We start from the raw sequence: 219,664 nt of genomic DNA, 5'->3' as shown, positions 1-219,664 counted from the left end.
TGGCTCACGCCGCCGGCGACCACCACGTCCATCTCGAGCACGACGAAGTCGCCGTGCTGGGCCACGCGCGCAAAGCGCTTGGTGCGGTGCCACGAGGCGAGCACGGCCTCGGGCAGCGTGCCGCCCTGCACGTGCAGCGGGCAGCTCAGGGTGAAGTCGGTGTACTGGGTGGTGGTGACGGGGTTGCCCCACAGCACCTGGAAGCCGATGCCGTGGCTCGCGCTGTGCAGGCGCACCACGCCGTCCTGCTCGATGGTGGTGACGGCGGCGCCGGCGGCCTTGATGGCGTCCGACACCTGCTCGGGCGTGACGGCGTCCAGCAGGTCGAGGGAAGGAGCCGCCGCGATGTCGGTGGCTTCGGTGGTGTTCGTCGTCGTGTTGTTCATGTGTTGTGACCCTGTTGGATGAATCGGCTGATTGGTTGGTTAGTTGGTTTTCTTGATGGCGGCGTCGAGCGCGGCGGCATCGATGCTCAGGTTGGTCGCCGGTGCAACCTGCGCGAGGTAGGCCTGCACCAGCTGTTGCTGGCGCTGCTGGCGCAAGGCGGCCTGCAGTTGCGGCTTCACCTCGTCGAGCGTGGCGGTGCGCGCGGGCTGGACGTCGAGCAGCTTCACGATGTGAAAGCCCGCCTCGGCCTGCACCGGCTCGCTGACCTGGCCGGGCTTGAGCTTGGCAACGGTGTCGCGCAGTTCGGGCAGCACGCGCGCCAACGGCAGCGTGTCGACCTCGCCACCGCGCTCGGCGCTGCGCCTGTCTTGCGAGCTGGCGCGCGCCACGGCCGCGAAGTCGCCGGCACGGGCCTGGCGTGCGAGCTTGCCTGCCTCTTCGCGCACCTTGGCAACGGCGGCCGCATCGCGGTCGGGCGTGGCCAGGAAGATCTGCGCCACACGGTAGGCGGCCGGAAGGTTGAAGCCGGTCTTGCCCTGCTCGTAGGCGGTCTTGATTTCCGCATCCGACGGAAAGCCCGCCGGCACCTGGCTCACCGATTCGAGATAGCTCGTGCTCACGATGCGCGCGCTGATCTCGCGCGTGGCGGCGTCGATCTTCGCTTTGACATCGGGCCGATCGGCCCAGCCCTTGGCGCGCGCATCGCGCACCACGGCTTCGCTCAGCAGGCGCTGGCGCAGCCAGCCGTCGAGCGTGGTGCGGTCGGCCTTGACGGCGGCGCGCTCGGCTTCGGGCAAGGCCTGCAGCAGCTTCTCGACCTCGTCCTGCCCCACGGTGACTTCGCCCAGGCGGGCCACCACGGTGTTGCCGGGCGCGGGTGCCTGCGCGCTGGCCATGCCGACCGACGACACCAGCAGCACGCCAGCGGCAGCACGCAGCCGTTGCGCCAGCGCGCCAGAAGAAGACCTGATTCTTCGCGTCATTGCTTTTCTCCCGAAGCGGGCGTGGGTGCGGCCGCAGGCGCTGCGGCTGGTGTCGCAGCAGCAGGTGCAGCGGGCGCAGGCGCATTCACCGCACGCGCATCGAACTTGCCTTCGTACAGTTTGTCGCCGTACTGCTGCGCGATCTGCTCGAACTTGACGCGGCTCTGCGCGGCAAAAGGCTGGCGCGATGCCAGCACGCTGCCCAGGTCCACAGTCTCGTAAGCGCGCAGGATCTCCTGCCCCACGGCATAGAGCTGCGCGTTCTTGGCCTCGCACTGCGTGATGGCGGTGCGATGCGTCGCGGCCTCGGCGGCCAGCCGTTGCCGCTCGGCCTCGGAGGCACGCGCCATCTTCAGCAGGTCGTCGTACGCGCCGCGGTACTGCGCGATCTGCGCGGTAGCCTTCTCGCTCGTGGCCTGCGCCTGCTGGCGCAGTTGCTGGCTGCCCGCGCTGGCCTGCGAGCGCGCCTGGCGTTCGGCCGCCAGTTGCGCCTGGCTTTGCGCAAGCTCCTTCTTCAGGGCCTCGACGTCGGACTTGGCAGGCGCCGCACCCGCAGCACCGGTCGGCGCGCCCGCAGGCTGCCCGGCCTTGAGCGCGGCCAGCTCGTTCTGCACCTGCTGGAGCTGCGTGGTCGTCACGCGCAGTTGCGCGCGAAGCCGCTCCTCCATGCTCTGGCCCTGCGGCTGTTGTTGTGCATGGGTCACGCCGGCCGTGGCGGCAAGCGTTGCCAGCACCAGCGCCGGGAAGATTTTTCTGGACACGGCAAGCTCCTTAGAAACGCGCATTGAATTCGAGCTGCAGGGTGTCGATCGACAGCGGCGCGCCGTAGACGGCCTTGGTCGAGATCCAGCGGCCGGTGAACCACATGTTCTTGTCGATTGCGTACGAGCCGCCCAGGAAGTAGCCGCGCGCATTGGTGCCGCCGCCGTGGAAGGTCGGGTCGTTGTAGCCGTCGGGCATCGCGTCGGGTTCGATGCGCTTGTAGCCCGCGAGCACGTTCCAGTCGCCGCGCGCCGCCGGTGCCGGCTTGCCGTAGGTGGCCTGCAGCATGTAGGCATTGCCGCCGCTCTTGAAGTCGGCCCGCGAGGTGCCGCCGGTCGCGCCGAAGTTGTTGACGATGGCGCCGCGAATGCCCGCGCGGTTCCAGATGTCGTTGGCGTTGTACGCGGTGTTGCGCACGAAGTTCGCGTCCAGGCGCAGGTTGTTGCCGGCCACGGCCGTGTCCCAGCGCAGGTTCAGGTCGATCAGGCGGAACTTCGAGGCCAGGCCCACGTATTGCGGCTGCGGCGTGCCGGCCGGGTTGAGCGGGTCGAGCGAGATGTCGCGCAGCAGCATGAGCGTGTTGCCCTTCTGCATGAAGGCCGGGCGCGACCAGTCGGTGCTGCAGCCGTCGGCGCCGGCATACAGCGCGCAGGGTTGCGAGACCTTGCCGCTGATGTTGTTGAAGTTGTAGTACGCAAGCGCGCCGCGCAGGCGGTTGTCCGCGTCGATCTTCCACTCGGCGCCGGCCTGCGCGCCGAAGAGCCACTTGTTCTCGCTCTTCATCTTGGTCTGGCTGCGGCTGGGCGAATTGTCCGACGAGTATTCGAGCGGGATCAGGCCGAGCGTGCCGAACAGGGTGAGGTCCTTGTTCGACGCCAGCTTCTTCTCGAACTGCGCGGCAATGCCGTCGAAGTTCAGGTCGTTGGAATACAGCAGGTCGGTCGACATGAAGGGGTTGCCGAAGCGGCCCGCCGTCACGGTGAGCCAGTCGACCGGCTTGTGCGAGATCCACATCTGGTCGAGCCACACGCTCTTCTTGCTCAGGCCGCCGCCCAGCGTCTGCGTGGTCGAGACCGGGCTTTCGTCGCTGCCCGAGGCCACGCGGATGCCAGCCTTGGTGTTCTCGGTGAGGTCGGCGTACACGCCCAGCCGCGCGCGGGCGCGGAACAGGTTCTTGCGGTCTTGCCGCGTGTTGAGGATGGACGGCAGCGCCAGGTTGGTGTTCGGGTTGACGTCGTAGCCGGTGCCCTTGTTCAGCTCCGCCCAGTTGATCTCGATGTTGCTGTTGTTGCCGGCGTAGTTGCGCGACTCGTTGCGCACGCGCACGTCGCCTTCGATGCGGATGCGCTTGCTCCACTCGGGCGTTTCGTTCGGTGCGGCCCAGCCTTCGTCCTTGGCCTGCGCCATGACCTGCGCCTTGACCTCGTCGCGGATCTGGTCGCGCACGGTCTGCGAGATGTAGGGCACGCGCACGTCGCCGGCTTCCAGGCGCACGCCGCCGGCCACGCTGGCCGATGCGGCGGTGGTGGCGGCCGACATGCGTTGCGCCTGCTGCGCGGCCAGGGCTTCGGTCTGGGCCTGGGCCAGCAGGGCTTCGCCCACGTCCTTGGCGAGCGTGCCGCTCTGGATCAGGCCGCGGATCAGCTTGACCATGGTGGATTCGGCGGGTGCCGCGGCGGTCTGCGCGGTGGCGCCGGTGGCCGCGAAGACGAACACGGAGGCCACGGCCGCCGCGAGCGCGCATTTGCGCAGGGTCGGCATGGCGCCCCGGCTCTGGATGTTATTGAGATGGTTCATCGCTTCGTTCACAGGATTGAATGGGACAGGCGGGGCGCGGCGCACGCCGCGCGGGTGGTGGTTGCCGGGGTCGCTGGAATCACGGCCGGCGCCCCTTCATGGACACGCGCATCGGAAAGCGCAGTGAGGCCGGCGGCTTCTCGTCGATGCGGTCGAGGGCGCGCACCATGGCGAGCACCGCTTCGTCGGATTCCGGCGTGCCGGTGCTGCGCACCAGCTGCGCCCGCGCGGTCTTGCCGTCGGCGCCGAGCCACAGGTCGATCTGGATGTCGTCGAACACCAGCTGGCGGGTGCGCGGATCGCGCGCCAGCGCCTGCTGCAGCATGCTCGACACATAGCGCGCATACGAGCCGCTGCCCAGGCCGCCGCCGGCACCGGTGCCGCTCATGCCGCCGCCGCTGCCGGCCTGGATGCCGAAGGCATCGTTGCCGGCCTGGCCGGCGCTGTCCATGGTCACGGGGTCGCCCAGGTCCTTCGAGGGGCTGGGCGGCGCGTCGTCCTTGGGCGGCTCCAGCGGCTCGACCGGCTTGGGCTCCTTCTCGACCACTTCGGGCTTGACCTTCTCAGGCTCGGGCTCGGGCAGCTTCTCGGGCTCGGGCGGTGGTGGCGGTGGAGGCGGCAGCATCAGCATCGGCGCGTCGGCCACCACGCGCTTCGTGCTCGCGGTGTCCGACAGCAGATGCCACACCAGGGCCACCAGCGCGGCGACGATCGCCAGGCCGATGACCGCTCCGCCCCATCGGCGCCACAGTCCGTTCGACCCGCCCTTCCCGTCCGCGCGTCGCGCGGCAGGAAGCGGAGAAATCGGATCGCGAGGTTTCACTCTGCGTTCCTCACTTCTGCTTGCCGGTCACGAGGCCGATCTGGTTCAGCTCGATGCGGCGCAGCAGGTCGAGCACGTCGACCACCTTCGCGTACTGCACGCTGGCATCGCCGCGCACGATCACGGGGAAGTCGGGCGACAGGGCCTTCTCGGTGCGCAGGCGCTCTTCCAGCTCCGGCAGGGTCACCGGGTAGGCGTCGAGGAACACGTTGCCCGCGTTGTCGATCGTGATGGCCTTGGTCTTGGGCTTCTCCAGCGCCACCGAGGCGCTGGCCTTCGGCAGGTCGACCTTGATGCCCGGAATGCTGGCATTGCTGGTCAGGATGAAGATCACCAGCACCACCAGCAGCACGTCCACGAAGGGCGTGATGTTGATGCCGCCCGTTCGCCTGCGGGGCGAAAACTTGGCTGGGGTTGCCATGCTCGTGCGCCCCTCAGGCCCGCGCCCGGGCCTGCGCCAGCGGAACCGCGCGGCCTTCGCCCTGCTCTTCGGCCAGGCGCGTGACGAACTCGTCGACGAACACGGCCATGTCGGCGGTGATGGCGTCCGAGCGCGAGGCGAGCCAGTTGTAGCCGAACAGCGCGGGAATCGCGACGCCCAGGCCGGCAGCGGTACACAGCAGCGCGGCCGCCATGCCCGGTGCCACCGAGTTGATGTCCACCGCGCCGGCCATGGCCGCCACGACGAACACCAGCATGATGCCGATCACGGTGCCGAACAGGCCCACGTAGGGCGCGCCTTCGATGGTGGTCGAGAGCCAGTTCATGCGCTTGGACATGCGCTCGATCTCGCGCACCATCACGCCGTCCATCGCGGCGCGAATCGCACCGATGGTGGAGCTGGAGACGGCGCTCAGGTCGTAGCCGCGGTCATGGCGGCGGCGCATCTCGTCGATGGCCACTTCGTACAGGCGCCACAGCGACGAATCGGCGCGCACGTCCTGCGGCACGGTGTTGTTCACGGCCAGGCGGTCGAGCGGCGCGCCGGCGGCTTCGCGGAAGTGCTCGATGAAGGTGGTGTTGGCGCGCGAGGTGGCGCCGTAGTGGCGGCCCTTGGCGATCATGATCGCCCACGAGATCGCCATCATCAGGCCCAGCACGCCGACCACGATCCACGCGTCCAGCGGCATTGCAGCAAGGATGAAGCCGAAGTGGCTCTTGCCGGCCTGCTGCTCGTCGGCACCGAAGGCCGTCAGGCGCGACTCGGCGCCTTGCGACACGGCATCGGCCAGCAGCAGCGCATCGGCGCGTGCCACCTTCGACAGGCGCACTTCGTCGATGGCACCGGTGAACGGCGCGAAGGCGGCAGCAGCCTGTGTGCCCTGCGCGGCCGGCAGGCCGCCCGGTGCGTCGGCACCGATGGCTGCGGCGGTGTTCAGCGCGGGCAGCTTGGCCGCCAGCGACACGGTGGGACGGCCGGCCACATACAGCGCCACGTTGTCGCCTTCGGCCTTCACGGCAAGGTGCGACCACTGGCCGGCCTGGATCGGCTGGCCAGGCGTGCTGCGCTGGCCGTTGACCTGCACGAAGGGCACGCCCTGGTCGATGCCGATCACGAGTTCACCGGCGCCGTCGCGGCGGGCATAGATTGCCTGGCGGGCACCGAGCTGGTCGGGCTTGACCCATGCGGAGAACGTCAGCGCGCCGCCGGCCTGCACGGCGAGCGATGGCGTGGCGGGCAGCATCAGCGCACCGGTGCCGAGCTGCGCGCCCTTGCCGATGACGGTGCCTTCGACCGGCACGACCGCGGTCTGGCCGTTGTTGCCGTAGGCCGTGGTGTCGCGCGGCGGCACGGCGCCTTCGGCGAAGTGGTAGACGAGCGTGTAGTCGGGGTCGAAGCTGCGCTGGCCGTTGCCCGAGGCCGGGGCCTTCGGGTTGCCGTAGTACATCCACAGCTTCTGCGGCGTGCCGGCCGAGACGTTGGGCACGTCGACCCAGATCAGCGCAATGCCCAGCAGCGGATCGAACTGTTCGATCTGGTGGTTCAGCACGGTCTTGTCATCGGCCGCGATGAAGCGCAGGTCGGCGCCGGTCTCGCTCACGCCTTCGAACTTGAAGTTGCCCGTATGCAGGCGCACCAGCACCGGCACGCGGCCGGCATCGCTGCCGATGGCACCCGCCTGCGGGCCGCCGTCGATGGTGATGGGCTTGCGGTAAGACCACTCGGCTTGCCACCAGGCGTGGGCCAGGCCCGGCAAGAGCGTGCTCATCAGCGTGAGCACGATAAAAAGAATTCGTCGCATGACAGGGTTCTCCGGAAAGCTCGTAGAGACAGAAAAAAGATGAAAGAAAAAAGGTGGCGTCCGCGTCGCGTCGGTCAGTAGTTCGCGGTGAAGCTGAAATTCACGCGCGGGTCGTGCTTCTTGGTGCGCGGACCGTCCGTGAGCGGGTAGCCGACATCGACACGGCCCGAGAAGTACTGGCCGATCTTGAAAGTGGTGCCCAGGCCGACCGAGTACAGCGAGAAGCGGTCGGCCTGCTCGGGCAGCGGGCTCTTCAGGCGCAGCCGCGCCGCATCGGCAAAGGCATACACGCGCCAGTTCTCGACCAGCGGCCCGAGCAAGGTCAGTGGCTGGCTGCGCACTTCGAGCGAGCCGACCACGCCGTAGTCGCCGGTGGCTTCAGCCGAGAGGTAGCCGCGCACCGAGTTCATGCCGCCGCCGGCGATCTGCTCGCTGGACACCAGCGGCGAATCGGTCAGCTGGCCGTTGAAGCGGAAGGCCAGCTGCTGCCCGCCGTCGAAGGTGTGCGTGCCGTTCAGGTCGGTCTTCAGCACCATGAAGCTGGGCGAAGACTTGTAGCGCTTGTAATCGAAGGCGGCCCAGTCGCTGCTGTAGCCGAAGGAGCTGCTGGTGCCCACCACCAGCGAGACACCCACGCCGTACTGGCTCTTGTCGGTCTGGCGGAAGCCCGAGTACGACAGCGTGATCGGCGCGTACTTCAGCGGCACCGTGTCGCCGGTGCCCTTCAGGCGCAGCGCTTCCTGGTTGTTCTTCAGGTCCACGCCCGCGCTGAATGCGTGCCACCAGTTGCCGGTGTTCGGCACGGTGTAGGTGGCCTTCAGGCCGATGGAGTGGCCCTTGCCGAGCACGCTGGTGCCACCCACGGTGGCCACGTTGCTGTCGGACTTGTACGCATTGGCTTCGAGGCTCCAGTTGGTGCCCGGCAGCGGTGCCGTATAGGAAGCCGAGAACACCTTCGTCTGGCTCAGGTCCTGCGGCGCGCCGAAGAAGCTGATGGAGGCGCTGTGGCCCATCTGCCAGAGGTTGTCGTGACCGATCGATGCGGTGGCGCGCAGCTTGCGCGTGTCGGCGCTGTAGTCGTTGTTCAGGCCGGCGCTGGCGCGCCACGGGCTGCTGTCGTCGACCTTCAGGTCCACGTCCATCGTGCCGGGCATCGCGCCCTGTCGCACCAGCGGCATCACCTGGCGCTTGGGGCTGCGGTTGAGCGCGGTCAGCTCGGCCTGTGCCTTGTTGAAGTCGGGCACGCTGCCCTCTTTCAGCGCGGGCACCTGGTCGCGCACGTCGACCGGCGAGTTGTACTCGGCGCCCACCACGCGCACGCGGCCCACGCGGGTCTCGTTGACCTGCAGGAACACGACGCCCTGCGTGACCTGCTGCTCGGGCAGGTCGACATACACCGACTGGTAGCCCGCCGCCTGGTAGGCCGCGAGCAACGCATCGCGTGCGCCCTCCACATCCTTCAGCGTGCGCTCGGGTCCGAGGAAGGGCGTGACGGCCTTCTCGATGGTGCGCGCATCGAGCACGGTGTTGCCGCGCACGATGTATTCGGCGATGTCGACCTTGCGGGTCGACTCGGGCGTGGCGGCCGGTGCAGCGGCCGGTGGGGTGGCCGTTGCGGCGGCCGGGGTTGAGGGCGGGTTGGTGGGTGCGGACGCCTGGGCGAAGGCTGCCCCCTGGGCACCCATCGCCATCACTGCCAGCCACACCGCTCTCCAGCAATTCGGTGGGGCGTTCTTCTTCATGTCATGCATTTACAGCTCGTTCTCAAAGATGAAGCTCGCTTGGCAACGACTCATGTTGGAGAGCCTTCATGTCGCTGCCGCGTACCGTTATCTAGACGCGCGGCGTGCGCGGCGACTGTCGTTTGTCACGAAAACTTCATCAAGAAATTAGCACTCGGTCTGGCGCGACGGTTTTTTCTGCGCGTAAGAAGAAGGGCCTCGACGTAGGAGGCCCGTCTTTGTGACACCACGATGAATTCGGCAGCTCATTGCGATCGATGTGAACGCATCGCGCGCGCCGCTTTGCGCACGCCGTTTGCCCGGCGTCAGTGGCTGCAACCGTGGGTGTCGTGAAACGCTGTGTGTCGATGCCCCATGGCGGATACAGAGGCATACGCCTTTCGCGCCGGCAGGGGCAGAGGCGTCGAAGAATCGGCTCCGTTCACCGGCCCACCGGTCACTCTTTCACGAAGGAACCCGCATGCGTTTTCACTCGCCCGTCATCTTCATCGCCGTGGCCGTTGCAGCTTCGGCGGCGGCTCTTACCCTGACCTTCGCTGCGCCACCCTTGGGTGGCGACGTTCCCACCGTGCAGGCGCAGCCCGCACCCGAGTTCCAGAACATCGACACATGGCTCAACTCGCAGCCGCTGAAGCTGGCCGATCTGCGCGGCAAGGTGGTGCTGGTCGATTTCTGGACCTACACCTGCATCAACTGCCTGAACCACCTGCCCTACGTGAAGGACTGGAACAACAAATACAAAGACAAGGGCCTCGTCGTCGTGGGTGTGCACACGCCGGAGTTCGCGTTCGAGAAATCGACGAAGAACGTGCAGGACGCGATCCAGCGGCTGCAGATCAAGCACGCCGTGGCGCAGGACAACAGCTACGGCACGTGGAAGGCGTTCAAGAACCAGTACTGGCCCGCCGTGTACCTGATCGACAAGCAGGGAAAGATCGTCTACTCGCACTTCGGTGAAGGGAGCTATGGAGCGACCGAAAAGAAGATCCAGGCACTGCTGGCGGAGCCTTCGACTGCGGGGTCTTGAGCGTGTGTTGTTGTTCGGGGCGCGATCACGCCGAAGGGGTACCTTGCTCCGCGAATGTCCCCGGCCTGCGGCCTCCTCCTTTATTTCGCTGCGCAAGGCACCCCATCGACGTGATCGATCAGCGCAGCAGTGAATCGGTCGGCACAACGGCAGCGCCCACTGTGCACAGGGCGTCGGGTGCTCCCCGCAGCGAAATAAAGGAGGAGGCCGCAGGCCGGGGGACATTCGCGGAGGGGAGTACCCGGCGTCCTGTGCACGCGCCCTGAACAGCCCCTCTCGAAGAAACACCAACACCACAAAGAAAGCGCAGAAATGAAAAAGCTCTGGCTAGCCCTGCTCTTCCTGTCCGGCGGCATCGCCCACGAAATCCGCAACCCCGTCAGCTGCCAATGCATCTCGGCGCGGCAAGCCGACACCCTGCGCGGACGCACGCGCAAGCCGTCGTAGCGCAGCCGCGCCTACTTCGCCGGATGGTCGCGACGAAAGAGTTCCCACTCGTCGATCTGCGTACCGTCCGGAAGATGGCAAATGCCGAACTGCCCCTTGTCGTCCGACTTCAGAACGATCTTGCCCCCGAGGCTCTGGCAATAGACCGAGGCCGGGTTCGCCATGCCAACAGCCCGTGGCGGCTCGGGCTGGGCGCAGGCCGTGACGAGGAGAACACCCCATGGGAGCAAGAGAGCTTTGATCATTTCGCGAGTGTAGGTCTGCGACCGCGTCGCACCAAGGTCCGATGCGAACCTCAGTCCAGCGCCTCGACCGACGACGCCAGCACATACCCCTCGCTGCGCACCGTCTTGATGTAGCGCGGCTCCCGCGCATCGTCGCGCAGGCGCTGGCGCAGCCGGCTCACCAACAGGTCGATGGAACGCTCGAACAGCTCGGCCTCGCGGCCCTGCGTGAGGCTCAGCAACTGGTCGCGGCTCAGCACCTTCTGCGGATGGTCGAGGAACACGCGCAGCAGCCGGTATTCGGCGCCGCTCAGCGCCACCATCACGCCACTGTCGTCGAGCAGATGCCGTGCGGTGGTGTCCACCTGCCACTCGCCGAACGCCAGCTTCGAGGCGGCCTCGGTCGAACGCATGTTCGGCGGCAGCATGCGCGTGCGGCGCAACACCGCGCGCATGCGCGCCAGCAGTTCACGCGCCGAGAACGGCTTGGCCAGGTAATCGTCGGCGCCCATCTCCAGCCCGAGGATGCGGTCGGCCTCCTCGCTTCGGGCCGTGAGCATCAGGATCGGCGTGGCCTTGAACTTGCCGGTGCGCAGGTCGCGGCACAGCGTGAGCCCGTCTTCGCCCGGCAGCATCAGGTCAAGGATGATCAGGTCGAACGGGCCCGAGGTTTCCAGCGCCGCGCGCATGTGCCGGCCCGTGGGCACCGCCACCACGCGCAGGCCGTTCTTGACCAGGTAGGTGGTGAGCAGCTCGCGGATTTCCCGGTCGTCGTCGACGATGAGGATGTTGTCGGAGGTCTTGGGCGTCATGGCGTTGCAAGGGGGCGCCGGGTGGCGCGGTAGCCGCAATGTATGCCGATTGGCACGCGGGGCCAGCGGGTTTGTATGCCTGTGTATCTGGCGGGCTGGACAGCCACATTACGTTGCGCGGAACCGCCGCCCGTTGTGACGGCGGACACGAGGCGCAATCGAACGGCCCTTATCAACCCGCGGCGCTTCCCCGCTCGCTGGTGATCTCCGCGCCTTCGCGCATCGTCTTCGTCACCGGCGTATTGGCCACCACCTCGAGCAGGCGCTCCCATTGCGCATCGCTCAACGGTGCATCGGAGTGAAGCACCCGGCGGATGTGCGCCTTGCCTTCCGCGTCTTTCGTGAGCGTCAGCTCCGCACGGAACTCGCCCAGCTCCCAGCCCTTGCGCTTCGCATACATGCGCAGCGTGATGGCAGTGCAGGCCGACAGCGCCGCCAGGTAGTAGTCGTAAGGTGCGGGGCCGGCCCCCTGGCCGCCCAGGGACGCCGGCTCGTCCGCGATGAGTTCGAACTTGCCCACCGCGATGCGGTGGCTGTAGTCGGTTCCGGTGGAAACGATGGTGGCTGTGGTGCCGTGGCTCATGTGTTGACTCCTGAAATGGCTGGGTGGTGATGCGGCCGCCTGGATCATCGATCAGGCGGGCCCGTTGTGCTGTCGCGATGCCTGCGCCTTGATCATGTCGTAGAGCGCCTGCGCCGCCGGCGAGAGGTGCGCGGTCTTGCGCGCCATCAGCACCAGCGTGCGCGAGACCACCGGCTCGACCAGTTCCACGATGCGGATGTCCGGGTAGGCGCCCGCCTGCACCGCCAGGCGCGGCACCACCGCGGCCGCAACCTGCTGCGCGACCAGCCCGACCGCCGTCGAGCTGCGCTGGACTTCGTAGAAGGTCCGCAGGCCGAGCGCGCTCTTGTCGAGGGCCACGTCCAGCAGGTCGCGGTTGCCGTTGACCTGCCCCGCGAAGATGAGCGGAAAGTCCTTCAGCTGCCGCCACGCGATCTTGCGGCGCTTCGCCAGCGGGTGGCCCTGGTGGCAGATCAGCACGTACTTGTCTTCGAGCAGCGGCACGCTCGACAGCTCCGGTGGATGCGAGCCGGCCATGCCGATGCCGAACTCCACTTCGCGATGCAGCACCGCGTGCGTCACTGCCGATGTCGAATGGTCGAGGATCTTGATGCGGTTCTGCGGATAGCGCGCCGAATACGCCTGCATGATCTTCGGCAGAAACTGCACGCCCACCGTCGGCACGCAGGCAATCGACACGTCGCCGCGCTCGGCCTTGCCGGTTTCGCGGATCTCCAGCAAGGCGTCGGTCAGCTCGATCAGCTGGCGGCGCGCCTGCGGCAGGAAGTTCTGGCCGATGGTCGACAGGCCGACGGAACGCGTGGTGCGCTCGACCAGCGCCACGCCCAAAAATTCCTCAAGCTTGCGCAGGCGCTGGGTGATGGCGGTCTGCGTCACGCTGAGGTGATCGGCCGCCGCCTGGAAGCTGCCCTGCTCCGCAATCGCAACGAAGGCCTGAATGCCCAGGATGTCGATTTTCATCAGAGGATTGAATGAATGGCCGAAATAAATTCATTTTACGTAGCAAGCCGCGCTGCGCAAACTCCCAGCATCACTTCAAGAAAAGCCCCTGATGACTGCCTCTCCCCCCGACGCCACCAGCGGCGACTGGTCCGCCAAGCAATACACCGCCTTCGAGAATGAACGCACCCGGCCGGTCCGCGATCTTGTGGCGGCCATTCCCTCCAAAAACGTCCGGCGGGCCGTCGACCTGGGCTGCGGGCCGGGCAATTCCACCGACGTGCTCGCGCAGCGCTTTCCCGATGCGGCGGTCACTGGCATGGACAGTTCCGAAGACATGGTGACGGCCGCGCGAAAGCGCCTGCCCCGCATCGGCTTCGAAGTGTCGGACATCGAAAGCTGGAACCCGCCGCAGGCCTTCGACGTGATCCTGGCCAACGCCTCGCTGCAATGGCTGCCGGACCACGCCTCGCTGTACCCGCGCCTGGCGAGCAAGCTCGCGGCGGGCGGCAGCCTGGCGATCCAGACGCCCGACAACCTGGAAGAACCCGCGCACAGGCTGGCACGCGAAGTCGCGGCATCGAGCCGCTGGGCCGCAAAGATCGGCGACGTGAAGCACCCCGCGCGGCACAGCGCGGCGTACTACTACGCGCTGCTGCGGCCGCATGTCGCCCAGGTGGACGTGTGGCGCACCACCTACTTCCACCCGCTCGCCGGTGCGGCGGCGGTGGTGGAGTGGTTCAAGGGCTCGGCCCTGCTGCCCTACCTGGCGCGATTGGATGCGCATGACAAGGCCGCGTTCATCGAGCAGTACCGCGGCGAGATCGCCAAGGCCTATCCCGCGCTCGACGACGGCACCGTGCTGCTGCCTTTTCCGAGGCTGTTCATCGTCGCCGTGCGCTGAGGTCAGCCGCGCGCGGCGGCCAGCTTCCAGACCGCATCGGCAAACACCTGCGGCGCCTCCTGCGGCACGTTGTGGCCCGCGTTCACGACCACGTGCGTGCGCGGGCCGGTGAACTTCGCGGCGTAGGCCTTGCCGTCGGTGGCGGGCACCACGCCATCGGAATCGCCGTCCATGGTGAGGGTGGGCACGGCAATCGACGGGAAGGTGGCGAGGCGCTTCTCCAGGCCTTCGTACTGCGGAAAGCCATCCGCAAGCCCTAGGCGCCAGCGGTAGTTATGGATCACGATGTTCACGTAGTCGGGGTTGTCGAAAGACGCGGCGCTGCGCTCGAAGACGGCGTCGCTGTAGCTCCACTTCGGCGAGTTGGTGCTCCACAGGATACGTGCGATGTCGCGCCGGTTCGCCTCCAACCCCAGCCGGCCGCGCTCGGTCGCAAAGTAGTACTGGTACCACCAGCCCAGCTCGACCTTGGCCGGCAATGGCAGCTTGTTGCCGGGGCGGTTGGTCATGATGTAGCCGTTGACCGACAGCAACCCAAGGCAGCGTTCCGGCCAAAGCGCCGCGATGATGCAGGCCGTGCGCGCACCCCAGTCGTAGCCGACCATCACCGCGCGGTCGATGCCGAGCGCGTCGAGCAGCGCGATCTGGTCCAGCGCCACGGCCGCCTGCTGCGCCGAACGCGGGTTGGCGCTGTCGAGAAAGCGGGTGCTGCCATGGCCGCGCAGGTGCGGCACGATGACGCGGCAACCCCTTGCCGCCAGCAGCGGCGCGACCTCGGCGTAGCTGTGGATGTCATAGGGATAGCCATGCATCAGCAGCACAGGAATGCCATCGGCGGGGCCGGCCTCGTAGTAGCCGACATCGAGTTCGCCCGCCTTGATCTGGCGGATCGGTTCGAGCTTCGGCGGCACGCCCGATGAGCTGGCGGGCCGGGCTTCTGCAGCCTGGGCTGCGCCCATGAAGGCCAGCTCGACGGCCGCAAGGCTCGCGGCGGCGCCTCCCAGCAAGAAGCGGCGTTGGCGGTTGATGGGTTCGGACATGCGCGTTCCTTCTTTCATATGCGTTGAGTGATTCCGTCGCCAGCGCACCGCTTGGGGTGCGGCTGGCGATGGCTTCATTGGATTCGCGGCATGTATTCGCGATGTGTCCTGGAAGGGGCCTTCTTGTATGGCCGTGTATGCCCGCGCCGCGAGATACACGGGCATACAACCTGAGGCCGACGAGGGACCGCAAGGGGCAGGCGGGTAATGTTCTATGTCGGTATCCGGGGTTCAACACACTGCAATACAAACAAGCGGCGCCGATGGCGGGAGCGGGTCTATAAACCAGCCCATGCCCTTGTCCACCCACACCGCTGCCCTCCCCGCCCACACAGGTCCACAGGGGCCCGAGCACAAAAGCTGGCGCCGGCTGGTGCCGCGCTCACTCTTCGCCCGCGTGACGCTGATCATCGTGATCGGCCTGGCGATCGCGCAGCTCCTGACCTTCGCGGCCATCCGCTACGAGCGCGACATGGCGCTGCGCGAGCTGATGATGATCGGCATCGAGCGCGACATCGCCAGCTCGGTCGCCATCCTCGACCGCCTGCCCGCCGCCGAGCGCCCGAGCTGGCTCGACCGGCTGGAACGGCGCAACTACCGCTTCGTGCTGGGCGGCAGCGCGGAGGGTACGGCGCCGCAATCGCCGCTGCTGCAGCAGTTCGCCACGGCCATCGCCGACGCGATGCGCCCCTTCGAGATCGTGAAGATCGCGCAGGTGGCACAGCCGCCCGAGGGCCTGCAGATCCAGGTGCGGCTCGGCGACGGTTCCTCGGTGGTGGTGCATGCGAAGCGGGTGGGCATGCCGGTGTCGCGCTGGGTGATGTGGGTGCTGGTGATCCAGCTGGTGGTGCTGGCCCTGTGTGCCTGGTTTGCCGTGCGGCTGGTCACGCGGCCTTTGGCCGACCTTGCCGCGGCGGCCGACGAGCTGGGCCCCGACCTGCAGGCGCAAAAACTGCAGGAAGACGGCCCGACCGAAGTCGCACACGCGGCCCGCGCTTTCAACGCGATGCAGCGGCGCATTTCGGGCTACATGGCCGAGCGCGTGGAAATTCTTGCGGCCATCTCGCACGACCTGCAGACGCCGATCACCCGCATGCGCTTGCGCACCGAGCTGATGGACAGCGACCACGACCGCCACAAGTTCCGGCAGGACCTCGACGCGATGCACACGCTGGTCCGCGAAGGCGTGACCTACGCGCGCACGCTCCATGGCGCCACCGAGCCGGCCTGCCGCATCGATGCCGACGCGCTCTTCGAGAGCATGGTGGCCGACTACGAAGACTCGGGTCAGGCTGTGCGGCTCGAAGGCCGCGCCGGCGAGCCCATCGTGACGCGGCCGAACGCGCTGCGCAGGATCTTGTCAAACCTGATCGACAACGCACTGAAGTTCGGCAGCGACGTGCAATTGCAGGTGCAGCAACAAGCCGACGCCGACCGGCTGGTTCTTTCGGTGGTCGACAACGGCCCAGGCATTCCGCCGGACGAGCTGGAGAACGTGCTCAAGCCTTTCTACCGCGTGGAAGCCTCGCGCAACCGCGGCACTGGCGGCACGGGCCTGGGCCTGGCCATCGCGCACCAGCTCGCAATGGCGATGGGCGCGGAGCTGAGTTTGCGCAACCGCAGCGAAGGCGGGCTGGAAGCCCGGCTGACCTTGATGAACGCCCGCGCCGCGCCGCCGGGCTGAGTCGCTCCGCACCCACGCCTTTCCTTCCGACGCAAAGCGGCTCGTCCTTCAAGGCCGTGAAGACCTCGCTCGCCCTGCTCTTTTGAACGCCCCACTGCCGAGAACCACACCATGCTGATCCTCATCGTTGCCTACCTGGGTGGCGTGCTCACCATCCTGAGCCCGTGCATCCTGCCTGTTCTTCCTTTCGTGTTCGCCCGCGCGGACCGTCCGTTCCGCGCGCACGGCCTGCCCTTGCTGCTGGGCATGGCGCTGGCCTTTGCCGCTGTCGCGACGCTGGCGGCCGTGGGCGGCGCCTGGGTGGTGGCGCTGAACCAGTACGGGCGCCATGCGGCCATCGCGCTGCTGGCGGTGTTCGGCGCCACGCTGCTGTTTCCTTCGGTGGCCGAGCGGCTGAGCCGGCCGCTGGTCGCGCTGGGCAACCGGTTGTCGCAGCAGCAGCAGGCAGACGGCGCCGTGGCAAGGCCATCCGCCTTCGCGCCGCTGATGCTCGGCGTCGGCACCGGCCTGCTGTGGGCGCCCTGTGCGGGGCCGATCCTCGGGCTGATCCTGACCGGTGCGGCGCTGAATGGCGCGAGCGTCGGCACCTCGTTGTTGCTGCTGGCTTATGCGGCCGGCGCGTGCACATCGCTGGCGGCCGCATTGCTCGTCGGTGGGCGCGTGTTCTCGATGATGAAGGGCTCGCTGCGCATGGGAGAGTGGGTGCGGCGCGCGGCGGGCGTGGCGGTGCTGGCCGGTGTGGGCGCCATCGCGCTGGGGCTGGACACGGGGCTGCTCAGCCAGCTCTCGGCGGGCACGACGTCTGCGCTGGAGCAGGCGCTGGTCGAGAAGATCGATGCGCCGAAGCGGCCGCTGTCACCGCCTGTTTCTTCAGCGCCGAGCGCTCTGGCTCCCGGCTTGATGCTGGCCTCGGCACAACTGCCGCCGAAGGCGCCCGCGCTGTCGCTCGGCGTGGAGGGCTCGTTCCCGTCGCTCGTCGGTGCCACCGAGTGGATCAACTCTGCGCCGCTCGCGCCCGAAAGCCTGCGCGGCAAGGTCGTGCTCGTCGATTTCTGGACCTATTCGTGCATCAACTGCCTGCGCACCCTGCCCTACGTTCGCGCATGGGCCGAGAAGTACAAGGACGCAGGCCTGGTCGTCATCGGCGTGCACACGCCGGAGTTCGCGTTCGAGAAGCTGCCGGCCAACGTGCGCAGGGCCACGAAGGACCTGGGCGTCGGCTTCCCGGTAGCGGTCGACAGCAACTACGCGATCTGGCGCGCGTTCGGCAACCAGTCGTGGCCGGCCTTCTATTTCATCGATGCGCAGGGACGCATTCGCCACCAGCAGGTCGGAGAAAACCAGTACGCGAAGTCGGAGCAGGTCATCCAGCAACTGCTGGCCGAGGCGGGGCGAACAGATGTGCCGGCCCGGCTGGTCTCGCCGCTGGGCCAGGGCACGCAGGCCGCGACCGACGCATCGCCCGCGCTGTCCGGAGAGACCTACATCGGCTACGAGCGCGCGCACAACTTCGCGTCGCCCGGCGGCATCGCGAGCGACCGCACCCGTGTCTACCAAGCCCCGGCTTCGCTGCGCACGAACCAGTGGGCGCTTGCCGGCGAGTGGACGGTGGGGAGCGAGCGCGCCGTGCTGGCCCGTGCCGGAGGCCGCATCGCCTATCGCTTTCATGCGCGCGACCTGCATCTGGTGCTGGGTCCGTCGGCCGACGGGAAGCCGGTTCGCTTCAGGGTGTCGGTGGACGGCAAGCCGCCGCTGGCAGACCACGGCGCCGACACCGACGCGCAGGGCAACGGCGTCATCGATGCGCAGCGGCTTTACCAGCTCGTTCGCCAGACGACGAACGACAGAGACCGGTTGTTCGAGATCGAGTTTCTCGATGCCGGCGCACAAGCCTATGTGTTTACCTTCGGCTGAGGCCCTTGTCGCCGACCGTCTTGTGGCTGACTTGCACGCTGCCTAGACTGACAGGTTCGCCGCCATTCCGGCCGGCCAACTGAACGATGGGGTGCGAGGATGCGCGCAGGTTTGTTGCATGGCACCGTGGTGCTGCTGGCCTTCGGCCTTTGCAGTGCGGCGATGGCGCAGGAGGCACAGGCGGTGCCGGCCACCAAGGTGGAAGACGCCAACGCGGACAGCTGCGTGGAAGTGGTGGTCAATGGCGAGCGCACGCCCTCCTACGCCTGCCTCACGCAGAAGCTGCGACCCACCGCACCGCCGCGCACGGCCGATGGGGCACCGCCCGGCCTGGCGTCGGAAGCGATCACGCAGCGACCGTCCAACCAGCTCGGCCTGTTCAACCGGGCCGCGACCGAACATCGCATGGGCAACACCTTCGGCACCTCGGTGTACCCGCAACGGCCGCCGCCGGTGGCGCCGGCATCGCCGCTCATCCCGCGCCCCTGAATCAATCAGGTTCGGGTGGTTTCCTGCAGGTGCCGCCAGCGCAGCGCGCCGCCCTCTTGCCTGTCGAGCAGCACGGTGGCCAGCCGGACTTCGACGTCGCCGTTCAGCGTCTGGGTTTCCGCATAGGTCAGCACGGCGCCGCGTTCGCTTTCGTGCAGCAGCACAAGGTCTGCCACGTCGATCTTCAGGCCTTGCTTGCGGCCCGTCATGGTTGCGAAGAACTGCGCCAACGCTGCGCGGTCGAGCCGTTGGCCTGCGGTCGTCAGCATCGAGAACTCGGGCGAGAAGTGCGCGAGCAATTCGGCGTGGGTCGCATCGTCTGGCGTGGATGCGTTGAACAGGCGCTCGATCAGCACACAGGTGTCGGCGATTTCTTGAAAGTAGATATGGATGGGTGTCATGGTCATGGTTGCGTCTTCAGGTGAGATTGCATTCGCAGGCGACGCAGGATGTCCGCGTTGCCGATGCGCATGCAAAGGAGGATCGGGAGCACCGCACTGGCAGCGGCGATGGCAAAGCAGAGATGGAACACATGGGTCGTGCGCGCGCTCATGGCCGGATCGCCAGGGTCGGCGATGCCGTTCAGGCCGAGCAGCAGGTTGAGCAGCACGCTCAGCAGCGCCACGCCGAAGCAGAAGCTGATCTGGCGCCCGATGTTCCAGAGCGCGCTGGCCTCGCCCAATTGCGCATCGGCGGTCTGCAGGAAAGCTGTGCTCTGCGCGGCACTGCTGGTCAGGCTGCCACCCAAGCCCATCAAGGCATAAGCCGCCATCAGCGGGGGCCACTGCAGTGGCTGCGACACGCCGGCCAGCAGCGCGATACCGGCGCCATGCAGCAGCGCGCCAGACAGGAACAGCGGCCTGGGCCCGACCCGGTTGAAGTTCTTGCCGGTGAGCGAAATGCCGAGAAAGGCGCCCAGCGACCACGGCAGCATCAGCAGGCCGGTGTGAGATGCCGACATGCCCATCACGGTCTGCAGGCAGAACATCGCGATCAGGCTCACGCCCATGAACACACCCGGCACGAGCAGGTAGACCAGCATCGACACGCGCAACAACGGATCGCGCACCAGCCGCAGGTCGAGAATCGGATGCGCATTGCGCAGCGCACCGCGCACGTGCCATGCGAACACGAGCAGTCCAGCGGCGAGGAGCACCGCGCCCATGGTGTGATGCGCCTGTTCGCCGAGCATGGTCAGGCCGAGCAAAGCGAGCGCGATGGCCAACGCGCCGCTGGCCAGCCCCGCGAGATCGAGCGGCGTGCGAACAGCACTCGCAGGTTCGGGCCTCAGCCAATGCCAGGCCAGCAGCAGCGTCAACGCGGCAAGGGGAACGGTCAGGAAGAAGATCCAACGCCACGAGAGCGCATCGACCACGAGGCCGCCCAAGGCGGGCGACAGCGCCGGCGCCAGCAGGCCCACGAGCATGATGAGGCTCGACAGGCCTGCGCGCTCGTCGGGGCGGTACAGGCGATAGGCCATCGTCTGGCCCAGCGGAATCAGCAGGCCGCCGCCCAGCCCCTGGACGAAGCGCCATGCGATCAGCGCCGAGATTGTGTCGGCCGTGCCCGCGCCGAGCGTGGCGAGCATGAACACCGCGAGCGACAGCATGAAGATGTTCTTGCTGCCGTGGCGCCGCGCCAGCCACGCACTGAGCGGAATCACCAGGGTCAGCCCGAGGATGTAGGCGTTGCCGACCCAGGCCAGCGTGGCAATGGACGCATCGAACGCGCGTGCAATGTCGGGGTACGCCACGTTGGCGATGAACATGTTGACGAGGTCGACGAAGAACCCGAGCAGATAAAGGGCTGCCACCTTTTTTCGATACGACACGACGTGCTCCGTCTTCAGAAAGGCGAGAGCTTAGGCAGCTGGAGGCTTTCAATAAACGGGCTAATCGTGACTACACTGTCTTATCGAATTTGACAGTGGATGCGATGAACAACGTCAGCCTGAACCGCCTGAACGCCTTCGTTGCCGTGGTCGAGGCCGGCTCGTTCACGGCAGCGGCCGAGCAGCTGGCGCAGAGCAAGGCGGTCGTGAGCTTCAATATCAAACAGCTCGAAGCCGAGCTGGGCGTGTCGTTGCTCACGCGCAGCACGCGCCGCCTGGTGCTGACGGACGTGGGCCAGCGCTTCTATCGCGATTGCCAGAACGTGCTGCGAGAAGCGCAAGAGGCGATCGACACCGCACGCAAGGCGCACGTGGGGTTGGGCGGCACGCTGCGCATCACGACGACCACGGAATACGGCGTGCATGCGGTGGTGCCCGCGCTCGCGGCCTTTGCGCGCGAAAACCCGTTGCTGGAGATACGGCACGCGTCGTCTTCGCAGCGGGAAGACCTGATCTCGGAGCGCTTCGACCTGGCGATCCGCCTCGGCCGGCTGGAAGATTCAAGCTATCGGGCCTCGCTGATCGAGACCTTCGACATCGTCGCCGTGGCGGCGCCCGATTACCTCAAGCGCGTGCCCGGCAAGAAGATCGCGACGCCGGACGAACTGGGCCGCGCGCAATGGCTCGGGCACAGCCGCCTGCCCGCTCCGCGGCGCTGGTCGCTGCAAACCCCGCAAGGCGGCCGGACCACGCTGGAGATCGACGCGCCTGCCGCGATGATCGTGACCGATTCGGCTTCGACCCTGCGGGCGTTTGCACTGCAGGGTGCAGGCGTTGCACTGTTGCCCGAATGGCTGGTGCGGGATGACATCCGCGCGGGACACCTGCGCCGGTTGCTGCCCGACCATCGCTTTCCAGTGCAGTCGGTCTATGCGCTCTACCCGGACACCCGGCATGTTCCCGAGAAGGTCCGCGCGTTCATCGATTTCCTTCGCGCCGCCGTGCGCGCGTCGTGATGACGACGACAGTGGGCGCAGCGAAAAGATCGCGCCTCGGCGTCAAAGATGCTGGGCCACGAGCACCACGGCCCCGGCGATCGAGATGGCACCGCCCACGAATTTTCTGAATGTGTTCATGAATGCTCTCCGTCAGTAGGCTTCGATGGTGCCGTGATGACGGGTCGCCGAGGTTTGGCAATCTTCATGCGGGCCATAGCAAAAACCAGCCAGGAAGCCCGAAATTAGATAGACCCAAGCTATCTGATACAATCCCGCCTCGCTCGGACACGCTCCGGGTGTTGCCTGGCCAGGCAAGCCGAATCTCACGCCGGCGCGTCGAAGTCACAGCGACGAAAAAAACAACAAGTGACTTCCGCAATTGAATATTTGCCGTAACCGTGGACCGCGTGAGAGTTCACGACCACATACCAAAGCCCGCCTCGCGCGGGCTTTTTCATTGGCGCGTTCCATCGGCATGCCACGCAAGTAGCCCCTTGGCATTAACATTTGCCGTCGATTGTTCGCAATCTCAGGACGGGCGGCCGGATCGGCTTCCGGCCACGGCGTCGAGTCGATATCCTCCAGCCTTCTCAAGACCAAGACACAGTCGACCGAGATCTTGCCCCGCCTGGGAGGCCGGCACCCGCCTCCTTCGCGACGCACACATCGACCCACCATGGGCTACCTGCCTTACCTCTTCGATCCCCGCTCCACCATCCTGTTGGCAGGTCTCATGGGCATCATGATGTCGCTGGTGCTGTTCTTCATGCGTCGCAGCTATCCGTCCAGCATCCGCGGGCTGAGCGAATGGTCCCGCGCACCGCTGGTCGCGTTCGTGAGCACCCTGCTGTTTGCCGCGCGCGGCTTCCTGCCCGACTTCGCCACGATCGTCGTCGCCAACATGGTGCTGTTTCAGGCCTGCATCCTCTACTACGCGGGAAGCCAGCAGTTTCTGCGGGGCCGCAGCGACACCCGGGCCTGGACGGCGCTGAACCTGCTGCTGGGCGTGCTCATGTTCTGGTTCAGCAGCGTCCGGCCCGACTTCGAGACGCGCCTGGCCATCGTCACCTTCGCGGTGACGCTGCTGTTCGTCTCCCACGCCATGCTCTACATGCGCCACAAGGTCCCGGTGTACGGCATGCGGCTGATGATCGGCCTGCTGCTGGCCCAGGCGCTGGTGGCCGGCGTGCGCTTCGTGTCGGTGATCCTGGGGATGGCCGGCAGCGGCATCATGGAAGCGACGTGGATCCAGTCGGTCTACCTCACCATGTATTCCTTCAGCGTGCTGTTTCTTTCCATCGCCGTCGTGCTGATGGCCACCGACCGCGTGCACACCGAGTTCGAATACCTCGCCACCCGCGACCCGCTCACCGGCGTGCTGAACCGGCGTGCACTGCTCGATGCCTGCCTGGCCGAATTCGCCGCGAGCCATGGCGCCCCCGGGCGGCCCGCCGCGCTGCTGATGGTCGACCTGGACCATTTCAAGAGCATCAACGACCGCTTCGGCCACCAGATGGGCGACGCGGTGCTGCGCGAGGCGGTCAGCCGCATGCAGCAGGTGATCGGCACGAAGGGGCTGCTCGGGCGCTACGGTGGCGAAGAGTTCGTCGTGTTGCTGCCCCACACGGCGATGGCCGACGCCATGTCCATCGCGGCGCGGCTGAAGGAAGGCATCGACAAGCCGCTGCCCTCCGATTCGCCGCTGTCCGCGGTCGGCACCTTCGCCGTCAGCATCGGCGTAGCCACCAGCGATGGCGTGAAGAACGTCGACGAAGTGCTCGCGCAGGCCGACGAAGCGCTGTACCGCGCCAAGGCGCTCGGACGCGGCCGGGTGATCGCAACCACGGCCGCGGCCTGACACCGCCGCAAGCCGCAGGATCAGTCGTCGCGGTCTTCGTGATAGCGGCGATAGTGCTCACGCGCCCACTCGCGGCGGCGCCATTCCTGGCGTTCCGCGCGGCGCTCGTCCCATCGGGATTCGCGCTCGTAGTAACCGGAGGGCGGCGCGTAGTAAGCCGGCGGCTGATAGCGCACCGGCGGTGCCGGCTGGTAGTAGATCGGCGCCGGCCGCGAATACACGGGCGCCGGCTCGTAATACACAGGGGCGGGTTCGCTCACCACGACACCGGGCACGTTCACCCCGATGGACCAGCTGGTGCCGGCGCTCGCCGAGGCCGCGGCGCACAGGGCTCCTGCTGCGATCACGCTCGCGGCAGCCAGCTTGAGAAAGGTTCGATGAGCCATCACGTCGTCTCCTGAAAGGCGGGAACAGTCCCGATGCAGAGACAACGGCCGGCCCCTTGCGGTCGCGGACGTCGCGCTTGTGAAGAGCGTGCCCAAATGTCACACCGGGGCCGGTTCGGATACATCTCCCCGAGGGCGGGTGACGCTTATCCCAGCCCGGAACGCTTGCAGTCGAAGACGGCGCTTTGCTCGACCGCGCGCAACGCGGGCACCTTGCTGACGAAAGTCACGCCGGCACCGATCAGGTGCCACTCGCCCGCCTTGAAGAGCTTGAAGAGATTCATGGCCTCCACGCCCGGTGCGGGAATGGAGTTGAAGACATAGATCGGCTCGCCGGACTGCGTGTCTTCCATGCTCACCAGTTCGGCCCGCATCTTGCCCATGGTCTCGGCGTCCTTCGTCCTGGAGCGCACGACATCCATGAGCACGGTTCGCGAGTGCTCGTCGATCGATATCCTGCGAACCCAGTTGAAGGAAGAGCCGGCACCGCCGCCCGGTCCCGGAACGCACGTGATGGTTCCTGCAGTGACCGGGCCTGCGGCCGCAAGAAGCAAAAGCAGAAGGCAGGAAAGCTGCCCGGCACGGATGTTCACGTCGCGTCCTCCTCAGGTGTGAGCAGGACGGACTTTAGCGTCAGGCCGCCGTGGCGGCCGTGGCCTTGGCTCAGTGCTTCTTGGCGTGCGGCTTGGCGTGATGGTGGCCAGCCCGGTGCTTGTGCATCTTGGGTGCCGCATGCTCGTGCATGGCCATCGGCTTTTCCGCGGGGCGTGCCTGCAGTTGCTGGGCACGGGCTTCCACCGCGGCGGCACGGGCCGGATCGGTGCTCACGGTGATTCCGTTGTCGGCTTGCGCGAAGGCGCTCGCGGCACCAAGCAGAACGGCCAGGGTAACAAGAAGCTTTTTCATGTGATTCCATCCAGGGTGAGGGAGACGGCCTCCCTCGCCGTTAACGGATGACATGTGCCGGCTGTTGACGTGGCCATTGCCGGTTCTGTCTGCCCAGCGCCGGGCCTTACATCCCCGCTACATGACGGAGGCTCGGCCGCAAGAATGGCTGGCACCCGGAATCGATTCCGGATGCCTGGCAAGACGATCAGGCGGCCCCGGCCCGCGCCCATTCCCGCTGCGCCTGCAGCACCTCGTCGGCCGTGCGCCCCACAAGCTCCGCATAGACACCGGGCGCTGTCGCGCCCTCGGTGTTGATCAGCAGCACCTTCGAATCGGCACCGAGCCCCGCCTGCTGCCGCCACGAAGGCGAAAGCGCCAGCATGTGCAGCGCCGCCGCGCCGGCCGCGCCCGACTCGCCGCTGACGATGGGCCGATCAAGGCGGCTGCCCTGTGCAAGCCAGCGCATGGCCTCGACCGCATGGCCGTCCTCGATGGCGGCGAAACAGTCCACCGATGGCTCCAGGAAGCGCCAGGCCAGGGTGGATGTCTCGCCGCACGCAAGGCCCGCCATCACCGAATCGACACTGCCCGTTGCCACGGCCGGCCGGCCTTGCAGCGCGCTTTGCATCAGGCAGTCGGCCTGGCGTGGCTCCACGACGATGAAGGTGGGCCGGTGTGCGCCGAACCGTTCCCAGAAGTAGCTCGCGACCCCGGCGGCCAGGCCACCGACGCCGCCTTGCAGAACCACATGGGTGAAGGGACACGCCTGTCCCGCCGGCCCCGCCTGCTCCAGCACTTCGTCGATCATCGTGCCGTACCCCTGCATCACGTCGCGCGGCACTTCTTCGTAGCCCGGATACGCGGTGTCCGAGATGACCTGCCAGCCATGGCGTTCGGCCAGATGCGCCGCGTGGGCGACCGAAGCGTCGTAGTTCCCCTCGATGCGGACGATCTCGGCGCCGAACGCCGCAATCGCACGCTCGCGCTCGAGGCTGACGTGGCGATGCAGGACGATCACGCAGCGCACGCCCGCACTGCGCGCGGCGGCGGCCAGCGCGCGGCCGTGGTTGCCGTCGGTGGCACTGATGACGACCAGGTCGCCCAGTTCATCGCGATGCGCGCCGGCCAGCACGTCTTCGGGAACCCACGAAGGATGGCGGCGAACGATCAGTCGCACCAGCGCCGCCGGTGCGCCGAGCGCCTTGAAGCTGCCCAGCGAAGAACGCACGGACTCATCCTTGACGTGGACCTCGGCAACGTTCAGCCTGCGGGCCAGGTCCGGCAGTTGCCACAGCGGCGTCGGCTGCGGCGAGAGCAAGTTCCAGCGCGAAAGCCAGGACCGGGTGTGCCGTGCTTCGGCAATGCACATGATGCTTTTCAGCGCGTCCGGATACGCGTCTCGAAGGGCTCTTGGGTTGGTGACCAGCATGGCGAAATTCCTTGTGTGATGCGCATAATCGTAGGAGTGCACCCCGCGAATTTCTTCGCGTTGGCGCATGCGCATATGCAATCCCTCCTCGCTTTTTCCGCCTGTTTCGACGCATGACCACACGCCTGGATGCCTACGACCTGAAGCTGCTCGAACTGGTCCAGCAGGACGCGCGCATTCCGCAAGGCGAGCTGGGCCAACAGGTCAACCTTTCGACGGCGGCCGTGAACCGACGGCTGAAGCGGATGGCCGACGAAGGCGTCATCGAGCGCCACGCCGCCATCATCAACCCCGATGCGGTCGGCTGCGAACTGACGGTGATCGTCGAGGTGAATGTCGAGAGCGAGCGCGTCGACCTGCTGGACGCGATGAAGCGCACGTTCCTGGCCTGCCCGCAGATCCAGCAGTGCTACTACGTGGCGGGCGACTGCGACTTCGTGCTGATCTTCGCGGTCCGGAGTATGAGCCAATACACCCGGCTGACGCGCGAACTCTTCTTCGAGAACAACAACGTCAAGCGCTTCAACACGCTGGTGGCGATGAGCCGAGTCAAGGTCGGGCTGAACGTGCCGCTGTCTGAAGAGGCCACGCAGGACTGAAGCCGGGGCCTTCAGCTCTTTCGCAGGCAATCCGCATTGCGCGGATCTTTCAGCGAGCGGCGCGCGTAGTAGTCGAACGCGACCGCGTTGCGGCGCGGCCGCAGGATCCAGTCGTGCGCTTCCCTGGCCAGCTCGGGGTCGATGGGCTGGATCTTGCCCGCGGCCGATGCCAGCAACTGCATGCGCGCGGCGCGCTCGAAGGCGATCGAAAGAACGCAGGCCTCTTCCACGCTGCCACCGGCCACGAGCATCCCGTGGTGCGAGAGCAGCAGCGCCCGCTTGCTGCCGAGCGCGGCCGAGATGAACTCGCCCTCTTCGTTGCCCACCGGAATGCCCGGCCACTTGCCCACGAACGCCACGTCGTCATACAGCACGCAGTTGTCCATGTGAGAGATGACCAGCGGCTCTTCGAGCATGCCCAGCGCGGAGGCGTGCGCGGCGTGGGTGTGGATGATGCAGTTGACGTCGGGGCGCGCGCGGTACACCCACGAGTGGAAGCGATTGGCCGGGTTCGGCATGCCGTCGCCTTCGAGCACGTTCAGGTCTTCGTCGACACGTAGCAGGTTGTCTTCGCTGATCTCGTCGAAGCCCAGCCCGAGCCGCTGCGTCAGGAACTCTCCGGGCACGCCGGTGCGGGAGGTGATCTGCCCCGCAAGGCCGGAGTCGTGTCCGTTGTCGAACAGGATGCGGCAGGTCAGGGCCAGCTTCTGGCGCAGCGTGTAGCTGCTGTCCGCCAGATGCGTGTCCATCTGCGCGTACGACTGCTGGATCAGTTCGTCCTTCTTGAGTTCGAAAGTGTCTTGCGATGCCATGGTGTTGTCCTTGTTCATGCGGATTCGCTGGTGGAAAAGTTCTTTTCCGGCGCACCGGGAAATAGCGGCTGGTAGCCCGGCAGTTGCTCGATTCTGCCGAGCCACGCCGTGATGGCCGGGTAGGCCGAAAGCGCCATACCGCCCATCGGCGCCAATCGTGTGTAGGGGTACAGCGCCACGTCGGCAATGCTCGGCGCATCGGCCGTGGCGACCCAGCCCGTCGGGCCCTGGCGCGACAACTGGACGTCCAGGATCTGTAGGGACTGCCTGGCTTCGTGCGCGAAGCGAATGAACTCTTCGCTGGCCGGATCGCGGTCGCGATGCAGTGCAAGGTGCAGGCGCAGCTGGGCCAAGGGCTTCATGTGCCGCTCTTGCTCGAACGACAGCCACGCGAGCACTTGCGCCTGCCCCGCCACATCGTTCGGCCACCACGGGCTGCCCTGCACCAGGAAATAGAGGATCGCCATCGACTCGCCCAGGTGCGTGCCGTCGTCCAGCGCAAGCACCGGCACCTGCCCCATCGGTGCGATCGCCAGGAAGCCGGGGCTTCGCAGGTCGCCGCGATCGATGGACAGCGTCTCGCGTTCCAGCGGCATGCCGAGCAGGCCGGCCATCAGCCGCACCTTCCATGCGTTGCCGGAGCGTTGGGTGTCATAGAGCTTCATGTCAGGCGCCCTGTGTCAGTCCAGCTTCGTGCCGGCGGCCTGGACGACCTTGCTCCACTTGGCGGTCTCGCTCTTCACGTGGGCCAGGTAGGCCGGCACGCCGGTAGCCATCGGCTCGATGCCCAGCTCGGCCAGGCGCGCGACCACGGCGGGGCGCTTCAGTGCGCGAGCCAACGCCTGGTTGAGAACATCGACCTGCGCCTGCGGTGTTCCCGCCGGCGCGACGATTGCGTTCCACGAGCCGATCTGAAAATCGGGCAGGTCTTGCTCGGCGCTGGTCGGCACATCGGGCACCGCCGCATTGCGATGGTTCGCCGCAATGGCCAGCATCTTGAGCCGCCCCGTCCTGGCCTGCGGCTGGATGACGGGAATGGCGTCGATGACGATCTGCACCTGGCCGCCCATGGCGGCGTTCACCGCCTCGGCGCCGCTCTTGAAGGGGACGTGCACGATGTCCGTCCGGGTCGCCAGCTTGAACAGCTCGATGGCCAGGTGCGGCGAGCTGCCGTTGCCCGCGGAGCCGAAGTTCAGCTTGCCCGGATGCGCCTTGGCGTAACCGATCAGGCCCTTGAGGTCGCTCACGCCGTCGATGCCGTTGATGGCCAACACGTAGGGCGAGTTGCTCACCAGCGAGACGGGCGTGAAGGACGCCGGGTCGTAGTTGAGCTTGTTGTAGAGCATCTTGTTGACCACCTGCGTGCCCACCGTGCCGAGCAGCAGCGTGTAGCCGTCCGGCGCGGCCTGGGCAACGGCCTGCGCGGCGATGGCACCGCCCGCCCCTGCCTTGTTGTCGATGATGACCGACTGCTTCAACTCTTCGCCGAGATGCTGGCCGATGAGCCGCCCGGCCACGTCGGTGATGCCGCCCGCTCCGAACGGAATCACGAGCCGAATGGGCTTGGCCGGATAGGCCTGCTGGGCCTGGGCCGGCGAAGCGGACACCAGCAGCGCCAGCGCGCCGGCGAACGAGATGACAAACAGGGCCCGAAGGCGCGTGCGTACCGTCATACCATACTCCTCAGATAGCGGGCCGACCCCGCGAAGGTTGTTCAAGACAGGAAACAAAGAATATTTTAGGACACAAGTGTCCTAAAAGAAAAGCATATGTCCATCAAACTGAAGTTGCTTCGCGTCCAGGCTGGATTGACGCTCGAAGAGCTGGCACAGGCCGCCGACCTGACCCGCAGCTATGTATCGAAGCTCGAAAGAGGCATCTCGACCCCTTCCGTCGGCGCGGCGCTGAAGCTGGCCAAGGCGCTGCACGTGCAGGTCGAGGAAGTGTTCGCGGAGCCGTCCGACAACGACCCGGTGCTCATCAGCCGTGCGCAGGCCACGGCCTCGCCGGACGCGCGCGCGAAGACGCCGCGCGTGGTGTCAGGCGCCTCGCCCGACCGCCGCATGATCGCGTTCGTGCTGACGCCCACCGAGGAGCCGGTGCGCAACCATCCGATGAGCCATCACAAGGGCGAAGAGCTGCTGTACGTGCTCAAGGGCCGCGTCAGCCTGCAGCTCGCGGGGCGCGTCGAACTGCTCAACGCGGGCGACAGCGCGCATTTCAATTCGAGCATTCCCCACAAGATCACGTCGGTGGGCAAGCAGCAGGCGTCCGTGCTGCTTGTGGTGGCGCAAGAGGAATAGACAGGAAAGAGGACGAGCTAGGCAGCAGAGCTGTAGAGGTCCGGCACATAGCGCTCCATGAGCGTTTGCGGCTTGGCCGGCGATGCAAAGCCGAACTTCTCGTAGAGCCCATGCGCGGTGCTCGTGGCCAGCATGAACCGCCGCAGGCCCTGGAGCCGCGGGTGCGACATCACCGCGGCCATGAGCGCGGCGCTGTAGCCCTTGCCCCGGTGCTGCGGCAGCACGAAGACGTCGACCAGATAGGCAAAGGTGGCGTAGTCGGAGATCACGCGCGCATAGGCGACCTGGGCCGTGCCGACGAAGCCGCCGAAGTTCAGGGAGTTCTCGACAGAGGCGCGCACCGTCTCGAAGGGTATCTGCCGGGCCCAGGCCGTCTCTTGCGACAGGAAGCGGTGAATGAGCGCCACGTCCTGGTCGTGGATGTCGGTGGAAATGCGAAGGGGTTCCATCAGAAGCACACGGTTCGTTGAACGAGCCGACATCGTAGGGCCGCGCCGAAAGTGCCTCGCTACAGCCACAGTCATCACTTAGCATGCGGCCATGAGCTACACCGTGAAACTGATCGACTTTCCCGATGCGCCGCATGACGTCATCGCCACCGCCGAATCGCGCTTCCGGCGTGAACTCGACAAGCTGCTGGGCGACGGCGTCGAACAAGCGCTGAAGGCTTTCGAGAACGCCAGCGAATCGAGCGCCGACGAACTCACCAAGGAAGAAATCGCGCTGGCCGCCAGCTGGGCCAAGGCCTACGAAGCGGCCAAGACAGCGGGCTTTCGCGCACTCGGCGAGGCCGACGAGGCCTACTTCGAGGTCAGGGCCGACTGACCGACCGATTCCACGACCGCCTCATTCTTCGCCTCCGGAGTCCGATCATGAAGATGCTGTTCGCCCTCCTGCTCGCTGGACTGCTTTCCGCCTGCGCGACCGCACCCGGCAGCGCGCCGGCCACCACCACCCAATCCGCCCAACCCACGGAAGCGGCAACGCCGCCCCAGCCCACGGGCGTGCAGTGGCGTTACATCAACTCGCGGTCGTACGACGCATTGAACGCCGGACTGGGCAACAGCCACCGCTACGAAAGCGGCATCGGCTGGATCGACGTCTACGTGTACGACATGAAGCGCACCAACTGGCTGCCGGGCGTCGCCGATCCGCAGTTCGACGAACACTTCAAGAGCACCATTGCCGAGGTGCAACGCGCCACCGCCCAGGGCATGTACGCCAGCGCCAAGATCGGGCCGACGCGCGACGTGCAGATCGAAGGGCTGACCTTTCGCACGATCTCCTTCCGGCTCGTGCATGCCCGCGACAACAAGGCCTACGACTCCTACACCTACCTCACGGCACGCAACGGCCGCCTGCTGAAGTACCGCATGTCGTTCAATGCCCCGGCACCGGCCAACGTGGATGCGATCGCGCGCGAGTTCATCGAGCGCAACGTGCGCACCGGCCCCGACACGCCGGTCGGCACGCGCAACCTTCGCAGCACCTGAACCTGGGCGCCGGCGAGCGAGCGAGCGAGCGAGCAGGCTCAGGCCGGGCGGCAGCTCGCCCGGTAGCCGCGCAGGCCACCCGGGTCGAGCACCGTCAGCCCCCGCGTTTCGAGGCGGATCAACCCCAGCGCCTGAAAGCGCTGCAGCGCCACGTTCACGCGCTGCCGCGACACGTTCGCGAGCAGGCCGATTTCGGTTTGCCCGACCTGCAGCGTGCGCGGCGCATCGGGATACAGCTCGGGGTTGAACAGGCTGGCCAGGCAGTTCGCGACGCGGGCGTCGGTGTCCAGCAGGCGCTCGTGTTCCAGCGCGCCGATGAAAAGGCTCAGGCGTGCATTCAGCAGGTCTTGCAGGTAGTGGTTGAAGGGCACGCTGGTGCCGCGCAGCCATTCGAAGGTGAGGCGCGGCATGAGCGCCACGCGTGAAGGCCGCAGCGCGAACACGTCGTAGCGGCGCGCCTCGTGCTTGAACAGCGAGCCTTCGCCGAACCACACGCCGGCCGAGACGCCGGTCAGGGTCGAGACCCGGCCGTCTTCCGACGCGACCGACATCTTGGCGAAGCCATCGATCAGCGCCATCCAGTGCTCCACCGGCTGGCCGGCGCGTGCAATGCAGCCGCCGCGCGCGAACTGCCGCTCCTGCATGCTGCCGAGCACGTGCTCCAGGTCGGCGTGCGGCAGGGCCTGCGCCCACGTCGAGCGCCGCACCATCTCTTCCATGGCGGGCCCGGAAGAGCCGCCGGAGGGATCAGGGATTACCTGTAGCAATTCGCGTGTCATCTGTCGTCGCAACGACCGCGGTCCGAAACGTCCATCCGTATTCTTTCCCTACACCTACACAACACAGGAGAGACATCCATGTTCGCTACACCCCGCCCCCCGCGCAAGCGGGTTTTTCCTTGGGCCCCGCCCCGCATCGTTGCTGGAAGCCTCGCGATGGCGGGCGCGCTGCTGATCGCAGGCTGTGGCGGAGGTTCCAGCAGCTCGGTGCTTCCCCTCTTCCCTAGCGCGCCGCCCGCGCCGCCTGCCACGCCCGCACCGCCGCCGGCCGCGTTCCAGGTGAAGACGCTGTCGTCGCCGCCGGACATGATCAGCGGCGGCGACACGCTGCTGGAGATCACCGCGCCCACCGACGTGGCGCTCGACAAGGTGCGCGTGAGCCTCAACGGCAAAGACGTGACCTCGCAGGTGCCGGTGGCCGACAGCCAGGCCCGCGTGCTGCGGGGGCTCGTCACCGGGCTCACGACCGATGCGACGAGCACCACCGGCAGCGCCAACTCGCTGGTGGTGAGCAATGCCGACAACGCCGCGCAACGCACCGAGACCCAGTTGGTCAACTACCCCATCACCGGGCCGATTCTCTCGGGCCCGCACATCTCGCCCTACGAATGCCGCACCGTGCAGAACGGCCTGGGCAACCCGCTCGATGCCGACTGCTCGGCCACCACGCAGGTGGTCTGGTACTACCGCACGAAAGCCAACACCTTCATGCCGCTGAGCGACCCGACCGGCCCGCGCCCGGCCGACCTGGTGACCACGACCACCAATGACGGCAACACCGTGCCCTACATCGTGCGCGTGGAGTCCGGCACCATCAACCGCGGCGTGTACCGGCTCGCGGTGCTCGACAACCCCGCCAAGGGCGCGCCCGCCACCTGGAAGCCCGGCACCGGCTGGAACAAGAAGCTGGTCGTGTACTTCGACTGCTGCGGCTCGGCCCAGTACAACCAGGGCGTGCATCCCATCGAATCGATCCTCGGCGACGCCGGCCACATCCAGCTGTCGCGCGGCTTCGCCTTCATGAACTCGACCGAGCTGTGGAACAACCAGCACGCCAACCCGCACCTGCAGGGCGAGACGCTGATGATGCTGAAGGAGCACGTCATCGAGGAGTTCGGCACCGTGCCCAAGTGGACCGTCGGCTTCGGCGGCTCGGGCGGCGCCATCCAGCAGTACCTGATCGCGCAGCTCTACCCCGGCCTGCTCGACGGCATCCAGCCCATCGTGTCGTTCCCCGAGACACTGATGCCCGAGGTGATGGAGTGCCGGCTGCTGAACAACGTCTACAAGCTCGACGCAGCCACCTGGACCACCGCCAAGCAGACCGCCGTGAACGGCTTCAACACCGACCCCAAGAGCGGTATCACCACCTGCATGAGCTGGGACGCGGCCTTCGCGAGCATCATCAAGTCCGACAACGCGGCGGGCTGCGGCTTTCTCGAGCCGGCCAACGCATCGAACGTGTTCAACCGCACCACCAACCCCAACGGCATCCGCTGCGACCTGTTCCAGACCAACGTGAACCTGCTCGGCAAGCGCGCCGGCACGCAGGAGGCCCGGCGCCCGCTCGACAACATCGGCGTGCAGTACGGCCTGGCCGCGTTGAACAGCGGCGCGATCTCGGTGACGGAGTTTCTCGACCTGAACCAGAAGGTCGGCGGCTTCGACGGCGATGGCAACACGCAGGCTGCGCGCTCCGAGGCGGACCCCGACGCGCTGAAGCTCACCTACGCGGGCGGCTTCAAGAACAGCTTCAGGGGGCCGGGCCTGGCGAACATTCCGATCATCACGCAGCGCGGCAACGCCGACTCGGCGGCCGACATCCACGACACCATGCAGGACCTGATCATCCGTGCCCGCCTGCAGCGCGCCAACGGCCGCAGCGACAACCAGATCATCTGGACGCTGGGATCGAAGTCGCCCGTCGACTACATGTCGGCCTCGCTCGATCTGGTCAACAAGTGGCTGGACAACATGGCCGCCGACCCGGCCCCCGCCTCCACCGACAAGGTGGTGCGCAACAAGCCGACAGGCGCCAACGACGCCTGCTGGGACCCCAGCGGCACGCGCATCGACGAAGTGGCATCGACCGACCCGGCCGCACAGTGCAACGTGGTTTATCCGCGCTTCAGCACGCCGCGCCTGACGGCCGGATCGCCGCTGGTCAATGACGTGCTCAAGTGCCAGCTCAAGCCGGTCAACGCCGCCGACTACAAGGTGACCATTGCCGGCGCCGACCTCGCGCGGCTGCAAACGATCTTCCCGAGTGGCGTGTGCGATTGGAGCAAGCCCGGCGTGGGCCAGGACCCGCTGCGCGGCACCTACCTGCGGTTGCCGCTCAATTGACCAACTGACACTAACCGACCGGCGCAGCAGGCTTGCGGGCGGCGCCGGGCAACCCGGCCACCCGCTGCGCGAGAAAGTCCACCAGCACGCGCACCCGCAGCGGCTGGTGGCGGCGCGGGGCATACAGCAGATGCACGTCTTGCGCAGGGCCGGTGTGGCGCCCGAGCACCCGCACCAGCCGCCCTTCGGCCAGCAGGTCGGCCACCATCCACGTGGGCTGCAGCGAGATGCCCGCGCCCGCGAGCACGCTGTCGAGCAAGGCCACCGCGTTGTTCACGCGGTAGCGGCTGCGCACTGGCACGGCCACCGGGCCGTCTGGCCCCGTGAGCAGCACGCCGTCGTCGCCGGCCGCATAGCGCAGGTAGTCGTGGGCCACGAGGTCTTGCGGTTTGCGCGGCTTGCCGCGCAAGGCCACGTAGCCGGGCGACGCGACGAGCACGCGCGGCCACGTGCCCAGGTGGCGCGCAACCAGGTCGGGCGGCAACGCGCCGCCCACGCGCAAAGAGACATCGATGCGCTCTTCGCGCGGATCGACGAAGCGGTCGTCGAGCACCAACTCGAGTTGGATCCCGGGATGCAGGCGCAGGAACTCGACCGCCATCGCATTAAGGTACCGCTGCCCCATGGTGACCGGCGCGCTGACACGCAGCAGGCCCTGCGGCTGCTGCACCTGCTCGCGCGCATCGGCCACCGCGTCGCCGTAGTCTTCGAGCACGCGGCGGGCGCGCTCGTGAAAGCGCTGCCCTTCATGCGTAAGGCTCAGGCCGGTGGCGGCGCGGCGCAGCAGGCGCACGCCCAATGAACGCTCCAGGCCAGCGACCAGCTTGCTGACGGTGGGCTGCGTGGTGTCCAGCGCGCGGGCCGCGCCCGAGAGGCTGCCGAGATCGACGCTGAGCACGAAGGCAGAGAGTGCGCGCAGGGTGTCCATGGTGCATTCGATATGGGAATGGAGTTGATGCCATTTTGCCTTCTACCCATCCGTATCCGAATACTCGAAAGTCGGTTCATCCCAACCATTTCGAGGACTTCCAATGACCGCATCGACACTCGGATCGATCCTGCGCCAAGGCGCACTGGCGCTCACGCTGGCAGGCGTTGCCGCCGCATCCACCGCGCAGACGAGCGCGCCGCCGCCCACCTACTGGAGCCCCAGCTGGATGGCCGCCACCCAGCCCCTGTGGGACGGCAGCTTCGTGCTGCCTGCCGGCGTCCCCTTCCAGTTCAATCGACAGACGATCCGCCAGGTGGCGCGCCTGAGCATCGGCGGCACCCGGCTGCGCGTGGTGATCAGCAACGAAGGCGGCGCCTCGCCGCTGCACGTCGGTGCGGTGCGCGTGGCCCGGCACGCCGAAGGCTCGGCCATCGTCGAAGGCAGCGACCGCGCGGTGCGCTTCGGCGGGCAGGCCGAGGTTGTCGTGCCGCCCGGTGCGCGGCTGGTCAGCGACCCGGTCGACCTGCCGCTGCCCGCGCTCGGCGAAGTCGCCGTGTCGCTCTACCTGCCTGCGCCGAGCCAGCCCGCGGGCTTTCACTTCGATGCCCGACAGATCGCCTATGTGGCCGACGGCGACATGACCGGAGCCCCGCACCTGCCCGCTGACGCCGCGCAATGGAGCACCCGCGTCTACGTGAGCGGCCTGATCGTCGAGACACCGAAGGCGCCCACCACCGTCGTCGCCCTCGGCGATTCGCTGACCGACGGCAACGGCTCGACGCCCGGCGCCAACACCCGCTGGCCCGATGCACTGGCCGAGCGCCTTGCGGGGCGTGGCGTGGGCGTGCTCAACGCCGGCAACTCCGGCGGCCGCCTGCTGAAAGACGGCATGGGCCGCGCCGCGCTGGAGCGCGTCGGCCGCGACGTGTTCTCGCAGCCCGGCGTGCGCGCCATGGTCGTGATGCTGGGCACCAACGACATCGGCTGGCCGGGCGGCCCGTTCGCGCCGCAGGAGCCCGCCGTGCGCGCCGAAGAAGTCATCCAGGGGTTTCGCCGGTTGATCGCGATGGCCCATGCCCATAACGTGCGCATCATGGGCGCCACCATCGTCCCCAACGAACGCGCGTTGGAAGGCACGCCGCTGGCCGGCCACCACTCGCCCGAAAAAGACAAGGTGCGGCAGGCCGTGAACCGCTGGATTCGCGAGAGCGGCGCCTTCGACGCCGTGGTCGATTTCGACGCCCTGCTGCGCGACCCGGCCCGCCCGATCCGCATGAAGGCCGCGATGGACTCCGGCGACCATCTGCACCCCGGCGACGCCGGTTACAGGGCGATGGCCGCCGCGATCGACCTCGACGCCCTGCTGGGCGGCCCCATGCAGCCGTAAGAGAACGGCCGCGGGAAGGCCCGGAACGGGGCTTTCCACGCGTCCTTGGAGACCACAAATATACTGTACATAAATACAGTATTTCTCTAAAATTCGTCGTCTCCAAGAACAACAGCGAGGCGACCTCCATGACCACCGCCACTCCGCCTGCGCCCTCTGCGCAGGTTCTCTTTTTCTCCCGGCTGCAGCCGTTGCAGCCCCGCGCACGCACAGGCCGCATCTCGACCTGGCCCTTCAAGGTGGCCCGCGAGATGGGGTCTGCCGACGACGACGATGGCAATGAAATGGACGACGTCCGCGTTCAGGCGGCGCGCGTCATCCGCACGACGGCCGAGCATTGGTGGCCGTCTGCTTCCTGAGCCGCCTCATTGCAAGGAAGGCCGTATGAAGTCCGAACATCTTTCCCGGAATGGACAAGTGCGCAACCGGCTTCTCATCGGACTGTTTCCCGACGAGGCCGTTCGCACTGAAATCAAGGCGCATCGCGACGATTGGCTGTGGCCCACGAGCAGCCGTTTTCCTCCAGAAGATCGATGGCATCTGACGCTGGAGTACCTTCACGATCAGGACGAATTCGCGGAGCGACGTCTGCGTGCCGCGCTGGCGCAGGTGTCGCTGCCAACGCTGGAACTCACGCTGGACCACTCATGCACATGGAACAACGACGTTTCGGTGGTCCAGCCTGCGGACCATCAAGGCCTGCGCGCGCTTCAAGCCCATATCGAACACGCAGTGCATCGGGCCGGCTTCCGTTCTCTCATCCGCGGATGGAACCCGCACGTCACGATTGCCAGAGACGCGGAGCATGCTGCCTGCCCGACCTTGAGCCCCATCCGTTGGAACGTGCGGGAGTTCAGGCTCGTTCGCTCGCACTTCACGCGTCCCTTTCGTCATGAGTTGCTGGCGTCCTACCCTGCGCATTAGGAATCCGGCGCTACATTTCCTGCATGCTGACGCCACCCGACCTTTCGCAAGACGCCATCGCCCAATGCCTCGCCAACGAATACGGGTTGCACGCCATACACGCTGAATTCCTGCCGCTCGGGGCCGATGTGAATTCAGCCGTATTTCGCGTCGATGCCAACGACGGGGCTGCGTACATCCTCAAGCTGCGCCGAGACGATTGCAGGCCGGCCGTCGTCTCCATCCCCGCCTTTCTCCATCACGAGAAAGGCATCGAGGCCGTGATGGCGCCGCTGCCGGCCACAGACCGCCAACTCAGCGTGCGCAGCCTTGGCTTCGACTGGATGCTCTATCCCTTCTTCAAGGGCGACAACGGCTTCGAGCGCGCCCTGTCCAATGCGCAATGGACCGCGCTCGGTGCCGCATTGAGCGCCGTTCACCATGCCGAGCTGCCGGATGCCCTGCGCGCAGGCGTGCCGCAAGAAAGCTATTCGCACCACTGGCGTGAAGGCGTGCGCCGATACCAGCGCCGCTTCATCAACGGCCTGGCCGGCGACGACGTCGTTCGCCGCTTTCTCGCCTTCTGGGAAGCGCATGACGAAGAGATCGACACCGTCGTCTACCGGAGCGAACAGATCGCCTCGATCCTGCTGGAGCGATCGTTGCCGCTCGTGCTGTGCCACTCCGACATCCACGCCGGCAACGTACTCGTCGGCGACAACGACAGCCTGTGCGTCATCGACTGGGACACGCTGATCCTCGCGCCGAAAGAGCGCGACCTGATGTTCATCGGCGGCGGTGTCGGTCACGTGTGGAACCAGCCGAGGGAAGAAGCGCTGTTCTACGAGGGCTATGGGCCAACAGACATCGACCCGATGGCGCTGGCCTACTACCGCTACGAACGGATCACCAGGGACCTGCTCGAAACCTGCGACCTGATCTTCGATACGGCCGCGAGCGTGGAAGACCGCGAAGAGGGCCTGCGCCAGATCGCGAGCCAGTTCCTGCCGGACGACGTCGTCGCCATCGCGCACCGGAGCTACGAAGCGATCACCTGATTCGAGCCGGCGGGCTCAGATCAGCAGGTCCTGCGCATCGTCCTCGAAGCCCGCGACGGGCTGCGCCTTGGCCAGCGCCAGCCAGACGGCGAAGGGAATGCGCTCGAAAGCGCGGTGCACCGCCGCGCGGGCCACCACGAGGCGCTCGCCTTCGAGCACCATCACGCCGCATTCGGCAGGCACCTCTTCGGGCTTGGCGATGCAGCGCCCCTTGGCGTCGTTGCCCAGCACGTACCAGCACTCGCCACCCAGGTCGAGGTAGGCCGCGCGCTTGTCGGGCTTGCGCAGATCGCCGAGCAGGTCGGCGCGGCTCACCTTCACCTCGTGCACGATGGGGTGCGCATAGGCCTCGACGCTGGTGTTGCGGATCGAAAACACATCGGGCCGCGCCATGCACCAGCGCGGCTTGCCGCCCTCTTCCAGCGGCGGCAGGCGGGCACGCAAGCCAAGGCCACGCCATGCGATACGGCCGCCGCGCGTCATCTCGCGCGCCACGCGCTCGACCAGCGCCTCGTGCGGCGACAGCGCCGCGCGGTTGAGGGTGAGCGTGGTCGCGATGCGCGCAATGCCGGCATCGGTCACGCGCAGGGTCTCGTGGCCCTGCACGGAGCGCACGCGTTCGAGATAGCCACCGGCGAGCAACTCGACCTCGATGCCGTCGCAGCAGGGCCAGCCGGCCGAACGGTAGATCTCGCGAAGGCGCCGCGCATGCAGCTTGCCGAAAGGTACGGCCGATTGCATCGGTGGCGGCTCCACCACCGGCGGCGGAAAACCGGGGTCGGTGACGGGCGGCGCCACCGGGGGCGGGTCGCCCTCGGGCGGCGGCATGGGCTGCGGTGGCGGCGGTGCGATGGGCAACGGCACATCGGGCGCGGGCGGCGGCGGGCCGATCGGCGCCGCGACCACCACAGGCGCAGGAAAAACGGTTTCAGGCATGGAAGAAACAGGTTAGCGAAAAGTCGGCGGCGGTGCGAGGCATGGAACCATCGGTTGCATTCGAGGAGCGGCGGTTTCGGCAGGCAACACGCCGGCGTTCAATGAAAGTCCCGGCTCGTGTTGCTCTGCGCGAGCCGGCCCATGAGCGGCGTCAGGTCCTTGAAGCCGGTGGCGATCAGGTGCTGCACCTTGCCACCGCTGTCGTCGTCGCGCTGCCAGGTGCCTTGCACCGCGAGCAGGTGCGACTTCAGCAGCGGCTCGCGCCAGGCATCGATGACGTGGTTCCAGACGATCACGTTGACGTTGCCGGTCTCGTCTTCGAGCGTGACGAAGATGGTGCCGTTGGCGGTTCCGGGCCGCTGCCGGCCCTTGACGATGCCGCAGGCGCGCACGGTCTGCCCGGTGGGCTGCGCGCGCAGTTCCTCCGCGCTCATGAGCTTCATGCGCGCCAAACGTGGGCGAAGCAGCGCGAGCGGGTGGCGGCGCAGCGTGAGGCGGAGCGCCGCGTAGTCGCCGACGATCTCTTCGCCCTCGGACGCAGCGGGCAGCAGCAGAACCTGCTCGTGGATCGGCACGCCCTTGAGCAGGGCCGGCGAGCGATGCTGCGCGGTGGCGTCCCACACCTGCTGGCGCCGATGGCCCGAGAGCGACATCAGCGCATCGGCCGCAGCGAGCGCCGCCATGTCCTTGCCGTCGAGTTCGGCGCGCAACGCCAGGTCTTCGGTGCTGGTGAATGGCGCTTGTGCGCGCGCTTTCAGCAGGCGTTCGGCGCCGTCCTTGCTGAGGCTGGCGATGCGGTTCAGGCCGAGCCGCACCGCGGGCTGGTTCTCGTTGCCCAGGCGGTCGGCATAGCGCGCGTCGGTGCCCGCCGGCATGCGCGGCGCATCAGGGGCGCGGGCTTCGAGCGTGGTGTCGATGTCGCTGCATGTGACATCGACCGGCCGCACCTCGACGCCATGGCGGCGCGCGTCCTGCACGAGCTGCGATGGGCTGTAGAAGCCCATGGGTTGCGAATCGAGCAATGCGGCGAGAAAGCAGGCAGGCTCGTAGTTCTTGAGCCAACTGCTCACGGTGACCAGCAGCGCGAAGCTCGCAGCATGGCTTTCGGGGAAGCCGTAATCGCCGAAGCCCATGACCTGCTTGAAGATGGCTTCGGCAAAGCTGGCCTTGTAGCCGTTATCGACCATGCCGTTCACGAGCTTGTCGTGGAACTTGCCGAGGCCGCCCTTGCGTTTCCATGCCGCCATCGCGCGGCGCAACTGGTCCGCCTCGTCGGCCGTGAATTTGGCCGCGATCATGGCGATCTGCATCACCTGCTCCTGGAAGATCGGTATGCCCAGCGTGCGTTCGAGTGCGGGGCGAAGCTCGTCTTTCTCGTAGACGATCGGCAGCCTCTTGGCCACCCGCTCGCGCTGCTTCAGATACGGATGCACCATGCCGCCCTGAATGGGCCCCGGCCGCACGATCGCGACCTCGATCACCAGGTCTTCGTAGGTACGCGGCTTCAGGCGAGGCAGCATCGACATCTGCGCCCTGCTCTCGATCTGGAACACGCCGATGGTGTCGGCGTCGCAGATCATGTCGAACACCTTCTGGTCGTCGTTCGGGATGTGATGCATCTGCACCATCGAGCCCCGCCAGCGGTTCATGTGGTCGAGCCCGCGCCGGATCGCACTGAGCATGCCGAGCGCGAGCACGTCGACCTTGAGCATGCCCATGGCTTCGAGGTCGTCTTTCTCCCACTGGATGACGGAGCGGTCTTTCATCGATGCCTTCTCGACCGGCACCAGCCGCGTGAGCCTGGTGTGCGTGAGCACGAAACCGCCGACGTGCTGGCTCAGGTGGCGCGGAAATCCCTTGAGCTTCTGCGTGAGCTCGATCCACTGCATCAGCTTGAGTTCGTCTTCTTCCACGCCGACGCGCGCGGCTGCCTGGCGCAGTTGTTCGCCCAGCACGGTGTCGTCGAACCAGTAGTGGTCTTTGGCAAATTCATCGATCAGCCGCTCATCGATGCCGATGGCCTTGCCCACGTCACGCAAGGAGCTGCGCGCGCGGTAGCAGATGACGACGGCGGCGATGGCTGCACGCTCGCGGCCGTATTTCTCGTAGATGTACTGGATGACTTTTTCGCGCTTCTGGTGCTCGAAGTCGACGTCGATGTCAGGTGGCTCGCGGCGTTCACGGCTAAGAAAGCGCTCGAACAGCAGCGTGCCCTTGTCGGGGTTGATCGCGGTGATGCCGAGGCAGTAGCAGACCGCCGAGTTGGCCGATGAGCCACGGCCCTGGCAAAGGATGCCCTCGGATTTTGCGAAGCGCACGATGTCTTCCACCGTGAGAAAGAACATCTCGTATTCCAGGTCGATGATCAGCTTCAGCTCTTTGTGCAGCTGCATGCAGACACTTCCGGGAATTCCCGAGGAATATCTTTCGATCGGGTACATCTTCAATGCGCCCTCCCACGTCTTTCGCACCAGCGTCTGCGCGGCAGTTTCATTGTTGCCCACCATCTCCAGCGGGTACTTGTAGTTCTCCCGGATCACCTTTGGATCAAATCTGCAACGCTGCGCCACCACCAGCGTATTCGCCAGCATCTGCGGCAGATAAAGCTCGGCCAGCCGCATCCGCTGCCGCAGATGCCGCTCGGCATTCGACTCCAGCGCAAAGCCGCACTCGGCCACGGTCTTGCCTTCGCGCACGGCCGTCAGCACGTCATGCAAGGGCTTGCAGGCACGCACATGCATGTGCACATCGCCGGCCGCCACCAGCGGAACGCCGGCCTGTTCGCCCGCCTGCATCAGCGTGACGAACCAGAGGTCGTCGTCGACTTCGTTGAACAGCTCCATCGCCAGCCAGAGGTTGATGCCGTAAAGCGCCTTGGCGGCCATCAGGTCTTCATGCAGCGTGGCGACGTCCACCGCGCGGCCGGGGGCCCGATGCGGCACGAAAAGAACCTGGCAGCGCTGTAGCGAGGCCACGTCGCTGCCTTCCCAGCTCACGCGGTACTCGCCCTTGGGCAACTCTGTGTTGCGCGCGGCGGTGATGAACTCGCAGAGGTTGCCCCAGCCCTCGGTGTCGTTCGCGATCACCACGAGCTTGAAGCGCTCGAAGCGGAACTCGCTGCCGAACAGCAACCGGAAATCGGGGTGACGCGGAATCGGCGGCTCGTCGGGGTTCTCGCGTTCGTACTCATCCAGCTTCGCAGGCAGGTCGCGCAACGCGACATGCGCACGCACGATGCCTGCCACCGAGCATTCATCGGTGATCGCCAGCGCCGAGTAGCCCAGGTGGTAGGCGCGCTCCACCATGTCCTCGGGCATCGATGCGCCGCGCTGAAAGCTGAAGTTCGTCAGGCAGTGCAGCTCGGCATAGTCGGGCAAGCCCGGCACCGGCCTGAACCGCTGCGGCAGCACATGCACCTTGGCAGGCATGAGCGCCCGCATCTGCTTGCCGCTGGGATCAGGCATAGAAGCCTTGCAGGTACCAGCGCACTTCGCCGGAAGAAAAGCGCGCGGCAGGCCGCTCGCGAAAGATCCACACCAGCCCGGCCTCGGGGCTTTCCGCCACGTAGTAGTCGCGCATCGCGGGCTGGCCGCCGTCGTTCTTGTCGCCCCACCAGCCGGCTTCGACGCGCTGCGGCCCGATCAGCTTGCTCAACGGCCCGAGGTAGCACGGCCGCTCGCCGTCCATCTCCAGCAGCAGGGGTTCGGGCAGCAGCCATGGCGGATAGAGCGCATCGGGCTGCGAGGCCGCGGCCTTCGCGTCCTTTCGGACCTTGTCGGGCGCCTTGTCTTTCTGCAGCGCGGGCCGCCATGCCTGCTTGCGCTCGGGCCGGTGGTCGGCCTGCGCCGACGGCACCACGACCTGCGTGGCACCGAGCCGCATGCTGAGCCGCTCGACCATCTCGTGCAGCTTGTCGCCCTTGCGGTTGTCTTCGGGCAGAAAGCTGGTGCTGGCGCCGGCCCACGGATCGGTTTCGAGGGTGCGCAGCCGGAGCCAGCTCGTGGGCGCGGCAAGCGTGGTGAGCGCCAGTTTTTCGGACAGCAGACGGCGCAGGTGCGCCATGTCCTGCGTGGGCTCGGCCGTGCGCACGGTGACCTGCTGGTGCGGCGGCAGGTTCACGCCGTTGAAGCGCTTGAGGTCGAGCGTCCATTGCAGCTCGAGCGCACGCGCGCCGCGCTGGCGCGCACGCAGCCAGAACTGCAGCGCCATCAGCAGGCGGTTGGCCGACCACATCAGCTCGGGCGCGGTCACGGCGAGCGCGGGCAGCTCCAGCTTCTGCTCGAACACGTCGGGCAGTGTGAGCCAGGTGTGGCTTTCGGGGCGCAGGCCCCAGGCCTTGTCGAGCGCCTCGCGCAAGTCCGCGCCGAAGCGCCGCGTGAGGCCGCCGCGCGGCAAGGCGGCCACGTCGCCCCAGGTGCGGCAGCCGAGCCGCGCGAGCAGGTCGAGGTGCGCATGCGCGGCGCTCAGGGTGTCGAGCGGCAGGCCCTCCGGAATGTTCTTCGGCCGGTCTTCGTCGCGCGAAAACAGGCGCAGCCGCGCCAGCGCGATCAGGCTGGTGGCGCCCTGTGCGCCCAGCATGCGCGCATCAGGGACAGGGTTGGCGGCGAGCAGCCCCCGCATCATTTGCAGCCGCCCGCCCCACAGGCGCTCGCAGGCGGAAACCTCGAGCATCAGGGCTTCGTCTTGCCAGGCGACATGGGGCGTGTACTGCAGCGCCCACCAGCCCAGGGCCTCGGGCGTGGGCAGGGGCTGTGCATCAGGTGTGTCGGGCGCGTCGGCTTCAAGCGACCACCGCAATGCGATCCAGTGCATTGGGGCCTCCTTTCCACGCGTCGATGCGGACCACGGTGGCCTGCGATGCCGCCTCGCCGGCAGGCGGCACCGTGCCCAGTTGCTGCAAGCGCAGCCTGCGCCGCAGCCGGGCGGCGGCCAGCAGCGCGGCCATGCGCTCGTTGCGCGCGGGCAGCATCACCGGCGAGGCCAGCGGCGGGCCGCGACGCTTGAGGATGTGCAGCTCGATCTGCGCGCTGTCGCTCTCGCAGCGCTCGACCTGGATGCGAAGCCGCGCAGGCGACGCCGACTGCGCCACCGACCGGGGCCGGCACACGAAAAGCAGCACCTCGTGCTGGGCGGCGGCCAGCTGCAGCCGCCGCAACTCGGCCACGCGCGCCTGCGGCAGCCAAGCCACGACGGCGGCCACGTCGGCGCAGCGCAGCGCCTGCTCGCAGGCCCACAGGCGCGCGGGGGCTGCATCGCTGCGGACCCACATCAGGGCTTCCACCGGCAGGCCCTGCGCCGCGAGCGAAGGGCCGCAAGGCTCGTAAGGCGCACCGATCAGCACGACCGGGCCGCCGCGCGTTTCCACCGCCTGCGCCAACGCGGGCAGCAGCAGCCGCCAGACGTGGGCCTCGGGCGAGGCCTGCAGCAGCTCCGTCATGGCGCCGACCGGCCAGCCGCCGCCCGGCAATTGCGCGTCGAGCGCGGCATGGCCGGTGGCAGTGACCTGCGCATCGGCCAGGCCAAGCTCGTCGGCGTGCCAGACGCCACGGCCTGCGGCAGCGGAAAAGGAGTCGAGGAAAGGGAGGCCCATGATTGAACTGTTAACTGTATTTTTATACAGTATTTCATGGGTCGCAAGAAGGAAGAGGCTTTTCTTCCGGGTTGGCTTTTTCATATTCCCATGGCTCATGCCAAGGCGAGCAGAAGTCGTTTGAGCCGGGGCCGTGCTTTCGCTCCAATGCCAGGCAAAGGAGCCCCGCATGAACCACCCCACCGCCACCGTCACCGCCGGCCTGAACTACCTGCAGCCTTCCGCGCTGCGCCCGTTCAGCTACACCTTCCAGCCGCCACCCGACACGCCCTGGGAAAGCGGCAGCTACGAGCTGCGCCCCATGCCGATCTCGGACGCACGCGCCGCCGCGGCCCCCACCGACATCGAGCGCGAAGGCTTCGTGCTGCGCGATGCACCCACGGCCGTGGCCGACTTTCTCGACGATGCCGAGGTCACGGCCATCTACCACCGCGAGGTCGCCGAACTGGCGCTGCAAGTGACGGGCGGCACCCGGGCCTACGTGTTCGACCACCTGGTGCGCCGCCGCGAAGCCGATCGCGCCGCCTTGAGCTTCGGCCGCCGCGCGAGCGACGGCAAGGCTGCTGCCAACGGCCGCATCCACAACGACTACACCGAGGAATCCGGCCGCCGCCGGCTGGCCATGGTGCTGGCCGACCCCGATGAGGCCGCGGCCGTGCGGCGCTACTGCATCGTCAACGTCTGGCGCTCGATCAGGGGCCCGGTGCTCGACACGCCATTGGCCGTGTGCGACGCGCGCTCGGTGATGGCGAAGGACCTGGTCAGCGCCGAAGTGCGCTACCCGCGCCGCACCGGCGAGATCTACCTGGCGACCCATTCGCCCTCGCACCGCTGGTCGTATTTTTCGGCGATGGACCGGCACGAGGCGCTGGTCTTCAAGCAGTACGACTCGCAGTTGAGCGGCGTGTCGCGCTACACGCCGCATGCGGCCTTCGACCACCCCGATGCGCCCGCCGACGCGCCGCTGCGCGAAAGCATCGAAGCCCGCTGCCTGGTGGTGTTCGAATGACTTCGCCCACACGCCCCACGCTCGATTTCTGGTTCGACTTCGGCAGCAACTACAGCTACCTGAGCGTCATGCGCATCGAGGAAGAAGCGGCGCGCCATGGCGTAGGCATCCGCTGGCAGCCCTTTCTGCTCGGGCCGATCTTTCGCTCGTTCGGCTGGGAGTCGTCGCCCTTCGTGCTGCAGAAAGAGAAAGGCGACTACACGTGGAAAGACATGGCCCGCCAGTGCCGCAAGTACGGCCTGCCATGGCGGCAGCCAACCCGCTTTCCGCGCCCGGCCGTGCTGCCGCTGCGCATCGCTTTGGTGGGCGCCACGCAACCGTGGATGGGCGAGTTCTGCCGCCGCACGATGGCGATGAACTTCGCCGAAGACCGCGACATCGATTCGCCCCAGGCCATGCACGACCTGCTGGCCGACCTCGGCCTGCCGGCGCACCGGATCATCGAAGAGGCCATCTCCGACGCCAACAAGCTGCGGCTGCGGCGCCAGACCGAAACCGCTACCGAGAAAGGCATCTTCGGCGCGCCGACCTTCCTTGCCGGCGACGAAATGTTCTGGGGCAACGACCGCCTCGACGAAGCGCTGGCGTTCTGCCAAGCGGCAGCAGGCTCAGGCGCCGCCTGACTGCTGTTGCCGCGCCTCGGCCGCCAGCCACGCGGCCACGTGGCGCACTTCTTCGCGCGGCGCGTCCTCGGCCTGGATCAGCCAATAGGCATGCCCCGATGACTGAACCGGCTCCGGCGCGGCCACGCGCACGAGGCGCTTTTCATCGAGCAACGGCTGGATCAGCTCGAGCCGCCCCAGCGCCACGCCCTGCCCGGCCAGCGCCGCCTGGATCAGCTGGTCGTACTGGTTGAAGTGCAGCACGGCCTGCGGCTTCGCGTCGGCCCAGCCCACCGAGGCCAGCCAGTCGCTCCATTGCAGCCACGGGTGCTGCGGATCTTCGAATGCCAGCAGGCACAGGCCCGACACGGCCCCGGCCGAACGCAGCGACTTCAGGCCCAGCGAAGGGTGCGCCACGGGCGCCACCGTTTCGCCGAAGAGCCGCAACGCGCCGGCCGGTGCCAGCGCGGGCGTGGTGTAGCGGATGGCCAGGTCGATGCCCTCGTTGCGCAGGTCGGCCAGCCGGTTGTTGGACGAAACGCGCACGTCCACGCCCGGATGCAGCTTCTGCACATGGGCCAGCCGCGGCAGCAGCCAGAGCCCGGTCATGCCGATGCTGGCGCTGAGCGTCACCGGGCGCTGCTCGCCAGCCTGACGGATGCCACCCATCACGTCCTGCAACTGCTGCACGGCACCATCGGCGCTGCGAAAGAGCCGCTCGCCCTCGGCGGTGAAAGAGATCGAGCGATGGCCGCGCACCAGCAGCTTCACGCCCAGTTGCTCTTCCAATGCATGGATCTGCTTGCTGACCGCCGACTGCGTGAGGCACAGGTCTTGCGCCGCCAGCGAAATGCTCATGCGCCGGCCCACCGCGACAAAGCCCCGCACGAGGTCCAGCGAGGCCATGCGAAGGAGCGAGAGTGGCATTCCCATGATGAATATGAAGCGAGACAAAGCGGGAGAAAGGCGGATTGGAGCACAGGGGCGGCCTCGCGTCATGGCCCCTCGCTGCGCCTTCCCGCCGGATACTGGCGTCCCGATGCCGCCGCCACCGAACGATGCCTCCCTCACCCGCGCCGAGTTGCTGCGCCTGGGTGCCGCCCTGTGCGCCGGCGCCGCGCTCCCCGCGTTCGCGGCGGCGCCATCCCAGAACGACAGGCCCCGCATGAACACCCGCCCCATCCCCTCCACGCAGGAAGCCTTGCCGGTCGTCGGCTGCGGCACCTGGATCGGCTTCGACCGGCGCCCCGGCAGCGACGAATACAAGCGCCTGCCCGGGGTGCTCGATGCGCTCTTTGCGGCCGGCGGCACGGTGATCGACAGCTCGCCGATGTACGGCCGCTCCGAAGAAACCACCGGCGAGCTGCTGGCCGCGGGCGGACAGCGCGACAAGGCCTTTCTCGCCACCAAGGTCTGGACCTCGGGCCGGGACGCCGGCATCGCGCAGATGGAGCAGTCGTTCACCCGGCTGCGCACGAAGCAGATGGACCTGATGCAGGTGCACAACCTCGTCGACTGGCGCACGCACCTCGCCACCTTGCGCGGCTGGAAGGACAAGGGCCGCGTGCGCTACATCGGCGTCACGCACTACACGGCCTCGGCCTACGACGAGGTCGAGGCCGTGCTGCGCGCCGAGAAGCTCGACTTCTTGCAGATCAACTACTCGCTCGATGCGCGCGAGGCCGAACAGCGCCTGCTGCCGCTCGCGGCCGAGCGCGGCGTGGCGGTGATCGTCAATCTGCCCTTCGGCGGCGGTGGCCTGTTGCGGCGGCTGCGCGACAAGCCGTTGCCCGCCTGGGCCGGCGACATCGGCTGCACGAGCTGGGCGCAGGTGCTGCTGAAGTTCGTGCTGAGCCACCCGGCCGTGACCTGCACGATCCCGGGCACGAGCCGCGCGGAGCACATGGCGGACAACGCAGCAGCCGGTGCGGGCACGTTCCCGGACGCGGCGTTCTGGCGCCGCGAAGCCGCCGACATCGGCCGCTGAAGAAGCCTCAGCCGAGGAACTGCAGCAGCCGCGCGTTGACCTGCGCGGCACGCTCGTACTGCACCCAGTGCCCCGCGCCGTCGATCACCGCGCCTTCGCGGTGCGGCCCTTCGGCCACCAGTTGCGCCACCAGCGGGCGCGGGTCGGCGGTGACGTCGTACTCGCCCCAGAGCAGCAGCGTGGGCACACCCAGCGTGTCGAGCGCCGCCTGCAGCCCGCCCGCAAGCGACACCTCCTTGCTGCGAAAGCGCGTGCCGTGGCAGGAGATGTCGTGGATCTCGAAGGCCAGCGGGTCGATGGCGGCCTTGTCGTGCAGCATCAGCGCGCCCAGGTTGTGCAGCAGCGCGGCGCGTTCCGCCTCGCGGTCGGGCGCGGCGCGCCAGTTGATCATCTGCACCGTCATGCGCCGCAGCGTGCCGTGGCCGCCGCTGCCCAGGAGCGCCAGCCGGCGGATCGCGCGGCGCTGCACCGCGAAGCGGGCGGCGGTGAGTCCGCCGAAGGAAAAGCCGCCGAGGTCGATGGGCGTGCCGGCGCCGATCAGCGCATCGAGCGTGCCGCCGAGCGCCTTCAGCAGCGGCAACAGCGAATCTTCGCCAGGTGCCACGCGGGGCAGCGCATCGGAATCGTGAAAGCCCGGCATGTCGGGTAGCCAGAGCGTGCGGTGGGCCGACAGCGCCTCGGCGTTGCGCAGCCAGTGCATCCAGCTGCCGTGGCCGCCGTGCAGCAGCACCAGCGGCGGCTTCGAGGTGTCGGTGCCGAAGCGGCGCCAGCGCACGCGCACGCCTTCGTGCACCGGGTCGTGGTGCGTGGAAAGCGCATCGATGCGCGCGATCTCGGCGCGGGCCTGTTCGATGGCGATGGTGCCGGTGCTCATGGCAGCATCCGCTGGAGTTCGGCTTCGCCGTCGATGAACTGGTGCTTGAGCGCGCCCAGCACGTGCAGCCCGAACATCACGTAAAGCACGTAGCCGGCCCAGGTGTGCACGCCGCCGAGCACGGTGTGCCAGGTCTCCTTGGCGACAGGCTCGATGGCCATGATCCAGCCGATGCGCGGCCATTCGAACAGCCCGAAGAGCCGCATCGGGTGCGTGGCCGCGTCCTTCCACGCCGAGTCGTGCATCCAGCCCGACAGCGGCAGCAACACCATCAGCAGATAAAGCACGCCGTGGGCCGCATGCGCGGCGAAGCGTTCGAGCGGCCCGTACGAGCCCGGCATGGCCGGCGGCCGGTGCGTGGCCCGCCACAGAAGCCGCAGGATCACCAGCCCCAGCACAGTGATGCCGATCGACTTGTGGGTGTCGACGGCGGGACGCACCCAGTCGTCGGGGTAGTGGTCGACCAGCAGGATCAATGCGATGTTGACGGCCATGAGCACCGCGACCAGCCAGTGCAATGCCATGGCGGTCCGGGTGTAGCGGATTTGTGGGAGCATGCGGGGAATTTTCGGGCGTGGGCCGACTCAGTCAGGGGCGTTTTCGATTGTCCCGGCTTTGTCCTCGGCCTTTTGAAACCGCTGGCCGATTTTTTGCGTATCACCGTTCGTCGCCCAGGCACATCCTCTTGAACGATTCCCTTCAACGCGCCTTCGTGGCCGCATCGCCGCGCCAGTCCCCTCCCAGCACGCCGCTGCGAAGCTGGCTGATTCATGGCGGCGTGCTTGTGCTGTGGGCCCTGCTTTTTGCCATGGCCTTTCGCGTCGGCAACGTCCGGGCCTGGTCGGTCGGCGTGGCCTACGTGCTGTACGACACCGTGCTGCTGCTGTTCGTCGGCTGGATGACCTTGCCGATCCTGCGGCCCCGGGCCGCAACGACGGAAGCGACCAGCACGGGCGGCACGCGCCGCAACACGCTGGGCGTGATCGTCGCCTCGCACAACGAGGCCGCGGTGCTGCCCGTGACGCTGGCCGCACTGCTCGGCCAAAGCGACGTGCCCGACCGCATCGTGATCGCGGACGACGGCTCCAGCGATGGCACTGCCGAGCTGCTCACCGCGCGCTACGGGCTCGTCGCGCCGCCACCGGGCGAACTGAGCGCGGCCAGCGCGACGCACCCCAACCTGTATTGGCTGCGGCTGCCGCACGGCGGCAAGGCGGTGGCGCTGAACGCGGCCATTCTCTGCATCGACACCGACACGGTGCTCACGGTGGACGGCGACACGTTGCTCGACCGCAAGGCCATTGCCGCCGTGCGGCAGGCTTTTTCGTCCGAGCCAAACCTCGTAGCGGCCACCGGCGTCATCACGCCGGTGTGCAGCCGCACGCTGACGGGTCGCTGCTTCCAGTGGTTCCAGACCTACGAGTACATCCGCAACTTCCTCTCGCGCTATGCGTGGATGCGCGTCAACGGCCTGCTGCTGATCTCGGGCGCCTTCGCTGGCTTTCGGCTCGATGCGGTGCGCGCGGTCGGTGGCTTCGACACCGACTGCCTTGTGGAAGACTACGAACTCATCCATCGCCTGCACCGCCATGCCCAGGCGCACGGCCTGCCATGGACCGTGCGCGTGCTCGGCGATGCGCAGGCCCACACCGATGCGCCAAGCAGCACCGGCGCCTTCCTGCGCCAGCGCCGACGCTGGTTCGGTGGTTTCCTGCAGACGCAATACTGGTATCGCGCGATGGTGGGCGACCGGCGCTATGGCTGGCTCGGCATCGCGATGCTGCCGGTGAAGGCCATCGACACGCTGCAGCCGCTGTATGGCCTGGCAGCCTTCGGGCTGTTGCTGATGTACCTGGTGCGCGGCAGCTTCGGCGTGCTGGCGCCGGTGGCGGGCGTGATCGGCGCGAAGATCGTGCTCGACCTCGCCTTTCACCTGTGGTCGGTGTTCCTGTATCGGCGCTGGATCGGCCAGGGCAGCGAGGCAAACATGGCGCAGGCCTTCATGGCCGCGCTGATCGAGCCCTTCACCTTCCAGATCCTGCGGCACACCGGCGCGGCATGGGGCTGGTGGACCTTCCTGACGGGGCGCGGCACCTGGGGCCGGCAGACGCGCGTCGGGCTGGTGGATGCCGACGGCGCGCGGCGGAACTAGCGCCGCAAGTTCACGCGCCGAATCGGAAGCTGGACACGACGAGGCCGCCCATGAAGGCGTCTTCGTGATAGACGCGCTCGCCGGCATCGGCCTCTGCCGCGCCGACCGCGACCATCAACGGAATCAGGTGCTCTTCACGCGGATGCGCCATGCGCGCGGCCGGGGCTGAGGCCCAGTCGAGCAACTGCGCACTGCGCTCGGCCGCTGAACCCTTGACCACCGCCTCGTCGAGCCAGTCGTCGAAGGCCTTCGACACGCCATGCGCCTGCGGCCCGAAATTGCGCAGGTTGTGATAGCTCAGGCCGCTGCCGACGATCAGCACGTTCTCGTCGCGCAGCGGTGCGAGCGCGCGGCCCAGCGCCAGATGCTCGGCCGGATCGAGCCCGCGTCGCAGCGACAGTTGCACCACCGGCACGTCGGCCTTGGGGTACATCGCCGCCATCGGCGAGAACATGCCGTGGTCATAGCCGCGCTCGGGGTCGATCTGCACCGGCAGGCCTGCTGCGGCAATCAGCGCCTGCACGCGCTGCGCGAGTTCGGGCGAGCCCGGCGCGTCGTAGTGCACTTCGTAGGTGTGGGCCGGGAAGCCGCCGTAGTCATAGATCATCGGCGGCTTCGGGTTGCCCTGCACCGTGAAGGCGGGCGCCTCCCAATGCGCCGACACCATGAGGATCGCGCTCGGCGTGCGGCCGATCTGGCGCGGCATGTCGGCGAGCGAGGCCGCGAGCTGGTCGTAGGTCGGGCCCATTTCCTTCTTCATCCAGGGCCAGGGGCCGCCGCCGTGCGAGATGAAATAGGTCGGCAGGCGCGAGTTGTTCGTGTTGTCGTGGGTCAAGTCGATGCTCCTTGAAAGCGTTGCATCGACTGTAGACATTTCCTCCCAGGAAATCGACAGGCTAGGATGCATCAAATCAGTTCCTCACAGGAAATCTTCAAAGGAGCTCACATGGACCAGATGACCAGCCTGCGCGTGTTCCGCGAAGTCGTGGAGGCCGGCAGTTTCGTGGCGGCGGCCGGGCGCCTGGGCATGTCGCCGCCGATGGCCAGCAAGCACGTGGCCCAGCTCGAAAAATCGCTCGGCGCGCGGTTGCTGCACCGTTCGAGCCGGCACCTGAGCCTGACCGAGGCCGGCACCGCCTGGTATGAGCAAAGCCGCCGCGCGCTCGACCTGCTCGACGCGGCCGAAGCCGCCATCGGCCAGACCAGCGAAACGCCGCGCGGCCAGCTCAAGGTGAGCGCGCCGGTCTGGTGTGCCACGCCGCGTTTTGCGCGCGTGCTGGCCGACTACCGCGAGCGCTACCCGGAGGTGCTGGTCGACATGCACCTGGAAAACCGCAAGGTCGATCTCGCGGCCGATGGCTACGACCTTGCGCTGCGCGCCACGCAGGAGCTCTCGTCCGCATTGATCGCGCGGCCGCTGTGCCGCGTGCCCTTCTACCTCGCCGGCACGCCGGCATACCTGAAGCGCGCGGGTGGCGCCCCCGCCCTGCCCGCCGACCTGGCGCGCCTTGGCGCCATCGTGCCGAGCTACGTGAACCTGGAGAACCTCGCGCTCAAGGGGCCGGGCGGACGGATGTTTCCGCTGCGCCTTGCGCCGGCCATGCGCTCCGACGACACCACGCTCACGCTGCATGCGGTGCACGCCGGCATGGGCATCGCCTTCATGCCGCTCTGGCTGATCGACGACGACCTGGCAAAGGGCCGGCTGGTGCGGCTGCTGCCCGACTTCGATTCGCCGCCCGTCACGCTCTTTGCCGTGTACACGAGCCGGCAATACATGGCGCCCAAGCTGCGTACTTTCATCGACTTCCTGAGCGAACGGCTGGGCGGCATGCAACCAAAGTCCGCGGCCCGATCGGCACCCGCTGAAGAGAAGCCTCGCAAGCTGTAGAAGAACGCACCTTTTCGGGGCAAGGTCATGCAGGCACGGCTAAAGTTGCCGGCTACCTGGGAGATCGCCCGCCTTGTTCCGCTTCTTCGAAAAACTTCTTCACCCTTACCCCGCCGCCGAACCCGCGCTGCCGCCCCAAGGCTTCTTCGCCTTCCTGTGGGCCTGCACGCACGGCGTGCGCGGAAAGATCGCCGCGATGGCGGTGCTGACCGCCGTCATGTCGATCTTCGAGGCCGCGCTGTTCGCGATCCTCGGGCGCATCGTCGACTGGCTCGGCGGGCAGGTGCCGTCGCGCCTGTGGGCCGAGCGTGGCGACACGCTGCTGTGGCTGGCCGCCTTTCTGGTGATCAGCATCGGCGTGGTGGCGCTGCAGACCATCGTCAAGCACCAGACGCTGGCGGTGAACCTGCCGATGCGCCTGCGCTGGAATTTCCACCGGCTGATGCTGGGCCAGAGCATGGCCTTCTACCAGGACGAGTTCGCCGGCCGCATCACCGCCAAGGTGATGCAGACCGCGCTGGCCGTGCGCGAAACCGTGTTCGTGCTGGCCGACGTGCTGGTGGCCATGGGCGTGTACGTCGCGACCATGATCATCCTGGTGGGCGTGCTCGATGCGCAACTGGTGTGGCCCTTCCTGATCTGGCTGGTGCTGTACTTCGTCTCGCTGATCTATTTCGTGCCGCGGCTGGGCAAGGTCGGCAAGGCACAGGCCGATGCGCGCGCGCTCATGACCGGCCGCGTGACCGATGCCTACACCAACATCGCGACCGTCAAGCTGTTCTCGCACACGCAGCGCGAGGCCGGTTTCGCGCGCGACGCCATGCGCGAGTTCATGCACACCGGCTACGGACAGATGCGGCTGGTGAGCGCGTTCGAGATCGTCAACCACACGCTCAGCATGGGCCTGACCGCCGGCATGGCCGGCATGGCGCTGTGGCTGTGGTCGAACGGCGCGGTCGGCGTGGGAGCGGTGGCCGCGGCCACCGCGATGGCGCTGCGGTTGCAGGGCATGTCGCACTGGATCATGTGGGAAATGACGAGCCTGTTCGAGAACATCGGCACGGTGCAGGACGGCATGAAGACGCTGTCGCGCCCGCGCACCGTGCTCGACGCACCCGACGCCACCGTGCTCGACGTGCCGCACGGCGAAGTGCGCTTCGAGCATGCGAGCTTCCGCTACGGCGACGCCGGCCGCCGCGTGATCGAGGACCTGAACCTGACCGTCAAGCCCGGCGAGAAGATCGGCCTGGTCGGCCGCTCGGGCGCCGGCAAGTCGACGCTGGTGAACCTGCTCTTGCGCTTCCATGACCTGGAGAACGGCCGCATCCTGATCGACGGGCAGGACATCGCGCATGTCACGCAGGACTCGCTGCGCAGCCACATCGGCATGGTCACGCAGGACACCTCGCTGATGCACCGCTCGGTGGCCGACAACGTGGCCTACGGCCGGCCCGACGCCACGCTCGAACAGATCGAGGCGGCGGCCCGGCGCGCCGAGGCGCACGACTTCATCCAGACGCTGGGCGACGCCAGCGGACGGCGCGGCTACGAGGCGCACGTGGGCGAGCGCGGCGTGAAGCTCTCGGGCGGCCAGCGCCAGCGCGTGGCCATTGCGCGCGTGATGCTGAAGGACGCACCGATCCTGTTGCTCGACGAAGCCACGAGCGCTCTCGACTCCGAGGTCGAGGCAGCGATCCAGCAGAGCCTGTACACGCTGATGGAAGGCAAGACCGTGATCGCCATTGCGCACCGGCTGTCGACCATCGCGGCGATGGACCGGCTGATCGTGCTCGACGAAGGCCGCGTGGTGGAAGAAGGCGATCACCGCACGCTGATGGCGCAAGGTGGTTTGTATGCGCGGCTGTGGGCGCATCAGAGCGGCGGGTTCCTGGGGGATGGGTTGGAGGAAGGCGAGGCGCTGCGCGCCTAGGCACCCGGGGACTTCAGAAGAAAGTATCCGTTCTCGATCCATCATTGGGTCAATACGTCGCGTCTTTACCAGCCCTTTACGAAACCACCGTGACGGGGCGGTACGGTATCAGCCTGCGCTAACTGGCGCACTCTAGATTCCAAGCGACAGCAACCCACGGCCTCGGTCTCCGATATGTCGGAGCCGGGCATTGATGACATCAATAATGAATTCGAGATTCAGACAAGTGACTTTCACGGACGATTTTTTTCGTTCGTCGGCCAACGGACTCCAATACCACGCGCTGAATCGGCGCTTTCTGCGCGGCCTGTTCGACCTCACGCTGTCTCGCCTCGGAATTTCGATCAACGAAGCCTCCGCGCTGCGTGAAGGCGGCACCGTCGATGTCGAACGCCTCATGGACAGGCTCCGGCTGCCCACTACGCCAACGGGCTGGGCGAGCGCCTGCAACGCAGACCTGATGGCCGTGCTCGGTGCGCACGGCATGCCCACCTTCGGCCCCGATTGCCTGGTGATCGGCTGGGGATTGCCGCCCTCGCTGCAGCAATACATCGACCACAGCGGCGCGTCCTATATCGACCTCGAGATCGATCCGATCCGCTTCGCCGCGCACCTGCATCTTTGTGCGCGCACCAACGATCCCGTCATCGCCGAGGCGTTGCAGTCCTGCCGTGTGGACGAGGAAGAGATCTGGAACCACGCGTCCGCGATCAAATCGTATTTCGCGCGTCATGGCGCTCCCAGTCTCTTCGCCCCACAACTCCGGGTCGGTGTGTTCTTCGGACAGAGCCTGATCGATCTCTCACTCATCAGCCAGGGTCGCGCCATGCTCCCCTCCGATGTGATCGCCCCCCTGAAGCAATTGGCCGAGAGCGTGGATCTGCTGGTGATCAAGCCCCACCCCTACGAACCCGCATTGCATCATCTGGCGGCGATCACGCGCGCCATTCCGAATCTGGCGTGGACACGCGAAAACACTTATGCATTGCTGTCCGCCAACAATCTGCACTTTGCCGCTGGCCTTTCTTCCAGCGTGCTGACAGAAGCAGGTTATTTCATGAAGCCGGCGAAACCTCTTATTCAGCCTGACCGCAACAATGTGGCGGCACTTCCGGCCTCGTGCTCTCCTTGGATATCGGTCGGCCCCGACATCGCATCGATGGCCGTCATGGCCGCCATCTGCGGCGATGGCACCCCGTCGCGCCTCGCCAGTTGGCCAACTGCCACGATCGACTGGGCCTTCTCTTCGCGCTGGGGCCTCGACACCCACAATGAAGGGTTGCGTCAGTTGCCACCGATACAGGTCGGCTGCTCCTACAGTTTCGCGACTCACGCCCCTTCAGCTGCATGGCTCACCCATGGCTGGCACGAGCCGGAGCCATGGGGCACGTGGAGCGACAAAGAGCAGGCCTGCATCGCCATCCCATTGCCGCAAGACATCGGTGCGGGCACGCACGCCATCGACGTCCGCATCGAGGGCCATGTCTATCAAGGCCACGCGCGGTCGGCGAGTGTGCGTGCGTTCTTCGATGGCAAGGAAGTACCGGCGATTCTCAAAACTTCTGACGGCAGGATTTCCTTCCTGTTCTCTCGCACGCTGGATGACCAGCACGACAACAGGCCGCTGGTGATTCAGTTCGCCATCGATGATCGGCAACGGCCGTGCGACCAGGGCGAAAGCACGGACAGCCGCCATCTGGGATTTGGACTCACGGCCCTGTGCGTTTCGACGCACAAAGAAGAGGAAGAGGTATTGCTGGCCGCCTGAAACGCCAGCCGCTTCAGGTCGGCAACGCGCCCACCTCGTACTGCGCCGCGAACTCCCCGCTCGGCGGAATCGGCTTGATGATGTCGATCAACACGCCGTTGGGGTCGCTGGTGATGAAGTGGCGCTGGCCGAAGGCCTCGTCGCGCAGCGACAGCAGGATCGGCAGGCCGGCCGCCTTCAGCAGGTCGTGCACCGCATCGGGGTCGTCCACCTCGAAGTTCAACAGCAATCCACCGGCCACCCGCCCACGCGCGGGCACCGGAATGGTTTCGTGCCCCGCGTCGAGCACGGCCAGGTTGACCGCGGCGTTGTCCGCCAGTTGCAGATGCACGTACCAATCGCTCGTGAACAGCGCCATGAAACCGAAGTGCTGGCTATAGAAGCGGGCCGTTGCGGCGACGTCGTGGGTCATGACCACGGGGTAGTAGCTCGTTACTTTCACGGTTTTCTTCCTTTCTCACAAAACATACAGACTGAATGTAAGTTGAATATTAATTCACAAACAGACTGCATGTAAATTAGGGGCATGGCCAAAACACCGGCACGCACCAATCGCGAACGCACCGAAACCACCCGCCTCGCGCTGATCGAGGCGGCCCGCGCGCTGTTCGTCAGCAAGGGCTATGGCGACACCTCCACGCCAGAAATCGCCGAGGCCGCGGGCATCACGCGCGGGGCGCTCTACCACCACTTCACCGACAAGCGCGATCTGTTCAGGCAGGTGCTGGTGCGCGAGTCGGAGGCCGTGGCCGCCGACATCGAAGCGGCGACGCCCGAACAGCTCGCGCCGCGTGAAGCGCTGCTCGAAGGGAGCGAGGCCTACCTGAATGCGATGACGGTGCCGGGGCGCACCCGCCTGCTACTGATCGACGGCCCTTCGGTGCTGGGCATGACGGAGATCATGGCGATGGACGACGCGAACGCGGCGCACTCGCTGCGCCAGGGCCTGAGCAAGGCCGGGATGGGGCGCGGCGAGGTGTCCGTCGATGCGCTGTCCCAGTTGCTGTCGGCCGCCTTCGACCGGGCCGCGCTCGAAATCGAGGCCGGCGCCGACCGGAAGGAAGTCCGCGCCGCGATGCGGTGGCTGATCGAACAGGCGCTCGGGCCCGCCCCTCACGCGTCTCGCGCGCCTCGTGCATCGAGCGCACCGCGCTGACGCAGCGGCCCGCCAGCCCGCAGTTCAGACGATCCCGCGCCCGCCCATGCGCACCGGCCATCTGGCGACGGTGCCGCGCTGCATCGATTCGAGCACCGTCTGCGTGAAGACGTTGATGCTCACATGCCGGGCAAGGTAGTGCTCCAGCACCAGCCCCAGCAGGTACGGGCTCGTGCCCGAGAAGCCCTCTTCATCGACGCTCAGCGTGCACTGCACGCCGCGCCCATAGATCAGCGGCCCGGCACCCGGCAAGCGCCGCGTGACAGGCTGGATGCGCGAGCCGACGAGGCTGTCGATCTGGCGGCCCAGCACGTCGTTGTCGGCCGTCACGAACAGCCGCAGCATGTCGCGCAGCGCCTGCGCACCCTCGCGGTGCGGCATGTCGGCCAGCGGCAGGTGGTTGAAGCCCAGTTGGCGAATCAACCGCCATGCGATCTCGCGCTGTGCGAATGGTGACTTGGGCGTGCTCGGCGGACGGATCAGGCCGACCGCCGACACCGGAATCGAATCGGCCACCGCCAGGTCGGCATACCCGTTGCGCGGCACTAGGCACGGCAGGTCGCGGTTGGTGAGCATCGCCTTCACCGACAGGTAGCGCAGGCTGTCGGGGTACGGCGCCTCGTGCTGGTCGACCAGCGACAGGAACACCTCGGTGCCGATGTAAGGCGTGCGCGTGCCGTACTTGCGCGCGGTATCCGACACCAGCCGCGGCTCGCGGCGCACCGAGAAGTAGCGGCCGTAGTTGCCCTCGTCTTCGTTGAGCGTCTGGTAGAGCGGGCGAAACTCCAGCTCGGCCGTGGTCTGTGCCTGCTGCCCCGCGATGCGCTGGACCGAATAGACCTCGAAGTCCAGCGGACGCGAACGGTCGGGCACCAGATGGAATTCAGGCTGCGCCGCATTCAGTTCGATGCGGTCGGTGCGCCGCTCGAACAGGTTGACGACCGGCGTGCTGAACAGCGCGAACTGCCCGGCATCGACCAGCGAACCGAGCGCGCCCGGCGGCTTGCTCAACAGCACGACGATCTCGACCTCTTTGCCCGGCACGCGCGCCAGACCGGGCGCGAGCTGCGTGAGCGTGAAGAAGTAGAAGCGCTCGGGGCACGCGAAGTATTCGTGCAGCAGGTTGTGGCCGTGAAAGGTGTTCCACGCCAGCGGCAACAGCCCCTCGCCCGGCGCCAGCCCCTCGTGCACCAGCGCGCCGTCGGTCACCACGTGCGGCCGCTCCATCAGCTTGCCGGGCTCGCCGACGAAGGTGGCCACCGCCGAGGTGTGCAGCAACTCGAAAAGATGCGAGGCGACCTGCTCGTTGCCGCGCAGATAAACCGGCAGGCGGTCGAGCCCGACCAGCGCGCCGAACCCCATCTCGCCAACGATGCGCAACCGCAGGCGCAGCGCGCCCGTCACCTGCACATGCGGCGGCACGTAACGCTCGAGCGCCGGAATGTCGGGCGGCGCGCCAGTCAGCTTGGCGTCGACGATCTCGAAAGGCCACAGCGTCACGTCCTGGCTGGAGCGGAACTCGCACGGCGTTTCTTCGCCCGGCGGCACCCGCGCATGAAAGGCCGTGCCGCGCGGCACCACGAAGCCGCGCGTGAAGTCGCCCTCTTTCACGCTCGGGTGCAGTTGCGCCACCGCCATCGACGGCGTGGGGCTCAGGTAGTTCGGGTAGAGCACCTCCAGCAGCCTTTGCGTGAAGCGCGGAAATTCCGCGTCCAGCTTGATCTGCATGCGCGCCGACATGAAGCTGAACGACTCGATCAGCCGCTCCACGTACGGGTCGGCCACCTCGATGCCGTGCATGCCGAGACGGCGCGCGATCTTCGGATGCGAGCTGGCGAACTCGCTCGCCGCCTCGCGCATGTAGACCAGTTCCTTGTTGTAGTAATCCAGAAGTCGGGGGTCCATGAATGCGTCGATTCCCTGAAGAAGAGTGATGTGTGACGTGGGCGAGGGGCGCGCGGCGTGGCGGGCGCTTCAGCGCGCCGTGCCGACCACGCGCATGCGGTTGGTTTCGAGATCGACCGCGCTCTGCACCGTGAACGCCAGCGGATAGGGACGCAGATTGATCATGGCGCGGATCTCGAACAGCAGGACGTTGTATTCCTCGGGCGCGCCGCCCTCCTTCATGAGCGGCACCACCGTCACCGTCTCGGGAATCAGGCGCGGCTCGTAGTCCTGGATGGCGCGACGGATGATGCGTTCGATGTCCACCCACTTGCGCTCCGACAGGTAGCTGCCCGCCAGCGGCGGCACGCCGAAGTTGATGGTGGAAGACGCCGCGTCGGCATGGCGCGTGCGGTCGATCAGGTCTTCGGCGTTGGTGGTGTTCAGCAGGAAGGCCAGGTCGCGCTGCACGATGTCGCGCATTCGCGCGGGTGTGACGGTGTAGTCCGAAGGCGACTCCGAGGTACGGCTGGGCGCCTCGTCGCGCAGGCGATCGAACAGCGTGGGCAAGAGCTGCGCGTTGACGCGTGCCGCGGCGGCATCGGCCGGGCGCACGGAACGGGCGCCGGGGTGGGCCGGATGGGAGCCGGTGAAGGGGGGCTTCTCGCTGAGTCGCATCGGAGGAACGATCGGTCGGGCTGGGGAGGCCAGAGTCTTGCGTGGATGCTGGTTGCGTATTGCAAACAATCGTCACGTCTGCGCGACCACGAACGAGAAAGGCACGCAAACCGGGGATATGTCATGCGAACGGCGCTTCGCAAGCGCCTACAACACGCGCAGCCCCTTGCCGACAGTCGCAGCACCGGCAAAGGCAGACGCTGAAGCTGTCGTCAACAACGGAGCTTTCGCGTGAATTCCATCATCTACATCGTCGGTCTGGTCGTGGTCGTCGTGGCTGTGTTGTCCTTCTTCGGCCTTCGCTGAACGCTCCCCCAACACACCATGGAACACGGGCCGCTCGCGGCCCTGCTTCCCAGGGTCTCTCCGGCACGCCGGGCATAATTCGCGCGCCCCGCCGCTGTGCCGGGCTTCACTTGCGAAGGGACCCTGTTGACCAACACCGCGCTGCGCGAAACTGCTTTTCCGGATGCGGTAGTTACCGAGGCGATCCGATGGGTTGAACAGAGCGGCCCGCTCGACGATGCGCAAGCGATGCGCACGGCTGCCAGCCGCGCAGCCGACGGCCCCACGCAGATCACCGACCGCGCACTTCAACTGGGTGAACGCATCGGCCTGCAACCCGAACTGGCACGTGCGCGCCAATGGTCGCCCTGGGTGCTGCTCGGGCTGGTCGCGCTGATCGTTGTCGCGGGCCTCGGGCTTGCGGGCAATGTGGTCGGCGGTGGCGAGCGTCACATCAACGTGATCGTGGCGCTGGTCAGCCTGCTGGGCCTGCATGCGCTGACGCTGCTGCTGTGGCTGGTCGGCCTGTGGCTTCCCCTCGGTTCGTTCAACACCGCTTCGCTCGGCTGGATCTGGCTGTCGCTCACCGCCCGCGTGGCCGGTGGCAAGCGCGGCCAAGCCCCGGTGCTGGTGCGCGCCACCACCGGCCTGCTGGCCCGGGCGCGACTGCTGCCCTGGGCCTTCGGGCTCGTGAGCCATGGCATCTGGTCGCTGTCGTTCGCCGTGGTGCTGGCCGCGATGCTTTTTGCCCTGGCCTTTCGCAGCTACACGCTGAGCTGGGAGACCACCATCCTCGACCCCGCGTTTTTCGTGCGCGCGGTCCAGGTGCTGGGCTGGGCACCGGCGCAGCTCGGCTTTCCGGTGCCCGATGCAGCGACCGTGCTGGCCGTGGCGCCCGGCACCGCCAGCGCGGGAGGCCAGCGCACGTGGGCGCTGTGGCTCACCGGCTGCATCGTGGTCTACGGGCTGCTGCCGCGTCTCGCACTCGTGCTGCTGAGCGCCGCCATCTGGAAGCGTCGCAGCAAGGCGCTGCAACCCGACTGGCGCGAACCGTACTACCGCAAGCTGCTGGCCCGGTTCGCCGCCCTGGCGCCGGCGGCCATCGTCGATGCCGACCCCGGCCGCGTGCGCGGCACCGTGCCCACCGGGTTGTCTGCCGCCGAATTGCAAGACGCGCTGTTCGTCGTCGGTTTCGAGCTGCCGCCCGACATGCCATGGCCGCCCGCCGCCCTGCCCGCCGACGCCACGCAGGTGCTGCGCATCGATGGCAGCGCGCCCGCCCGCCGCGCCCTTCTCGACCAGTTGGCACAGGCCCGCCCGCGCACCGTGCTGCTGGTGTGCCATGCCGCGTCGAGCCCTGATCGCGGCACCGAACGCTTCGTGCGCGAAGTGCTGGCGCATTGCGGCGAATGCCGGCTGTGGCTGGCCGACACGCCCGGCGCCGCGGCAACGCAACGCTGGCTCGACTGGCTGCGCGACACCGAACTCGAACGCATCACCGCCAGCGACGGGCTCGATGCCGCACTGCAAGGACTGGGGGCCACCACACCATGACCTCACCCATCCGCATCGCCGTCGTCGGCCACACCAACGCGGGCAAGACATCGCTGCTGCGCACGCTCACGCGGCGCGTCAATTTCGGCGAGGTGTCGCAACGCCCGGGCACCACGCGCCATGTCGAATCGGTCGACCTCGACATCCTCGGCGAGGCCGCCGTGCGCTTCTTCGACACGCCGGGCCTGGAAGACGCCGTCGCCTTGCGCGAGCACCTTGCGGGTTTCGATGCGCAAGCCACGCCGCCCGAGCGCATCCGCCAGTTCCTGCAAGGCCCCGAAGCCCACGGCGTGTTCGAGCAAGAGGCCAAGGTGCTGCGCACCATGCTCGATATCGACGCGGCCTTCCTCGTGATCGATGTGCGCGAGCCGGTGCTGCCTAAATTCCGCGACGAGATCGAACTGCTCAACGGCTGCGCCCGCCCCGTATTGCCGGTGCTGAACTTCGTGCGCGACGCCGCCAGCCGCGAGCCGGCCTGGCGGGAGCTGCTCTCGGCCTATGGCCTGCACGTGCAGGTGCGCTTCGACGCGGCCGCGCCTTTCGTCGGCGCCGAGCAAGACCTGTACACCGACCTCGTCACGTTGCTGCGCGATCGCCGCGACCAACTGCGCGGCGTGGTCGATGCGCTGCAGGCCGAAGCCGGCCAGCGCCGGCAATCGGCCTGCGCGCGCATCGCCGCCTTGCTGGTCGATGCCGCCGCAGTGCGGCGCACGGTCTCGGCCACCGAGTTCGCCGACACCGCACGTCGGCAGGCCTTGGTCACGGCCTTGCAGAAAGCCGTGTTCGACAAGGCCCAGCACTGCACCGACGACCTGCTCGCGCTCTATGGCTTCCGTCAGGGCGACGCCGACGAAGCCCCGCTGCCGATGATCGAAGGCCGCTGGACGCTCGACTTCTTCAGCCCCGAAGCCATGAAAGACGCAGGCCTGCGGCTCGGCAAGGGCGCCGTCATCGGCGCGGCCGTGGGCGTGGTGGCCGACCTCGCGGTGGCCGGCATCTCGCTCGGTGCCGGCGCTGCGCTGGGCGGCGCCATCGGCGGCGCGGTCTCGCAAGGCTGGGGGCCGCTGGGTCGCAAGATCGCCAACAAGCTGCGCGACGTGCACGAACTCACCGTCGAAGACGGCGTGCTGTTCGCGCTGGTCGCGTGGCAGCTCAAGCTCACCGAGGCGCTGGAGCAGCGCGGCCATGCGGCCACGCAGCGCATCAGCACCGGGTCGCCCGAAGACGGCGATGCCCCCACGCGCGCCGCCGCTGCCGCGGTGCGCGCCGCGCAGCCGGCACGCAACCACCCCGAATGGGAATCGACCGGTGGCGTGGTGCGCAGCTTCTGGCGGCCGTCACCCCAGCGCGAGGCCCTCGTGGCAGACCTCGGGCACGAACTGCAACGGGCCTTCGACGTCGATCGCGCGGGCTGAAGCCCTGGCCTCAGGCCGGCGCGTGCTGCGGCGTGACCTTGGCCAGCGACTTGTCGACGAACGCACCCAGCCGCGTCTGCACTTCACCGCCGGTCTGCACCACGGCCGCCATCAATGATTCGGCGAACATGCCGTCGGTGGCCGACATGTCGGCGATGCGGCTGATCGACGTCACCATCGCGTAGTTGGAAAGCGCGGCGTTCTTCGCCACCCGCTTGGCGAGCGCGAGCGCGGCGCGCAGGCTTTCGCCGGGCACGGAAATCTCGTGCGCCAGGCCCAGCGCCACGCCGGCCTTGGCGTTCAGCACGCGGCCGGTGAGCATCATCTCGACCATGCGGCCCGGCGTGATGATGCGCGCCACGCGCACCGTGGCGCCACCGCCGGTGAAGATGCCCTTCTGCCCTTCGGGCAGAGCGAAGTAGGTGGTCGGATCGGCCACGCGCACGTGCGTCGCCGCCGCCAGTTCGAGCCCGCCACCGACCACCGCGCCGTGCAGCGCCGCGACCACCGGAATGCCGCCGTACTGGATCTTGTCGAAGGTGCTGTGCCAGCGCTGGCACACGCGCATGAAGTCGACCGCCGTGCGCTCCTTGTCGTGGTGCTCCTTCAGGTCGAGCCCCGCGCAGAAATGCGGGCCGGCACCGGTCAGCACCACGGCCCGGGCCTCGCGCGGCAGCGAGGAGAACACGTGGTCCAGGTCGGCCAGCGTCTGCTCGTCGATGGCATTGCGCTTGGCGGGACGGTTCAGGGTGACGACGGCCACTTCTTCATCCATGTGGACGGTGACGTTTCTTTCGCTCACGGCAAGGCTCCTTCAGATATTGCGAATTACGCCTGGATCACGGGAAGCGCGATCGGCGTTTCACCTCTACGATAGCGGCCATCCTTTGGCGGCTGCTTGCAGGTTTCGCCCATTTATTTGCAGAATCCGCCAAGCTGAAAGCATGCAAGAACGCGCCACCGTCCCCATCAGCTTCCTGCGCAACATGCTCACCGGCGCACGCCGGCAGCTGGGCGCGCACGACATCGACGCACTCGCCACGCAGGCCGGCATCTCGCCATTGCTCCTGCGCCAGGGCGGCGCGCGCGTCACGCGCGAGCAGTTCGTGCGCATGTACGAAGGCGTGGCGCTGTTCATGGGCGACGAAATGCTCGGGCTGTGGTCGCGCCCCATCCGCGCGGGGGCGCTCAAGTACCTGGGCCTGAGCCTGCTCGATGCGCCATCGCTGATGGTCGCGATGTACCGCTTCACCCGCTTCTGGAACCTGCTGCTCGACGACTACCGGCTGCGCATGGCGCGCGCCAATGGCGTGGCCACCATCACCATCGCGCCGCGCCTGGACACCACCACGCCCACGCCCTTCGGCCATGAACTGATGGTCAAGCTGATCCACGGCATGGCCTCGTGGCTGCAGGGGCGGCAACTGCCGGTGCAGGGCGTGGGCTTCGCGTTCCGGCGGCCGGCGAAGTTCGACGAATACGCCAACCTGTTTCCCGGCCCGGTGCGTTTCGGGCAGACGGCCACCTCGGTCAGCTTTTCGGAGGCGGTGCTGCGCCAGACCTTCCGCCGCACGCGCGGCGAGCTGCTCGACTTCGTGCGCCGCGCGCCCGACGACTGGATCTTCACGACCTTCGACCACGACACCACGCGCTCGTCGGTGCGCGACTTCGTGGCCGCCCGGCTGGCCACGGGCGTGACGCTGGGCGACGCCGCCGCATCGCTGCACATGTCGGAGCGCGCGCTGTCGCGCAAGCTCGCGGCGGAAGGCACGAGCTTTCGTGCGGTGAAGGAAGAGGTGCGGCGCGACGTTGCGATCCAGCGGCTGGTGAAGACGCGCGAACCCATCGATCTGATTGCCGCGTCGGTCGGCTTCGACAACACGCCAGCCTTTCACCGAGCGTTCCGCACCTGGACGGGCAGCACGCCGCGCGGCTACCGGCGGCGGGCGTCTACGGGCTGAAGCGCCTCAGTTCGGGCCCGCCAGCGCCTGCAACTTTGCGTAGTCGCCCGGCCGCGCGCCCTGTTGCTCCGGCGTTGCGCGCTTCACGATGCGCTCCAGAAAGAGCTGGCGGTTGACCGGCGTCACCGTCATGCCCTTGCCGCGCAAAAACTGCTCGTCTTCGAGTTCGCCGGCGATCACGCCGACGTTGGTCCACTTCGCGGTTTCCACCAGCACCTTCTCGACCATGGTCTGCTGCGGCGGCGTGAGCCGGGCCCACGCGGCCTTGCCGATCACGATGCCCAGCGTGTCGTAGACATGCGCGGTGAGCTGCACGTACTTCTGCACTTCATAGAGCTTCTTCGACTTGACGATGCCCAGCGGATTCTCCTGGGCCTCAACCTCGTTCTTCTTGAGCGCGCCGTAGAGGCTCATGAAGGGCAGCGTCACCGGCTTGGCATCGAGCGCGGTGGCAAAGAGCTGGTAGGCCGCGGCGGCGGGCACGTACAGCCGCAGGTCACGAAAGTCTTCGGGCTTGGACAGCGGCCGGGTCGACGTGACCTGCCGCGCGCCGTAGTACACCGTGGCCACCATGCGGTTGCCGCTCTTCTCGTTGTAGCCCTTCATCAAGTCCGCCAGCAGCGGGCTCGCGAGGTACTTGCGCATGTGGTCCAGGTCTTTGAACGCGAAGGGATAGCTCCCCAGGCTCAGCGGCGGATAGCCCTCGGCCAGCGTGGCCTCGCCGACGTAGGCGATCTGCATCGAGTCGTTCGCCAGCATCAGCGGAAAGTCGGCCTCCTGCCCCATCTTGGAGGCGGGCACCACTTCGATCTTGATCTTGCCGTCGGACTGCTCGGCGATCTTGCGGGCTGCCAGTTCGGCCTGCTGATGGAAGATGCTGGTCGGCTCGTAGACATGACCCCACTTGAACTGCAGCACCTGCGCCTGGGCCGCCACGGCACTGCCCCATGCCAGCAACAGGATCGCGGCCCGGCACCACGGCAAGATGTTCTTCATGGACTCTCCCTCGGGTTGAGAACAGCCCCGCCCCTTGCAAGTTCAGCGCCAACGCCCCGGGCGGAGACCGGGCGACGACCCCGGCGAGCGGATCGTAAGGATTTGCAACAGACACCGAAAGCGGGTTTGCCCGATCCGGGTTTGCGCTGCCTGAGGCACTTGCGACAGGGTTGCTCGCCGGGAGCGCGATGGCCCTCCTCATTGGCACGGCCACTCGCTACGATGGCAACCCGACCATGACCACCGCACTCCGAGCCCTTCGCGCCGACATCACGACCTTGCAGGTCGATGCCATCGTCAACGCCGCCAACTCCTCGCTGCTTGGTGGCGGTGGCGTGGACGGTGCGATCCATCGCGCGGCAGGCCCCGATCTCGTGCACGAATGCCGCCTGCTCGGCGGCTGCAAGACCGGCGATGCCAAGCTGACCCAAGGCTACCGGCTGCCGGCGCGCTACGTCATTCACACAGTGGGCCCGGTGTGGCGCGGCGGCGTGGCGGGAGAACCCGAATTGCTTGCCTCGTGCTATCGCCGCTCGATGGCGCTCGCGAGCGAACGCGGGGTACGCAGCATCGCGTTTCCGGGCATCAGCACGGGCATCTATGGCTATCCGGTCGCGCTGGCAGCCGAGGTTGCGGTGCGCACGGTGCTGGCGGAGAGCCAGAAGGCAACGTCGATCCAGGAGGTCGTGTTCTGCTGCTTCTCGCAAGGCGACCTTGCCGTCTACGAAGCGGCACTGCGTGATGCATCCGGGCCGTGAGCGCATGAGCGGTTTCCGAGACGAACCCGCCTGCATCGACTTCGCGACATGCAGGCCATGAATCCCGCCTTCGAACGCTGGCTGAAGCAATGGAGCCTCAGCATCGATGGCGAAGCCTTCGCCACACCCAGAAGCCACTTGCTGCCCGTTCGACAGCACGGCGTGCCGGCGATGCTCAAGGTTTCGCATGAAGCCGAAGAAGAGCGCGGCCATCTGCTGATGCGATGGTGGAACGGCGACGGCGCAGCCAGGGTGCTGGCCCACGAAGGCGATGCCCTGCTGCTGGAGCGAGCGCAAGGCCCTGCCTCGCTGAAACAGATGGTCCACGCCGGGCAGGACGACGAGGCCACACGCATCCTCTGCGCGACCGCAGCCCGCTTGCATGCGCCGCGCCGTCCGCCACCGCCGGGCCTGATCGAATTGCCACAGTGGTTCGCATCGCTCTGGCCGGCGGGTGATTCGCTCGGCGGCGTGTTTGCGCACAGTGCACGCACGGCGCACGAACTGCTGGCCGCACCGCGCGATGTGACGGCGCTGCATGGCGACATCCACCACGGCAACGTGCTCGACTTCGGCCCGCGCGGCTGGCTGGCGATCGACCCCAAGTGCCTGTACGGCGAGCGCGGCTTCGACCACGCCAACATCTTCTGCAACCCCGATGGCGAGAGCGCGCTCGCGCCCGGCCGCTTCGCGCGGCGCGTCGAGGTCGTGGCGCAGGCAACGGGCATCGAACGGCAGCGGCTGCTGCAATGGGTGCTTGCATGGGCCGGTCTCTCGGCGGCCTGGATGCGCGAAGACGACGAGGCGCCTGGCGAAACATTGGAAGTCGCGAAGCTCGCGGCATCGGCGCTCGGCCTGGCTGTTTGAAGAGACGAGTGCGCGGCGCGGCTGCCGCACAGACATAGATAGGCGGCCGGCTGGTCACTGTGGCGTCACGCGCCCCACCTAGCATCCGCCGGCCCTTGGTCTCTTCATGCCACCGAAAACGCCCATGACAAAGAACGCCCGCATCTCCGCGCCACGCTCGTTGCGCGCAGCCATGCGGGCTCGCAGCGACGGTCTTGCCGGCGTGTTACCGGACTTCCCCTGCACCGCTTTCGCAGCGCGCAAGATCCGCCTGGCAGAAGTGACCTGCTTCCACTGATCGGCGCAGCAAGCACCCGGCACCCACCATGTACCCGGGCGAACGGCTCAACGGATACAGCCATTTTTTCGGCCTGCTGCTCGCACTGGCCGCGACTGCGCTGCTGCTGATCAAGACGGTGCCCACCGGCGACCCCGCGCGCATCGCAGGGGCGCTGGTGTTCTCGCTCTCCGCCGTGGTGCTGTATGCGGCGTCCACCCTCTTTCACAGCACGCGCGGCCGTCTCAAGCGCGTGTGGGAGCAGGCCGACCATTGCGCCATCTACCTGCTGATCGCCGGCACCTACACGCCCTTTGCGCTGGTCACGTTGCAGGGCATCTGGGGCGGGCTGCTGCTCGCGACGATCTGGGGCGCGGCGCTCTTCGGCATCTGGCGCGAGCTGGCACCGGCCAAGGGCAACGCGCCGAAGAAGCCTTCGCTGCCGCTGTACATCGGCATGGGATGGCTCGGCGTGCTGGCCGCCGTGCCGCTGGCCGCGCGGCTCGAAGGCGCGGGGCTGGCGTGGCTGCTGATCGGCGGCGTGCTCTACACCGCCGGCACCGTCTTCTACCGGAACCGCCAGGGGTTCCGGCATGCGCACGGCGCGTGGCACCTGTTCGTGCTGGCGGGCACGGCGAGCCACTACGTGGCCGTCGGCTGGTTCGTGCTGTAGGGCCGCGACCGCCACGCCGGCCTGGATTGCGTCCCCGCACCTGATCCAGACAGACGAAACGCGGGGCCTCTCACCAACCCATGCCATCGATCAGGCCGAGCAGTGCGACTTCGTTCTCGATGAAGAAATCGGCATGCGTCGCAGGCTGGAATGTGGCCTGCCGACTGCCGGGCGGCAAAGCGGCGAACAGGCGAGCCGTGTCTTGGGGGCGCACACGATTGAACAGCAGGATGGCTTCGTTGGCCGCCTGCTCGGTCTCGGCATCGAGGGTCGCGGGCAGCCAAGGGAACATGTCGCGCCGGTCGCCAGGCAGCGCCGTCAGCACCAGGCCGGGCACGCGCACCAGGGTGTAGTCGGGTGAGAAGGCGTAGCCGGCCTCGGACATGGCCGTGCGGATGGTGGCGGGCGTGCCCCATCGGACGCTGCCATCGGGCAGGACCTCGAGCTTGTCGATCAGGTCGGCCTCCATCGCGGCAGACCAGTTCCGATTGACGCGCTTGGAGAACGCGATCATCGATGAGAGCGAAGCGGTGTCGGCGGGCGTGGGCTCGGGCTCGGCCAGCAGAGGGCTTTCCTCGTCGGACCTGGGCACCTTGGAGTAGTCGAAGGCGTTGTCCAGGTAGATCAGGCCGCGCACGCGCTGCGGATAGCGCCCCGCGAACAGCGTGACCTGGTTGCCGGCCAGCGAGTGGCCGCCGAGCACGATGCGGGGAATGCCGAGCGCCTCGAGCACGGCATGCACGTCGTCGACCAGCGTCTGCGTGTCGTAGCGGTGGGTGGCGTCGGGCAGCGGCTTGTCCGACTGGCCGAAGCCGCGGCAACTGATGGCCACCGCGCGCCCGCGCTTGGCCAGTGCGGGCGCCAGGCTGTTGAAGTGCTGTGCGTTCGCGCCGAAGCCCGGCAACAGCACAAAGGTGATGCCGTCGACGCGGTTGGACTGCCAGTCGCGCACGTGCAGCGAGACGCCGGGCGCGACCAGGATGCGCCGGTCGGTGACGGTCACCGTGGGTGGCGGCAGAAAGGGGCCCACGCCGCCGCTGCCACCGCCGCCGCAGGCGGACAGCAGCAGCGCCACGGGCATGGCGGCGGTGGCGCGCAACAGGGGTCGGCGCGGGGGGACGCAGGGATGGAGAGAGGGATGTGAAGGCATGCACCGACGGTAGCCAGGCGGCCTGAGAGTGCCATGAAGGCCAACTGAAGACTCGCTGAAACGGCGCGCTGCCGGTCGGCCGGATCGAAGAGCGGCTACAGCCAAGGTACGCAAGCAAGCCGAGATCGCACGAAGGCCGGCGCGGGCGGCGTACGGGCCCGGAACTGCGATCAGCCAGGCCCCGGGTTCCTCTAGGCTAGATATGAAGCGCGGCCAGGGCGCCCACCGCCAGCCCTGCGATCGCCACGCCGAACATGGCGCGTTCCAGCCACTTCTTCTTCGTCAGCAAGGCAATGGCCGCCAGCGCGATCGACACCTGGAGCACGGTGGTGGCCTGGGCCCAGCGATGGTGCTGGTGCATCTGCTCGTCCGACTGCGCGTCCCACCGGCTGGCCTCGGCTTCGAGCTTTCTTGCCGCGCCCTGGATCTCGGTTTTCTCCTGCTCGTAGCGCGCCACCTTGTCCTGCCAGCCTTGCCGGCGTTCGTCGCTCGCGGTGTCGCGCGCGAACTCGGCCAAGGCCTGCTTGGTGCTCTTCGACTGGAAGTAATTCCACTGGTTCGACGCCTCGGTCTTCTTGATCGCGGCGTTGTTCTTGTAGATGCCGGCGTTCGCCTGCGTCGCGCCGCCCATGTACGCGAAGATCGCGCCGAAGGTGGCGATCACCGCGGTGCACACCGCGATCTTGCTGGTCATGCTCATGCCGCCGGCATGCGCTGCCTGCGTGTCGCCATGGCCATCGCCGTGGCTGCCATGGCCGCCCGATGCGGCGTGCTCCAGTTCGTGGTCGTGCGGGCCGTGCACGTGAAAGCCGTGTCCTGACATGGAATCCTTGTTGAAATCGCGGGAAAACTCGGAAAGCGCTGAAGGGAAAGCGCGCGCGAGTATGCCCGCTCCAAGGGTCGGCTGAATGACGGCGATGAGCGTCGCACGAAAAGAATCGGGAGGCCCAGCGGCCAAACGCGGCGGCGCTTGTGCCGCCCCCGTGCGACGCGGCCCGAGACCGGGTCAGCCCGCCAGCGCGGTCCCCACGATGCGCGTGGCCGATGCCACCACGTCGTTGCGCCCCTTCGCATCCTTCTGCGGGAACGTCAGGTAGACCGTGACCACCAGCGGCGCCGCACCGGCGGGCGGCCACAGCACGCCGATGTCGTTCGTGGTTCCGTAGTCACCGGACCCGGTCTTGTCGCCCACCTTCCAGTCCGCGGGCACGCCGGCCAGAAAACGTTCCTTGCTGGTGGTGTTGCCCAGCAGCCAGGTCCGGAGCTGCTCGCGCTGCGCTGAGCCCAGTGCATCGCCCAGCACCAGCCGCTGCACGCTGTCGGCCATGGCGGCGGGCGTGGTGGTGTCGCGCAGGTCGCCGGGAATCGCGGTGTTGAGTTCGGTCTCCCAGCGATCGAGCCTGAAGGTCTGGTCGCCAATGCTGCGCGCGAACGCCGTCAATGCAGGCGGTCCGCCCAGGATCTTCAGCAGCAGGTTGGCTGCGCCGTTGTCGCTGTACTGCGCGGTGGCAGCACACAGCTCGGCCACCGTCATGCCGGTGGCGACGTTCTTCTCGGTGACCGGCGAGTAGCTGACGAGGTCGCCCTTGCTGTAGTTCACGCGGCGCGTGAACAGGCTGGCGTCTTTCGCGCTGCGCTCGAGGATGGCCGCGGACAGCATCAGCTTGAAGGTGCTGCAGAACGGAAAGCGCTCGTGCGCCCGGTGCTGCACGCGCGCACCGCTGGCGGTGTTGAAGGCGACCACGCCAAGGCGGCCGCCCGAAGCGCTTTCGAGCGCGGCGAGTTGCGCCTCGGCCGATGACTGCGGCCCCTTCTGCGACCACGCGGTACAGGCACCGGCAAGAGGCAACACGGAAGCGGCAAGCAACAAGGTGCGACGCTGGACAACAAGAGAGTTCATTCGTTCTTCTTTCTTTCGGCGAGTGGATGGAAGCAGACAAGCAAGGGCATCGTAGGAGCACGCGCTTCGCCGCTCCAGCAAACCGCGGGCGTTGGGCGTCTCGGGTGTATCCGCTGTAACGGCATGGGCTTTACTCAACCATTCAGTTGAATGATTTGAAGAACACGCCTATATTCAACTACATGGTTGAACTAGATGACGAACGGCTCGACGCCGTATTCCACGCCCTGTCCGACAGCACGCGCCGCACCATGCTGCAACTGCTGTCCCATGGGGAGTGCAGCGTGGGCGAACTCGGCGCGCCGTTTCGCATGTCCTTCGCGGGTGCGTCCAAGCACGTGAAGGCACTGGAGCGCGCGGGCCTGGTCTCGCGCACCGTGCACGGCCGCGCGCACGTCTGCCGGCTCGAACCGGCGGCGCTGGCGTCGGCCAACGCATGGCTGCGCTACTACGAAGGCTTCTGGAACAGCCACCTCGACGCACTTGCGCAGGAACTGCGGCACGACGCCAAGCCCTCCAAGTGATCTTCTTCTGTCTTCCCCACACCCAAGGAGCACACGCACATGACGACCCGACACAGCCTCGGCCAACTGATCGAACCCGGCACCCTGCGGATGGAGCGCACACTGCCCGCGCCCATCGAGCGTGTGTGGGCCTATCTCACCGACCCCGAGAAGCGCGCCACCTGGCTGGCCGGCGGCACCATGGCGCAAGAAACGGGTGACGTCTTCGAACTGCGCTTCGAACACACCAGGCTCACCGACGAGGAAGCGCCCGAGCGCTTTGCGGGCTATCGCAAGCCGCACCTGCAGAAGTCGCGCCTGATTCGCAGCGAAGCACCGACGCTGCTGACGATCAGTTGGGACGAGGGCCCGGCGCCATCGGAAGTCACCTTCGAGCTCACGCCCGAGGGCAACAGCACGCGGCTCGTGCTCACCCATCGCCGCCTGGCCAATCGCAAGGAAGTGATCAGCGTCGCGGGCGGATGGCATGCGCATGTCGATGTGCTGATCGACGTGCTGCGGGGAGACAAGCCGCAGGGGTTCTGGACCAATCTGGAAGCGGTCGAGAAGGCGTACGAGGCGCAGATCCGCTGAAACCAAGAAGACGGGCTGCGCCCGTCCTCTCACCGGCAGCGCTCAGCCATTGAGCGCTTGCCTTCGAGCCGACGCACGGCGCAGCGCCGGCTCCATCCATCCCAAGCCTCGCGCCCACTGAATCCTCCCTCTGTGCATCCGAAAGACGGGCCTGCTCCGGCGCGTCAACGCATCAAGACCGGCTCGCGATATCGACACGCGGTTGTCAAAGCGCTGTCACCTGAAGACCTCAAGATCTGAGGCATTAAAGGTATTTGTGTGTTTTCTTGTAAATAGCCTGCAATCACACAAAAACAAATAGATACACAGAGTCTTGCAGCGCAACCGCACAGGTGCGCATTTCAATTTCTTCGGGAGAACACATGATCAGAGGAACGACCGCGCGCAGCGGTTTGGCGGGAGGGAGCATGGCGGTCCTGCTGGCGCTTTCCGCCTGCGGAGGCGGTGGTGGTGGCGGCGCCTCGTTTCCGCTCGCCGGCGTACCGCCGACGGCCGGCACTGGCAACCCGACACCAACCAACCCGCCACCCATCGTCAACCAGGGAAAGAGCGGCCCTAAAGCCCTCGTGGTCGAGATCGACGGCCTCACGCACGCAGCGCTTCGCGATGCCATTGCGCAGAAGAAGGCGACGGCGCTGCAGGCATTCCAGATCGCTCCAGCGTGGACGGGCGGTGCGAACGGCACCATCAGCGAACAACGCACCAGCGACAACCCTGGGTGGGCAACGCTGTTGACGGGCTCATGGGTCCAGCGCCACGGGGTGCGGTGGGACACCAGCGATCAGCGCATCGACGCCAAACTCGCACCGTCGATCTTTGCGCTCGCCAAGAAGAATACGGCGGCAGGCTACAAGACTGCGGCCGTCACGGCCAACTCCCGCTACCCCACCCTTCTGGGCAACGAGACCGGCACCGTCGATGCGGCCGTCGATTGCGCGGGATCAGACACTTGCGTCACGGAACGCGCCTCGCAGTTGATCGACGCCGGCCAGGACCTGATCGTGGCGCAGTACGGCGCACCGGCCATCGCGGCGGCAGCCAACGGCCTCAAGGCCGATGGCTACCAACGCGCAGTCGCCGATACCTCCGCCGCGGTCGGCCAGTTGCTGGCACGCATCGCCCAGCGCACGGCCAACGACGCTAAGGAAGACTGGCTCGTGATCGTCACAACCGGTCATGGCCTCGATGCCTTCGGTGCCAGCACTGGCCTGCAGACGATCGATGGCAAGACCATCTTCATCGCGAGCAACAAGAACCTCGCGGGATTGCCAGGCACGGGTGCGGCGGCACCCGCCGACAACACGCTGCTCCAGCTCGCCGCGGCCACGGACATCGCGCCAACCGTGCTGCGCCACCTGGGAACATTGCCCACTACCACCGACTACCGCTTCAACGGCCAGGCCCTGCAAGCCGCCACGTCGCTGCGCAGCCTTGCGGCGAAGACCGGCGCGGACAAGGCCAGCATCGAACTGTCGTGGACGCTCGCCAGTGCCACGACCGCACCAGTGCTGGTGATCCGCGACGGCAAGCTGGTGGCCACACTGCCGCCCGGCTCGACCGCCTACACCGACCCCATCGTTGCCGCGAGCGACGGGATCTATACCTACCAGTACACGGTCGTCGCCGGTGAAACCATCGTGGCGCTCACCGCACAGATCGCCTACGTGAAACCGGCACCGCCGGAGTTGCCGGTGCCGCTCGCAGCCACGCTGGTCAACGGGCTGCTCAACTACTACCCGCTCGACACCCTGCCCGCCACCGATATCAAGAACGCATCCACGCTCGCACCGTGGGCGGCCGACGCCAATGGCGGCACCGTGGTCGACGATGGCTTCAAGCCCCCTTACAAGGTCAAGGCGCTGCGCGTCGACAGCACTGTGAAGAACGCCAGCGGCATGGCCGGCTACCGCCTGGTGCAGAACAGCGACGTCACCACCAATCCCGCCGTCACGACCTTCACCATCGGCTTCTGGATGCGCACCGACAACATCTGCAGCCAGGGCGTGAGCAACGGCGGCACGGTGATCGGCAACAAGAACTACACCACCGGCGGCAACCCGGGCCTTGCCATCGGCCTGTTCGGCAGCTGCGAGATCCGCTTCAACGTAGGCACGGGCAGCGCGCGCGCCGACAGCAACGGCTACAGCCTGAGCGCAGGCCAATGGGCCTACGTGGCGGTGACGATCGACAAGGTCGCGCTCACGATGAAGGGCTACGTGCTGGACCCCGTCAAGGGCATCCAGGCCAACAGCACCACCATCACGAGCGCGATGGTCGACAAGCTCGGCGGCCTGGGCAACGGCCTGGGCCTGAACGAGGACGGCACCGGCCTTTACTACCAGCGCGAAAGCACCTCGCCCCGAGGTGCAATGGACTTCAACGAGTTCGCGATCTGGAATCGCGCGCTCACGAACGACGAGCTGACCAGCATCTTCAAGTCGGGCCAGCCGCTGATGACGCTTCTGTTTCCCTGATCACCTCCGCCTCAAGACAACGACGACTCCAGAGGATTTCAACCATGCAAATTCGCCCCCTTTCCTGCGCGCGCCTCGTGCCCGCACTTGTTCTGGCCTGCGCCCTGTCCGCCTGTGGCGGCAGCGGTGGTGGCTTTGTCGGCGGCGTACCGACGCCGCCCACGCCGCCGACGACAACACCCACCACGCCGACGCCACCCGACACCGGTGTGGCCCCCGTGAAGAGCTGCGCGCCCTGAGCCCCGCCCCACCATGTCCCACCAGAACAAGCCCATGACGAACTCACGCCGCAAATTCCTTACCGGCACGGCCACGACCGGCGCCGCCGCCCTGGCGCTCTCGGCTTTTCCGCCGAGCATTCGCCGCGCACTCGCCATTCCCGCCAACAACAAGACCGGCACCGTCAAGGACGTTGAGCACGTGGTGATCCTGATGCAGGAGAACCGTTCCTTCGACCACTACTTCGGCATGCTGATGGGTGTGCGTGGCTTCGGTGACCGCTTCACCATTCCGCTGCCCAAGGGCCTGAACGTGTGGCAGCAGAGCGATGTCAACGGCAAGCCGCTGCTGCCCTATCACCTGGACCAGACCAAGGGCAACGCGCAGCGCGTGAGCGGCACCCCGCACAGCTGGGGCGATGCGCAAAACGCCTGGGATGGTGGCCGGATGTACCAATGGCCGCGCTACAAGAACACCGCGTCGATGGGCTACTTCCAGGAAGCCGAAGTGACCTTCCAGTACGCGCTGGCCAATGCCTTCACGGTATGCGACAGCTACCACTGCGGCATGCACACGGGCACCAACTCGAACCGCATGTTCCATTGGACAGGCACCAATGGCCCGTCGGGTGAAACGGCCAACGGCCCGGCCGGTGTCTCCTCGATCGACAACACATGGGAAAGCCTGATCGGCCCATCGACTGTCGGCCCTAACTGGAAGACCTATCCGGAACGCCTGCAGGAGGCGAATGTCAGCTGGATCGTCTACCAGAACATGCCCGACAACTTCACCGACAACCCGCTGTGCGGCTTTCGCCAGTACCGCGCGGCGAATGAAGCCGCGGGCAGCAAGAAGGTGCTGTACGACGGCGACAACCCGGCGCCCAAGGGCGTGACGGTGCCCGCCTACGACCCCGCCAGCGACGACGCGAAGAACCCGCTCTACAAGGGCATCGCCAACACCATGCCCGATAGCGGCCTGCTCGATGCGTTCCGTCAGGATGTGAAGAACGGCACGCTGCGGAAGGTATCGTGGATCGTCGCCCCCTACGACTATTGCGAGCACCCCAGCGGTTCGAGTCCTGTGCAAGGTGCCTGGTACACGCAGCAAGTGCTCGACGCGCTGACCGCATCGCCCGACGTGTGGAGCAAGACCGTGCTGATCGTCAATTTCGACGAGAACGACGGCTACTTCGACCACATGCCCTCGCCCTCCGCGCCTTCGCTCAACCCGGACGGAACGCCCGCAGGCAAGACCACGCTGCCCGACAGCGCCATCGCCCTCGAGCGGCACACCTATCCGCTCGTGGACAGCACGACCGTGCCCAATGACGGTCGCGTTTACGGCCCCGGCCCGCGCGTGCCGATGTACGTCATATCGCCATGGAGCCGTGGCGGCTGGGTCAACTCCCAGGTGTTCGACCACACCTCCGTGCTGCGCTTCCTCGAAGTCTGCTTCGGAGTCAAGGAAACGAACATCTCGCCATTTCGCCGCGCGGTGTGCGGCGACCTCACAAGCGCCTTCAACTTCGCCACGCCCAACAACGACGCCCTGCCGGCCCTGGCAGGAAGGCGCACGCAGGACGATGCCAACGCACTGAGAAAGAGCCAGGAAGTCATGCCGCAGGTCGTGCCCCCGGCAAATGCCACGCTGCCTCAGCAGGCCGTCGGCGCGCGCCCCTCCCGTGCGCTGCCCTACGAGTTGCACGTGAGCGGCCGCAGCGATGCGATCAATGGCCAGATGCGCCTGATCTTCGCCAACACCGGCAAGGCTGCAGCTGTGTTCCACGTCTACGACAAGCTCAACCTCGACCGCCTGCCGCGCCGCTACATGGTCGAGCCAGGCAAGACGCTGGACGACACCTGGAGCGGCACTGCCGACAGCACCGGCAACTCGTACGACCTGTGGGTGCTTGGGCCCAACGGATTTCACCGCCATTTCAAGGGCAACCTCGACACGCTGCGCGCAAGCAACGCAGCCAACCCCGAAGTGCGTGTGTGCTACGACATCGCCAATGGCAACGTCTACCTCGAAATGCTCAACAGCGGCGCCAGCGCCTGCACGTTCACCGTGCGCGCCAAGGCCTACCGCAACGACGGTCCGTGGGGTGCGACGGTCAATGGCGGAGCGAAGGCCGAACAGTTGTGGACGCTCGAGAACAGCGGCCACTGGTACGACTTCGAGGTTCGCTGCGACACCGACGCCAGTTACCGCCGCCGCTTCGCCGGCCGCGTGGAAACCGGCAAGCACTCGGTGAGCGATCCGGCCATGGGCCTGGCCGACCTCTGAGCATCGCGCGCACCAGCGCACCGGCCGTGGCGGTGCGCTGGTTGGCACAATGGCGCAGGTCCTGCGCCCTTTTTCGCAAATCAATGCAGACCGGGGCGGCTGTCGTACCGACACCGCCCCGATCCATTTCATACGCCAGCACTCATGCTCCAAGAAGAACGATTCCTGCGCATCCGCAGCCTGCTCGCCACTTTCTCTCGCCTGAGCGTCGACCGCATCGTGCAAGACCTTGCGGTCTCGCGTGAGACGGTACGCCGCGACCTGCTCGAACTCGAAGGCCTGGGCGAGTTGCGCCGGGTGCACGGCGGCGCCATCGCCACCAGCGTGGAGCCCGAACCCCCGTTGGCCGTGCGCCTCGTGGCGCGCCAGCGGGAAAAGCGCGCCATCGCCAAGGCGGCCATCGCGCTGCTGCAGCCGGGGCAGACGGTGTTTCTGGACGCGGGCAGCACCACGTCGATCTTGGCGGAAGAGATCGCCACGCTTAGCGGCATGACGGTCATCACCAACTCGCTGAGCATCGCGCTCAAGCTCGCGGGTGCGAGCGAGGGGCGGCTGACGGGCAACAAGACCATCCTGCTGGGCGGAGAGATCGACGTGAAGACGCAGGCCACGCTCGGCGACATCACGACCGAGAAGATCCGCAACTACCGGGCCGACGTGGCCCTGCTGTCGCCCGTGGGCCTGCATGCCAAGTACGGCGCGATGAGCTTCGAGCACTCCGAGGCCGCGGTCGCGCGCGCCATGGCCGAGCAGGCGCAGCAGGTGGTCATCGTGGCCGACCACGCCAAGATCGGCCAGGCCAGCCGCGTGACCTACATGCGCACCGCCGACATCGACGTGGTGGTCACCGATGCCAAGTCGCGCGACCTGCCCGGCCTGCCGGCGCTACGCAAGGCATGCAGCAAGTTGATCCTCGCCTGAGGACGATCAACTCGAATCCGAACGGCGCCGTCACTCGGGCTCGATGCCCGCGGCCCGGATCACCTGCCCCCACTTGCGCGACTCGGCCGCCTGGAACGCCGCCAGGCCCTCGGGCGTGCTGGTGACGGCCTCGCCGCTGGTGGTCGCCTGGTAGGCCACGACGGCGGGGGCGGACGACACCTTGATCATCATTTCGTTGAGCTTGTTGGTGATGGCCGCCGGGGCGCCGGGCGGCAGGTACACCGCCGTCCAGTACGACATGTCGTAGCCCTTGACGCCGGCCTCTTCCACCGTGGGCAGCGCCGGCACCGCGGCCAGCCGCTTGTTGCCGCTCACGGCCAGTGCGCGCAGCTTGCCGCTCTTGACCTGCGGCAGCGCGGTCGGCGCGTCGGCGAACATGAAGTCGACCTGCCCACCCATCAGGTCGGTGATGGCCATGGGGTTGCTCTTGTAGGGCACGTTCACCACGTCGATGCCCGCCATCTGCTTGAGCGATTCGCTGGCCACGCGGCTCGACGAACTGCCGCTGCCGAAGTTGAGCTTGCCGGGCGACTTCTTCGCGGCCGCGATCAGGTCGGCCACCGACTTGATCGGCGAATCCGAATTCACCAGCAGCAGCATGTGGCCCTTGGACAGCAGCGTGACCGGAGTGAAGTCTTTCACCGGGTCGTAGGGCAGCTTCTTGAACAGGTGCTCGTTGGCTGCGTGGGTGGTGTTGGTCGTCATCAGCAGGGTGTAGCCGTCGGGCACCGCCTTTGCCACGTACTGCGCGGCGAGGAAGCCGCTGGCGCCGGCCCGGTTGTCGACGATGACGGGCACCTTGTATTCCGCGCCCAGCGCCTGCGCCATGCTGCGCGCCTGCTGGTCCGTGCCGCTGCCGGCCGCGAAGGGCACGACGATGGTAATGGGCTTGGCCGGGTACGGCTGGGCCTGCGCGACAGTGGCGGCAAGCATGGCCGCGGCGAGCGCCATCGGCATGCGGAATCGGGGGAAATAGGTCAGCACGGTCTTGTCTCCTGTGGAATGTTTTTTTGAATGGGATCAGTGCCGGAACCTGCCCAGCGTGCCGGCACGCATGAGCTTTCCCGGGAGCGGATGGCCGACGATCTCTTCGGCGAGCCGCGCGCATTCGATCAGTGCCTCGAGATCGACGCCGGTGTCGATGCCCATCTCTTCGCACATGAACGCCAAGTCTTCGGTGCAGATGTTGCCGGCCGCGCCGGTGTGCCCTGCGAACGGGCAGCCGCCGAGGCCGGCGCAGGCGCTGTCGAAGATGTCGATGCCCATCTGCAGGCCCATCAATGCATTGGCCATTGCGGTGCCGCGCGTGTCGTGCAGGTGCAGCCCGAGCCGCAGCGCGGGCCATCGCTCGCGCACCGCGCCGACCACCGATGCGATGGCATTCGGCTGGGCCCATCCCACGGTATCGGCCAACCGCAGGATCGGCAGCTGCAGACCGAATTCGTCCATCAGGCCCAGCAGCTGCGACACGCGCTCGACCACCGTGGCAGGGGAAATCGCACCCTCGAGGTTGCAGCCGAAGGCAGTCGTGACGATGCCGCGGGTCACCGGAATTGCGTGCTCGATGCAGAACGCGAGCGTGGCGCGCTGCGCATCGAGCAGTGCGGCTGCTCCCTTGCCGTTGTTGCGCACCGAGAAGGCTTCGGATGCGCCGAGGCTCACCGTGCCTTCGATGTCGAGCGGCGTTTCCATCGCGCGCTGCATGCCACGCTGGTTGAGCCACAAGCCGGTGTAGCGCACGCCCTCGCGCTTGCGGATCGACCTCGCAACGATCTCCGCATCGGCCATGCCGGGCACGCGCGCGGGGTTGACGAAAGACACGCACTGGATTTCTTCGAGCCCCGTGAGCGCCAGCGCTTCGACCAGGCGCACCTTGTCGGCCGACGCGATCGGCCCGGACTCCATCTGGAAGCCCTCGCGCGGGCCCTCTTCGTGCAGATGCACGCGACGTGGGAGATCAGGCATCCGTGCCTCCTTGCGGCACCGGTGCGCCGAACTCCAGGTTGTGCTGCCCCAGGCGCGGCGCGACCGCGCGGTGTGCGGGCCGCACGCCGTCGATCGACAACGGCAATGCCGTCAGCCTGAAGTCTTCGCCCGGCACCGCTTGCAGCATGCCGAGCGCCTCGACCTGCGGGTGCGCGATGGCCTCGGGCACGGTGTGCACGGGCGCACAGGGCACGCCGGCGGCACTGAAGCGGGCCGACCATTGCGCGCGGGTCTGCGTGCGCAACAGCGGCACGATCTGCTCGAACAGGGCCGCCTTGTGCTGCAGCCTGAGCCTGTTGGTTGCAAAGCGCTCGTCGGTGGTCCAGTCGTCGCGCCCGAGTTCGTGCGCGAACTTGGCGAAGAGGCGGTCGTTGCCGCAGCAGATCAGCAAAGGTGCATCGGCCGTGTCGAACGCCTCGTAGGGTACGAAGCCGGGGTGGCCCGAGCGGTGGCGTTCCGGCAGGCGCCCTTCGTTGGCATAGGCGTCGGCCTTCTGGCCGGTCCAGACCAATGCGGTTTCGAGCAGCGAGGTGCTGACCACACCGCCCTTGCCCGTGAGGTGCCGACGCTGCAACAGCGCCAGCGCACCGATCACGGCCCACATGCCGGTGCCCTGGTCGCAAACCGAGGCGCCGGTGCGCATCGGCGGATCGTCGGGGCCGCCGTTGATGCTCGACAACCCGCTGAAGGCCTGTATCAGCGGCTCGTAGCCCGGCTGCATGCCGAGCGGGCCGGTGTGGCCGAAGGCGGAAATCTCGCAATAGATCAGCCGCGGGTAGCGCGCGCACATCGTCGGTCCGTCGATCTGCATGGAGTGGGTGACGCCGGGGCGCAGGTTGTGGATCAGGATGTCGGCATCGGCCGCCAGCCGGCCGAAGACGCTCATGCCCTCGGCACTCTTGAGGTCGATCGCGACGGACTTCTTGCCTCGGTTGAACACGTGAAAGTTGAGCGCGTCGCCGTGGCGAAAGGCCGGCCCCATGTGGCGCGCATCGTCGCCGCCTTCGGTGCGTTCGAGCTTGACCACGTCGGCCCCGAGGTCCGCGAGGATCGCGCCCGCGAAGGGCCCGGCCAGCACCTGCCCGAGTTCGAGCACCCGGATGCCTTCCAGTATTTTTTCCATGCTTGCTTTCACGGGCCTGCTCGGTACGCCAGGGCCCTTGTCTCCGTCGATGGCTGCCAAGTCTGGCCCTCGCTCATTGATATGGGAAGGACAATATTTCTATATCTGTGATAACTTGATCGGATCAATCCGAAGGCACGAAAAGCGAAGGAGACGGCCGGTGCGAACCGACATCACATTGCAGCAGCTGGAGGCCTTCGTCGAAGTCGCCCGGACGTCGAACTTCCGCGCGGCCGCCCAGGCGCTGCATGTGTCGCAGCCGGCGCTGAGCCGCACGGTGCGCATCATCGAAACGCTGGCCGGTGCCCGCCTGTTCGACCGCGACACCCGGCATGTCGAACTCACTCCCGCCGGGCGCGAGCTGCTGCCGATTGCGCTGCGCATTCTTGAAAACTTCAACAGCTCGTTCAGCGAGCTGTCGCAGTTCCTCGAGGGCCGCAGCGGCCACCTGACGATTGCCGCCCTGCCCTCGACCGGCGTGGCGCTGCTGCCGAAAGCCATTGCCGAGTTCCGCATGCTGCATCCGCAGGTGGCGTTCTCGCTGATCGAGGGGCCAGCCGAGCAGGTGCGTTCTGCGGTCGACGAAGGGCGCGCCGATTTCGGCATCAGCGTGCGCCCCGGCCCGCAGGAGCCGATGCTCTACCGGCACCTGATCGACGACCCCTTCGTGCTGCTGTGCCGGCACGACGACCCGCTGGCAAGCCGGGCTTCGGTGGCGTGGTCGGTCTTTGCGGGCCGGCCTTTCATCGCGAGCGGCTTCAGGAGCAGCATCCGCCCGATCACCGACGCGGCCTTCCTGCAGCGCGGACTGCAGGTGGTGCCGGCGCTCGAGTACCCGAGCGTGGCTGCCGCGGGTGCGCTCGTCGCGGCGGGGCTGGGGTTGACGGCATTGCCCCGGCTGGCACTGCAGTTGACGAAGAACGACGAGCTGGCCACCGTGCCGTTGCAGCGCCCCGCCATGTCGCGGCCCATCGGGCTGGTCACGCGGGCGGGCCGCTCGCCGTCGCCGGTCGGACGCGCCTTCATGGACTTGCTGCACCGCCGCGAAGCCCGGCGCGAAACCACGCGTTGAGGTCACCGCCCCACCTGCGGCATGATTCCGGCCATGGACAACAAGCCCCCGCACCCGCTCGTCATCATCAAGCTCGGCGACACCTTCGACGCCCTTCGCGCACAACGAGGCGACTTCGAGAACTGGATCGCTGATGGCCTCGACACGCAGACACTGCCGATCGTCGTGATCGACCCGCGCCGTGGCGACGCCCTGCCCGCGCCCGAAGCCCTGTCGGGCGTGGTCATCACCGGCTCGCACGCGATGGTGTCGCACCGCGAACCCTGGAGCGAAACAACGGCCGCCTGGCTCGCGCGGCTGGTGGCGCACGGCACGCCGGTGCTCGGCATCTGCTACGGACACCAGTTGCTCGCGCATGCGCTCGGTGGCGAGGCGGGCAACCACCCGGGGGGTGCTGAAGTCGGCACCGTCACGGTCACGCTGAACGAGGCCGCCGCCACCGACGCTTTGCTGCGCGACCTGCCCACGCAGTTCCCGGCCAACGCGGTGCACTGGCAAAGCGCGCTGCGCTTGCCCGAAGGCGCGGTGCGACTGGCCGGCAGCGAACATGAGCCGGTGCACGCCTTTCGCGTCGGCGAGCACGCCTGGGGCGTGCAGTTCCACCCCGAGTTCGATGCCGAGGCGATGCGCGGCTACATCGACATGCTGGCCAATGACCTGAAGGCCGAGGGCGCCGACCCGGCCGCGCTGCGCGCGCGCGTAGGTGCCACCGACGCCGCCGCCGGGCTGCTCGGCCGTTTCGCCCGCATCGCCGAAGCGCACCAGGCCGCCTGACACCCACCTCATAGCGGCATCGCGGCGTGGAATCGCGCCCCCAAGAACCACCCGGCGCCTGGGTTAAGGTGCCGGGAATTTTCCAAGCCACCGAGCCCAGACGCCTTCTTCTTCATGAACTCTCCCGATTCCGCACCGGTCCGCAAGCACTTTTCGATGATCCGGGGCTTTCACCTCGCCGACGCGTTCACGCTCGGCAACGCGGCCTGCGGCGTGGGTGCGGTGTTTCTCGCCATGGCCTTCATGGCGAGCCAGTCGCTCGCGCAATTCCTGTGGGCGGCCGCCCTGGCACCGGCCGCCTTCATCTTCGACGTGTTCGACGGCCGCATCGCACGCTGGCGCCAGACGCATTCGGCACTGGGCCGCGAGCTCGACTCGCTGGCCGACGTCATCTCCTTCGGCGTGGCGCCCGCCGCGCTGGCCTTCGCGGCCGGCCTGAACGGCGGCTGGGACTGCGTGTTGCTGATCTATTTCGTGGGCTGCGGCGTGAGCCGGCTTGCGCGCTACAACGTCACGGCCGAGGCGCTGTCCGAAGGGGCCGACAAGGTGAAGTATTTCGAGGGCACGCCCATTCCGACCAGCGTGGTGCTGGTGGGCGTGCTCGCCTATGCGGCCTGGCAGGGCCACATCGGCGCCACCGTGTGGGGCGGTGCCTGGGTCATCGGCCCGTGGCAACTGCACCCGCTCGTGCTGCTGTTCGCGCTCTCGGGCACGCTGATGATCAGCAAGACCCTGCGCATTCCCAAGTTCTGACCCATCACCCACGCTGAACAAGAAAAGGAGACAACGCCATGAAGCTGTATTTCGATCCGCAAAGCCGCTCGCAGGTCGCCAAGTGGATGCTCGACGAGGCAGGGGCCGACTACGAGATCGTGCCCACGCTCCTCAAGGACAAGGCGCACAAGCGGCCCGAGTTCCTCAAGATCAATCCGGCAGGCAAGGTTCCGGCGCTGGTCGACGGCCACACGCGCGTCTTCGAGAACGCGGCCATCTGCATGTACGTCGCCGAGAAGTTTCCGCAGAAGCAGTTGGCGCCCCCGCCGGGCTCGCCCGACCGCGGCCGCTACCTGTCGCTGATGGTCTACTCGACCGCGCAACTGGAGCCCGCCATGGGCGACAGCCTGCTCAAGATCCAGAGCAAGAACAGCGCGCGCGGCTGGACCAACTTCGAGCAGGCCAAGGACGCGGTCGAGCGCGAACTGGGCGCTGGCCCCTACCTGTTCGGCACGCGGTTCACCGCGGCCGACGTGATGATCGGCTCGATGTTCATCTGGCACCGCGCCTTCGGCGGCCGCTCGAACCGCCCCAAGATCGATGCCTACATCGACCGCCTGCAGGCCCGGCCCAAGGGCATGAAGTTCGGCTGAAAACCGCGCGGCGTGCCGCGCTGGCGACACTGCGCGGTGGCGGGCACGCCTTTTAATCGACTCCCTGTCTTTTCAACCCATGCCCGCACCATGACATCGAAGAACAACACCTCGCGCACCCGGTTTTCGTTGACGGCCCTGTCCCTGGGCCTGGTCGCCCTGCTCGCCGGCTGTGCCAGCACGCCGCCGCCCGGCTCGCGCAGCGTGACCATCGAGCGCACCACCTTCGGCATCGCGCACATCACGGCACCCGACTACGAAGGGCTGGCCTACGGCACCGCCTACGCGCAGGCGCAAGACAACATCTGCCAGACCGCCGAGCACCTGCTGACGCTGCGCGGCGAGCGTTCGCAGTTCCTCGGCGCGCAGAACACCGGTGAGCTGGGCCTGGGCCGCATGCCCAACGCGCAGATCGACCTGTTCATCCGCTATCACATGGACGATGCCGCGCTGGCGCGCGCCGGCGCCACCACCAGCCCCGACGTGAAGGCCGCACTGCGCGGCTACGTGGAGGGCTACAACCGCTACCTGCAGGATGTGGGCGCCAACGGCCTGCCCGCCGAATGCCGCGGCAAGCCGTGGGTGCGCCCGATGACTGCAGCCGACCTGTCGCGTGCCACCGAGAACTCGATGATCCAGGGCGGCTTGGGTGCGTTGGCCGGCACCGTGCTGGCCGCCGTGCCGCCCACACCGGGCACGAAGACCGGCGCGGCGCCGGTCGACCTGAAGGAGGCCGTGGCCGAGATCGGCCGCCACAGCTTCAACGCCAACCCCGAAGGCGGCGAGCTGGGCTCCAACGGCTGGGCCTTCGGGCGCAACGCCACGCCCGACGGCAAGGGCCTGCTGCTGGGCAACCCGCACTTTCCGTGGACCGGCACCAACCGCTTCTGGGAACTGCACCTCACCATTCCCGGCAAGCTCGACGTGATGGGCGCCACCGGCGGCCTGAGCCCGGTGGTGGCGATCGGCTTCAACAAGGACGTGGCCTGGACGCACACCGTGTCGACCGGCAAGCGCTTCACGCTGTACGAGCTGAAGCTCGATCCGAACGACCCGACCGTGTACTGGGTCGACGGCCAGCCGAAGAAGATGGTCGCGCGCACCGTCGTGCTGCCGGCCGCGGCCACGGGCGGTGGGGCACCGGTGCAACACACCTTCTATTCGACCGACTGGGGCCCCGTCATCTCGCTGCCGCGCGCCGGCCTCGGCTGGACCGCGCAGAAGGCCTATGCGATCCGCGATGCCAACACGCTCAACATGCGCTCGGCCGACAGCTGGATGAAGATGGCACTGGCCCGCAACGTGGGCGAACTGCGCACCGCCATGGGCAACCAGGGCATGCCGTGGATCAACACCATCGCCGCCGACCGCGATGGCAACGCGATGTACGCCGACCTGTCGGTGGTGCCCGATGTGTCGGCCGACATGCTCAAGGCCTGCGCGCCCTCACCCGCCGCGGCGGCGCTGCTCAATGCGGCCGGCCTGCCGGTGCTCGACGGCTCGCGCAGCGCCTGCGCTTGGAACCGCGACACCACGGCGGCCGCGCCCGGCATCATCGCGCCGGCCCGCATGCCGGTCGTCATCACGCCCGACTACGTGCAGAACAGCAACGACAGCTTCTGGCTCAGCAACCCCGAGACGGCGCCGATGGCGGGCGTCTCGCCGCTGGTCGGCCCTGTCGGCGTGCCGCAGCGGCTGCGCACGCGCAGCGCGATCATGGAAATCCGCGGCCGCCTGGCGGGCAACGACGGCCTGCCCGGCAACCGCATGGGCGCGGCCGAGCTGCGCAGCGTGATCTTCCGCGACAAGAACCTCGCCGGCATGCTGGTGATGGACGACCTGCAGGCCGCCTGCAAGGCCAGCGCCGGCACGCTGAATGCCGACCAGGCCCTGGGCTGCCGCGTGCTGTCGGCCTGGAACCGCACCAGCAATGCCGACGCGAAGGGTGCGGCGCTGTTCCGCGAGTTCTGGCGCAAGACCAAGGACGTGCCGAAGGTCTGGCGCGTGCCGTTCGATCCGGCCCAGCCGGTGGCGACGCCGGCCGGCCTCGACATGGCCACGCCCGCCACGCGCGCCGCGGTGTTCAAGGCGCTGGGCGACGCAGTCGGCGTGGTCCGCACGGCCGGCTTTGCGGCCGACGTGCCGCTGGGCGTGCCGCAGTCGCGCATGGTGCGCGGCCAGAAGATCGCGCTGCATGGCGGCGACGAGTTCGAGGGCGTGCTCAACAAGCTCGAATCGCAGGGTCAGCCGTCCATCGACGCCAAGGGCTACAACGTCAACTACGGCAGCAGCTACATGCAGGTCGTGACCTTCGATGCGAACGGCCCGGTGGCGCAAGGCCTGCTGACCTACGGCCAGAGCAGCGATCTCGCGTCGCCGCGCGCCTACGACCAGTTGCCGCTGTTCGCGGCCAAGCAGTGGCATCCGCTACCGTTCCATCGCGCGGACGTGCAGGCACAGCGTGAAGGCGCGCCGCTGCAGCTTGCCTATTGAAGCCATGTCATCACCAACCACGCCTTCCCACACCGCCGCCGGCGGTCTCGACCAGCTGGTGCGGATCGCGGCGGCGCAGCCGCTGTCGCCGGCCTGCGACCACTTCTACTTTCTGCGCCACGGCCAGACCGGCCGCAATGCGCAGCGCATCTTCCAGGACGTCGACGAGCCGCTCAGCGAACTCGGCCTGCAGCAGGCGGCCCGCGCCGCCGAGCTGCTGGCCGGCGAGCCGATCCGCACCATCGTCTGCAGCGATGCGCGGCGCGCCCGCGACACGGCAAACGCGGTGGGCGCGACGCTGAAGCTGCAGCCGGCACCGCAGGCTGCGCTGCGCGAGCGCAACTTCGGCGCGCTGATCGGCACCTCGTCGGCCAACATCGACTGGGCCTGCGAACCCGAAGGCGGCGAAACGCTGACGCAGTTCGTCACCCGCAAGCGGGCTGCGCTCGACGCGGCGCTGCAGCAGGAGCCTGGACCGGTGCTGGTGGTGGCGCACGGCGGCACGCTCTACGCGCTGGCCGCGCTTCTGGGCGTGCCCATCGATTTCGAACTGCTCGGCAACGCGCAGCCGTTGCGCTTTGAGCGCAGCGGCTCCGCGTGGCGCGTCACGCCGCTGCTGCGGCATGTCGACGACGGGGGCTCGGCGCTGGCCTAGTCTCGCCGGGGGCGGCGCAGCGTGAATCGCTCGAACGGCGAAATCTGCCCGTCCAGCCCCACCACGTCGTAGTAGGTCACGCGGATGGTGGTGAAGTCGCCGGGGTGCTTGCCCGGATCGAGGTCGAAGGCGGCGAAACCATAGGAGCGCGCGGCGTTGCGCACGGCCGACCAGGGCGCGTCCTCCGTCACATAGATCGGTGGCCGCTTGCCGGTGGTGGCGCTGCGCTCGCCCACGCCGGTGATCACCCGGCAGCACGGCGGATTGAAGAACAGCTGGTTGGAAGGCGCCGACGTGCCGCCGCCGCCGATCACCATGTGCACCGTGCCCTGCGTGGTGTCGATGACCTCGGTATCGGTGGCCGTGGGGATGGGCGTCAACGTGTTGTTGGCTTGCCGCCCACGGATGGGATGCGAGCGCTCGTAGTGATGCTCGTGGCCGCACACCACCAGGTCGACACCGTAGGTGTCGAACAGCGGCAGCCATTCCTCGCGGATGCCGAGGTCGGCGCCGTTGAACTTGTCGGCGGTGGAAATGGCGACCTGGTGCATGCACACCACCAGCCAGTCGATCGACTTGTCGGCGCGGGCCGCCGCCAGCTCCTTCTGCAGCCATGCCTTCTGGGCGCCGCCGGAATAGCCGCGCACGTAGGAGTCGCCGGCGTCCTGGTAGGTGACGTCGTCATTGGCGATGGCCACCACGCGCATCGAGCCGACAGTGAAGGAGTACCACAGGCCGCGCGTCGTGTCGGTCTGGCCTTCGGCCGAAGGCAGCGAGAAGTAGGTCTGGTAGGCCTGGTAGCCGATGGGCCCGTTGCCCAGTTCGTTCTCGTGATTGCCGGGCGAGGGCATCCACGGGCGGTTGCGGGCGCTGCGCGAGTTGTTGTTCCAGAAGTCCCACCAGGTACGCACCCGGTCCTGGGCGAGGTTGGCGTAGCACAGGTCGCCGTTGAAAAGGTGGAACAGCGGGCGCAGCCGCTCCACGCCCAGCGTGGTGTCGCCGGACGCGGGCGCGCCGAGGTTGTCGTTGACGTACGTGGTGCCCGGCAACGTCACGCCGGCGGGCGGCGTGAAAACCTTGCCGAGGGTGGGCGTGCCCTGGTCGCCGAAGCTGGTGAAGCTGAACGCCCGGCGCCCGCGCGGCGCGGTGCGGAAGGTGCCGAATTGCGGTTCCGCGCCTTCGTGCAGCGCGGCGTAGAGGTACGCCGTATCGGCCTTCAGGCCATCGACCCTGGCGTGATGGGCATACACGGTCTGCCCCGATTTACCGTCGACATAGCTCGCGGGGCTGGCCGCCACCGTCTTTTCGAGCTTGCCGTCGGGCAGGCCGATCAGCACGCGCGGCTGCCGCACCGGTTGCAGCGTGTGCCACGACACCACCATCTGCGCCGAGGCATCGGCGCCGAACTGCAGATGCAGGCCCGCCACCGGCGGCGTGGCGACCGGGTCGGCCGCTGGGGTGTGGGTCGTGGCGGGCGCCCTGGCCTCTTCGGCGCCGGCGCGCAGGGTCGTCAGCAGCGCCCCGGTGCCGATGCCCGCGGCGGCCAGGAGCCTGCGGCGGTTGAGGTCGAGGCCGTGTTCGTTGTCTGGTTCTGTCATGTGGGAATGTTGTTGTGCACAGAAGCGGGCCACGCTAGCAGCGGTGCATGACAGTCGTGTTGCGCCGCGGGAAGTTCGCGGAGGGTTCACGGGAGGCTCCACGGATCGCCAAGGCCCGGTACAAGCCCCTTCGACAAGCCCCTTCGCCCAAATCAGGACGCGGCGGGCAGCGTGCTTGTATGCTGCCGCTGAGTCCCAATCTGGTCCCGAAACCCCTAGAAACACGGTAACCAACGCTGCACCATGGAATTCAAGGACTACTACAGCGCCCTGGGCATCGAGCGCACCGCGTCGGACGACGAAGTGCGCAAGGCCTACAGGAAACTCGCCCGCAAATACCACCCCGACGTCAGCAAGGAGCCCGACGCCGAGACGCGCATGCGCGACATCAACGAGGCCAAGGACGTGCTGGGCGACAAGGAGAAGCGCGCGGCCTACGACGCGCTGGCCGACCGCGTCGCGCGCGGCGGCCATCCGCAGGGCGACTTCCAGCCTCCGCCCGGCTGGGACGCGGGTTACGAGTTCCATCGCGGCCCGCGCCAGGGGCCGGCCGACCATGCCGACTTCAGCGAGTTCTTTTCCTCGATGTTCGGCGAGGCCGAGCGGCGCGGCGCCACGCGGCAGAACTACCGCGCACGCGGCGAAGACCACCATGCGGCCATCGAGATCACGCTCGAAGACGCACTCAACGGTGCCGAGCGCGAGATCACGCTGCGCGCGCAAACGATCGATGCGCAAGGCCATCCGCAGTGGGAGAACCGCACGCTGAGCGTGAAGATCCCGCCGGGCGTGCATCCGGGCCAGTTCATCCGCCTTGCGGGCCAAGGCATGCCCGGCCATGGCGGCGAAGCGGCCGGCGACCTGTACCTTGAAGTGCGCATCGCGCCGCACAAGCTCTATCGCGTGGAAGAGCGCGACCTGTACATGACGCTGCCCGTCACACCCGCCGAAGCCGCGCTGGGCGCGCAGGTGCAGGTGCCGACACCGACCGGCGGCGTGGTCGAGGTCACGGTGCCGCGCAATGCGCGCAACGGCCTCAAGCTGCGGCTCAAGGGCCGGGGGCTTGCGGGCAAGACACCCGGCGACCTGTACCTGCTGATCGACATCGCGCTGCCGCCCGCCGACAGCGACGAAGCCCGCAAGGCCTACGAACAGCTGGCGCAAGCCACGGCATCGTTCCACCCACGCCAGCATCTGGGAGTCTGAGCATGGTGAATTTCACACTCACAACGGCTACCGCCATCAGCGCCGCGCACCCGCTGGCGGCCAACGAACTGGCGCACGCCGTCGGTGCCGACACCGCCTGGGTGGTGCAGCTGGTCGAGGTCGGCATCCTGCAGGTCGAGACCGCCGGAACGCCACCCGAGCGCTGGCAATTCTCCAGCGCCGACCTGCAGCACGCGCTCGAAGCGCGCCGGCTGGAGCGCGACTTCGGCGTGGGGCTCGACGCCGCTGCGCTGATCCTCGACCTGCAGCACGAGGTGCGGCGGCTGAAGGCCGCGCTCCAGGCGCACGGCCTGCGCTGATCGCCGACCGCTGACCGTTGCCGGCAGTGGCCCCTGGCTTCGCGCCAGCCAGGGCCACCGCGGCTACTGCATCTGCCGCAGGTTGCCGATGCGCACCAGCATCTCGGTGAACATCTGCATGTCGGCATCGAGGTCGGGCACTTCCTTGTATTCCTTCGCGTTGTGCGCCGTGTACTTCTTGCCGGGCATGGCGGGGCCGAAGTTGATCGCGTTGGGCATCAGCTTGGCCGTGGTGCTGCCGGCCGTGGGCACGGGCTTGGCTTCGAGCCCGGTGGTGTCGCCGTAGATGTCGAGCAGCGTCGAAAGCCACGCGCCCTTGGGGTCGCGAGCCATCCAGTTGCCCTGGTCGTGGTTGACTTCGAGCTTCACCTGGTTGGCGATGGCCCAGCCATTGATCTTTTCAGCCACCTGGGCCTTCAGCTCATCAGGCGTGCGGCCGCGCGGCATGCGCACGTTGACCGTGACTTCGAGCCTGCCGTCATTGCCCATGCGGATCAGGTTGAGCGAAAAAGTCAGCGGGCCCATGAAGTCGTCCTTGTAGCCCTGGCCCAGCTTCTCGCCGAGGTAGCCGGTGCCGTAGAGCGCGTCGATGTACTTCACCGCCTTCAGGTAGTGGTTGGCCGCCAGCGGCACGCCGGACTCTTGCAGGAACAGCGCCAGGCGCGGCAACGGGTTCACGCCCTCTTCGGGCCGCGAGCCATGAGCCGAGACACCCGTGACCTTGAGATCGATGCTGTCGGCACCGCGTGCGATGTCGATGGAGAACTTGCCGCCCTGCCCTTCGTACTTCTGCAGGAATGCAGGCCTGGCGGCTTCGAGCTTTGCGGCAACGGCCGCGAGGTCGCCGCCCTTGAGCGTGGCCGTGGCGGTTTGCGGAACGGCATTGGCCGAGGCGGCACCGGCCATGGCCGTGATCGCCGTCGCCGCGCTGTCGGTCGCTTCGGCCGGGAACAGCACCCTCAGTGCGCCCGATCCCTTTTCGGCCACCACCGCCGGGTACTTGCTGTCGAGCACGATGTTGTAGGCCGGCAGTTGCGTCTTCGTGCGGTAGTACTGCATCGCGTCGCCGCCGGTCTCCTCGGTGGTCTCGATCATGAGGCGGATGCTGCGGTCGATGGGCAGGCCGCTGTCTTTCACGGCCTTCATGGCGTAGAGCACGGCGGCGATGGAGCCCTTGTCGTCGATGGTGCCGCGGCCGTAGAGGAAGTCGCCCACGCGGGTCATCTTGAAGGGATCGAGGCGCGTGCCGTCGTCGAGCACCCATTCGGAAAGCACCGCGGGCACCACGTCGGCGTGCGTGAGGATGCCGAATTCTTCGCTGCCCTTGCCCTTCAGGCTGACTTCGAAGATGCGGTTGTCGACGTTGCGAAAGGCCAGCCCGAAATCTTTCGCCATCTTCTCGACCAGCTGGCCGAACTCGATGATCGGCGGGCTTTCGTGCGGAGGCACCTGCACGTTGCGCACCGTGGGAATCGCCACCATGGTGCCGATGCTCGCGATCACGGCTTGCTGGTTCTGCAGCCGGTTGTACAGGCCGAGCAGGCGCGCGATGTTGACGAGGTCATCGCCGGCCAGTGGCGACTTGCGGCGGTAGGCAGCCACTGCAGACCCCACCGCAGGGTTCGCCTCGGCGGCTTGCGCCAGGAACGCGTTGAAATCGGCAGGCGCCTTGCCGCCCTGCCATGCAGCGGCAAGCTGGTCGAGCGCGGGCTTTTTAAGGGTTTCGGCGAAGGCCGGCGCACCAAGGCCGAGCACGAGGCCCAGCGAAAGGGCCGACAATGAAAAACGAAATGGCTGCATCAGGGTGACTCCCTCATTCTGAAAACACGCCGACGATAGCCAAGCCAAGAACCCGACCATGAGCACCCCAAGTTCCACCAAGATCCGCTGCGCCTGGGCCCAGACCGACCCGCTGCTGACCGAGTACCACGACGCCGAATGGGGCGTGCCCGAACACGACAGCCGCGCACTGTGGGAAAAGCTGATACTCGACGGCTTCCAGGCGGGCCTGTCGTGGCTCACCATCCTGCGCAAGCGCGATGCGTTCCGCAAGGCTTTCAAGGGCTTCGTGCCCGAGAAGATCGTCAAGTTCACCGAGGCCGATGTCGAACGGCTGATGCAGGACGCCGGCATCGTGCGCTCGCGCTCGAAGATCGAGGCAACCATCGGCAACGCTCGCGCCTACCTCGCGATGCAGGCGGCGGGCGAAGATTTTTCGAAATTCATCTGGGGCATGGCGGGCGGCAAGCCCATCGTCAACCGCACCGGCAGCGTGCCGACGAAGACGCCGCTGTCGGAAGAAATCTCTGCGGCGCTCAAGAAGCGCGGCTTCAAGTTCGTGGGGCCGGTCATCGTTTACGCGTGGATGCAGGCCACCGGCATCGTGGACGACCATGCGGCCGATTGCCATCGGCACGGCGCCAAGCGCAAGTAATACAGACGGCGCCCCAAAAGAAAAACCGGACCAGGCTTTCGCCGGGTCCGGTTTTTCTTTGGTTTGCGACCTGAAGCGGCTTGCGCCGCGACAAATTACAGACCGGCTTGACGCGTGAAGGTCAGGCTCTTGGCTTGCGCAGGGATCACGCTGCCAGCGAAGGTTTCGGGGCGCAGGTTCTGGCCCGGTGCGTGTGCAGCGGCAACAGCTTGGCTGCGGATGGTGGCGCGGTCGGCCGAAGCGGCCAGCACCGGCGTTGCGGTCGACGCGGCGCCGCCGTTGTCGCCGTACACGTTGCCAGCGCGGGCAGCTGCCACGGCTTGCGGTGCCACGTCAGCGCGGCTGTAGCCGGAAGTCACGGAGTGCACGCCTTCGTAGGTTTCTGCATGGGCGCCAGCGGCGGCGAGCAGGGACAGAGCGGCGGCGGCGAGGATGTTCGAGGTCTTCATTTCATTTCCTTCTTGATTGGGCTTTGAGGTGCCCTGAAGTTTGCACCACGATTCCTAGGGAAAACCCTATTTAATCGAATCGCAGTGTTCATGAAATTGAAACAATGACGAGGAACTTTCTGACCACGCTAACTCAAGTGCCCTTCGCGTCGCAGAAAACTCGACTAGTTTGCATACTTTTTCTCTAGATCGTCAAGCAGAGGCTTGCCGACCAGGCGCTGCCTTTCAGCAAAAGGTGCTACCAGCGCCGGGTCTTCATCCAGCCGGCGGGTGTCGCGCAACACAGTCAGTGCACGTTGCATGCCAGCCACCGCGCCCTGCAAGGCAGCGTTGGCGTAGAGCACGAAGCCATAGCCCAGTGCCCCCAGTTCTTCGGCGCCGAAAGTCGGCGTCTTGCCACCGATGACCATGTTCATGAGTTGCGGCCTGTCCAGCCGCTTCGGCATGGCGCGCACTTCGTCGGCCAGCGTCACGGCCTCGACGAACAGGATGTCTGCCCCCGCCTCGCTGAATTTCTGCGCCCGCTCGATGGCCGCCTCGAAGCCGTGCACGGCCGCCGCGTCGGTGCGGGCCATGATGAGCAGGTCGCTGTCTTGCCGCGCATCGACCGCCGCCTTGATCTTGCCGAGCATCTCGTCGGTGTCGATCACCGCCTTGCCCGAGAAATGCCCGCAGCGCTTGGGACTGACCTGGTCTTCGAGCTGGATGCAGTCGGCCCCTGCCCGCTCCAGCACGCGCACCGTGTGGCGCACGTTGAGCGCATTGCCGAAGCCGGTGTCGGCATCGACCAGCAGCGGCAGGCCCACCGCGTCGCGGATGCGCGCCGTGTGCTCGGCGATCTCATGCAGGCCCATGAAGGCCTGGTCGGGCAGGCCGAGGTACATGTTGGTCACGCCGGCGCCGGTGATGTAGATCGCCTCGAAGCCGAGGTCTTCGACCACGCGGGCCGACATCGCGTTGAACGCGCCCGGCACCAGCACGCCGCGGCGCGCCTCGGCCAGTCGGCGCAGGGTTTTCTTCGGAGATTCGCTGGTTGTGCTCATGGGGTTCTCAGTCTTCCTTCATGCCGGTCGCCTTGACCACGCCGCCGAGCCGTGTGCGTTCTTCGTCGACGAACTTGGTGAAGCTCGCGCGCGTGCCGCCGATGGGCTCGATGCCCATGCCCTTCAGGCGCTCGACGGTGGCGGGCGTCTTCATGGCGGCGTCGATCGCCGCGGCCATCTTGTCCATGATCGCGTCGGGCGTGCCGCGCGGTGCATGCACGCCAGCCCAGTGCGCGATGCGGATTTCGGGAAAGCCCTCTTCCGCCGCCGTCGGCAGGTCGGGGTAGGCCGAGATGCGTTGCGTCCAGGTGCCCGCGAGCGCCTTCAGCTTGCCGCTCTTCACATACGGCAGCACCACGATGCTGGCCTCCGACGTGGCTTCGACCTGGCTGCCCAGCACCGCCGTGATCGACTCCGAGCCGCTCTTGTAGGGCACCACGTCGAGCTTGCTGCCGTACTTCGTTTCCAGGATGCCTTCGACGAAGTGCGGCGTGCTGCCCGTGCCGGCCGTCGCCCAATGGAAGCCGCCACCGGCCTTCTTCGATGCGGCGACGAATTCCTTCAGGTCCTTGTAGGGTGCGTTGGCCGGCACCACGATCACCGAAGGCGCGAGCCCGATCATGGCCACGGGCACCAGCGCATCGTCCTTGTACGGCATGCTCTTCTTGATCATGCTGTTCGACACCACACCCGCCGCGCTCACCAGGAAGGTGTAGCCATCGGGCGCGCTCTTGGCGACCACGTCGGCCCCGAGGATCGCGCCGGCACCGGGCTTGTTGTCGACGATGACCGGCTGGCCGAGCTGCTTCGATGCACCTTCGGCCGCAGCGCGCGCCATCAGGTCGTTGGCGCCGCCCGCCGAAAAGGGCACGACGAGCCGGATCGGCTTGGTGGGCCATGCCTGGGCAGCGGCGCCCTGGGCGAGCATCGAGACGGCAAGCCCGATGGCGAGCGAGGCAAAGCGAGTGGGAAACATCTTGTTCTCCTGTGTTGTAGTGGCTGTGAAGAAGCACGGCGAACCGTACTTTTTCATGATGCCACGGCCCTCTTTGGCAGGGCCGCCCACAGGGCCCATGCCTCAGGCCGTGTACAGGTCGACGTACTCGTTCACCGGCATCGCCTCGAGCTTCTTCGCGTCAAGCGACACATCCAGAATCGCCTGTTGCTGCTTCTGCGCGAAACGGCGCGCCAGGTTGGTCCGGAACTTGGCTTCGAGCAGCGGGATGCCGTCCGCGCGGCGGCGCTTGTGGCCGATCGGGTACTCCACCACGATCTCCGAGAAGCTCGTGCCGTCCTTGAACTCGACCGTCAGCGCGTTGGCGATGCTGCGCTTCTCGGGGTCGTGGTAGTCGGCGGTGAACTCCGGGTCTTCCACGCACACGATCTTGTCGCGCAGCGCGTCGATGCGCGGATCGTTCGCCACGCTGTCCTCGTAGTCGCCGGCCGTCAGGCGGCCGAAGATCATCGGGACCGCCACCATGTACTGGATGCAGTGGTCGCGGTCGGCCGGATTGTTGAGCGGCCCCTTCTTGTCGATGATGCGAATGCAGGCCTCGTGTGTGCGAATCGTCACCCGCTTGATGTCGTCCACCGTCTTGCCGGCCTGCGCCAGTTGCTTGTGCAGCGTCATGCCCGCCTCCACCGCCGTCTGGCTGTGGAACTCGGCCGGGAAGCTGATCTTGAACAGCACGTTCTCCATCACGTAGCTGCCATACGGCCGCTGGAACTTGAAGGGCTGCCCCTTGAACAGCACGTCGTAGAAGCCCCAGGTCTTGGCGGTCAGCACGCTCGGGTAGCCCATCTCGCCCGTCTTCGCGATCAGCGCCAGGCGCACCGCGCGGCTGGTGGCGTCGCCCGCGGCCCAGCTCTTGCGGCTGCCCGTGTTGGGCGCATGGCGGTAGGTGCGCAGGCTCTGTCCATCGACCCAGGCGAGCGACACGGCGTTGATGATCTCGTCGCGCGTGAGCCCCAGCAGGCGCGCCACCACGGCGGTCGATGCCACCTTGACCAGCACCACGTGGTCGAGCCCCACCTTGTTGAACGAGTTCTCCAGCGCCAGGCAGCCCTGGATCTCGTGCGCCTGGATCAGGCCCGTGAGCACGTCGCGCATCGTCAACGGCTTGCGCCCTGCCGCCACCGCATTGCGGCTGAGCCAGTCGGCCGTGGCGAGGATGCCGCCGAGGTTGTCGCTCGGATGGCCCCACTCGGCCGCGAGCCAGGTGTCGTTGAAGTCGAGCCAGCGGATCATCGTGCCGATGTTGAAGGCGGCCTGCACCGGGTCGAGCTGGTACGGCGTGCCGGGCACCTTGGCGCCGTTCGGCACCACCGTGCCGGGCACGATCGGCCCGAGCAGCTTGGTGCACGCCGGGTATTCGAGCGCTTCCAGGCCGCAGCCGAGCGTGTCGATCAGGCAGTGGCGCGCGGTCTCATAGGCCAGTGCGCTGGTGATCTGCTGGTGGTTGAGCACGTAGTCGACGATGTCGACCAGCACCTGGTCGGGTTCGGGGCGGATGTTGCTGATGTGTGCGGACATGAGGTCTGGGTCTCTCTCTGAACAAAAAACAAAAGGGGTCATTCGGCCTTGATGCCGGCCTCGCGTATCACCTTGCCGTAGCGCGTGATCTCGGCGCGGATCAGCGCACCGAATTCTTCCGGCGTGCCGCCGGCCGCGCCCACACCCGTGGGCTCCAGGCGGTCTTCGACGTCCTTGGCGCGGAGCATCGCATTCAGTTCGCTGCTCAGCCGCGCCAGCACCGCGGGCTGCACGCCCTTGGGCGCCACCAGGCCGTGCCAGGCCACGACGTCGTAGTCGGGCAAGCCGCTTTCGGCCACCGAAGGAATGTCCGGATAGGCCGGCAGCCGCTTCGCCGTGCTCACGGCCAGCGCGCGCAGCTTGCCGGACTTCACGTGCTGCATCAGCGCCTCGGTGCCGGCGAACAGCATGTCGACATTGCCGGCCAGCAGGTCGTTGACGGCCGGCCCGGTGCCCTTGTAGGGCACGTGCGTGGCCTTGACCTTTGCCATCTCGAACATGTATTCGGTCACCACGTGCAGGTGCCCGCCAGCGCCGCTCGATGCAAAGGTGAGCTTGCCCGGGTCCTTGCGCGCAAGCGCCAGCAGCTCCTGCAGCGTGCGTGCCGGCACCTGCGCGTTCACGCACAGCACATACGCGCCGCGCGACAGCTGGATCACCGGCGTGATGTCGGTCACGGGGTCGAAGCTGAGTTTGTAGAGCGCCGGGTTGACCGTGTAGCTGCCCGCCACCAGCAGCAGCGTGTAGCCGTCGGGTGCGGCCTTCACGCCGATCTCGGTGCCCAGCACGCCGCCGGCGCCGGGCCGGTTGTCCACCAGCACCGTCTGGCCGACGCGCTCGCCGAGCTTCGCCGCGGCCAGCCGCGCGATGAAGTCCGAACCGCCGCCCGGCGCGAACGGGCAGACGATGCGAATGGCCTTGGACGGAAACGCCGCAGCCTGCGCCCGCGCAAGTCGCGGCGCGAGTCCGCCCAGCGCAAACGCCGGAACGAGGGCTGAGAAGCTTCGACGGTCGATGTTCATGGCGGGGTTCCCGAAAGTGGATGGCACGCGGATGGCTGGCCCGCGCGGATGCGAGGCACCGCGCATTGCACGCCCTCCGGCGCATTCGCGCCCTCGGGATTTGTCCTATCGACGCTGTGCGATCGGCACGAAGACCTGGTCTTCGGGGCCGGTGTAGTTCGCGCTCGGGCGAATGATCTTGTTGTCCTGCCGCTGCTCGATGATGTGCGCGGCCCAGCCGCTGGTGCGCGCGATGACGAAGAGCGGCGTGAACATCGCGGTCGGCACGCCCAGCATGTGATAGCTCACGGCGCTGAACCAGTCGAGGTTCGGGAACATCTTCTTCGCGTCCCACATCACGGTTTCGAGCCGCTCGGCGATGTCGTACATGCGGGTCGATCCGGCCTCGTCCGACAGTTGCTTCGCCACGCGCTTGATGACCACGTTGCGCGGGTCCGACATGGTGTAGACCGGATGGCCGAAACCGATGACGACCTCCTTGGCTTCCACGCGGCGGCGAATGTCGGCCTCGGCCTCGTCGGGCGTGTCGTAGCGCTTCTGGATCTCGAAGGCCACCTCGTTCGCGCCGCCATGCTTGGGGCCGCGCAGCGCGCCGATGGCGCCCGTGATGGCCGAGTACACATCCGACCCCGTGCCCGCCACCACGCGCGCGGTGAAGGTCGAGGCATTGAACTCATGCTCGGCATAGAGGTTGAGCGAGGTATGCATCGCACGCTCCCAGCTCGCGGAAGGCGCGCGGCCGTGCAGCAGATGCAGGAAGTGCGCGCCAATGGAGTCGTCGTCCGTCTCGACCTCGATGCGCCGCCCCTGCGTCGACCAGTGGTACCAGTACAGCAGCATCGAGCCGAGCGAGGCCATCAGCCGGTCGGCGATGTCGCGTGCGCCGGGCAGCGAGTGGTCGTCCTTCTCGGGCAGCACGCAGCCGAGCGCCGAAACGCCCGTGCGCATCACGTCCATCGGATGCGCGCTGGCGGGCAGCCGCTCCAGCGCTTCCTTCACGCTCGCGGGCAGGCCGCGCATCGCCTTCAGGCGACCCTTGTACGCACGCAGCTCGGCGCCGCTCGGCAGCTTGCCGTGCACCAGCAGGTGCGCGATCTCCTCGAACTCGCAGACGTCGGCAATGTCGAGGATGTCGTAGCCCCGGTAGTGCAGGTCGTTGCCCGTGCGGCCCACGGTGCACAGCGCCGTGTTGCCCGCGGTCACGCCCGAGAGTGCAACGGATTTCTTCGGCTTGAAGCCAGGGGTGGCTTGCACGGTATCGATCACTGCGGTCATACGGTCTCCTCGAATGTTTCTTCGTCATGAAGGCGCGACGGCGTCGTCAGCCGCACCGGGCGTCCGGTGGCGTCGACCGCCACCATCTCGAATTCGCCCTCGAGCACGCACGAGAGCGCCTCGGTGGCCACGTCCTGCACGCTGCCGCACACGCGCACCGTGAGCGAGCTGCGGCCGACGCGCGACACCTCGGTGTCGAACACCAGCGTGCTGCCCAGCCGCACCGGCGCATGGAACAGCACCTCGCCGCAGCGCGCCATCACCACGTCGCCGCGCACGAAGCTCCGGCCGCAGAGAAAGGCAGCCTTCGACATCAGCTGCAGCGCCTGCCCGCCGAACAGCGTGCCGTAGTGGTTGGTGTGTTCGGGGAACACCACTTCGATGAGGCGGACCCGGCCGCGAGTGCTTTGCATGATTCGCAATTTACGCAAGATCGTGCCCATAATGAAGACCTGAATTGGCGAATGATTGCGAAGGCATTGCCGCCAGATTTGCGAATTCTGCGAATCACAGAAAAAAAGAACTGGACCGAACGATGAAGAAGACCTTCATGGGCGTGCGCCTGCGCAGCCTGCGCGAAGAGCGCGGCCTGAGCCAGCTCGCGCTCGCGCAGCAGCTCGGCCTGTCGCCCAGCTACCTGAACCAGATCGAGCAGAACCAGCGGCCGCTCACCGTGCCGGTGCTGCTGCGGTTGCACGCCACGCTGGGCGTCGACATCCAGGCTTTTTCAGAAGACGAAGAAGCGCGCCTCATCGCCAGCCTGCGCGAGGCACTGGCCGACAACCCCGGCGGCGATGCCGTTGCACTCGCCGAACTGCGCGAAGTGGCCACGCAGATGCCCGCCGTGGGCCGCGCGCTGGTGGCGCTGCACCAGCGCCATCGCGATGCCATGGAGCGGCTCGAAGCCCTGGCCGGCGAACTCGGTGACAGCCGCGGCGACCTCGCCCGCCTGCCGCAGGCACGGCCCATGCCCTTCGAGGAAGTGCGCGACTTTTTCTTTGCGCACCAGAACCACATCGCGCCGCTCGACGATGCGGCCGAAGCCTTCGCCGCGCAGTGGAAGCTGCGCGAGGGCAACCCCGGCGACCGCCTCGCGCACCGGCTGCTGGAGCGGCACGGCGTGCAGGTGGTGCCCGCCGAAGATGGCGACGCGGGCGCGCAGCGGCGCTTCGACCCCGCCTCGCGCGTGCTGCGGCTCTCGCCCCACCTGGAGCCCGGCCAGCACGCCTTTCAGCTCGCCACGCAGCTGGCTTTCTTCGAGCTCGGCGACATGCTCGACGAACTCGTGGCCGCGGCGCCGCTGTCGAGCGACACGGCCCGTTCGCTGGCGCGCATCGGCCTTGCCAACTACTTCGCCGCCGCACTGCTGCTGCCCTATGGCGAATTTCTTGAAACCGCCGAGCACCTGCGCTACGACATCGACCAGCTGGCGCGCCGCTTCGGCGTGGGCTTCGAGACCATCTGCCACCGCCTGAGCTCGCTGCAGCGACCCGATGCGCGCGGCGTGCCCTTCTTCCTGATTCGTGTCGACCGCGCGGGCAACATCTCGAAGCGGCAGTCGGCGACGCACTTCCACTTCTCGAAGACCGGCGGCACCTGCCCGCTGTGGAACGTGTACGAAGCCTTCGCGCAACCAGGCCGCGTGCTCACGCAGCTCGCGCGCATGCCCGATGGCCGCGCCTACCTGTGGATCGCGCGCACCGTCTCGCACGGCTATCGCGGCTACGGTTCGCCCAACAAGACTTTTTCGATCGGCCTGGGCTGCGACATCAGCCACGCCACGCGGCTCGTCTACTCCAAGGGCATGGACCTGCGCGACCCCGAAGTGCCCACGCCCATCGGCGCAGGCTGCAAGGTCTGCGAACGCGAGGCCTGCCCGCAGCGCGCCTTCCCCTTCGTGGGCCGGCCGCTCGACGTGGACGAAAACCAGAGCCGCTTCATGCCCTATGCCGCGGCGCCCGACAAGCACGGTACCGCGCGGGCCACCGGCCTCAAGAGCGCGGCCAGGCGCGCAGCATCGTCCGGATCGCCACCGCGCCGCTCGCCTTGACTTCGGCGCGGTAGGTGCCCAGCAGCGCCTCGCGTTCAGCCGCGGCCTGCGGGTCGTTGCGCCATGCAAGCAGCGCGGCTACGTCTTCGTCGGGCAGCGCGCAGAGCAGCACCAGCGTCACCTGTCGTTCGACTTCGCGTGCCACGATCAGCAGGTTGCGCGCGTGCGTCGAAGTCACGCCGCGCGACCACAGCGTGTCGAGGGCCGAGTCGAGCGTGCTGTTCGGCAGCGAGGTGAACTGCCCGCCATTGCCGCGCGCCAGTTGCTTGACGACCGCAGCCAGCAGCAGCTGGCTCGAGAAGTCGACTTCGCGCATCTCGGCCACGGCCATGCGGCCCAGCAGTTCGACGCGCACGGGATCGGTCAGCCGGGCCTGTTGCTGGTTGATGAACTCGGATTTGGCGGCATCGTTCTTCGCGGCGTAGTCGATGCGCAGTTGTGCAAGGCGGCCCACCGCGGCCAGTACCTGCGGGCTCGGTGCGGCGCCGCCCTTGCCGGCCGTTGCCACTTCCTGTCGGATCGCGCTCACGGAGGCTTTGACATCGAAGGCGCGTGTCGCGGCCACGTCCAACGCCTTGAGCGCCTTGTCCGCAATGGCCTGGTCGTCGGGGTCCAGCTGCTCGCGCGCGCCGCGCACCACGGCACCCGGCCCGTAGAAGGCCTGGTAGCGCGTCTGCACGCCCTCGAATTGCAGCAGGGCTTGCGCGCGGTCTTGCGCCCAGCCCATCAAGGGGGCCAGAAGCAACAGGAGCAACAGGGAGAAACGGAACGAAGACAGGCGGGTCGGGGAATGCATGGCGCCATTATTGGCTTGCCCGCATTCCCCCGATCTCCGGTCAGGCCGAGGCCAGTTCCTTGCGCAGCAGCTTCGCGGCCGTGACCATGTTCGACAGCGCCGCCTCGGTCTCGGGCCAGCCACGGGTCTTGAGGCCGCAGTCGGGGTTGATCCAGAGGTTCTCGTGCGGCACCACGCCGGCGGCCTTGCGCATCAGGCGAACGATTTCGTCGACCGACGGCACGCGCGGCGAGTGAATGTCATACACGCCGGGGCCGATCTCGTTCGGATAGCGGAAGCCGCCCGAATTGTTTTCGCCACCGAAGCCGCGCAACAGCTCCATGTCGGAGCGGCTGGTCTCGATGGTGATGACGTCGGCGTCCATCGCGGCGATCTCCGGCAGGATGTCGTTGAACTCCGAATAGCACATGTGCGTGTGGATCTGCGTCTCGTCGCGCACACCCGAGGCACTGATGCGGAAGGCGCGCGTGGCCGACGCCAGGTACGCGGGCCAGCCGGCGCGGCGCAGCGGCAGGCCTTCGCGGATAGCGGGCTCGTCGATCTGGATGATGCCGATGCCTGCGCCTTCGAGGTCCACCACTTCGTCGCGGATCGCCCAGGCGATCTGCTCGCAGGTGGTGGCGCGCGGCTGGTCGTCGCGCACGAAGGACCACTGCAGGATGGTGACCGGGCCGGTCAGCATGCCCTTCATCGGCAGCCTGGTGAGGCTCTGCGCGTAGGCCGTCCATTCGACCGTCATGGCCGTGGGGCGCGCCACGTCGCCGAAGATCACCGGCGGCTTGACGCAGCGCGAACCGTACGACTGCACCCAGCCGTTGGCGGTGAAGGCAAAGCCGTCGAGCTGTTCGCCGAAGTACTCGACCATGTCGTTGCGCTCGGCTTCACCGTGCACCAGCACGTCGATGCCCAGCTCTTCCTGCTTGCGCACGGCCAGTGCGATCTCGGCGCGCATCTTCTCGCGGTAGCCGACGGCATCGAGCTCGCCGCGCTTGAAGGCGGCACGCGCAGCGCGGATGTCGGAGGTCTGCGGGAACGAACCGATGGTGGTGGTGGGCAGCGAAGGCAGCGCGAAGCGCGTGCGCTGCACCTGCTGGCGCGCCGGGAAGGCCGACCCACGGGCGTCGTCGCCGGCCACGCTGCGCGCCAGGCGCAGCGCCACTTCGGCGCGGTGCACGCGCGGGCTGGCGCGGCGCGCGGCCACCGATGCGCGGCTCACGGCCAGCTCATTGGCGACCGAGGCCTCGTTGCCATCGACCACCGCGCGCAACACGCGCAGCTCATCGAGCTTTTCGATGGCGAAGGTGAGCCACGACTTCAGTTCGGTGTCGAGCTTCGTTTCGGCCGCCAGGCTGAACGGCACATGCAGCAGCGAGCACGACGGCGCGATCCAGAGTTCGCCCTTGTGCTTTTCGGCGACGGGCTTGAGCTTGGCCAGCGCCGCATCGACGTCGGTGCGCCAGATGTTGCGGCCATCGACCACGCCCACCGACAACACCTTGTGCGCGGGCAGCCAGTCGGCCACACCGGTCAGCTCCTGCGGCGCGCGTACCGCGTCCACATGCAGGCCTGCCACCGGCAACTGGCAAGCCAGGCGCAGGTTCTCGGACAGCGGCGAGAAGTACGTGGCCAGCAGCAGCTTGGGCGCACTGCGGGCAAGCTGCCAGTAGGCGCGCTCGAAGGCATTGCGCCACGCTTCGGGCAGGTCGAGGCCGAGGATGGGCTCGTCGATCTGCACCCATTCCACGCCCTGCTGCTTCAGCCGCGTGAGCACCTGTTCGTAAACGGGCAACAGCGCATCGAGCAGCGAGAAGCGGTCGAAGCCCGCCTGCTTTTCCTTGCCCAGGTACAGGAAGCTCAGCGGCCCGAGCAGCACGGCCTTGACCGCGTGGCCAGCCTGCTGCGCCTGCGCCACTTCATCGAACAGGCGCGACGACGCGAGCTTGAACTGCGTGTCGGCCTTGAACTCGGGCACGAGGTAGTGGTAGTTGGTGTCGAACCACTTGGTCATCTCCAGAGCGAAGGTGCCTTCGGCGCCGTGGTTGCAGCTGGCATCGTGCACGTGGCCCACTTCGTCTTCCACGCCGCGCGCCATCTTGAAGTAACGCGAAAGTTCAGGCTCGTCGCCCTTGAAGTCGAAGCGTGCCGGCTCGCAGCCGAGCAGCTGGATGTGGTTGGCCACGTGGTCGTAGTAGGCGAAGTCGCCCACGGAGACGAAGTCGAGCCCCGCATCGCGCTGGGCCTGCCAGTGGCGTGCGCGCAGCGTCTCGCCGACGGCTTCGAGCGCGGCACGGTCGATCTCGCCGCGCCAGTGCTTTTCGAGGGCGAACTTCAGTTCCCGGTGGGCGCCCATGCGCGGAAAGCCGAGGGTGTGGGTACGGGTGGTCATTTGCAGGTAATCCGGTCGCTGATCTTGGGAATCCACGATGGTCGGCGTTTGAGGCATATGATTCAAACGAAACCTTTTGCCCATTCGCTTGAATCATTTTCACGTTGCCGTCATGTCGCAATCGATCCTTGAAATACGCCACCTGCGCACGCTCGTCGCGCTGCGCGACACCGGCAGTCTGGTGCGTGCCGCGCAACTTCTCAATCTCACGCAGTCGGCGCTGTCGCACCAGATCAAGCTGCTCGAAGACCGCTATGGCGCGCAGCTCTTCGAGCGCAAGTCGGTGCCGCCGCAGTTCAGCACCACCGGGCTGCGGCTGCTGCAGTTGGCCGACACCGCCCTGCCACTGATCGAAGAAGCCGAGCGCGACGTGGCGCGGCTCGCGCTGGGGCGCAGCGGCCAACTGCGCATCGTGGTCGAGTGCCACACCTGCTTCGACTGGCTGATGCCGGCCATGGATGCATTTCGCCAGCGCTGGCCCGAGATCGAACTCGACATCGTCTCGGGCTTCCATCCCGATCCGATCGCGCTGGTGATGCAGAACCGCGCCGAAGTGGCGATCGTGTCGGAGCAGGACCCCGACGAAACGGTCGACTACCACGCACTGTTCCGCTTCGAGATCATGGCGCTGCTGGCCAACGACCATCCGCTGACAGCCAAGGCGCACCTCACGGCACGGCACTTTGCCGACCAGACGCTCATCACCTACCCCGTGCCCGACGAGATGCTCGACATCGTGCGGCAGGTGCTGGCACCCGCCGGCGTGACGCCCGCGCACCGGCGCACCACCGAACTCACGGTGGCGATGCTGCAACTGGTGGCCAGCGGGCGCGGCGTGGCCACGCTGCCGCTGTGGGCGGTGCAGAACTACCTGGACCGCGGCTACGTCACGGCGCGCCGCGTCGGCGCCAGGGGGCTGACGGGCCGGCTCTACATGGCCTGCACGCAGGCCACGTCGGGGCAACCGTGGCTTGCAGACTTCGTGCGCATCACGCGCGAGAGCTGCTTCAAGAGCCTGCCCGGCATCGAGCTTCTGTAGGCCTTCGATTCCGGTTTTTCTCCTTCCCCTTCCGGGGGAAGGCCGGGATGGGGGCAGGCCTTGGATGAAGCGCCGCACTCATTGGAAGCGCCGTCGAGCCCCCACCCTTCCCTCCCCCAGCGGGGGAGGGAAAAGACACTAGAACCGCGTACCCACCGACAACCGCACCATGTTCTGCGGCGTGAAGTTCACCTTCGGGTCATAGGCCGCGCGAACGAACCAGCGCGGCCAGTCGTAGGTGACGGTCAGGCCGGTGCGGCGAATGAACTGGCCGTCCACCGTGCCCTGCTTGGCCAGCAGGTCCACGGTCAGGCGCTGGCGATCCGGCAAGGGCACGCGGTAGACGAGGTGCACGTCCTGCTGGTCGGGATTCATGCGGTTGTCGCGGATCAGCGAGAGCGACAACGCCGTGCCGTCCGGCCACTTGTAGCCGCCATAGACCGTGTACGAGTCGTTCGGGTCGAAATTGAGATTCGCGTAGTTGCGAAGGTTGGTGCGCCCCAGCCCCGTGCCGACGAACCAGCTGTCGCCCGTCTCGACCGCGAGGCTGCCGCCCACGAAACCACCCGAAGCGGCCTGCAGCGACGGCAGCAGCCGCACCGGACCCAGCGTGAAGGTGTGGTCCCACCCCACGCGGGGCTGGGCGAAGTCGAGCACCGGCGAGCGGAACCAGCCGATCCAGACATTGCCATCGCCGTAGGTGTAGCGCAGGTTCATGTCGAGCCCTGGCCCCGGAGGCAGGCCTCCGCCGGACACGCGGTAGGCGCCGATGGTGAGCTTGAACGGCGGCTCGGCCGGCTCATCGTCGGCCCAGGCAGGAGGTGCAAGACACGGCACGACGGCGGCTGCGAAGAGGCAGGCGATTCGACGACAAGGCATGGCGCTCAAAACATGCTCGCGCCGATGTTGATGAGCAAGGCCAGCACCGTCGTGTTGAACAGATACGCCAGGATGCAATGGACCGAGCCGATGCGCCGCATCGGCCGCGAGACAATGGACACGTCCGCCGTCTGCCCCGACGTGCCGATCACCGCCGAGAAATAGAAGAAGTCGCCATACAGCGGCGGCTCGTCGTCCGGGAACTGGATGCCGGGCTTCTGCCCGTGGCACTTCGCGGCGTAGTAGTCGTGCGCGTAGTGCAGCGTAAACATGACCTGCGTGAAGGCCCACGACGACATCACCGTGAGGCCCGCGAGCGTGATGTGCGCGACCTTCTCCAGGCCATGCATGTCCTTCACCACCGCAAGCTCGGCCGCGATGGCCACAAGGCTTGCGATGGCCGACAGCACCACCAGCACGAGGATCACGAGCTGCCCCTCGTCCTGCAGCTGGGCGCGGTGGCGCATGTGCTGCGGCGAAGACCGGATCATCATGACCGCCGCGAGCAGCACGTACAGGCACGCACCCGTGTTCCACGCGATCAGCAGGCGCGTGACGAGGTGCGTGTCGAGCGCCGACGGCAGGAGGACGCCCACTGCGATGGCGATGGCCGTGGCAATGAAGAGCCGCGGCCGCGCGGCCATCTGGCGAAAAAGTCGGTGTCGTGGGAGTTTCATTGAATGTTCGGCAAGGCTGCACCGTCAGGACGACGGCGCCGAGGCTTTGCCCTTGAATGTCGGTGAACTTCTCTTGCGGCCACCTGACGAAGCGCGCTTCGCCGCCACGGCGGCGGGCGCATTGCGCGCGACTTCGAGCAGCCATTCACGAAAGGCCACGACTTTCGGCCGCGCCTCGCTGCTTTCCGGATAGACGAGGTAATAGGCGAAGTCTTCCAGCCACGTCACATCTGAAAGCTGCACGAGCCGGCCTTCGGCGATCTCCGATGCCACCACGGCCAACGGCAGCAGCGCGGCGCCCTGCCCCGCAAGCACCGACTTCAGCAGCAGGCCCGCATCGTCGAACGACGGGCCGCGCGCCGGCCCCGTGTCGTCGATGCCTTGCGCCTGGAACCACAGCGCCCAGCCCTTGCGTTCGGCATCGTTCACGCGCGGCCAGCGCGTGAGATCGGTCGGCGTTGCCGGCATGCCAAGGCGATTGACCAGCGCGGGCGCGGCCACGGGCACGATCTCCACTGTCAGCACGCGCCGGCTGCTCAGGCCCGGATAGCGGCCAAGGCCATGGCGGATCGCGACGTCGACGCCATCGCGCGAAAAATCGGCGAGCGCGCTGCTGGTCAGCACCTGCAGGTCGATGTCGGGGTGCGCGTCTTGAAAGGACTTCAGGCGCGGCACCAGCCACGCGGACGCAAAGAACGGCGTGGCGCTCACGGTGAGGATGCCCGTCTCGGGCGGCATGGCCACGCGGCGTGTGGCGTCGCTGATCTGCCGGAACGCATTGCGCACCGGCGGCAGGTAGGCCTGCCCTGCATCGGTGAGAAAGATGCCGCGATTCACGCGGCGAAAGAGATCGACGCCAAGGTGCAGCTCCAGCGTCTTGATCAACTGGCTCACGGCGCCGGGCGTCACGCTCAGCTCATCCGCGGCGTTCTTGACCGAGAGATGGCGCGCGGCGGCCTCGAAGGCGCGCAGCGCGTTGAGCGGTGGTAGCTGGTGCTCTTTCATTTAATTAATCTGATCCGATAGAGAAAGAAATTCTGGTTTGCGAAGGGATTGTGGAAGTCGGAATATTGGCACAACCCTTAGCCCAACGGAAACCACTTTGCTGCGAACACCCGATCTTCAAAGCCTCAGATATTCTGATTCTTCAGACACTACCAAAAGCGACGATCTTCACTACCTCGAGATCGCCGAATTGGCCGAGCGCATCCGCACGCGCCGAACCTCGCCCGTTGCGGCCACGCGTGCGCAACTCGACCGCATCGCCGCCCTCGACGGCGCGCTCCACAGCTACGCACTGGTGATGGCCGACGCGGCGATGGCGCAGGCCGAAGCAGCACAGGCCGAGATCGCCGCCGGCCGGTACCGCGGCCCGCTGCATGGCGTGCCCATCGCGGTGAAGGACCTGTGCCATACCGCAGGCTTTGCCACGGCGGCCGGCATGGCGATCCACAAGAACCACGTTCCGACCGAAGACGCGACCGTCGTGCGGCGCCTGAAGGACGCCGGTGCGGTGTTGCTGGGCAAGCTGCAGCTCACCGAAGGCGCGTACTCGGACCATCACCCGTCCATCGTGCCGCCGGTCAATCCGTGGAACGCGGCGCACTGGCCCGGCATGTCGTCCAGCGGCTCGGGCGTGGCGACGGCCGCGGGCTTGTGCCATGGCGCGCTGGGTTCCGACACCGGCGGGTCGATCCGCTTTCCCTGCGCGGCCAACGGCCTCACCGGCATCAAGCCGACTTGGGGCCGGGTGAGCCGGCATGGCGTGTTCGAGCTGGCCGCGTCGCTGGACCACGTGGGCCCGATGGCCCGCAGCGCGATCGATGCGGGTTTGCTGCTCGGCGCGATCGCAGGCAGCGATGCGAACGACCCCACGGCAGCGCTCGACCCGGTGCCTGATTTCGCCGTCGCCGCGCGCCAGGAGGTGCGCGGGTTGCGCATTGGCATCGATCCCGCATGGAACAGCGAAGGCGTGGACGCGGAGACGCAAGCGGTGCTGCAGCAGGCGGCCGAAGCCTTTCGCGCGCTCGGCGTGGATGTCGTCGAACTGCGCCTGCCAGACGTGATGCAGGCCGTGGCCGACTGGTTTCCCCTCTGCGCCGTCGAGGCGGCCGTGGCACACGAAGCCACCTACCCGCTGCACAAGAACGCCTACGGCCCGGTGCTCGCATCCGTCATCGAGACCGGCCTTGCAGTGCACGGCACCGACCTTCAGAAAATCATGCGGCGCCGCATGAACCTGCGCGGCCGCGTCAGCGCTCTTTTCAACAACGTCGACCTGCTGCTGGTGCCGGTGCAACCCTTCGCATCGCCCACCGTCGCCATGATGCAGACATTGGGCGAAACGCCGACACTGGTGTCGGCCCTGCTGCGCTACACCTGCCCCTTCGACATGAGCGGCCATCCGACGATCACGCTGCCCGGCGGCGCGACCGGTGCGGGCATGCCGCTCGCCTTCCAGCTCGTTGCGGCGCACATGGACGAAGCGACGCTGGTTCGCGCGGGCGCCGCGTTCCAGCGCATCACCGCGTGGCACCGTCGCCATCCACTGGACTGAATGAAGAACAACATGAAGACCACTCCGTTGAACTCCTCTTCCACTGCGACCAGCACCGGCCTCTTTCGCGGCTGGCTGGTGGTCGCGGGCGCTTTCGCCGTCACCTTCGTCGGCTTCGGTTGCGCCTACACCTTCAGTGCCTTTCTCGAATCGCTGCAGAAAGACTTCGGCGCCTCGCGCGGCTCGGTCTCGCTCGTGTTCTCGCTCGCGGGCTTTCTCTACTTCGGGTTGGGCGTGCTGAGCGGGCCGCTGGCCGACCGCTGGGGCTCGCGGCGGCTGGCCGTGGCGGGCATGGTGCTGGTCGGGCTGGGTCTTGCAGTTGCCAGCCAGGCGCACAGCCTGACGCAGATCTACCTGGCCTACGGGCTGGGGGTCGGGCTCGGGGTCGGCGCTTCTTACGTGCCGGTGCTGGGCGCGGTGCAGCGCTGGTTCGTTAGGCGGCGCGGCTTCGCCTCGGGGCTGGCCGTGAGCGGCATCGGCGTGGGCACGCTGGTGATGCCGCCGCTGGCGTCCTTCCTTATCGAGCAACTGGGGTGGCGGCATGCCTACCTGGCGCTCGGCATCCTCGCGGCGGTGGTGGGCGTGGGCATGGCACTGCTGATCGAGAACGACCCGCGCGACCGCGGACTCGGCCCCGACGGCGACCCGCCGCAGCCGCAGGCCGCATCAGCCAGGCCGGAAGGCTTCACGGTGCGCGATGCCGTGCGCTCAAGGCGCTTTGCCGGCCTGTACGCTGCGTGCCTCATCAGTTCGTTCGGACTGTTCGTGCCGTTCGTGCACCTGGTGCCCTACGCGCTCGACCATGGCGTGGCATCGACTTCCGCCGTGCTGCTGCTGGGCGCGATCGGCGTCGGCAGCACGGCCGGGCGCTTCTTCCTCGGCGGGCTGGCCGATCGGATGGGGCGGCCGCACACCATGCTGCTGATGTCCACGGGCATGGCGCTGTCGCTGCTCGTGTGGGCAGTGTCGGGCGGATTCTGGGGGCTGGCCGTTTTTGCGTTTGCCTACGGCGTGTTCTACGGCGGCTTCGTCGCGCTGCTGCCGGCACTGGTGATGGACTATTTCGGCGGGCGCAACATCAGCGCGATCATTGGCGTGCTCTACACCAGCGTGGCCGTAGGCACGCTGGTCGGACCGAGCGCCGCCGGCTTTGCCTTCGACATCAGCCACAGCTACATGCTGCCGATTCTCTTCAGCGTGGGCGCGAACCTGGTGGCGGCGGCCATCATGGGGGCGATGTCGCGAATGGACTCCAGAGCGGACTCGCGGCTGGGTGCAGCTTCTGCAAAGCTTGCCTCACCCACCCCGGCCGGAGGTACAGTCGGGAATGACTCCACAACCGCCCGTCGCCTCTAACCCGCCTCCAGCGGCCGCCTCTGAAGAAATCATCACGGAGACCCAGGCGTTCACGCGCGCCTGGGTTCTTTTCTTCGTGCTGTTCGTCGTCGTGATCGGCATTCTGTGGGCCGTCCAGGCCCACTACGGCTGAGCACCGACCACACTGCCGGCGCTGCGCAGAAGGTCCTCAGGACGCCTTCTGCAGCAGCTTCAGCACGCTCGAGAAATCGAGCGCGCCATGGCCCGCGAGGCTGTGCGCCGCATACAGGCTGCGCGCCAGGCCACCCAATGGCGTGGCCGCGCGCACCGAGGTCGCGTTCTCCTGGGCCAGCCCCAGGTCCTTGAGCATCAGGTCCGTACCGAAGCCGCCCGCGTAGTTCTTCGACGCGGGCGACGTTTCCATCACGCCCGGCATCGGGTTGTACTTTTCGAGCGCCCAGTTGCCGCCCGAGCTGCGGCGCATGATTTCGGACAGCACCTTCGGATCGAGCCCGTTGGCCACGCCCAGCGCCAGCGCCTCCGAGGTGCCGATCATCAGGATGCCGAGCAGCATGTTGTTGCAGATCTTCGCGGTCTGCCCCGCACCGGCTGCGCCGGCGTGGAAGATGTTGGCGCCCATCTTTTCCAGCACGGGGCGCGCGCGCTCCAGGTCTTTCGTTTCGCCGCCGACCATGAAGGTCAGCGTGCCGGCAATCGCACCACCGGTGCCACCCGACACCGGCGCATCGATCATCGCCACGCCCTTGGCGGCAGCCGCTTCGGCCACCTTGCGCGACGTGGCGGCGGCGATGGTGCTGCTGTCGATCACCAGCGTACCGGCCTTGATGCTGTCGAGCAGGCCGGGCTTGCCCGCACCGCCGAGGAACAGGCCTTCGACGTGCGCGCTGGCCGGCAGCATGCTGAGGACGACTTCGGCATCGGCCACCGTCTCGGCCGCCGACTTCGCAATGGGCAGGCCTTCGGCGCCGAACTTCTTGCAGGCTTCGGCCGAAAGGTCGAAGGCGCTGAGCGTGTGGCCGGCCTTGTGCAGGTTCATGGCCATCGGGCCGCCCATGTTGCCCAGGCCGATGAAAGCGATCTTCATGTGTCTTGTCTCCGTTGTTCTGTGTGCGGGGTGAGTTCTCAGACCAGCGATGCCAGTTCGGCCGGCATCTCGCCGCGCGGGCGCAGGTGGTCTTCGATGAATGCGGGCGTGATCTCTTCGAGCGTGGCCGGGCTCCAGCGCGGGTTGCGGTCCTTGTCGACCAGCACCGCGCGGATGCCTTCGGCAAAGTCCTTGTGCGCGCAGAAGCCCAGCGACGCCCAGTATTCGAGGCAGAACACTTCGGCCAGCGACATGCGGTGCACGCGCTGCCACAGCTCGAAGCTCAGAGCTGCCGAGCTGGGCGCGCCCTTGGTGAAGGTCTTGGCGGCGGTCTGCAGCCAGGCGTCTTCGCTCTGCAGCGCGCGCAGGCGCTTGGCGATGTCGAGCAGGTCGTCGCCGGCCATCAGCGCGTTGATGGTGTCGTAGTGCTCACGCACCTTCGACGCCGGCATCTCGGCGCCCTCGCCCGCCTTGGCGAGGATGCGCGACAGCGTGGCCCGATCGGCCTTGCCTTCGCCGGCCCACGCCGTGGAAGCGATGGCCTCGATCACGTCGCCCTTGCGCTCCTGCGGCACCAGCACGTCGGCCAGCCCGCAGAAGATGGTGTCGGCCGCGTTGATGTTGGCGGCCGTGAGCGCCAGGAACAACCCCGTGCGGCCCGGCGTGCGGCGCAAGAACCAGCTGCCCCCCACGTCGGGGTACAGGCCGATGTTGATCTCGGGCATGGCGATGCGGCTTTGCAGCGTCATCACACGGTGCGAGGCGCCGGCCAGCAGGCCCACGCCGCCGCCCATCACGATGCCGTGGCCCCAGCACAGGAAGGGCTTGGGGAAGGTGTGGATCAGGTGGTCCAGCTCGTACTCTTCGCGGAAGAAGTCTTCGGCGTAGGTGTTGCGCGCGGGGCCGCAGTCGAGCAGCGTCTGGTAGAGCTGGCGCAGGTCGCCGCCGGCGCAGAAGGCCTTCTCGCCCGCCGCCTGCAGCAGCACGCCGACGATGCCGGCGTCTTGCGCCCATTCGCGCAGCTTGGGCGTGAGCAGGCGCACCATGTCCACCGACAGTGCATTGAGCGAGGCCGGCGCGTTGAGCGTGGCCACGGCAAAGCGCTGGCCGCCGGCGGTCTTGATTTCGTCGAAGAGAACTACGTTGTCGGTCATTGTTTTTCAGGTCCTGGATGCGGCGGGTTCAGCGGATATCGCTGTCGCCTTCCAGCAATTTTCGCGCAACGATCACGCGCATGATTTCGTTGGTGCCTTCGAGGATCTGGTGCACGCGTGCATCGCGTACCAGCCGCTCCAAGGGGAACTCGCTCAGGTAGCCGTAGCCGCCGTGCAGCTGCAGCGCGTCGTTGCAGACGTTGAAGCCCGCATCGGTTGCGAAGCGCTTGGCCATCGCGCAATAGGTGCTGGCGTCCGCATGGCCCGCATCGAGCTTCGATGCGGCCAGCCGCACCATCTGCCGCGCCGCGACCAACTCGGTCGCCATGTCGGCCAGCTTGAACTGCAGCGCCTGGAAACTCGCGAGCGGCTTGCCGAACTGCTGGCGCTCGTGCAGGTAGCGGCGCGCCGCGTCGAGCGCGCCCTGCGCCGCGCCCACCGAACAGGTCGCGATGTTGATGCGCCCGCCGTCGAGCCCCTTCATGGCAATGCGAAAGCCCTCGCCTTCCTTGCCCAGCAGGTTCTGCGCGGGAACGCGCACGTTGTCGAAATTGATGGTGCGCGTGGGCTGGCTGTTCCAGCCCATCTTGTGCTCCTTCTTGCCGTAGCTGATGCCGGGCGCATCGGCCGGCACTGCGAAGGCCGAGATGCCGCTCGCACCCGCGCCGCCCGTGCGCGCCATCAGCACCAGCACGTCGGTCGAACCGGCGCCCGAGATGAAGGCCTTGCCGCCATTGATGACGTACTCGGCGCCCTGCAGTTCGGCACGCGTCTTGAGCGAGCCCGCATCCGAGCCGGCGCCCGGCTCGGTCAGGCAGTACGAAGCCAGCTTGCGCCCGCTCGTGAGGTCTTCGCCCCACTGCGCCGCCACCGCATCGGTCGCCCAGGTGCCGAGCATCCACGTCGCCATGTTGTGGATCGTGATGAAGGCCGTGGTCGAAGGGTCGACCGCAGCCATCTCCTCGAACACCAGCGCCGCATCGAGCCGCGGCAGGCCGAGGCCGCCGATGCGCTCGGGCGCATACAGCCCGCAGAAGCCCAGCTCGCCAGCCTTGGCGATGGCTTCCTTCGGGAAGATGGCTTCCGCGTCCCACTGCGCCGCATGCGGCGCGAACTCGGCCTGGGCAAAGTCGCGCGCACTCTGCGCGAAGGCGCGCTGCTCTTCGGAAAGTTCGAAGTCCATCCGCCGGACTTCTTACTTGAGGCTGATGGTCGTGTTGACGCCGTGCGAGACGGTGCTGTCGTCGAACCAGCGTGCCGTCACGGTCTTGGTCTGCGTGTAGAACATGATGACCTGCTTGCCGTACGGGCCCAGGTCGCCGAGCTTGGAAGCGCGCGAACCGGTGAACGAGAACATCGGCACCGGCACCGGAATCGGCACGTTGATGCCGACCTGGCCCACGTCGATGTCTTCCTGGAAGCGGCGCGCCGCGGCGCCCGACTGCGTGAAGATCGCCGTGCCGTTGCCGTTCGGGTTGCTGTTGATGAGGTCGATGGCCTCGTCGATGGTCTCGGCATCGGCAATGCACAGCACGGGGCCGAACACTTCCTGTTCGTAGATCGTCATACCGGGCTTCACGCCGGTGAAGATCGTCGGGCCGACAAAGTTGCCCTTCTCGTAGCCGGGCACGGAAGGCTTGCGGCCATCGAGCACCAGCTTGGCACCATCGGCTTCACCGCGTTCGATGAGCCCGTTCACGCGGTCGTAGGCGGCGCACGAAACCAGCGGGCCCACGTCCACGCCCTTTTCAGTGCCCGCGCCGATCTTCAGCGTCTTGGCCTTCTCGATGAGTTCAGGCACCCAATTGCGCGCCTCGCCCACCAGCACCGCCACCGACACGGCCATGCACCGTTGACCGGCAGCACCGAAGCTCGCACCGGCGAGCGCGTTGAGCGTCTGCTCCTTGTTGGCGTCGGGCATCACGATGGCGTGGTTCTTCGCGCCCATCATGCATTGCGCACGCTTGCCGTTCAGCGTGGCGCGGTTGTAGACGTGCGTGCCGACCTTGGTCGAGCCGACGAAGCTGATCGCCTTGATGTCCTTGTGGTCGCAGATGCCGTTGACGATGGCTTCGCCACCATGCACCACGTTCAGCACGCCGGGCGGAATGCCGGCTTCGAGCGCCAGTTCGCACAGGCGCATGGTGACCATCGGGTCTTGCTCGGAGGGCTTGAGCACGAAGGTGTTGCCGGTGACGATGGCCATCGGGAACATCCACAGCGGGATCATCGCGGGGAAGTTGAACGGCGTGATGCCGGCGCACACGCCCAGCGGCTGCAGCAGCGTGTAGGTGTCGACGCCGTTGGCCACGTTGTTGGCCAGTTCGCCGAGCTGCAGGTTGCCGATGTTCGATGCGTGCTCGACCACTTCGAGGCCACGGAACACGTCGCCTTCGGCGTCGGGCAGCGTCTTGCCTTGTTCAGCGGTGAGGATCGCAGCCAGCTCGCCCATGTTCTCGCGAATGAGCTGCTGCAGCTTCAGGAAGATGCGGGCGCGCGTGCCGATGGGCGTCTTGCGCCAAGTCTTGAAGGCTTCCTTGGCCGAGGCCACGGCGGCGTCGAGCTCGGCTTGCGTCGCAAAAGGCACGCGGGCCAGCACCTGCTGCGTGGCCGGGTTGACGACGTCGCGCCATTCGGTGGTCTTGGATTCGACGAGCTTGCCGCCGATCAGGAGCTTGACGGTGGCGACCTGAGTCGAAGGGGTGGTGGTGGCGTCCATGGGGGTTTGTCTCCTGTGAATCTCGGAAAAGCGATGCCGGTTCGAACCGGTGCAGCCCGCATCCTAGCTTTGCAGATTTGCCATGACAATAGACAAATGTGCGCCACGGCTTTGCAAATTTGCAGAGCCCAACGCACAGCCTCGCCGAGTGGCATTTGAAGGAACGCACGCACATGGACTGGGACAACCTGCGCTACTTTCTGGAGCTGGCCCGCTCGGGCACGCTGATGAGCGCGGCACGCCGCCTGGCGGTGGACCACACCACGGTGGCGCGGCGCATCCAGGCCCTGGAAAAGGAGGTCGGCGCGCCGCTCTTCTCGCGCGAGTCGGGCGGCCATCGGCTCACCGAGGCGGGCCGCCGGCTGCAGCCGCAGGTCGAGGCGATGGAAAGCGCCTTCCAGGCCGTGGAAAGCACCGCGCCGGCTTCGCAGGAAGGCCTGTCGGGGCTGGTGCGCATCGGTGCCACCGAAGGCTTCGGCACCATGGTGCTGGCACCGCAGCTCGCGCTGTTCGCGGTGCAGCACCCCAAGCTCACCATCGACCTGCTGGCGATGCCGCGCCTCGTGCACCTGTCGCGGCGCGAGGCCGACATCGTCATCTCGCTCGAACGGCCGGCACGCGGGCCCGTGGTCGTCACCAAGCTCACCGACTACACGCTGCGCCTGTACGCCTCGAAGCAGTACCTGGCCGCGCACAAGCCGATCAAGACGCGCGAAGACCTGCGCGGCCACACCTTCATCAGCTACGTGGACGACCTGCTCTTCAGCAAGGAGTTGCAGTACCTCGACGAACTGCACCGCCCCGACGCCTTCGCGCTGCGCAGCACCAGCGTGCTCGCGCAGCACCGCGCGGTGGTAGCAGGCGCGGGCATCGCGGTGCTGCCGGCCTTCATCGCGGAGCACGACAGCGCGCTGCGGCCGGTGCTCGCGGGGCAGGCGAACTTCACGCGGACCTTCTGGATGTCGATGCCCGCGGAGACCAAGCACCTCGTGCGGATGCAGACGGTGTGGGACTTTCTGCGCCAGACGGCGCAGGCGCACCAGGCGCTGCTGCTCCTGCCGCAGAATGCCGGAAAACCGGAAGAGAAAGACCGCAAGGACGGCGCGGCGCCACGGCCGCCCCGGCCATCCATTCCACGCAAGCAGGCCCTGTAGCAAGCAAGGAGATCGCATGCCACGTCATCGTCCCGCACGGATCGAACACATCGCAGGCATCGGCGTCGACCGCATGAGCGCCATCGCCGACGACGCGGACGGCCCGCCCTTTCTCCGGCTCGAGAACCTCGACGTCGACATTCCGCCCGACCCCGAAGCCATCGCGCGCACGATGCGCGCCGCCTCGGAAGATGCCGACAACAGCTACCTGCCCTTCGTCGGCCAGTCGCGCCTGCGCGACGTGGCGGCGCGGCATGTGTCGGCGCTCTCGGGCGTGGCCTACAGCGGCGTGCGCAACTGCGTGATCTCTGCCGGCGGGCTCTCGGGCATCCTCAACGCGCTGCTCGCCACGGTCGAGGTGGGCGACGAAGTGCTGGTGACCGACCCGACCTACGCCGGCCTGCTCAACCGCATCCGGCTGGCGGGCGGTACGCCGAAGTACGTGCCCTTCGGCTTCAACCCCGGTGGCGAATGGAAGCTCGATCGCGCGGCGCTGCAGGCCGCCGTCGGGCCGCGCGTGCGCGTGATGCTGCTGATGTCGCCATCGATGCCGACGGGCGGCTACTTCGACGAAGACGACTGGCGCGCCATCGCCGCGCTGTGCGTGCAGCACGACCTGACGCTCATCCTCGACACGGCCATGGAGCGGCTGCTGTACGACGGCCGCCAGGTGATTCACCCCGCCGGCCTGCCCGGCATGGCGGAGCGCACGATCACGGTGGGCTCGTCGGCCAAGGAGCTGCGCATGATCGGCTGGCGTGTGGGTTGGACCGTCGCGCCCGAGTCGTACATGCCCGACTTGGTGGCCGTGTCGCTCGCGAACGTGGTGGTGCCGGTGGGCATCGCGCAGGACGCGGTAGCGACAGCGCTCGAACAATCGGCGCACACGCTCGCGCCCTATGTGGGCGAACTGGAACGGCGACGCGACACGGTGCTCGATGAGCTGAAGGGCCTGCCGGTGGGTGTGCCGGCCGGTGGCTGGTCGCTGCTGCTGCGCGCCAGCGACTTCGGCATCGACGGGCAGACACTGTCCGAGCGGCTGCTGAAGGCACGCGTGTGCGCCACCGCGATGCGGGGCTGGGGACAGACGCATGGCGCGCAGTACCTGCGCTTCGTATTTTCCAACGAGCCGGTGGAGCGGCTGCGCGGATTGGGCGAGAAGGTGCGCGCGGCGCTGGGCGCCTGACGGCTCAGGAGAACAGGCGCTTCCAGAGGCTCTTGCCCGGGGTGGGCGCGGGTGACGCGGGTGCGGCGGCAGCCGCTTCTTCCGATGCCTGAAGCAGTTCGATCAGCCCCGGCACGCGCGGCTTCTTGAGCCGGCGCGCGTAGACAAGATAGCTCTCTTCTTCGTCGTCGCCGGTATAGAACAGCGGCGGCATCGGCAGCGACGGCATCGAGCCCAGCAGCATGCGCAGCGCTTCGAGCTGGTTCATGCGAATGGCGCTGGTGATCGCCGTCTCGCCCAGCGACGGAATGATCTCGTTGGCACCTGCCAGGCCCCCGTCGAGCAGCGACCGGATGGCACCCAGGTCGCCGGCAATGGCCGCCGCGCCCAGCGCATCGAGGGCGGCCAGCTTCTCTGGCAACAGGCTGGCCTTGTAGGCATCGCTGCGCTTGTCGTCCTCGTCACGCGCATCGCCGCCGGTCATCGTCATGAAGTCGGTCACCAGCGCCACCGGCTCGCCGGCCGCATCGAGCGCCCAGAAGCTCGGATAGCTGCCGTCGCCCCAGCCCGAACTGAAGATGAGGATGTTGTTCGGAGTCCCGGCGCCTTGAGGGTAGTGGTCGGCCATGTTGGCCGTGCCCAGTTCCTCGGCGAGCACGTCGTCGTAGTAGTTGAAATGAACGGATTTTTCGGATTCGCGCGCCTCGCGCTCGGCCATCGCCTTCGCGGCATCGGCGTCCATGAAACAGCCCACGCCGGCATCGACGGGGTAGCCGAAGAACTCGTCGTCTCCAAGCTCATCCTGCGATTGCCCTTCGAGGAGCGCCGGCTCCCAGCGCAGACCGGCAACCTGCAGGCTGCCTCGTTCACGCAACCAGAGCACCGCCAGCGCGTGGCGGCCCTTGTCGTGCAGCACCTCGACGGGGAACGCGCCGCGCTCGCCCAGGGTGCGCGCGAACGCCTCGCGCTCGGGCTGCACCAGCGGATCGCATGCCACGATCCGGCCGCTGGTGATGTTCAGTACGCCGCAGGGCTGCCGCTCCAGATGACGTGCGCGCAGTGCCTCGTCATCAAGGAAAACGGCTTGGAGGTTGTCGATGTCGAGGTAGGCCATGCGCCCAGTTTCGCACTCATTCCGTGACAGCTGGCCACGCCGCCGCATGGCTGCCCGGAGGCATCGACGGACGCGGCCACCCGGCCGGCGTGCGCGACAGCAGTGCGCTGTGCCGCAATCCGCCAAGTTCGCCAAAGCCCGATGCAGTGGTCTCGATGTAAGGCGCAAGGCTGGGCTTGCCGGTGGAAAGGCCACCCGGCACACGCCCCAGGCCACGCAGCCACTGCCCCGTCTGCGCCAGCGACACCCGCACGTGCCAGCTGCCGCCCTCTTGCTGCTGCCGCCAGAGCGCGGCGGCGGCACCGAAGGCGATGAGCGCGCCGGTGGCTTCGTCGAGGATCTGCATGGGCAGCGGCTTCGGCTTGCCGTCGCCGGCCGCTTCGCCTTCGGCATGGTTGAAGCCCATGGCGGTCTGCACCAGCGAATCGAATCCACGCCGACCGGCCCAGGGCCCTTGCGTGCCGTAGGCGGTGAGCGACACACACACGATGCCCGGCCGTTGCGCCGCCAGTGCCGCCGGCCCGAAGCCCAGCGCCTCGATGCCGCCGGGCCGGTAGCCCTGCACGAAGACATGCGCATCGCCCACGAGCCGCTGCAATGCGGCGCGGCCTTCGTCGGTTTGAAGGTCGACGTGCGCCGACAGCTTGCCCCGGCTCGTGTCGGCGATGGCTTCGATGTTCGGCAGGTTCGGTGAATTGACCAGCAGCACGTCGGCGCCATAAGCGGCCAGCGCACGGCCACCGACCGGCCCCGCGAGGATGCGCGTGAGGTCGAGCACGCGCAGTCCACTCAGCGGCCGTTGGTCTTCGCGCAATGGCGGCAGCGCCATCGGTGGCGCATCGCCGATGCGCTCGATGGTGAAGAGCGGTTGCGCCGCGATGGCCCGGCCCTGCGGCGTGGCGTCCCATTCGTCGAAGCGCCGCAGCGCGGTCGCCACCAGCCCGCGGGCGGAAGCGGCGTCCTCGAAGTCGATCGCGCGCCATCCGGCCATGGCCGCTTCGGCTTCCGCACGCGTGGCGGTGGCCGGGTCGAGCCCCAGCAGGCGCAGCGCACCTGCGCGGTGATGCGCGAAATTCGCGTGCACGCGCACCCAGCCATCCGCGCAGCGGTACAGCCCCGAGAACGTGTCCCATATGTCGGGAACGCGCCCGTCGATGCTGAACCAGCCCATGCACTCCAGCGCCGCGTGCTGCATGTCGACGCCGACCTGCTGGCGCGCGGTGCCGCGCAGATGGCCCAGCTCGCAAGCAGCCAGCGCGGCGGCGGCGATGGTGCTCTGCGCCGCCATGCCCACCGCGAAGGAAGACGGCAGCACCGGGTCGGCACCCGTGAGCCGCGCAAACTGCAAGGCCTCGGCGGGCAGGCCGGCGTGCTGCCAGACGCCTGCAAGCGCATCACTCGAATTCATTGCCTGTGTCCCCAAACGTCATCAGTGATTCAAAGAAAGAATGAAAAAAGCAGGGCGCGCTTTCGCGGCCCTGCCTTTCGTCGTCGTGGTGCCGATCGCCTTACTGGATCAGCTTGGCGCCGGTCTTGGCCTGCAGCGCATCGAAGCTCACGCCGGGCGCGAGTTCGATCACCTTGAGGCCTTCGGGCACCACGTCCATCACGGCCAGGTCGGTGATGATGCGGTCGACCACGCCCACGCCGGTCAGCGGCAGGGTGCACTTCTCGAGGATCTTCAGGTCCTCGGTGCCGTCCTTCTTCTTGGCCACGTGTTCCATCAGCACGATCACGCGCTTCACGCCGGCCACGAGGTCCATGGCGCCGCCCATGCCCTTGACCATCTTGCCGGGGATCATCCAGTTGGCGAGGTCACCCTTGGTGCTGACCTGCATCGCCCCGAGGATCGACAGGTTGATCTTGCCGCCGCGGATCATCGCGAAGCTGTCATGGCTGCCGAAGATGGCGCTGCCGGGCAGCGTGGTCACGGTCTGCTTGCCGGCGTTGATCAGGTCGGCGTCGACCTGGTCTTCGGTCGGGAACGGGCCGATGCCGAGCATGCCGTTTTCGCTTTGCAGCCAGACTTCTTTCGTGCCGGTGTGGTTGGCCACCAGCGTCGGGATGCCGATGCCGAGGTTGACGTAGAAGCCGTCTTCGAGTTCTTGCGCGGCACGGGCCGCCATCTGGTCTTGGGTCCAGGGCATCTCAGGCTCCTTCTTTCTTGTTGACGACCTTGGCGGGCGCTTCGCTGCCGGCAGCGGCGGCCTGGGCGATGGCGGTCTGGGCCTCGACCTTGGCAGCGGCGGCATCGACCGATGCACTCACGGTGCGCTTTTCGATGCGCTTTTCGGGGTTGGCGTTGAGCACGATGCGGTGCACGTAGATGCCCGGCAGGTGGATGTCGTCGGGGGCCAGTTCGCCCACTTCGACGATCTTCTCGACCTCGACGATGCAGATCTTGCCGGCCATGGCAGCGGCCGGGTTGAAGTTGCGTGCCGTCAGGCGAAAGCGCAGGTTGCCCGACTTGTCGGCCACGTCGGCCTTGACCAGCGCCACGTCGGGCACCAGCGAATGTTCCATGACGTAGGTCTCGCCGCCGAACTCGCGCAGCTCCTTGCCCTCGGCCACTTGCGTGCCGACACCGGTCTTGGTGAAGAAGGCGGGAATGCCGGCACCGCCGGCGCGCAGCTTCTCGGCCAGCGTGCCCTGGGGCGTGAATTCGAGGGCCAGTTCGCCTGCCAGGTACTGGCGCTCGAACTCCTTGTTCTCGCCGACGTACGACGCGATCATCTTCTTGATCTGGCGCGTCTCGAGCAGCTTGCCGAGACCGAAGCCGTCGACGCCCGCGTTGTTCGAGATGACAGTGAGGTTCTGCACGTTGGTGTCCTTCAGCGCGTCGATCAGCGCTTCGGGAATGCCGCACAGGCCGAAGCCGCCGACCGCGAGCATCTGCCCGTCGGCGACGACCCCCTTGAGTGCCGCGTCTGCGGAGGGATAAATCTTGTTCACTCGGGCTCCTTGATGGATGAATGGAGAGTGGTGGGAAAGCCTTGAACGATACTACCTACCCGTATACGTAGTATTTCGTAATGGTGACACCCGATGCCCGAGATCGATTACCGGCTGGCTTTTGAACATGCACCCGTCGGCATGGTGGTTTCGAGCAACCGCACCATCGTGGCGTGCAATGTGCGCGTGTGCGAAATTTTCGGCGCAACGCCCTCCGCGCTGGTGGGGCATTCGTTCAGCATCCTCTACCCCAGCGTGGCCGAGTTCGAGCGCATCGGCAAGCGCATGGAACCCTTCTTGAACGCCAGCGGCCACTACGCCGACAACCGCATGATGAAGCGATTGGGCGGCCTGCACGGCGCGCTGGCGGGCGAAACCTTCTGGTGCCACGTCACCGGCCACGCCATGAACCGCGCGGCCCCGCATGAGGCCGGCATCTGGACTTTCGAAGACCTGGGCTCGCGCCGCGCGGTCACGGCGCAGTTGACGCCGCGCGAGCGCGAGGTGGCGGCGCAGGTGATGCGCGGCCTGACCTCGAAGGAGATCGGCAAGGCGTTGGACATCAGCCATCGGACCGTCGAGTTGCATCGGGCGCGGCTGATGCGCAAGTACGCGGCGGCGACGACGGCTGAGCTGGTGCAGAAGTTGATTGCGGGGTAGTTCGGGGGCTGCTGCCGTTCAGGGCGTTGCTGTTCGGGGCGTGTGCGGATGACACCGGGTACTCCCCTCCGCGAATGTCCCCCGGGGCTGCGCCCCTCCTCCTTTATTTCGCTGCGGGGAGCACCCGGTGCCATTCGCACAAGGACGCACTGCTGGTGCGCAGCCGATCAACCAGCGCTCTGACAACGCTCACGCTGGCGGTGTGCTCCCCGCAGCGAAACAAAGGAGGAGGGGCGGTAGCCCGAAGGCCGGGGGACATTCGCGGAGGGGAGCACACCGTCGGCGTGGGCGCCGCCCTGAAAAGCAGCGCCCCTCAACCAAGCCCTACGAGGCCGCCTTGAGCACCATCTCCATCCGGATCATGTCCCGCAGCGGAATGCCGCCCTGCTTCGTCGCCTTCCCCCATCGGCGCACGAAGAAATCGAAGTCCACGCCGATGATGCGAAAGCCGAAGCGCTGGTAGAAGGCCAACTCGCGCAGGCTGCTGTTGCCCGTGCCGACTTCGAGCCGCTGCGCACCCCGTTGCGTGGCAAGCGACTTCGCCTTCTTCAGCATCGCGGTGCCGATGCCCTGCCCCTTGCAGGCATCGGCCACGGCGATGTTCATGATTTCCCAGATGTCGGCGCGGGTTTCCATCAGCACCATCTGCCCGACCACCTCACCGCCCTGCTCGGCCAGCCATTGCTCGCCACGCGCCAAGTACTTCTCGACCTCCGCGCGCGGACCATCGGCGTCGAACAGAAGCGTCCACGGCACGGCGTCGGCGAGGGTGGCTCTGCGAATTTTCAAACCGGTTGCGCCGGTCATACGTGCGTTCTTTTTCATCCCGTCATTCTGAGGTGGGCGCGAAAGTTCCGGGCCGACGCCGCAGGATCGTTGCGAAAACGGAAACGCCGTGTCGTCGAAAGCCCTGCGCCGTGCCGCTGCCACAGGCCTATCTTTGCAGTCATGCGAACAGACGGTTCGCAACCACTCAGGAGTTCGATATGTCCACACCTCTTCATTCCGAAAAGAACCTGCTGCAGCCAGCCATCCTGTCGATGGCGCAGGCCCGTGCACTGGCCACGCACCAGTTGCCCATGACGCTCACGCTCGCGGCGATCATCCTGTCGGTGCTCGGCGTCAAGCCCTGACCCCGGCTTGATACGGTCGGGTGCACAGGCGCACCAGCCTGCCACTTGTGGCAGGCTCGGCGTTCGTCTTCAGGGCACCCGACATGAACATCCCTTCCAGCATCCGCCCCTTCTGGGCACGGTTCCAGGCCGCAGTTGGCACCGACCTTTCGGCCCGCTTCTGCGAAGCCTTCCACTTCGACGACAACGAGGCCGGAGCCACAGAACTTGCCCAGCTCGTGCTGGACGGAAAGAAGCGCGGCACCGCCAGCCTCGAATGGTCCTTTGCAGTGACCGGCAGGCCACGGCCCGAGCCTGGTGACCTGAGCGTGGTGACCGACTGGCAGGGCCAGCCCCTGTGCGTGATCGAGACCCGCGACATCGTGGTCATGCCCTTCGACGAAGTCGGCGAAGACTTCGCGGCCATCGAGGCCGAAGGCGATGGTTCGCTGCGCTATTGGCGCGAAGGCCACTGGGAATACTTCAGCGGCGAATGCGAGCGCATCGGCAAGAAGCCCGACCTGCGCATGCCGGTGCTGTGCGAGCGCTTCGAGGTCATCTACAAGGAAGGCTGAGGCAGACGCCCTTCTTCACCGAGGGCGTCTTGGTTGCGGACCGACGCCCCTGGCAAGAACGCCAGCGGCTTCGCCCGGCGCTACTTCTTCTTCGCTGAAACCGTGAGCCTGCTCGCCGCTGCGGCAACGGGCGCGTCAGGCGCCTTGACCCAACCTCGCAGCAGCACGCCCATGAAGAGGCCGGCCGCAAAGATCGCCCAGTACACCCAGGTCGGCAGGTTCTCCGCACCGCTGTGCAGGTTCATGCCGAAGGCGGCACCAATCGCCATCAACGGAAATGTCAGCGCCGCGATGGTGTTCAGCTTGTGCTGCGCGCGGTTGACTTCCATGGCCGCGCGCGCCTGCGACTCGGCCGCGTGCGCGAGCCTGTAGTCGAGCGACATGCGGGTGTCGGCCAGCAGCAGTTCGAGGCCGCGACCGATCTCGACCGCGCGGTCGCGCAGGTCGGTCACCAATGCATCGCCCGGCACGGCCTCGCGCGCAGCCTGCAGCGTGGCCTGCAGGTTCAGTGCCGCGCGCGACAGCGGGATCAGTGGGCCGAGGATCTGGAACAGCGCCTCCGAAGTCTCGGCCTCTTCGTGCCGGATCTCGAAGGTGCTCAGTGCCGCGCGATAGCTCTCGAGCAGCTTGCCCAACGCCTTCTCACCGGGGTTGTTGCCCTTGTGCAGCCACGTGCCGTCGGGCTTGCGCAGGAACACGGCCGCCTTGCGCTCCGCGCCGGTGCCGGCGGGCGGTTCGTGCAGGATCACCATCAGGTGGCCTTGCTCGTGAATGATGCGTTGCGCGCCGTAGCTGGAGGTGCCCAGCCGCTGCTGCAGCTCGGGCGGCAGCTCCCAGTCGTAGTCGATTCGTCGGGTCATCGCGAGGCCTGCAGTTCTTTCCACAAGGTGTCGAATTCGTCGGCGAAGCGGCGCACGAGCGACGGGTCGTTGCTCAGCACCAGGTTCTCTTCGTTGTAGTCGCTCGCGCTGCGCGTCCAGTTGTAGCTGCCGTTGAGCAGCCGGGCGCCATCGAAGATCGCGAACTTGTGGTGCATGTGCGCATCGGTGCGGTCCACCGCCACCGGAATGCCGGCGGCGCGCAGCTGGCCGATGTCGCTGCCCAGGTCGAACTCCTTGTCGTTGTCCGAGATCACGCGCAGCGACACGCCGCGCCGCTGCGCAGCCAGGATCTCGGCGGTGATGCGGTCGTCCGACAGCGTGAACACGCACAGGTCGATCGCGCGGCGCGCCGCTCTCAGCTGCTGGTTGATCGCCTGCAGGCAGGCGGTGCCGGGGCTGAAGAAGGCCTGCGAGCGCACCGCCACGTTGTCGGGCGAGCGGCCAGTGTCGATCGCGCGCACCACGCCTTCGAGCCACTTGAGCAACGACAGCTGCTCCGGGTCGGCCGTGCGCGCACGCACCAGGTCGAAGGCGCGGTTGCGCAACTGACGCAGGCCGTCTTCGGGCGGCGAAGCCTCGCGCAGGGTATGCACCAGCACGCGGCGCTCGCCGTCGCTCAGGCGGGCATCGGCCATGGTGGCGTCGAGCTGGGCCAGCAGTTCGGGCAGCGCGGCCTGCGGTTCGGCGGATGAAGGCACGGCAGACATGTCAGTGGTCCTTGTCCGGTTTGGGTGCGCGCTTGGGTGTGGCGCGGGCGGCCTGCACCTCGGCGGAGAGCCGCGCCATGTCTTGCGTGATCGAGCGGTCGAGGTCGAGCCGGCGTTCGGTGGCGGTCACCAGCGGCAGGATCAGCTCGCGATAAGTGACGGCGATCTGCAGCATGGCGTCGGCCAGGCGCTGGCTTTCGCTCGGGCCTTCGGGCTCGGGCGGAGGCACTGGCTGGGGTGCGGGCTTGAGCGCATCGACCGCGCGCGCCACGTCGAGCATGCTGCTTGCGATGCGCTGGCTGCCGTCCACGTCGGCCCCGCCGAGCTTGCGCTGGCGCACGAACTCCTCGCAAATGGACTTCCAGCGCGCAGCCTCCTCGGCCGTCGGGCTGCCGAGCAGTTGCGCAAGCCGCAACAGGTTCTCTTCGGCGCCGGTGGTCAGGGTCTGGGCTTCGCCGCGGTAGTGGTCGCGCAGCAGCGCATCGAGCTCGTCGTCGCGCATCAGCGCGGTGATCTTGCCCGCGAGCTTGGTCATGTTGCGATAGCTGCCCTGCAGCTTGAACGGCGGCGCCACGCGGTAAGCCTCTTGCTGCGCGGCCGACTCGATGTACGCGAGGTTGACCTTGAGCAGCAGGTCGCGTGCGCGAAAGAGCCGCTGCAGCAGTGCCTTGATTTCTTCGAGCTCGACCGCGCTGTAGGCATGCGACAGCGCGCTGCTCGGCACCTCGTGGCCCTGCGCCATCTTCACCAGCAGTTGCACGTCCTTCGGGTCGCGCGAGGCCAGCGGCATCAGCGTGGGGTTGGACGTGAGGCTGTTCTCGATGTACGACAGTGCGAATGCGGCTTCGCGGCCCGAGAGCACGTCGCCCAGGTTGTAGATGTCGGCCCGGTTGGCCAGCATGTCCGGGATCTTGAACACGTCGCCCGACTCGGTGTACGGGTTGCCCGCCATCACGACCGCGAAGCGCTTGCCGCGCATGTCGTAGCTGCGCGGCTCGCCGTTCCACACACCCTCGATACGGCGCGTGCCGTCGGCCAGCGCGATGAACTTCTGCAGAAACTCCGGGCTGGTGTGCTGGATGTCGTCCAGGTACAGCATCACGTTGCTGCCCATCGCAAGGCCGAGGTTGAGCTTTTCCAGCTCCTGCCGCGCCGCGCTGTTCGGCGCGTTGGCCGGGTCGATGGCGGTCACGCCATGGCCCAACGCCGGGCAGTTGATGCGCACGAAGATCAGGCCCAGCCGGTCGGCCACGTATTCCATCAGCGTGGTCTTGCCGTAGCCGGGTGGCGAGATCAGCAGCAGCAGGCCCATGCGGTCGGTGCGGCTGCCCTCGCCGGCCGAACCGATCTGCTTGGCGAGGTTGTCGCCAATGATCGGCAGGTACAGCTCGTCGATGAGCTGGTTGCGTACGAAGGTCGACAGCGGCTTGGCCTGGAACTGGCTGAGCTTGAGCCGCACCTTCTCGCGTTCTAGCAGCTCGTGCCGCAGGCTGTGCAGCGCCTCGTAGCCCGGCACCGCATGCGTGGTGTGGAACAAAAAGCGGCGCCAGAAATCGTTGAGGTTCAGGGTCATGCGCCCATCGACCACGCGCGGATGCTCGCCGCGCAGCCCTTCGACGGTGCGATCGAGCGCCACGTTGACGCGGGTGCGCTGCAGCGGCATGGCCAGCACGCTGGCCGCGTCGTCCACCCAGTCGACCGATTGCGGCGCCTGGTGGATGGCATAGGCCCGAACCCAGTCGCGCGCCAGGCGCCAGCGCTCCGGTGGCGGCGCCGCATCGAGGTCGTTCTGCCACGCTTCGCGGCGGCCACCGCGTTCGAGCTCACGCAGCAGCGCGGCCGCCAGGTCCTCGCCGGCACCCGACACGGCCCAGGCTTCGCCACCGCGGGCCCCCGCGAGTTCGCGCGCCAGATAGGCCGCGGCCTGGTCGCACAGCGTCGCCACGCGCCCCTGGTGCGCGTCGCGCTCTTCGTCGCTGGCCGTCTCGGCGAGCGGCAGCAGGTCGGGCAGCACATCGCGCGCGAAGTGATTGAGCGACCGCGCGGTGTCGGCTTCGAGCTGCACCAGCGCATCGCGCCGACCGAACAACGCGTTCATCTGCATCGCGGCACGCGCGCGCCGCAGCAGCGACTCGCGGTGCGCGACCAGGTGGCCGTGTTGCCAGTACAGCAGGGCCAGCGCACGCTCGGTCGGCCCCCAGGCCAGCAGGCCGGCCTGGTCTTGCATGGCCACGAGCGCAGCCAGCAGGCGCAGCGCGTCGTCGTCATGAATCCCCTTCTGGTAGCCCTCCTGATAACGCGCGGCGGCAAAGCGGCGAACCATCTCCAGCAACTGCGGATGCAGCGGGTCTTCGGCCAGCAGCGTCAGCACTTCGGGCCAGCTGCGCTCGGCCTTGCCGTCGAGTAATGCCTCCAGCAAGCGGCCTGCCAGGTACTCGGCGCGCGACAGCTCGGCGGTCTCAGACACCAGCGACTGGTTCCAGTAGCGCTGCAGCGGCAGCAGGCGGGGTTCATCGACCGGGCTCAGGTAGTCGGTGCCGGTCACCTGGTAGGCCATGCCCTCGTCGCGGGCCACCAGCGTCAGGTCGATGGGCTGGCGGTGCACGGTGAAGGCATGCCGGCCCAGGCGCAGCGTGTCGCCGCCGTCGCTCACCAGCTCGCGCTTGTCGCGCACCGAACGCAGGGCCTGGTCGCGTGCGGTCTTCAGGCGCGTGTCAAGTTCGTCGGCCTGCACGGCGGCACCGAGCGTGCGCAGGTCGGCGATCAGCGTGTGCAGCTTGCCGATCATCGGATCGGCTGCGAAATAGCTGTGAACCTGGCTCAGCTCACCGAACTGCGCCGCGCGGCGCGGAATGCCGTCGAGGATGCGGCCAGCCGCGTTGACCACGCCCTGCGCACGGCGCTGCTGGCCTTCGACCAGGCTCTGGCGTCGCGCAGACAGCGCCTCGTACACGGTCTCGCGCTTCTGGGCAATGTCGGCCAGGAAGTCTTCCTGCTCGGCGAAGCGGCCTTCGATTTCTTCCAGCTGCGCCAGCAGGCGCGTGAGTGCGTCGTCGCACTTCTCGGGCGTGTCGGCGAACTCCAGCGCATTCTCGACGGCCTGGCTGAAAAGCTTGAACTGCGCGCCGAACTCGGCCCGCGCTTCTGTCGCCCCCAGCGACTTGCGCCGCGCGCGCGCATCGGCACGCATGCGGTTGATGTCGGCGTAGATCAGCGAGATGCGGTCGAGGATGGACGTGCGGATCACCGCATCGCCGCCCGGCAGGCTGCCGAGCTGCTCGGTCAGCAGGTCGAGGCCGGCGGCCTGCTCGTCGAGCGTCGCGAGCATCTGGCCCAGGGCCGGCGAGGTCGCCAGGTTGGGCAGCTCGAGGGCCAGCTTGTCGAGCGCCTGCCGCTGGCCATTGAAGGCCGTGTCGGCGGCCAGGAACTGCATCGCGCGTTCACCGATGCGCTGCTGCTCGGTCTGCAGCGCCGCGTCCATGGCGGCGATGCGCGGCAGGTCGGCGTAGCGCAGCTCCTTGAGCATCTGCAGCGCGCCACGTCGTTCGCGCAGCCGCGCCAATGCCTTCACGAAGTCGTCGGGTGCGCGCCAGATCGTGCTGGCGATGTCGACCAGCAGCGCGTGCTGCTCGTCTTCGGCACGCTGCAGCGCACGCGCGGTTTCGCGGCGGATGGTGTCGACTTTCTCGAACTCGGCCAGCGTGCTGCGCGCCACGTCGGCAATGCTGCGCAGCTCGGCCATGAGGCCGGCGGCTTCGGGCGCGTCGAGCCAGAAGTAGGCGTCGCTCACGCGGGTGCACTGGCGGATCAGGTCTTCGTAGGCGGCGCGCGTGGGCGCCTGCTCGCGCACCGCACGGGCAATGCCCATCAGGTCGGACACGCCGCGCACCAGCTCGGCATTGCCGATCTTGCCGAAGAAGCCGGTGGCGGGCGGTTGCGCGCTCACATACTCTTCGCTGGCAAAAGGCGTCTGCCAGAGCTGCATCGGGTGCACGCGCGACGGCTCGCCGTCGTTGTCGTGGAACACCAGGATGCGGCCGTCGGCAAAGCGCGCATAGCCGTTGGCGATGATCGGCGTCGCGAGCTTCTTGTCGATCAGGTTGTAGTTGAAGATCGCATAGCGCCCCGGCTTCGGGTCGTAGAAGATGTACGCCACGTCTTCGCCGTTGGGCGAGCGCAGCATGCGCTTGAAGCGCAGGTTCTCGACCGTCTCGGCCGGCAGGTCGAAGCGCTTGTGCTCGCCCGACTGCAGGTAGTAGCCACCCGGAAAAATGATGCCGTGGTCTTCAGGCAGCTGCACGCACGAGCCGCCGATGGCGTCGATGCGCTCGACCTGCTGCGTGCGGATGTTGAACACCAGGTAGCGTGTGACCTGCTCGCGGTAGGGCTTCACGCGCAGCAGGATCAGCATGCCCAGCTTGGCCCATGCGATCTCGGCGTCGGTCAGCGACTGGCTCTTGTCTTCCACCGGCTCGCTGTAGATGCCCAGCCCGGTTTCGGTGTTGTTCTCGATCTTGACGGTGAGGTCGCCGCCCAGCGTTTCGACGAACACCGTGTCGAGCACGTTCACATGCGGGTGCTTGCCGCCCACATGGTCTTCGCGCGTGGCAACGGTCCACTCGAAGTCGTGGCTCGCGGGCAAGGCGATGTCGCGCTCGCCGCGGTTGTCGATGTAGTTGATGCCGCCGTCGCGCTCGATGGCCCAGCGGAACACGCGCACGTCGTGCAGCTGCTGGCCGATCTGGAAAGCGGCGAGCAGCTTGTCTTGCGTCACGCGCAGCTGCAGCAGCGTGGCCTGCTTGTAGTAGGCGTACAGCTCGCGGAAGTCGGACGCAAAGCGCGTGTCTTCGAGGAAGCTGCCCGCCAGCTGCACGGGCTGCAGCTCGTCGCTGTCCGCGCCCTGGCCGGCCTCGCCGGGCGACACCAGACGGTACAGGCCGAACACGTCGCCGACCGTCGTTTCCTTGCGCAGGCCGATGAAGACGTTGTAGCCGAACAGCAGCAGGTCGCCGATGCGCACCAGGTCGCGCGCCACGGCGTTGTTCTCGGTGCGTGCGCGGGTGCGCAGAATCAGCGACTGGTCGGACCGACCGAACTCGGCCAGCCGCTGTTCATTGAGCCCCTGCGTCTTCTTCAGCAGGCCCTCGCCCTGGGTTTCGAGCCGCTTCTTCAGCAGGTCGTAGCTGCCGCTGCCGGACACCAGGGCCTCGGTCTGGGCTTCTGCGCCGGCCGGCGCGCCCGTTTCTTCCGTTGGTTGCATAGATCGGCGCGGTCAGTCCGCGCGCAGCAGTGCGAGCAATTCGTCGCGGTGAGGCTGGGTGTCGAGCCAGGCGCGGATGCGATCCAGCTCGTCGATGCATTCATTGCCGTAGCGGCGGCGCAGCGCGGCCAGGCGCACCTCGCGCACTTCCTCGGTCTGCAGGCGGCGTTGCCATCCGTCGGACAGCAGCTCGTCAAGCCGCCCGGCCAGGCCGCGGCTGACGATGGCGCGCCATTCGCCCGGATCGAACCACAGGTTCTGGCAGGCCACGCAGCGGTCGATGCGAAAGTCGGGGCCGGCGCTGACGCGCAGGCGCTGCATGAGGCGGTCGCATGCGGGGCAGTGCCGCACGGCCGTGGCGTCGAACACCTCGATCACTTCGTCTTCGACGGCATGCGGCACGCGGGTCGCGTCGGCCGCCTTCCAGGCGCGCCAGTCATCCATGGCCATCACCATGCCGCCGCAGTCGGCGCAGTGCACGGCAAGCAATGCCTCGGCCAGCGCCACGGGCTGCATCGCCGTGTGCGCGGAGCAGCTGCACTTCAGGTTCGGGTTCATCGCGCGCCCCGCGTCAGTTGCGGAAGGAGGAGATCAGGTTCTGCAGAGCCGACTTCTGGCTTTCGCTGCCGTCGCTGGCGATCTTGCTCATCAGCGAAGCCACGCTGAGGTTCTGGATCTCGCCGGACGAATTGCCGAGCGCACCGACGATGTCGCGCAGGTCTTTCACCACGTCGCGGTCGCCCGAGAGCTGGTCCTTGAAGGCCACCTGCAGCGCGTTGCTCTTGGAGATGACGCCGTCGATGCCCTTGCCCACGGAGAGCGAGCGCACGAAGCTGTCGAAGTAGTCGCCCTGCCCGCCCACGATATCGATCTTGGCGTTGGAAAGCGCGGTGCCCAGCACCTCGGCCTGCTCCTTGGCGATGGACGTTTGTGCGTCGATGCCCTTCATGGTTTCGATGTGCGACTTCTCGAGGCGCATGCGGAACTCTTCGTGGTCGCGCGTCTCGGGGCTCATCGCCTTCATGGCTTCGAACTTTTCGTGCAGGCCCTTGGCCTCGGCGTTGAAGCGGGCTTCGATCACCTGCGCGTCGGCCTGGCCCGACTTCAGCGTGGCTTCGGCGTCGGCCGTGCGCACGCTCACCTCGGCAAGGCCCAGCTTCTCCTTGCCCGATGCCTCGGCATCGAACTTGGCGCGCATGCCGGCGGCTTCGGCCTGCGAGCGGGCCTCGATCACCTGTGCATCGGCCTGGCCGGCCTTGAGAATGGCGTCGGCATCGGCGGAACGGATGTGCACTTCGGCCAGGCCGAGCTTTTCCTTGCCCGAGGCTTCGGCCTCGAAGCTGGCGAGCCGGGCCTGCGCCGTGGCAACTTCCACCTTGGCGGCGGCAAGGCCCGGTGCGGCGGAGATCGCTTCCACGCCCTCGGCTTCGCGCTTCTTCGATTCGGCGTCGCGCTCGGCCACCTTGAGCTTGGCGTCGGCCAGCGTGAGTTCTTCGGCGGCCTTGTGGCGCGCGCGCTTTTCCTGGGTTTCGGCCGCCTTGACGTCGATCACCATCTTCTCTTCGGCCTGGCCCTCGGCCATGATCACGACCGACTTCTTGGTGCGTTCAGCCTCGGCCACCACGCGCAGTTCCTTGATGGCTTCTTCCTGCTCGGCCACCGTACGCTCGACCACGATGCGCTCGCGGATCACGTCGGCAATCGCCTTCTTCTGCACTTCGACGGCCTTGTCCTTCTCGATGCGCTGCAGCGTCACTTCTTTCTCGCGGTCGACGATCTCCAGGTCGCGGGCACGCGTGACCTTTTCTTCTTCGATGGCCACCGCGCGCTTGCGGTTGTTCTCGGCCACTTCCTTTTCGCGCTGCACGTTTTCCTGCTGCACCGACACGGTCTGCTCGGACAGCAGGCGCGCGGTTTCGGACTTGGTGCGCTCTTCGGACTGAATCCGAAGGGTCTCGGCTTCCTCGCGGGCACGCACGCTGGCAATTTCACGGTGCTGGCGCGAGGTGGCGTCGGCCTGCTGGCGCTCGAGTTCGAGCAGCGCCTCCTGCGTCTCGACGTTCTTCTTCTTGATCTGCATTTCCTCGTTGCGGCGCAGCTCGTTGGTGCGCACGTGCTCAACCGCCGTCAGCTCGGTGATCTTCTTGATGCCCTGCGCATCGAGGATGTTGTTGGCGTCAAGCTCGGACAGCGGCGTCTGCTCCAGGAAGTCGATGGCTGCGTCTTCGAGCACATAGCCTGAGAGGTCGTTGCCGATCTGGCTGATGATCTGGTCGCGGAAGCCGTCGCGCGCCTGGTAAAGGTCGACGAACTCCATCGACTTGCCGACCGTCTTGAGCGCTTCGGAGAACTTGGCCGAGAACAGCTCTTCGAGCGTCTCGTGGTTCGAAGCCCGTGCGCAACCGATGCCCTGCGCCACCTTCAGCACGTCGTCGGCCGTCTTGTTGACGCGCACGAAGAACTTCACCTTGATGTCCGCGCGGATGTTGTCGCGGCAGATCAGGCCCTCATTGCCCGAGCGGTCGATCTCGATGGTCTTGACCGAGATGTCCATCAGCTCGGCCTTGTGGATGATGGGGTAGACCATCCGCCCGGTGAAGGTCACCTCGGGCTCGGCGCGCAACGTGTTCACGATGAGTGCGTGGCCCTGCTCGATCTTGCGATAGAACTTGGCGAACATCGCAAACAGGCCGAGCAGGACGACGGCCAGTATGACGACGGCAAAGAGGATGGGCTCCATTTTTTCTCCAGAATTGCTTTGAGAGCGAAAGAACAGTTGATGGGGTGCAGCGCGGTCAGACGGTGTCGTCGTGCGGCGCGATCAGGTAGCGTCCGGCCACCTCGTCGTATTCGATGATCAGCGCCTGCGAGCCGCGCTTGAGCGTGTTGGGCACTGGGGCCCACACGCGGATGTTCAGGCTGGCGCCGCGGCGGGCCACCTCGGCGCGGCCGTCCTTCTCGTTCACCACGCCAGTGACGACGCGGCACATCTGGCCCACCAGCGCCGCGTTGGTCACGGCCGTGTGGCTCACGAACAGGCCGCGCAGCGGACGGATGGCCACGGCGGTGACGGGAATGGCAATGACGCCACTGGCCACCAGCAGCACGGTGCCGGCCAGCAGCTTGAGCGGCATCGTCGGCACCAGCGGCAACAGCCATTCGCCGCCGAGGCAGCACACCGTCCACGAGACCAGCACCAGCAGGCTCACGGCCACCGAGAACGGCACGCCGTTCAGGCCGAACGCCACCACGTAGCTGGCGATGTGGCCGATGTCGCTGCTGTCGCCATCGGCGTGCGTGTGGACGTGCACGTCGAAGTCGATGCCGCTGTGCTCGATGTCTACCATGCCGAGCACCGCAAGCACCCAGTAGATCACCACGACGCCCAGCAATACCGTGTAGATCGCGGTGGGGTAACCCGTCACCGCTCCCATGAAATCGCCCATTGATCCTCCCGCGTACGGGTTGTTGTTCGTTGTTCTATCTGCGGCCCGGCTTCCCTGTGCCGGTACCTTTCTTTCCACTGCTGGCGAATGCGATCAGGTCGCGCGTGGCCCTCTCCTTGATGGCCAGGCGATCTTCAGGTGCAAGACCGTAGCGCGCCGCCAGAAACTCATAGTCTGCCGCATTGAGCGACACGGTCAGCCGGGGCCGCTTGGGCTTGGACGTGGTTGCGAGGCCGAGCACCTGCCGGATCTGGTCGGACGTGGACACATGCTGCTCGAAAGCCGCTGTGCGCACTGCTTCCAGCACGGCCTCTTCCACGTCGAACGCGACCTGCACGGCGCGTATCGCCTCGTCCGAGCCTTGCCAGCGAACCGGCTTGACCCGCACGGTCATTGCGAGGCCGGGCCCGAGGTGTTGCTGGCCTGACGGGCGCGAATGCGCTCCATCACCTTGCCGGCGCGATCGGCTTCGGTGCCGATGCCCGCGGCCGCGAGCTTCTTTTCAAGCGCGCTGTGGCCGAATTCGTTCTCGAGCGCCTGACTCGCCGTCATGCGGTCGGCCAGGTCTTCGTGGCGCTGGCGGATGCGCTCCAGCGATTCGCGGGCATTGGCCAGCCGCGAACCGCCGCTGCCGATGTTCTCGGAGATCGACTGCGTCGCGCGGTAGACGCTCTCGGTGGTCTTGGCGATGCCGATCTCGCGCTCGTGCTCGCGGATGCGCGCTTCGGCCGACTTGATCAGCTCCTTGAGGCGCGACACCTGCAGCGCATACGACGCATGGGCCTTGGCCTGCTCTTCGAGCTCCTGCTCGAGCGCACCGACCTTGGCCGCCACGTCGAGCGCCAGGCCTTCCTGCGTCTTGTTGAGCGCTTCGAGCGCAAGGCCTTCGTAGCGCGTGGCTTCGTTCTTCAGGCGCTCGATCTCGCGGGCCGATTGCATCTCCCTGGCCATCACGCCCGTGAGGTCGCCCTTGGCCTTCTCGATGCTGTGCTTGGCGTCGATGATTTCCTGTTCGTAGATGCGCGTGGCGTTGCTGTCGACCACGCTCTCGCCGATTTCGCGCGCGCTGCCGCGCAGCAAGGTGACCAGCTTCTTGATGACTGTCATGATGATCTCCGCTTAGTTCAGGAATTCGGACAAGGCATCGAGTGCATCGAGTGCGTTGTCGCTGAGCACGGCCACTTCGCGTGCAATGTCTTCGACGCTCGCATCGCGCCCCAGCGCGCCAGTGAGCACGTAGCGGCCGTCGACACGGCCGAAGGACGAGAGCGGCACCGAAGGATTCAGGTCGAGCAGCGATTCGAGCAGCTCGGTGCGGCGCGTGGGCTTTACTTCTTCCTCGGTCCAGAGATAGCAGATGCAGATGATCTGCATGTCCGAACTGGTGACGAAGATCGGCAGCTCATCGCGCCCCTCGATGCTCACCTGGACCACGGGCGTGCTGCCCGGAATGGGCTGCAGCTGCACCGGCAGCCCTCCCATCGCGGCGCCGGCCAGCGTGTCCAATCCCTTGAGTTGATCGAGCAGTGATTGCATACCTCTCCTTATGGTTGAGTGCCGATGGAAGCGAGCAGGCTTCGATAAGGCCACTGTAGGCGCTACGACATAACATGTCAAAAATTTCTTTTGGCCGAGCCATGACTTTCGGCACTGGCGCGCTCTCTAGAATCCGCCGATGGCAAGCCCGATCCAATTGGTCCGCGTCGACTTCATCGCGCTGTGCGGGCCCCGCGCAAGGCGCTCGCCGGACTGTTTTCCGAGGAGCCATCAATGACGGAGCTGTTGCTTCTCGCGGTATGCGCCCTGCTGCTGTTGATCAACACGCTGATGACAGGACGCGTCATGTCGAGCGTCGAGGTTCCCATGCGAAAGAACCTGCTGATCGGAATGATCTGGATTGCCCCTTTCGTGGGCGCCCTGATTGCAAAAGGCCATCTGCCAGCACAGCCCGCTGCCCCCGCTCGAAAAACCAAGGCGCCGGCCGCAGGCTTCGCCACCGACATGGCCCCCAGAGAAATCGCGCTGGGCGATGGACCACCGTTTCCACTGATCGAAAACATGGGTCTCTACAACGGATTTCCCATGGTCAATTGGCCCGCTCTGGCCGAGTGGGCATCTTCTCTCGGCGGCATCGATCTTCAGCGCCAGGCAATGACCTTGGGGCAACGCGCGTGGCTGCTCCACTTCAGGGATGCACTGGGGCCGCACTTTCATCTTTACGAAACGGACGATGCCTATGTGGTGTCTTCACTGGAAGACGTCGTGGCTGTGGCAACGGCCGCATATATCGCATCCACGCGCAAGCGAATCCAGCGACTTCTGGCCGGCATCGCGCATTTCGACGCGGACGACAAGAACACCTTGCTGGTTGTGGACGATCAAAGAACGTACTACAGCTATGTCTCGGCGTACTACCCCGAAGGCGGCGAGATCGCCCCCAGCGGAGGCATGTTCATCAACGCGGGCTGTGCACACTTTCTCGCGATGCGGGCCGACCTCGCGGCCATCGAACCGGTCATCGCGCATGAGATGACGCACAGCGCCCTCTCGCACCTCGGACTGCCTAGATGGTTGGATGAAGGACTCGCCGTCAACACGGAGAGAAGATTGACCAGGCAAGGCCATGTGACCATGCGCCCGCAGGAACTGCACCGCAAGCATCTCGCGTTCTGGGGGCCATCCGAGATTCAGGAGTTCTGGTCCGGTCATTCGTTCTTCAGGACCGATGACGGCAACCTGCTGTCCTATGAGCTCGCGCGCGTCATGGTCGAACAGATGAGCCAGGACCGGGAACTGTTCACGCGCTTTGCCCTGAATGCCCAGCGCGAAGACGGCGGTGCCGAAGCCGCCCTCAAGGTGCTGGGTGTGGACCTCGGTGCTTACGCCTGTGCGTTGTTTGACCGGGAACCCGATCCTGCGTGGAGTCCCGATCCGAAAGGCTGGAACGCTCCCGAGCCCAAACCGCCGATCGTCGGCGATCAGGACGCCGATCAACTGCCCCCGCGCACCCGCCCCAACCCCAGCTTCTCCATCGCCTCGTGCGCCTCGACAACCATCAACGCCACTTCCGCCACCGTGACCCGCAGCGTGGTCGCGCGCGTGCGCATGTGCTCATAGGCCTGGGCCTCCGTCAGCGCCTGCGTGTCGGCCAGCATGCGAATGGCCTTCTCGATCTGCCGGCGTGACTTGATCGTTTCTTCGAGCTTGCTGACCTTGCTTTGCAGCCGCTCCTGGTAACCACGCGACGAACGCGCGAGCACCAGCGTGCTCAGCACGCCCGACGAGCGGAACGGCCGGGTCAGCACGCCGTGCGCGCTGGTGTCCAGCAGCAGCTTCAGCGTGGTCGGGTTCTCGTAGTCGGACAGCGCGATCAGCGTCGCCTCGACGGCACTGGCGCACCAGCTGGTGCTGTCCTGCAGTTCCTGCGACACCTGGAAGAAGATCACGTCGCAACCCGTGGGTGGCGCGGCGGGAAAGGGCCAGATGATCTTCAGCCGGCAGCCGATGCGCTTGAGCTGGTCGAGAAGAATGTCGCGGTCTTCGCCCGGTGGGTACACCACCGCGACGCAAATGCTGCGCAGGTCATCGTAGAGGCGACGCAAGCTGCTCATGATGTCAGCTCAGCCAGAACTCGGAAAAACCGAAGGTCGACAGGTATGGGTCGGGCTTGACCGGGCCCGCGCCCTCCCACAGCAGATCGAACTGCCCGTCGCCGCGGCACACCGCGATGCGTGGCGTCAGGAAGGTGTGGTTGTTTTCCGCATCGATCGTCAACGGCCCCTCGGGCGATTCGAAGCGCACCGTGCGCACGGCATTGACGAGCTTGCGCGTGTCCAGGCTGCCGCTGCGCTCCAGCGCCCGCGCGAACAGGTGGACCTGGCTGTAGGCCGCTTCGGACCACATGCTGGTGGGCCGGTCGCCAAAGCGCTTGCGCCACAGCGCGATGAAGCGGTCGTTGCTCTCGTTCTTCAGCGAGCTGAAATACGTGGCCGACGTGATGTGCCCCACGCAGGCCTCGACGCCGATCATGCGCACCTCTTCTTCCACCATCGACAGGCTGGCGATCGGCATGCGCTGCGGGTCGAGCCCGTGCTCGCGGTAGATCTGGTACAGGCGCCGCGCCGACTGGCCGACGATGGTGCAGAAGATGACGTCGGGCTGCGCATCGGCGATGTCGCGCATGACGTCCTGCAGTTGCGCTTCCGACGCTTCCAACGGCACGTAGACCTCGTCGAGGATCTCGCCGCCGTGCTGCTCGACCATCTCGCGCATCACGCGATTCGACTCGCGCGGAAAAATATAGTCGGCACCGATCAGGAAGAAGCGCCGCCCCCTGTTCTTCAGCAGGTAGGCGGCGAGCTGCACGCTGTTCTGGTTCGGTACCGCACCCGTGTAGATGACGTTGGCCGAGTACTCGAAGCCCTCGTAGAACGAGCAGTACCACAGCAGCGCGTTGTTGCGCTCGACCACCGGCAGCACCGCCTTGCGGCTCGACGAGCGCGAGCAGCCGAAGATGACGTTCACCTCGTCTTCCAGCAGCAGCCGGGTCGCGAGCCGCCGGTACTCGTCGGCATCGCCCTTGGGGTCGTAGGCCACGGGCAGCAGCGGCCGGTCGAGCACGCCGCCCAGCCCGTTGATTTCCTCGATGGCGAGCACCGTGCCGAAGAAGTGCTCCGACTCGGTCACGCCCGTCGCGCCCGAGCGCGAATGCAGCACGCCGATGCGCCAGCCGTCTTCGGCGGGGGCGGGTTTTTCAGTGGTCATCGGCTTTCTCCAACATCGTTCGAACAGGCACAGCACGATCCGTGCCTTCTTACCCCTGCGGCCATCTTCGGCACCCCGCGCCCAAAGTCAAACCCTCAAGTGGTCGAAGACCGACGCTGCGGCGCCACCGGCCTTGGCATGGCCTTCGTCGACCAGCTCGCCCTGCTTCAACACCACATAGCGGTCGGCGACCTGCAGCGCGAACGGCACGTTCTGCTCCACGATCAGCATCGCCGTGCCGCGCCGGGCGCGTTCGTCCAGCAGCGCACGGGCCAGCCGGTCGATGACCGAGGGTTGCAGCCCTTCGGTGATCTCGTCGAGCAGGATCATCGAAGGCCGCATCATCAGCGCCCGCGCCAGCAGCAGCATCTTCTGCTCGCCGCCCGAGAGCGTGCCGGCGTCCTGCTTCAGGCGGGTCTTGAAGACAGGGAACAGCGGCTCGATGTCCGCAAAGCGCTCGTCGAAGACGGATTCCTTTTCCAGCCCGAGCCGCAGGTTGTCGCGGATGCTCAGGTCGGCGAACAGCGCCTGCTCCTGCGCCGCATAGGCGATGCCCTGGCGCGCGATGCGGTGCGGCGGCTGGTGGGTGATGTCGTGCCCGTTCAGGCGAACCTGGCCGCCCTTCTTGGGCAGGTAGCCCATCACCGTCTTGAGCAAGGTGCTCTTGCCCATGCCGTTCTTGCCCAGCAGCGCCACGGCCTCGCCGGCCGCGACGTCGAGCGACAAGCCGCGCAGCACCACGGAAGCGCCGTAGCCGCTGGAGAGGCGTTCGAGGCTCAGTGCCCGTTGCTTCGTCTCGCTCATGCGGCCTCCTGCGGCGCATGTGCGCTGCCGGCGTAGATGGTCTTCACCAACGGCGAGTTCACCACCTCCTCGAAACTGCCCTGCATCACGATGGTTCCCTGGTGCAACACCACGATGCGCGTGGCGATCTGCTCGACGAAGTCGAGGTCGTGTTCCACCAGCAGGCAACACAGGCCGTGCCGATGCGCGAGCGACGACAGCACCTCGCCGATCTGCGCGCGCTCGGTCTGGGTCAGGCCGGCGGTCGGCTCGTCGAGCAGCACGATGCGCGGCTCCAGCGCCAGCACCATCGCAAGCTCCAATGCCTGCTGTTCGCCGTGCGAGAGATCGCGCGCCACGGTGGCCAGCTTGGCATCGAGCCCGGTGGCGCGCACCACGTCGAGCGCGTAGGCCGGCAGGCGCAGCGCGTCGTCTTGCCGCAGCAGCGAAGGCCGCTCCAGCAGCGTGCCCGCGATGCGCAGGCACTGCGCCACCGTCAGCGACTCGAAGATGTTGGCGTTCTGGAACTTGCGTCCCAGTCCGAAGCGCACGCAGGCCTCGGGCGGCAGGTCACGGATGTCGTGGCCACACAGCTTCACGGTGCCGGCACTGCGCTCGGCCCCGTCGCTCATGCAGCGCATCAGCGTGGTCTTGCCCGCCCCGTTCGGTCCGATCAGCCCGACCAGTTCGCCGGCATGCGCTTCGAGGTCGATGCCCTGCAACACCTTGAGTGCGCCGTAGTGCTTCGCGACCTGCGCCATGTGCAGGGCCGGCGTGGCCGCCTGCGCAGCGGCCACGACACCGACCGACCGCGCTGCCAGCGTCGGCACGCGCGCAGCGATGCGGCCCAGCCCGAAGGGCTTGAGCAGCAATGGCACCAGCCCTTGCGGCAGCAGCACGATGACCCCCACGAAGGCCACGCCGACGATCAGCTGCCACGCGAACGGCATGCTTCCGCTCAGGTAGGCGGTGGCCACGTTGATCAGCACCGCGCCGATCAGCGGCCCCCAGAGCGTGCCGCGCCCGCCCAGCGCGACCCAGATGATCAGCTCGGTGCCCAGCGCGAAGCCGGTCAGCTCTGGCGCCACCACGCCGCTGAAGGCGCCGTAGCCGAAGCCGGCGATGCCCGCGACCATCGCCATGACGGTCAGCAGCGCGATCTTGACCGCCGCCGTGGGAATGCCGAGGTAGGTGCAGCGCGATTCGTTGTCGCGAATGGCGGCCAGCACGCGCCCGGCGTCGCTGCGCACCAGCAGCCAGCCCAGCAGGCCGAACAGCACGAGCATACCGCCGGCCACCCAGTACCAGGCCTCGACCGAGAGGTCGAAGCTCTCGTAGCCTGTCAGGCCCGAGCTGGAGCCCGTCCACTGGCCGCCCGACAGCAGCAGCTGCGTCAGCACGATCGGCAGCACCAGCGAGATGACTGTCGCGAAGAACGGCGAGGCGCCCCGGTAGAACGACAGCCACCCCACCAGCGCCCCAACCGCCGCGCTGACCACGATGGCCGCGCCCAATGCCAGCAGCGCCGTCGAAATGCTGAAGCCGCTGTGCGTGAACACCAGCCCCGCCGCATAGGCGCCGATGCCGAAGAAGGCCGATTGGCCGAAGCTCAGATAGCCGGTGTAGCCCCACAGCACATCGACCGTGATCGCCGCGATGGCGAAGAAGAAGGCCTTCACGAGGATGTTGAGCAGGTAGGTGTCGAACACCCACGGCCCGGCCACGATCAGCAGCAGGCCGATGCCGCCCAGCACCGAGAGCCCTCGGCCCGAGCGCAACGTGGCGCGCAGCGAAGAAAGCGACGAAGGCGCCGTGGAAGCCATTGCGATGCTCTCAGCCACGGGCAAACCCCTTCGGACGGATGCGCAGCGTGACCGCCGCGAGCACCGCGATGGTCAACCCGCCGAGCACCGGGTTCGCATACGTACTCACCAGCACCTGGCAGGCACCGAACACCACGCAGGTCAGCAGCAGGCTCGGCATCGAATGGCCCGACACCATGACCAGCATGAAGGCGCTCACCAGCCAGGGCAGCCCCATGTTCGGATCGACGCTCGACAGCGGCGTGATCATCGTGCCCGCCAGCGTGCCCAGCCCCGCCCCCAGGCTGAAAGTGATGAAGCGCACGCGCCCTGCATGGATGCCCAGGCCGCTGGCCAGCTCCTCGTTCATGATCACCGCGCGCGTGCGGATGCCGAAGCGCGTGCCGTTGAGCAGACCGGTCAGCAACAGGCACAGCGCGATGGCGATGGGCACCAGCAGCAGTCGGTAGGCCGAGTAGTCCACACCGCCGACCGACCACGTGCCCGCGAGCGGCGCGTCGACGAACTGCACCTCGCGGCCGAAGGCCATCACGATCGACTGCCCGATGACGATGCCCAGGCCCCAGGTCGCGAGGATGGCGTCGAGCGGCCGCTTGTAGAGCGGCTTCACGATCAGCCACTCCACCAGCATGCCGGCCACCACGCCGACCACCAGCGCCAATGGCCAGCTCAGCCACGGATCGAGCTTCAGCTGGGTCACCACATAGCTCGCGTAGCCGCCGAGCGTGAGCAGCGCACCGTGCGCGAAATTGACGATCTTCATCACCCCGAAAATCATCATCAGCCCGGCGGTGACGATGAAGAGCATCGCCGCGGTCGTGAGCAAATCCAGCAACAGCACCATGTAGCGGCCCTTGTCTCTTTGTCTCGTTGTCTCTTCGTGTCCGTCTGCGACGTTACTTCAGGTTCGGGCACTGGGCGCCGGGGTCGACGCTCGCGAAGGTCTCGAGGATCTTGATCGACCCGTCGGCCTGCACCTGGCCCAGGCGCATCGACAGCGGCGTGTGGCGGCTCTTGTTCATCGACACCGCACCGCGCGGGCCGGTGAACGACACCTCGCCGAGCGCCTTCACCACCTGGGCCGCATCGACCGAGCCGGCCTTTTCAACCGCCGCCTTGTAGAGAAAGAAGGCCTCGTACTGCGGCTCCGACAGCTCGTTGGGCGTCTTCAGGTCGGCGCCGAACTTCTTCTTCATCGCCTCGAGAAACTTCCTGTTCTCGGGGATGTCGATGCCCGTCAGGTAGGAGGCCGACATGTACATGCCGCCGGCCACGTCGCCCATGGTCTTTGCGGTGCCCTCGTCGATCGCGAGGTTGCCGTAGGGCAGCGTGAGGCCCGCGCCCTTGAGCTGCTTGGCCAGCGACACATTGGGCGCGCCGCCCGCGGTGGCGCTGATGAGGGCATCGGGCTTGGCAGCGCGCAGCTTCGAGATCACCGAGGTCCAGTCGCTGCCGTCGATCGGCAGGTATTCCTCGCCCACCACCTTGCCGCCCTTCTGCTCGATGTACTTGCGGGTGAAGTCGAGCATGCCGCGGCCGAAGGCGTAGTCGTTGCCGACCAGGAAGAAGGTCTTGGCGCTCTTGCTCTTGAGGAAGTAGTCGACCACCGGCGCCACCTGCTGCTCGGGCACCCAGCCGTTCACGTACATCCAGTTGTTGCACGAGCGCCCCTCGTAGAACGAGGTGTAGATGTACGGCACCTTGCCCTTGCTCACCACCGGCAGCGCCGCGTTGCGCGCGGCGCTGTTTTCCATCGCGATGATGGCGGCCACCTTCTTCTGGAACACCAGCGTGTCGAAGGCCTTCTGCGCACCGACGGCGCCGGAGGCATCGTCCACGATCTCCAGCTCGACCTTGCGCCCGAGGATGCCGCCGGCCGCGTTGATCTCGTCGACCGCAAGCTGCGACGACTGCACCGCGGCCGGCGCCACCACGCTGTTGGCGCCCGACAGGCCGACCGCCACGCCGATGCGAAGCGGGTCGGCGGCCTGGGCATTGGCGCCCAGCAAGGCTGCGGCCGCCAGGGCGCCGAGGCGCAGGAGGGAAGTGATCTTCATGTTCAAGGTCCTCTCGAAGTTCGGTGGAAGGTTTTTTGAGTGAGTGACAGCAGAAAAATCGAAAGGGTCAGTGCCGCGGCAGCGGCCAGCCTGTCCCCAGCATCGGGTCGTAGATGTCGTCGCGCCGGTCGCGCAGCACATCGTTGAATGCATTCAGATGGCGCGCCTGGCGCGACGCCTTGAGGTTGATGCGGGCGTAAAGAATCTCCTCGCCATCGTGCGAGGCGGGCCCCGCCAACGGCCACCCTTGCGCGCCCACGATGAGGCTCTGCCCGACGAAGGGCTGGCCCCGCTCGGTGCCCGTGCGGTTGGCGCAGACGATGTTCATCCCGTTGCTGTGGGCGCTTGCCATGGCGAGCGTGGTGGCCATCGCCGGGCGGTCCGCGGGCTGCTGCGGCATGGGCACCCAGTTGGTCGGCATGCAGACGAGGTCCACGCCCTGCATCGCGAGCAGGCGATAGGTTTCGGGGAACCAGCCGTCGTAGCAGATCAGCACGCCCAGCCGCCCCAGCTCGGTGTGGAACACCGGCAGCCCCTTGTTGCCGGGCTCGAAGAACAGATGCTCGTCGCCCCACAGGTGCAGCTTGCGGTAGGTGCCCAGCCAGCCGCGAGGGCCGAGCACGGCGGCCGCGTTGTAGAGGCGATCGCCCTCTCGCTCGGCAATGCCCGCGACCACGTGCACGTTGCAGCGCTGCGCCACTTCAGCCCAGGCGCGCGTGCTCGGTCCGTCGGGCACCGGCTCGGCCAGCGCGAAGGCCTCGGCGCGGCTGGCGAACACGTAGCCGCTGTTGGCCAGCTCGGGCAGCACCACGATCGACGCGCCCTTTGCAGCGGCCTGCTCTATCAATTCCACGGACCGCGCGACGTTGGCCGCCGTGTGCCCCACGTGCGGCTCCATCTGCACACTCGCCACGACGAGATCCGGAAAACCCTGGCCTTCTTCCACAGTCATTCAAGCTCCAAAAAGCAAAAAGCCCTCGACCCCGCTTGCGCGTTGTTCGAGGGCTTTCATAGCCGGTATGTGAAGCAGCAATGTTGCTGCCCGACGCATCCGTCAAGGACGGGTGCTGTCGTGGGGCTGGAGATTAGAAGAAGGTATTCGCGGTGTCAAATGGAATTTTGGGCGCTGCGAATTTCAGTCGGTGCCGACCATCACGCTCGACGCCTTGATCACCGCATAGGCCTTGCCGCCTTCGACCAGCGAGAGCGCCTGGGCCGAGCTGCTGGTGATGGTCGAGACGATCTGAACGCCGGCTGCGATCTCCAGCGTGACCTCGGTCGTGACCGGACCGCGAACAATGGAAATGACCTTGCCGGACAGGACGTTGCGTGCGCTGATTTTCATGAAGTGCTCCTGGGTTGGATTGAGCACGCTAGTCTATCGGCGGCACCTTCCCTCTCAACCGTGCCTTGGGCAGATCGACCTGTCCGATGATGGACTGGCCCCACCGACATCGGCGGGCGGCGTCGAGAACGCCGCCGCAAAGCACCCGATGCCCGCACTGCGCAAGGGCATGTAGCGCACCTGCTGGCGCACGCAGATGCGCTTGATGTTGTCGACCGATTCATGGTCGATGCAGTCGACCGGAAACACCACCACCTGCGCCCAGGACACCGCCGAGGCCAGCAGCCCGGCCCGGTCTTCCAGGCCGCCGCCGTGGCGCCGGAACTCACCGCCGTGCCGCTGCACGAGGTCGCGGATGGCGGGCATGGCGCTGGGCCGTCCGCCGACATAGAGAACGCGGCGCCCCTGCAATTGCCGGTCGAGGTCGGCACCGGCACCCGGCGCAGCCTCGCCGGCGTTGAGCTTCAACTGCGCCTCGGCCGCGGCGAGTTCGCGCCCCAGCGCGATCGCATGCTGGCGCAGGTGCTCCAGCTCTTCCGCGAGCCGGTTGGCCTCGGCCACGGCCGCCACCGCAGCCTGCTCCGCGCGTTCGCGCCGACCGGTCTGCACCGCGATGAGCGCGGCGGCGCGCTCGCCCTCTTCCGCGCGCGCCCGCGCCGCATGGGCAAGGTCGGCGGCTTCCGGCGATGCGATGCTGCGCGCATTGCCGGCTTCGATCAGCTCGTGCTTCAGCCCGGCGATGGTCTTGTCTCTCTCCTCCAGCAGTTCCAGCGAGCGGACCTGGTGCCGGTCCAGCCGCTCGCGCAAATCGATGTTGTCGCGCTCCAGCGCCTCCAGCCGGCGGATGTCCGCCCGGTTGGCCACGCCCACCAGATGCGACAGCATGTGCACGTCGCCGAAGGCCCGCTGCCGCAGTTCGGCGGTGGCCTTGCGGTGCATCAGCACAGCCCAGTACGCACCGGGAATCTCGCCTTGCCGCAGCGCTTCTTCCCAGCAGGCGGTGAGCGCCGGCGCGTCGTGGATCTTCGACAGGCGCTGGATGACCGGCGCGTGCCGATGGTCCAGCGCCTTCTGCAGCGCCTTGGTGACGGCCGTGTTCTGCGTCGCGAGCCGGACGGCATCGTGGTGGATCTCCGGGTCGCTGGCGCCTTCCACGTCCGAGAAGCGCGCGATGAGCTTGCGAAGCTCGCCGGTCGTCAGGCAGGTGCCGATGACCGAGCAATAGAAATTCGTGTCGAGTTCAGACAGCCGAACGCGCCCACCGGGCGCTGCTTCTTCGGCGCTTTCCGCCGGCTCGCAACAGGCTGCGGCATTGCGAAACACGACCCGGCCGCTCGCCGCGTCCACGGGTGAGGCCGAAGAAAGAAGTTTGAAGGGCGGATGAAGCATGCGCCACGCAATATACGGCGCAACATAGCGAATGCCAAGCGGCCGGAGCGACTTTTACCCGCCGTGGGGCGAGCGCCTACCGGGTTTCTTCGGCTTCGAGCACGGCCCATTCCGCGTCGGTGAACAGCCGCGAACGCGTCAGGAAGCGCACGCCCTCCGGCCCTTCCAGCGAGAACATGCCGCCGCGCCCCGGCACCACGTCGATGATCAGCTGCGTGTGCTGCCAGTACTCGAACTGCGGCCCGCTGATGTAGAACGGCGTACCGCCGATGTGGCCGAGCAAGCGGTCGTAGTCGCCCACGATGAACTCGCCACGGGCGTAGCACATGGGCGCGCTGCCATCGCAGCAACCGCCCGACTGATGGAACATCAGCGGGCCGTGCTTGGCAATCAGTTTCTCGATGAGCGCCAGCGCCGCATCGGTCGCGGTCACGCGCAGGACTTCTTGCGTCATGGTGGCTTTCTTGCGGATGTCGAAAAGCCCCGCACGGGCTTCATGCAAAGCGCGTGCGGGGCGGCCATGCCTGCGGCGATCAGAAGAAGCCCAGCTTGTTCTCGCTGTAGCTCACCAGCAGGTTCTTGGTCTGCTGGTAGTGATCGAGCATCATCTTGTGGTTCTCGCGCCCGATGCCCGATTGCTTGTAGCCACCGAAGGCCGCGTGCGCCGGGTAGTGGTGATAGCAGTTGGTCCACACGCGGCCGGCCTGGATGCCACGGCCCATGCGGAAGGCGCGGTTCATGTCGCGGCTCCACACGCCGGCGCCCAGGCCGTACAGCGTGTCGTTGGCAATGGAGAGCGCTTCTTCCTCGTCCTTGAAAGTGGTGACCGACACCACGGGGCCGAAGATCTCTTCCTGGAAGATGCGCATCTTGTTGTGGCCCTTGAACACGGTCGGCTGCACGTAGTAGCCGTCGGCCAAGTCGCCTTCAAGTTTGGCACGTTCGCCGCCGATCAGCACCTGCGCGCCCTCCTGCCGACCGATGTCGAGGTACGACAGGATTTTTTCCAGCTGCTCGCTCGAAGCCTGCGCGCCGATCATCGTGTCCATTGCGAGCGGGCTGCCTTGCTTGATGGCGGCCACGCGCTTCAATGCACGCTCCATGAAGCGGTCGTAGATCGACTCCTGGATCAGCGCGCGGCTCGGGCAGGTACAGACCTCGCCCTGGTTCAGCGCGAACATCGCGAAGCCTTCGAGTGCCTTGTCGAAGAAGCTGTCGTCCTTGTCCATCACGTCGGCGAAAAAGATGTTGGGCGACTTGCCGCCCAGCTCCAGCGTGACCGGAATCAGGTTCTGGCTCGCGTACTGCGAGATCAGCCGGCCGGTGGTGGTCTCGCCGGTGAAGGCGATCTTGCCGATGCGGTTGCTCGACGCCAGCGGCTTGCCCGCCTCCACGCCGAAACCGTTGACCACGTTCAGCACGCCCGGCGGCAACAGGTCGGCGATGAGCTCCAGCAGCACCAGGATCGACACCGGCGTCTGCTCGGCCGGCTTCAGCACCACGCAGTTGCCGGCCGCGAGCGCGGGCGCCAGCTTCCACACCGCCATCAGGATCGGGAAGTTCCACGGAATGATCTGGCCGACCACGCCGATGGGCTCGTGGAAGTGGTACGCGAAGGTCTCGTGGTCGATCTCGCTGATGCCGCCTTCCTGCGCGCGGATGCACGAGGCGAAGTAGCGGAAGTGGTCGACGGCGAGCGGCAGGTCGGCCGCCATGGTTTCGCGCAGCGGCTTGCCGTTGTCCCAGGTTTCGGCGGCCGCCAGCATGGGCAGGTTTTCCTGGATGCGGTCGGCGATCTTGTTGAGGATGTTGGCGCGCTCGGTGGTCGAACTGCGACCCCATGCACCCTTGGCCTTGTGAGCCGCATCGAGCGCGCGGTCGATGTCGGCCGCCGTCGAACGCGGCACTTCGCAGAAGACCTTGCCGGTGACGGGCGTGATGTTCTCGAAGTACTGGTTGTCCACCGGCGCGACCCATTCGCCGCCGATGAAATTGCCGTAGCGCTTTTTGAACGGCACCGCGGTGCCGAATTTGCCCGGTTCAAGCATGTCCATGACTTGTCTCCATGTGCTGGTGGTGGTGGCGCCACGACATGCGGCGACCCGCGCTGACAACCGCAAGCCACGTACCCGCGCGGATCAGGACATTCCCTGAGTACTTCCTCGTGGCAACAAGGTGCCGCAGAGGGTTTCCATTCGCAATCTGCGACATGCATGCGCGAACATAGCGACTAGGATGTCGCACAAGGCGAATACGACGCAGCGAAGACGCGAAACAACGGGAACCCACCGGAGACACGCATGAGTGAAGCGCAGTTGCCATCGGTCAGAGTGGAGCAGGCTCGCGAGCTGTTCTTCAGGCAGGGCCGCGACCCCGCGCCATGGATCGCGCCGCACATCTCGCGCTCGTGGCAGCGCAGCCGGCCGGTCGATCGCCTGTGCATCGACCCCGAGCCGATGGCGCTGGCACTGCTGAGCGAACGGCGCGAGCAGGCAATGCGGCTGCTCAATTGCGCGCAACCCGAACTCGACGGGCTGGCCGAGCATGCGGTCGGCAATGGCTGCGTGGTGATCCTGTCGGACGCGAGCGGCTTGATCCTCGAAGAAATCGGCAGCCCCGACTTTCTGCCGAAGGCCGAGCGCATTGCGCTGCAGCCCGGCGTGGAATGGTCGGAAGACCATCGCGGCACCAATGCCATCGGCACTGCGCTGATGGAACGCGAGGCGCTGATGGTGCTGGGCGGCGAACACTACCTGGCGCAGAACGGCGCACTGGGCTGCGCGGCGGCGCCCATCTTCACCGGGCGCGGCGAGCTGGCGGGCGCGCTCGACATCTCGGGCGAAACCGCGCGCGTCAACCCGCATGCGCTGGGCCTGGTCCGCATGGCCGCGCAGCAGGTCGAGCACCGGATGATGCTGGCCGAGGCCGGCGGCCACGTGCTGCGCTTTCATGCGCGGCCGGCGCTGATCGGCACCGCGCGCGAAGGGCTCATGGTGATCGAGGGCGGGCGGATCGTCGCAGCCAACCGCGTTGCGCTCGAACTGTTCGACCGGTCGTGGGAAGGCCTGCTCGACCTCGACGTCCGCGACTTTCTCGGCCCGCACTGGCCGCGCATGGAACACCGGCGCAGCCTGCTCACCCTGCCGGGCGGACGCCAGATCGCCACGGTGATGGAGCGTTCGGGCACACCGGGCAGCGCACGCACGGCAAGCCGGCGCGCGCATGCGCCCGACAGCCTGCGGGCACCCGAAGCCGACGCCGTGCTGCCGCTGCTGGAGCGTGCCGTGCGGGTGCTGAACGAAGGCGTCTCGGTGCTGGTGAACGGAGAAACCGGCAGCGGCAAAGAGGTGTTCTCCCGCCGGCTGCATGCCGCGAGCCGGCGCGGCACGGGCCCGTTCGTGGCGGTCGATTGCGCCTCGCTGCCCGAGACGCTGATCGAGTCCGAGCTGTTCGGCTACGAGGAAGGCGCCTTCACCGGCGCCAGGCGCAAGGGCATGGCGGGCCGCATCCGCGAGGCCCACGGCGGAGTGCTGTTCCTCGACGAGATCGCCGAGATACCGCTTGCGCTGCAGACACGCCTTCTGCGCGTGCTGGAAGAACGCGTGGTCACGCCGCTCGGCGGCGGCCAGGGCGTGGCGGTGGATTTCGACCTCGTCTGCGCCACGCACGGCAACCTGCCGGCGCTGGTGGAGGCCGGGCGCTTTCGCGCCGACCTGATGTACCGCGTGGCGGGCTTCAGCGTCGCCCTGCCCTCGCTCAGCCAGCGCAGCGACCGGCATGCGCTGATTGCGCGGCTGTTTCTCGAATCGGGCGGCGCGGCCAAGCACCTGCGGCTGGAAGACGATGCGCTCGAAGCGCTTGCGGCCTACCGCTGGCCCGGCAATGTGCGCGAGCTGCGCAGCACGTTGCGCGCCATCGTCGCACTGGCCGACCCCGGGGATTCGGTGGACGCGCCCGCGCTGCCTGCGCATCTGCGGCACGGCACGCCGCCGGTGCAACCTCACGACGCAACAGCCACCGACGCCCGGCCCACATCGCAAGCCGCAGAGCCGCTGGTCGCCATCACGCGCCATGCCATCGACGAGGCGCTCAAGGCCTGTGACCATGACGTCGCAAGGGCCGCGCGCCGCCTGGGCGTTCACCGCAGCACCATCTATCGCCATCTCGCACGCCAGCGCGGCAAGCCCGCCGCGCGCCCATGAACCTGGACTCCTTCGCCCATGACATCACCTAAAGCCGGACGCACCGAAGCGGCCGACACCGCCACCACCGAACGCCTCTTCTCCTACGGCACGCTGCAACTGCAGTCGGTGCAGCTGGCCACCTTCGGCCGCAAGCTGGCCGGCCAGCTCGACCGGCTGCCGGGCTATCGCCTGGAGCAGCTCGAGATCAAGGACGCGGCGGTGGTCGCCACCAGCGGCAAGACGCACCACCCCATCGTCGCGCCCAGCGGCGTGCCGCAGGACGGCGTGGACGGCGCCGTCTTCGCCGTCACGCCGGCCGAACTGGCGCATGCCGACGCCTACGAGGTGGCCGACTACCGGCGCGAGCGCGTCACCCTGGCATCGGGCCTGCAAGCCTGGGCCTACGTGGACGCACGCTCCGCGCCGGCCGGCTGAACGAAAGTCTGACTTGCCGGCTGCCACGGGAGCGGCCAGACTTTGCGCATGGCCCTCTTCCCGCATTCATGACCGCCCGCAAACCCGCACGGAGCTTGTCGGCCGTTCCTTCCACCTTGCGGATTCCGCTCGCCGCGCGCGCCTCGGGCGATGCGATGTTTCCGCAGGTCGCCGTGCGCGACGCCTACGCGGCCGGCATCCTGGAGCAGATCCGCGACGACGGGCAGCCGCTGCCGGAAGACCGGGCCACCATCTACGGCATCCTGGCGCGCACGCGGCGCTTTCGCGCCCTGGCGCAAGACTTCCTGAAGCAACATCCGGGCGCCCGCGTGGTCAACATGGGCTGCGGCCTGAGCCATTACTTCCAGTGGCTGGACGACGGCAAGTCGCGCATGACCGACGCCGACCTCCCCGAGGTGCTCGAACTGCGCCGCGAACTGCTGCCCGACACCCATCCGCGCCATGACGTCTGCGAGCTGGACCTGACCGCGCCCGACTGGTGGGAGCAGCTGTCGTTGCCGCGCAAGCGCAATGCGCAGCCGGTTTTTCTTTTCACCGAAGGCGTGCTGATGTACCTGGAGCCCGAGCAGGTGCAGGCGGTCTTGACCACCTTCGGCGAGCGTGCGCCCGCGGGTTCGGTGCTGGCCTTCGATGCGATGTGCTGGCTGGCCGTCGGGCGCGCCAGGCAGCACCCCTCGGTGCGCACCACCGGCGCGGAATTCCGCTGGGGGCTGCGCCGGCCCGCCGAACTGACGCAGCCCCATCCGCGCTTGCACCTGGACGCCACCTACCGGGTGCTGGAAGGCATGGGCCTGCCCTACACGCTGTTCGCACCGATGGTCCTGCTGCTGCTCGGCGTGCCGATCTATGCGGTGTATTCGCTGCGTGCCACCGACCCGGCCGATACATAAACGCACAATTTTCCGTATATCCGATTTTGTCCGGCTTTGTCCGGCCCCGATTGCGCGGAATGGCTGACGCCGCGGGGCCTGCGGCCCGGTCAAGCTGGGCGCTGTTCCCCGTCGCGGAAAATCCCATGCAGGCTTGGCTGGCCCTCGCTGCATTAGGATGATTTTTCCGGGCGCAGGTGCCTCCATGGGGTGCCTGCCCGCGCCGTTCGTTCTCTTGTTCCCCGTGTTCCCCCAAAGACTCGCAACCCTCAAGAACCACATGCTTGATCGCCGATCCTTCCTTGCCGCTGGCAGTGCCGCCGCCGCACTCGCCGCCCTCGGACTTCCCACGGAGGCGCTGGCCGCCAACGGCCTGCAACTGAGCCAGCCTTCGCCCTTCTCCTTCGACAGCCTCGTCGCCGAGGCCCAGCGCCTGGCCGCGCAACCCTATGCGGCCGCGCAGCCGCTCGCGCCCGAGGTGCTGGACCGCATCGACTACGACGCCCACGGCAAGATCAAGTTCGACCCCGCCAATGCGCTCTTTCGCGATGGCCCGGGTGCCTTTCCCGTCACCTTCTTCCATCTCGGCCGCTTCTTCCAGACGCCCGTGCGCATGCACGTGCTCGAAAACTCCGACGGCGATGCCTTTGCGCGCGAGGTGCTCTACAGCCCCGATTACTTCTCGATGCCGCCCGACAGCCCGGCGCGCGCGTTGCCGGCCGGCGCGGGCTTCGCGGGCTTTCGCCTGCAGGAAAGCCGCCTGGGCGACCAGAGCAAGCTCGACTGGCAGAAGAACGACTGGGTCGCCTTTCTCGGCGCCTCGTACTTCCGCGCCATCGGCGAGCTGTACCAGTATGGCCTGTCGGCGCGCGGCATCGCGCTCGACGTGGCGGTGCCCGACAAGCCCGAAGAGTTTCCCAACTTCACGCGCTTCTACTTCGAGACCCCGGCCGCCGGCAACACCACCTCGATGACGGTCTACGCGCTGCTCGAAGGCCCGAGCGTCACGGGCGTCTTCAAGTTCGTGATGCAGCGCGGCAAGGCCGTCCTCATGGACATCGACTCGCGCCTCTTCCTGCGCCGCGACGTGGGCCGCCTGGGCCTCGTGCCGCTCACGTCGATGTACTGGTACTCGGAGACCACCAAGCCCACCGCCATCGACTGGCGCCCCGAGGTGCACGACTCCGACGGCCTGGCCATCTGGAACGGTGCGGGCGAACGCATCTGGCGCCCGCTCAACAACCCCACGCAGACACGCGCCTCGGCCTTCGCCGACACCAAGCCGCGCGGCTTCGGCCTGCTGCAGCGCGACCGCAACTTCGACCACTACCAGGACGGCGTCAACTACGACAAGCGCCCCAGCCTGTGGATCGAACCGCTGGGCGACTGGGGCGAAGGCTCGGTGCAGCTGATCGAGATTCCGACCGACGACGAGATCCACGACAACATCGTCGCCTTCTGGGTGCCCAAGGCCGATGCCAAGGCGGGTGCCAGCTACAGCCTGCAATACCGCCTGTACTGGACCGACCAGGAGCCCTTTCCGTCACCGCTGGCGCACTGCGTGGCCACGCGCATCGGACGCGGCGGGCAACCGGGCCAGCCGCGTCCGCAGGGCGTGCGCAAGTTCATGGTCGAGTTCATCGGCCAGCCGCTCACCACCGTGCCCTTCGGCGTGAAGCCCGAGGTGGTGCTGGCGGCTTCGCGCGGCAAGTTCTCGTACGTGTTTGCCGAAGCCGTGCCCAACGGCGTGCCCGGCCACTGGCGCGCGCAGTTCGACTTCACGCCCGAAGGCACGGAGCCGATCGACATGCGGCTGTATCTGAAGAACGGGGATCAGACGTTGACGGAGACCTGGCTGTACCAGTACCAGCCAGGTTGATCGAAGCGGCGCGAAGCGATCAGCGCTTCGTGACCGACACCAACTCCACTTCGAAATTCAGCGTCGCATTCGGCGGAATCACGCCGCCCGCGCCGCGCGCGCCGTAGGCAATCGACGGCGGGCAGGTCAGCTTGGCCTTGCCGCCCGGCTTCATCTTCTGCACGCCTTCGGTCCAGCACGGGATCACGCCGTTGAGCGGGAACTCGGTGGGTTCGCCGCGCTTGTACGAGCTGTCGAATTCCTTGCCGGTGTCGGGAAAGGTGCCGCGGTAGTGCACCTTGACCGTGTCGGTGGCGGCGGGCGATGCGCCGGTGCCTTCTTTCAGCGATTGGTAGATCAGGCCGCTGGGCGTGGTCACCGGGGCAGATTGCGCAAAGGCTGCGGGGATGGCAAAGACAGACACGAGAGCGGCACAGAAAAAGGACTTCACGAAACACCTCGGGGATTGAAAGACCCCGATTATGGCCAGCGCCAGCGTCGCCTCCATGTAGCCCGATGTAGCTCGTGGAACAGCCCTTGCTTTGCCGAATGTGCACTGTCAACATTCACGAAGAGAGGACGTCGCATGAACGCCACCGAAGCCACGCCGGGCACACACGCCGGCACCGGTCATCTCAAGAAGGTTCTGGGTCCCATCCAGCTGTGGGGCATCGCGGTGGGCCTTGTCATCTCGGGTGAATACTTTGGTTGGAGCTACGGCTGGAACACCGCCGGCACGCTCGGTTTTCTGGTGGCCACGGTGCTGGTGGCGACCATGTACACCACCTTCATCTTCAGCTTCACCGAACTGTCGACCGCCATCCCGCATGCGGGCGGGCCCTTTGCCTATGCGCGGCGCGCGTTCGGGCCGCATGGCGGCTTCGTCGCGGGCTTTGCGACGCTGGTCGAATTCGTCTTTGCACCACCGGCCATCGCACTGGCCATCGGGGCCTACCTCAACGTGCAGTTCCCAGGCATCAACCCGAAGTGGTTCGCGCTCGGCGCGTACGTGATCTTCATCGGGCTCAACTGGATCGGCGTGGGCATCGCGGCGGCCTTCGAGCTGTTCGTCACGGTGCTGGCCATCGTCGAGCTGCTGGTGTTCATGGGCGTGGTCACGCTGGGCTGGACCATGGCCAACTTCGTGGCCAACGGCTGGGCCGGCGGCAGCGTGCTGAACGGTGCGGCCATCTCTGGCATCTTCGCGTCGATCCCGTTCGCGATCTGGTTCTTTCTTGCCATCGAGGGCGCGGCCATGGCGGCCGAAGAGGCGCGCGACCCGCATCGCACCATTCCCATCGCCTACACCACGGGCATCGTCACGCTGGTGGTGCTGGCCTTCGGCGTGATGATCTTCGCGGGCGGCGTGGGCGACTGGCGCAAGCTCGCGAACATCAACGATCCGCTGCCACAGGCCATGAAAGCGGTGGTGGGCGACAACAGCGGCTGGCTGCACATGCTGGTGTGGATCGGGCTGTTCGGGCTGGTCGCGTCCTTCCACGGAATCATCATGGGCTACTCGCGCCAGATCTTTGCGCTGGCGCGCGCGGGCTACCTGCCGCGCTACTTCGCCGGCCTGAGCCCGCGCTTCGACACGCCGCACCGCGCGCTGCTGGCCGGCGGGGTCATCGGTGTCATTGCCATCTTCAGCGACGAATGGGTGCAGTTCGGCGGCCAGACGCTCACCGCCAACATCGTGACCATGGCGGTGCTCGGCGCCATCGTGATGTACCTGATCTCGATGGCCGCGCTGTTCAAGCTGCGCCGCACCGAGCCCGACCTGCTGCGCACCTACCGCGCGCCCTTCTACCCCGTGTTCCCGGCCATCGCACTCGGCCTGGGCGTGGTGTGCCTGGGCGCGATGGTGTGGTTCAACTTCATGCTGACCGTGCTGTTCCTCGTGCTGATGGGCGCGGCCTATGGCTACTTCCTGCTGACCTCGGCGCAGCGCAAGGCAGCCGCGCCGGACGAGATGCTGTCGTCCTCCGCCACCACGGCCTGAACCCTTCCGCAACCACCTGAAAGACCGATGCGCTACCGGACCACCATCGACCAACAGGTCTTCGCCTTCGACGACCTGCGGCAGGTCATGGCCTTCGCCAGCCCGGCGCGCTCGGGCGACTACCTCGCGGGCATCGGCGCAGCCACCGCGCAGCAACGCATGGCGGCGCGCCATGTGCTGGCCGACACACCGCTCAAGCAGTTCCTGACCGAAGCGCTGATTCCGTACGAGAGTGACAACATCACGCGGCTCATCATCGACAGCCACGATGCGCAGGCTTTCGCGCCGGTGTCGCACCTCACGGTCGGCGACTTCCGCAACTGGCTGTTGTCCGAAGCAGCCACCACCGCCACGCTCACCGCACTGGCGCCGGGCCTCACGCCCGAGATGGTGGCGGCCGTGTCCAAGCTCATGCGCAACCAGGACCTGGTGTCGATCGCCAAGAAGTGCAACGTGGTCACGCGCTTTCGCGACACCATCGGCCTGCCCGGCCACCTGGCCGTGCGCCTGCAGCCTAACCACCCGACCGACGACCTGCGCGGCGTGGCCGCCTCCACGCTCGATGGCCTGCTCTACGGCGCGGGCGATGCGGTGATCGGCCTCAACCCCGCATCGGACAGCATGCCGGTGCTGGGCCAGTTGCTGCGCATGCTCGACGAGGTCATCCAGCGCTTCGAGATTCCCACCCAAAGCTGCGTGCTCACGCACGTGACCAACACGCTCAGGCTCGCGGAAGCGGGCGCGCCGGTCGACCTCGTGTTCCAGTCCATCGCCGGCACCGAGAAGGCGAACCTCTCGTTCGGCGTCACGCCCGAGCTGCTCGACGAAGCCTATGCGGCGGCGCTGTCGCTCCAGCGCGGGACCATCGGCAACAACGTCATGTACTTCGAAACGGGCCAGGGCAGCGCGCTGTCGGCCAATGCCAACTTCGGCGTCGACCAGCAGACCTGCGAGGTGCGCGCCTATGCATTGGCGCGGCGCTACAAGCCCTTTCTCATCAACACCGTGGTCGGCTTCATCGGGCCGGAGTATCTGTACGACGGCAAGCAGATCATTCGCGCCGGGCTCGAAGACCACTTCAGCGGCAAGCTGCTGGGCCTGCCCATCGGCTGCGACGTCTGCTACACCAACCACGCCGAAGCCGACCAGGACGACATGGACAACCTGCTCGTGCTGCTGGGTACGGCGGGCATCAACTTCATCATGGGCATTCCGGGTGCCGACGACGTGATGCTCAACTACCAGAGCACCTCGTTCCACGACGCGCTGTTCCTGCGCGAAACGCTGGGCCTGAAGCGCGCGCCCGAGTTCGAGGCCTGGCTGCAGCGCATGCAGATCACCAATGCGGCGGGGCAACTCGCGCCGCCTTCTGCCAACAAGCTGCTGGCCGGCATGGGCGGGCTCAAGGCGCTCGCGCAATGAGCGAATCCGTCACACCCAACCCCTGGGCGCAATGGCGTTCGGCCACGCCCGCGCGTCTGGCGCTCGGCCGTGCCGGCGCCGGCATGCCGACCGACGAAACCCTGCGCTTCGGCTGGGCGCATGCGATGGCGCGCGACGCGATCCATGCGGCGCTCGACGTCGATGCGCTCGACGCCACCTTGCGCGCGCAGCACTGGGAGGTGGCGCGCGCCCGCAGCCGCGCCGCCGACCGCACCACCTACCTGCGCCGCCCCGACCTGGGCCGCCAGCTCGATGAAGACGACGGCGGCCGGCTGCGCGCCATCGGGCGCTATGGCTGCGATGTCTGCATCGTCATCGGCGACGGTCTTTCCTCGCTCGCGGTGGCGCGCCATGCCGCGCCGTTGCTCGCAGCCCTGCGCGCGCACCTGCCGCCCGAGACGCGCTTCTCGCCCGTGGTCATCGCCACGCAGGCCCGCGTGGCGCTGGCCGACGAGGTGGGCGAGCTGTTCGGCGCGATGCTCTCGGTCATGCTGATCGGCGAACGGCCGGGCCTGAGTTCACCCGACAGCCTCGGCGTCTACCTGACCCATTCACCCCAGCGCGGCCGGCACGACGCCGAGCGCAACTGCATCTCGAACGTGCGGCCCGAGGGCCTGCCCTGCGAGGCGGCCGCGTTCAAGCTGGCATGGCTGATGCGAGAGTCGCTGCGCCGGGGGCTGACCGGCGTCGAACTCAAGGACGAGAGCGATCTCGCGGTGCTCGAGCAACGCCCCGCACCACCGCTGCCCCGCTGAGCGGCGGACTGACCCGGAACTGTCACGAGCGTTTCGTACGCTCGTCATTTTTCGCCCGCTCCTTCAAAACTACAGGAAAAAACACAAATGCAACGCCGAACCGTCCTTCTCACGCCAATGGCCGCCGCGCTCGTCGCCGCCGGCTGCGCCAGCCTCTCGCCCGCCAAGGGCCTGGCACCCGGCCAATGGGACGCCTTCAACCGCGCGCAGATCGATGGCCTGATCGCCAGCCTCGGCAAGGACAGCGAGGGCTACAACGCCGCCAAGCCGCCCTACGTGGTGTTCGACTGGGACAACACCAGCGTCTTCCTCGACATCGAGGAAGCCTCGCTGATCTACCAGCTCGAGAACCTCGTCTTCGGCGCCACGCCCGCGCAGCTCGAAGTGGCGCTGCGCAAGAACATCCCCAAGAAAGACTTCCTGCCCGCGTACAACAACGCGGCCGGCAAGCCCGTCAACATCGACCGCGTGGTGCCCGACATCGTGGCCAGCTACACTTGGCTCTACCAGAACTACAAGGGCCTGAAGGGCGACCAGTCGCTGGCGGTGGTGGCACTGAGTCCGCATTACTCGGCCTTCACGACCAAGGTGCGCTACCTCTACGAGGCCATCGGCGACACCTTCGACCACGACACCGCCTACCCCTGGGTCACGTACCTCTTCGCCGGCATGACCGAGGCACAGGTGCGCAAGCTCACGGCCGACACCGTGGCATGGCAGCTGAAGGAGCCCATCACCAAGGTCAAGTGGACATCGCCCACTGCGCTGCCCGGCCGTGCCGGCGTGGTCTCGGTGAGCTGGAAGAACGGCCTGCGGCTGCAACCCGAGATGCAGGCGCTGTACGCGGCCTTCCGCAACGCGGGCTTCGACGTGTGGGTGTGTTCGGCATCGTTCGTCGACGTCATCAAGGAGATCTCGTCGAACCCCGCCTTCGGCTACAACAACCCGCCTGAGCGCGTGCTGGCGATGGAACTGGAGCGCGATGCCAATGGCGTGATCCAGCCCGAGTTCCGCCGTGGCTACGACCAGACGCAAGGGCCGGGCAAGACCAAGAACATCCAGCGCTTCCTGGTCACCAAATACGGCTACGGCCCGAGCTTCGTGGCCGGCGACAGTGAGGGCGACCAGAACATGATGGCCGACTTCGCCGACACGAAGAAGGTGCTGATCGTGAACCGCCTGCGTGACCCGAAGACCGACATCGGCAAGTTCTCGGCGCTGGCGGTGCAGAACTACGGCAAGGCCGACACGCGCTACCTGCTGCAGGGGCGCGACGACAACACGGGCGCGTGGGTGCCATCGCAATTGCACACGCCGCTGGGCGCGACGCAGGGCAAGGCGCTGAAGTAACGCCGCCCCCCCGCCCCGGTCAAGGCCGGGGTGGGTGTTGCCAGCTCTTGTAGACGAACTCAAGGCTGTATCCGTCGGGGTCCAGCACATTGGCCGCGTAGTAGCGCGGGTCGTAGTGCAGCCGTGCGCCCGGCGCGCCGTTGTCGGTTGCGCCGGCCGCCATGGCCGCGGCATACGCGGCATCGACCTGCGACGTGTCGGCACCGACAAAGCCGACGTGCGCGGCGCGCCGGTCCGCGCTGCCCTCTTGCAGCCAGAGGAACACGCGCCCGCCCGCGCCGAAGCCCTTCAGGTCCGGGTGGCCCGGCGGGCCGTCCTTGCCGTCGTAGTCGAGCTGGTGACCGATGCCGAGCGGTGCGAGTGCCGCGGTATAGAACGCGACCGAGCGCGCGATGTCGCTGACCGTCAGGAAGATGTGATCGAGCATGTTGTTTGTTCCCTGGTTTCAGATGCTGTAGCCACCCGCGACTTCGATGTTCTGCGCGTTGACCCAGGCATTGTCTTCAGACAGCAAGCTGGCGACAACGCGGCCGACATCGTCGGGCACGCCGATGCGCCCGAGCGCGGTCTGCCCGGCCAAAAGCTCGACGAACGCCGGGCTCTGGTCCAGCGCCTCGCTGGTCATGTCGGTGCGGATCGCACCCGGTGAAACCGAGTTTGCACGAATGCGGCGAGGGCCGAATTCCTTGGCCATGCAACGCGTGAGCACTTCCAGCCCGCCTTTGAACGACGCATAGGGCGCGGTGCCCGCCGTTGCCACGCGGGTCGTCGCGCTGGTCATGTTGATGATCTGGCCGCCATCGGCCATCAACGGCAGCAGCACCTGGGTCAGGAAGAACGGGCCTTTCAGGTGCACGTTCAGCAGGCCGTCGAACTCGGCCTCGGTGACGGTCTCGATCGGGTTGAAGGCGCCGTAGCCTGCGTTGTTGACCAGTGCATTGAAGCGGTCTCGCCCCCACGTCGCCTTCAACGCGGCAGCGACCTTGTCGCGAAAGGCCGAGAAAGACGCCACCTTGCCGACGTCCAGCGCGAGAGCCACCGCCTTGCCGCCCGCCGCCTCGATCTGCCGAACGACTTCTTCGGCACCGGCCGGGTGGCTGTTGTAGGTCAGGATGACGCCCATGCCGCGCCTGGCGGCGTTGATGGCGGCGCTGGCGCCGAGGCCCCGGCTCGCGCCCGTGATGATGACTACGCCCATGTGTTTTCTCCGTCTGCAAAGTGATGGATCAACGATAGGTGGAGAGCGCTGCACGGGCCTGCCCTTTCCTGCCTCGATCCTGCCTATTCCTGCTTTCGCACTTGCAGCACTCTTGGCTTTGGGGTGTGATGCCGACCATGGATGAACAACTGAAAGAGCTTCGGCGGCTGGCATCCGCGAAGGCCAGGAACCGGATGACGGAGACCGGCATTCCCCGCGTGGCGATGGTGCAAGGCAAGATTCCGGAGCACGAGCTGAACGCCGTGTACGACCCGATGGTCAACCTGATCCTGCAGGGCAGCAAGTCGATGACGGTGGGGAGCAAGACCCTTCACTACTCGCCGGCCAGCTACTTCGTGATGTCGGTCGAACTGCCTGCGGTCGGCACGGTGCGGCCCGCGAAAACCGGCGAGCCCTACCTCGCCGTCGCCCTGACGCTGACACCAGCGACGGTCGGCGCCCTGATCGCCGACTTGCCTGAATTTGCCAGCGCCGGGAAGACCAGCGCCGGCTTCTCCGTGGCGTCCATCACCCCGGAACTGATGGATGCGTGGGTTCGCATGCTGCGGCTGATGGAACGCCCCGCGGACATTCCGGCATTGGCGCCGGTGTACGAGCGCGAGATTCTCTACCGCGTTCTGCAGGGCCCGCACGGCGCCATGCTGCGCGACATTGCCTCTCCCGACAGCGCCATCGCACGCGTGACGCTGGCAATCCAGCGGATTCGCCGCGACTTCGCTGAACCCCTGCGGGTCGAGACACTGGCACAAGTGGCGGCCATGAGCGAATCTGCATTCCATCGGCATTTCAAGGCCGTCACGGCCTTGAGTCCGTTGCAGTTCCAGAAACGCGTGCGCCTGTTGCAGGCCCGCACGCTGCTGCGCGTCGGCGGGAAGAGCGTCACCTCGGCCGCCTTCGAGGTCGGCTACGAAAGCCCCACGCAGTTCAGCCGCGAATACGCTCGCGCGTTCGGCCTGCCGCCGGGGCGCGACGCGCAGAAGCTGCTGGCCACGCACGCGCCCTGAACGCGAATGCCCTGCCCGCCAGGAACGCTCAGTTCGCCTTGGCCGCCGCCACCGGCTTCAGCGACTCGCGCACTTTGGCCACCTGCGCGGCCGTGACCGCCTCGCCCTGGTTGCCCCAACTCGAACGCGCAAAGCTCAGCACGCTGGCCACATCGGCGTCGGTCAGGCGCCAGCCGAAGTCGGGCATGGCGATGGGCGATGGCGCCTGCGTGGTGCTCGGCATCGTCGAGCCCGCGAGCACGAGGCGAATCAGCGAGGTCGGGTCTTTCGCATTCACGACGCTGTTGCCCGCGAGCGCGGGAAAGGTCTTGTTGGCGCCCGTGCCGTCCGAGCGGTGGCATGCGTTGCAGTTGTTCAGGTAGACCATTGCACCGCTGTTGCCCTCGACGGTGCCGTTGCGCAGCGCCAGCGCGGTCGGGTGCTGCGGCGCAGCCGCAACCAGCGATGCCTGCGATGGCGCGGGCGGCGCATCAGGCTTGGCCCCGAGTGACTGGAGATAGCTGGCCACGGCCTGCAGGTCTTGCGTCGACATGTGCTGCGTGCTGTTCTGCACCACGTCGACCATCGCGCCGAACGCGGCCGTATGGCCGGTGCGCCCGGTTTGCAGGTACTGCACGATGTCTTCCGATGACCATTGCGCCATGGTCGGCCGGTCGGTGTGGCGCAGCGGCTGCGCGTACCAGCCGTCGATGATCGCGCCCGACAGGAACAGCTCGCCCTTCTTGTCGGTCGCCGCCTTCACACCGCCGAGCATGCTGCGCGGCGTGTGGCAGTCGCCGCAATGGCCCAGGCCCTGCACGAGATAGGCGCCACGGTTCCATTCGGCGCTGCGTGCGGTGTCGGGTTGGTAGACGCCCTTGTCCAGATAGAGCCAGTTCCAGCCCATCATCAGCCCGCGCATGCTGAAGGGCCACGGCAGTTTCGTCGGCGGTGGCTTCTGCGCCACCGGCTGCACGCCGTTGCGGAAGAAGACGAACAGCGCATGCATGTCCTCGTCGTTCACGCGGGCGAAGGAGGTGTACGGCATGGCCGGGTACAGGCGATGGCCGTCCTTGGCGATGCCTTCGCGCAATGCGCGTGCGAACTCCGCCTCGGTGTAGGCGCCGATGCCGGCTTCGGGGTCTGGCGAGATGTTGGTCGAGACGATGGTGCCGAACGGCGTCTTCATCGGCAGGCCGCCGCCGAACGCCGGCTTGCCGGGTGCGGTGTGGCAGCTCACGCAATCACCAGCGCGGGCGAGGTAGCGGCCGTGTTCGAGCACGGGGTCGGTGGTGGCCACAGGCGCAGCTGCGGTGGCCGTGACGGCGACCGCTACGGGCGCCGGCTCCTCCGCCTTCTGCGCGATCGCCCACGCGGCCACGCACAGCAACGCCGCGGCTGCAGCCACGCCCGCGGAAACACGCCGCGCGTTCATGCCAGCGCTCCCGGGTTCTTCAGGTACTGCTCGCGGATCGCCTTGGCCGACCAGTAGGCCAGCGCGCCCACCATGCCGGTCGGGTTGTAGCCGAAGTTCTGCGGGAAGGCGCTCGCGCCCATCACGAACACATTGGGCACGTCCCACACCTGCAGGAAGCGGTTGACGGCGCTGGTCGTGGGGTCGGTGCCCATCGGCGCGCCGCCGGTGTTATGGGTCGACTGGTAGTAGCGCACGTCGTAGTGCGCGCCGGCCTTCTGGAAATTCATCTTCATCTGCTTTGGCCCCATGGCCTTGGCGATCTGCTCTACCTTGGTGCCGATGAACTGGGTCATCGCGAGGTCGTTGGCCTTCCAGTCGAAGGTCATGCGCAGCAGCGGCTGGCCGTGCACGTCCTTGTAGGTCGGGTCCAGGTCGAGGTAGTTGTCGCGGTAGGCCATCACCGAACCCTGGCTGCCGACGCCGGCCTGGTAGATGTAGTTTTCCTTCGCGGCCTTCTTCCAGCCCGCACCCCAGTTCGGCGCGCCCGGCGGCAGGCTCAGCTGCTGGATCGGCCGGCCGCCGGTGTTGATGCAATTGATGCTGGCACCGCCGACAAAGCCCAGCGGGCCGTGGTCGAAGTTGTCGCCGTCGAAGTCGTCGATCACGGTGCCGCTGGCGCCCGCGCCGACGAAGGGGTTCATCGGCTGGTCCTTGTCGAAGAACAGGCTGGCACCGCCGTTGAGCTGGTAGGCGTAGTTGCGCCCGACCACGCCCTGCCCCGTGGCCGGGTCGTACTTCTTGCCGATGTTCGACAGCAGCAGCAGGCGCACGTTGTGGAATTGGTAGGCGCACAGCACGACCAGATCGGCCGGCTGCTCGACCTCGTTGCCTTCGGCGTCGATGTACGAAACGCCGGTGGCGCGCTTGCCGTCGGGCGACATATTCACGCGCAGCACGTGCGACCTGGTGCGCAGCTCGAAGTTGGGCCGCTTCATCAGCACCGGCAGCAGCGTGGTCTGCGGCGATGCCTTCGAGTACATGTAGCAGCCGTAGCGTTCGCAGAAGCCGCAGAAGTTGCAGGGCCCGAGCTGCGCGCCGTGCGGGTTGGTGTAGGCCCGCGAGGCATTGGCCGCAGCCTGCGGAAACGGGTGGTAGCCCAGCTCGCGCGCGGCCTTCTCGAACAGCTTGGCGCTGTTGACCGAGGCCAGTGGCGGCAGCGGAAATTCGTTGGCGCGCGCGCCCTCGAAGGGGTTGCCGCCGGCCTGGATCTGGCCGCGGATGTTGCCGGCCTTGCCCGAGGTGCCGCAGATTTTTTCGAACTGGTCGAAGTGCGGTTCCAGCTCTTCATAGCTCACACCGAAGTCCTGGATGGTCATGCCTTCGGGAATGAACTTCTTGCCGTAGCGCTCTTCGTAGTTGCTGCGAATGCGCAGGTCGCTGGGCAGCGGGCGCCAGTGGTGGCCGTTCCAGTGCACGCCCGCGCCGCCCACGCCGTCGCCGGGCAGAAAAGACGCGAGCTGCCGGTACGGCACCGCCACTTCGGCCGGTGTGTGGCGGATGGTGACGGTCTCGCGCGAGAGGTTCTGGAACAGCTTGCCGCGAATGCCGTAGCTCAGCTCGTCGGTGATGCGCGGGTACGCGAAGTCGGGCTGCGTGTCGCGGTTTTCGCCGCGCTCCAGCGCCAGCACCTTCAGGCCTGCGGCGGTGAGTTCCATGCCCATGATCGCGCCGGTCCAGCCGAAGCCGACCAGCACCGCATCGACACTCGGCTTCTTGATGTTTGCCATGGTGATGCACCCTTCAGCCTTGCGGGCCGGCGATGCTCACCGGCGGCAGGTTGTACTTGACGCCGGGCCGGTCGACCCAGTCGGCGTAGTCGGCGCGCGCCCCCGGAAAACCGATCATCTTCCAGGCGGCGGCGTTCTTGTTGCCACCATGGATCGGGTCGCTGAAGTAGCCCTCTTTGGTGTTCTGCAGCAGGAAGCCGAAGAAGTCGGTGGCGCCCACGCCTTCGAGCACGATGCCACCACCCTCGAGCCCCCGGAGCACCTCGTCCTGCTGCGCCGCGGTGAGCTGCGCGAAAGCCTTGTCGCTGTATTGCTTGCGGCAGTAGGCGTCGGTGGCCGAGATGCCCGCGCGGTACACCTCGCGCGGCGGCATCTTCTTCTGGTAGCCGAACAGCGGCGACACCTCCACGAACGGCCCCTGCATGTACCAGGTGGCGGCATGGCCGAAGGCGCCTTCCATCTGCCGGTCGATGAACTCGGGCACGCCAGCCTCGATGGCGCCGGGGCCGGTGTCGTCGGAAGGAATCAGCCGTGCCACCGCCGCCTGGATGAACGCCCACTCGGCGGCGTTGAAGTAGACCGGTGTGTAGGGTGCGCCGGGCGGGGCTGCCGCAGCGGGGTTGGGTGCCGGGGCGGGCGTGGTGGTTTGTGCCAGCGTCACGCCGGTGATGCCGCCTGCACCGAAGGCCGTGGCGGCGGGCACGATCGCGATGGATCGGCGCAGGAAGCCACGCCGGTCCGCAAAGGACTCGTCTTTCATCGCGTTATGGGCGGGACGGGCCGCCTTGTTGTTGTGCGAACCTTCATCATGGCGGTGATCCCCGCCATGCCGTGTAGGAAAGCGGCTTGCCTATGATGGATTCGCCGCAGCCCCTTTCAGGGGCCTTTCAACACCGCCAGACCGCCAAAACCAGGAGACAAGATGACCGCCGCCCGCTACCCCCTCGCCGAGCTCAAGGACCTGCCCGAAGACATCCGCACCGCCATCCTGGCCGTGCAAGAGAAGGCCGGCTTCGTGCCCAACGTGTTCCTTGGCCTGGCCCGTCGCCCCGCCGAATGGCGCGCCTTCTTCGCGTACCACGATGCGCTGATGCTGAAGGAAGAAGGCTCGCTCACCAAGGGCGACCGCGAGATGATCGTCACGACCACCAGTGCGGCCAACCAGTGCCTGTACTGTGTCGTGGCGCACGGTGCGCTGTTGCGCATCTATGAAAAGAAACCGCTGGTGGCCGATCAGGTGGCGGTGAACTACCGCAAGGCCGACATCACGCCGCGCCAGCGCGCGATGCTCGACTTTGCGATGAAGGTCTGCGACCGCTCGCACGAGATCGACGACAGCGACTTCCCGCCGCTGCACGCCCACGGCTTCGACGACGAAGACATCTGGGACATCGCGGCCATCACCGCCTTCTTCGGCCTGAGCAACCGCCTCGCCAGCTTCAGCGGCATGCAGCCGAACAACGAGTTCTTCCTCATGGGGCGGCTGCCCCGCGAGAAGAAGTAGGCAGCAAGCCCCGCTTTCAGCCCTTGCCGCGGCAGGAGGCCAGCGCGTCGAGGGCGGGCTTGTAGGTGGGCGTGCTCACGTCCATCACGCCGAGCACCGTGTGATAGAGGTTGTCGTGCGTGAGCGGTGCGTCGAGCCCCGCTTCCATGCACGACTTCGAGAGCTTGCGGCGCTCGGCCATGCCTTCGCTGAACCACGTGACCATGGGCACATGCTTTTGCGCATCGGGCGCAAAGCTGTAGGGCACGCCGTGCAGGAACAGGCCGTACTCGCCAAGCGACTCGCCGTGGTCGCTCACGTAGAGCATCGCCGGGTCGTACTGCTTCGACTGCGACTTGAGCCAGTCGATGGTCTGGCCCAGGAAGTGGTCGGTCTGCGCGATCGAGTTGTCGTAGACGTTCATCAGCTCGGCATGGCCGCACTCGGCCAGCGCGTTGGTCTTGCACTCGGGCGTGAAGCGCTTCAGCTCCGGCGCGGAGCGCTTGTAGTAGGCCGGGCCATGGCTGCCCATCTGGTGCATCACCAGCACGATGCCCTTGGCGCGGCGCTCGGCCGGCAGTGCAGCGATGCGCTCGTCGAGCCCCTTGAGCATCACGTCGTCGAGACATTCGTCGCCATCGCACAGCGCCTTCTTGGTGTCGGCATCGAGGTTGGCGAAGGCCGAGGCATTGGGAATGCGCTCGCACACGCCCTTGCAGCCGGCCTGGTTGTCGAGCCAGAACACGGCAAGGCCCGCGGCCTGCAGCACGTCGACGAGGTTCTCGTAGTCGTCCTTGCGCGATTCGTAGCCTTCCTTGCCCAGCGGCGAGAACATGCACGGCACCGAGGCCAGCGTGTTGGTGCCGCAGGAGCGCACTTCGCGGTAGCTCAGCACGCCGCGCTTGGCCAGCTCGGGCGTGGTGTCGCGGGCGTAGCCGTTGAGGGCGAAGTGGTCGGCGCGCGCCGTTTCGCCCACCACCACCACGAACAGCGGCGGCCGCGTCTGCGACGCATAGCTGGTGCCCAGCGCCGTGCCGGCGGTGATGGGAATGAGCTTGCCGCTGTGCTTGAACATCGGCTTGATGAACACGGAGGCCGTCGAATACAGGCTCGCGATCGGGTTCATCATGTAGCGCAGGTGCACGTTGTTGCGCATCAGCGGCGCGAGCTGCCGGTTCATCGACACGATGGTGACCAGTGCCACGACCACGGCCAGCAACAGCAGCGCCATGTTGCGCCAGAGCTTCGAGAAGATCCGCTGCGGCGCGATACGCACCCGCCACAACGCCCACCCCGCAGGCAGCGTCACCACGAGCACGTTGAAGGCCATGCGCCAGCTCATCAGGTCGCGTGCCTCGTTCGGGTCGGTCTGCAGCGCGTTGGCGATCATGCTCGGGTCCATCACCACGCGGTACGCGAGCATGTAGTGCTGCACCACGGCCGCCAGCACGACCACGAGGAACCACAGCGGCTTCAGCCAGCGCGACCACGCCGTGAACGAAAGAATGGCCACCGAGCCGCACAGCGTGAGCAGGCTCATCGCGATGATGGTGGGCAGGTAGGTGCTGGGCGCGCCGCCGATGCGGGCCAGCTCGTTCCACAACGGCCAGTTGGCCGTCAGGACGAGATAGAGGCTGAGCCACAGGATGACGGACTGCAAGGACCGTGGCCGGTCGAGCCACTGGTTCAGGCGCGTCCAGGGCGCACGGGGCGTGGGGGAATTCAGCGGGTCGGGCTCGGAGAAGTTTCCTTGCGGGACGGGTACCGGATCAATGCGCAAAACAGACATCCAACTAATGTAGGAACGGTGGCTGAAAACAGCCTGAATCACCCGTTCGTTGCAGGTTCATTCGAAGCGTTCAGGCACGCCTGACGCGGGAGGACCACCGGCGAACCAGTGGGCTTTTGCTGATGGTGAACGCCAGCGGGCGGCTGATCCCGCGATCGACCGCGAACGACACCAGCGCACCGAGCGCCGCTGCCGCGAGCACATCGGACGGAAAGTGCAGCCCCAGGAACACGCGGCTCCATGCCACCATCGCGGCCACCGCCAGGGCCACCACCACCGGCGTGCGCCAGGGCAGGTACCAGAGCGAGAAGGCCGCGGCGAAGGTGCCGGCCGCATGCATGCTCGGAAAGCCCGGGCGCAGGCCCTGCGGCACCCATTGGATGCCCAGGCCGTAGAAACCGGGCCGCTGGACCGGGAACAGCGCACGGACGCCGTTCACGATCAGCCAGACCAGCACCACGCTGACCAGCGCCGTGAAGAAGACGCGGCGCCAGCGGCGGTCGAGCAACGCCCCGATGCCTGTGGCCACCGCCAGCAGCGCAGGCAGAACGTCGGAGGCAAAGCGGGCGAAGCTCAAGCTCCACGCGGGCACCGACCGGCCCGCGTTGATCAGCCCGAACAGTGCGACGTCAAGATCCTGCATGGGCGGGCACGACCGGCTTCAGGGTTTGTGGGTTGAACCGCGTCACCGCCACATCGATGGCAAAGCCCACGACCCAGCAGACCCAGGCCGTCCAGAGGGTGTGGCTCATGTAGTGGGCGCCGCGCATCTGCTGCGTCACGCCCAGTGCCAGGCCCAGCACCAGGACCACGCCGAGCCAGATCGCTGCCGCGCGGGGCGACACCCGGCGCAATACGAAGAAGCCCGCCAGATAGGCAAAGGCCGACGATGCATGGCCGGCCGGAAAGCACCCGCCCGGGCCGCCGTCGCCGACGCCCCACGCCCAGTGCGACACATAGCGCGCCACGCCGCCGAACTCCTTCAGGTCCCAGGGGCAACTGGTCTGGCTGGCCTGCTTGAGCAGGCTGACGGCAAGCGCCGAGGCCAGCACCGCCAGCGCCAGTTGCGCCCGGCGGCCCCGCGTCAGGCGGCGCAGGACGCCGAAGGGCCAGCGGATCGCGACGAACAGCACGACCATGGCGATCCAGCTCAGGTTGCGGGCGCCTTCGTGCATGACGTGGACCAGGAACGGGTTCTCCCGCCAGGGGAAACCATAGGGCGTGCCGGCCAGGCGCGCCAACGGCAGATCCCAACCCAGAGCGTCCCAACCCATCAGCGCAGCCAATGCGAGCAGGGTCAGAACCCCCAGGCGAAAATTCGGGAAACGTGTCATTGAACCAAGGCGGGACGGGAAAACAGCCGCAAGCCTAAGTTCACCGAATGAACCCAGCCTGAAGAATCTGAACGCAATCTGACAATATAGCTGGCGGCAATTCGACAGCGCTAGACTTCTTTTTTTGCAAAAGGGACATTGCGTGCGGATATTGCTGGTCGAAGACGACACCTCCCTCGCGGACGCGGTGTGCAGCTACCTGCTCGCCAAGGCGTTCGTGGTCGACGTGGCACCCAGCCTGGCCGACGCGCGCGGCGCCCTGCTTTCGGTCCAGTATGCGGCCGTGCTTCTCGACCTTCACCTGGGCGACGGCGACGGCCTTTCGCTGCTGCCGCAGGTGCGCGCCCTGCCCGAGCGCCCCATCGTCATCGTGCTGACCGCGCGCGACCAGGTCACCGACCGCATCCGCGGGCTCGACGCCGGCGCCGACGACTACCTCATCAAGCCCTACGACCCGGCCGAACTGCTGGCGCGCCTGCGCGCGGTCGAACGCCGGCGTAGCGCCAACAGTTCGCCGGTGCTCCAGCTCGGCACGCTCGAGATCGACCTGGCCCACGACATGGTGCGCAAGAACGGCGCGCCCATCACCCTGACCCAGAAGGAATGGGCGCTGCTGCGCGTCATGGCTACCCGGCCCGAGCGCATCCACACCCGCGAGAACCTGGCCGACGCGCTCTACGGCTTCGGCGACGAAGCCGACAGCAACACGCTCGAAGTCTTCATCAGCCGCCTGCGGCGCAAGCTCGGGCGCAGCAACATCCAGACGCTGCGCGGCCTGGGCTACCGCCTGTCGTTCTCCACGGACGAGGACGAATGAGGGCCACGCCCGGGCGCGACTCGCTGGCCGGGCGCCTGACCCGCACGCTGATCATGTGGGTCGGCGGCGTCTGGCTGCTGTGCGTGTTCGCCGTGGTCTGGTACGTGGACCGCGAGATCAACCACAACTTCGACAACGAGCTGGTCGAGGTGTCGCACCGCATGTTCGACACGGCCGTGCAGGAACTCGACCGGCTGCAGCACACCCACGACAACCCACCCGCCGCGCCGCTGATCGCGCCCAAGCAGCTGTTCTCGGAAGACGCGGTCATGTACCAGATCGAGGACCTTCACGAGCACGTGCTGCTGCGCTCGGCCGAAGCCCCCGTCGATGCCTTCGACGTGCCGCTGGCGACCGGCTTCGCCAACAACCAGACCTGGCGCATCTACACCGTGCGGCACCCCACGCTGGGCCTGTACTTCCAGGTGGCCGACCCGCTCGACGAACGCCGCCGGGCGCTGAACCGCACGCTGTTCGGGCTGATCATTCCGCTGGGCGCCGTGCTGCCGCTGCTGGCGCTGGTGCTGCGCAACGTCGCGCGCGCCGAACTGCGCGTGCTGCAGCAGCTCGCGGGCGAAATCGCAAAGCGCAACGGCGCCGACCTGCGTCCCATCACCCTGCCGGGCCTGCCGCTGGAGCTGCGCTCGGTGGGCGACCACGTCAACCGGCTGCTGGAGCGCCTGTCGCAATCGCTCGACGTCGAGCGTGCGCTCGCGGCCAATGCGGCGCACGAACTTCGCACGCCCCTGGCCGCGGCACGCCTGCGACTGCAGACCGCGCTGGAGCACGACCTGCAGCGCAACGACGTGCAGGCCGCGCTCGATGCGCTGCAGATGCTGAGCCACCGCGCCGAAAAGCTGCTGCAGCTTTCGCGCGCGGAATCGGGTGCGTCGCTGGCCCGCGCGCGGGTCGACCTGGTCCAGCTCGCGGGCACCGTGGTGCAGGAGTTCTGGCAAGACCCTCGAACCAACGAGCGCTTGTCGCTCAAGGTGCCCGACAGCGCGGCGCCGGTGGCGCTGGGCGACGTCGACGCGCTGGCGATCGCGCTGCGCAACCTGGTGGAAAACGCCCTGCGCTACGGCGGCGACCGCGTGCAGATCGAGGTGATGGCGCCCTGCACGCTCGCCGTGCGCGACACCGGCGCGGGCGTCGATGCCGAGCAGCTGCAAAAACTGCGGCAGCGCCACGTGCGGCATGGCTCCGACCGTACGGGCTATGGGCTCGGCCTGTCGATCGTGGGCACCATCGCCGAGAAGCACGAGGCCAAGCTCGAACTCGCTTCGCCACCGCCGGGCGCGGCGCATGGGTTCGAGGCGCGGATCGTGTTGCGGCCCGCTTGAGACAAGGAATGTCCGCGATGAAGTGGAAAAACTGGTGTCTGAGCGCCTTCGCGGTGGCCTGCATCGTGACAGCCGCATACGAGGTGCTGTTCTTCTGGTACGAGGTCGAAGCGAGCAGGAGCACGGTCCTGATGTCGAACTTCGTGACCATCTTTTTTCTGGTTCTCTGGCTGGATGCCGACAGCAAGGAGCATCCAGGCATCTACAGACCCTACGAATACAACCAACTGCTGATCTTTCTCTGGCTGCCTTACCTGCCTTACTACCTGTGGCGCACGAGGGGAGCCCTCGGGCTTCTCTTCTTTGGCGCAATCCTGGGGCTCTACTTCGCGGGGACTTTTGCCGAGTTGGCATTGACCTACTTGCTCTAACGCCCGGAAACCTCTCTCTTCGGCACAAAATCGTAGGAGTTGTCGAAGCCGAATTGCCCGGCCTTGTACATGGCCGCCATCTTCCTGACGAGGTGCTGCCGCGCCACCTTCGGCAACGCAAAGTAGTTGCTGTTGGCGGTGGTCTTGCGGTCGCCATCCAGGTCGCCGGTGATCGCGTGAATGGTCGCCTTCCTGCCCCGATGGAAGGTGACGATCTTGATGCCGCCCGAGAAGTCGTCGGTGCTGATGCTGTCGGTATCGACGAGGGGGTAGAAGCGGTACACGAGGATGGGGTCGACCAGCCCGTCGCCGTCGATGTCGCTCAACTCGATGAGCTTGGAGCGGAAGTTGATGCCCCCGTCGTCCTTGCCCGCGAAGTCGCGAATCGCCCATTGACGCGTCAGCACCTTGTCGCCGTCCACCTTGTAGAGCGCCGCCTGAAGGGTGGACGACAGTTGCTCCGAGTGAAACGGCCGGTCCTGTTTTTCGCCGAGCAGCAGCGCGTAGCTGCCGGACTTGTCGGTGTAGCAATAGCGCTTGAACACGGGGAGTTCGAAGCCCGCTGCCTTCAGTGCTTCGGCGCCGAGGTACGGCGCGTTGGCGGGGCACTCGTTCTTGCCGGCCTCCGCGGTCTGCGCGCTGCTCCCCGCGGCCAGCAGCGAGAGGGATGCGAACGCGAGGATCTTCTTCAGCTTCATTGCGCGCTACTCGCTCACCACCGCGCGCAGCCAGTCGGGCAACGGCAGCGCCTTCTGCTTCGGAAAGTCGACCCAGATGGTGGTGGCGCCGCCCGCCGCGCAGATCACCTCGGGCGCTTCGGCGCGCGCCATCGTGGCCCAGCTCTCGAAGGTGGTGCGGCCCGGGTCGCTCACGTACATCTTGAGCAGCACGTCGCCCGGGTATTCGAGCTGGCGATAGAAGTTGCAGAAGGCGTTGACGATCACCATGCCCTCGCCGCCCGGCTTGGGCTCGATGCCGAGCGAGCGGACCCAGTCGATGCGCGCGGTTTCGAGGTAGCGGAAGTAGGTGCCGTTGTTCAGGTGGCCCATGGCGTCCATGTCGCCCCAGCGGATGGGGATCGACATTTCAAACACGAACTTCTTCTTTTCGGGGATTTCGATTCTCATCGGTGCGCCTTGATGGATGCCAGGATGCCCAGGACGAACAACAGCGCCGCGACCCACTCGGTGGCCTGCGGCCAGCGGCCGTCCCAGATGAAGGAATAGAGCAAGGCGAACAGCGTTTCGCTCACGATCAGCTGGCCGCACAGGCTGGCGGACAAGCGCTGGCTTGCCACGTTCCAGAGGATGGTGGCCAGCCACGACGAGCCGAAGCCGCTGGCGAGCGCGATCCAGATGAAGAGCATGCCGTCGGGCTGTGTCCGCAGCGTGGCCACGTTGCTGCCCGCGACCGCCCACAGCAGCAAGGCGCCCAGGCCGGTCGCGATGCCGAGCCAGTTGGCCCAGTCGGCGGCATTGAGTTCGGTGTGCCGCTGCAGCCAGGCGGCGTTGAGCAGGCCATACACGGTCCAGCTCGCCATGGCGGCCAGCGCCAGCGCGATGCCCCAGCCGAAGCGCGCACCGCTGCCTGTGCCGTCCGCGCCATGCTGCGCCGACCAGGCGCCCCAGATCATCAGCGCGATGCCGGCGCCGGTCAGCACCAGCCCCGGCAGCAGCGCCCGCATGCGCAGGCCCGCGGGCCGGCCGAGCAGCATCATCCAGACGGGGATCGTGCCGATGATGAGGCTGGGCACCTCGGTGCCCGCCGCCTCGATGCCGAAGGCCAGCAGCAGGTAGTAGCCGCTGAAGCCCAGCACGCTGAGCCCGAGCGCCGCAAGCGCCTGTCGCCCGTTCGGCCAACGAACGGCAGCCGGCCGCCCGAACACCGCCAGCGCGGAGACGGCGCCGAACACGGCAAAGCGTGCGGCCGTGATGTCCACCATGCCGAAGTGGCCCACCATGCGCGGCGCCACGAAGGTCAGGCCCCAGAGCGCGCCCGCAGCCAGGCCGGCGGCAATGCCGATCCAGGCTCGCGGGCTCACAGGGTATGAATGAATCTGGCGTGGCCGAGCAGCCCGCCCAGGCGCGCCCAATCAAGGCGCAAAGCGCAGCCATGGCTCGGGCCATGGCGAGCATTTGCAACGCCGAGTGGGCGTGTCTGAACGGGATGAGCGGGCATGGCGGGTTCGTTCATACCTTGTCAGAGCGCGAACCCGTCGTCGGCCGCGATGACGGCGCCATTCACGAAGTGGCTCTGACCGCTGGCCAGCAGCACGATCAGCCCGTCGAGGTCTTCCGGCTTGCCCACGCGCTTGCGCGGCAGCATGTTCACCAGCTTGGCGCCGCCTTCAGTGGCCCAGTGCTCCTCGTTCAGCTCGGTCGTGATGTAGCCCGGGCACAGCGCATTCACGTTGATGCCGAAGCGGCCCCATTCGAGCGCCATGGCCTTGGTCATCTGCACCACGGCGATCTTGCTCATGCAATAGGTGCCGATCTGCGGCATGACCTTGAGCGCCGCCGCCGAGGCGATGTTGATGATGCGCCCGCCGATGTAGGTGCCCGGCGCCGTGCCCTTCGCGCGGGCCAGCATGCGCTTGCCCACTTCCTGCGCGACGAAGAACGAGCCCTTCACGTTGGTGTCGAAGATGTAGTCGTAGTCGTCGGGCGTCACGTCCTGCAGGCGCTGCGTGGTGCTCACGCCCGAGTTGTTGACCAGGATGTCGATGGGGCCGACTTCGGTTTCGGCGCGCGCCACGGCCGCCTTGATGCTGCCGATGTCGGTCACGTCGAGCTCGACCACGTGGGCATCGCCGCCCTCGCCTTCGATGCGCGCGCGCAGTTCCTTGAGCTTCTCGACGCGGCGGCTTGCCAGCACCACCGCGGCGCCGGCGCGGGCCAGCGTTTTTGCGAACTGGGCACCCAGGCCACTGGAGGCGCCGGTGACGAAGGCCACGCGGCCGGAGAGATCGATGCTGTAAGCCATGAACTGAATCCTGTGGAGTCGCGCAGGTGACGCGGAGAAGCCCCGTCCACGAGTGACACGGATCGCCCGTGGACGCCGCATAAAATGCCCCGCAACCCGGGATGCCCCGCGCCTCGAAAAATCATTATCGACCCAACCCACATGACCCACGACGAAATCCTCGCCCAGTTCGGCCCTCGCGAAGCCATGGAATACGACGTGGTCGTGGTCGGTGGCGGCCCGGCCGGCCTCTCGACCGCGATCCGGCTCAAGCAACTGGCCGCGCAGCACGAAAAAGAGATCTCGGTCGTGGTGCTCGAGAAGGGCTCCGAGCCCGGCGCGCACATCCTGTCGGGCGCCATCATGGACCCGCGCGCGCTCAACGAATTGCTGCCCGACTGGAAGGAACTGGGCGCGCCGCTGAACCAGCCCGTGACCGACGACGCCATGATGTTCTTCGGCGAGAAGTCGGCCGTGCGCACGCCCAACATGTTCCTGCCGGCCTGCTTCCAGAACCACGGCAACTACATCATCAGCCTGGGCGCCTTCACCAAGTGGCTGGCGCAGCAGGCCGAGAACCTGGGCGTCGAGATCTTCCCCGGCTTCCCGGCCGCCGAAGTGCTCTACAACGAAGACGGCTCGGTGCGCGGCGTCGCCACCGGCAACATGGGCGTCGGCAAGGACGGCGAGCCCACCGAGAACTTCCAGCTCGGCATGGAGCTGCTGGGCAAGTACACGGTGTTCGCCGAAGGCGCGCGCGGCCACCTGGGCCGCCAGCTCATCGCGAAGTACAAGCTCGACGCCGGGAAAGACCCGCAGTCCTACGCCCTCGGCGTGAAGGAGGTGTGGGAGATCGACCCCCAGCGCCACCAGCCGGGCTTCGTCATGCACTCGGCCGGCTGGCCCATGAAGAGCGACACCTACGGCGGCGCCTTCCTCTATCACATGGAAGACAACAAGGTCACGCTCGGCTTCATCACCGGCCTGAACTACAGCAACCCCTACCTGAGCCCGTTCGAGGAAATGCAGCGCTGGAAGCTGCACCCCAACATCCGCTGGTACCTCGAAGGCGACGAGGCCAAGGGCATCAAGCCGGCCAAGCGCATCGGCTACGGCGCGCGCGCCATCACGGCCGGCGGCCTGATGTCGCTGCCCAAGACGGTGTTCCCGGGCGGCGCGCTGGTCGGCTGCGAGGCCGGCTACCTCAACGTGAGCCGCATCAAGGGCAGCCACGCCGCCATCAAGACCGGCATGCTCGCGGCCGAAGCTGCCTTCGACGCCGTGACGGCCGGCCGCCAGCACGACGAACTGACGGCCTACCCTGCCGCCTTCGAGAAGAGCTGGCTGCACACCGAGTTGAAGAAAGCGCGCAACTTCAAGGCCTGGTTCCAGAAGGGCCTGGGCATTGCCACGGTCATGAACGGCGTCGAGCAATGGCTGCTCAAGGGCCACATTCCATGGACGCTGCGCCGCACCAAGGCCGACCACCTGTACCTGAAGCCCGCGTCGGAGTGCAAGCCCATCGTCTATCCGAAGCCCGATGGCAAGCTCACCTTCGACCGCCTCTCCAGCGTGTTCATCAGCAACACCAACCACGAAGAGCAGCAGCCGGCCCACCTGACACTCAAGGACGCGACGGTGCCCGTCAACGTCAACCTGGCCAAGTTCGCCGGCCCCGAAAGCCGCTACTGCCCGGCCGGCGTGTACGAGTTCGTGGGCACCGAAGACGGCAAGCAGCGCCTGCAGATCAACGCGCAGAACTGCGTGCACTGCAAGACCTGCGACATCAAGGACCCAACGCAGAACATCGTGTGGGTCACGCCCGAAGGCGGTGGCGGTCCGAACTACGTGGGGATGTGACCCACTGAGGATCGTGAGCTGACGAACTGCTTGGCCCGCAGCCTGGCGCGCGCAACCGCCGCGTCGGGCGAGGGCTGCTGCATGATGACCAGCGACCCTCTGCGCAGGCCATCGAACGCAATCTCGGCCACGCCGGCATAGCTGCCGCCGGCGGTTTGCCGGAAGTGGAACGCACACGACCAGCCACCGCGCAGATCGACGGAGATTGCCGTCGCATGCGGACGCGGCGCGTCATCGCTCCAAGGGGAACCGGGCACAGAGATTTCCTTGTCGTTGAATCGCGAGGAGGTCGATCGCGGATCGCGGGCCGACGGCCCGGCGCGTCCTGCAACACCAGCACCCGAAGCCCATCTGTCGAAAGATGAGCGGGCACAGCGACGCTGCCTGCGTTTTGCGCGCGCCAGTTTCGCTCAGCGGCGAACGGGGCGCATCCCCTGAACAGGGTATCTGGGCCGCCTGAACCGGCGCCGGCTCAGGCGCTCGCGACGAGCTTGCGCGCGATCAGGCCGGCCACGACGGCGCCAGCCACGGCACCGGGCAGCGAGAAGCCCGCGCCCGCCAGGCCGGCAAGCGCCCCGGCGCATCCGCCCAGGAAGATCCAGGAGAGCAACGCCCGCCTGCGCCGATAGCGCGGCGAAGGCTTCTGGGCAAACATGCCGTTCGCCACGAGCCACGCCACGGCGATGAGCCACAAGACCACGACCGTGAACATGCCGGATTGCTTTCCTGTCGATGAAAGTCAGTCGAACGGGCCTGGCGCTAGGCAGGCGATGTGAGCCGTCGTGTCAGTCGAGGTTGGGAAAGCCGCTGCGCGGCAGTTCGACCCGCTCGCCCGGCGCGGGCATGCCGTTCTCGGCCACGGTGATCGCCACCGCTTTCGCGATGAGGTTGGCATGGGAGGTGAAAGACTCGATCATCTCGTCGTCGAAGTCCATGCTCGAACCCGCCAGGTCCGAGAGGATGTCGATCGGCACCAGGAAGAGCCCTTGCGCACCGTCGGTGCTGGCCGTGAACTGCACGCCGTCGGGGGACGCCTGCATGCCGGTCATTTCAACTTTGCTCATCAACGGGTCCTTTGGGAAAGGAAAAACGAAGGCCACGGGCGTGGCCCGCGTCGAGCATGCCACACAGCGTCTCTTCGATCCTTCAGCCCGTCATGCCTGCGCCGGCCCGATGCGCTCGTACTTCGTCACGCAGTGCAGGCCATGCCCCTGCTCGGCGACGAAGAGGCTTCCGTCGGCCGCGCCCCACAGGCCATGGCCGTACACGCCGAAACTGCGGAAGCGGCCACGCACCACGCCCGACATGTCGAGGCGGGTCACGCGCGGCGCCTGCTCGGTGACGAACACATCGCAGCCATCGGACCAGATGTCCATCGGGCGCAGCAGGCCGGTCCATTGCGCGAGGTAGCGCCCCTCGCGGTCGAAGAGCTGGACCCTGTCGTTGTCGCGGTCGCACACGGCCACGCGGTTGTCGGCCAGCACCCACACGCCGTGCGGCGTGGAAAACTCGCCCGGCCCCTGCCCCACGCCGCCCCATGTGCCGATGTGCTCGCCACCTGCCGAAAAGCGATGCACGCAGGCGTTGCCGTAGCCGTCGCTCACGTAGATCTCGCCATCGGGCGCCACCGCCACATCGGTCGGGTGATTGAAGGGTGCGCCCCAGCGCGGCGTGTTGAAGCCACCCAGTTCGAAGCGCGGCTTCAGCGACGCATCGAGCGCCAGCACCTGGTGCGCGTCGTACGACACCAGGTAGACGTTGTCCGCCGCATCGATGAACAGGCCATGGCCGCTGGTCAGCCGCGGGTTCTCGTACACCTCGTCGAGCTCGCCATCGGCGCGGTAGATGAGCAACTGCGGTGCCGTGCGCTGGAGCACGAACACGCGACCCCGGCTATCGAGCGCCAACTGGCTGATGACGCCGACGGCACCGCGCGGCGACGGCTTCTGCCAGGGCCGCACCATGCGGTAGTTCGACTTTCCGTCGGTCATGAAAAAGACGGGTTCTTCAGCGGCGTGGTTCATGGCGGGGTTGTGCGGTGCGCGGGCAGGCGGGTGGCGATGGTCCGAGACTAATGAGACGGCGGCCCGCCGTCCAAACAGTTTTTCTTGTGGCACGAGGGCAGTTTTTCTTGATGCCGCACGAATCCCGCGAGCGCACTTATCCTCGTCGTTCACAGGAGACAAACCGCATGCACATCGTCATCACCGGCGGCGCCGGCTTCCTCGGCGCACGCCTGGCCCGCACCCTGCTCGCACAGGGCCGGCTTTCCCTCGCGGGCGCGCCCGCCCGGTCCATCGACCGCATCACGCTCGTGGACCGCGCCCCGCCGCCGCCCGACCTTGCCGCCGACGCGCGCATCACCGCGATCACCGGCGACCTCAACGCACAGCTCGCGGCCGATGCCGACCCGACGGTCTGGCGCGAAGCCGATGCCGTCTTTCATCTGGCGGCCGCAGTCAGCGGCGAATGCGAGGCCGACTTCGACCTCGGCATGCGCAGCAACTTCGCCGCCACGCACGCCCTGCTCGAAAAGCTGCGCACGCTCGGCACGAAGCCGGTGCTGGTGTTCGCCAGCTCGCTCGCCGTGTTCGGCGATTCGCCCGAGCAGCCGCTGCCAAAGGTGATCGAAGACCACACGCTGCCGACGCCGCAGACCAGCTACGGCATCCAGAAATTCATCGGTGAACAGCTGGTGGCCGATTTCACGCGCAAGGGCTTCGTGCGCGGGCGCAGCGTGCGCCTCATGACGGTGAGCGTGCGGCCGGGCAAGCCCAACGGCGCGGCCTCGGGCTTCTTCAGCGGAATGATCCGCGAGCCGCTGGCCGGCCTGCGCGCGGCCTGCCCCGTACCCGACGAAACACCCGTGGCCATTGCCTCGCCGGCCCGCACCATCGAAGGCATCGTGCGTGCGGCCGAAGCCAGCGATGCGCAATGGGGCCCGCGCACCGCGCTCAACCTGCCATCGCTCGCCACCACGGTCGGCGCCATGGCCGCGGCGTTGGAGCGCGTGGCCGGCAAGGCAGCCACCGCCCTGCTCGACCGCACGCCCGATCCGGCCATCCAGCGCATCGTGAAGACCTGGCCGGGCCACTTCCAGACCGCGCGCGCCCATGCGCTGGGCCTTGCGGCCGACGAAAGCTTCGAGGCCGTCATTCGCGAGTACGTCCGTGAAAATCCCGACGCGGTGAAGCTCCCGGCTGTTGCATAGTCCAGTGCGCCTGACGCGCACCTGACTACAAATCCCGGAGATACCATGAAAATCGGCCACATCGCCGCCGCCTGCCTTTCGCTCGCCCTGGGCACTTCTGCCTTTGCCCAGCAACCGACCGTCCTGAAGATCGGCTACGCGACCTCCAAGGAGTCGCACTACGGCGTCGGCTCCACGGTGTTCTGCGAAGAGGTCGAGAAGAACACCCAGGGCCGCTTCAAGTGCCAGCACTTCGCCAACTCGGCGCTGGGCGGCGAGCGCGAGCAGATCGAGGCGATCCAGTTCGGCACGCAAGACCTGCTGAACACCTCGACGGGCCCGGTCGGCAACTTCGTGCCCGAGGTCAAGATCGTCGACATCCCCTTCCTGTTTCGCGACTACGACCACGCACGCAAGGTGATGGACGGCCCCATCGGCCAGGACATCCTGACCAAGTTCCCGAGCAAGGGCATCGTCGCGCTGGCCTGGACCGAGAACGGCTTTCGCCACATGACGAACAGCAAGCGCGACATCGTCAAGCCCACCGACGCGGCCGGCCTGAAGATGCGCACGATGGAAAACAAGGTGCACATGGACGGCTACCGCACCTTCGGCATCCTGCCCACGCCCATGGCCTTCCCCGAGCTGTTCGGGGCGCTCCAACAGGGCACGGTCGACGGCCAGGAAAACCCGATCCCGGTGATCCTGTCCTCGAAGTTCTCGCAGGTGCAAAAGCACCTGTCGCTCACGGGCCATGTCTATTCGCCGGCGTTGCTGCTGCTGTCGCCGAAGGTCTGGAACAAGCTCTCGGATTCCGACAAGAAGGTGTTCACCGAAGCCGCGAAGAAAGCCGCCATCGCCCAGCGCAAGAAGGTCAACGACGACGAGAACAACGGCATCGCCCAGCTCGAGAAAGACGGCATGAAGGTCACGCGCACCGTCGACGGCGCCGCTTTCCGCGAAGCACTCAAGCCTGCCTACGTGGGCTACGCCAAGGAGTTCGGCGCGGACAACATCAAGAAGATCTCGGACGTCAGGTAAGCCCGCGCGACGCCGACTTTCCGCCCCCGCGCCCGGCCCGCTTCAGTGCGCCGGGCGCTTCGTTTTTCCGACCGAACCGAGAACACCCCCGTGCAAGCTTTCGAGCGCTACTTTCTTGCCGCCAACCGCTGGGCGCTGATCCTTCTGCTGGCCGCCATGTCGGTCATCATCTTCACCAACGTCGCCTTGCGCTACCTCACGAACCAGTCGCTCGAATGGGCCGAGGAGGTGTCGCGCCACATGATGATCTGGCTCACCTTCCTGGGCGCCGGGCCGGTGCTGCGCTACGGCGGCCACATCGCGGTCGAGAACCTGCAGGACGCGCTGCCGCAAAAGGCGGCCATCGCATTGCGCGCCGTCGTGGCCGCACTGCTGTTCGCGTTCTTCGGCTTCATGGTCTGGTATGGCTGGCTGTACATGCAGCGCACCATGTTCCAGCTCACGGCCGTGACGCAGATTCCCTTTGCCTACATCTACAGCGCGATGCTGATCGGCGGCGTGCTGCTGATCGTGCACTGGCTGCTGGTGGTGCGCGGCTACGTGCTGCGGCGCGAGTTCGCGTCGGACGCGCATTTCGACGCCAACGCCTCGGCGTCGCTGTAAGGAGACGACCATGGATGCCAGCATTGTCCTGATCGTTTCCGCCTGCGTGTTCCTGGCCATCGGCGTGCCGGTGGCCTTCGCGCTCGGCCTGTCCACGGCCGCCACGCTGATCCTGGCGGAGAACTACCCGCTGCTCGTGCTGCTGAAGGAGACCTTCACCGGCATCGACAGCTTTCCGCTGATGGCGGTGCCCTTCTTCATTCTTGCGGCCGAGCTGATGAGCGGCGGCTCGCTCACCGAGGTGCTGCTGCGCTTTGCGGGCCAGTTCGTCGGGCACCGGCGCGGCGGCATGGGCTATACCAACGTGGTGTCGCTCACCTTCTTCTCGGGCATCTCGGGCTCGGCGCTGGCCGATGCGGCAGGGCCGGGCTCGATGCTCATCAAGATGATGGACAAGGCCGGCTACGACCGCTCGTACGCGGCGGCGCTGACGGCCTCGACCGCGATCGTGGGGCCGATCATTCCGCCCTCGATCATCATGATCATCTATGCGCTGCAGGACGAGACGGTCTCGGTCGGCACGCTGTTCGCGGCCGGCATCCTGCCGGGCATCCTGATCGCGGTGGCGATGTGCGCGGTGAACTTCCACATCTCGAAGAAGCGCAACTACAAGGGCGATGGGCAAACGCCGCCGCTGCGCGAGATCCTGCGCACGACGTGGAAGGCGATTCCCGCAATCTTGCTGCCGGTGGTCATCCTGGGCGGCATGCGCGCCGGATGGTTCACGCCGACCGAGGCCTCGGTGGTGGCGGTGTTCTATGCGCTGGTGTGCGGCAAGTTCGTCTACCGCACGCTCGAATGGAAGGCGCTGCCCGACATTCTTTCGCGCTCGGCGTTGCTGTCGGCCTCGGTGCTGATCATCATCGGCCTGTCGGCCTCGTTCGCGTGGATTCTCACCATCGAGGGCATCCCGCAGCAGATGGCCGAATGGCTGGTGGGCATGAACCTCTCGCCGTGGATGTTCCTGATCATCGTCAACGTGTTCCTGCTGCTGTTCGGCATCTTCATCGAGCCGCTGCCGGGCGTGATGGTGCTGGCGCCGATCCTCGCGCCGGTGGCCATGAAGCTGGGCGTCGACCCGGTGCACTTCGCGATGATCGTGATCTTCAACCTCACGCTGGGCATGATCACGCCGCCGGTGGGCGGGCTGCTGTTCGTGACCTGCAACGTGTCGAAGGTGCCGATGTCGGCACTGGTGAAGGAGCTGGTGCCCTTCCTGTGGGCGCATGGCGCGGTGCTGCTGATCCTGACCTTCGTGCCGGCGCTCAGCACTTGGCTGCCGCACGCGCTCGGGTTCAAGTAGCGGGGCGGTGGCTCATTCGCCTTGGTGCAGGTAGAGGCTCGGCGGCACGCCGAGCGTGCGCCGGAACATCGCGGTGAAGGCGCTGGGGCTATCGTAGCCGTGCGCCAGCGCCACTTCGAGAATCGACGCGCCCGCCGCCAGGCGGGGCAGGCTCAAGAGCAGCCGCGCCTGCCGGCACCACGCGCCGAAGTTCATGCCGGTCTCGCGCTGGAACAGGCGCGCCAGCGTGCGCGTGTTCATGTGCAGGCGCAGCGCCCAGTCGTCGAGCGTCGCGGGCAGCGACGGGTCGCGCACCAGTTCTTCGCACAGCACCGCCAGCCGGGCGTGGCGCGGCATCGGCACGTGCAGCGACAGCGCGGGCGCGGCCTCGATCTCGTCGAGGATCAGCTCCATCACACGCTCGTCGCGGCTGCCGGGCGCGTAGTCCAGCGGCACCGACACGGCCGTGACGATCAGTTGCCGAAGCAATGCGCCGACGTGGATCACGCGGCACTCGCTGCCCAGGTCCGCGCGCGTGCCGGGCTCGACGAAGACGGTGCGCATCTTCACCTCGCCGGCCATGCGGATCTGGTGCTCCATGCCCGGCGGCACCCAGACGCCGCGGCCGGGCGGCACCACCCAGCTGCCGGCCACGGCACTGACGATCATCACGCCCGAGATCGCGTGGATGAGCTGGCCGCGCCGGTGCGTGTGCGGCGGAATGAAGGCATCGCCCTCGGGGTCGGTCGCCAGCACGGCGACGGCGCGCGGCGTCGATTCGCCTTGCTCGGGTCGCAGATTGAGTTTGTCCATTTCTCGACGATGCTTGTGGATTCGTAGCGAGAACATCTTCGCACGGCTTCCTACGATGCCTTTCCACTCGGAAAACCAATCAAGGAAGCGATCGAATGAACAAGCGCCGACTCGGGCTGCTCACCGGCACCCATGCCGTCAATGACCTCTACCAGGGCCTCGTGCCCGCCCTGCTGCCCTTCATGGTCCTGGAGCGCGGCTACAGCTACACGGCCGTGAGCGGCCTGATGCTGGCGGCCACTGGCCTGTCGAGCGTGGTGCAGCCGCTGTTCGGCCTGTACGCCGACCGCCATCCGCGCAGCTGGCTGGTGCCGACGGGCTTTCTGGTGGCGGCACTGGGCGTGGTGCTGGCGGGCCTGAGCCAGAGCTACCTGCTGACCTGGATCGCGGTCGCGCTGTGCGGGCTGGGCATCGCGGCCTACCACCCGCCCGCGACGGTGGCGGCCCGCGCGGCCGGCGGCGCCTCGCAGAAGGCGATGAGCGTGTTCTCGGTGGGCGGCACCATCGGCGCCTCGTTCGCGCCCTTGCTGGCAGCCACGGTGGTCGGCGGTGGCGGCCTGTCGCACAGCTACCTGCTGGGTGTGCCGGCACTGGCGATGGGCGTGGTGTGGGTGGTGGCCAATGCGCGGGGCGGTGCCGGCGCCGCGGCGGCGGCCCTGGCCCGCAAGCAGGCCGGCAGCGAGGTGCTGAAGCCGCACAACGACTGGCGCGCCTTCAGCCTGCTGGTCGCGACCATCGTGGGCTGGTCGATTCCTTACGTGACGGTGCTGTCGATGCTCTCACTGCGCATCACCCGCGACCTGCACGGCACGACCTTCCAGGGCGCCGCGGCACTCACCGGCTTCACGGCGGCGGGCGCTGTGGGCGTGCTGCTGGGCGGCTGGCTCGGCGACCGCATCGGCCGCATGGGCACGATCCGCAGCGGCTATCTGCTCGCGCTGCCGGCGCTTGCGGGCCTCGTGCTCGCACCGACGGCCGGCTGGGCGTTGGCCTGCACCGCGCTGCTCGGCCTGAGCATGTTCCTGCCGTTCGCGGCACAGGTCACGCTGGCGCAGGACTACCTGCCGCGCAACCCGGCCACGGCCAGCGGCATCACGCTCGGGCTGGCGCTGTCGGTGGGCGGGCTGGTGTCGCCGCTGTTCGGCATGCTGTCGGATGCGCGCGGGCTGGGCGTCACGCTGACGGTGGTGCTTTGCGTGCTGTGCGTCGCGACGGTGCTGGCCTTGCGGCTGCGCAACCGGGCACAGGTGATTGCGCCGGTCGAACTCGACGGGGCCGCCGCGGCCTGAACGGCATCGATTCGATTCGGCCCGGGGCGGGTTCGCTGCCAGAATCGGCGTCGCACTCGACGCTGATAACTGACAAAGAGGGAAACCGCGCCATGAATCGATTCGTCACCTGTCTTCTTGCCGGGGGCCTGCTCTCCACGGCAGCCCTTGCCGCCGCACCGGCGGCACCTGCTGCAGCGGCCGCGCCCGCGGCGCCTGCCGCGCCTGCCGCAGCACCGGCTCCGGCAGCACCACCCGCCGCAGCCCCTGCGGCAGCCCCCGCGGCGCCACCCACCGCGGGCATCGCCGAAGTGGAAACCGCCGTGCGCGCCTGGGCTGCAGCCTGGTCGGCCCGCGACGTGGACCGCTACCTTGCCGCCTATGCGCCCGACTTCACGCCGGCCCGGGGCAAGGACCGCAAGCGCTGGGAAGCCGATCGCCGCGCCCGCATCGCGAGCAAGTCGAAGATCAGCGTGACCATCGACGACCTCGTCATCAGCGTCAGCGGCCAGACCGCCAGCGCGCGCTTCAAGCAGATCTACCGCGCCGACAGGCTGAACCACACCGACCGCAAGACGCTGGAGCTGCAACGCGTGGGCAACCAGTGGCTGATCCGCAAGGAAAGCGTCGGCGCCTGATCCGCACCGGGGAAGCAGGTGGCAATCCCCCTTGTAAATTCCCTTTCTGTAAGGGGAAAAGGTTCATGAAGATGTCACCACTTGCAACGATGCTCCAGCCTTCGATCTCCGAAAGCTGTGGCTGCCATGTTTCCCACCAAGACCGACAAGGCGCGCGACGAACTCCAGGGCGGCCAGCGCACGCTCAGCCAGCGTGAACGCGCGCTGCTTTTGATGGCCGACGGTCGGCGCTCGCTGACCGACTTCAGCCCGCTCTTCACGAACCGCGGCGAAGCCGAGCAGGCGATCCAGGCCCTGGTGCAGCGGGGCTATCTGGAAGACCCGGCGGCCGCCGCCGCAGCCGCCGCACAAGCGGCAGCCCAGGCCGCCGCGGCCGCGCAGCCCGCTCCCCTGCCCGCCGCCGAACCGATCCGCGTCGCCACCTCCACCGACACCTTCGACGGCAAGCGTTCGCTGGCCACCACGCGCATGTTCCTGTTCGACATCTGCGAGCGCATGTTCGTGCGGCGCGACCCCAAGTTCGCGCTGCAGATGCGCGACGCCCTGCGCGAGGCCCGCGACCGCGAAGCCATGCTGACCATCGCCGCGCTGATGCTCACCGAAATCGAGAAAAGCGCCGGCGCGGAGCGGGCCGAATCGCTGCGCGAGCGCATCGACAAACTGTTGCCGCCGGCCGAGGTCGTGCACTGAAACCCGAAGCCCCGGCCCGCGCGATCCACTACACTCGCCCGGGTCAGGAGAGAGCCCCGCGCGACGGGGCCGCCGAAGGCGCAGGGGTTTCCCGAACGCTCAGGCAAAAGGACTGACAAGGCGCCGGTGAAAGCCGGCGTTTCCTTGCTGGAGAGAGGCCATTGCATGCATGCATTGCACCGGCCCACCGAAGGAGCAAACCCCGATCGTGGGGCGAATCTCTCAGGTAAAGCGGACAGCAGGGGTGGCCCGTGGCGTTGCAGCCATGGATTTCGACTGCCCCTTTGGAGTGCCTCCTGGTGACTTCCTCCGCTTCCGCCGCCCCGCTTCTCAAGACGCCGCTCTACGACCTGCACGTGGAGCTTGGCGCCCGCATGGTCCCCTTCGCCGGCTACTCGATGCCGGTGCAATACCCCGCCGGCCTGATGGCCGAGCACAAGCACACACGCGATGCGGCCGGCCTGTTCGACATCTCGCACATGGGCCAGTTGCGCCTCATCGGCCCCGACGCCGCAGCCGCCTTCGAAACCCTGATGCCCGTCGACGTGATCGACCTGCCCGCCGGCAAGCAGCGCTACGGCCTGCTGCTGAACGACGAAGGCGGCATCCTGGACGACCTGATGTTCTTCAACGAAGGCAATGGCTCGATCTTCGTGATCGTCAACGGCGCCTGCAAGGTCGACGACATCGCCCACATCCAGCGCAAGATCGGCGCGCGCTGCGAGGTGCAACCGCTGCCCGACCACGCGCTGCTCGCGCTGCAGGGCCCGCAGGCCGCCGCCACGCTGGCGCGCCTGTCGCCCGGCATCGAGCGCTTCGTGTTCATGACCGGCGGCGCGGTGCAGATCGGCGGCATTGCTGCCTTCGTCACCCGTAGCGGCTACACCGGTGAAGACGGCTTCGAAATTTCGGTGGCGGCTAAAGACGCCGACGCCCTCGCCCGCCTGCTGCTGGCCCAGCCCGAGGTCAAGCCCATCGGCCTGGGCGCGCGCAATTCGCTGCGGCTCGAAGCCGGCCTGTGCCTGTACGGCAACGACATCGACACCACCACCACGCCGGTCGAAGCCTCGCTCAACTGGGCGATGCAGAAGGTGCGCCGCGCGGGCGGCGCGCGCGAAGGCGGCTTTCCGGGTGCGGCCAAGATCCTGGCGCAGCTCGCCGCAGCCACCGCGGGCGCCGCCGGCCACACCGACCACGACACGCTCAAGCGCAAGCGCGTCGGCCTCGTCGCCCTCGAACGCATCCCGGTGCGCGACGGCACGCTGCTGCAATCTTTCGAGGGGCATGACATCGGCATCGTCACCAGCGGCCTGCTCGGCCCGACGGCCGACCGCTGCATCGCCATGGGCTATGTGGCCACCGCCTTCGCCGAACCCGGCACGCGCGTGCAGGCCATCGTGCGCGGCAAGCCCGTGCCGATGGAAGTCTCGACCATGCCCTTCGTGCCCACCCGCTACTACCGCGGCTGAGCAACGGCAGACCCGGCTAGGCTCTGCACCCCGATCATCATTTTTTCCACGAGGAGTTTTCTCATGAGCATCAAGTACACCAAGGACCACGAATGGGTCTCGGCCGAAGGCGGCTCCGCCACGGTCGGCATCACCCTGCACGCACAGGACGCGCTGGGCGACGTGGTGTTCGTCGACCTGCCTGAAGTCGGCAAGACCTTCGCGCAGGGCGAAGTCGCCGGCGTCGTCGAATCGGTCAAGGCCGCCGCCGATGTTTTCATGCCCGTGTCGGGCGAGATCACCGAAGTCAACGAAGCCCTGCGCGCCGACCCGTCGCTGGCCAACAGCGACCCGCTGGCCAGCGGCTGGTTCTTCAAGGTCAAGCTGAGCGAGCCCGCGCAACTCGACGCGCTGCTCGACGCCGCCACCTACGACAAGTTCGCCGCCGAATCCTGAAAATGCGCGCCCCCCGGCTTGCCACTTCGTGTGCTGTGCTCTTCCCCACGGGGAAGGCAAGGCCCGCGTCGGGCCAGCCCGGCGGCGACCGCTGAGTCTTTTCTTCCTTAACGCCGATCCATCACGCCATGCCGATCCCCGCCCTTCCCTCTTTGCAAGAACTAGAGAACGCCGAAGAATTCCTTGCCCGCCACATCGGCATCGATGCGGCGGACGAGGCGCGCATGCTGCCGGTGATCGGCTCGGAAACGCGCGCGGAACTCATCGACGGCATCGTGCCCGCGGCCATCCGCCGCGCACGGCCGATGCGCCTGCCCGCACCGGTGACCGAAGCCGATGCGCTGGCCGAACTGAAGGCGTTGGCGTCGAAGAACAAGGTGTTCAAGAGCTTCATCGGCCAGGGCTACTACGGCACGCACACGCCCGGCGTGATCCTGCGCAACGTGCTGGAAAACCCCGCCTGGTACACCGCCTACACGCCCTACCAGGCCGAGATCTCGCAGGGCCGCATGGAAGCCCTGCTCAACTTCCAGACGATGGTGTGCGACCTGACGGGCATGGCCATCGCCAACGCCTCGATGCTCGACGAAGCCACGGCCGCCGCCGAGGCCATGACGCTGGCCAAGCGCAGCGTGAAGAGCAAGAGCAACGTCTTCCTCGTGTCGGGCGACTGCCATCCGCAGACCATCGAGGTCATCAAGACGCGCGCCGCGCCGCTGGGCATCGAGGTCAAGGTCAGCACCGTGTCGGAAACGCTGCCGCACCTGATGGTGAGCGGCGCCTTCTTCGGCGTGCTCGCGCAGTACCCCGCCACCACCGGCCACGTGCACGACCTGCGCCCGCTCGCGGGCCATGCGCACCAGTGCGACGCCGCCTTCATCGTCGCGGCCGACCTGCTGGCGCTGACCTTGCTCGCGCCCCCGGGTGAATGGGACGCCGACATCGTCTGCGGCACCACGCAGCGCTTCGGCATGCCGCTGTGCAACGGCGGCCCGCACGCCGCCTACCTGGCCTGCCGCGACGAGTTCAAGCGCTCGCTGCCGGGCCGCCTCGTCGGCGTGAGCGTCGACACGCACGGCCAGCCCGCCTATCGCCTGGCATTGCAAACGCGCGAGCAGCACATCCGCCGCGAGAAGGCCACGTCCAACATCTGTACCGCGCAGGTGCTGCCGGCCGTCGTTGCCAGCATGTACGCCGTGTACCACGGGCCCGATGGACTGACGCGCATCGCGCAGCGCGTGGCCGCGCTCACCGCCATCCTCGCGCAAGGCCTCGTGCAGATGGGCCGCGAGCCGGTCAACAGCACCGCCTTCGATTCGCTGACGATCCGCACCGGCGACGACACGCCGAAGATCATCGAGCGTGCCCACGCCGCCGGCGTCAACCTGCGCCAGCGCCTGCAGCAGCACCTGGGCATTTCGCTCGACGAGACCAGCACGCGCGCCGACGTCGAAACGCTGTGGGCGCTGTTCGTGCCCGCTGGCACGCCGATGCCGCGCTTCGACGACCTTGCCGGCAACGCCACGCCGCTGATCCCCGAAGACCTGCGCCGCACCAGCGCGTTTCTCACGCACCCGGTGTTCAACACGCACAAGAGCGAAACCGCGATGCTGCGCTACATCCGCAGCCTGTCCGACAAGGACCTCGCGCTCGACCGCAGCATGATCCCGCTGGGCAGCTGCACGATGAAGCTCAATGCGACCAGCGAGATGATTCCGATCACCTGGCCCGAGTTCGCGAACATCCACCCCTTCGCACCGGCCGACCAACTGCAGGGCTATGCGCAGCTCGACGCGCAGCTGCGCGCCTGGCTGTGCGAGGCGACCGGCTATGCGGGCATCAGCCTGCAGCCCAACGCCGGTTCGCAGGGCGAGTACGCGGGCCTGCTGGCCATCCGCTCCTTCCATGAAGCCAAGGGCCAGGGCCATCGCAACATCTGCCTGATTCCCTCGTCCGCCCACGGCACCAACCCCGCGAGCGCCCAGATGGTGGGCCTGCAGGTGGTGGTGACGGCCTGCGACGCGCAAGGCAACGTCGACATGGACGACCTGAAGCGCGCCTGCGAGAAGCACAGCGCCAACCTGGCGGCCGTGATGATCACCTACCCGAGCACGCACGGCGTGTTCGAGACCCGCGTGAAAGAACTGTGCGAGCTGGTGCATGAGCACGGCGGCCGCGTGTACGTCGACGGCGCCAACATGAACGCGCTGGTCGGCGTGGCCGCGCCGGGCGAGTTCGGCGGCGACGTGAGCCACCTGAACCTGCACAAGACCTTCTGCATTCCGCACGGCGGTGGCGGCCCCGGCGTCGGCCCGGTGTGCGTGGTCGAAGACCTCGTGCCCTACCTGCCGGGCCATGCAACGGCCGGCGTCGCATCGAACGGCGTGGGTGCCGTGTCGGCTGCGCCACTGGGCAATGCTGCCGTGCTGCCGATCAGCTGGATGTACTGCCGCATGATGGGCGCCAAGGGCCTGCAGGCCGCGACCGAAACCGCCATCCTGAGCGCCAACTACATCAGCGCGCGCCTGAAAGACCACTACCCCACGCTGTACGCGAGCCCCAACGGCCATGTGGCGCACGAGTGCATTCTCGATCTGCGCCCGCTGAAGGACACCAGCGGCGTCACTGCCGAAGACGTGGCCAAGCGCCTGATCGACTACGGCTTCCACGCGCCCACGCTGAGCTTCCCGGTGCCCGGCACGTTGATGGTCGAGCCGACCGAGAGCGAGCCGCTGGCCGAGCTCGACCGCTTCATCGACGCGATGATCGCCATTCGCGGCGAGATCCGCCGCATCGAAGAAGGCGTCTGGCCGAAGGAAGACAACCCGCTCAAGCATGCACCGCACACCGCGGCCAGCCTGCTCGGCACCGAATGGTCGCACCCGTACTCGCGCGAACTCGGCGCGTTCCCGCTGGCCGAACTCAAGCTGGCCAAGTACTGGCCGCCGATCGGCCGCGTCGACAACGTCTATGGCGACCGCAACCTGTTCTGCAGCTGCGTGCCGGTGGGCGACTACAAGGAAACCGAAGAAGCTTGAGGCCGACGACCCCGCGGACCTGCTGACCCGCCGCGCACACGCGGCGCGGTCACTCCGCCGGGTGCAGCCATCGCCATCTCCGTGGAGGCGATGGCCGAAGCAGCATCACTGCTTCTTCTTTTTGGCGATGTCCGCCGTGGCGATCTGCTGGCGCAGCCCCCGCAGGCTGGCCTTGACCTTGCGCTCGTTCTCCGGGCCCAGGCGCACCATGATCTTCTGGCCGGAAGACAGCGACTCCAGCTTGGGGTCGACATACTCGTAGCGCACCCACGGCCGCGTCGAAGGCACGTCGCCCTTCACCTCGATCAACCGGACCTGCACCGGGCCCGAAGGTTCGGGCGCTTGCAGCAGGTGGTCGATGACCGCGATGAGCCGGTCGTTGAAGTAGCGGCCCGGGTAGCCCAGCTCTTCGTACGCCTGCTGGAACAGCGGATAGAGCTTGGCGTACACCGCCGCCGCCTTCGCCGGATCGACCGATTCGGCCAGCAGCACGATGCCGTTGTAGCGCGCGCCATTGCTGGCCGCGATGGTCTGCGTGCCGCCCTGCGGCCCCTCGGTGATGAAGCGCTGGCTCGTCGGCTGCACCGGCCACGCACTGGCGGGCGCGTGCTCGCGCGTGAGGTTGTCGATGGTGGCCACAAAGCGCCGCACCATGTCATCGGAGCGCAGGAAGGTGCTCGCGTTCTTGCCGCCGAGCAGTTCCGACAGCGCCTTCATCACGCGCGAATCGGATTCCGCGAGCTTGGGCAAGGCCGCATCGGGCGGCGCGAGCGCATCGACCGGGTTCTGCGGGCCGGTGGGTTCGGCGGCCGGCGGTGGCGCGGGCACATCGTTCGGTGCGGCCGCGACCGGCGCCGGTTCGGGCGGCTTGACCTGTTGCTGCTGGTACCAGCGCCAGCCGAAGAAGGCCGCCGCCAGCACCAGCAGGGCGATGACGACGATGGTCCCCATCGGGGCCTCGCGGCGAGGTCTGAATTCGGGGGCGTCGCGCGTGTCGCTGTCGGACATGGAGTCGGTTCCTTTTGCGAAGGCTGCAGTGGCAGACGGGCTATGGTGCACCAATAACGGCCGCACCACGGCCGTGTCCTCGTAACGCACTGTGACGCGCCGACCGCGCGGAAGTTCAGCCGATCGCGATGACGTGCGCCTCGCGCGGATCGACCTTGCCCGCATGCAGGTTCGCGATCACCGCCTGCGCATGCGCGAAACCTTCGCCGCGCACCAGCGTCATCCAGCGGTTGCCGGGGCGGCTCAACTCGGCGATGAAGTTGCCCTGCGCTGCGTTGAAGCGGCGGTTGACCTCCTCCGGGCCCCAGTCGGCATTCCGCTTGCGGATCTGCACGGGCGCAAAGTACAGCTGGGGCGTCGGGCCGGGCAGCGCATCGGTGTTGCCGAGAAACTCGGTCTTCTGCGCCGAGCCCGCATAGCAGTCGTACACCAGCGCGTCGCCGAAGTGATGGTGAATGGTGGCGCGCAGGTCGTCGTTGCCCGAAAAGTCGACATAGAGCGTGGGCACGCCGGCCGGCAGCGACGTGATCTCTTCGTAGCTCAGAGTGCGGTCGTAGCAGCCCAGGCCTTCAACGAACGCGCGGTTGCCTGCCGAAGTGGCAGCGATCAGCTGCAGGCCCTCTCGCTTGTCGAGGCAGAACGCCGTGCCGAAGGCCGTCTTGCTCGATGCGCTCGACACCACCACCTGTTTGGCGCCGAAGAAACCGTTGTCTTCCAGAAAGTCCGCCAGCATGAACGAGGTGATGAAGAGCGGGCGCACCAGCATCTGGTAGTTCTCCAGCTCGGCGACGTAGCCCGCGTCGTTGCTGCAGCGCATGTACTGGTTGTAGGCCGACACCAGCTCGCTGCGGTGCGCCGCACCGTCGTAGAAGCCGCGCGCCGTCACGCGCACCGGCTGCATGCGCAGGTGGCTCGCGATCGGAAAGTAACCGTAGAAGCGCTCGCCCACCGCCACGCCTTTCACGTTCGATGCCGCCACGTCGGCAAAGCCCCAGGCCGGCATGTGGCCCCAGTCGGCATTGCCGGTGGGAAAGAACTGCCAGTACTTCATCACCGCGTCACCGAAGGCCGCGTAGGTGATGTTGTTGGTGGTCAGCGAGAAGCGGCCGATCTTCATCAGCACCTCGCCGGGCTGCAGCGTGCCGTCGTCGGGCGTGGTCAGCACACGGGTCGTGCCGAGTGCGTTCTTGCGCGTTTCGAGGCGGGTTAAAGTGAATGCGTTGTTCATTCGCAAACTGTATGGCGCCCCGTCCCGCGACGGGTTCGGAAAACCAGTCGATGCCCGCCGCACCCCGCTCCAAGCCCCTGAAACGCCCCACGCAGGCGCGCGGCAAGTTCACCGTGCAGGCGATCTACGACGCCTTTGTTCGGATTTGGACGGCGCACGGATGGGAGGGCGTGACCACCCGCGCCGTGGCGCTCGAAACCGGCATCGCCGTCGGCACGCTCTACGACTACTTTCCCGACAAGGAAGCCCTGCTCTCGGGCTATGTGCGCCATTGCATCGAAGCGCTGCTCGCGCGCATCGATGCCGAAGTGACGGCGCCCACCGACCTCGCGTGGCGCGAACGGGTGCAACGGCTGGTGCGCCTGACCTGCGATGCGCAGCTCGAAGGCCTGCCCGCGTTCGACCACGAGATGCTGATGCTCGAACACCGCGTGGCCGAGCCCAAGCACCACCGCCGGGTGTACGACGAACTCGCGGCGCGCTGGCTGCAGGCTTTCGCGGCCTGCAAAGACCTGCAACCGCCGCCCTCGCCCGCCACCATCCATGCACTGCTCACTGCCGCCTGGGGCGGCCGGCGCTACCGGCTGCTGGTGCAGCCCGAGGGTGACGGTTGCGACGATTGGGTCGGCGAGATGCAGGCGATGGTCATGGCGCGCCTGCTGGCGCGCTGAGCGACTGCAGCCACGCCAGCGTGCCCTGCAGCTCGGCCGGGCGGATCTCGTGCGCGCCCGGAAAATCCGAGCCCGACAACGCCAGCGGCAGCGTGCGCGCCAGCTCGCGCGTGGCCTGCGCGGCGCTGGGCGGAATCACGTTGTCGGCGCTGCCGTGGCTCACCCACAGCGCCTTGCCCTCGAAGGCTTCCGGCGGCGCGATGTGCGGCACCACCTGCGACAGCAGGCGGCTGTGCCACACCATCGCGGCACGCACGCTCGCAGGCTGGGTCAACAGCAGCGACAGCGCCATGATCCCGCCCTGGCTGAAGCCGCCGACCACGATGCGCTCGGCCGGCACGCCGAGTTGCTTGCCGGCCGAGGCGATCATTTCGCCGATCAGGAAGCGGCTCTCGCGCTCCTGCTCTTCGTTGATCTGGCGCTCGCCATTGGCCAGTATCTGGAACTCGAACCACGCATAGGCATCGGGCGACAGCACATAGGGCGCGCGCAGGCTCAGCACATGGAACTGCGGCGGCATCAGGCGCGCCAGCCCGAACAGGTCCTGCTCGTTGCTGCCCACGCCGTGCATCAGCACCAGCAGCCAGGGTTCGCGCACCTGGGGCTGCGCGGCGTGTTCCAGGAACTTGAGGGGCAAATGAAGTTGGGTCATGGGGCGCTTTATTCAGAGCGATGTGGAAAAGCCTTGCGCCAGCGCGCGCGTCACTTCGGCCGCCGGCACCTCGCGGCAGCCCGTGGCGTTCTGGCCCGACCACAGCGGAGAAAAATCGCCGCTGCCCTTGGCCTCGGCCTTGGCGCGCAGCGGCGCGATGGCCGAGGTGGCCAGCGGAAACTCCGGTGCCGCTGCGCCGATGGGCCCCAGCTCGCGCATCACGCGATTGACGATGCCGCGCGCCGGCCGGCCCGTGAACAGGTTGGTCAGCGCCGTGTGGCGCGCAGCCTCGCTCTTGAGCGCCGCGCGGTGCGGCACGCTGGTCGTGGCTTCGGGCGTCAGCATGTAGGCGGTGCCGACCTGCACGCCCGCGGCGCCCAGCGCCATCGCCGCGGCCACGCCATTCGCATCGGCGATGCCACCGGCCGCGATCACCGGCAGCTTGATGGCGCGCACCACCTGCGGCAGCAGCCCGAAGGTGCCGAGCTGCTTCGTCAGGTCGTGCGAGAGAAAGTGCCCGCGATGCCCGCCCGCTTCGAGCCCTTGGGCAATGACCGCATCGGCGCCATGCGCTTCGAGCCACAGCGCCTCGTCGACCGTGGTGGCCGATGCCAGCACCTTCGCGCCCCAGCCGCGCACCTGTGCCAGCAGCGCCTCGGACGGCAGCCCGAAATGAAAGCTCACCACGCGCGGCTTGAACTCGGCCAGCAGGTTCGCCACCTCGGCGCTGAAGGGGTTGCGACCTGGCCCGGTGGGAATGCTGGTCGCGTCGATGTCGAACTCGGCGTAGTACGGCGCCAGCGCGGCACGCCACGTAGCCTCGCGTTCGGCGCTCGGCTCGGGCGGGGTGTGGCAGAAGAAGTTGACGTTGTAGGGCTTGTCGGTGCCGGCGCGGATCGCGGCGAGTTCGCTGCGCATGGTGTCGGCGCTCAGCATGGCGCCGGGGAGCGAACCGAGTGCGCCCGCATTGCTGACCGCCACCACCATCGCACTGCCTTGCACGCCGGCCATCGGCGCCTGGATCAAGGGGAGTTCGGTACCGAGAATTTGCTTCAGCGTCGTCATGCGAAAGGTTCCTTGTGTGTCGATGCCGGCCATTCTCCCGCCAAGCCGGTGGTCGCCTTGGCGGCGGGGTCATGCCGTTCGGCTTGGGCACAATTGCGGCCATGCACAGTCCGCCTGCCTTCCGCCCCGCCCTCTCGCGTGCCCTGCGCGCAGGCGCCATTGCCGCGCTCGTCGGCATGGCCGGCTGCTCCCAGGAAGACAGTGCCTCTTCCACCGCCACGGCACCCGACGCACCGGCCGCCCCCACCACGCAAGCCGCGCCCGCCCCCTCGGGCCCGGCCCTTGCGGCCACGCTCAAGCGGGGCGAACTCATGGCGCTGGTCTTCCCCGGCTGGGAAGACAAGGACGACAGCCGCAGCGGCACCGTGCAGCTGCCGGACATCGGCAACGATGGCAAGCCCGTGAAAGGCAGCGAAGGCGAGCAAGAGGCCGACATCACCCCGCGCGAAGTCGTGCGCCTGGACGACACGCACGCCGTGATGCTGACCGAGACCGTGCCGCTCGACGACCAGGGCCAGCCCATCAACGGCCATGTATCGGGCGCCTGGATCGGTGCCTACTTCTTCGAGCAAGGTACCGACGGATGGACGCTCGCCAAGCGCAGCGATGGCGTCGACTACCTCGGCTTCATGGGCAACATCGGCCAGACGAAAGTCGAGCGCATCGCGCCGCAGCGCTTCGTGCTGACCACCACCAGCGGCAGTTGCTGGCAGGGCAGCTGCGGCACCTGGTTCTCGGTCTACGAACTGGGCACGGGCACCGTGCATGAACTGGTCACCGGCATTCCGCTGTCGGCAACGAACAGCGGCGCCGACGAAGCCTGCGAACAGGTGCTGAAGAACGAACGCCCCGACACCCCGCCGCGCGGCAGCTGCTTCGACGTCGATGGCACGCCGGAGTTTGTGCTCGGCACCGACGACGAGCCGGGCGACATGCGCCTCGTGTTCAGCGGCGCGCAGACGACCAACGCCAGCAACCGGGTGCAGACCGTCGACCGCACCGTGGTCTACAGCTACCGCAAGGGCCGCTACGTGCCCGGCGATGGGCGCAACCCCGTGCCAGGGCTCTGACTGACAGCGCCTTCCGCGTCGCGATGTTCAGGGCGGGTGCGAACGATCGCTGAACCGCGCCCTGTGCTTGCTTACTCCTCGCTGGTCCACTCCACCTGCACACCCAGGCTGCGCAGGTTTTCGACGAAGCGCGGATGCGCGCGGCGGATCGGCGTGGCGTTGCGGATCTCTGAACGGCCCTCGATGCTCGCCGCCACCATGAAGAGCGCGATCGCCACGCGAATGATGTAGGGGCTCTCCACCACCGCCGGCGTCAGCGGATTGCCGCCGAAGGTGATGAGCCGGTGCGGGTCGGACGAGAACACGTGCGCGCCGAACTTCGACAGCTCGCCCGTCCAGCCCAGCGCACCGTCGTACACCTTGTTCCAGAACATCGCATTGCCCTGCGCGCGCACGCCCAGCGCAATGAAGATCGGCAGCAGGTCTACCGGAAAGTAAGGCCACGGCGCCGCCTCGACCTTGGTCAGCACGTTGCTCGTGAACGGCGTCTGCACCTTCAGCGGACCGGTGCGGATCGCGCGCGACCAGCCGTCTTCGTGCGTGATCTGCACGCCGAACTTCGCGAAGGTGCGATCGAGCAGCGGAAAGTTGTCGGGTGCGCTGTTGCGCACCACCACGTCGCCGCCCGTGATGGCGCCCAGCGCCAGGAAGGTCGTGATCTCGTGGAAGTCTTCGTCGAAGCGAAACTCGCCGCCCTTCAGCGCGCCGCCGCCATGCACCGTCACCCGCGACGTGCCCATGCCCTCGATGCGCACGCCGATCATGCTCATGAAGCGGCAGAACTCCTGCACGTGCGGCTCCGACGCGGCATTGGTCAGCGTCGAGGTGCCATCCGCGGCGGCCGCGCACAGCACGAAGTTTTCGGTGGTGGTCACCGAGGCGTAGTCGAGCCAGTGGTCGGTCGGCGTCAGCCGGCCGTCGCTGTGCACGAGCAAAGAGCCTTCGGTGCGCTCGACCTTGCCGCCGAAGCGCTGGAACACCTCCACGTGCGGATCGATCTCGCGCACGCCCAGCGTGCAACCCTTGACGTTGTCTTCAAGACGCGCCACGCCGAAGCGCGCCAGCAGCGGCGGCACCAGCATGATCGACGAGCGCATTTCTTCAGGCAGCCGGTGCAGCGACGCGTCGAACACCGTTTCGCGGTGGTGCAACTCGAGCGTGCCCGTCTCGTGGTCCATGTGCACGTCGCTGCCGAGCGTGCGGAAGATGTCGAGGATCTTGCGCACATCGGTGATGTCGGGCACGCCATGCAGGCGCAAGGGCTCGTAGGTGAGCAAGGTGGCACAGAGCACCGGGAGCACGGCGTTCTTGTTGGCGGAGGGTGTGATGCGGCCACGCAACGGCGTACCGCCGTGCACGATGAGGTTGGACATGGAGGAGCGAGCGGGGAAAGCGGGGAGGCGGTGGGGAGAAAAGGCCGCGGACAATCCGAAACCGGAAGCGGGCAACTTTACCGTCTGAAAGCGGCATGAACGGCGCTGAAGTTGTAAGAACTTCAAAGTGGAAGCCGCTGAATTAACAATTCTTTCTCGCTACATCCAAGCAATTTTTCTAAACCAAGGTCTTATGCGCACGCTGCAGGAACTGATCGACACCGAAGACGCCGCCCTCCCCCTCGTCCAGGAATGGGCCGCGGGCGCCAGCCACCCCTTCGAAATTCTTGCCCCGTCGCCCGAAGACCGGGCGCGCGTGCTGCTCGCGCTCCAGGTCACCACGCGCTCGACCATGGGCGCGGTGGCGCACGACACCGGCGGCCTGCTCATCGACCACGGATGGCTGCGCGTGCTGGGCTCGGGGCATCCCCAATTGGCCCGCAACATCGTCGACTGGAACAAGGAGCGCTCGTCCGGCTTTCTGCTCGTGGCCGACGACGTGGTCGGCGGCTTCTTCGCCCTCAACGGCGGCGGTCTCGGCGAAGACGCCGGTGCCATGTACTACCGGGCGCCCGACACCCTCGCATGGGAATCGCTGGAGATCGGCTACAGCGACTTCCTCGAATGGGCCTCGACCGACCGCCTGCAGGTCTTCTATGCCGACACCCGCTGGAGCGGCTGGGAAGCCGACATGAAGAACATCGGGGCAGACCAGTGCTTCAACTTCTTTCCGTTTCTCTGGACGAAAGAAGGGTCGGTTCACACCAGCGCGCGCAAGGCCGTGAGCGTTGCGGAGCAGTACGCCTTCAACGTCGAGTCGGCAGGCACGATGCGCAGGTAGGTAGATAGACAGGCAGATGCCATTTCGCCGCAGCGCAGGTGCCCATGCCGGCCAGCGCGATTCGCGACGAACTTGTTACTCACCGCCGAGCGCCTGCCCGACTAGATTGCCTGCACCCAGCCAGAAAGACAGCCCGCTGGAAACAAAGCGATGTCGAAAGGACCAGAGCCATGAACCAGAAAGCCTATACCGGCGGTTGCGCATGCGGCGCAGTGCGCTACGAAATTGCAGGCGAGCCGATCTTCCAGAACGAATGCCAGTGCCGGGACTGCCAGAAAAAGAGCGGCACCGGCCACGGCTCGTACCTCGCGTTTGCACGCAGCGGCGTGAAGCACCGCGGCCACGTCACGCTGTGGGACATGGTCGCCGACAGCGGCAAGGTCAAGACCCGGGCGTTCTGCCCCACCTGCGGCTCGCCGGTGTTCCTGACCTTCCCCGCCAACTCCGGCGTCTTCGTCGTGCACGCCGGAAGCCTCGACGACCCGGGGCGGTACAAGCCGCAAGTGGTCACGTATGCGGTGCGCGGGCATGCGTGGGATTTTCTCGATCCGGCATTGCCGAAGGTCGAGAGGATGCCGGCGATGTGAAGGCGCTACCGCGTCACGACAGTGCCTCGCACTGGTCTTCGATGCGGGCGTGAAGAAGGCCCAGCGTTGCCGAGAGAAGGCGCTGCAGCAAGCCGCGCTGGCCGGCATCAAAGAGTGGCGCGGGGTCTGCGTCGGATGAAGCTGCATCGCGCCGGTCTTCGTCCCAGGCGAGCAACTGGATGAGTGTTTGCGCGCCTTGCACTATGTCGCGTGCGTCGTTCAGGAATGCGGCTTGGGTTTGCTGGGAAGGGTCGAGCAAGTCGCCTTGGACCCACTCGAAAGGTTTGAACTGGGCGGTGGATCGATAGAACGTATGTGCGCAGCGGTCGTCTGTGCTTGTGTCGTTCGAAGAAGCATGGGCCATGGACCTCCCAAGGATGTCGATTTGCAAAAACCGACGCCCTCGCTTCCAAACAAGGGCGGCAGCTCGAACGGGTTGGAAGACCGGGACATCCTTGCGGAAACCGGCAGGGCGCGAGCCCTCCCGTTCAAGCCGCCTAAAAAATAGGCGCAAACGAAAAAGCCGCAGACCATGTGCGGTGACTGCGGCTTTCGTCGCAGGATGTCAGCGGGCTTCCAAACCCGGCCTCGCTTATCACGAGGCGACGGCAATGTAAGCGGTGTTGATGGCGGACGTCAAGCGCTGGTCACCTCCAATGAGATATGAGCTTGGACAAGAGGCCAGGGTCGATTATTTTTACCAACAGATCGACATGGCTCAATTTCGTCTTCAGCCAAACTCTCAGCTCCAAGCCTTCCAGGCCAGCGCGTTTGACCTGGGCTTTCTCATCTGCGAAAACAACGCAAACCACCTCGTCGTGGTGGCCGTGCAACTCAACTACGCGGGCTTGGAGCGCGCTCAAGAAGGTCGCGAAAAGACACGGCAGCAGTTGCGCGGACGACGGTGGGACTTACCGCCACTACTACCAAGGCGCACCAATCAGTGACCCGCTACTGAAACTTCGGGCTGAGATTCAGGCGGTGCAGATGCCTCACTACGTGCGGGAGCAGACGGTAGTTCAGCATGGCCCAGCACAGCACGGACACGCGCGGGAACGTAGTGACAAGTACCCGGAGCATCGCGGTAGGCACCGTCCCAGGCAACGATGTCACCGGGCTGCACATGCAGATCAGGCGGAACGATCGTCGCAATATGGATCTCCTTCCCATTTCTCAACATCGGAGTCTTACTCAAAAGCACCGCATGAATCTGGTACTGATATTTCGCATCCATTGTTGCCCCGAGCTCTGCCATGCTGCGCCGCGTCGTGTTGGCCGAGACTTCGGCTGAACGCACAGCCGCAACCTGCCCCTGGTTGTAGCGGGGCTCCGTCAGCGGAATAAGTCGTGCCAAGTTCGGGCATGCAGAGTCCATCTCCGGCAATTGGACCATCATGGGCGACGTGGGCTTGGGCTGTATAACTACTTCCGCCGTGTTGGCCACTGCGAGGGCTGGAGACTTTTGCAAATGGGGCTCCGCGCGAGAAACGGGCTTAGGGGCCTTCACAACAGCCCGTTCTGCGGGTTTCAACACAGGCGCAGCGGCGTGCGCCTCCTGTTCATGCATCGGACCGTCCGGAAGCTTAGTGGCGACTGAGTTTTCGACCCGAACAGTTGCAGGAGTGGGCGAATCACTGATTGCTGCCTGTGCGGCAACGGCACTGCCGGTGGCGGGAGGCGGTGCAGACAGAACCGTCGACCCAGCGGGCGCAGCCGGCATGGTTTGCTGCTCTGATGCGCCTCGATCAACGAGTAGGGCCATAGCGGCCGACGTCGCGACGGCCGCCATCACCAACGTATAACGCCAAGCTGGCGCCCGACGCCAAAGGGAGGGCTGCGCAACAAGCATTCCATTGTCTGGACGAGAAGAGTTCATGACCCGGCGACAGCAATGATTTTCTGATCCTTGTAGAGCAAGCTGATCGACGTCTGCCCCGCCTGCTTTTGCTCAATCAGTGAATCCGCGATGCTTTCCTCGATGCTCCGCACGAGATCACGCGATGAGCCATGAGCAGCGAGTTTTTCCTGTGTCTCCATGAATTTCCAGAGCACTTCTGGATCGATACCACCCTCGCGTACCAACAGCCCATAGCTGCCAATCATGGCCTCGATCTCGAGCGCGGTAACACGCGCAACATCGAGCCCGTGCAAGCGGCGAAAAATGAAGATTCGATCGATCCGACTCAACACCTCGGGCGCGATCCCGTTCTCCAACAGAACGTTGGTCGACACCTTCCGAAGTTCCTCGGCCTCGTTCTCGAGCCTTGACTGCAATTCATCCAGCGCCTCCATTCCTGCATTGGTCGTGATGATGAAAATGGCGCGCGTCGTGGATATCTGCCTTCCATCTGAGGCTTCTGTGATGAAGCCGTCGTTCCACGCTGTCAGAAAGTTGGTATGAACGTCCGGATGTGCTTTCTCAAATTCATCGAGCAATACGATGGCATTGGGAGTGTCGCGCAGACCTGCTGTGAGCTTGCCATATGAATCGGAGCCCACATAGCCTTTCGGTGTGCCGAATAACATCGAACCGCCCGAGCCGCGAGCAAACTGGGTCATGTCGAAATGAAGCAGTTTGCGACGGCATTGGAGCGCTAGTTGTTTGGCAAGGTAAGTTTTTCCAGTGCCGGGATGACCGCAGAACAGGAAGACGCCGATGGGCTTCCCGCGTTGCTGCAGTGCCAAGCGTCGTCTGATCTGCGCGGAAATATCGTCACAGACATGGTCCTGCCCGATCACCTTGCTCTTAAGCGCATCGGCAAGGGCTGTCGCGTCAATGATCTCTGAGTTTGCATCTTGCTGAAGGCGTGCCTCAAGGGCCTGGCGATTGGTCAGCCGGTCAAGAATGTCCATAATTTTGTTTCCCTGTGTGGCGCCAAGCGTTCGTTTTGAATGAATCCAACCCAGGAGTACAACGATCCACAACAGCAGTGCGATCAGCGATATCCCATAGATAACCTCTTGGCGGTGCGACAAGGCAATCCATCCATCACGAACGGCTGAAAAGCGGATGCTCGCTATCAACCGCCAGAGAGCGACCACGGCCAGAATGGCCGCAGCAGGCGCGAGGAATCTATTGAGGACGTTGAAAAAGCGGGTCATGACACACGTTTTTCAACGCAGGAAGGTCGCCGTTCAGCGCACCATAGCTCCCATCGCTCGCACGTTCTCCTCATGCGTATTTTTTCAAGTACTTCAAAAAATATGGCGATAGTGCTTGGGTCAACTGACGATCGCCTGACCAATGCAGGCGTTCAGGCTCTTAAGCGGTTCGCATCGAACTTTCACCGAAGAAGAAAACAGAAGAAGCTTAGCTCGTCGAGTGGCGTGTTCGTGACATACGTACGAACCCGATACGTTAGTACAGTACGAGCTAACCGAATCAGATCGAAAGCGGCGGCTGCCAGCAATCGACACAGCGCTAAACCTCGCAGACAAACAGCGTCGTGAGAAGCTCGAGCACTAAACCAACCGCAAATCCTTCGGCGCCACCCCATCAAACACCTTCCCCAACTGCGCAGGCGACAACCCATACATCCGCTTGAACAGCCCCCCGAACACCGCCCGGTATTCATTCAGCACCGGATAGTCCCGGTTCTGGAACAGCGTGGCCTGCGTCAGCGCCTGCTGCTCGCCGACGATGTGCCCGCCCGCCTGCGCTGACAGTCCACCGCCAAGTACCCAGTAGACAGTGCCATGCCCGTGGTCTGTTCCGCGGTTGCCGTTCTCGCGGAAGGTGCGGCCGAACTCGCTGATGACGACCACGACGGTCTGGCGCCAGGCGTCGTCGCCCATCTCCTGCGCGAAGCCGGCGACGCCGCGGCCCAGTTCTTCAAAGCGGTTGGCCAGGTAGCCGGTGCCCGCGCCCTGCCCCACGTGGGTGTCCCAGCCGCCGACGTCGACAAAGCCGAGGTCGAAGCGGTCGCGCATCAGCAATGCCATGCGGCGCGCGACCAGCTCGAAGCCCTTGGCAGTCATGGCGTTGCGGCTGGCCGCGTCCATCTCGGCCTGCACGGCGCGCATGACTTCGTCGCGCACCTGGAAGCCCTCGGCCACGGGTTGTGCCAATGAGGTGTTGCGGTACATGGCCGCGATGACCTGGCTTTGCCGCGCGTCGAGCGCCGAGCGTGCATTGCCCGCGAGCGCCATGTTGGCTGCCTTGGCGTTGCCGCGCAGCGAGATCGGCAACTGGTCGGTAAAGGCGATGGGCGACACGTCGGTGATCGGCCCCGCGCCGAGCACGCCGGCCAGCCGGTTGAGAAAGCCCGAGCGGTAGTCGCGGCGCTTGTCGAGGGCCTGGCCCAGCTCGATCGAGTCCTGCGTTTCGAAGTGGCTGCGCGTGAGGTCGTCGGTGCCTGCAAAGGCGATGAACGACGCCTGCTTCTGCTGGAACATCGGCATGACGCTCTGCGCCAGCGCGGGGTGCAGGCCCCAGTTGCCGTCGAGCGGCAGCGCGCCGTTGGGCTGGCCGGGGCGCGCGATGGCGATGTTGGGGCGCGAGGCGTAGTAGAAGTCGCTGGAGGTCGGCACGAGCAGGTTGCTGCAGTCGTAGGCGCCTCGCAAGAACACGACCAGCAGCTTGGCGCCTTCGGCCGCGGGCGCGGCCATCAATTGGCCGGCGGCACCCGCGAAGGGGGCGGCGGCCATGAGCTTCAAGAGTTCTCGACGTTGCATGACGGTGTCCTTTCTTCTTGCCTTGCTCCTTCCCCCTTTGGGGGAAGGTTGGGATGGGGGCATGGCGGCGCTTGTTGTTGCCTTGGCGCTTTATCGAACGCCGCTTGCCCCCACCCCTGCCCTCCCCCAACGGGGGAGGGAGAAAAACCAAATACCTCGATCAGCGGCGCATCAGTTCGGGCGAGGCCAGCAGGAAGGTGTTCCATTCCTGCGGGTTCTTTGCCTGTGCCAACGCCTCGCGCGTGTCCGCACCCAGGCCGCCCTGCATCGCACGCACGGCGCGCGAGTCGGCCAGTTGCGGAAAGGTCGGCTTCTCCAGCGGTGCCTTGTCGTCGGTGCGGAACAGCACCGCGCCGTTGGCACCGATGGCGCGCGCAATTTCGAAGCGCGTGTTCATCTGGCCCGCGCTGGCCCAGGCCGCTTCATTAAGCGGGTAGCCGTCGGGCGTTTCATGCCCATACAGCGGCTCGCCCATGCGGGTGATCCAGTTCAGCATCGGGCCGACGTTCTGCACCACGCGGTCGTCGTACGCAAGCCGCACGCCGGCCATCACGTAGTGCACCGGGTCGCGGAACTTGTGGCCCAGCGACGCGGCGAACTCGGGCGACTCGAACAGGGCCTTGAGCGTGATGGCGATGTCGCCATCGCTGCGCGTGAAAGCGGCAGCCATGCGATCGACCAGCGCCTGCGGCGGCTCGTCGGCCACGAAGTACACGGCCAGCTTGCGCGAGATGAAGCGCGCGGTGGCCGGCGCGCGCGCCAGGCGGTCGAGCGCTTCGTCGGCTTCCGCCAGACCATGCCGCTGGATCGGCTGGCCCAGCAGCGTCTTGGGGCCGTAATCGTGCCGGTTCGGGTTGAACTCGAACAGGCCCCTGCGCACGTAGTCCGCGCGCACGGCCGGCCGCACGTTGGGCGGCGGCGCATCGAGCGGCTGAAAGCTCACGCCCACGCCGGTGAGCACGCGCGCCAGCTCTTGCACGTCGGCCTGCGAGTAGCCGCTGCCCACGCCCAGCGTGTGCAGCTCCATCAGCTCGCGTGCGTAGTTCTCGTTGATGCGGTTGGCGCCGTTCTGCGCGTTGTCGAGGTAACGCAGCATGGCCGGGTGGTGCAGCGTGGCGCCGAGCAGGTCGCGGAACTTGCCGAGCGCATGCGGGCGGATGGCGTTCTCTTCGTAATCGCCGACCATCGCGCGGATGTTGTCCTTGCGCAGGTTGACGTTGAAGTGGTTCATCCAGAACCAGGTCATCTGCTCCTGCAGCTGGTTCGGTGAATACAACGCGCGCAGCACGAAGCGTTGCTGCGCCTCGCGCGCAAGCCTGTTCAGCTCTTGCTGGTAGGCCTGCCGCGCGGTCTTCTTCTGCTCTTCGTCGGGCAGCGCGTCGGCGGCCTTGCGCTGGGCTTCGAGCCCGAGCACGAGTTGGTCGAGCGGCGTGTGCGAGATCGTCATTGCATCGATCTGCGCCTGCGCGGCGGGCGGCAACGGCACGGGGCGCGGGTTGAGCTGGTCGCGCATCCACAGGGCGAGGCCGCGCTGCGTGAGCTGTGCGTCGCTGCTGGCGTTGGCGCCCCAGCTCACGCGATCGAGCCAGCGCAAACGCGTGGCTTCGTTGGCGGGCGCGGATGGCAGCGAGACCGAGACCAGCGGGCGCTGGTTACCCGGCGCAGTGGCGCAGGCTGCAAGCAGCGCCAGCGCGCAGGCACCGAGTGCGAGCGATGCGCGCCGATGCAAAGACAGGCCAGAGGCTGTCGAGGCGGTCACGGGCATCACTCCCGGCGCATGTCGTGGCGGCGAACGTCGCCGATGGCGTGCTGCGCGGCGTTGATGGCCACGTCGACGTGCGCCAGGCCGCGTTGCTGGAACGGGCGCGAGCGCGGGTCGTCTTCTTCGCGCGCCACGTCCGAGCGCACCTTGCGCAGCAGGTCGATGGCGGCATGCAGGCGGCCTTCGCGCGGCAGCCAGACGTCGGTGGGTTCACGCCATTCGACGGGCTTGCCGTCGAGCCATGCGGCGCGCTGCAGGTCGCCGATGGCGGCGTTGATCTCGTCGTGCACCACCATCTCGTCTTGCGAGACCTGTCCGTCTTCAGGGCGGCGGTGATCGACTTGCCATGCCGCCGTGCGCAGGTCGGACAAGGCGTGAAGGTAGAAAGGATGCTTGCCGTATTCGTCCGCCAGCGCGGGCAGAGAAGCCGCGGCCATGAGGACCAGTGCGGCGGTGGCAGACAGTAGGCTTTTCTTCTTCATTGGAGCTCCTGACGGTAACGGTGGCTGAGGATGCTCTCCTCAACCACCGTGCAGTGCTCCACGTTGACGCTCTTTACGTTCGTAACGGCGAGCAAAGTTGCCGCCGTTTTCAGCGCCTGGTCAGGCCGTGGACAGGGTCGATGGTGCAGCGCCGGCGATCTGCCGCAGTGCACGCTCGAACACCTCGACCGGCTGGCCACCGGAGATGAGGTGCTGATCGTTGATGATGATTGCGGGCACCGAGTGGATGCCTGCGTCGGTGTACATGCGTTCGCGCTCGCGGGTCTCGGCCGCGAACTCGTCGCTTGCCAGAATCTCGCGGGCGCGTGCCGCGTCGAGCCCGGCCTCGGTGGCGGCGCGCACCAGCACTTCGGTGTCGGACGGGTTCTGGCTGTCGGTGAAGTAGGCCTTCAGCAGCAGCTTCTTCAGCGCCGCCTGCTTGGCGGGGCTTTCAAGCTCGGCCCAATGCAGCAGGCGATGCGCGTTGAAGGTGTTGTACACACGCGGCCGGCCTTCGGCACTGAACTCGAAGCCCACGGCCGCGCCGCGCTGGCGGATCATCTCGCGCGACTGCGCCTGCTGTTCGCGCGTGGAGCCGTACTTCTGGTTCAGGTGCTCGAAGGTGTCCTGGCCTTCGGGCGGCATCTGCGGGTTCAGCTCGAAGGGCTGGAAGTGCAGCTCTACCGACACATCCGGCGCCACACGCTGGATGGCCGTTTCGAGCGAACTCAGGCCAACGGCGCACCAGGGGCAAGACACATCGGAGACGAAATCGATCTTCAGGTGGGAGGTCATGGCGCCATTCTTCACGGCGCCACAAGCCTTTGCGCCGGCAAGGTTTTCAGGCAGAAGCCTTGGCCATGCGGGCATTGACCAGCGTCTGCTCGCGCAGGCGGTCGTACTCCTGCTTGTCGACCGGCACGGCATCGGGCTTGCCCAGGTCGTTCATGCGGATGCGGTAGGTCTCGCGTGCGCTCATGGCAGCCAGGGCGGCGAGCACGGTCACAGCGAAGGTGATCGCACCGACGGTGAACCACACGTTGGTCGAGCCCGGAGGCGCCACGGCAGCGAACAGCGCGGGCAGCAGCGCGGTGATGGTGGTGCCGACGTTCTGCGAGATGGCCATGGCCGACACGCGGTTGCGGGTGCGGAACAGCTCCGGGTAGAAGCTCGGGAAGGTCGCGTTGTAGCCCTGGTAGACGATGCCCCACATCAGCAGCGACATCGCAATGGCCAGCGGCACGTTGCGGATGCTGATGGCGTACAGGTACACGAAGGACAGCAGGCCCGAAGCCAGCGCGCCCACGATGATAGGCGGGCGGCGGCCGATGCGGTCCGACAGGTTGCCCACGTACGGGATCACCAACACCGCGAGGATGTTGCCGAGCACCGGAATCCACAGGTACACGTCTTTCTGGAAGCCGATGCCGTAGGCGGCCTGCACGGCATAGGCCGCGCCGAACACGGTGGCCACCACCGGAATGACGTTCATCAGCGCCATGCAGACCACGCGCAGCATGTCGGCCCAGCTGTCGGTAAAGGCCTGCACGATGGGCGCCTTGGCCACTTCGCCCTTCTTGTCGACTTCGGCAAAGGCCGGCGTTTCGTCGACCTCGCGGCGGATGATGTAGCCGGCCACGATGACCAGGAAGCTCAGCAGGAACGGAATGCGCCAGCCCCACGAGTTGAAGGCCTCTTCAGGCATGTAGTGCGCCAGCGGCAGAAAGACGGCGGCCGCCAGGATCTGGCCGGCCTGCACGCCCTGCAGCGTGAAGCTTGCGAAGAAGCCGCGACGCCCGAAGGGTGCGTGTTCAAGAATCATCGAGCTGGCGCCCGAGATTTCGCCGGCCACCGCAAAGCCCTGCACGAGGCGCAGCAGCACCAGCAGCACGGGGGCCAGCAGGCCGACCTGGTCGTAGGTCGGCAGCAGGCCGACGGCCACGGTCGAGAAACCCATCAGGAACATGCACAGCACCAGCACCTGCTTGCGCCCGTGCGTGTCGCCCCAGTGGCCGAGCACGAAGGCGCCGATGGGGCGTGCCACATAGCCCACGCCATAGGTCGCGAGCGACGCGATGATGGCGGTCTTGGGGTCGCCCTTGGGAAAGAAGATCTGCGGAAAGATCAGCGCAGCGGCGGTGGCGTAGATGAAGAAGTCGTAGTACTCCAGCGCCGAGCCGATCCAGCCGCTTGCCGCGGCCTTCTTCGACTGGTGCCTGCCTTGCGGCTCATGGGCTGTGGTGTTGGCCATGTGTTGTGTCTCCAGTGTTGACGAAAAAAATCAATCAGTCCTGCGCTTGCGAAGCCATGCGCGCCGGTGCGTTGAGGGCACCGTAGGCGTCGTAGGCACCGACGCGCTGCGCGACCTCGAAGAACAGTCCTCCCTCGAAGCTCTCGGTATAGGTATGCAGGTAGTCGCCGGCCGGCGAGCGGTCGAACAGCACGCCCGCCGCGCGCATGCGCGCCAGCAGCTCGGGCGCGATGTCGATGCGCGTCGCAAGGTCGTCGTAGTAGTTGTCGGAGATGGGCACGAAGCGCGTGCCGTTGGCGCGCAGCTTCGCGACCGAATCGAAGATGTCTTCGCAGCTGAGCGCAATGTGGTGCACCGCGCCGCCGCCCGTCACGCTCAGCGTGCGCGCGGTGCGGGTGCGCTGGCTCAGCGACACGTTGAGCACGAGGCGCAGGCACCGGTCTGCGTTGGCCACGCCACGGCTGCGGATGAGGCCGAAGGGGTCGGCCAGCTCCAGGCTTTCGCCGGGCTCCAGGCCGAGCACGGCGCGCGTGAACAGCACCCAGGTGTCGAGCTGGTCGAGCGCAAGGCCGAGTGCCACGTGGTCGATGCGCTGCAGGCCGGCGTCGTTGGCCGCATCGCCCGCGCCGTCTTCATCGAGGATGAAGTCGGCCTCGTACAGGCCGTTCGGGCCCAGCGCCTCGGGCACGAAGTGGATGAGGTTGCCGCCCGGTGCCACGACGGCCGGCACGCGCATCTCGTTCGGGCCGACCGGGCTGTCGTGCCGCTGCGAGCGCATGGCGGTAGCGCGGCCCACGGCCGCGAGCGGGTCGGCGCAGCGCACGCCCAGCGCGCAGACCGAGGTGCCGTGCGCGTCGAAGCGGCTGCGCGCAAAAGAGTCGGGCTGCGCGTTGACGATGAAGTTGGTCTCGCCCTGCCGGTACAGCGTCACGGCCTTGGAGCGGTGCTGCCCGACGCGGCGAAAGCCCAGTTGCCGCAGCAGCGTGCCCAGCGTTTGGGCCGAAGCCTCGTCGGCCGCGAACTCGATGAACGACAGGCCCGAGAGCGCAGGCACCGCCGGCGGATGGAACAGCTCGACGCGCAGCGGCTGCACCGTTGCCTTCGCTGAAGCCGAGGCCAGCCGTTGCCGCGTTTCGCTTTCGAGATAAAGCAGCGAGCGCATCGCATCGACAGCGGTGCGGCGGTTGGGCGTCTCGCGAAAGATGTCGTTGAAGATTTCGAGCGACAGCGGCCCGGTGTAGCCCGCCAGCAGCACCTTCTCGAAGAAGCCGACCACGTCGAAGTCACCCTGCCCCGGAAACGAGCGATGGTGGCGCGCCCACTGCAGCACGTCCATGGCGAGCAGCGGCGCATCGGCCATTTGCAGAAAGAAGATCTTGTCGCCCGGAATGTCGACGATGCCCGCCGGATCGTCCTTCAGCGAGAGCGTGTGAAAGCTGTCGAGGATCAGCCCCAGATGCGCGTGGTCCGCCTGCTTCACGATGTTCCAGGCCTGGCCATAGCGCGAGGTGTGGCGGCCCCAGGCCAGCGCCTCGAAGCCCACGCGCAGGTTGCGGCGCGCGGCACGCTCGGCCAGCTCATGCAGTTGCGCGGCGGCCAGCGCCGGGTCGTTGACGGCCAACGGCGAGGTGTTGGAGCAGCACAGCACCATCGGCGCGCCCATCGCTTCCATCAGGTCGAACTTGCGCTCGGCGCGCTCCAGGCTGCGGCGGAACTGCGGCTCGGGCATGCCTTCGAAATCGCGGAACGGCTGGTAGAGGTCGATCGTCAGGCCCAGGTCAGCGGCGATGCGGCGCAGCTCGGCGGCGGTGCCCTTGAAGTTGATGAAGTCGGCCTCGAACAGCTCGATGCCATCGAAGCCTGCGGCCGCGACGGCTTCGAGTTTCTGGCGAAGGGTGCCGCTGAGCGACACGGTGGCGATGGAGCGATGCATGGGGGTGGACTTTAGGAACACCCGGGCCGCACCACAATCAATTCGAGGCGCTTCTGATCGATGATCGAACGCAATCGTCCATTATTCGAACGAAATACGGGATACACCTAGGGTCGGCACCCCGCTCGCCAGCCTCAAAGGCTGCGCCAGAAATCGATCAGCAGCTGTGTGAACTCTGCCGGCCGCTCGACCGCGCTCAGGTGCGCCGCGTCGATGGTGGCCAGGCGCGCGCCTGGAATGGCCGTGGCCATGGCCTGCGACATGGCCATCGGCGTGGCTTCGTCCTGCAGCCCGCCGATCACCAGCGTGGGCACGGCGATGCGGTGGTTGCTGTCGCGAAAGTCGATGGCCGCCACGGCGTTGCAGCTCTCGATGTAGCCCTGCGCATCGGTGCTCACCAGCACGTCGTGCAGCTTCTTCGCCGCGATGGCGCCTTCGGGCGTGGCGGCATAGGCCGGCGTGAGCCAGCGCGCCACGGCGCCGGGCGCGATGGCGGCCACGCCCTTGGCGTTGACCGTCTCGGCGCGCGCGCGCCAGGGGCTCTGGTCGGGGTAGTGGGCGGCCGAGTTGGCGATCACCATGGTCTTGAGCAGCTCGGGGTGCCGCACCGCAAGCGCCTGCGCAGTCATGCCGCCCATCGACAGGCCGACGAAGTGCACGGGCTCGCCGTCCGCCTCGCGCGCGATGAGGTCGGCCGCGTCCTGCGCCAGCGTCTCGATGCGCAGCGCACCGGGCACCACCTCGGACGCGCCATGGTTGCGGTGGTCGTAGCGGATCACCGTGTGGGCGCGCGCCAGTTGGGCGGCCACGCCGTCCCACATGTGGAGATCGCAACCGAGTGCATGGCTGAGCACGACGATCGGGCCATCGCCCTCGCGAACGACATTCAAACGGGTCATGGTGAGCTTTCCTTTATCGGATGTTGATGAAGACGCGGCAGCCACAGGAACGCAATGGCCATCAGCACGCTGCCTGCCAGCAGCATCGGCACGACCATCGGCCAGGCGCCATGGGAGAAATCTGCATCGACGAAACGCGCGGCCAGTTGCCCCACGCAGAAGGCGACCATCATCATGCCGAAGCCCGACCACGACACGGCCCGCCCCGCCAGATGCGGCAGGTCGCCCACCGCGCCCGCCTGCCCGCAGGGCTGGTGGATGCCGTGGCCCAGGCAGTACACGGCATGGCCGAAGAGCAAGGGCACCGCGCTCAGCGGCATGAGCCAGCAGCCCAGCGTCTGGATCACCGCGCCCGCAAGGCTCAGCGAGGCACCGAGCCGCACCGTACGCACCGGCCCGAAGCGGCGCAGCAGGCTGCGGCACATGGTGGTGCTGAAGATGTAGACCAGCGAGCCGCCGGCCGGAATCCAGCCGTACATGGCAGGCGACCAGCCGAGGTAGCCGATGTAGACCATGGGCGACAGCAGCAGGAAGCAGAACAGCCCGCCATAGGTGGCGGCCGCCACCGAGGCCCAGGCGCGGAACGAACGGCTCGCGAACACGGCGCGCGTGCTGCCGCGCGGCGCAGACGATTCGCCATTGGCCAGCGGCTTGCGCGTTTCGCCGAACGAACGCCAGCACAGCGCGAACAGCAGCAGCGAGTAGACCGCCATCGCGACCATCACCCAACGCCAGCCGGCGCCCTGCACCAGCCACGCACCCAGCAGCGGCGCCACCAGCCCGACCATGCCCAGGCCCGTGAGGCCGCGCGCCATGACGTGCGGGCCTTCGTGCGCCGGATAAAGATCGCGCACCGCCGCGCGCGAACACACGAGGATGGCCGCCATCGAAAAGCCCTGCAGCGTGCGCCAGCCCGCGAGCACCGCCACGCTGCCCGCGAAGGCACCGCCGAAGGCCGCGATCACATAGCAGGCGAGCCCGGCCAGCAACACAGGCCTTCGGCCGAAGCGGTCGGCGAGCGGCCCGCACAGCAACTGCGCAAAGCCGAAGGCCAGCACGAACAGCGTGAGGCTGGTGCTGGCCGAGCCCAGCTCCTTCGCGATGGCGGGAAGTGCGGGCAGGTAGCTGTCGGTGGCGACCGGTTGCGCCGCCAGCAGCAGCGGCAGCAGCAAGGTGAAGCTGACGTCGAAGCGGCCCTTCTTCGGGGCGACTGGCGCGTTCACCGCGCCGCGGACGGGGCTGGTGCCGCGGGCAGCAGGCCCTTCTCGCGCAGGATGTTGGTGGCAATGCCGAAGGCATGGTTGGCCACCGGCACGCCGCAGTAGATGGCGGCCATCATGATGACTTCCTTGATGTCTTCGGGCGTGAGGCGCGACTCGGGCGGACCGTCGAGCGCGGCGCGCACGTGCATCGCGAACTCTTCGTACGCGTGGATGCCCAGCATCATCGACAGCACCATGTAGCGGCGCGTCTTGTCGCCCAGCGCGGGGCGGCCCCAGATGTCGTTCCACGCGTGCCGCGTGATCAGCTCCTGGAACTCGGCGTTGAATTCGTTGCGGTTGGCCAGCGACTTGTCGACCCAGGCGTCGCCGAGCACGCGGCGGCGGTTGAGCAGGCCGTCTTCGTAGTCGTTGCGCGGGGTTTCGGGGGCGGTCATTGAGAGAGTTCCTTGTTGTTTTCCGAGAGCTTGGCTTGCAGCGCTTTCACTTCTGCGAGTGCGATGTGGCCGGCGTTGGCGGCGAGTGCAGGGTCGAACCATTCGTCGGCCGCGTCGCGCGGCAGCTCGGCGCGCAGGCGGTCGATATTGGCGCGCATGCGCACCGCATCGACCTGCAGGCCGGGCAATGCGCCGGCCATGGCGCGCGCGCTGCCGTGCGCCGACATCAGCAGTTGCGGCCATTCGGCCAGCTCGGCCTGCCATGCGCCGAGCGCGCGTTCGTGCTGCTGCGGCATGGCGCCGAGCAAGGCTGCCACGCGCTGCGGCGCACGGTGCGCGGCGGCAATGGCGACCATCGAGGCGACCGGGTTGCGCTTGTGCGGCATCGCCGACGAGCCGCCACGGCCGGGCTCGCTGGGCTCGGCGACTTCGGCGACTTCGTACTGGCCGAGCAGCGCGATGTCGACGGCGATCTTGCCGAGGCTGCCGGTAATCAGGCCCAGCTCGCAGCCGAGCGCGACCCATTCGTCGCGCTGCGTGTGCCATGTGGCGCCGGGGTCGCCCAGGCCCAGTTCCTTGGCCATGCGCTGGCGCACGGCCGCGCCCTGCCCCTTCATCTGCGCCAGCGTGCCGACGGCGCCGCCAAGCTGCAGTTGCAGCGCGTGCTTCGCCGCGTCGCGCAGGCGGATGCGGCTGCGCACCAGCGGCGCGGCCCAGCCCGCGCACTTGAAGCCGAAGCTGGTGACCGAGGCCGGCTGCATCAGCGTGCGCGCGAGCATCGGCGTTTCGGCGTGCGTGGTGGCCAGGCGCAGCAAGGCGTCGGCCGCCTTGGCCAGATCGGTCTCGATGAGCGCCACCGCCTCGCGCGTGACCAGCGCCATCGCGCTGTCGATCACGTCCTGGCTGGTGCTGCCGAAGTGCACGAAGGGCACGGCGTCGGCATTGAAGAGGCCTACGGCTTCGCGCAGCGCCTTGACCAACGGGATCGCGACGCTGCCCGCGCGACCGCTTTCGCGAACGATCTTGGCCACGTCGAACAGCTCGACCTTGCAGCTGCCGACGATCGAATGCGCGGCGCTTTCAGGGATCAGTCCCTCGGCGGATTGCGCACGCGCGAGCGCGGCCTCGAAGCGAAGCATCGCGTCGACGAAGGCGCGGTCGCTGAAGGCGCCGAGCGTTTCGGATGTGGAAAGAAAACCTTCAAAAATACTCATGCGGTGACCTGAACTTTCAATACTTCAATTGGGCCACGGCGCGCAATTCCTCCGGGGACGCTGTGCCAAAACCGAAGAACTCGAGGTACGCCGGAATCATCTCGAAGAGCATGTCGGTGCCGACCTGCACCTGGCAGCCCTTGGCCTTGGCGGCCTGCAGCAGCGGCGTGTATTCGGTCTTCATCACGACTTCGCCGACGAAGGTGTCGGGGCTGATGCGGTCCACGTCGAAGGGCAGCGGGTCGCCCTCTTTCATGCCGAGCGGCGTGGCGTTGACGACCACGTCGAAGCCGGCCGGATCTTTCGAGCCCGTGGCCACTTTCATCTGCGGATAGTTTTCGCGCAGGCGTGCGGCCAGCGCGTTCGCCGATGCATCGCTCATGTCGAACAGCATCAGCTCGGCCGCGCCGGCCGCCGCGATCGACGCCGCGATGGCCGAGCCCACGCCGCCCGTGCCCGACACCAGCACGCGCGTGCCCTTGAACAGCCGCCCCTTGCGCTCCACGCCACGCACGAAGCCCGCGCCGTCGAACTGGTCACCCAGCAACGTGCCGTCGGGCCGCTTGAGGATGGCGTTGCAAGCGCCCGCGACGCGCGCGGTCGGCGTCACTTCGTCCACCAGCGCCATCGTCGTGACCTTGTGCGGCATGGTGACCAGCGCGCCGCGGAGGTTCGAGAACCTGAAGATCTGCGGCAGCGAGGCCGCGTAGTCCTCGGGCTTCACGCCCATCGGCACCACCACCGCGTCGATGCCCTGCTTGTCGAACCAGGGGTTGTAGATCATCGGCGCCTTGAAGGCCTCGGTCGGATAGCCGAGGTGGGCGATGAGCGTTGTCTTGCCGGAAATCATGGGAGTCGTTTCAACAATGAAGGAATGGGGTTCAAGCGACGTTGGCCGAGTGGTAGCGGATCGGCTGTGCGATCTCGCCGTGCATGGCGGGCGGATAGACGATCTCGCGCAGGAAGTTCGCATCGGCCCGCAACGCCGTGGCCGCATCGGCGTGGCCGAAGTAGCGCAGGTAGTGCGGCATCTGCTGGATCAGCATCTCGAAGCCGGCCTGCGCATGCAGCCCACGCGCACGGGCCGCGCGCACCAGCGGCGTGGGCTGGTTGCGCAGAAGAATGTCGAACAGCGCCGCATGGCTGTCCATGCGCGCCACGTCGAGCGGCAGCGCATCGCCTTCGACCAGCCCCAGCGGCGTGGCGTTGATGACAAGGTCGTAGCCCTCGGGCGCATTGCTGTCGACCGCGACCACGGTCGCATCGAAGAAGGCATCGAGCTTGGCGGCCACGCCGGCGGCCTTGCCGGCCGCGCTGTCGTGAAAGGCGATGTACTCCGCGCCATTCACCGTGCCGCCCTCGGCCAGCGCCACGCCGATGGCCGCGGCGCTCACGCCCGCACCGAGGATCAGCACGCGCTTGCCGCGAAAGGGAATGTTGCAGTGGTCGAGCGCGCCGATGAGGCCTTCGCCGTCGAACAGGTCGCCTTCGAGCTGGTCGCCCTCGGTGCGGCGCACCACGTTGACCGAGCCCGCCACCCGTCCGAACAGGCCGCAGCCATCGAGCAGGTCGACCACCAACGGCTTGTGCGGTGGCGCGATCACCATGCCGCGCACGTTGCGCGCCAGAAAGGCCGACTTGAAGAACACCGCGAAGTCGCGCACCGGCACCTGCATGGGCAGCAGCACGGCGTCGATGCCGAAGCGCTCGAAGGTGGCGTTGAACATGCGCGGCAGCCGCACGTTGCGGACCGGATCGCCCGGGATCAGATACGCCTGGGTGCTGCCGCTGATGGAATGGCTCATGTGCATGCTTTCCGTTCGTCAATCGCTCTTTGAGAGGCCGGATGCCGAGCTTTATAGTCCCATCCCCTCGTCCATGCAGCCCTGGATTGGTCAAAACGTTCGATCATCGATCTTTAAAAATCGACAATCGTTCAAACCAAGGGTTTTCACCGTCACCCGATGCACTTTCAAAACCGGCCGCCGCAGGCACACTTCGCCCCATGAGCAAGGACGATTCGACACCGCCCGCCGGGCTGGACAAGCGCGACTGGATCGCCGGGCTGGAGCGCGGCGTGAGCATCATCGAGGCCTTCGACGACGCCAACCCGCGCCTGACCGCCAGCCAGGCCGGCCAGCGCACGAACATGACGCGCACCGCCGCGCGGCGCTACCTGCTGACCTTGCAGCACATGGGCTACGTGGCGAGCGACGGCAAGCTGTTCTGGCTCACGCCGCGC

212 protein-coding genes and 2 riboswitches (2 of these 214 running past the window's edge) are annotated in these 219,664 nt (G+C 67.0%); of the genes, 87 read left to right on the top strand and 125 right to left on the bottom strand.

What is annotated here, in order from left to right:
- The 8 genes from ACGLHS_RS04315 to ACGLHS_RS04280 all read right to left on the bottom strand — a co-directional run.
- Window positions 1-386, bottom strand: the 5' portion of a protein-coding gene (locus tag ACGLHS_RS04315; protein ID WP_093237373.1) for a YbjN domain-containing protein. 151 nt of this gene lie to the left of the window's left edge; the window shows 386 of its 537 coding nt (coding positions 1-386); the start codon lies at window positions 384-386; its stop codon lies beyond the left edge, outside the window.
- Window positions 387-425: 39 nt separating this feature from the next.
- Window positions 426-1,370, bottom strand: coding sequence for a peptidylprolyl isomerase (locus ACGLHS_RS04310; RefSeq protein ID WP_394477166.1), 945 nt, complete (start codon window positions 1,368-1,370; stop codon window positions 426-428).
- Complete coding sequence (locus ACGLHS_RS04305; protein WP_394477164.1) at window positions 1,367-2,131, bottom strand: hypothetical protein; 765 nt, start codon at window positions 2,129-2,131, stop codon at window positions 1,367-1,369. The genes ACGLHS_RS04310 and ACGLHS_RS04305 overlap by 4 nt, the downstream gene beginning before the upstream one ends.
- Before the next feature lie 10 nt (window positions 2,132-2,141).
- Window positions 2,142-3,929, bottom strand: coding sequence for a putative porin (locus tag ACGLHS_RS04300; protein WP_394477162.1), 1,788 nt, complete (start codon window positions 3,927-3,929; stop codon window positions 2,142-2,144).
- 79 nt (window positions 3,930-4,008) lie between these two features.
- Window positions 4,009-4,752 (bottom strand): hypothetical protein, encoded by a 744-nt coding sequence (locus tag ACGLHS_RS04295; RefSeq protein WP_394477160.1) that lies wholly within the window; start codon window positions 4,750-4,752, stop codon window positions 4,009-4,011.
- A gap of 10 nt (window positions 4,753-4,762) precedes the next feature.
- Entirely contained in the window at window positions 4,763-5,173 is a 411-nt protein-coding gene (locus tag ACGLHS_RS04290; protein ID WP_093237370.1) for a biopolymer transporter ExbD, read from the bottom strand.
- A gap of 13 nt (window positions 5,174-5,186) precedes the next feature.
- A complete protein-coding gene (locus ACGLHS_RS04285) occupies window positions 5,187-6,995 on the bottom strand; it encodes a DUF2341 domain-containing protein (RefSeq protein ID WP_394477157.1) in 1,809 nt (602 codons plus the stop codon).
- A gap of 74 nt (window positions 6,996-7,069) precedes the next feature.
- Window positions 7,070-8,737, bottom strand: a complete 1,668-nt coding sequence (locus ACGLHS_RS04280) for a ShlB/FhaC/HecB family hemolysin secretion/activation protein (protein ID WP_394477155.1) — start codon at window positions 8,735-8,737, stop codon at window positions 7,070-7,072.
- Between the two features lie 460 nt (window positions 8,738-9,197).
- On the opposite strand from ACGLHS_RS04280, the gene ACGLHS_RS04275 reads away from it, so the two are divergent.
- Entirely contained in the window at window positions 9,198-9,764 is a 567-nt protein-coding gene (locus ACGLHS_RS04275) for a thioredoxin family protein (protein ID WP_394477153.1), read from the top strand.
- 312 nt (window positions 9,765-10,076) lie between these two features.
- On the top strand, window positions 10,077-10,211 hold the full coding sequence (locus tag ACGLHS_RS04270) for a hypothetical protein (RefSeq protein ID WP_394477151.1): 135 nt from the start codon (window positions 10,077-10,079) through the stop codon (window positions 10,209-10,211).
- 11 nt (window positions 10,212-10,222) lie between these two features.
- On the opposite strand, the gene ACGLHS_RS04265 is transcribed toward ACGLHS_RS04270, so the two are convergent.
- The 4 genes from ACGLHS_RS04265 to ACGLHS_RS04250 all read right to left on the bottom strand — a co-directional run bounded on the left by ACGLHS_RS04265 (window position 10,223) and on the right by ACGLHS_RS04250 (window position 12,790).
- On the bottom strand, window positions 10,223-10,456 hold the full coding sequence (locus ACGLHS_RS04265; RefSeq protein WP_394477149.1) for a DUF333 domain-containing protein: 234 nt from the start codon (window positions 10,454-10,456) through the stop codon (window positions 10,223-10,225).
- Between the two features lie 50 nt (window positions 10,457-10,506).
- Window positions 10,507-11,247 carry a response regulator gene (locus tag ACGLHS_RS04260; RefSeq protein ID WP_093237366.1) on the bottom strand — a complete coding sequence of 247 codons (741 nt, stop codon included), beginning with the start codon at window positions 11,245-11,247 and terminating at the stop codon, window positions 10,507-10,509.
- A gap of 172 nt (window positions 11,248-11,419) precedes the next feature.
- Window positions 11,420-11,830 carry an OsmC family protein gene (locus ACGLHS_RS04255; RefSeq protein WP_394477147.1) on the bottom strand — a complete coding sequence of 137 codons (411 nt, stop codon included), beginning with the start codon at window positions 11,828-11,830 and terminating at the stop codon, window positions 11,420-11,422.
- Between the two features lie 51 nt (window positions 11,831-11,881).
- Window positions 11,882-12,790, bottom strand: a complete 909-nt coding sequence (locus ACGLHS_RS04250) for a LysR family transcriptional regulator (RefSeq protein WP_093237364.1) — start codon at window positions 12,788-12,790, stop codon at window positions 11,882-11,884.
- 91 nt (window positions 12,791-12,881) lie between these two features.
- Here ACGLHS_RS04250 and tam point away from each other — a divergent pair, with 91 nt between their 5' ends.
- Window positions 12,882-13,673 (top strand): trans-aconitate 2-methyltransferase, encoded by a 792-nt coding sequence (gene tam, locus ACGLHS_RS04245; protein WP_394477143.1) that lies wholly within the window; start codon window positions 12,882-12,884, stop codon window positions 13,671-13,673.
- 2 nt (window positions 13,674-13,675) lie between these two features.
- Here the strand turns inward: tam and ACGLHS_RS04240 are convergent, their stop codons facing one another.
- Complete coding sequence (locus tag ACGLHS_RS04240; RefSeq protein WP_394477141.1) at window positions 13,676-14,713, bottom strand: alpha/beta fold hydrolase; 1,038 nt, start codon at window positions 14,711-14,713, stop codon at window positions 13,676-13,678.
- Window positions 14,714-15,086: 373 nt separating this feature from the next.
- Between ACGLHS_RS04240 and ACGLHS_RS04235 the strand changes: the two genes are divergently transcribed.
- From ACGLHS_RS04235 to ACGLHS_RS04225, 3 genes are all read left to right on the top strand, one after another.
- Window positions 15,087-16,397, top strand: a complete 1,311-nt coding sequence (locus tag ACGLHS_RS04235; RefSeq protein WP_394477139.1) for an ATP-binding protein — start codon at window positions 15,087-15,089, stop codon at window positions 16,395-16,397.
- 111 nt (window positions 16,398-16,508) lie between these two features.
- Complete coding sequence (locus tag ACGLHS_RS04230; protein WP_394477137.1) at window positions 16,509-18,311, top strand: cytochrome c biogenesis protein DipZ; 1,803 nt, start codon at window positions 16,509-16,511, stop codon at window positions 18,309-18,311.
- A gap of 99 nt (window positions 18,312-18,410) precedes the next feature.
- Complete coding sequence (locus ACGLHS_RS04225) at window positions 18,411-18,800, top strand: hypothetical protein (protein WP_394477135.1); 390 nt, start codon at window positions 18,411-18,413, stop codon at window positions 18,798-18,800.
- A gap of 5 nt (window positions 18,801-18,805) precedes the next feature.
- Here the strand turns inward: ACGLHS_RS04225 and ACGLHS_RS04220 are convergent, their stop codons facing one another.
- Window positions 18,806-19,207, bottom strand: coding sequence for a hypothetical protein (locus ACGLHS_RS04220; protein ID WP_394477133.1), 402 nt, complete (start codon window positions 19,205-19,207; stop codon window positions 18,806-18,808).
- Window positions 19,204-20,631 (bottom strand): MFS transporter, encoded by a 1,428-nt coding sequence (locus ACGLHS_RS04215; protein ID WP_394477131.1) that lies wholly within the window; start codon window positions 20,629-20,631, stop codon window positions 19,204-19,206. The genes ACGLHS_RS04220 and ACGLHS_RS04215 overlap by 4 nt, the downstream gene beginning before the upstream one ends.
- Window positions 20,632-20,735: 104 nt before the next feature.
- On the opposite strand from ACGLHS_RS04215, the gene ACGLHS_RS04210 reads away from it, so the two are divergent.
- Window positions 20,736-21,647 (top strand): LysR family transcriptional regulator, encoded by a 912-nt coding sequence (locus ACGLHS_RS04210; protein ID WP_394477129.1) that lies wholly within the window; start codon window positions 20,736-20,738, stop codon window positions 21,645-21,647.
- A gap of 658 nt (window positions 21,648-22,305) precedes the next feature.
- Complete coding sequence (locus ACGLHS_RS04205) at window positions 22,306-23,487, top strand: GGDEF domain-containing protein (protein WP_093237356.1); 1,182 nt, start codon at window positions 22,306-22,308, stop codon at window positions 23,485-23,487.
- A 20-nt stretch (window positions 23,488-23,507) separates the two neighbouring features.
- Here the strand turns inward: ACGLHS_RS04205 and ACGLHS_RS04200 are convergent, their stop codons facing one another.
- The 4 genes from ACGLHS_RS04200 to ACGLHS_RS04185 form a co-directional block, all read right to left on the bottom strand.
- Window positions 23,508-23,873 carry a hypothetical protein gene (locus ACGLHS_RS04200; RefSeq protein ID WP_394477127.1) on the bottom strand — a complete coding sequence of 122 codons (366 nt, stop codon included), beginning with the start codon at window positions 23,871-23,873 and terminating at the stop codon, window positions 23,508-23,510.
- A 146-nt stretch (window positions 23,874-24,019) separates the two neighbouring features.
- Window positions 24,020-24,466 (bottom strand): hypothetical protein, encoded by a 447-nt coding sequence (locus ACGLHS_RS04195; protein ID WP_093237354.1) that lies wholly within the window; start codon window positions 24,464-24,466, stop codon window positions 24,020-24,022.
- 70 nt (window positions 24,467-24,536) lie between these two features.
- Complete coding sequence (locus tag ACGLHS_RS04190) at window positions 24,537-24,779, bottom strand: hypothetical protein (RefSeq protein WP_394477125.1); 243 nt, start codon at window positions 24,777-24,779, stop codon at window positions 24,537-24,539.
- Window positions 24,780-24,966: 187 nt separating this feature from the next.
- The gene (locus ACGLHS_RS04185; protein WP_394477123.1) at window positions 24,967-26,190 is read right to left on the bottom strand and encodes a diaminopropionate ammonia-lyase; all 1,224 of its coding nucleotides are present in this window, start codon (window positions 26,188-26,190) and stop codon (window positions 24,967-24,969) included.
- 113 nt (window positions 26,191-26,303) lie between these two features.
- On the opposite strand from ACGLHS_RS04185, the gene ACGLHS_RS04180 reads away from it, so the two are divergent.
- A complete protein-coding gene (locus tag ACGLHS_RS04180; RefSeq protein WP_394477121.1) occupies window positions 26,304-26,789 on the top strand; it encodes an Lrp/AsnC family transcriptional regulator in 486 nt (161 codons plus the stop codon).
- Between the two features lie 11 nt (window positions 26,790-26,800).
- On the opposite strand, the gene ACGLHS_RS04175 is transcribed toward ACGLHS_RS04180, so the two are convergent.
- From ACGLHS_RS04175 to ACGLHS_RS04165, 3 genes are read right to left on the bottom strand one after another with little or no spacing between them, the layout of a single operon-like run.
- Window positions 26,801-27,601 carry an aldolase gene (locus tag ACGLHS_RS04175; RefSeq protein WP_394477119.1) on the bottom strand — a complete coding sequence of 267 codons (801 nt, stop codon included), beginning with the start codon at window positions 27,599-27,601 and terminating at the stop codon, window positions 26,801-26,803.
- Window positions 27,602-27,615: 14 nt separating this feature from the next.
- Window positions 27,616-28,266 (bottom strand): glutathione S-transferase family protein, encoded by a 651-nt coding sequence (locus ACGLHS_RS04170; protein ID WP_394477117.1) that lies wholly within the window; start codon window positions 28,264-28,266, stop codon window positions 27,616-27,618.
- Between the two features lie 15 nt (window positions 28,267-28,281).
- Window positions 28,282-29,274, bottom strand: a complete 993-nt coding sequence (locus ACGLHS_RS04165; protein ID WP_394477115.1) for a Bug family tripartite tricarboxylate transporter substrate binding protein — start codon at window positions 29,272-29,274, stop codon at window positions 28,282-28,284.
- 96 nt (window positions 29,275-29,370) lie between these two features.
- Here ACGLHS_RS04165 and ACGLHS_RS04160 point away from each other — a divergent pair, with 96 nt between their 5' ends.
- Window positions 29,371-29,904, top strand: a complete 534-nt coding sequence (locus ACGLHS_RS04160; RefSeq protein WP_394477113.1) for a helix-turn-helix domain-containing protein — start codon at window positions 29,371-29,373, stop codon at window positions 29,902-29,904.
- 17 nt (window positions 29,905-29,921) lie between these two features.
- On the opposite strand, the gene ACGLHS_RS04155 is transcribed toward ACGLHS_RS04160, so the two are convergent.
- Window positions 29,922-30,353, bottom strand: coding sequence for a GNAT family N-acetyltransferase (locus tag ACGLHS_RS04155; RefSeq protein WP_093237347.1), 432 nt, complete (start codon window positions 30,351-30,353; stop codon window positions 29,922-29,924).
- A gap of 91 nt (window positions 30,354-30,444) precedes the next feature.
- Between ACGLHS_RS04155 and ACGLHS_RS04150 the strand changes: the two genes are divergently transcribed.
- Both ACGLHS_RS04150 and ACGLHS_RS04145 read left to right on the top strand, forming a co-directional pair.
- The gene (locus ACGLHS_RS04150) at window positions 30,445-30,729 is read left to right on the top strand and encodes a hypothetical protein (protein ID WP_093237346.1); all 285 of its coding nucleotides are present in this window, start codon (window positions 30,445-30,447) and stop codon (window positions 30,727-30,729) included.
- Between the two features lie 47 nt (window positions 30,730-30,776).
- Window positions 30,777-31,397, top strand: coding sequence for a hypothetical protein (locus tag ACGLHS_RS04145; RefSeq protein ID WP_394477110.1), 621 nt, complete (start codon window positions 30,777-30,779; stop codon window positions 31,395-31,397).
- 38 nt (window positions 31,398-31,435) lie between these two features.
- Here ACGLHS_RS04145 and ACGLHS_RS04140 read toward each other — a convergent pair whose 3' ends face one another.
- Window positions 31,436-32,116, bottom strand: a complete 681-nt coding sequence (locus tag ACGLHS_RS04140; protein WP_394477108.1) for a Crp/Fnr family transcriptional regulator — start codon at window positions 32,114-32,116, stop codon at window positions 31,436-31,438.
- A gap of 138 nt (window positions 32,117-32,254) precedes the next feature.
- Between ACGLHS_RS04140 and ACGLHS_RS04135 the strand changes: the two genes are divergently transcribed.
- Complete coding sequence (locus ACGLHS_RS04135) at window positions 32,255-34,522, top strand: DUF6351 family protein (protein WP_394477106.1); 2,268 nt, start codon at window positions 32,255-32,257, stop codon at window positions 34,520-34,522.
- 10 nt (window positions 34,523-34,532) lie between these two features.
- Here the strand turns inward: ACGLHS_RS04135 and ACGLHS_RS04130 are convergent, their stop codons facing one another.
- On the bottom strand, window positions 34,533-35,450 hold the full coding sequence (locus ACGLHS_RS04130; RefSeq protein ID WP_394477104.1) for a LysR substrate-binding domain-containing protein: 918 nt from the start codon (window positions 35,448-35,450) through the stop codon (window positions 34,533-34,535).
- 103 nt (window positions 35,451-35,553) lie between these two features.
- On the opposite strand from ACGLHS_RS04130, the gene ACGLHS_RS04125 reads away from it, so the two are divergent.
- The 4 genes from ACGLHS_RS04125 (at window position 35,554) to ACGLHS_RS04110 (ending at window position 38,801) form a co-directional block, all read left to right on the top strand.
- Window positions 35,554-36,840: an SGNH/GDSL hydrolase family protein gene (locus ACGLHS_RS04125; RefSeq protein ID WP_394477102.1), complete on the top strand. Its 1,287-nt coding sequence runs from the start codon at window positions 35,554-35,556 to the stop codon at window positions 36,838-36,840.
- A 128-nt stretch (window positions 36,841-36,968) separates the two neighbouring features.
- Window positions 36,969-37,199: a hypothetical protein gene (locus ACGLHS_RS04120; RefSeq protein WP_394477100.1), complete on the top strand. Its 231-nt coding sequence runs from the start codon at window positions 36,969-36,971 to the stop codon at window positions 37,197-37,199.
- Window positions 37,200-37,224: 25 nt separating this feature from the next.
- A complete protein-coding gene (gene thpR, locus ACGLHS_RS04115) occupies window positions 37,225-37,764 on the top strand; it encodes an RNA 2',3'-cyclic phosphodiesterase (RefSeq protein ID WP_394477098.1) in 540 nt (179 codons plus the stop codon).
- A 23-nt stretch (window positions 37,765-37,787) separates the two neighbouring features.
- The gene (locus ACGLHS_RS04110) at window positions 37,788-38,801 is read left to right on the top strand and encodes a phosphotransferase enzyme family protein (protein ID WP_394477096.1); all 1,014 of its coding nucleotides are present in this window, start codon (window positions 37,788-37,790) and stop codon (window positions 38,799-38,801) included.
- A 15-nt stretch (window positions 38,802-38,816) separates the two neighbouring features.
- On the opposite strand, the gene ACGLHS_RS04105 is transcribed toward ACGLHS_RS04110, so the two are convergent.
- The 4 genes from ACGLHS_RS04105 to imuA all read right to left on the bottom strand — a co-directional run bounded on the left by ACGLHS_RS04105 (window position 38,817) and on the right by imuA (window position 45,327).
- Window positions 38,817-39,737 (bottom strand): hypothetical protein, encoded by a 921-nt coding sequence (locus tag ACGLHS_RS04105; protein WP_394477094.1) that lies wholly within the window; start codon window positions 39,735-39,737, stop codon window positions 38,817-38,819.
- A 98-nt stretch (window positions 39,738-39,835) separates the two neighbouring features.
- Window positions 39,836-43,201, bottom strand: a complete 3,366-nt coding sequence (locus ACGLHS_RS04100; protein ID WP_394477092.1) for an error-prone DNA polymerase — start codon at window positions 43,199-43,201, stop codon at window positions 39,836-39,838.
- Window positions 43,194-44,549, bottom strand: coding sequence for a Y-family DNA polymerase (locus ACGLHS_RS04095; protein ID WP_394477090.1), 1,356 nt, complete (start codon window positions 44,547-44,549; stop codon window positions 43,194-43,196). The genes ACGLHS_RS04100 and ACGLHS_RS04095 overlap by 8 nt, the downstream gene beginning before the upstream one ends.
- Window positions 44,518-45,327, bottom strand: coding sequence for a translesion DNA synthesis-associated protein ImuA (gene imuA / locus ACGLHS_RS04090; RefSeq protein WP_394477088.1), 810 nt, complete (start codon window positions 45,325-45,327; stop codon window positions 44,518-44,520). Before imuA ends, ACGLHS_RS04095 begins: the two co-directional genes overlap by 32 nt.
- Window positions 45,328-45,496: 169 nt before the next feature.
- On the opposite strand from imuA, the gene ACGLHS_RS04085 reads away from it, so the two are divergent.
- Window positions 45,497-46,336 (top strand): CmcJ/NvfI family oxidoreductase, encoded by an 840-nt coding sequence (locus tag ACGLHS_RS04085; RefSeq protein WP_394477085.1) that lies wholly within the window; start codon window positions 45,497-45,499, stop codon window positions 46,334-46,336.
- On the top strand, window positions 46,333-46,959 hold the full coding sequence (locus ACGLHS_RS04080; protein WP_394477083.1) for a 2-hydroxychromene-2-carboxylate isomerase: 627 nt from the start codon (window positions 46,333-46,335) through the stop codon (window positions 46,957-46,959). Before ACGLHS_RS04085 ends, ACGLHS_RS04080 begins: the two co-directional genes overlap by 4 nt.
- On the opposite strand, the gene ACGLHS_RS04075 is transcribed toward ACGLHS_RS04080, so the two are convergent.
- The gene (locus ACGLHS_RS04075; RefSeq protein ID WP_394477081.1) at window positions 46,945-47,865 is read right to left on the bottom strand and encodes a LysR substrate-binding domain-containing protein; all 921 of its coding nucleotides are present in this window, start codon (window positions 47,863-47,865) and stop codon (window positions 46,945-46,947) included. The genes ACGLHS_RS04080 and ACGLHS_RS04075 overlap by 15 nt on opposite strands.
- A gap of 112 nt (window positions 47,866-47,977) precedes the next feature.
- On the opposite strand from ACGLHS_RS04075, the gene ACGLHS_RS04070 reads away from it, so the two are divergent.
- Window positions 47,978-48,925, top strand: coding sequence for an aldo/keto reductase (locus ACGLHS_RS04070; protein ID WP_394477079.1), 948 nt, complete (start codon window positions 47,978-47,980; stop codon window positions 48,923-48,925).
- Between the two features lie 7 nt (window positions 48,926-48,932).
- Here ACGLHS_RS04070 and ACGLHS_RS04065 read toward each other — a convergent pair whose 3' ends face one another.
- Window positions 48,933-49,799: an alpha/beta fold hydrolase gene (locus ACGLHS_RS04065; protein WP_394477077.1), complete on the bottom strand. Its 867-nt coding sequence runs from the start codon at window positions 49,797-49,799 to the stop codon at window positions 48,933-48,935.
- Entirely contained in the window at window positions 49,796-50,356 is a 561-nt protein-coding gene (locus ACGLHS_RS04060; protein ID WP_394477075.1) for a cytochrome b, read from the bottom strand. The genes ACGLHS_RS04065 and ACGLHS_RS04060 overlap by 4 nt, the downstream gene beginning before the upstream one ends.
- 128 nt (window positions 50,357-50,484) lie before the next feature.
- Between ACGLHS_RS04060 and ACGLHS_RS04055 the strand changes: the two genes are divergently transcribed.
- Window positions 50,485-51,951, top strand: a complete 1,467-nt coding sequence (locus ACGLHS_RS04055) for a glycosyltransferase (protein ID WP_394477073.1) — start codon at window positions 50,485-50,487, stop codon at window positions 51,949-51,951.
- A gap of 10 nt (window positions 51,952-51,961) precedes the next feature.
- On the opposite strand, the gene ACGLHS_RS04050 is transcribed toward ACGLHS_RS04055, so the two are convergent.
- On the bottom strand, window positions 51,962-52,786 hold the full coding sequence (locus ACGLHS_RS04050; RefSeq protein WP_394477071.1) for a DODA-type extradiol aromatic ring-opening family dioxygenase: 825 nt from the start codon (window positions 52,784-52,786) through the stop codon (window positions 51,962-51,964).
- 111 nt (window positions 52,787-52,897) lie between these two features.
- On the opposite strand from ACGLHS_RS04050, the gene ACGLHS_RS04045 reads away from it, so the two are divergent.
- The 3 genes from ACGLHS_RS04045 to ACGLHS_RS04035 all read left to right on the top strand — a co-directional run bounded on the left by ACGLHS_RS04045 (window position 52,898) and on the right by ACGLHS_RS04035 (window position 57,540).
- Complete coding sequence (locus ACGLHS_RS04045; protein ID WP_093237325.1) at window positions 52,898-53,842, top strand: LysR family transcriptional regulator; 945 nt, start codon at window positions 52,898-52,900, stop codon at window positions 53,840-53,842.
- Window positions 53,843-53,915: 73 nt separating this feature from the next.
- Entirely contained in the window at window positions 53,916-55,772 is a 1,857-nt protein-coding gene (locus ACGLHS_RS04040) for an ABC transporter ATP-binding protein (protein ID WP_394477068.1), read from the top strand.
- Window positions 55,773-55,998: 226 nt separating this feature from the next.
- Complete coding sequence (locus tag ACGLHS_RS04035) at window positions 55,999-57,540, top strand: hypothetical protein (protein WP_394477066.1); 1,542 nt, start codon at window positions 55,999-56,001, stop codon at window positions 57,538-57,540.
- A gap of 13 nt (window positions 57,541-57,553) precedes the next feature.
- On the opposite strand, the gene ACGLHS_RS04030 is transcribed toward ACGLHS_RS04035, so the two are convergent.
- The gene (locus ACGLHS_RS04030) at window positions 57,554-57,982 is read right to left on the bottom strand and encodes a VOC family protein (RefSeq protein ID WP_394477061.1); all 429 of its coding nucleotides are present in this window, start codon (window positions 57,980-57,982) and stop codon (window positions 57,554-57,556) included.
- Window positions 57,983-58,066: 84 nt separating this feature from the next.
- On the opposite strand from ACGLHS_RS04030, the gene ACGLHS_RS04025 reads away from it, so the two are divergent.
- Window positions 58,067-58,696 carry a TetR/AcrR family transcriptional regulator gene (locus ACGLHS_RS04025; RefSeq protein ID WP_394477059.1) on the top strand — a complete coding sequence of 210 codons (630 nt, stop codon included), beginning with the start codon at window positions 58,067-58,069 and terminating at the stop codon, window positions 58,694-58,696.
- A gap of 24 nt (window positions 58,697-58,720) precedes the next feature.
- Here ACGLHS_RS04025 and tssF read toward each other — a convergent pair whose 3' ends face one another.
- Complete coding sequence (tssF, locus tag ACGLHS_RS04020) at window positions 58,721-60,601, bottom strand: type VI secretion system baseplate subunit TssF (protein WP_394477057.1); 1,881 nt, start codon at window positions 60,599-60,601, stop codon at window positions 58,721-58,723.
- A gap of 69 nt (window positions 60,602-60,670) precedes the next feature.
- Window positions 60,671-61,258 (bottom strand): type VI secretion system baseplate subunit TssE, encoded by a 588-nt coding sequence (gene tssE / locus ACGLHS_RS04015; RefSeq protein ID WP_394477055.1) that lies wholly within the window; start codon window positions 61,256-61,258, stop codon window positions 60,671-60,673.
- Between the two features lie 432 nt (window positions 61,259-61,690).
- Here tssE and ACGLHS_RS04010 point away from each other — a divergent pair, with 432 nt between their 5' ends.
- Together ACGLHS_RS04010 and ACGLHS_RS04005 are read left to right on the top strand one after the other, a co-directional pair.
- Window positions 61,691-63,097: a DUF2868 domain-containing protein gene (locus tag ACGLHS_RS04010; RefSeq protein WP_394477053.1), complete on the top strand. Its 1,407-nt coding sequence runs from the start codon at window positions 61,691-61,693 to the stop codon at window positions 63,095-63,097.
- Window positions 63,094-64,512 carry a GTPase/DUF3482 domain-containing protein gene (locus ACGLHS_RS04005; RefSeq protein ID WP_394477050.1) on the top strand — a complete coding sequence of 473 codons (1,419 nt, stop codon included), beginning with the start codon at window positions 63,094-63,096 and terminating at the stop codon, window positions 64,510-64,512. Before ACGLHS_RS04010 ends, ACGLHS_RS04005 begins: the two co-directional genes overlap by 4 nt.
- 10 nt (window positions 64,513-64,522) lie before the next feature.
- Here ACGLHS_RS04005 and ACGLHS_RS04000 read toward each other — a convergent pair whose 3' ends face one another.
- Window positions 64,523-65,314: a crotonase/enoyl-CoA hydratase family protein gene (locus tag ACGLHS_RS04000; protein WP_394477048.1), complete on the bottom strand. Its 792-nt coding sequence runs from the start codon at window positions 65,312-65,314 to the stop codon at window positions 64,523-64,525.
- Window positions 65,315-65,456: 142 nt separating this feature from the next.
- On the opposite strand from ACGLHS_RS04000, the gene ACGLHS_RS03995 reads away from it, so the two are divergent.
- Window positions 65,457-66,473 carry an AraC family transcriptional regulator gene (locus ACGLHS_RS03995; protein WP_394477046.1) on the top strand — a complete coding sequence of 339 codons (1,017 nt, stop codon included), beginning with the start codon at window positions 65,457-65,459 and terminating at the stop codon, window positions 66,471-66,473.
- A 6-nt stretch (window positions 66,474-66,479) separates the two neighbouring features.
- Here the strand turns inward: ACGLHS_RS03995 and ACGLHS_RS03990 are convergent, their stop codons facing one another.
- On the bottom strand, window positions 66,480-67,469 hold the full coding sequence (locus tag ACGLHS_RS03990; protein WP_394477044.1) for a sialic acid TRAP transporter substrate-binding protein SiaP: 990 nt from the start codon (window positions 67,467-67,469) through the stop codon (window positions 66,480-66,482).
- A gap of 236 nt (window positions 67,470-67,705) precedes the next feature.
- Here ACGLHS_RS03990 and ACGLHS_RS03985 point away from each other — a divergent pair, with 236 nt between their 5' ends.
- The 4 genes from ACGLHS_RS03985 (at window position 67,706) to ACGLHS_RS03970 (ending at window position 70,023) form a co-directional block, all read left to right on the top strand.
- Window positions 67,706-68,227 (top strand): O-acetyl-ADP-ribose deacetylase, encoded by a 522-nt coding sequence (locus ACGLHS_RS03985; RefSeq protein ID WP_394477042.1) that lies wholly within the window; start codon window positions 67,706-67,708, stop codon window positions 68,225-68,227.
- A gap of 57 nt (window positions 68,228-68,284) precedes the next feature.
- Window positions 68,285-69,094 (top strand): aminoglycoside phosphotransferase family protein, encoded by an 810-nt coding sequence (locus tag ACGLHS_RS03980; RefSeq protein WP_394477040.1) that lies wholly within the window; start codon window positions 68,285-68,287, stop codon window positions 69,092-69,094.
- Between the two features lie 124 nt (window positions 69,095-69,218).
- Entirely contained in the window at window positions 69,219-69,371 is a 153-nt protein-coding gene (locus tag ACGLHS_RS03975) for a hypothetical protein (protein ID WP_394477038.1), read from the top strand.
- Window positions 69,372-69,399: 28 nt separating this feature from the next.
- On the top strand, window positions 69,400-70,023 hold the full coding sequence (locus tag ACGLHS_RS03970; protein WP_394477036.1) for a hemolysin III family protein: 624 nt from the start codon (window positions 69,400-69,402) through the stop codon (window positions 70,021-70,023).
- Between the two features lie 70 nt (window positions 70,024-70,093).
- Here the strand turns inward: ACGLHS_RS03970 and ACGLHS_RS03965 are convergent, their stop codons facing one another.
- The 3 genes from ACGLHS_RS03965 to bla form a co-directional block, all read right to left on the bottom strand.
- Window positions 70,094-71,122, bottom strand: coding sequence for an alpha/beta fold hydrolase (locus ACGLHS_RS03965; protein ID WP_394477033.1), 1,029 nt, complete (start codon window positions 71,120-71,122; stop codon window positions 70,094-70,096).
- Window positions 71,123-71,369: 247 nt separating this feature from the next.
- A complete protein-coding gene (locus tag ACGLHS_RS03960; RefSeq protein WP_394477031.1) occupies window positions 71,370-71,996 on the bottom strand; it encodes a DUF4337 domain-containing protein in 627 nt (208 codons plus the stop codon).
- Between the two features lie 183 nt (window positions 71,997-72,179).
- Window positions 72,180-73,073, bottom strand: a complete 894-nt coding sequence (gene bla / locus ACGLHS_RS03955) for a class A beta-lactamase (RefSeq protein ID WP_394477029.1) — start codon at window positions 73,071-73,073, stop codon at window positions 72,180-72,182.
- 182 nt (window positions 73,074-73,255) lie between these two features.
- Here bla and ACGLHS_RS03950 point away from each other — a divergent pair, with 182 nt between their 5' ends.
- The 6 genes from ACGLHS_RS03950 to ACGLHS_RS03925 all read left to right on the top strand — a co-directional run bounded on the left by ACGLHS_RS03950 (window position 73,256) and on the right by ACGLHS_RS03925 (window position 80,073).
- Entirely contained in the window at window positions 73,256-73,597 is a 342-nt protein-coding gene (locus tag ACGLHS_RS03950) for an ArsR/SmtB family transcription factor (protein WP_394477027.1), read from the top strand.
- A 39-nt stretch (window positions 73,598-73,636) separates the two neighbouring features.
- Entirely contained in the window at window positions 73,637-74,170 is a 534-nt protein-coding gene (locus ACGLHS_RS03945) for an SRPBCC family protein (RefSeq protein WP_394477025.1), read from the top strand.
- 407 nt (window positions 74,171-74,577) lie between these two features.
- On the top strand, window positions 74,578-76,644 hold the full coding sequence (locus ACGLHS_RS03940; RefSeq protein ID WP_394477023.1) for a LamG-like jellyroll fold domain-containing protein: 2,067 nt from the start codon (window positions 74,578-74,580) through the stop codon (window positions 76,642-76,644).
- Between the two features lie 44 nt (window positions 76,645-76,688).
- Entirely contained in the window at window positions 76,689-76,883 is a 195-nt protein-coding gene (locus tag ACGLHS_RS03935; protein WP_394477021.1) for a hypothetical protein, read from the top strand.
- Between the two features lie 34 nt (window positions 76,884-76,917).
- A complete protein-coding gene (locus tag ACGLHS_RS03930) occupies window positions 76,918-79,152 on the top strand; it encodes a phosphocholine-specific phospholipase C (protein ID WP_394477019.1) in 2,235 nt (744 codons plus the stop codon).
- 144 nt (window positions 79,153-79,296) lie between these two features.
- On the top strand, window positions 79,297-80,073 hold the full coding sequence (locus ACGLHS_RS03925; protein WP_093237303.1) for a DeoR/GlpR family DNA-binding transcription regulator: 777 nt from the start codon (window positions 79,297-79,299) through the stop codon (window positions 80,071-80,073).
- A 30-nt stretch (window positions 80,074-80,103) separates the two neighbouring features.
- On the opposite strand, the gene ACGLHS_RS03920 is transcribed toward ACGLHS_RS03925, so the two are convergent.
- From ACGLHS_RS03920 to ACGLHS_RS03910, 3 genes are all read right to left on the bottom strand, one after another.
- Window positions 80,104-81,027 carry a tripartite tricarboxylate transporter substrate binding protein gene (locus tag ACGLHS_RS03920; RefSeq protein ID WP_176801028.1) on the bottom strand — a complete coding sequence of 308 codons (924 nt, stop codon included), beginning with the start codon at window positions 81,025-81,027 and terminating at the stop codon, window positions 80,104-80,106.
- A gap of 87 nt (window positions 81,028-81,114) precedes the next feature.
- Window positions 81,115-82,059 carry a hydroxymethylglutaryl-CoA lyase gene (locus tag ACGLHS_RS03915; RefSeq protein ID WP_394477016.1) on the bottom strand — a complete coding sequence of 315 codons (945 nt, stop codon included), beginning with the start codon at window positions 82,057-82,059 and terminating at the stop codon, window positions 81,115-81,117.
- Window positions 82,052-83,203: a CaiB/BaiF CoA transferase family protein gene (locus tag ACGLHS_RS03910; RefSeq protein WP_394477014.1), complete on the bottom strand. Its 1,152-nt coding sequence runs from the start codon at window positions 83,201-83,203 to the stop codon at window positions 82,052-82,054. Before ACGLHS_RS03910 ends, ACGLHS_RS03915 begins: the two co-directional genes overlap by 8 nt.
- 160 nt (window positions 83,204-83,363) lie before the next feature.
- Here ACGLHS_RS03910 and ACGLHS_RS03905 point away from each other — a divergent pair, with 160 nt between their 5' ends.
- From ACGLHS_RS03905 to ACGLHS_RS03880, 6 genes are all read left to right on the top strand, one after another.
- Window positions 83,364-84,275, top strand: coding sequence for a LysR family transcriptional regulator (locus ACGLHS_RS03905; RefSeq protein WP_394477012.1), 912 nt, complete (start codon window positions 83,364-83,366; stop codon window positions 84,273-84,275).
- Window positions 84,276-84,308: 33 nt separating this feature from the next.
- Window positions 84,309-85,049, top strand: coding sequence for a glutamine amidotransferase (locus ACGLHS_RS03900; protein ID WP_093237711.1), 741 nt, complete (start codon window positions 84,309-84,311; stop codon window positions 85,047-85,049).
- Between the two features lie 114 nt (window positions 85,050-85,163).
- Complete coding sequence (locus ACGLHS_RS03895) at window positions 85,164-85,802, top strand: phosphatidylcholine/phosphatidylserine synthase (RefSeq protein WP_093237299.1); 639 nt, start codon at window positions 85,164-85,166, stop codon at window positions 85,800-85,802.
- Between the two features lie 38 nt (window positions 85,803-85,840).
- On the top strand, window positions 85,841-86,416 hold the full coding sequence (locus ACGLHS_RS03890) for a glutathione S-transferase family protein (RefSeq protein WP_394477009.1): 576 nt from the start codon (window positions 85,841-85,843) through the stop codon (window positions 86,414-86,416).
- A 90-nt stretch (window positions 86,417-86,506) separates the two neighbouring features.
- On the top strand, window positions 86,507-88,909 hold the full coding sequence (locus ACGLHS_RS03885; protein ID WP_394477007.1) for a penicillin acylase family protein: 2,403 nt from the start codon (window positions 86,507-86,509) through the stop codon (window positions 88,907-88,909).
- Window positions 88,910-88,913: 4 nt separating this feature from the next.
- Window positions 88,914-89,564: a histidine phosphatase family protein gene (locus tag ACGLHS_RS03880; protein ID WP_394477004.1), complete on the top strand. Its 651-nt coding sequence runs from the start codon at window positions 88,914-88,916 to the stop codon at window positions 89,562-89,564.
- On the opposite strand, the gene ACGLHS_RS03875 is transcribed toward ACGLHS_RS03880, so the two are convergent.
- On the bottom strand, window positions 89,561-91,162 hold the full coding sequence (locus tag ACGLHS_RS03875; RefSeq protein ID WP_394477002.1) for a purple acid phosphatase family protein: 1,602 nt from the start codon (window positions 91,160-91,162) through the stop codon (window positions 89,561-89,563). The genes ACGLHS_RS03880 and ACGLHS_RS03875 overlap by 4 nt on opposite strands.
- Window positions 91,163-91,405: 243 nt before the next feature.
- Here ACGLHS_RS03875 and ACGLHS_RS03870 point away from each other — a divergent pair, with 243 nt between their 5' ends.
- Both ACGLHS_RS03870 and ACGLHS_RS03865 read left to right on the top strand, forming a co-directional pair.
- Window positions 91,406-92,368: a DnaJ C-terminal domain-containing protein gene (locus ACGLHS_RS03870; protein ID WP_093237295.1), complete on the top strand. Its 963-nt coding sequence runs from the start codon at window positions 91,406-91,408 to the stop codon at window positions 92,366-92,368.
- A 2-nt stretch (window positions 92,369-92,370) separates the two neighbouring features.
- Window positions 92,371-92,688: a chaperone modulator CbpM gene (locus ACGLHS_RS03865; RefSeq protein WP_093237294.1), complete on the top strand. Its 318-nt coding sequence runs from the start codon at window positions 92,371-92,373 to the stop codon at window positions 92,686-92,688.
- A 63-nt stretch (window positions 92,689-92,751) separates the two neighbouring features.
- Here the strand turns inward: ACGLHS_RS03865 and ACGLHS_RS03860 are convergent, their stop codons facing one another.
- The gene (locus ACGLHS_RS03860) at window positions 92,752-94,488 is read right to left on the bottom strand and encodes a dipeptidase (protein WP_394476999.1); all 1,737 of its coding nucleotides are present in this window, start codon (window positions 94,486-94,488) and stop codon (window positions 92,752-92,754) included.
- A gap of 58 nt (window positions 94,489-94,546) precedes the next feature.
- On the opposite strand from ACGLHS_RS03860, the gene ACGLHS_RS03855 reads away from it, so the two are divergent.
- Complete coding sequence (locus ACGLHS_RS03855; protein WP_394476997.1) at window positions 94,547-95,122, top strand: DNA-3-methyladenine glycosylase I; 576 nt, start codon at window positions 94,547-94,549, stop codon at window positions 95,120-95,122.
- Between the two features lie 95 nt (window positions 95,123-95,217).
- On the opposite strand, the gene ACGLHS_RS03850 is transcribed toward ACGLHS_RS03855, so the two are convergent.
- The 7 genes from ACGLHS_RS03850 to ACGLHS_RS03820 all read right to left on the bottom strand — a co-directional run bounded on the left by ACGLHS_RS03850 (window position 95,218) and on the right by ACGLHS_RS03820 (window position 101,857).
- Window positions 95,218-95,571, bottom strand: coding sequence for an alpha/beta hydrolase (locus ACGLHS_RS03850; RefSeq protein ID WP_093237291.1), 354 nt, complete (start codon window positions 95,569-95,571; stop codon window positions 95,218-95,220).
- A 164-nt stretch (window positions 95,572-95,735) separates the two neighbouring features.
- Complete coding sequence (locus ACGLHS_RS03845; RefSeq protein ID WP_394476995.1) at window positions 95,736-96,614, bottom strand: oxaloacetate decarboxylase; 879 nt, start codon at window positions 96,612-96,614, stop codon at window positions 95,736-95,738.
- A 7-nt stretch (window positions 96,615-96,621) separates the two neighbouring features.
- Window positions 96,622-97,542 (bottom strand): Bug family tripartite tricarboxylate transporter substrate binding protein, encoded by a 921-nt coding sequence (locus ACGLHS_RS03840; RefSeq protein ID WP_394478167.1) that lies wholly within the window; start codon window positions 97,540-97,542, stop codon window positions 96,622-96,624.
- A gap of 150 nt (window positions 97,543-97,692) precedes the next feature.
- Window positions 97,693-99,147: a bifunctional 2-methylcitrate dehydratase/aconitate hydratase gene (locus tag ACGLHS_RS03835; RefSeq protein WP_394476993.1), complete on the bottom strand. Its 1,455-nt coding sequence runs from the start codon at window positions 99,145-99,147 to the stop codon at window positions 97,693-97,695.
- Window positions 99,148-99,185: 38 nt separating this feature from the next.
- Window positions 99,186-100,169, bottom strand: a complete 984-nt coding sequence (locus tag ACGLHS_RS03830; protein WP_394476991.1) for a Bug family tripartite tricarboxylate transporter substrate binding protein — start codon at window positions 100,167-100,169, stop codon at window positions 99,186-99,188.
- 105 nt (window positions 100,170-100,274) lie between these two features.
- Window positions 100,275-101,444 (bottom strand): 2-methylcitrate synthase, encoded by a 1,170-nt coding sequence (prpC, locus tag ACGLHS_RS03825; protein WP_394476989.1) that lies wholly within the window; start codon window positions 101,442-101,444, stop codon window positions 100,275-100,277.
- Window positions 101,441-101,857 carry an acyl-CoA thioesterase gene (locus tag ACGLHS_RS03820; RefSeq protein ID WP_394476986.1) on the bottom strand — a complete coding sequence of 139 codons (417 nt, stop codon included), beginning with the start codon at window positions 101,855-101,857 and terminating at the stop codon, window positions 101,441-101,443. Before ACGLHS_RS03820 ends, prpC begins: the two co-directional genes overlap by 4 nt.
- A gap of 122 nt (window positions 101,858-101,979) precedes the next feature.
- On the opposite strand from ACGLHS_RS03820, the gene ACGLHS_RS03815 reads away from it, so the two are divergent.
- On the top strand, window positions 101,980-103,494 hold the full coding sequence (locus ACGLHS_RS03815; RefSeq protein ID WP_093237284.1) for a short-chain fatty acyl-CoA regulator family protein: 1,515 nt from the start codon (window positions 101,980-101,982) through the stop codon (window positions 103,492-103,494).
- Here the strand turns inward: ACGLHS_RS03815 and ACGLHS_RS03810 are convergent.
- Window positions 103,436-104,290, bottom strand: a complete 855-nt coding sequence (locus ACGLHS_RS03810; protein WP_394476983.1) for a hypothetical protein — start codon at window positions 104,288-104,290, stop codon at window positions 103,436-103,438. The genes ACGLHS_RS03815 and ACGLHS_RS03810 overlap by 59 nt on opposite strands.
- Before the next feature lie 40 nt (window positions 104,291-104,330).
- Window positions 104,331-106,676: a 5-methyltetrahydropteroyltriglutamate--homocysteine S-methyltransferase gene (gene metE / locus ACGLHS_RS03805; RefSeq protein WP_394476981.1), complete on the bottom strand. Its 2,346-nt coding sequence runs from the start codon at window positions 106,674-106,676 to the stop codon at window positions 104,331-104,333.
- 112 nt (window positions 106,677-106,788) lie between these two features.
- Between metE and ACGLHS_RS03800 the strand changes: the two genes are divergently transcribed.
- Complete coding sequence (locus ACGLHS_RS03800) at window positions 106,789-107,715, top strand: LysR family transcriptional regulator (protein WP_394476979.1); 927 nt, start codon at window positions 106,789-106,791, stop codon at window positions 107,713-107,715.
- Window positions 107,716-107,853: 138 nt separating this feature from the next.
- Here ACGLHS_RS03800 and ACGLHS_RS03795 read toward each other — a convergent pair whose 3' ends face one another.
- From ACGLHS_RS03795 to gcvA, 3 genes are read right to left on the bottom strand one after another with little or no spacing between them, the layout of a single operon-like run.
- Window positions 107,854-108,594 (bottom strand): hypothetical protein, encoded by a 741-nt coding sequence (locus tag ACGLHS_RS03795; protein ID WP_394476977.1) that lies wholly within the window; start codon window positions 108,592-108,594, stop codon window positions 107,854-107,856.
- Between the two features lie 5 nt (window positions 108,595-108,599).
- Complete coding sequence (locus ACGLHS_RS03790) at window positions 108,600-109,271, bottom strand: DUF1345 domain-containing protein (RefSeq protein WP_256327159.1); 672 nt, start codon at window positions 109,269-109,271, stop codon at window positions 108,600-108,602.
- A gap of 24 nt (window positions 109,272-109,295) precedes the next feature.
- Window positions 109,296-110,276 carry a transcriptional regulator GcvA gene (gene gcvA / locus ACGLHS_RS03785; protein WP_394476974.1) on the bottom strand — a complete coding sequence of 327 codons (981 nt, stop codon included), beginning with the start codon at window positions 110,274-110,276 and terminating at the stop codon, window positions 109,296-109,298.
- 190 nt (window positions 110,277-110,466) lie between these two features.
- On the opposite strand from gcvA, the gene ACGLHS_RS03780 reads away from it, so the two are divergent.
- Genes ACGLHS_RS03780 through ACGLHS_RS03770 form a run of 3 tightly spaced genes read left to right on the top strand, consistent with a single transcriptional unit; the run spans window position 110,467 to window position 113,317 of the window.
- The gene (locus ACGLHS_RS03780; RefSeq protein WP_394476972.1) at window positions 110,467-111,828 is read left to right on the top strand and encodes an amidase; all 1,362 of its coding nucleotides are present in this window, start codon (window positions 110,467-110,469) and stop codon (window positions 111,826-111,828) included.
- Window positions 111,829-111,840: 12 nt separating this feature from the next.
- Entirely contained in the window at window positions 111,841-113,184 is a 1,344-nt protein-coding gene (locus ACGLHS_RS03775; RefSeq protein WP_394476970.1) for an MCT family MFS transporter, read from the top strand.
- Window positions 113,156-113,317, top strand: a complete 162-nt coding sequence (locus tag ACGLHS_RS03770; RefSeq protein WP_176801004.1) for a hypothetical protein — start codon at window positions 113,156-113,158, stop codon at window positions 113,315-113,317. Before ACGLHS_RS03775 ends, ACGLHS_RS03770 begins: the two co-directional genes overlap by 29 nt.
- A gap of 36 nt (window positions 113,318-113,353) precedes the next feature.
- On the opposite strand, the gene mmsB is transcribed toward ACGLHS_RS03770, so the two are convergent.
- The 4 genes from mmsB to ACGLHS_RS03750 are packed head-to-tail and all read right to left on the bottom strand — an operon-like array spanning window position 113,354 to window position 118,123.
- A complete protein-coding gene (gene mmsB / locus ACGLHS_RS03765) occupies window positions 113,354-114,250 on the bottom strand; it encodes a 3-hydroxyisobutyrate dehydrogenase (RefSeq protein WP_394476967.1) in 897 nt (298 codons plus the stop codon).
- Between the two features lie 38 nt (window positions 114,251-114,288).
- Entirely contained in the window at window positions 114,289-115,404 is a 1,116-nt protein-coding gene (locus ACGLHS_RS03760) for an enoyl-CoA hydratase/isomerase family protein (protein ID WP_394476964.1), read from the bottom strand.
- Between the two features lie 28 nt (window positions 115,405-115,432).
- Window positions 115,433-116,587 (bottom strand): acyl-CoA dehydrogenase family protein, encoded by a 1,155-nt coding sequence (locus tag ACGLHS_RS03755; RefSeq protein ID WP_394476962.1) that lies wholly within the window; start codon window positions 116,585-116,587, stop codon window positions 115,433-115,435.
- A gap of 12 nt (window positions 116,588-116,599) precedes the next feature.
- Window positions 116,600-118,123, bottom strand: coding sequence for a CoA-acylating methylmalonate-semialdehyde dehydrogenase (locus ACGLHS_RS03750; RefSeq protein ID WP_394476960.1), 1,524 nt, complete (start codon window positions 118,121-118,123; stop codon window positions 116,600-116,602).
- 173 nt (window positions 118,124-118,296) lie between these two features.
- Here ACGLHS_RS03750 and ACGLHS_RS03745 point away from each other — a divergent pair, with 173 nt between their 5' ends.
- Together ACGLHS_RS03745 and ACGLHS_RS03740 are read left to right on the top strand one after the other, a co-directional pair.
- Window positions 118,297-119,277: a LysR family transcriptional regulator gene (locus tag ACGLHS_RS03745; RefSeq protein ID WP_394476958.1), complete on the top strand. Its 981-nt coding sequence runs from the start codon at window positions 118,297-118,299 to the stop codon at window positions 119,275-119,277.
- A 16-nt stretch (window positions 119,278-119,293) separates the two neighbouring features.
- A complete protein-coding gene (locus ACGLHS_RS03740; RefSeq protein WP_394476956.1) occupies window positions 119,294-120,463 on the top strand; it encodes a pyridoxal phosphate-dependent aminotransferase in 1,170 nt (389 codons plus the stop codon).
- A 4-nt stretch (window positions 120,464-120,467) separates the two neighbouring features.
- On the opposite strand, the gene ACGLHS_RS03735 is transcribed toward ACGLHS_RS03740, so the two are convergent.
- The 4 genes from ACGLHS_RS03735 to ACGLHS_RS03720 form a co-directional block, all read right to left on the bottom strand.
- Window positions 120,468-121,556 carry a DUF4241 domain-containing protein gene (locus tag ACGLHS_RS03735; protein ID WP_394476954.1) on the bottom strand — a complete coding sequence of 363 codons (1,089 nt, stop codon included), beginning with the start codon at window positions 121,554-121,556 and terminating at the stop codon, window positions 120,468-120,470.
- 16 nt (window positions 121,557-121,572) lie between these two features.
- On the bottom strand, window positions 121,573-122,964 hold the full coding sequence (locus ACGLHS_RS03730; protein WP_394476952.1) for a CoA transferase: 1,392 nt from the start codon (window positions 122,962-122,964) through the stop codon (window positions 121,573-121,575).
- Window positions 122,965-123,064: 100 nt separating this feature from the next.
- Complete coding sequence (locus ACGLHS_RS03725) at window positions 123,065-123,703, bottom strand: 3-oxoacid CoA-transferase subunit B (RefSeq protein WP_093237270.1); 639 nt, start codon at window positions 123,701-123,703, stop codon at window positions 123,065-123,067.
- Window position 123,704: 1 nt separating this feature from the next.
- Window positions 123,705-124,508: a CoA transferase subunit A gene (locus ACGLHS_RS03720; protein ID WP_394476949.1), complete on the bottom strand. Its 804-nt coding sequence runs from the start codon at window positions 124,506-124,508 to the stop codon at window positions 123,705-123,707.
- A 93-nt stretch (window positions 124,509-124,601) separates the two neighbouring features.
- On the opposite strand from ACGLHS_RS03720, the gene ACGLHS_RS03715 reads away from it, so the two are divergent.
- Window positions 124,602-125,168: a LuxR C-terminal-related transcriptional regulator gene (locus ACGLHS_RS03715; protein WP_093237268.1), complete on the top strand. Its 567-nt coding sequence runs from the start codon at window positions 124,602-124,604 to the stop codon at window positions 125,166-125,168.
- Between the two features lie 324 nt (window positions 125,169-125,492).
- Here the strand turns inward: ACGLHS_RS03715 and ACGLHS_RS03710 are convergent, their stop codons facing one another.
- Window positions 125,493-126,098 (bottom strand): GNAT family N-acetyltransferase, encoded by a 606-nt coding sequence (locus ACGLHS_RS03710; RefSeq protein ID WP_394476946.1) that lies wholly within the window; start codon window positions 126,096-126,098, stop codon window positions 125,493-125,495.
- Window positions 126,099-126,154: 56 nt separating this feature from the next.
- On the opposite strand from ACGLHS_RS03710, the gene ACGLHS_RS03705 reads away from it, so the two are divergent.
- A complete protein-coding gene (locus tag ACGLHS_RS03705) occupies window positions 126,155-126,301 on the top strand; it encodes a hypothetical protein (protein WP_394476943.1) in 147 nt (48 codons plus the stop codon).
- Window positions 126,302-126,384: 83 nt separating this feature from the next.
- Window positions 126,385-126,855, top strand: coding sequence for an ASCH domain-containing protein (locus ACGLHS_RS03700; protein ID WP_394476941.1), 471 nt, complete (start codon window positions 126,385-126,387; stop codon window positions 126,853-126,855).
- An 80-nt stretch (window positions 126,856-126,935) separates the two neighbouring features.
- Here ACGLHS_RS03700 and ACGLHS_RS03695 read toward each other — a convergent pair whose 3' ends face one another.
- The 20 genes from ACGLHS_RS03695 to adh form a co-directional block, all read right to left on the bottom strand.
- Complete coding sequence (locus tag ACGLHS_RS03695; RefSeq protein ID WP_394476939.1) at window positions 126,936-127,715, bottom strand: hypothetical protein; 780 nt, start codon at window positions 127,713-127,715, stop codon at window positions 126,936-126,938.
- On the bottom strand, window positions 127,712-128,443 hold the full coding sequence (locus tag ACGLHS_RS03690; protein ID WP_394476936.1) for a phospholipase D-like domain-containing protein: 732 nt from the start codon (window positions 128,441-128,443) through the stop codon (window positions 127,712-127,714). The genes ACGLHS_RS03695 and ACGLHS_RS03690 overlap by 4 nt, the downstream gene beginning before the upstream one ends.
- 1 nt (window position 128,444) lies before the next feature.
- Window positions 128,445-133,703 (bottom strand): DNA repair ATPase, encoded by a 5,259-nt coding sequence (locus ACGLHS_RS03685; protein ID WP_394476934.1) that lies wholly within the window; start codon window positions 133,701-133,703, stop codon window positions 128,445-128,447.
- A gap of 12 nt (window positions 133,704-133,715) precedes the next feature.
- Window positions 133,716-134,261: a zf-TFIIB domain-containing protein gene (locus ACGLHS_RS03680; RefSeq protein WP_394476932.1), complete on the bottom strand. Its 546-nt coding sequence runs from the start codon at window positions 134,259-134,261 to the stop codon at window positions 133,716-133,718.
- A gap of 13 nt (window positions 134,262-134,274) precedes the next feature.
- On the bottom strand, window positions 134,275-136,443 hold the full coding sequence (locus ACGLHS_RS03675; RefSeq protein ID WP_093237261.1) for a hypothetical protein: 2,169 nt from the start codon (window positions 136,441-136,443) through the stop codon (window positions 134,275-134,277).
- A 55-nt stretch (window positions 136,444-136,498) separates the two neighbouring features.
- Window positions 136,499-137,149 (bottom strand): ubiquinone biosynthesis protein, encoded by a 651-nt coding sequence (locus ACGLHS_RS03670; protein WP_394476930.1) that lies wholly within the window; start codon window positions 137,147-137,149, stop codon window positions 136,499-136,501.
- A gap of 34 nt (window positions 137,150-137,183) precedes the next feature.
- On the bottom strand, window positions 137,184-137,543 hold the full coding sequence (locus tag ACGLHS_RS03665) for a hypothetical protein (protein ID WP_093237259.1): 360 nt from the start codon (window positions 137,541-137,543) through the stop codon (window positions 137,184-137,186).
- On the bottom strand, window positions 137,540-138,256 hold the full coding sequence (locus ACGLHS_RS03660) for a PspA/IM30 family protein (RefSeq protein WP_394476927.1): 717 nt from the start codon (window positions 138,254-138,256) through the stop codon (window positions 137,540-137,542). Before ACGLHS_RS03660 ends, ACGLHS_RS03665 begins: the two co-directional genes overlap by 4 nt.
- Before the next feature lie 12 nt (window positions 138,257-138,268).
- On the bottom strand, window positions 138,269-138,685 hold the full coding sequence (locus ACGLHS_RS03655) for a YjfI family protein (RefSeq protein WP_394476925.1): 417 nt from the start codon (window positions 138,683-138,685) through the stop codon (window positions 138,269-138,271).
- A gap of 1,454 nt (window positions 138,686-140,139) precedes the next feature.
- Window positions 140,140-140,763, bottom strand: coding sequence for an ANTAR domain-containing response regulator (locus ACGLHS_RS03650; protein WP_394478165.1), 624 nt, complete (start codon window positions 140,761-140,763; stop codon window positions 140,140-140,142).
- A 1-nt stretch (window position 140,764) separates the two neighbouring features.
- Complete coding sequence (locus tag ACGLHS_RS03645; protein ID WP_394476923.1) at window positions 140,765-141,913, bottom strand: transporter substrate-binding domain-containing protein; 1,149 nt, start codon at window positions 141,911-141,913, stop codon at window positions 140,765-140,767.
- Window positions 141,914-142,000: 87 nt separating this feature from the next.
- Window positions 142,001-142,717 carry an ABC transporter ATP-binding protein gene (locus tag ACGLHS_RS03640; protein ID WP_394476921.1) on the bottom strand — a complete coding sequence of 239 codons (717 nt, stop codon included), beginning with the start codon at window positions 142,715-142,717 and terminating at the stop codon, window positions 142,001-142,003.
- Complete coding sequence (locus tag ACGLHS_RS03635; protein ID WP_394476919.1) at window positions 142,714-144,519, bottom strand: ATP-binding cassette domain-containing protein; 1,806 nt, start codon at window positions 144,517-144,519, stop codon at window positions 142,714-142,716. The genes ACGLHS_RS03640 and ACGLHS_RS03635 overlap by 4 nt, the downstream gene beginning before the upstream one ends.
- Before the next feature lie 10 nt (window positions 144,520-144,529).
- A complete protein-coding gene (locus tag ACGLHS_RS03630; RefSeq protein ID WP_394476917.1) occupies window positions 144,530-145,363 on the bottom strand; it encodes a branched-chain amino acid ABC transporter permease in 834 nt (277 codons plus the stop codon).
- A 52-nt stretch (window positions 145,364-145,415) separates the two neighbouring features.
- A complete protein-coding gene (locus ACGLHS_RS03625; protein WP_394476914.1) occupies window positions 145,416-146,576 on the bottom strand; it encodes a substrate-binding protein in 1,161 nt (386 codons plus the stop codon).
- Window positions 146,577-146,643: 67 nt separating this feature from the next.
- Entirely contained in the window at window positions 146,644-147,528 is an 885-nt protein-coding gene (locus tag ACGLHS_RS03620) for a nitrilase family protein (RefSeq protein WP_394476912.1), read from the bottom strand.
- A 183-nt stretch (window positions 147,529-147,711) separates the two neighbouring features.
- Window positions 147,712-147,921 carry a molybdopterin-binding protein gene (locus ACGLHS_RS03615; RefSeq protein WP_093237249.1) on the bottom strand — a complete coding sequence of 70 codons (210 nt, stop codon included), beginning with the start codon at window positions 147,919-147,921 and terminating at the stop codon, window positions 147,712-147,714.
- Window positions 147,922-147,975: 54 nt separating this feature from the next.
- Window positions 147,976-149,310: a DUF2325 domain-containing protein gene (locus tag ACGLHS_RS03610; protein ID WP_394476909.1), complete on the bottom strand. Its 1,335-nt coding sequence runs from the start codon at window positions 149,308-149,310 to the stop codon at window positions 147,976-147,978.
- Between the two features lie 76 nt (window positions 149,311-149,386).
- Window positions 149,387-149,764 carry a DUF779 domain-containing protein gene (locus ACGLHS_RS03605; protein WP_394476907.1) on the bottom strand — a complete coding sequence of 126 codons (378 nt, stop codon included), beginning with the start codon at window positions 149,762-149,764 and terminating at the stop codon, window positions 149,387-149,389.
- A 79-nt stretch (window positions 149,765-149,843) separates the two neighbouring features.
- Complete coding sequence (gene adh / locus ACGLHS_RS03600) at window positions 149,844-151,364, bottom strand: aldehyde dehydrogenase (protein ID WP_394476904.1); 1,521 nt, start codon at window positions 151,362-151,364, stop codon at window positions 149,844-149,846.
- 246 nt (window positions 151,365-151,610) lie between these two features.
- Between adh and ACGLHS_RS03595 the strand changes: the two genes are divergently transcribed.
- The 4 genes from ACGLHS_RS03595 to ACGLHS_RS03580 all read left to right on the top strand — a co-directional run bounded on the left by ACGLHS_RS03595 (window position 151,611) and on the right by ACGLHS_RS03580 (window position 156,698).
- Entirely contained in the window at window positions 151,611-153,512 is a 1,902-nt protein-coding gene (locus ACGLHS_RS03595) for a sigma-54-dependent Fis family transcriptional regulator (protein ID WP_394476902.1), read from the top strand.
- Window positions 153,513-153,530: 18 nt separating this feature from the next.
- Entirely contained in the window at window positions 153,531-153,929 is a 399-nt protein-coding gene (locus ACGLHS_RS03590; protein ID WP_394476900.1) for a gamma-glutamylcyclotransferase family protein, read from the top strand.
- A gap of 68 nt (window positions 153,930-153,997) precedes the next feature.
- Window positions 153,998-154,840 carry a class I SAM-dependent methyltransferase gene (locus tag ACGLHS_RS03585; RefSeq protein WP_394476897.1) on the top strand — a complete coding sequence of 281 codons (843 nt, stop codon included), beginning with the start codon at window positions 153,998-154,000 and terminating at the stop codon, window positions 154,838-154,840.
- 259 nt (window positions 154,841-155,099) lie between these two features.
- A complete protein-coding gene (locus ACGLHS_RS03580) occupies window positions 155,100-156,698 on the top strand; it encodes a glucan biosynthesis protein (RefSeq protein ID WP_093237243.1) in 1,599 nt (532 codons plus the stop codon).
- Window positions 156,699-156,717: 19 nt separating this feature from the next.
- Here the strand turns inward: ACGLHS_RS03580 and ACGLHS_RS03575 are convergent, their stop codons facing one another.
- A complete protein-coding gene (locus ACGLHS_RS03575; protein ID WP_093237242.1) occupies window positions 156,718-157,128 on the bottom strand; it encodes an FKBP-type peptidyl-prolyl cis-trans isomerase in 411 nt (136 codons plus the stop codon).
- Between the two features lie 135 nt (window positions 157,129-157,263).
- Between ACGLHS_RS03575 and eat the strand changes: the two genes are divergently transcribed.
- The 4 genes from eat to ACGLHS_RS03555 all read left to right on the top strand — a co-directional run bounded on the left by eat (window position 157,264) and on the right by ACGLHS_RS03555 (window position 162,227).
- Entirely contained in the window at window positions 157,264-158,679 is a 1,416-nt protein-coding gene (gene eat / locus ACGLHS_RS03570) for an ethanolamine permease (protein ID WP_394476894.1), read from the top strand.
- Between the two features lie 27 nt (window positions 158,680-158,706).
- Window positions 158,707-160,101 carry an ethanolamine ammonia-lyase subunit EutB gene (locus ACGLHS_RS03565; RefSeq protein ID WP_394476891.1) on the top strand — a complete coding sequence of 465 codons (1,395 nt, stop codon included), beginning with the start codon at window positions 158,707-158,709 and terminating at the stop codon, window positions 160,099-160,101.
- Complete coding sequence (gene eutC, locus ACGLHS_RS03560; RefSeq protein WP_093237239.1) at window positions 160,098-160,877, top strand: ethanolamine ammonia-lyase subunit EutC; 780 nt, start codon at window positions 160,098-160,100, stop codon at window positions 160,875-160,877. The genes ACGLHS_RS03565 and eutC overlap by 4 nt, the downstream gene beginning before the upstream one ends.
- Window positions 160,878-160,964: 87 nt before the next feature.
- The gene (locus ACGLHS_RS03555; RefSeq protein WP_394476888.1) at window positions 160,965-162,227 is read left to right on the top strand and encodes a haloacid dehalogenase-like hydrolase; all 1,263 of its coding nucleotides are present in this window, start codon (window positions 160,965-160,967) and stop codon (window positions 162,225-162,227) included.
- Between the two features lie 19 nt (window positions 162,228-162,246).
- Here the strand turns inward: ACGLHS_RS03555 and ACGLHS_RS03550 are convergent, their stop codons facing one another.
- Complete coding sequence (locus ACGLHS_RS03550; RefSeq protein WP_394476886.1) at window positions 162,247-162,654, bottom strand: VOC family protein; 408 nt, start codon at window positions 162,652-162,654, stop codon at window positions 162,247-162,249.
- A gap of 18 nt (window positions 162,655-162,672) precedes the next feature.
- Window positions 162,673-163,425 (bottom strand): SDR family NAD(P)-dependent oxidoreductase, encoded by a 753-nt coding sequence (locus ACGLHS_RS03545; protein ID WP_394476877.1) that lies wholly within the window; start codon window positions 163,423-163,425, stop codon window positions 162,673-162,675.
- 137 nt (window positions 163,426-163,562) lie between these two features.
- On the opposite strand from ACGLHS_RS03545, the gene ACGLHS_RS03540 reads away from it, so the two are divergent.
- Entirely contained in the window at window positions 163,563-164,450 is an 888-nt protein-coding gene (locus tag ACGLHS_RS03540) for an AraC family transcriptional regulator N-terminal domain-containing protein (protein ID WP_394476873.1), read from the top strand.
- 28 nt (window positions 164,451-164,478) lie between these two features.
- Here the strand turns inward: ACGLHS_RS03540 and ACGLHS_RS03535 are convergent, their stop codons facing one another.
- The 3 genes from ACGLHS_RS03535 to ACGLHS_RS03525 are packed head-to-tail and all read right to left on the bottom strand — an operon-like array spanning window position 164,479 to window position 168,393.
- Window positions 164,479-165,864 carry a c-type cytochrome gene (locus tag ACGLHS_RS03535; RefSeq protein ID WP_394476871.1) on the bottom strand — a complete coding sequence of 462 codons (1,386 nt, stop codon included), beginning with the start codon at window positions 165,862-165,864 and terminating at the stop codon, window positions 164,479-164,481.
- Window positions 165,861-167,633: a GMC family oxidoreductase gene (locus ACGLHS_RS03530; protein ID WP_394476869.1), complete on the bottom strand. Its 1,773-nt coding sequence runs from the start codon at window positions 167,631-167,633 to the stop codon at window positions 165,861-165,863. Before ACGLHS_RS03530 ends, ACGLHS_RS03535 begins: the two co-directional genes overlap by 4 nt.
- Before the next feature lie 13 nt (window positions 167,634-167,646).
- Window positions 167,647-168,393 carry a gluconate 2-dehydrogenase subunit 3 family protein gene (locus ACGLHS_RS03525; RefSeq protein WP_394476867.1) on the bottom strand — a complete coding sequence of 249 codons (747 nt, stop codon included), beginning with the start codon at window positions 168,391-168,393 and terminating at the stop codon, window positions 167,647-167,649.
- 162 nt (window positions 168,394-168,555) lie between these two features.
- Between ACGLHS_RS03525 and ACGLHS_RS03520 the strand changes: the two genes are divergently transcribed.
- On the top strand, window positions 168,556-169,137 hold the full coding sequence (locus tag ACGLHS_RS03520; RefSeq protein ID WP_093237232.1) for a peroxidase-related enzyme: 582 nt from the start codon (window positions 168,556-168,558) through the stop codon (window positions 169,135-169,137).
- Between the two features lie 16 nt (window positions 169,138-169,153).
- Here the strand turns inward: ACGLHS_RS03520 and ACGLHS_RS03515 are convergent, their stop codons facing one another.
- From ACGLHS_RS03515 to ACGLHS_RS03505, 3 genes are all read right to left on the bottom strand, one after another.
- Window positions 169,154-170,905 (bottom strand): phosphoethanolamine transferase, encoded by a 1,752-nt coding sequence (locus ACGLHS_RS03515; protein ID WP_093237231.1) that lies wholly within the window; start codon window positions 170,903-170,905, stop codon window positions 169,154-169,156.
- Window positions 170,906-170,975: 70 nt separating this feature from the next.
- A complete protein-coding gene (locus tag ACGLHS_RS03510) occupies window positions 170,976-171,548 on the bottom strand; it encodes a phosphatase PAP2 family protein (protein ID WP_394476864.1) in 573 nt (190 codons plus the stop codon).
- Complete coding sequence (locus ACGLHS_RS03505) at window positions 171,535-172,239, bottom strand: phosphatase PAP2 family protein (protein WP_093237229.1); 705 nt, start codon at window positions 172,237-172,239, stop codon at window positions 171,535-171,537. Before ACGLHS_RS03505 ends, ACGLHS_RS03510 begins: the two co-directional genes overlap by 14 nt.
- 142 nt (window positions 172,240-172,381) lie before the next feature.
- Between ACGLHS_RS03505 and ACGLHS_RS03500 the strand changes: the two genes are divergently transcribed.
- Genes ACGLHS_RS03500 through ACGLHS_RS03490 form a run of 3 tightly spaced genes read left to right on the top strand, consistent with a single transcriptional unit; the run spans window position 172,382 to window position 174,767 of the window.
- On the top strand, window positions 172,382-173,056 hold the full coding sequence (locus ACGLHS_RS03500; RefSeq protein WP_394476862.1) for a response regulator: 675 nt from the start codon (window positions 172,382-172,384) through the stop codon (window positions 173,054-173,056).
- Window positions 173,053-174,396 (top strand): ATP-binding protein, encoded by a 1,344-nt coding sequence (locus ACGLHS_RS03495; protein WP_394476860.1) that lies wholly within the window; start codon window positions 173,053-173,055, stop codon window positions 174,394-174,396. Before ACGLHS_RS03500 ends, ACGLHS_RS03495 begins: the two co-directional genes overlap by 4 nt.
- A 17-nt stretch (window positions 174,397-174,413) precedes the next feature.
- Window positions 174,414-174,767 carry a hypothetical protein gene (locus ACGLHS_RS03490; RefSeq protein ID WP_394476858.1) on the top strand — a complete coding sequence of 118 codons (354 nt, stop codon included), beginning with the start codon at window positions 174,414-174,416 and terminating at the stop codon, window positions 174,765-174,767.
- Here ACGLHS_RS03490 and ACGLHS_RS03485 read toward each other — a convergent pair.
- The 4 genes from ACGLHS_RS03485 to ACGLHS_RS03470 all read right to left on the bottom strand — a co-directional run bounded on the left by ACGLHS_RS03485 (window position 174,764) and on the right by ACGLHS_RS03470 (window position 177,749).
- Complete coding sequence (locus ACGLHS_RS03485) at window positions 174,764-175,465, bottom strand: M949_RS01915 family surface polysaccharide biosynthesis protein (RefSeq protein ID WP_394476855.1); 702 nt, start codon at window positions 175,463-175,465, stop codon at window positions 174,764-174,766. The genes ACGLHS_RS03490 and ACGLHS_RS03485 overlap by 4 nt on opposite strands.
- A gap of 6 nt (window positions 175,466-175,471) precedes the next feature.
- Window positions 175,472-175,894: an acyl-CoA thioesterase gene (locus tag ACGLHS_RS03480; RefSeq protein WP_394476853.1), complete on the bottom strand. Its 423-nt coding sequence runs from the start codon at window positions 175,892-175,894 to the stop codon at window positions 175,472-175,474.
- Window positions 175,891-176,784 (bottom strand): DMT family transporter, encoded by an 894-nt coding sequence (locus ACGLHS_RS03475; RefSeq protein WP_394478163.1) that lies wholly within the window; start codon window positions 176,782-176,784, stop codon window positions 175,891-175,893. The genes ACGLHS_RS03480 and ACGLHS_RS03475 overlap by 4 nt, the downstream gene beginning before the upstream one ends.
- Window positions 176,785-176,966: 182 nt before the next feature.
- Complete coding sequence (locus ACGLHS_RS03470) at window positions 176,967-177,749, bottom strand: SDR family oxidoreductase (RefSeq protein ID WP_093237224.1); 783 nt, start codon at window positions 177,747-177,749, stop codon at window positions 176,967-176,969.
- Between the two features lie 141 nt (window positions 177,750-177,890).
- On the opposite strand from ACGLHS_RS03470, the gene ACGLHS_RS03465 reads away from it, so the two are divergent.
- Window positions 177,891-179,588, top strand: coding sequence for an electron transfer flavoprotein-ubiquinone oxidoreductase (locus tag ACGLHS_RS03465; protein WP_093237223.1), 1,698 nt, complete (start codon window positions 177,891-177,893; stop codon window positions 179,586-179,588).
- Here ACGLHS_RS03465 and ACGLHS_RS03460 read toward each other — a convergent pair.
- From ACGLHS_RS03460 to ACGLHS_RS03445, 4 genes are all read right to left on the bottom strand, one after another.
- A complete protein-coding gene (locus ACGLHS_RS03460) occupies window positions 179,573-179,845 on the bottom strand; it encodes a hypothetical protein (protein WP_394476850.1) in 273 nt (90 codons plus the stop codon). The two genes, ACGLHS_RS03465 and ACGLHS_RS03460, sit on opposite strands and share 16 nt — an antisense overlap.
- A gap of 215 nt (window positions 179,846-180,060) precedes the next feature.
- Window positions 180,061-180,300 carry a hypothetical protein gene (locus tag ACGLHS_RS03455; protein WP_093237217.1) on the bottom strand — a complete coding sequence of 80 codons (240 nt, stop codon included), beginning with the start codon at window positions 180,298-180,300 and terminating at the stop codon, window positions 180,061-180,063.
- Between the two features lie 73 nt (window positions 180,301-180,373).
- Complete coding sequence (locus tag ACGLHS_RS03450) at window positions 180,374-180,652, bottom strand: hypothetical protein (RefSeq protein ID WP_394476848.1); 279 nt, start codon at window positions 180,650-180,652, stop codon at window positions 180,374-180,376.
- 90 nt (window positions 180,653-180,742) lie between these two features.
- Window positions 180,743-181,612, bottom strand: coding sequence for a hypothetical protein (locus ACGLHS_RS03445; RefSeq protein ID WP_394476846.1), 870 nt, complete (start codon window positions 181,610-181,612; stop codon window positions 180,743-180,745).
- 167 nt (window positions 181,613-181,779) lie between these two features.
- Here ACGLHS_RS03445 and denD point away from each other — a divergent pair, with 167 nt between their 5' ends.
- The 4 genes from denD to ACGLHS_RS03425 all read left to right on the top strand — a co-directional run bounded on the left by denD (window position 181,780) and on the right by ACGLHS_RS03425 (window position 185,725).
- Window positions 181,780-182,799, top strand: a complete 1,020-nt coding sequence (gene denD / locus ACGLHS_RS03440) for a D-erythronate dehydrogenase (RefSeq protein ID WP_394476844.1) — start codon at window positions 181,780-181,782, stop codon at window positions 182,797-182,799.
- Window positions 182,800-182,844: 45 nt separating this feature from the next.
- Window positions 182,845-183,819 carry a TRAP transporter substrate-binding protein gene (locus ACGLHS_RS03435; RefSeq protein ID WP_394476842.1) on the top strand — a complete coding sequence of 325 codons (975 nt, stop codon included), beginning with the start codon at window positions 182,845-182,847 and terminating at the stop codon, window positions 183,817-183,819.
- Window positions 183,820-183,909: 90 nt separating this feature from the next.
- The gene (locus ACGLHS_RS03430) at window positions 183,910-184,422 is read left to right on the top strand and encodes a TRAP transporter small permease (RefSeq protein ID WP_394476840.1); all 513 of its coding nucleotides are present in this window, start codon (window positions 183,910-183,912) and stop codon (window positions 184,420-184,422) included.
- Window positions 184,423-184,432: 10 nt separating this feature from the next.
- Window positions 184,433-185,725, top strand: coding sequence for a TRAP transporter large permease (locus ACGLHS_RS03425; RefSeq protein WP_093237211.1), 1,293 nt, complete (start codon window positions 184,433-184,435; stop codon window positions 185,723-185,725).
- 12 nt (window positions 185,726-185,737) lie between these two features.
- Here the strand turns inward: ACGLHS_RS03425 and ACGLHS_RS03420 are convergent, their stop codons facing one another.
- Complete coding sequence (locus ACGLHS_RS03420) at window positions 185,738-186,517, bottom strand: AraC family transcriptional regulator (protein ID WP_394476838.1); 780 nt, start codon at window positions 186,515-186,517, stop codon at window positions 185,738-185,740.
- Window positions 186,518-186,612: 95 nt separating this feature from the next.
- On the opposite strand from ACGLHS_RS03420, the gene ACGLHS_RS03415 reads away from it, so the two are divergent.
- The 6 genes from ACGLHS_RS03415 (at window position 186,613) to gcvP (ending at window position 194,055) form a co-directional block, all read left to right on the top strand.
- The gene (locus ACGLHS_RS03415; RefSeq protein WP_394476836.1) at window positions 186,613-187,806 is read left to right on the top strand and encodes an MFS transporter; all 1,194 of its coding nucleotides are present in this window, start codon (window positions 186,613-186,615) and stop codon (window positions 187,804-187,806) included.
- Window positions 187,807-187,898: 92 nt separating this feature from the next.
- Entirely contained in the window at window positions 187,899-188,423 is a 525-nt protein-coding gene (locus ACGLHS_RS03410) for a hypothetical protein (RefSeq protein ID WP_394476834.1), read from the top strand.
- 126 nt (window positions 188,424-188,549) lie between these two features.
- Window positions 188,550-189,113 carry a hypothetical protein gene (locus ACGLHS_RS03405; RefSeq protein ID WP_394476832.1) on the top strand — a complete coding sequence of 188 codons (564 nt, stop codon included), beginning with the start codon at window positions 188,550-188,552 and terminating at the stop codon, window positions 189,111-189,113.
- Window positions 189,114-189,147: 34 nt separating this feature from the next.
- Window positions 189,148-189,238, top strand: a riboswitch (glycine riboswitch).
- A gap of 12 nt (window positions 189,239-189,250) precedes the next feature.
- A riboswitch (glycine riboswitch) is annotated at window positions 189,251-189,362 on the top strand.
- 47 nt (window positions 189,363-189,409) lie between these two features.
- Window positions 189,410-190,582, top strand: a complete 1,173-nt coding sequence (gene gcvT / locus ACGLHS_RS03400) for a glycine cleavage system aminomethyltransferase GcvT (protein ID WP_394478161.1) — start codon at window positions 189,410-189,412, stop codon at window positions 190,580-190,582.
- 63 nt (window positions 190,583-190,645) lie between these two features.
- Window positions 190,646-191,017: a glycine cleavage system protein GcvH gene (gcvH, locus tag ACGLHS_RS03395; protein WP_093237207.1), complete on the top strand. Its 372-nt coding sequence runs from the start codon at window positions 190,646-190,648 to the stop codon at window positions 191,015-191,017.
- Between the two features lie 128 nt (window positions 191,018-191,145).
- On the top strand, window positions 191,146-194,055 hold the full coding sequence (gene gcvP / locus ACGLHS_RS03390; protein WP_394476830.1) for an aminomethyl-transferring glycine dehydrogenase: 2,910 nt from the start codon (window positions 191,146-191,148) through the stop codon (window positions 194,053-194,055).
- Window positions 194,056-194,160: 105 nt separating this feature from the next.
- Here the strand turns inward: gcvP and ACGLHS_RS03385 are convergent, their stop codons facing one another.
- Complete coding sequence (locus ACGLHS_RS03385; RefSeq protein ID WP_394476828.1) at window positions 194,161-195,063, bottom strand: DUF3014 domain-containing protein; 903 nt, start codon at window positions 195,061-195,063, stop codon at window positions 194,161-194,163.
- A 115-nt stretch (window positions 195,064-195,178) separates the two neighbouring features.
- Window positions 195,179-196,291, bottom strand: coding sequence for a DUF2855 family protein (locus ACGLHS_RS03380; protein ID WP_394476826.1), 1,113 nt, complete (start codon window positions 196,289-196,291; stop codon window positions 195,179-195,181).
- A gap of 50 nt (window positions 196,292-196,341) precedes the next feature.
- Here ACGLHS_RS03380 and ACGLHS_RS03375 point away from each other — a divergent pair, with 50 nt between their 5' ends.
- Window positions 196,342-196,962, top strand: a complete 621-nt coding sequence (locus ACGLHS_RS03375; RefSeq protein WP_394476824.1) for a TetR/AcrR family transcriptional regulator — start codon at window positions 196,342-196,344, stop codon at window positions 196,960-196,962.
- Here ACGLHS_RS03375 and ACGLHS_RS03370 read toward each other — a convergent pair.
- Complete coding sequence (locus tag ACGLHS_RS03370) at window positions 196,937-197,614, bottom strand: alpha/beta hydrolase (RefSeq protein WP_394476822.1); 678 nt, start codon at window positions 197,612-197,614, stop codon at window positions 196,937-196,939. The genes ACGLHS_RS03375 and ACGLHS_RS03370 overlap by 26 nt on opposite strands.
- Window positions 197,615-197,626: 12 nt before the next feature.
- On the bottom strand, window positions 197,627-198,679 hold the full coding sequence (locus tag ACGLHS_RS03365) for an NAD(P)H-dependent flavin oxidoreductase (RefSeq protein ID WP_394476820.1): 1,053 nt from the start codon (window positions 198,677-198,679) through the stop codon (window positions 197,627-197,629).
- A gap of 101 nt (window positions 198,680-198,780) precedes the next feature.
- Here ACGLHS_RS03365 and ACGLHS_RS03360 point away from each other — a divergent pair, with 101 nt between their 5' ends.
- Window positions 198,781-199,749 (top strand): hypothetical protein, encoded by a 969-nt coding sequence (locus ACGLHS_RS03360; protein ID WP_394476818.1) that lies wholly within the window; start codon window positions 198,781-198,783, stop codon window positions 199,747-199,749.
- 71 nt (window positions 199,750-199,820) lie between these two features.
- On the opposite strand, the gene ACGLHS_RS03355 is transcribed toward ACGLHS_RS03360, so the two are convergent.
- The gene (locus tag ACGLHS_RS03355; protein ID WP_394476816.1) at window positions 199,821-201,122 is read right to left on the bottom strand and encodes a UDP-N-acetylglucosamine 1-carboxyvinyltransferase; all 1,302 of its coding nucleotides are present in this window, start codon (window positions 201,120-201,122) and stop codon (window positions 199,821-199,823) included.
- A 193-nt stretch (window positions 201,123-201,315) separates the two neighbouring features.
- Between ACGLHS_RS03355 and ACGLHS_RS03350 the strand changes: the two genes are divergently transcribed.
- Both ACGLHS_RS03350 and ACGLHS_RS03345 read left to right on the top strand, forming a co-directional pair.
- Complete coding sequence (locus ACGLHS_RS03350) at window positions 201,316-201,963, top strand: DUF2625 domain-containing protein (protein WP_394476814.1); 648 nt, start codon at window positions 201,316-201,318, stop codon at window positions 201,961-201,963.
- A gap of 170 nt (window positions 201,964-202,133) precedes the next feature.
- The gene (locus ACGLHS_RS03345) at window positions 202,134-202,550 is read left to right on the top strand and encodes a GFA family protein (protein WP_394476812.1); all 417 of its coding nucleotides are present in this window, start codon (window positions 202,134-202,136) and stop codon (window positions 202,548-202,550) included.
- Window positions 202,551-202,563: 13 nt separating this feature from the next.
- On the opposite strand, the gene ACGLHS_RS03340 is transcribed toward ACGLHS_RS03345, so the two are convergent.
- Complete coding sequence (locus ACGLHS_RS03340; protein ID WP_394476810.1) at window positions 202,564-202,914, bottom strand: hypothetical protein; 351 nt, start codon at window positions 202,912-202,914, stop codon at window positions 202,564-202,566.
- A 292-nt stretch (window positions 202,915-203,206) separates the two neighbouring features.
- Between ACGLHS_RS03340 and ACGLHS_RS03335 the strand changes: the two genes are divergently transcribed.
- Window positions 203,207-203,497, top strand: coding sequence for a hypothetical protein (locus tag ACGLHS_RS03335; protein ID WP_394476808.1), 291 nt, complete (start codon window positions 203,207-203,209; stop codon window positions 203,495-203,497).
- On the opposite strand, the gene ACGLHS_RS03330 is transcribed toward ACGLHS_RS03335, so the two are convergent.
- The 14 genes from ACGLHS_RS03330 to ACGLHS_RS03265 form a co-directional block, all read right to left on the bottom strand.
- Complete coding sequence (locus tag ACGLHS_RS03330; protein ID WP_394476806.1) at window positions 203,491-203,946, bottom strand: hypothetical protein; 456 nt, start codon at window positions 203,944-203,946, stop codon at window positions 203,491-203,493. The genes ACGLHS_RS03335 and ACGLHS_RS03330 overlap by 7 nt on opposite strands.
- A gap of 476 nt (window positions 203,947-204,422) precedes the next feature.
- Window positions 204,423-205,652 (bottom strand): AAA family ATPase, encoded by a 1,230-nt coding sequence (locus tag ACGLHS_RS03325; protein WP_394476804.1) that lies wholly within the window; start codon window positions 205,650-205,652, stop codon window positions 204,423-204,425.
- A gap of 360 nt (window positions 205,653-206,012) precedes the next feature.
- Window positions 206,013-207,224, bottom strand: coding sequence for a DUF1501 domain-containing protein (locus tag ACGLHS_RS03320; protein WP_394476802.1), 1,212 nt, complete (start codon window positions 207,222-207,224; stop codon window positions 206,013-206,015).
- Window positions 207,225-207,384: 160 nt separating this feature from the next.
- Entirely contained in the window at window positions 207,385-208,989 is a 1,605-nt protein-coding gene (locus ACGLHS_RS03315; RefSeq protein WP_394476800.1) for a DUF1800 domain-containing protein, read from the bottom strand.
- Window positions 208,989-209,468 carry a hypothetical protein gene (locus ACGLHS_RS03310; protein WP_093237192.1) on the bottom strand — a complete coding sequence of 160 codons (480 nt, stop codon included), beginning with the start codon at window positions 209,466-209,468 and terminating at the stop codon, window positions 208,989-208,991. The genes ACGLHS_RS03315 and ACGLHS_RS03310 overlap by 1 nt, the downstream gene beginning before the upstream one ends.
- A 120-nt stretch (window positions 209,469-209,588) precedes the next feature.
- On the bottom strand, window positions 209,589-210,263 hold the full coding sequence (locus ACGLHS_RS03305; protein WP_394476798.1) for a DsbA family oxidoreductase: 675 nt from the start codon (window positions 210,261-210,263) through the stop codon (window positions 209,589-209,591).
- A gap of 46 nt (window positions 210,264-210,309) precedes the next feature.
- Window positions 210,310-211,719 (bottom strand): MFS transporter, encoded by a 1,410-nt coding sequence (locus ACGLHS_RS03300; RefSeq protein WP_093237190.1) that lies wholly within the window; start codon window positions 211,717-211,719, stop codon window positions 210,310-210,312.
- Between the two features lie 34 nt (window positions 211,720-211,753).
- Window positions 211,754-213,652 carry a bifunctional sugar phosphate isomerase/epimerase/4-hydroxyphenylpyruvate dioxygenase family protein gene (locus tag ACGLHS_RS03295; protein ID WP_394476796.1) on the bottom strand — a complete coding sequence of 633 codons (1,899 nt, stop codon included), beginning with the start codon at window positions 213,650-213,652 and terminating at the stop codon, window positions 211,754-211,756.
- A gap of 134 nt (window positions 213,653-213,786) precedes the next feature.
- The gene (locus tag ACGLHS_RS03290; RefSeq protein ID WP_394476794.1) at window positions 213,787-214,551 is read right to left on the bottom strand and encodes an alpha/beta fold hydrolase; all 765 of its coding nucleotides are present in this window, start codon (window positions 214,549-214,551) and stop codon (window positions 213,787-213,789) included.
- Entirely contained in the window at window positions 214,548-215,774 is a 1,227-nt protein-coding gene (locus tag ACGLHS_RS03285; RefSeq protein WP_394476792.1) for a multidrug effflux MFS transporter, read from the bottom strand. Before ACGLHS_RS03285 ends, ACGLHS_RS03290 begins: the two co-directional genes overlap by 4 nt.
- The gene (locus tag ACGLHS_RS03280; protein ID WP_394476790.1) at window positions 215,771-216,208 is read right to left on the bottom strand and encodes a carboxymuconolactone decarboxylase family protein; all 438 of its coding nucleotides are present in this window, start codon (window positions 216,206-216,208) and stop codon (window positions 215,771-215,773) included. Before ACGLHS_RS03280 ends, ACGLHS_RS03285 begins: the two co-directional genes overlap by 4 nt.
- Entirely contained in the window at window positions 216,205-217,422 is a 1,218-nt protein-coding gene (gene pcaB / locus ACGLHS_RS03275) for a 3-carboxy-cis,cis-muconate cycloisomerase (RefSeq protein ID WP_394476788.1), read from the bottom strand. Before pcaB ends, ACGLHS_RS03280 begins: the two co-directional genes overlap by 4 nt.
- A gap of 16 nt (window positions 217,423-217,438) precedes the next feature.
- Window positions 217,439-218,272: a shikimate dehydrogenase gene (locus tag ACGLHS_RS03270; protein ID WP_093237184.1), complete on the bottom strand. Its 834-nt coding sequence runs from the start codon at window positions 218,270-218,272 to the stop codon at window positions 217,439-217,441.
- Between the two features lie 31 nt (window positions 218,273-218,303).
- Window positions 218,304-219,227 (bottom strand): shikimate dehydrogenase family protein, encoded by a 924-nt coding sequence (locus ACGLHS_RS03265; protein ID WP_394476786.1) that lies wholly within the window; start codon window positions 219,225-219,227, stop codon window positions 218,304-218,306.
- Window positions 219,228-219,427: 200 nt separating this feature from the next.
- Between ACGLHS_RS03265 and ACGLHS_RS03260 the strand changes: the two genes are divergently transcribed.
- Window positions 219,428-219,664 carry the 5' end (the start) of an IclR family transcriptional regulator C-terminal domain-containing protein gene (locus tag ACGLHS_RS03260; protein ID WP_093237182.1) on the top strand. Its footprint extends 549 nt past the window's final position, so the window shows 237 of its 786 coding nt (coding positions 1-237); it begins with the start codon at window positions 219,428-219,430; its stop codon lies beyond the right edge, outside the window.

Origin of the sequence: Variovorax sp. VaC1 (genome assembly GCF_043658315.1) — a bacterium.
Classification (GTDB): Bacteria; Pseudomonadota; Gammaproteobacteria; order Burkholderiales; family Burkholderiaceae_C; genus Variovorax.
The sequence above is the reverse complement of the archived record's forward strand: the minus strand, read 5'-3'. Positions and strand labels throughout refer to the sequence as shown.

Excerpts from the sequence above, each read along its gene's own strand:
- ACGLHS_RS04310 (WP_394477166.1), bottom strand. The coding sequence starts at position 1,370 with ATGACGCGAAGAATCAGGTCTTCTTCTGGCGCGCTGGCGCAACGGCTG.
- ACGLHS_RS04300 (WP_394477162.1), bottom strand. The coding sequence starts at position 3,929 with ATGAACCATCTCAATAACATCCAGAGCCGGGGCGCCATGCCGACCCTG.
- ACGLHS_RS04290 (WP_093237370.1), bottom strand. The coding sequence starts at position 5,173 with ATGGCAACCCCAGCCAAGTTTTCGCCCCGCAGGCGAACGGGCGGCATC.
- ACGLHS_RS04285 (WP_394477157.1), bottom strand. The coding sequence starts at position 6,995 with ATGCGACGAATTCTTTTTATCGTGCTCACGCTGATGAGCACGCTCTTG.
- ACGLHS_RS04280 (WP_394477155.1), bottom strand. The coding sequence starts at position 8,737 with ATGAAGAAGAACGCCCCACCGAATTGCTGGAGAGCGGTGTGGCTGGCA.
- ACGLHS_RS04275 (WP_394477153.1), top strand. The coding sequence starts at position 9,198 with ATGCGTTTTCACTCGCCCGTCATCTTCATCGCCGTGGCCGTTGCAGCT.
- ACGLHS_RS04270 (WP_394477151.1), top strand. The coding sequence starts at position 10,077 with ATGAAAAAGCTCTGGCTAGCCCTGCTCTTCCTGTCCGGCGGCATCGCC.
- ACGLHS_RS04265 (WP_394477149.1), bottom strand. The coding sequence starts at position 10,456 with ATGATCAAAGCTCTCTTGCTCCCATGGGGTGTTCTCCTCGTCACGGCC.
- ACGLHS_RS04260 (WP_093237366.1), bottom strand. The coding sequence starts at position 11,247 with ATGACGCCCAAGACCTCCGACAACATCCTCATCGTCGACGACGACCGG.
- ACGLHS_RS04255 (WP_394477147.1), bottom strand. The coding sequence starts at position 11,830 with ATGAGCCACGGCACCACAGCCACCATCGTTTCCACCGGAACCGACTAC.
- ACGLHS_RS04250 (WP_093237364.1), bottom strand. The coding sequence starts at position 12,790 with ATGAAAATCGACATCCTGGGCATTCAGGCCTTCGTTGCGATTGCGGAG.
- tam (WP_394477143.1), top strand. The coding sequence starts at position 12,882 with ATGACTGCCTCTCCCCCCGACGCCACCAGCGGCGACTGGTCCGCCAAG.
- ACGLHS_RS04240 (WP_394477141.1), bottom strand. The coding sequence starts at position 14,713 with ATGTCCGAACCCATCAACCGCCAACGCCGCTTCTTGCTGGGAGGCGCC.
- ACGLHS_RS04230 (WP_394477137.1), top strand. The coding sequence starts at position 16,509 with ATGCTGATCCTCATCGTTGCCTACCTGGGTGGCGTGCTCACCATCCTG.
- ACGLHS_RS04225 (WP_394477135.1), top strand. The coding sequence starts at position 18,411 with ATGCGCGCAGGTTTGTTGCATGGCACCGTGGTGCTGCTGGCCTTCGGC.
- ACGLHS_RS04220 (WP_394477133.1), bottom strand. The coding sequence starts at position 19,207 with ATGACCATGACACCCATCCATATCTACTTTCAAGAAATCGCCGACACC.
- ACGLHS_RS04210 (WP_394477129.1), top strand. The coding sequence starts at position 20,736 with ATGAACAACGTCAGCCTGAACCGCCTGAACGCCTTCGTTGCCGTGGTC.
- ACGLHS_RS04205 (WP_093237356.1), top strand. The coding sequence starts at position 22,306 with ATGGGCTACCTGCCTTACCTCTTCGATCCCCGCTCCACCATCCTGTTG.
- ACGLHS_RS04200 (WP_394477127.1), bottom strand. The coding sequence starts at position 23,873 with ATGGCTCATCGAACCTTTCTCAAGCTGGCTGCCGCGAGCGTGATCGCA.
- ACGLHS_RS04190 (WP_394477125.1), bottom strand. The coding sequence starts at position 24,779 with ATGAAAAAGCTTCTTGTTACCCTGGCCGTTCTGCTTGGTGCCGCGAGC.
- ACGLHS_RS04185 (WP_394477123.1), bottom strand. The coding sequence starts at position 26,190 with ATGCTGGTCACCAACCCAAGAGCCCTTCGAGACGCGTATCCGGACGCG.
- ACGLHS_RS04180 (WP_394477121.1), top strand. The coding sequence starts at position 26,304 with ATGACCACACGCCTGGATGCCTACGACCTGAAGCTGCTCGAACTGGTC.
- ACGLHS_RS04175 (WP_394477119.1), bottom strand. The coding sequence starts at position 27,601 with ATGGCATCGCAAGACACTTTCGAACTCAAGAAGGACGAACTGATCCAG.
- ACGLHS_RS04170 (WP_394477117.1), bottom strand. The coding sequence starts at position 28,266 with ATGAAGCTCTATGACACCCAACGCTCCGGCAACGCATGGAAGGTGCGG.
- ACGLHS_RS04165 (WP_394477115.1), bottom strand. The coding sequence starts at position 29,274 with ATGACGGTACGCACGCGCCTTCGGGCCCTGTTTGTCATCTCGTTCGCC.
- ACGLHS_RS04160 (WP_394477113.1), top strand. The coding sequence starts at position 29,371 with ATGTCCATCAAACTGAAGTTGCTTCGCGTCCAGGCTGGATTGACGCTC.
- ACGLHS_RS04155 (WP_093237347.1), bottom strand. The coding sequence starts at position 30,353 with ATGGAACCCCTTCGCATTTCCACCGACATCCACGACCAGGACGTGGCG.
- ACGLHS_RS04150 (WP_093237346.1), top strand. The coding sequence starts at position 30,445 with ATGAGCTACACCGTGAAACTGATCGACTTTCCCGATGCGCCGCATGAC.
- ACGLHS_RS04145 (WP_394477110.1), top strand. The coding sequence starts at position 30,777 with ATGAAGATGCTGTTCGCCCTCCTGCTCGCTGGACTGCTTTCCGCCTGC.
- ACGLHS_RS04140 (WP_394477108.1), bottom strand. The coding sequence starts at position 32,116 with ATGGAAGAGATGGTGCGGCGCTCGACGTGGGCGCAGGCCCTGCCGCAC.
- ACGLHS_RS04135 (WP_394477106.1), top strand. The coding sequence starts at position 32,255 with ATGTTCGCTACACCCCGCCCCCCGCGCAAGCGGGTTTTTCCTTGGGCC.
- ACGLHS_RS04130 (WP_394477104.1), bottom strand. The coding sequence starts at position 35,450 with ATGGACACCCTGCGCGCACTCTCTGCCTTCGTGCTCAGCGTCGATCTC.
- ACGLHS_RS04125 (WP_394477102.1), top strand. The coding sequence starts at position 35,554 with ATGACCGCATCGACACTCGGATCGATCCTGCGCCAAGGCGCACTGGCG.
- ACGLHS_RS04120 (WP_394477100.1), top strand. The coding sequence starts at position 36,969 with ATGACCACCGCCACTCCGCCTGCGCCCTCTGCGCAGGTTCTCTTTTTC.
- thpR (WP_394477098.1), top strand. The coding sequence starts at position 37,225 with ATGAAGTCCGAACATCTTTCCCGGAATGGACAAGTGCGCAACCGGCTT.
- ACGLHS_RS04110 (WP_394477096.1), top strand. The coding sequence starts at position 37,788 with ATGCTGACGCCACCCGACCTTTCGCAAGACGCCATCGCCCAATGCCTC.
- ACGLHS_RS04105 (WP_394477094.1), bottom strand. The coding sequence starts at position 39,737 with ATGCCTGAAACCGTTTTTCCTGCGCCTGTGGTGGTCGCGGCGCCGATC.
- ACGLHS_RS04100 (WP_394477092.1), bottom strand. The coding sequence starts at position 43,201 with ATGCCTGATCCCAGCGGCAAGCAGATGCGGGCGCTCATGCCTGCCAAG.
- ACGLHS_RS04095 (WP_394477090.1), bottom strand. The coding sequence starts at position 44,549 with ATGCACTGGATCGCATTGCGGTGGTCGCTTGAAGCCGACGCGCCCGAC.
- imuA (WP_394477088.1), bottom strand. The coding sequence starts at position 45,327 with ATGGGCCTCCCTTTCCTCGACTCCTTTTCCGCTGCCGCAGGCCGTGGC.
- ACGLHS_RS04085 (WP_394477085.1), top strand. The coding sequence starts at position 45,497 with ATGAACCACCCCACCGCCACCGTCACCGCCGGCCTGAACTACCTGCAG.
- ACGLHS_RS04080 (WP_394477083.1), top strand. The coding sequence starts at position 46,333 with ATGACTTCGCCCACACGCCCCACGCTCGATTTCTGGTTCGACTTCGGC.
- ACGLHS_RS04075 (WP_394477081.1), bottom strand. The coding sequence starts at position 47,865 with ATGCCACTCTCGCTCCTTCGCATGGCCTCGCTGGACCTCGTGCGGGGC.
- ACGLHS_RS04070 (WP_394477079.1), top strand. The coding sequence starts at position 47,978 with ATGCCGCCGCCACCGAACGATGCCTCCCTCACCCGCGCCGAGTTGCTG.
- ACGLHS_RS04065 (WP_394477077.1), bottom strand. The coding sequence starts at position 49,799 with ATGAGCACCGGCACCATCGCCATCGAACAGGCCCGCGCCGAGATCGCG.
- ACGLHS_RS04060 (WP_394477075.1), bottom strand. The coding sequence starts at position 50,356 with ATGCTCCCACAAATCCGCTACACCCGGACCGCCATGGCATTGCACTGG.
- ACGLHS_RS04045 (WP_093237325.1), top strand. The coding sequence starts at position 52,898 with ATGGACCAGATGACCAGCCTGCGCGTGTTCCGCGAAGTCGTGGAGGCC.
- ACGLHS_RS04025 (WP_394477059.1), top strand. The coding sequence starts at position 58,067 with ATGGCCAAAACACCGGCACGCACCAATCGCGAACGCACCGAAACCACC.
- tssF (WP_394477057.1), bottom strand. The coding sequence starts at position 60,601 with ATGGACCCCCGACTTCTGGATTACTACAACAAGGAACTGGTCTACATG.
- tssE (WP_394477055.1), bottom strand. The coding sequence starts at position 61,258 with ATGCGACTCAGCGAGAAGCCCCCCTTCACCGGCTCCCATCCGGCCCAC.
- ACGLHS_RS04005 (WP_394477050.1), top strand. The coding sequence starts at position 63,094 with ATGACCTCACCCATCCGCATCGCCGTCGTCGGCCACACCAACGCGGGC.
- ACGLHS_RS03995 (WP_394477046.1), top strand. The coding sequence starts at position 65,457 with ATGCAAGAACGCGCCACCGTCCCCATCAGCTTCCTGCGCAACATGCTC.
- ACGLHS_RS03990 (WP_394477044.1), bottom strand. The coding sequence starts at position 67,469 with ATGAAGAACATCTTGCCGTGGTGCCGGGCCGCGATCCTGTTGCTGGCA.
- ACGLHS_RS03985 (WP_394477042.1), top strand. The coding sequence starts at position 67,706 with ATGACCACCGCACTCCGAGCCCTTCGCGCCGACATCACGACCTTGCAG.
- ACGLHS_RS03980 (WP_394477040.1), top strand. The coding sequence starts at position 68,285 with ATGAATCCCGCCTTCGAACGCTGGCTGAAGCAATGGAGCCTCAGCATC.
- ACGLHS_RS03975 (WP_394477038.1), top strand. The coding sequence starts at position 69,219 with ATGACAAAGAACGCCCGCATCTCCGCGCCACGCTCGTTGCGCGCAGCC.
- ACGLHS_RS03970 (WP_394477036.1), top strand. The coding sequence starts at position 69,400 with ATGTACCCGGGCGAACGGCTCAACGGATACAGCCATTTTTTCGGCCTG.
- ACGLHS_RS03960 (WP_394477031.1), bottom strand. The coding sequence starts at position 71,996 with ATGTCAGGACACGGCTTTCACGTGCACGGCCCGCACGACCACGAACTG.
- bla (WP_394477029.1), bottom strand. The coding sequence starts at position 73,073 with ATGAACTCTCTTGTTGTCCAGCGTCGCACCTTGTTGCTTGCCGCTTCC.
- ACGLHS_RS03950 (WP_394477027.1), top strand. The coding sequence starts at position 73,256 with ATGGTTGAACTAGATGACGAACGGCTCGACGCCGTATTCCACGCCCTG.
- ACGLHS_RS03945 (WP_394477025.1), top strand. The coding sequence starts at position 73,637 with ATGACGACCCGACACAGCCTCGGCCAACTGATCGAACCCGGCACCCTG.
- ACGLHS_RS03940 (WP_394477023.1), top strand. The coding sequence starts at position 74,578 with ATGGCGGTCCTGCTGGCGCTTTCCGCCTGCGGAGGCGGTGGTGGTGGC.
- ACGLHS_RS03935 (WP_394477021.1), top strand. The coding sequence starts at position 76,689 with ATGCAAATTCGCCCCCTTTCCTGCGCGCGCCTCGTGCCCGCACTTGTT.
- ACGLHS_RS03930 (WP_394477019.1), top strand. The coding sequence starts at position 76,918 with ATGACGAACTCACGCCGCAAATTCCTTACCGGCACGGCCACGACCGGC.
- ACGLHS_RS03925 (WP_093237303.1), top strand. The coding sequence starts at position 79,297 with ATGCTCCAAGAAGAACGATTCCTGCGCATCCGCAGCCTGCTCGCCACT.
- ACGLHS_RS03920 (WP_176801028.1), bottom strand. The coding sequence starts at position 81,027 with ATGCTTGCCGCCACTGTCGCGCAGGCCCAGCCGTACCCGGCCAAGCCC.
- ACGLHS_RS03915 (WP_394477016.1), bottom strand. The coding sequence starts at position 82,059 with ATGCCTGATCTCCCACGTCGCGTGCATCTGCACGAAGAGGGCCCGCGC.
- ACGLHS_RS03910 (WP_394477014.1), bottom strand. The coding sequence starts at position 83,203 with ATGGAAAAAATACTGGAAGGCATCCGGGTGCTCGAACTCGGGCAGGTG.
- ACGLHS_RS03900 (WP_093237711.1), top strand. The coding sequence starts at position 84,309 with ATGGACAACAAGCCCCCGCACCCGCTCGTCATCATCAAGCTCGGCGAC.
- ACGLHS_RS03895 (WP_093237299.1), top strand. The coding sequence starts at position 85,164 with ATGAACTCTCCCGATTCCGCACCGGTCCGCAAGCACTTTTCGATGATC.
- ACGLHS_RS03890 (WP_394477009.1), top strand. The coding sequence starts at position 85,841 with ATGAAGCTGTATTTCGATCCGCAAAGCCGCTCGCAGGTCGCCAAGTGG.
- ACGLHS_RS03885 (WP_394477007.1), top strand. The coding sequence starts at position 86,507 with ATGACATCGAAGAACAACACCTCGCGCACCCGGTTTTCGTTGACGGCC.
- ACGLHS_RS03880 (WP_394477004.1), top strand. The coding sequence starts at position 88,914 with ATGTCATCACCAACCACGCCTTCCCACACCGCCGCCGGCGGTCTCGAC.
- ACGLHS_RS03875 (WP_394477002.1), bottom strand. The coding sequence starts at position 91,162 with ATGACAGAACCAGACAACGAACACGGCCTCGACCTCAACCGCCGCAGG.
- ACGLHS_RS03870 (WP_093237295.1), top strand. The coding sequence starts at position 91,406 with ATGGAATTCAAGGACTACTACAGCGCCCTGGGCATCGAGCGCACCGCG.
- ACGLHS_RS03865 (WP_093237294.1), top strand. The coding sequence starts at position 92,371 with ATGGTGAATTTCACACTCACAACGGCTACCGCCATCAGCGCCGCGCAC.
- ACGLHS_RS03860 (WP_394476999.1), bottom strand. The coding sequence starts at position 94,488 with ATGCAGCCATTTCGTTTTTCATTGTCGGCCCTTTCGCTGGGCCTCGTG.
- ACGLHS_RS03855 (WP_394476997.1), top strand. The coding sequence starts at position 94,547 with ATGAGCACCCCAAGTTCCACCAAGATCCGCTGCGCCTGGGCCCAGACC.
- ACGLHS_RS03850 (WP_093237291.1), bottom strand. The coding sequence starts at position 95,571 with ATGAAGACCTCGAACATCCTCGCCGCCGCCGCTCTGTCCCTGCTCGCC.
- ACGLHS_RS03845 (WP_394476995.1), bottom strand. The coding sequence starts at position 96,614 with ATGAGCACAACCAGCGAATCTCCGAAGAAAACCCTGCGCCGACTGGCC.
- ACGLHS_RS03840 (WP_394478167.1), bottom strand. The coding sequence starts at position 97,542 with ATGCTCGCCCAGGGCGCCGCTGCCCAGGCATGGCCCACCAAGCCGATC.
- ACGLHS_RS03835 (WP_394476993.1), bottom strand. The coding sequence starts at position 99,147 with ATGTCCGCACACATCAGCAACATCCGCCCCGAACCCGACCAGGTGCTG.
- ACGLHS_RS03830 (WP_394476991.1), bottom strand. The coding sequence starts at position 100,169 with ATGAACATCGACCGTCGAAGCTTCTCAGCCCTCGTTCCGGCGTTTGCG.
- prpC (WP_394476989.1), bottom strand. The coding sequence starts at position 101,444 with ATGACCGCAGTGATCGATACCGTGCAAGCCACCCCTGGCTTCAAGCCG.
- ACGLHS_RS03820 (WP_394476986.1), bottom strand. The coding sequence starts at position 101,857 with ATGCAAAGCACTCGCGGCCGGGTCCGCCTCATCGAAGTGGTGTTCCCC.
- ACGLHS_RS03815 (WP_093237284.1), top strand. The coding sequence starts at position 101,980 with ATGAAGAAGACCTTCATGGGCGTGCGCCTGCGCAGCCTGCGCGAAGAG.
- ACGLHS_RS03810 (WP_394476983.1), bottom strand. The coding sequence starts at position 104,290 with ATGCATTCCCCGACCCGCCTGTCTTCGTTCCGTTTCTCCCTGTTGCTC.
- metE (WP_394476981.1), bottom strand. The coding sequence starts at position 106,676 with ATGACCACCCGTACCCACACCCTCGGCTTTCCGCGCATGGGCGCCCAC.
- ACGLHS_RS03800 (WP_394476979.1), top strand. The coding sequence starts at position 106,789 with ATGTCGCAATCGATCCTTGAAATACGCCACCTGCGCACGCTCGTCGCG.
- ACGLHS_RS03795 (WP_394476977.1), bottom strand. The coding sequence starts at position 108,594 with ATGCCTTGTCGTCGAATCGCCTGCCTCTTCGCAGCCGCCGTCGTGCCG.
- ACGLHS_RS03790 (WP_256327159.1), bottom strand. The coding sequence starts at position 109,271 with ATGAAACTCCCACGACACCGACTTTTTCGCCAGATGGCCGCGCGGCCG.
- gcvA (WP_394476974.1), bottom strand. The coding sequence starts at position 110,276 with ATGAAAGAGCACCAGCTACCACCGCTCAACGCGCTGCGCGCCTTCGAG.
- ACGLHS_RS03775 (WP_394476970.1), top strand. The coding sequence starts at position 111,841 with ATGAAGACCACTCCGTTGAACTCCTCTTCCACTGCGACCAGCACCGGC.
- ACGLHS_RS03770 (WP_176801004.1), top strand. The coding sequence starts at position 113,156 with ATGACTCCACAACCGCCCGTCGCCTCTAACCCGCCTCCAGCGGCCGCC.
- mmsB (WP_394476967.1), bottom strand. The coding sequence starts at position 114,250 with ATGAAGATCGCTTTCATCGGCCTGGGCAACATGGGCGGCCCGATGGCC.
- ACGLHS_RS03760 (WP_394476964.1), bottom strand. The coding sequence starts at position 115,404 with ATGACCGACAACGTAGTTCTCTTCGACGAAATCAAGACCGCCGGCGGC.
- ACGLHS_RS03755 (WP_394476962.1), bottom strand. The coding sequence starts at position 116,587 with ATGGACTTCGAACTTTCCGAAGAGCAGCGCGCCTTCGCGCAGAGTGCG.
- ACGLHS_RS03750 (WP_394476960.1), bottom strand. The coding sequence starts at position 118,123 with ATGGACGCCACCACCACCCCTTCGACTCAGGTCGCCACCGTCAAGCTC.
- ACGLHS_RS03745 (WP_394476958.1), top strand. The coding sequence starts at position 118,297 with ATGGACTGGGACAACCTGCGCTACTTTCTGGAGCTGGCCCGCTCGGGC.
- ACGLHS_RS03740 (WP_394476956.1), top strand. The coding sequence starts at position 119,294 with ATGCCACGTCATCGTCCCGCACGGATCGAACACATCGCAGGCATCGGC.
- ACGLHS_RS03735 (WP_394476954.1), bottom strand. The coding sequence starts at position 121,556 with ATGGCCTACCTCGACATCGACAACCTCCAAGCCGTTTTCCTTGATGAC.
- ACGLHS_RS03730 (WP_394476952.1), bottom strand. The coding sequence starts at position 122,964 with ATGAATTCGAGTGATGCGCTTGCAGGCGTCTGGCAGCACGCCGGCCTG.
- ACGLHS_RS03725 (WP_093237270.1), bottom strand. The coding sequence starts at position 123,703 with ATGCCCTGGACCCAAGACCAGATGGCGGCCCGTGCCGCGCAAGAACTC.
- ACGLHS_RS03715 (WP_093237268.1), top strand. The coding sequence starts at position 124,602 with ATGCCCGAGATCGATTACCGGCTGGCTTTTGAACATGCACCCGTCGGC.
- ACGLHS_RS03705 (WP_394476943.1), top strand. The coding sequence starts at position 126,155 with ATGTCCACACCTCTTCATTCCGAAAAGAACCTGCTGCAGCCAGCCATC.
- ACGLHS_RS03700 (WP_394476941.1), top strand. The coding sequence starts at position 126,385 with ATGAACATCCCTTCCAGCATCCGCCCCTTCTGGGCACGGTTCCAGGCC.
- ACGLHS_RS03695 (WP_394476939.1), bottom strand. The coding sequence starts at position 127,715 with ATGACCCGACGAATCGACTACGACTGGGAGCTGCCGCCCGAGCTGCAG.
- ACGLHS_RS03690 (WP_394476936.1), bottom strand. The coding sequence starts at position 128,443 with ATGTCTGCCGTGCCTTCATCCGCCGAACCGCAGGCCGCGCTGCCCGAA.
- ACGLHS_RS03685 (WP_394476934.1), bottom strand. The coding sequence starts at position 133,703 with ATGCAACCAACGGAAGAAACGGGCGCGCCGGCCGGCGCAGAAGCCCAG.
- ACGLHS_RS03680 (WP_394476932.1), bottom strand. The coding sequence starts at position 134,261 with ATGAACCCGAACCTGAAGTGCAGCTGCTCCGCGCACACGGCGATGCAG.
- ACGLHS_RS03675 (WP_093237261.1), bottom strand. The coding sequence starts at position 136,443 with ATGGAGCCCATCCTCTTTGCCGTCGTCATACTGGCCGTCGTCCTGCTC.
- ACGLHS_RS03670 (WP_394476930.1), bottom strand. The coding sequence starts at position 137,149 with ATGGGCGATTTCATGGGAGCGGTGACGGGTTACCCCACCGCGATCTAC.
- ACGLHS_RS03665 (WP_093237259.1), bottom strand. The coding sequence starts at position 137,543 with ATGACCGTGCGGGTCAAGCCGGTTCGCTGGCAAGGCTCGGACGAGGCG.
- ACGLHS_RS03660 (WP_394476927.1), bottom strand. The coding sequence starts at position 138,256 with ATGACAGTCATCAAGAAGCTGGTCACCTTGCTGCGCGGCAGCGCGCGC.
- ACGLHS_RS03655 (WP_394476925.1), bottom strand. The coding sequence starts at position 138,685 with ATGCAATCACTGCTCGATCAACTCAAGGGATTGGACACGCTGGCCGGC.
- ACGLHS_RS03645 (WP_394476923.1), bottom strand. The coding sequence starts at position 141,913 with ATGACCACTGAAAAACCCGCCCCCGCCGAAGACGGCTGGCGCATCGGC.
- ACGLHS_RS03640 (WP_394476921.1), bottom strand. The coding sequence starts at position 142,717 with ATGAGCGAGACGAAGCAACGGGCACTGAGCCTCGAACGCCTCTCCAGC.
- ACGLHS_RS03635 (WP_394476919.1), bottom strand. The coding sequence starts at position 144,519 with ATGGCTTCCACGGCGCCTTCGTCGCTTTCTTCGCTGCGCGCCACGTTG.
- ACGLHS_RS03630 (WP_394476917.1), bottom strand. The coding sequence starts at position 145,363 with ATGGTGCTGTTGCTGGATTTGCTCACGACCGCGGCGATGCTCTTCATC.
- ACGLHS_RS03625 (WP_394476914.1), bottom strand. The coding sequence starts at position 146,576 with ATGAAGATCACTTCCCTCCTGCGCCTCGGCGCCCTGGCGGCCGCAGCC.
- ACGLHS_RS03620 (WP_394476912.1), bottom strand. The coding sequence starts at position 147,528 with ATGACTGTGGAAGAAGGCCAGGGTTTTCCGGATCTCGTCGTGGCGAGT.
- ACGLHS_RS03615 (WP_093237249.1), bottom strand. The coding sequence starts at position 147,921 with ATGAAAATCAGCGCACGCAACGTCCTGTCCGGCAAGGTCATTTCCATT.
- ACGLHS_RS03610 (WP_394476909.1), bottom strand. The coding sequence starts at position 149,310 with ATGCTTCATCCGCCCTTCAAACTTCTTTCTTCGGCCTCACCCGTGGAC.
- ACGLHS_RS03605 (WP_394476907.1), bottom strand. The coding sequence starts at position 149,764 with ATGACGCAAGAAGTCCTGCGCGTGACCGCGACCGATGCGGCGCTGGCG.
- adh (WP_394476904.1), bottom strand. The coding sequence starts at position 151,364 with ATGGACATGCTTGAACCGGGCAAATTCGGCACCGCGGTGCCGTTCAAA.
- ACGLHS_RS03595 (WP_394476902.1), top strand. The coding sequence starts at position 151,611 with ATGAGTGAAGCGCAGTTGCCATCGGTCAGAGTGGAGCAGGCTCGCGAG.
- ACGLHS_RS03590 (WP_394476900.1), top strand. The coding sequence starts at position 153,531 with ATGACATCACCTAAAGCCGGACGCACCGAAGCGGCCGACACCGCCACC.
- ACGLHS_RS03585 (WP_394476897.1), top strand. The coding sequence starts at position 153,998 with ATGACCGCCCGCAAACCCGCACGGAGCTTGTCGGCCGTTCCTTCCACC.
- ACGLHS_RS03580 (WP_093237243.1), top strand. The coding sequence starts at position 155,100 with ATGCTTGATCGCCGATCCTTCCTTGCCGCTGGCAGTGCCGCCGCCGCA.
- eat (WP_394476894.1), top strand. The coding sequence starts at position 157,264 with ATGAACGCCACCGAAGCCACGCCGGGCACACACGCCGGCACCGGTCAT.
- ACGLHS_RS03565 (WP_394476891.1), top strand. The coding sequence starts at position 158,707 with ATGCGCTACCGGACCACCATCGACCAACAGGTCTTCGCCTTCGACGAC.
- eutC (WP_093237239.1), top strand. The coding sequence starts at position 160,098 with ATGAGCGAATCCGTCACACCCAACCCCTGGGCGCAATGGCGTTCGGCC.
- ACGLHS_RS03555 (WP_394476888.1), top strand. The coding sequence starts at position 160,965 with ATGCAACGCCGAACCGTCCTTCTCACGCCAATGGCCGCCGCGCTCGTC.
- ACGLHS_RS03550 (WP_394476886.1), bottom strand. The coding sequence starts at position 162,654 with ATGCTCGATCACATCTTCCTGACGGTCAGCGACATCGCGCGCTCGGTC.
- ACGLHS_RS03545 (WP_394476877.1), bottom strand. The coding sequence starts at position 163,425 with ATGGGCGTAGTCATCATCACGGGCGCGAGCCGGGGCCTCGGCGCCAGC.
- ACGLHS_RS03540 (WP_394476873.1), top strand. The coding sequence starts at position 163,563 with ATGGATGAACAACTGAAAGAGCTTCGGCGGCTGGCATCCGCGAAGGCC.
- ACGLHS_RS03535 (WP_394476871.1), bottom strand. The coding sequence starts at position 165,864 with ATGAACGCGCGGCGTGTTTCCGCGGGCGTGGCTGCAGCCGCGGCGTTG.
- ACGLHS_RS03530 (WP_394476869.1), bottom strand. The coding sequence starts at position 167,633 with ATGGCAAACATCAAGAAGCCGAGTGTCGATGCGGTGCTGGTCGGCTTC.
- ACGLHS_RS03525 (WP_394476867.1), bottom strand. The coding sequence starts at position 168,393 with ATGAAAGACGAGTCCTTTGCGGACCGGCGTGGCTTCCTGCGCCGATCC.
- ACGLHS_RS03520 (WP_093237232.1), top strand. The coding sequence starts at position 168,556 with ATGACCGCCGCCCGCTACCCCCTCGCCGAGCTCAAGGACCTGCCCGAA.
- ACGLHS_RS03515 (WP_093237231.1), bottom strand. The coding sequence starts at position 170,905 with ATGTCTGTTTTGCGCATTGATCCGGTACCCGTCCCGCAAGGAAACTTC.
- ACGLHS_RS03510 (WP_394476864.1), bottom strand. The coding sequence starts at position 171,548 with ATGCAGGATCTTGACGTCGCACTGTTCGGGCTGATCAACGCGGGCCGG.
- ACGLHS_RS03505 (WP_093237229.1), bottom strand. The coding sequence starts at position 172,239 with ATGACACGTTTCCCGAATTTTCGCCTGGGGGTTCTGACCCTGCTCGCA.
- ACGLHS_RS03495 (WP_394476860.1), top strand. The coding sequence starts at position 173,053 with ATGAGGGCCACGCCCGGGCGCGACTCGCTGGCCGGGCGCCTGACCCGC.
- ACGLHS_RS03490 (WP_394476858.1), top strand. The coding sequence starts at position 174,414 with ATGAAGTGGAAAAACTGGTGTCTGAGCGCCTTCGCGGTGGCCTGCATC.
- ACGLHS_RS03485 (WP_394476855.1), bottom strand. The coding sequence starts at position 175,465 with ATGAAGCTGAAGAAGATCCTCGCGTTCGCATCCCTCTCGCTGCTGGCC.
- ACGLHS_RS03480 (WP_394476853.1), bottom strand. The coding sequence starts at position 175,894 with ATGAGAATCGAAATCCCCGAAAAGAAGAAGTTCGTGTTTGAAATGTCG.
- ACGLHS_RS03470 (WP_093237224.1), bottom strand. The coding sequence starts at position 177,749 with ATGGCTTACAGCATCGATCTCTCCGGCCGCGTGGCCTTCGTCACCGGC.
- ACGLHS_RS03465 (WP_093237223.1), top strand. The coding sequence starts at position 177,891 with ATGACCCACGACGAAATCCTCGCCCAGTTCGGCCCTCGCGAAGCCATG.
- ACGLHS_RS03455 (WP_093237217.1), bottom strand. The coding sequence starts at position 180,300 with ATGTTCACGGTCGTGGTCTTGTGGCTCATCGCCGTGGCGTGGCTCGTG.
- ACGLHS_RS03450 (WP_394476848.1), bottom strand. The coding sequence starts at position 180,652 with ATGAGCAAAGTTGAAATGACCGGCATGCAGGCGTCCCCCGACGGCGTG.
- ACGLHS_RS03445 (WP_394476846.1), bottom strand. The coding sequence starts at position 181,612 with ATGAACCACGCCGCTGAAGAACCCGTCTTTTTCATGACCGACGGAAAG.
- denD (WP_394476844.1), top strand. The coding sequence starts at position 181,780 with ATGCACATCGTCATCACCGGCGGCGCCGGCTTCCTCGGCGCACGCCTG.
- ACGLHS_RS03435 (WP_394476842.1), top strand. The coding sequence starts at position 182,845 with ATGAAAATCGGCCACATCGCCGCCGCCTGCCTTTCGCTCGCCCTGGGC.
- ACGLHS_RS03425 (WP_093237211.1), top strand. The coding sequence starts at position 184,433 with ATGGATGCCAGCATTGTCCTGATCGTTTCCGCCTGCGTGTTCCTGGCC.
- ACGLHS_RS03420 (WP_394476838.1), bottom strand. The coding sequence starts at position 186,517 with ATGGACAAACTCAATCTGCGACCCGAGCAAGGCGAATCGACGCCGCGC.
- ACGLHS_RS03415 (WP_394476836.1), top strand. The coding sequence starts at position 186,613 with ATGAACAAGCGCCGACTCGGGCTGCTCACCGGCACCCATGCCGTCAAT.
- ACGLHS_RS03410 (WP_394476834.1), top strand. The coding sequence starts at position 187,899 with ATGAATCGATTCGTCACCTGTCTTCTTGCCGGGGGCCTGCTCTCCACG.
- ACGLHS_RS03405 (WP_394476832.1), top strand. The coding sequence starts at position 188,550 with ATGTTTCCCACCAAGACCGACAAGGCGCGCGACGAACTCCAGGGCGGC.
- gcvH (WP_093237207.1), top strand. The coding sequence starts at position 190,646 with ATGAGCATCAAGTACACCAAGGACCACGAATGGGTCTCGGCCGAAGGC.
- gcvP (WP_394476830.1), top strand. The coding sequence starts at position 191,146 with ATGCCGATCCCCGCCCTTCCCTCTTTGCAAGAACTAGAGAACGCCGAA.
- ACGLHS_RS03385 (WP_394476828.1), bottom strand. The coding sequence starts at position 195,063 with ATGTCCGACAGCGACACGCGCGACGCCCCCGAATTCAGACCTCGCCGC.
- ACGLHS_RS03380 (WP_394476826.1), bottom strand. The coding sequence starts at position 196,291 with ATGAACAACGCATTCACTTTAACCCGCCTCGAAACGCGCAAGAACGCA.
- ACGLHS_RS03375 (WP_394476824.1), top strand. The coding sequence starts at position 196,342 with ATGCCCGCCGCACCCCGCTCCAAGCCCCTGAAACGCCCCACGCAGGCG.
- ACGLHS_RS03370 (WP_394476822.1), bottom strand. The coding sequence starts at position 197,614 with ATGACCCAACTTCATTTGCCCCTCAAGTTCCTGGAACACGCCGCGCAG.
- ACGLHS_RS03365 (WP_394476820.1), bottom strand. The coding sequence starts at position 198,679 with ATGACGACGCTGAAGCAAATTCTCGGTACCGAACTCCCCTTGATCCAG.
- ACGLHS_RS03360 (WP_394476818.1), top strand. The coding sequence starts at position 198,781 with ATGCACAGTCCGCCTGCCTTCCGCCCCGCCCTCTCGCGTGCCCTGCGC.
- ACGLHS_RS03355 (WP_394476816.1), bottom strand. The coding sequence starts at position 201,122 with ATGTCCAACCTCATCGTGCACGGCGGTACGCCGTTGCGTGGCCGCATC.
- ACGLHS_RS03350 (WP_394476814.1), top strand. The coding sequence starts at position 201,316 with ATGCGCACGCTGCAGGAACTGATCGACACCGAAGACGCCGCCCTCCCC.
- ACGLHS_RS03345 (WP_394476812.1), top strand. The coding sequence starts at position 202,134 with ATGAACCAGAAAGCCTATACCGGCGGTTGCGCATGCGGCGCAGTGCGC.
- ACGLHS_RS03340 (WP_394476810.1), bottom strand. The coding sequence starts at position 202,914 with ATGGCCCATGCTTCTTCGAACGACACAAGCACAGACGACCGCTGCGCA.
- ACGLHS_RS03335 (WP_394476808.1), top strand. The coding sequence starts at position 203,207 with ATGAGATATGAGCTTGGACAAGAGGCCAGGGTCGATTATTTTTACCAA.
- ACGLHS_RS03330 (WP_394476806.1), bottom strand. The coding sequence starts at position 203,946 with ATGATGGTCCAATTGCCGGAGATGGACTCTGCATGCCCGAACTTGGCA.
- ACGLHS_RS03325 (WP_394476804.1), bottom strand. The coding sequence starts at position 205,652 with ATGACCCGCTTTTTCAACGTCCTCAATAGATTCCTCGCGCCTGCTGCG.
- ACGLHS_RS03320 (WP_394476802.1), bottom strand. The coding sequence starts at position 207,224 with ATGCAACGTCGAGAACTCTTGAAGCTCATGGCCGCCGCCCCCTTCGCG.
- ACGLHS_RS03315 (WP_394476800.1), bottom strand. The coding sequence starts at position 208,989 with ATGCCCGTGACCGCCTCGACAGCCTCTGGCCTGTCTTTGCATCGGCGC.
- ACGLHS_RS03310 (WP_093237192.1), bottom strand. The coding sequence starts at position 209,468 with ATGAAGAAGAAAAGCCTACTGTCTGCCACCGCCGCACTGGTCCTCATG.
- ACGLHS_RS03305 (WP_394476798.1), bottom strand. The coding sequence starts at position 210,263 with ATGACCTCCCACCTGAAGATCGATTTCGTCTCCGATGTGTCTTGCCCC.
- ACGLHS_RS03300 (WP_093237190.1), bottom strand. The coding sequence starts at position 211,719 with ATGGCCAACACCACAGCCCATGAGCCGCAAGGCAGGCACCAGTCGAAG.
- ACGLHS_RS03295 (WP_394476796.1), bottom strand. The coding sequence starts at position 213,652 with ATGCATCGCTCCATCGCCACCGTGTCGCTCAGCGGCACCCTTCGCCAG.
- ACGLHS_RS03290 (WP_394476794.1), bottom strand. The coding sequence starts at position 214,551 with ATGACCCGTTTGAATGTCGTTCGCGAGGGCGATGGCCCGATCGTCGTG.
- ACGLHS_RS03280 (WP_394476790.1), bottom strand. The coding sequence starts at position 216,208 with ATGACCGCCCCCGAAACCCCGCGCAACGACTACGAAGACGGCCTGCTC.
- pcaB (WP_394476788.1), bottom strand. The coding sequence starts at position 217,422 with ATGAGTATTTTTGAAGGTTTTCTTTCCACATCCGAAACGCTCGGCGCC.
- ACGLHS_RS03270 (WP_093237184.1), bottom strand. The coding sequence starts at position 218,272 with ATGATTTCCGGCAAGACAACGCTCATCGCCCACCTCGGCTATCCGACC.
- ACGLHS_RS03265 (WP_394476786.1), bottom strand. The coding sequence starts at position 219,227 with ATGAGCCATTCCATCAGCGGCAGCACCCAGGCGTATCTGATCCCGGGC.